Source organism: Variovorax paradoxus, assembly GCA_016806145.1.
Classification (GTDB): Bacteria; Pseudomonadota; Gammaproteobacteria; order Burkholderiales; family Burkholderiaceae_C; genus Variovorax.
Map to the genome: position 1 here is coordinate 3,671,566 of CP063166.1, position 219,230 is coordinate 3,890,795.

Genomic DNA, 219,230 nt, shown 5'->3' on the forward strand with positions numbered 1-219,230 from the left:
GGCCGCGCGCCACCGTCTCGTGCGTGATCTGGGCATTGAACCAGGCGCGCACCTTGGCGCGCGCGCGATGGCTCGCGAGATAGCCGAGCTCCGCGTTGAGCCAGTCGCGCGACGGGCCGCCTTCCTTGGCCGCGATGACTTCCACCGTCTGCCCGTTCGACAGCGGCGTGTTCAGCGGCACCATCGCGCCGTCGACGCGCGCGCCGCGGCAGCGATGGCCCAGCGTGGTGTGCACGGTGTAGGCGAAGTCGACCGGCGTCGCGCCCTGCGGCAGCTCGACGATCGCCGCGTCCGGCGTCAGCACGTAGATGCGGTCGTCGAACAGGCCCTGGCCCTGCAGGCCGCCCGACAGATCGCGTTCCCACGCCAGCAGCTGGCGCAGCACCGCGATCTTGGCGTCGTACTCGCCGCTGGCCCACACGCCCGCGTAGCCCTTGTGGCCCGCTTCCTTGTAGGCCCAGTGCGCCGCCACACCATGCTCGGCGTGGTCGTGCATTTCCTCGGTGCGGATCTGGATCTCGATCGGCTTGCCCACCTGGCCGTCGACCAGCGCGCGCACCACCGTGTGCAGCGACTGGTAGCCGTTGGGCTTGGGCCGCGCGATGTAGTCGTCGAACTCCTCGTCGATCGGCTGGAAGTGCGAATGCACCCAGGCCAGCGCCGCGTAGCAGTCCTTCACGTCGGGCACCACCACGCGCAACGCGAGGATGTCGAAGACCTGCGCGAAGTCGAGCGACTTGCCGCGCATCTTCTTGACGATGCTGTAGATGTTCTTCGGCCGCCCCTGCACCGTGGCACGGATGCCCTCGGCATGCAGCTCGCCCTCGAGCCGCGAGCGCAACTGCTCGACGTAGCTCTCGCGCTCGATGCGCTTCTCGTCGAGCAGGCGCGCGATCAGCTTGTAGGTTTCGGGCTCGAGGAAGCGGAACGAGAGGTCCTCGATCTCCCACTTGACCTGCCAGATCCCGAGCCGGTTGGCGAGCGGCGCGAACACCTGCAGCGACTCGCGCGCCACGCCCTCGGGCACGGGCTGCTTGCTGGCGGCCGCGTAGCGCAGCGTCTGCAGGCGCGAGGCCAGACGCAGCATGACCACGCGCAGGTCGCGCGAGAACGCCAGCAGCATCTTGCGCACGTTCTCGGTCTGGGCGCCCGCGCCCTCGTTCTGATGCGCGCGCGCCGCCGCGCGGGCCTGCTCCTGCACGCGCACGAGCTTGGTGGTTTCCACCGCCAGCGCGGCGAAGTTGTCGCCGAAGACCTTGGCGATGACTTCCTGCGGCCGGTTGAGGTGCGAGCAGGCGTAGACCAGGTAGCTCGCGCCCTGCATGGCCTCGGAGCCGCCCATCTTCTTGACGATGGCGGCCACCGCGTCGGCATGCGCCAGCGCGTTCTCGCCGGTGTCGAGCAGTTCGTCGACGATCAGCGGCTCGGCGAAGGCGCGCGCACGCGCGAGCATGTTCTCCATCACCGGCGAACGCTCGGCGGTGGCGGCCGACAGCGGATAGTCGACGACGATGCCGTCCGAAGCGGGCATCCCCTGGAGGCTGGAAGACTCGCGCTTCACGCTGCCCTCAATCGAACAGGAAGTCCGCGACCACCGCGGCCTGCGCGGGATCGACGAAGGTCGGCGCATGGCCGACGCCCTCGAACTCGACCAGCGCCGCATGCGGGCCGCGCTGCGTCATCGCGATGGCGGTCTCGCGCGACAGCAGATCGGACTGGGCGCCGCGCGTGACCAGCACGCGCGCCGTGATCGCGTCGTAGAGGCCCCACATGATGGCGCCGCCCTGTGCCGCGGCCTCGGGGGTGATGGCGCGCAGGCCGACCGCGAGCGCCGGGTCGTAGTGCAGCATCCAGGGGCCGTCCGCGCCGGCCGGTGCGTCGACCTTGGCCGCGCCATCGGCGCTGCGCTGCGAGGCCGGCACGACCATGGGCCGCGTGAGGTCGAGCCACTGCTCGGACGTGTGCGGACCGAAGCTGGTGGAGATCGCCCACAGCGCGTCGGCCGCCTGCTGCAGGTCGTCGTAGCGACCGCCCTGCCCCACGTAGGCCGCGATGCGCTGGATCGCCGCCGCCTCGATGGTCGGGCCGACGTCGTTGACGATGAAGCGCCGCACCGGTGCCGGCAGCGGCAGTTCCTTGTGGCCGGCCAGCACGAAGCCGATCAGGCCGCCCATGCTGGTGCCCACGTAGTCGAGCGTCTGGATCGGATGCTGCCCATGGAGCTGCGCGAGCAGCGCCACCATGTCGCCCGCGTACAGCGGCACCTGATAGGCCGCCGGGTCGCGCAGCCAGTCGCTGGCACCGCGGCCGGCCACGTCGGGGCAGACCACCCGCACCCGGCCTTCGGCGCGCGCCACCAGTGCACGGGCCAGCGCGTCGAAATCGCGGCCCTGCCGGGTCAGGCCGTGCACGCAGAGCACCAGGTGAGGGCTGCCCGCGTCGCCCCACTGCCAATAGGCCATGCGGTGGCCGCCGTGGGGGTCGTTGCACGCCACGTGGTGAAGCGTCGGTTCGGTCATGGAAACAGGGCCGTTCTGGTGCGGATAATCTTCTCGTCGCATCCTAATTCATCCGGAGATTCATCTTCATGCTCAAAGGCAAAACCGCTCTTGTCACGGGGTCCACCAGCGGCATCGGGCTCGCCATCGCCCAGTCCCTCGCCCAGCAGGGCGCCGACATCGTGCTCAACGGCTTCGGCGACGCCGAGGCGCCCAAGGCACAGATCGCCGCGCTCGGCGTGCGCGCCGAGTACCACGGCGCCGACATGAGCAAGCCCGATCAGATCGAGGACATGATGAAGTTCGCGGCCGCCGAGTTCGGCCGCGTCGACATCCTGGTCAACAACGCCGGCATCCAGCACGTGGCCAAGGTCGAGGACTTCCCGCCCGAACGTTGGGACGCGATCATCGCGATCAACCTCACGAGCGCCTTCCACACCACGCGGCTGGCGATTCCCGCGATGCGCGAAGCCAACTGGGGCCGCGTCATCAACATCGCGTCGGCCCACGGCCTGGTGGCATCGGCCCAGAAATCGGCCTATGTGGCGGCCAAGCACGGCATCGTCGGCTTCACGAAGTCGGTGGCGCTCGAGACCGCGACCACCGGCATCACGAGCAACGCGATCTGCCCGGGCTGGGTGCTGACGCAGCTGGTGCAAAAGCAGATCGACGACCGCGCGGCGCGCGAAGGCATCAGCGCCACGCAGGCGCAGAACGACCTGCTGGGCGAGAAGCAGCCCTCGCTGCAGTTCACCACGGTGGAACAGCTCGGCGGGCTCGCCGTGTTCCTGTGCTCGCCCGCGGCCGACCAGGTGCGCGGCGTGGCCTGGCAGATGGACGGCGGCTGGACCGCGCAATAAGAGAAAACACGGGCGGGGCGCGCCAGGCGCCCCGCCCCGCAGCCCTTTACTTGAGCTGCACCGATCCCGAGACGTTGACCACCACGCTGGTCTTGCCCGCCTCGATCGGCACCTGCGCGTCGGCCGAGAAGGACTTGGCCGCAGCCGCCATCATGCGCGGGCGGATCGGTCCGCCGTCGTTCGCATTCACCGACACCTCGCGCAGCGTGTAGCCCGCGAAGCCGAAGTTCTTCGACAGCTCGGTCGCCTTCTGCTTGAAGGCGTCGATCGCGAGCGTCTGCGCCTCGGCCTCGGTCTTGGCGCGCTGCTCGCGGCTCAGGCCGAAGCCCACGTTGCCGACGGTCAAGGTCGTGATGCGGCCGGCCGTCTGGGCGATGCGCGGGAAGTCGCGGCCCTCGAGCACGAGCTCGGCCGTGCCCTGCCAGCCGTTGATCTTGCCCTCGCGCGTGTAGCGCGGCGACAGGCTGAAGTTGCCGGTGCGCACGTCGAGCTGGCCGGCCTGCGCGTTCTTGCGCGCCTCGGTCAGCGCCGCGTCGAGCGCGGCCTTCAGCTGCGTCTGCACGCTGCCGGCATCGGTGCCGTCGCGCGTGGTCACGAGCGTCATGCTCAGCAGGTCCTGCTGCACCTCGACGGTTCCGTTCGCGCTGAGCTGCAGCACGTTCTGCGGCGGCGCCATGACGGCGTTCTGCGCCATGGCCGCGCCGGCCATGCCGGCCCATGCGGCGCACGCCGCGATCAAGGTAATGGTTTTTTTCAAGATGGCTCTCCCAGGTTGTAGGTACGTCGACGACGTACGAGAAGAAGACGGATGCTCGGTGCACCCGCCCTCGCGGCGCGAGCCGTGGCTCGCGCGCTGCGCTCAAGGTCGCTGGCTGCGCGGCGCGGGCAGGAGCCGCGCGGCCGGCATCGGTGCCGGCACGATGCGCTCGGCCGGCTGCGATTCTGCCGAATGCCCGGGGATGCCCGGCGCGGCCCATTGACCGCGCACCTGCTGGCGCAATTCGTAGAGCTCGGCCGGCGTGAGACGCCGTCCCGCGATGGCTTCGCCGCGGCGCATCTCGTCGCGCTGCGCGGCGCGGTGCGCGGCCACCGCGGACCGCAGGTCGTTGCGGCGCCCCTCGGCCACCCGAAGGAATTCGGCCGCCGAAATCGACGGCACACAGGCACACGCGAGCAGAAGCAGGGGTGCGGCGGATGGAAGAAGTCTCTGCGCAAAAGTCATAGGGCAGAGGCACTGTGCCACCGCCACGCTTACACCGGATGACTGGACCGCGAGCGGTCGCAAGTTTTGTAACTTAGTGTCAGTCTCAAAGCAAATCCGGCTCAACCGGCTTCCAACGCCTTCAGAATCGGCGCTGTTACAAATTCGACGTTGTAGAAATGACTCAAGTTCCCGCTCGCACCGACAAGATCGTGATCGTCGACGATGACGCCCGCATCCGCGACCTGCTTCGCCGCTACCTGACCCAGGAAGGTTTCGAAGTGATCGTGGCCGAGGACGGCAAGGCGCTCAACCGCATCCTGTTGCGCGACACGGTCGACCTGATCGTGCTCGACCTGATGATGCCCGGCGAAGACGGGCTGTCGATCTGCCGCCGCCTGCGTGCCGCCAACGACCGCACGCCGATCATCATGCTCACCGCCAAGGGCGAGGACGTCGACCGAATCGTCGGTCTCGAGGTCGGCGCCGACGACTACCTCGGCAAGCCCTTCAACCCGCGCGAACTGCTGGCCCGCGTGCACGCCGTGCTGCGCCGCCGTCCGCCGCTCGAGGCGCCCGGCGCGCCCTCGACCGAGAACGAGACCGTCACCTTCGGTCCCTTCACCTTCGACCTCGGCTCGCGCACGCTCAAGAAGGACGGCGAGGAACTCTCGCTGACCACCGGCGAGTTCGCGATGCTCAAGGCGCTGGTGCGCCACCCGCGCCAGCCGCTGTCGCGCGAGAAGCTGGCCCAGCTCGCGCGCGGTCGCGAGTTCGAGCCCTTCGACCGCAGCCTCGACGTGCAGATCTCGCGCCTGCGCAAGCTGGTCGAGTCCGACGCCGCGGCACCGCGCTACATCCAGACGGTGTGGGGCGTGGGCTACGTCTTCGTGCCGGACGGCACGGCCTGACGCGGCACCAGCGGTGGCCATCGGCCTCCCCTCCGGAAGAGAAAGTCCCCAGGAGGACGGCGCCCAGGTCACGATGCCGAGCCCGCTCGAGGGCTCGGCGCAGCGTGACCGGCGTCCCGGGCTCAAGCTCGGCTTCAGTCTCTTCTGGCGCACCTTCTTCCTGCTCGCCCTCCTGCTGATCGGCTGCACCGTCGCCTGGCTGCAGACCTTCCGTTCGCTCGAATACGAACCGCGCGCGATCCAGACCGCGCACCAGATCGCCTCGCTCGTGAACCTCACGCGCGCGGCGCTGGTGTACTCGGACGCGATCACGCGCGTGTCGCTGATCAAGACGCTGGCCGACCAGGAAGGCGTGCGCATCCTGCCGCGCGAGCCCAACGACCGCGTGCAGCCCTACACCAGCGGCGCGCTCGACCAGCGCGTGACCGAGGAGCTGATCGACCAGCTCGGTGCCGGCACCACCGTGGCCAGCCGCGTCAACGACGAGGCCGGCCTGTGGATCGGCTTCACGATCGAGAGCGACACCTACTGGCTGCTGCTCGACCCCACGCGCTTCAGCCGCGTGGGCGGGCGCACCTGGCTGGTCTGGCTCAGCACCGCCATGGCGCTGTCGCTCGCGGGCGCGGCGCTGATCACGCGGCTCATCAACCTGCCGCTCAAGCAGCTCTCGCGCGCCACCATGCAGGTGCGCGAGGGCGAGTACGAGGCGCACCGGCTCGACGAACGCGCGCGCACCAACGAGATCCGCGCGGTCAACATCGGCTTCAACCGCATGGCCGACCAGCTCGCCAAGATCGAGCAGGACCGCGCGATCATGCTGGCCGGCATCTCGCACGACCTGCGCACGCCGCTCGCGCGGCTGCGCCTCGAAACCGAGATGAGCGTGGCCGACGAGGATGCGCGCGACCACATGGCGGCCGACATCGCGCAGCTTGACGCGATCATCGACAAGTTCCTCGACTACGCGCGGCCCGACCATGTCGATCCCAAGCCGGTGCTGCTGCGCGACGTGGTCGACTCCTGCACCTACGCCGTGCAGGACTACGAGGAGATGAGCATCACGGTCGACGTGCCGCCCGACCTGCGCGTGATGGGCGACGAGGTCGAGCTCACGCGCGTGATCTCCAACCTGGTCGAGAACGCGCGCCGCTACGGCAAGACGCCCGCCACCGGCATCGCCGACGTGGTGATCCAGGCGCAGGCGAGCAACGACGCGGTGCTGATCAAGGTGCGCGACCGCGGCGCCGGCGTGGAGCCGGCCCAGCTCGCGCAGCTCACCAAGCCCTTCTTCCGCGGCGACGCGGCGCGCACCTCGGCCGCGGGCGCGGGCCTGGGCCTGTCGATCGTGGCGAAGAACATCGAGCGCATGGGCGGCACCTTCGCGCTCACCAGCACGCCGGGACGCGGCCTGGCGGCGCACATCCGCATGCCGCGCGCGATGCCGGCGCCGCCGCGGCCGGTGCAGCCGCCGGTCCGCAAGATCTGAAAGAAAAGAACCGCGCGCTCAGCGGTGCAGCAGCACCACGGCGCGCGCTTCCATCGCGCGGCCCTCGCCCACCGGGCCCAGCTTCTCGGCCGTCTTGGCCTTCACGTTGACCTGCTCGCCCGCGATGCCCAGCGTCTGCGCGATGCGCTCACGCATGGCCGGGATGTGCGGCGCCAGCTTCGGCGCCTGCGCGATCACGGTGCTGTCGACGTTGCCGATCTGCCAGCCCTCGGCGCGCACGCGCCGCGCGGCTTCGGCCAGCAGCACCGCCGAATCGGCGCCGCGGAACTGCGCGTCGGTGTCCGGGAAATGCCGGCCGATGTCGCCCAGCCCCGCGCCGCCGAGCAGCGCGTCGGTGATCGCATGCAGCAGCACGTCGGCATCGGAATGGCCGAGCAGGCCCGTGACATGCGGCACCTCGACGCCGCCGAGGATCAGCTTGCGGCCCGCCACCAGCTGATGGACGTCCCAGCCCTCGCCGACGCGGATGTTGAAGGCCGCGCTCATGCCATCACCTTCTTGCGCGCCAGCAGCAGCGCCTCGGCCAGCGCGAAGTCCTCGGGATAGGTGACCTTGAAGTTCTGCGCACTGCCCGGCACCAGCAGCGGCGCCAGCCCGACCGCCTCGATCGCGCCGGCCTCGTCGGTCACCGCGTCGCCGGCGCGCTCGAGCGCGTCGAGCAGGATGCCGATGCGGAACATCTGCGGCGTCTGCGCGAGCCACTTGTCGGCGCGCGGCAGGGTCTGCGCCACGCGGCTGTCGGCCGTCGACACCTTGAGCGTGTCGGCCAGCCGGTGCGCCAGCAGGCCGCCGACGGCATCGTGCTCGCAGGCCGCGATCAGCGCCTCGATCTGGCTCGGCGTCACGAGGCAGCGCGCCGCATCGTGCACCAGCACCCAGTCGTGCGCGCCGGCGCCCTTCTGCCGCAGCGCCAGCAGGCCGTTGCGCACCGAGGCCGCGCGCGTCACGCCGCCCACGCGCAGCAGGTGCTCGTCCTGCTGCGGAAAGAGGGGCAGCGCGGCGTCCACGTCGCGGTCCTCGGGCGCCACCACCAGCGCGATGCCGGCGAAGCGCCCGACCAGCGCGCGGAAGGCCTCGAGCGTGTGCGCCACCATCGGCGCCCCGGCCAGCCGCCGGTACTGCTTCGGCTGCGGGGACTGCGCATGGCCGGCACGGTGGCCGGAACCGGCGCACGGGATCAGCACGAAGAGGCGGGAGGAAGACATGGCGGGGCGGACGGTCGGCCGGTGCGCCGACAAGCAGAAGAAGGGCCGCCATTCTAGAATCGACCCCATTGCACACCCCTCGCCAGTCGGCGCGGGGTGTTGTGCATTTCCAGCAAGCCTTTATGGACCTCCCCCACCTCACGGCGGGCAAGCGCTTCACGCTGCCGCGCCCTCCGCTGTCGGCCGATGCGCTGCTGCTGGCCCAGCTCGCGCGGCGCGAAAAGGCCGCGGGCCGCGCCACGGCCATGTTCACGGCCGATGCCAACGACGCCCAGCGCCTGATCGACGAGATCGCCTTCTTCGCACCCGAACTGCGCTGCGCCCTGTTCCCCGACTGGGAGACGCTGCCCTACGACAGCTTCTCGCCGCACCAGGACCTGATCAGCGAGCGCCTGGCCACCCTGTGGCGCATCAGCCAGAAGGAAGCCGACGTGGTGCTGGTGCCCGCCACCACCGCGCTCTACCGGCTCGCGCCGCCGTCCTTCCTCGCGGGCTACACCTTCCATTTCAAGACCAGGCAGAAGCTGCAGGACGCCAAGCTCAAGGCGCAGCTCACGCTGGCCGGCTACACCCACGTCACGCAGGTGGTGAGCCCGGGCGAGTACGCGGTGCGCGGCGGCCTGATCGACCTGTTCCCGATGGGCTCGCCCGTGCCCTACCGCGTCGACCTGTTCGACGACGAGATCGACTCGATCCGCACCTTCGATCCCGACACCCAGCGCAGCCTCTATCCGGTGCCCGAGGTGCGGCTGCTGCCGGGCCGCGAGTTCCCGATGGACGACGACGCGCGCGCGCGCTTTCGCGGCCGCTGGCGCGAGCTGCTCGAGGGCGACCCGACCAAGAGCCGCATCTACAAGGACATGGGCAACGGCGTCGCCACCGCCGGCATCGAGTACTACCTGCCGCTGTTCTTCGACGAGACGGCCACCGTGTTCGACTACCTGGGCCCCGACACCACCGTGGTGCTGCACGGCGAGCTCGAGCCCGCGTTCCAGCACTTCTGGCAGGACACCGGCGAGCGCTACCGCCTGGTGCGCGGCGACCCCGAGCGCCCGGCGCTGCCGCCCGAGGCGCTGTTCCTCAACGCCGAGCAGTTCTATCAGCGCGTGAAGCCGCATGCGCAGCTGTCGATCCGCTCGACCGCCGACGCCGCGCCCTTCGCCGAGTTCGACACCCTGCCCGCCTTCTCGGTGGTGCGCGGCGCCGACGATCCGCTGGTGCGGCTCAAGGCCCACATCGCCGCCACGCCGCACCGCGTGCTGATGATCGCGGAGAGCGACGGCCGGCGCGAGAGCCTGCTCGACTTCCTGCGCGCCAGCGGCGTGAGCCCGCCGGCCTTCGATTCGCTGGCCGAGTTCGAGGCCGCTACCGACGAGAAGATCGGCATCGCCACCGCCGCGCTGGCGGCCGGCTTCGCCTGGCGCGAACAGGGCATCGACTTCGTCACCGAGACCGAGCTGTTCGCCACCGGCAGCACCGGCCGGCGCCGCAACAAGAAGCAGGAACAGGTCAGCGACGTCGAGGCGCTGATCAAGGACCTGTCCGAGCTCAACGTCGGCGACCCGGTGGTGCATTCCGCGCACGGCATCGGCCGCTACCGCGGCCTGATCCACATGGACCTGGGCCAGGGCAGCGATGCCGAGGGCAAGCCGCTGCTGCAGGAGATGCTGCACCTGGAGTACGCCGACAAGGCCACCCTCTACGTGCCCGTGAGCCAGCTGCACCTGGTGAGCCGCTACACCGGCGTCAGCGCCGACGAGGCGCCGCTGCACAAGCTCGGCTCGGGCCAGTGGGACAAGGCCAAGCGCAAGGCCGCCGAGCAGGTGCGCGACTCGGCCGCCGAACTGCTCAACATCTACGCACGACGCGCCGCGCGCGAGGGCCATGCGTTTCGCTATTCGCCGGCCGACTACGAGGTGTTCGCCAACGACTTCGGCTTCCAGGAAACCGCCGACCAGAAGGCCGCGATCCATGCCGTGGTGCAGGACATGATCTCGCCGCAGCCGATGGACCGACTGGTCTGCGGCGACGTCGGCTTCGGCAAGACCGAGGTCGCGCTGCGCGCGGCATTCATCGCGGTCACCGGCGGCAAGCAGGTGGCCTTCCTCGCGCCCACCACGCTGCTGGCCGAGCAGCACTACCAGACGCTGGTCGACCGCTTCGCCAAGTGGCCGGTGAAGGTGGCCGAGATGAGCCGCTTCCGTTCTGCCAAGGAAGTGACGACCGCCGCCAAGGGACTGGCCGAGGGCACCGTCGACATCGTGGTCGGCACCCACAAGCTGCTCTCGGAATCGGTCAAGTTCAAGAACCTCGGGCTGCTGATCATCGACGAGGAGCACCGCTTCGGCGTGCGCCACAAAGAGGCGATGAAGGCGCTGCGCGCCGAGGTCGACGTGCTCACGCTCACCGCCACGCCGATCCCGCGCACGCTGGGCATGGCGCTCGAGGGCTTGCGCGACCTCAGCGTGATCGCCACCGCGCCGCAGCGCCGGCTCGCGATCAAGACCTTCGTTCGCAACGAGGGCACCGGCGTGATCCGCGAGGCCGTGCTGCGCGAGCTCAAGCGCGGCGGCCAGGTCTACTTCCTGCACAACGAGGTCGAGACCATCGAGAACCGGCGCCAGAAGCTCGAGGAGATCCTGCCCGAGGCGCGCATCGCCGTCGCCCACGGCCAGATGCCCGAGCGCGAGCTCGAGCGCGTGATGCGCGACTTCGTGGCCCAGCGCTACAACCTCCTGCTGTGCTCGACCATCATCGAGACCGGCATCGACGTGCCGACCGCCAACACCATCGTGATGAGCCGCGCCGACAAGTTCGGCCTGGCGCAATTGCACCAGCTGCGCGGCCGCGTCGGCCGTTCGCACCACCAGGCCTATGCCTACCTCATGGTGCCCGACACCGAGGGCCTGACCAAGCAGGCGGCGCAGCGGCTCGACGCGATCCAGCAGATGGAGGAGCTGGGCTCGGGCTTCTACCTCGCGATGCACGACCTCGAGATCCGCGGCACCGGCGAGGTGCTCGGCGAGAACCAGAGCGGCAACATGATGGAGATCGGCTTCCAGCTCTACAACGAGATGCTCAGCGAGGCCGTGCGCTCGCTCAAGGCCGGGCAGGAACCCGACCTGCTGTCGCCGCTGTCGGTCACGACCGAGATCAACCTGCACGCCCCCGCCCTGCTGCCCGACGACTACTGCGGCGACGTGCACCTGCGGCTGTCGTTCTACAAGAAGCTCGCCACCGCGAAGAACCCCGACCAGATCGACACCCTGCTGGAGGAGATCGTCGACCGCTTCGGCAAGCTGCCGCCGCAGGCCCAGACCCTGATCGACACCCACCGCCTGCGCGTGCTCGCGCGGCCCTACGGCGTGGTCAAGGTCGATGCGGCGCCCGGCGTCATCAACATCACCTTCAAGAAGGATCCGCCGGTCGACTCGATGGCGATCATCCACCTGATCCAGAAGAACAAGCACATCAAGCTGGCCGGCAACGAGAAGCTGCGCATCGAGCGCGAGCTCAAGGAGCCGAAGGAGCGGGCGCAGATGGTGCGCGATGTGTTGCGCAGCCTGGGGCAACCGTTGGTGAAGGAAAGCCCCGCGGCCGTCGTATAAGTGCCTAGCACTTATATAATTGCCGATGTAATTTTTCGGGAGATCCGCCATGTCCCAGATCACGATCTACCTGGACGAAGAGTCCGAGAAAACAGCGCGCGCAGCGGCGGCGGCGGCGAACCTGCCCTTGAGCCGCTGGTTCGCCCTGCTGGTGGCGCGTGAAGGTCAGCGCGGCAAGAAGACCGGTTGGCAGAGCTTCTTTGCCGAAGCCGACAAGCAGAAAGCCGCTTGGGACGAATTCCCCCTGACCGAGGACATGCACAAGGACCTGCCTCCCGATACGCCGCGCGAGTCCTTGTGAAGTACCTGCTGGACACCAACACCCTCATCTACGCCTTTCGCGGCACGGGCGGTGTGCGCGTGCGCATGAATGGCACGAGCGATGCGGACATGAATCTGTGCGCCATCAATCTGTTCGAACTCGAGTTCGGTTTCGCCAAGTCCGCCAACCCGGGCCCGCAGCGTGCGCTGCTCGACGAGTTGGTGCAGCGCCTGCGCGTCCTGCCGCTGGACAGCGCGAGCGCGGAATCGGCCGGTCAGATCAAGGCCCACTTGCAACAGGCCGGTACGCCGATCGGACCCTATGACCTGCTCATCGCGGGCATCGCGATGGCGCACAACCTGATCGTCGTCAGCCGCAACGTCAGCGAGTTCTCGCGCGTGCCCGGCCTGCGCGTCGAGAACTGGTATCACTGAATGACCCTTGCCCCCTCCTCCCCCGGCCTCGTCCTCCAGCGCTTCACGCCGCCGCTCGCCCTCCAGGACTTCAAGCTCATCGCCTTCGACATGGACTCGACGCTGATCAGCATCGAGTGCATCGACGAGATCGCCGATGCCGTCGGCAAGAAGGCCGAGGTGGCCGCGATCACCGAGGCCACGATGCGTGGCGAGATCAAGGACTTCAAGGAGAGCCTGCGCCGCCGCGTCGCGCTGCTGAAAGGCGTGCCGGTCGGCGCGCTGCAGCAGGTCTACGACGAACGGCTGAAGCTCAACCCCGGCGCAGCCGAACTGGTGGCGGCCTGCAAGGCGGCCGGCCTCAAGGTGCTGCTGGTCTCGGGCGGCTTCACCTTCTTTGCCAACCGCGTGAAGGAACGCCTGGGCATCGACTTCGCGCGCTCCAACCTGCTCGACGAGGCCGACGGCCAGCTCACGGGCCAGGTCGCGATGCAGAGCTGGGGCGACATCTGCGACGGCGCCGAGAAGCGCCGCACCCTGCTCGAGGTGGCTTCGCTGATGGGCATCTCGGCGCGGGAATGCATCGCGGTGGGCGACGGCGCCAACGACCTGCCGATGATGGGCGAGGCCGGCCTGTCGGTGGCCTACCACGCGAAGCCCAAGGTGCGCGAGCAGGCGATGGTGGCGATCGACGAAGGCGGGCTCGACCGCCTGCTCGAGGTCGTCCGGCCCTGACCGGTCAGGCCGGGCTGCCGGCCGCCGGCGACCTGGCCGCGGTGCCCAGCAGCCGCTCGCGCATCGACGGCACCACGGTGTCGGCCGCGCGCTCGAGCTGCTCCACCAGGCCGCCCACGCCGACCGCGAAGCGCGCGCCCGAGGCGCTCGAGGCGGAGCCCAGCGCGATGATGCCGATGCCCTCGGTGACCACGCCGCGCGAGAACGCATAGCCGCGCTCGCGCGTCTCCTGCACGCGCGCCTTCACGTAGTCGGCATCGACGTCCTGCCCGCCGGGCTTGAGGCGCGCGTTGCTGCGATGGATGGTGCGCGCCACATGGTCGTCGCTGCTGGCCGCGAGCAGCGCCCAGCCGGTGCCCGACATGCACAGCAGCCGGCGCGTGCCGGGCTGCACGTTGAACTGGATCGCGCGGCTGCCGAAGATCACATGCACGTACTGCGCGTAGATGTCGTTCTCGACGGCGAGGATGGCGGTGAAGCCGGTCTCGCGCGCGATGTCGCCGAGCACGGTGAGCAATTGCCCGCCCTGGAACATCGAGTCCATCACCCAGTCGCCGATCGAGGCCAGGCGCGGCGTGGCGAGGTAGGCGCGCAGCGAGGAGTCGTAGCGCAGGTAGCCCAGCGTGGCGACGCTCTTGAGCAGCACCTGCGCGCTCGACAGCGGGTAGCCGAGCCGCTCGGAGATCTCGCGCACCGTCACCGGCCGCCGCACCTCCCGCAGGTACTCGAGCACCTGAAACACCCGCCCCGCCGTCTTGATGACCGATTGCTCCACTTCATGTTCTCCGCGGTCCCAGCCGGCATGTTGCGCGCTCGACCGCCCGGGCCGGACCGCGCGCGATGCTACTGCAACTCGATGCCGGTGATGCCCATCAGCCGCTTCCAGCGCTCGATCTCCTCGGCCTGGTAGCGGCGCAGTTCGGGCGCCGAGGACATGATCAGTTCGGTGCCCTGCTTGCGGTAGTAGGCCTGGATCTCGGGCGTCTGCGCGGCCTTGGCGAACAGCGCACCGAGCTGCTCGAGCGCGGCCGGCGGCGCCTTCGAGCTCACGGCGGCCGCGACCCAGTTGAACGCCAGGTAGTCGGGATAGCCGGCCTCGCCGACGGTGGGCACCTCGGGCAGCACGATCGAGCGCTTGGGCGCGGTGAAGGCCAGCGGCCGCACGCGGCCCGAGCGCGCGAGTTCGTTGGCGCCGGTGGCGTCGACCACCGCGAAATCGACCTCGCCCGTGAGCACCGCGTTGACGGCCTCGCCCGCGCCCTTGTAGTTGATGCCGGCGGTCTTGATCTTCGCCATCTCGTTGAACCACTCGGAGTAGAGCGTGTACGACATGGAGCCGCTCGCGTAGTTGAGCTTGCCCGGCCGCTTGCGCGCATCGGCCACGAGCTCGGCCAGAGAGCGGTGGGCCGAGGCGGCCGGCACGATGACCAGGCAGGCGCCGCGCGACAGCAGCGTGATCGGCGCGAAGTCGGCGATCGGGTCGTAGGGCAGCTTGCGGAAGGTGGCGGCGTTGGTGGTCAGCGTCGAGTTGCTGCCGATGAACACCGTGTGGCCGTCGTGCGGCGGATTCAGCGCGGTCTGCACGCCGATGAAGCCGTTGCCGCCGGGCTTGTTCTCCACCGTCACCGCCTGGCCCGACAGATCGCCGATGCCCTTGGCGAACAGCCGCGCCGTGATGTCGGTGCCGCTGCCGGGCGGGAACGGCACGATGAAGCGCATCGCGTGCGAAGGAAAGGCCTGCGCCTGCGCGCGGCCGGGCAAGCCCGCGGCACCGGCCAGCGCCGCGCCGGTGCCGAGCAGCAGCCGGCGGCGGTCGCGAGAGAAATCACTCATGGGGTCGTCTCCTGGTTTCCTGTCTTCAGCGCCGCGAGCCCAAGAGCTCGCGCGCCACCACCCAGCGGTGCACCTCGCTGGGTCCTTCGTAGATGCGCATCAGCCGGGTCTCGTTGGCCATCTGCTGCAGCGGCATTTCCTTGGTCATGCCCATGGCGCCGAAGACCTGCATCGCCATGTCGATCACCTCCCAGGCCATCTCGGTGGCGTAGACCTTGATCATCGAGACCTGCGAGCGCGCCTCCTCGCCGCGGTCGATGCGCGCGGCGACCTCGTAGGTCATGAGGCGGCAGGCGTGGATGCGGGTGGCGGCATCGGCCACGCCCCACTGCACGCTCTGGCGGTCGGACAACAGCGCGCCGAAGGTCTTCCGCATCGGCGCGTACTCGCAGACCATGTCGAGCGCGCGCTGGGCGCGGCCGATGCACCAAGCGGCCATCTGCACGCGCCGGCTCGACAGCCGCGCCTGCATCGGCGCGAAGCCCTGCCCTTCCTGGCCCAGCAGCTGGCCGGCGCCGACGCGGCAGTCCTGCAGCACCACCTCGTAGGTCGACACGCCGCCGAGCATCGGGATGCGGCGCTCGACGATGAAGCCCGGCGTGTCCTTGTCGACGATGAAGGCCGAGATGCCGCCGCGCGAACCGAGCGCCTTGTCGGTCACGGCCATCACGATGGTCCAGTCGGCGCGCGCGGCACGGCTGATCCAGATCTTGCGGCCGTTGAGCACCCAGTTGCCCTGCGCGTCGCGCTCGGCGCGCGTGCCCATCGCCGACGGATCGGCGCCCGCGCCGGGTTCGGAGATCGCGATCGCCGAGACCGTCTCGCCGCGCGCATAGGGCGCGAGGTAGCGCTCGGTCTGCGCCGCGTCGGCCGTCTTCAGCAGCATGCGCAGGTTCGGCGAATCGGGCGGCAGGTCGTAGGGCACGATGGTCTTGCCGAGTTCCTCGTTGACGCCGACCATCGCCGTCACCGGCAGGTCGGAGCCGCCGAGTTCGGCCGGCGCATCGAGCCCCCAGAGCCCGAGCTCGCGCGAGAGCGCGTCGAGCCGCTCGTGCTCCTCGGGCATCAGCATCAGCTGCCCGCCCTCGGCTTCGCGCCTCAGCACCGCCGGCTCCAGCGGCAGCAGTTCGTCGCGCACGAAGCGCGCGACCAGGTCCTTGAGCATGCGGTGCTCGTCGTCAAGTTCGAAGTTCATGCCCCGCCCCTCACTCGCCGGCCACCGCGCGGCTGGCCTTGAGCCGCGCGATGGCTTCCTCGCCGAGGCCGGCCTCGCGCAGGATCTCGCTGGTGTGCTGCCCCACCGTGGGCGCCTGGCGGTACACGCGCGTCGGCGTGGCCGAGAAGCGCGCCGTGGGCCGCAGCTGGCGGATCGGCCCTTCGGTCGGATGCTGCGCGTCCTCGAACAGGCCCACGGCCTTCAGGTGCGGATGCGCGGGCAGGTCGTCGAGCGCATAGATCGGCGTGGCCGGGATGTCGAGCTTCTCGCACAGCGCCATCCACTCGGCCGTGGTCTTCAGCGGCGACAGCTCGCGCAGGTGGCCGTAGAGCGCGCGCACCTGCGCGTTGCGCTCCTGCCGGTTGGCGATGCTGTAGCGCTCGGCCAGCTCGGGCCGGCCGACCTCGACGAAGAAGGCCTGCCAGTGGCGTTCCGTGTAGGGCAGCATGCTGATCCAGCCGTCGCGCGTGCGCGCCGGCTTGCGCCCGCCCTCGAGCAGCCGCGGATAGCCGGCCTTCACCGCCGAACCCTGGAAGGTCATGCCGCCCATGTGCTCGGCCAGCACGAAGGCCGCCATGGTCTCGAGCATCGGCACCTCGACGTACTGGCCCCGACCGCTGCGCTCGCGGTGCAGCAGCGCGGCCAGCACCGCGTTGCAGACCGCGAGGCCGGTGGTCTTGTCGGCGATCAGGCTGGGCGTGTAGTCGGGCTGCTCGCGCCCCACCGAACCCACGCCCACCAGCCCGCAGGCGGCCTGGATGATGTCGTCGAAGGCCGGCTTGTCGCGGTGCGGGCCGTCCTGGCCGAAGCCGGTGGCGGCGCAATACACCACCTTCGGGTTGAGCTTCGCCACCGCCTCGTAGCCGAGCCCGAGGCGCTCGACCGCGGCCACGCGCATGTTGTGCACCACCACGTCCACCTGCGGGATCAGCGCGCGCAGCGCGGCCACGCCCTCGGGCGACTTGAGGTCGACCGCGAGCGAGCGCTTGTTGCGGTTCACGGCCAGGAAGATCGAGCTCATGCCCGGGTTCTGCGAGATGCCGTTGGCGCGCATCATGTCGCCCTCGGGCGGCTCGACCTTGATCACGTCGGCGCCGTAGTCGGCCAGCATCTGGGTGGCCAGCGGGCCGAGCACCACGGCCGTGAGGTCGAGCACGCGGATGCCCTGGAGCGGGCCCGAGGGCGCATTGGAAGTCGTATCGGTCATAGAGAAGAAAGAAGAGGAAATCAGTTGGGCAGGCCCACGAGATGCCGCGCCATCACCACGCGCTGGATCTGGCCGGTGCCCTCGACGATGTCGAGCGCCTTCACGTCGCGGAACAGCTTCTCGATCAGGTGGTCGCCGCGCCCGCCCGCCAGGCCCAGCACCTCCATCGCGAAGCTCGTGGCCTCGAAGGCGGCCGGCGGCGCGAGCGCCTTCGAGGCCGAGGCCTCGAGCATGTTGGGCTGGCGCCGGTCGGCCAGCCAGGCGGCGCGCAGCGCCATCAGCAGCGCGGCCTTGAGCTTGCGGCGCGAGCGCTCGAGCCGGTCGCGCAGCCGCAGGTCGGAGGCCAGGCCCTGGGCCTGCATGAAGGCCGCGGCCTCGTCGAGCGCTGCGCGGCCGATGCCCACCGCCATGCCGGCGATGGCCGGACGGCCCGCGTTGAAGGTGTTCATCGCGCCCTTGAAGCCGCCCGAGCGCTGCTCGTAATACGCCTCGCCGCCGAGCAAATTGGCCGCGGGCACGCGGCAGCCCGAGAGGAAGAAGGAGGTCGACTCGTAGGCCTTCAGGCCCATCTTCTTCTCGATGCGGAAGTCGCCGAAACCCGGCGTGCCGCGCTCGACCACGAAGGCGCGGTGGCCCGCGCGGCCCAGCGCCGGATCGATGGTGGCGAACACCACAGTCCATTCGGCGCGGCCCGAGTTGCCCGAGAAGGACTTGGCGCCGTCGAGCACCCAGTGGTCGCCGTCGCGCCGCGCGCGGGTCTTGATGTTGGCCACGTCGGAACCGCCCGAGGGCTCGGTCATCGCGAAGGCGCCCCAGATCGGGCGCTGCGGATTCACGAAGGGCGAGAGAAAGCGCTGCTTCTGCTCGGGCGTGCCCATCGAGAGGATCGGCGGTTCGCCCAGGCCCGGGCCCGGCAGCGCGACGCCGATGCCGCGGTCCCAGTAGGCGCCCTCCTCGGCCAGCAGCACCTGGGCCACGGCCGAGCCGGCCTTGTTGGGCGCGGGCGCATCGGTGCCGTCGGGCGTCGCGCCGGCCGCGCGCCAGCGCGTGCGGCCGAAGCCCTCGGCCAGCATGCGCACGAAGAAGGGGTCGTCCACCGGCAGCGGCGCGCCCGCGCGGTCGGCGCGCCAGCCCGCGGGCCGCATCTCGTCGCGCCCGAGGCGGCGCAGGGTCTGCAGGCGGGACTGGTCGTCCGCGCTGATCGAAAAATCCATCTCAGGCTCCCTGGGTCGTTGCGTCGGTGGTGGCAAGAAAGTCGATCGGCGCGGCGATCGCGGCCGGCAACGCGTCGTCGCGCGCGGCATCGGCGCCGCCGAGCAGCAGGCCCAGCGCGCGCAGCTCGCGCAGCTGCTTCTCCACCGGGTAGTCGCGCATGAAGCCCGCGCCGCCGAGGATCTGCACCGCGTTGGCGCCGATGAAGACCCCGTTCTCGATCGCCTCGATCAGCGCCGTGGCCGCGGCCTCGCGCGCGGGCCGGCCGGCATCGAGCCGCCAGGCGGCCTCGTGCAGCAACTGGCGCGCGGCATCGACCGCGCTGTGCATGTCGACGATCAGGAAGGCCAGTGCCTGGTGGTGCGCGATCGGCTTGCCGAAGGCGACACGCTCGAGCGCGTAGCGGCGCGAATAGTCGGCCGCCGCATGCATCTGGCCGACCAGCAGCGCCGCGAGCTGCACGCGCGCATGGGCCAGCGCGAGCGCGGCGGCCGCGGGGTCGGTCCACGCGGCCTCGACCGGCGCGCGGTCCACGCGCAGCTCGCTCGCGCCCGCGGCGCGCAGTCCGGCGCCGGCCACTTCGGTGAGCACGATGCCCTGCGTGACCAGGCGCAGCCCGTCGCGGCTCAGCACCGCGAGCAGGTCGATGCGGTCGGTCGGCAGCCAGGCCGCATGACCGCTCAGCGCATCGCCATCGCTCGCCCATCGGCCGCGCGCATCGAACACCAGCGCCGCGCGCGCATCGGGCCGCGCCAGCAGCGGCTGCAGATGGCGCTGCAATGCCGCCTCGCCGCCGAAGGCCCGCAGCGCCTGCGCGACCGCGCCGATCGGCTGCAGCGCCAGCGCCGCGCCGGGGCAGCCGGCCGCGAGCCGCTCGGTCACCAGCACCCGCGCGAGCGCGCCGAGGCCGGCACCGCCCGCGGACTCGGGCCAGTCGATGCGGTCGAAACCGATCTGGGCCGCCTCGCGCCGCAGGGCCTCGGGCAGCGCGCGCTGCGCCTCGAAGGCGCGCTGCGAGGGCAGCAGTTGCTGCTCGGAAAAGCGCTGGGCCGTCTCGGCCCCCAGCGCGAGTTCTTCATCGAGTGCGAAATCGATCATGGCGTGCTCCGGCGCGGCTCAGTGGCGTCCGAAGACGGGATCGCGGCGCTGCGCCATCGCGGCCACGCCCTCGCGGAAGTCCTGGGTCTGGAAGTGCTGGCGCTGCTCGCCGGCCTCGCGCTCGACCGCGGCGCGCACCGCCTCGACCAGCCCGGCGCGCAGGCTGGCGCGGGTCGACTCGACCGCGATCGGCGCCGAGATCGCGATCTCCCCGGCCAATGCCTGGGCGCGCGCGCGCACCTGGTCCTGCGACGCCAGCTCGTCGACCAGGCCGATGCGCAGTGCCTCGGCGCCGTCGATGCGGCGGCCGGTGTAGAGCAGCAGCGCGGCCTGCTGCGCGCCGACCAGGCGCGGCAGCGTGTGGCTCAGCGCGAAGCCCGGATGGAAGCCCAGGCGCGCGAAGTTGGCGCTGAAGCGCGCCTCGGCGCAGGCGACGCGGAAATCGGCCACCAGCGCGAGCCCGAGCCCGCCGCCCACGGCCGGCCCGTGCACCGCCGCGATCACCGGCTTGGTCACGGCGAACAGCCGGATCGCCTGCCGGTAGAGCTCGCCCGGGTCGCGCCGCTCGCCGGCGGCGGGCGTGGGCGACGAGAAATCGGCGCCCGCGCAGAAGGAGCGCCCCTGCGCCGCCAGCACGATGGCGCGGCATGCCGGGTCGGCCTGCAGCGATTCGAAGGCCTCGGCCAGCGCCGAGATCAGCGCGAGGTCGAAGAAGTTGTGGGGGGGCCGGCACATCTCCACCGTGGCCGTGTGGCCGGCGCGGTGGATCGAGAGGTCGGAAGGATTCGCTGCGGTGCTCATGGGACTCCTGTCGGCTGTTCTTTTTCAACGATATAACAGATACATGTTTTTTAAAAGCACATATGTATTATTATTTGGCCAGCCCGAAGCCCGGGCAGGTCGGCGAACGACCGGTTCAGTCACGAACTCAGGAGCAAAAAAGATGGAGACAAGCAGGCGCCGGCTGTTGCTGGCATTGGCGGGAACGGCGGGCGCGGCGGTGGCGGGACCGGCCTTCGCGCAGGGCACGGCCTTCCCGACGCGGCCGATCAAGATCGTGGTGCCGTTCACGCCGGGCAGCGGCTCCGACAACTCGGCGCGCTACTTCGGCGACCAGCTCGCCACGCAGCTCGGCCAGGCGGTAGTGGTCGAGAACAAGCCGGGCGCCAACGGCATCATCGCGCTGCAGCAGGTGAAGAACGCGCCGGCCGACGGCTACATGCTGCTGCTGGCGAGCAACTCGCCGATGGCCGTGAACCCGCTGACCATCAAGGACCTGGGCTACGACTCGGTGAAGGACTACAAGCCGGTGTCGGGCCTGACGCGCGGCATGAACGTGGTGGTGGTCTCGAACGACTCGCCGTTCGCGAGCATCGAGGCGCTGCTGGCCGCCAGCAAGAGCAAGTCGCTCACCGTCGGCACCTACTCCGCGGGCTACCAGCTCGCGGCCGCCTGGCTCGCCAACGTGGCCGGCGGCGACTTCACCAACGTGCCCTACAAGGGGCAGGCGCCGATCATGACCGACGTGATCGGCAACCAGCTCGACTTCGCGCTGGTCGACCTCGGCGGCGCGATGCCGCTGATCAAGGGCGGCAAGCTGCGCCCGCTCGCGGTCTCGGGCGAGGCGCGCAACCCCGACCTGCCGAGCGTGCCGACGATCCGCGAGAAGGGCTTCAACGAGTACGTGCAGTACAGCTGGGTGTCGTTCTACGTGCGCTCGCAGACGCCCGACGACGTCACCGCGAAACTCGCCGAGGCGCTGCAGAAGACGCTCGCCACCGAGGACGCGCGCGCCTTCGTGCGCAAGTCGGGCGCCGAGCTCATGCCCTACCCGCCCGAGAAGATGCAGCGCTTCCACCTCGAGGAGATCGCGCGCTTCCGCAAGATCGCGGCCATCGCCAACATCAAGCCCGAGTGACCCAGAATGGCGGCATGAACCAAGCCGTCCCCTCGCCCGAAGTCCCCCTCTACAACGCGCCGGCGCTGGTCGCCTATGCCGATGCCCTGCTGCAGAAGTGCGGCCTCGCCGCGCCGATGGCCGCGAGCGTGGCGCGCACGCTGGTCGAGGGCGACCTGCTGGGCCACGACACCCACGGCCTCGCGCTGCTCGCGGGCTATGCGAAGGAACTCGAGGCGGGCGGCATGGCGCGCGAGGGCGTGCCCGAGGTGCTGTCGGACCGCCCCGCCGCCGTGCTGTGGGACGGCCGGCGCCTGCCCGGCCCCTGGCTCATGGAACAGGGCCTCGACCTGCTGGTCCCGCGCGCCCGCGAACTCGGCACCGCCTCGCTGGTGATCCGCCGCAGCCACCACATCGCCTGCCTCGCGGTCTACATGCTGCGCGCGCTGCGGGAGGACATGCTGATGCTGCTGGCCTGCTCCGACCCCAACACCGCGAGCGTCGCGCCCTTCGGCGGCACGCAGGCGGTGTTCACGCCCAACCCGCTGGCGCTGGGCTTCGGGCTCTCGCAGGGCGGCGTGATGGTCGACATCTCGGCCTCGATCACCACCAACGGCATGAGCAACCGCAAGCGCGCGGCCGGCGAGACCTTCGCCGAGCAGTGGCTGATCGATGCGCGGGGCCGGCCCTCGAACGATCCGCAGGTGCTGTTCGACAGCCCGCCCGGCACCTTGCTGCCGGTGGGCGGCCTGAGCCATGGCCACAAGGGCTACGGCATGGCGCTGCTGGTCGAGGCGCTGACCGGCGGCCTCGCCGGCCATGGCCGCGCCGACCCGCCCGAGGGCTGGGGCGCGACGGTGCACGTCACGCTGCACGACCTGCATGCCTTCGGCGGCAAGGCGGCCTTCCTGCGGCAAATGGACGAGGTCGCCGAACGTTGTCGCGGCAATGCGCCCATCGATCCGGCGAAGCCGGTGCGGCTGCCGGGCGAAGGCGGGTTGAAGCGTCGGGAGGCGCAATCGAGGGACGGGGTGCGGCTGCACCCGTCGATCGCGCGTTCGCTCCAGGAAGTGGAGCAGCGGCACGGCCTGCGGCTGGCGCAGGCGCTGGCCTGATCAGTTGTCTTGGTCGTCGCCGTCCTCGTCGGACGGAGCGGCCTCGCCCGCGGGCCGCGGCTTGCGCGTCGCGGGCCGCGCGAGGATCTCGAGGTAGAACTGCTTGCCGCCCTCGGCCACCACGTGGTCGATGCTGGCGGTGATGGCCGACAGGTGGATCGTCTCGGCGTTGTCGGCGGCGGTGCCGAAGCGGCAATCGAAGTCCCAGAAATCGGCGCCGGCCGGCAGTGCATGGCCGCGCTCGCGCTTGATGTACTTGCGGATTTCGTGCTTGGTGGCTTCGAGGTGGCGGTCGGGGTGCTTGCCCTCGACCTGAAGCTGGAAGGTTTTTCTCATGGGTGATGGTAACCAATGCCCCGCCGTGCCACTGTGTACAGTCGGCGGCTCAACGGAAAGCAGGTGAAAGACATGGCGCGCGCGAACGACTGGGCAAGCAAGGTGATGGCATTGATCAACGGCGGCAATCCCGCCGCGGCCATCGCACAGATCAAGGTCGCGCCCTCGGTCAAGGACCTGAAGGCGCTGCAGACCATCATGACGCTCTCGAAGATGAAAGGCCGCTATCCGAACGTGGATGCGGCCATCGCGGACAACCTGGCGCTGCTCGCGGCGCCCCGGCTGCACCGCTCGCCCTGACAGCCGGCTTTACAGCGCCTGGCCGAGGCGCTTGACGCCCTCTTCGATCTTCGCCACGTCGGCGGTCGCGAAGCTCAGGCGCAGGGTCGCCACGTCGGGGTTCTCGGCATAGAACGGCGCGCCGGGCACGAAGGCAACCAGCTTCTCGATCGCACGCTTGGCGAGTTCGTTGGCATTGGCCAGCTTGCCGTTGGCGCCCGTGAGGCGGGCCCAGAAGAACAGGCCGCCGTTGGGCTGGGTGAAGCTCACCGCGTCGCCGAGCTCGCGCTGCAGCGCCTGGCCCATGGCCTTGGCGCGCTGGCCGTAGACCTCGCGCACATGCGCCAGCGTGGCCGGCATGCGGCCGCTCTTGAGGTACTGGGCCGCAGTGGCCTGCGAGAAGGTGCTGGTGTGGGCGTCGCTGAACTGCTTGCACATGGTGGCCTTGGCCAGCAGCTCGGCCGGGGCGATCATCCAGCCGATGCGCAGGCCCGGGCTCAGCACCTTGCTGAGGCTGCCGCAGTGCGCGAGCAGTTCGCGGCTGCCGGGCACGTCCTTGCTCAGCGCCATGATCGAGGGCGGCGGCGCCTCGCCGAAGTACAGATCGCCATAGGGATCGTCCTCGACGATCAAGGTCTGGTACTTGACGGCCAGCTCGAGCACCTTCTTGCGGCGTTCCAGGCTCAGCATCGCGCCGCTGGGGTTGCCGAAGGTGGGGATCAGGTAGACGAACTTGGGGTTGTGCTCGGCGATCAGCTTCTCGAGTTCGTCGGTCTTCACGCCGTTGGCGTCGATCGGCGCGCTGATGAGCTGGGCGCCGTAGAGGCGGAAGCACTGGATGGTGGCCAGGAAGGTCGGGCCCTCGACGATCACCTTGTCGCCGGGCGAGATCATGGTCTTGCCCAGCAGGTCGAGCGCCTGCTGGCTGCCGGTGGTGACGATCAGGCCGCTGGGATCGACCTCGACGCCCTTGGTCTTCATGAAGGCGCTGAGCTGCGCGCGCAGCGGCTCGTAGCCTTCGGTGGCGCCGTACTGCAGCGCGCCACCGGCCTCCTCGGCCAGCACCTTCTGGCTCGCCTCCTTGAGGCCCTCGACGTCGAACATCGCGCTGTCGGGGAAGCCGCCCGCGAAGCTGATGATGCCGGGCTTGCCCAGCAGCTTGAAGAGTTCGCGGATGGCGGAGGTTTCGACGTTGTCGAGGCGGGAGGCGAATTGCATGGTCAGTCTCACTTTCTGGCCGCCATTGTGGCGAAAGCCGCGGGAAATTAAGTTGCGTAGGTCATTCCCGTTTCAGCGATATATTGCGCCTGCCTTTGTCCCGCCCCATGAAAAAAGAAAACATCGCGCCCTTCTTCGCCGTCCTGCAGGCCGCCAACCCCACGCCCGAGACCGAACTCGAATACAGCACGCCCTTCGAGCTGCTGGCCGCGGTGCTGCTGTCGGCGCAGGCCACCGACGTGGGCGTGAACAAGGCGACGCGCAAGCTGTTCCCCGTGGCCAACACGCCGCAGGCGATCTTCGACCTCGGCGTCGAGGGCCTGGAGGGCTACATCAAGACCATCGGGCTGTACCGCAGCAAGGCCAAGCACCTGATCGAGGCCTGCCGCATGCTGGTCGAGCAGCACGGCGGCGAGGTGCCGCGCACCCGCGCCGAACTCGAGGCGCTGCCCGGCGTGGGCCGCAAGACCGCCAACGTGGTGCTCAACGTGGCGTTCGGCGAGGCCACGATCGCGGTCGACACCCACATCTTCCGCGTCGGCAACCGCACCGGGCTGGCGCCGGGCAAGACGCCGCTCGAGGTCGAGCTCAAGCTCGAGAAGCGCGTGCCGCTCGAGTACCGGCTGCATGCGCACCACTGGCTGATCCTGCACGGGCGCTACGTCTGCGTGGCGCGCACGCCGCGCTGCTGGGACTGCGCGGTGTCGACCTACTGCGACTACAAGCCGAAGACGCCAGCGCCCAAGCGCTGAGGCCGCATCAGGTCGACCGAAGCTCGACCACCTGCCAGCCGCCGAAGGGCAGCGGCGTCGACGGCCACTCGGTGGCATCGCGCGGGCAGCGCGTGCCCGCGTGCAGCAGCGACACGGCGCGCAGCACGCCCGCATGCGCGACCCACAGCGCATCGCCCTGCCCGGCTCTCCATTCGTCGTAGGCGCCGGCCACGCGCGCCATGAAGGCACGCACGCTCTCGCCATGCGCGCCGGCACGGGTGTCGGCGAAGTCGGCGGTCCAGGCATCGAGCTCGGCGCGCGCGATCGCCGACCAGGACTGCCCCTCCCAGGCGCCGAAATCCATCTCGGCGATGCGCGCATCGTGCTGCACGGCGAGGTCGGGCCGCAGCGCGGCGATCGCACCGGCCAGCGTGGCGCAACGCCGCAGCGGCGACGACAGCACGGCGAGCCCCGGCGGCAGTTCGCGCGCGATGCGCTCGGCGGCCGCGCGCGTGGCCTCGGCTTCGGCCTCGAGATCGCTCGCGCCGTAGCACAGGCCCACCTCGGCAATCACCGGCGCATGCCGCAGCAGCCAGAGCCTGCGCATGCTCATGCCCGCCACGCCAGCGCGAGGTAGATCGCGATCTCGCAGACCTGCTGCGTGGCGCCGAGGCCGTCGCCCGTGAAGCCCTGCAGCCGGCGGCGAAAGAGCCGCGCCATCCACAGCGCCGCCAGCGCCGCCGCGAGCAGCGCCGCCAGCGCATGCACCGCGCCGTGCGACAGCGCCAGCAGCGCCAGCGCGGGCAGCGTCCACAGCACGCCGATCGCCAGCGCGCCGCCGCTGATCGCATCGGCCAGCGGCTTGGCCTTGCTCGCGCCGCTGTCGCCCGCGTAGGGCAGCCAGCGGATCAAACCGAGCGGCGCGAGCCGCGACAGCACATGCGCGCCGACGATGGCCGCCGCCACCGCATGCAGCCCGCCGCCGGCCAGCACCGCGATCAGCGCGCACTTGAGGCCCAGCGCCAGCACCAGCGCGATCGCGCCGAAGGCACCGATGCGCGAGTCCTTCATGATCTCTAGCGCGCGCGCCCGGTCGGCCGAACCGCCCAGGCCATCGGCCACGTCGGCCAGGCCGTCCTCGTGGAAGGCGCCGGTCAGCATCACGGTCGCGACCGTGCTCAGCACCGCCGCCGCGAACGCGCCCGCGAGTCCCGGCAAGCCCATCGCCACGCCCACGAACACCAGCGCCGCCACGCCGCCGGCCAGCCAGCCGATGCCCGGCAGGTGCGCCGCGCTCGCGCGCAGCATCTGCGGGCTGTAGCCGACCCAGGCCGCGAGCCGGCCCGTGACCGGCACGCGGGTGAAGAACTGCAGCGCGAGCAGGAAGTGCCGCAGGCCGCTCATCGGGCTCAGGCGTCCTTGCGCGAGACGCCGGCCGACTCGAAGCTCGCCATCTCGCGCACGATGCGGCAGGCCGATTCGAGCAGCGGCCAGGCCAGCGCGCCGCCCGAGCCCTCGCCCAGGCGCAGGCCCAGGTTCAGCAGCGGCTCGAGCCGCAAGCGCTCGAGCAGCAGCGCATGGCCCGGCTCGGCCGAGACATGGGCCGCCACGCAGCGCTGCGCCACGTGCGGGCGCAGCGCCTGCGCCACCAGCACGGCGGCGCTCGCGATGAAACCGTCGAGCACGATCACGCGCCGTTCCTCGGCCGCCTGCAGCACCGCGCCGACCAGGGTCGCGATCTCGAAGCCGCCGAGCGCGGCCAGCGCGTCGAGCGGCGCGGTGGCATTCGCATGCAGCGCCAGCACCTCGCGCAGCACGGTGCGCTTGCGCGCCAGCCCGTCGGCGTCGAGCCCGGTGCCGGCGCCGGTGCAGCGGTCGATGTCGATGTCGGCCAGGCGCGCCAGCAGCAGCGCGGCGGCCGAGCTGTTGCCGATGCCCATCTCGCCGAGCAGCAGCGCATTGCCCGGCAGCGCGCGCACGATCTCGCGGCCGTTGGCGATGGCCTGCGCGCACTGGGCGGCGCTCATCGCCGGGCCGGCCGAGGCATCGGCGGTGCCCGCCGCGATGCGCCGCTGCACCAGGCCGGGCCGCGGCTGGAAGTCGCGCCGCACGCCGCAGTCGGCCACGGTCAGCGCCAGGCCGTGCTGGCGCGCGAGCACGCTGACGGCGGCGCCGCCGGCCAGGAAGTTCTCGACCATCTGCCAGGTCACGTCGCTCGGATAGGCCGAGACGCCGCGCGCCGCCAGCCCGTGGTCGGCCGCGCAGACCAGCATCTGCGGCGCCTCGAGCGCCGGCGACTCGGTGCCGAGGATCGTGCCCAGGCGCAGCGCCAGCGCCTCGAGCCGGCCGAGCGCGCCCAGCGGCTTGGTCTTGTTGTCGAGCGCGGCCTGCAGCCGGGCCGCGAGCGCGGCGTCGGCGATGTCGGGCACCGCGGGAAGAAGGTCGTCGTGGGTCATGCGATCAGGCCGGCGAGCACGCCGGCGTCGAAGTGGTTGTCGATGAAGTCGGCCAGGCCGTCGAAGGTGGCGTCGAGCGTGGGCGCCGCGACGCCGAACAGCGCCTGCAGCACCGCGGGGTCCTCGAACAGCCCGTGCAGATAGAGGCCGAGCACGTTGCCGCGCGCGTTCTGCCAGGCCAGTCCCTCGGGCATCACCGCGCCGCCGTCGCCGGCCATCTGCGGATGGGCCGCGGTCTGGCCATGGTGGATCTCGTAGCCGGCCACGGCCACGTTCGACAGCGCGGCCCAGGCGCCCGTCAGCGTGCCGAAGGCGGCCTCGCGGCGGCGCACGGTCTTGTCGCGCTCGAACACCGTCACCAGCGGCAGCAGACCCAGCCCGGGCGCGTTGCCGTCGATGCCGTGCGGATCGACCAGCGCCTCGCCGAGCATCTGCAGCCCGCCGCAGACGCCGAGCACCGCGCCGCCGCGCGCCGCATGCTCGGCCACCGCGCGGTCGAGCCCCTGCGCGCGCAGCCAGGCCAGGTCGCCGCTGGTGTGCTTGGAGCCGGGCAGCACGATCCAGTCGGCGCCGGCCACGTCGGCCGGCGCGCGGGCCCAGACCAGGCGCACGCCGGGCACGTTCTTCAGCGGCTGGAATTCGTCGAGGTTGCTGATGCGCGGATAGGCGATGACGGCAACGGTGCGCGTCACGGCGCCCGAGGACCGGCTGCGGTCGTCGAACACGCCGTCCTCCTCGGGCAGGCCGTGCTGCCACCACATCGGCAGGGTCGCGACCACGGGCACGCCGGTCATCTCGCGCAGTTGCTCGGGCGCGGGCGCGAGCAGCGAGGCATCGCCCCTGAACTTGTTGAGCACGAAGCCCGCGAGCAGCGCGCGGTCGGCCTCGGGCAGCAGCGCCCAGGTGCCGTAGAGATGGGCGAAGGCGCCGCCGCGGTCGATGTCGGTGGCCAGCAGGCAGCGCGCCCGGGCATGGCGCGCGATGCGCAGGTTGACGATGTCGCTGGCCATCAGGTTGATCTCGGCCGGCGAGCCGGCGCCCTCGATCACGACCACGTCGTTCTCGGCGCGCAGCTCGTCGAGCGCGCGCGCGAGCTGCGGCCACACGCGCTCGCTGCGGCCGCGCCACGGCAGCGCCGACAGGGTCTCGTCGACCTGCCCCATCAGCACCACCTGGCTGTGGGTGTCGCGCTCGGGCTTGAGCAGCAGCGGGTTCATGCGCACCTCGGGCCGCGCGCGCGCCGCGAGGGCCTGGAAGTACTGGGCGCTGCCGATCTCGCCGCCCTCGACCACGCGCGCGTTGTTGCTCATGTTCTGCGCCTTGTAGGGCGCCACCTTGAGTCCCTGGCGCGCATACCAGCGGCACAGCGCGGTCGCGATCCAGCTCTTGCCGGCCCCGCTGGTCGTGCCCAGCACCATCACGCAACGCGCCCCGCCGGTGTGCTCTCGCGCGCTCGCCGGCGCCGCCGCTGCCTGGAAATTCATGGCGGGATTGTCGTTGAGCGCGCGCGGGTGCCCGAAACGCAACACCGGAATGCGGCTTCCGTCACGCAACCGGGCCTGCGAACCCACGGGCTGCATCCGGTTCGTCGATTCCTCCGTATACCCGGCTTCTCCGTCACAGCACCCGCGACCACGCCCCATGCCCGCCCTCAACGACCTGGCCCTCACCGTCGAAGAACCCGAACCGGACCGCTTCCACTGGGTGCTGCTCGAGGCGCTGGACAGCGGCGAGGCCGAGGTGCTCGACTACCGCGTCTACCGCCGCGCCGCGCGCGCCGAGGCCAGCTACTCGAACGCGCTGGTGATGGGCGTGGCGGAGCTGCAGAAGATCAGCGCGGCGCGGACGTCCGATCCCGACACCTGAACCTGCGCGCGCTCAGGGCGCGAAGCCCGAGCGCCGCACCACCGGCTCCCACTGCTGCCGGTAGGCCTTGAGCATCTGCACCGTCTCGGCGTTGCTGCTGACCACCGGCGTGATGTAGAGCGCATCGGCCGCCTTCTGCAGCCCCGGGTCCTGCATTACCTCGCGGATCTTCGCGGCCAGCAGCTGCACCCTGGCCGGCGGCATGCTGCTCGGCGCGAAGAAGGTGTTCCAGCCGTCGGCATCGATCTTCATGCCGGCCTCGCGGAAGGTCGGCAGCGAAGGCGCGAAGCTCGCGCGCTTCTTGCCCGACACGGCCAGGATGCGGATCTTGCCGGCCACGTGCTGCGCATAGAGCGAGTCCAGCGTGTCGATGGCGATCGGCAGCGAGCCGCCGGTCAGGTCGGCCGCCAGCGGCGCCGAGCCGCCGTAGCCCTTGATCTGCGGCTGCACGCTCAGCGCATCGCCCACCATCAGGCCGAAGAAGTGCGGCAGGCTGCCGGTGGCGGGCACGCCGAAGACCGCCTCCTCGGGATGGGCCCAGAGCCGGCCCACCAGGAACATGGCGCGGTCGAGCTGCAGCTTCTGCCCCACGGCCAGCGCGAAGTCGTAGCTGCTGACCTGGGTGACGGGCACGAAGTCCTTGTCGGGATCGTAGCCCGCGTCCTTGATCACCAGCGGCGCCACCACCATCACGGCGGGGTTGCCGAGCATCAGCACGTTCTCGGTCGCGCTCGCGCGCCGCAGCTGCTTGGCCGCGAGCCGGCCGCCCTCGCCCGCGCGATTCTCGACCGTGACCGCCACGCCGAGCTTGGGGCCGAGCCGCTCGGCGATCAGGCGCGCGATGCGGTCGGTGCTGCCGCCGGGCGCATAGCCCACGACCAGCGTGAGCGGGCTGTCGAGGTTCTGCGCCTGCGCGGGCGCCAGGATGCCGCCGATCGCGAGCGCGAGGCAGCAGGCGGCGAGTCGTCGCCGGGAAGGGAAAAAGGGCACGGGGGATCTCCTCACGCCGGCGGCTGGTGGCCGGCTTTTGTTACGCTGTTTATATGCAGGTAACAAATAGTTGATCTAATCCATCATCGGGCGCCGCGGCGGCGCCGCCACATCCCGCGCCTCCGTGAGCTCTTCTTCCCTGCAAGCCTTTCCCGACGCGGCCGCGCTGCTCGCGCCCCGCTCCCTCGACGACCTGCTGCTCTACCGGCTCTCGCGCGCGGCGCGCGCCGGTGCCGGCATGGCCACGCGCCTGGTCGAGGGCGGCTTCGGCATCACGCGCCGCGAATGGGGAATGATCGGCACGCTCGCGCAGACCGGCGAGATCACGCCCTCGGCACTGTCGGAGCAATTGAACCTGGACCGCGTGCGCACCTCGCGCGGGCTGCGCAGCCTGGTCGAGAAGCAGCTGGTGGAACGGCGCCGCGACGCCGAGGACCGCCGCGAGGTGCATGTGCGGCTGAGCCCCGCGGGGCGGCAGCTCTACGACGAGCTGTTCCCGCGCATCGCCGACCTCAACACCGGCCTGCTCGATGGCCTGGAGCCCGCGCACATCGAGATCCTGCTGCAGTGCCTGCAGCGGCTCGAGCAGCGCGGTGGCGCGCTCAGCGCCCAGGGCATGGTGCCCGAGAAGGCCGACCGCCGTTCGGGCGGCACGCGCCACCGCTGGCCGAAGCGGGGCGCGTAGCGACGAAGCGAAGAGCGCTCAGCTCCGCGGGCCGCGCGGGGCGCCGTCGCTCGAGGCTACCGCGCCCGGCACTTCCCAGCCGCCGCCGATCGCGCGGATCAGCCCCACGGCCGCCTGGTACTGCGCCGACTTCACCTGCAGCGCCTGACGACGGTTGCGCAGCTCGCTGCGGCGCGCGTCGAGCAGGTCGAGCTGGCTGATGTAGCCGTTGCGGTAGCGCGTGTCCGACAGGCTGGTCGCGCGCGCGGCCGAGGCCACGGCCGTGGCCTGCACGCCCGACTGCTCCTGCAGGATGCGGATCGACGACAGCTGGTCCTCGACCTCCTGGAAGGCCACGAGCACCTGGTTGCGGTAGCCGGCCAACGCGCCGTCGAGCTGCGCATTGGCGCTCTGCAGCCCGGCCTCGCGGCGACCGCCGTCGAAGATCGGCAGCGACAGCAGCGCGCCCACGCCCCACGAGCGGGCCGACCACTTGAACAGGTCGCCGATCTCGGGCGAGGCATAGCCCGCAGCGCCGGTCAGCGAGATGTCGGGGAACCACGCGGCCTGCGCCACGCCCACGCGCGACTGGGCCGCGAACACCGCGTTCTGCGCGGCCGACACGTCGGGCCGGCGCGTCAGCACCGTGGCCGGCACGCCGGGCGGGATCGCGGGCAGCGCGGTGGTCCAGTCGGCCGGCCGCACGCCGAAGCTCGAGGCCGAATCGCCCACCAGCACCGCGAGCGCATGCTCGACCTGGGCCCGCTGGCGATCGATCGCCAGCGCGTCCGACTCGGTCGACGAGACCTCGGTCTGCACGCGCGCCACGTCGAGCTCGGCGATGTCGCCGGCCTGCTGGCGGCGCTGCGACAGGCGCAGCGTGTCGCGGTAGGCCTCGACCTGCTCGCGCACCAGCACGCGCTCGGCATCGAGGGCGCGCAGCGTGAGGTAGGTCTGCGCCACCTCGGCCTGCACCGCCAGCCGCGTGCTCTGCAGCAGCGCCTCGCGGCCGGCCGCGTCGAGCCGCGCCGCGTCGCTGGCGCGCGAGAGGCGGCCGAACAGGTCGAGCTCGTACGAGAAGGTGGCACCGGCATTGGTCATGGTGGCCGGCGAGGTGCTGGCCGTGGCCTTGTCGAGGCCGGCGCCGCGGTTGGCGCCGGCGCTCAGGCCCACCTGCGGCAGCCGGTCGGCGTTGACGCTGCGCGCGATGGCGCGGGCCTCGGCCAGCCGCGCCGCCGCGCCCTGGATGTTGTTGTTGCTGACCTCGGCCTTGGCGATGAGCTCGTTCAGGACCGGATCGTTGAAGGCCTGCCACCAGGCGCCGCGCGCGGCGCCCTCGGAAGGCACGGCGCGGGTCCAGCCGGCGGGCGGCGTGGCGCCCTGTTCCTTGAACTGGGCCGCGGCCGGGGTCTCGGGCAGGCCCGAGGGCACGCTCGCGCAGCCGGCCAGGGCCAGCGCCGCCACCAGGGGCAGCACGGCCGCGCGCAGCGGCGCCGAGAGGGATGAGAGCTTGAAGTTCATGATCGAGCTTCCTTCTTGTTCTGTGGTTCGTTCGTCATTCATGCGAGGTCCGCGGCGAGGCCGGCACCGGATGCAGGCCGCCGCCATGGCCGCCGCCCGATCCGCCCGAGGCCGGCGCCGGATGGTCGCCCGACACGAAGTCCTCGCCATGCGGCACCTCGCCGTGCAGCTTCAGCGGCCGGTTGCCCGCGATGCGGCGCATCAGCACGTAGAACACCGGCGTCAGGAACAGGCCGAAGGCCGTCACGCCGATCATCCCGGCGAACACCGCCACGCCCATCGCCTTGCGCATCTCGGAGCCCGCGCCGGTCGACAGCACCAGGGGCAGCACGCCCATGACGAAGGCCAGCGAGGTCATCAGGATCGGGCGCAGGCGCAGCCGGCTGGCCTCGATCGCGGCCTGGATCGGCGTTCGCCCGGCGAACTCGAGCTCGCGGGCGAACTCCACGATCAGGATCGCGTTCTTCGCACTGAGCCCCACCAGCACGATCAGCCCGATCTGCGTGAAGACGTTGTTGTCGCCTCCCGAGATCCACACGCCCGCCATCGCGGCCATGATGCCCATCGGCACGATCAGGATGATCGCGATCGGCAGGGTCAGGCTCTCGTACTGCGCGGCCAGCACCAGGAACACCAGCAGGATCGCCAGCGGGAACACCAGGAAGGCGGAGTTGCCGGCCAGGATCTCCTGGTAGGTCAGCTCGGTCCACTCGAAGCTCACGCCCTTGGGCAGCGTCTCGGCCGCGATCTTGGTGATCGCGTCCTGCGCCTGGCCCGACGAGTAGCCGGGTGCCGGGCCGCCGTTGATGTCGGCCGCGAGGTAGCCGTTGTAGCGCATGGCGCGTTCCGGACCGAAGGTCGAGTTGACCTTCATCAGCGCGGCCAGCGGCACCATCTCGCCCGAGGTCGAGCGCACCTTCAGCAGGCCCACGTCCTCGGCACGGGCGCGGTAAGGCGCGTCGGCCTGGACGCGCACGCTGTACGTGCGGCCGAACTTGTTGAAGTCGTTGGCGTAGAGGCTGCCCAGGTAGATCTGCATCGTGTCGAAGATGTCCGTCACCGGCACGCCGAGCTGGCGCGCCTTGGTGCGGTCGATGTCGGCATACAGCTGCGGCACGTTGACCTGCCAGCTCGTGAACATGCCCGTGAGTTCGGGCGCCGCATAGGCCTTGGCCATGAAGGCCTTGACCGCCGCGTCCATCTGGTCGTAGCCGACCGAAGCCCGGTCCTCGATCTGCAGCTTGAAACCGCCCGTGGTGCCCAGGCCCGCCACCGGCGGCGGCGGGAACATCACGATGAACGCGTCCTGGATGCTCGAGAAGGCGCCGTTGAGCTGGCCCGCCACCGCGCCGCCGCTCTGGTCGGCGCGCTTGCGCTGGTCGAAGGGCTTGAGCGTGGCGAACACGATGCCCGAGTTCGAGCTGTTGGTGAAGCCGTTGATCGACAGGCCCGGGAAGGCGATGGCGTCTTCCACGTTCGGGTTCTTCTTCATGATCTCGCCCATGCGCTGGATCACTTCGTCGGTGCGGTCGAGTGTGGCGCCGTCGGGCAGCTGCGCGAAGCCGATCAGGTACTGCTTGTCCTGCGCCGGCACGAAGCCGCTGGGCACGGCCTTGAACAGGCCGAAGGTCACGCCGACCAGCGCGAGGTAGATCACCAGCATCAGCGTCTTGCGCGAGATCACGCGCTTGACGCCGCCGCTGTAGGCCTCGGAGCCGCGATGGAAGAACCGGTTGAAGCCGCGGAACAGCCAGCCGAAGGCCCGGTCCATGCCGCGCGTCAGCGCGTCCTTGGGCTGGTCATGGCCGCGCAGCAGCACGGCGGCGAGCGCGGGCGACAGGGTCAGCGAGTTGATCGCCGAGATCACGGTCGAGATCGCGATGGTCACCGCGAACTGGCGGTAGAACTGGCCCGTGAGGCCGCTGATGAAGGCCAGCGGCACGAACACGGCCACCAGCACCAGCGCGATCGCGATGATGGGCCCGGACACCTCGCGCATCGCGCGGTAGGTCGCCTCGCGCGGCGTGAGCCCCGCCTCGATGTTGCGCTCGACGTTCTCCACCACCACGATGGCGTCGTCCACCACGATGCCGATCGCCAGCACCAGCCCGAACAGGCTCAGCGCGTTGATCGAGAAGCCGAGCACGTGCAGCACGGCGAAGGTACCGATCACCGACACCGGCACGGCCAGGAGCGGAATGATCGACGCGCGCCAGGTCTGCAGGAACAGGATCACGACCAGCACCACCAGCATGATGGCTTCGAGCAGCGTGTGGATCACCGATTCGATGGACGCGCGCACGAACTGCGTCGGGTCGTAGGCGATGCGGTATTCCAGGCCTTCCGGCATGTTCTTGTTGAGCTCGGCCATGGTCTTGCGGACGTTCGCCGAGATGTCGAGCGCGTTCGAGCCCGGGGCCTGGAACACGCCCATGCCGACGGCCGGGTCGTTGTTCAGCAGCGAGCGCAGCGAGTAGTCGGCGGCGCCCATCTCGAGGCGGCCGATGTCGCGAAGACGCGTGACGGCGCCGTCGGTGCCGCTCTTGACGATGATGTCGCCGAACTCTTCCTCGCTCTGCAGGCGCCCCTGCGCATTGATCGAGAGCTGCATGTCCACGCCCGACAGGCCCGGCGAAGCGCCGACCACGCCGGCCGCGGCCTGCACGTTCTGGCCGCGGATCGCAGCCACCACGTCGGAGGCCGAGAGGCCGCGCTGCGCCACCTTCTGCGGGTCGAGCCAGACGCGCATCGAGTAGTCGCCGCCGCCGAAGATCTGGACCTGGCCCACGCCTTCGATGCGCGCCAGCGGATCCTTCACGTTCAGCACCGCGTAGTTGCGCAGGTAGTTGATGTCGTAGCGGTTGTTCGGCGACACGAGGTGGACCACCATGGTGAGGTCGGGCGCGCTCTTCACCGTGGTGATGCCGAGCCGGCGCACTTCCTCGGGCAGGCGCGGCTCGGCTTGCGAGACGCGGTTCTGCACCAGCTGCTGGGCCTTGTCGGGGTCGGTGCCGAGGCGGAAGGTCACCGTCAGCGTCATCACGCCGTCGGTGGTGGCCTGGCTGCCCATGTAGAGCATGCCCTCGACGCCGTTGATCTGCTCCTCCAGCGGGGTCGCCACGGTCTCGGCGATCACCTTCGGGTTGGCACCCGGGTACTGGGCGCGCACCACCACCGAGGGAGGCGCGACTTCCGGGTACTCGGAGATCGGCAGACCGCGCAGCGCGATCAGGCCGGCTATCAGCATCAAGAGCGACAGCACGCCGGCAAAGATCGGCCGGTCGATGAAGAATTTAGAGAGATTCATTTCGTTGGCTCCATCGCGCGGACAGCGCGATCCACGCCGCTTCGAAAAAGACGAGCGGCATCCAGGTGGCTCCCATCAAGGAACTTCGAGTAACGCTGGCGAGAGCCGGCCGTTGCCGCTGTCGCCGTCGTCGGTGTCCCGGGTTTCCCGGCGCGCCGGCCTGTCGTCAGGCTGGCGCGCGGGGCCCGGTGTCGTTCAGGACTTCGCGGCCTGCGCCACTTGTTCCGTCGGTTGTTGCGCCTTGCCGTCGGCCTTGGCGTCCATGGTCACGGTCTGCGGCGCCACCAGCGCACCCGGGCGGATGTGCTGCAGGCCGTTGACCACCACGCGGTCGCCCGCCTTCAGGCCCTTGCTCACGACACGCAGGCCGTTGATCGAGGCGCCGAGCGCGACTTCGCGGTAGACCGCCTTGTTGTCCTCGCCCACGACCATCACGAACTTCTTGTTCTGGTCGGTGCCGATGGCGCGTTCGCTCACCAGCAGCGCGGTGTCGTTGCGGGCCTGGCCCATGCGGATGCGGGCGAACTGGCCGGGGATCAGGGCGCCGTCCTTGTTGTCGAAGGAGGCGCGCACGCGCACCGTGCCGCTGCGGGCGTCGACCTGGTTGTCGATCAGCTGCAGCTTGCCGACGAAGGGCGTGCCCTCCAGGCCGGCCGTGCCCATCTGCACCGGGATCGTTTCGATCTGGCCGCGCGCGCTGGAACCGCTCGGCAGGTCCTTCAGGGCCCGCGTGATCACCTGCTCGTCGGCATCGAAGCTCGCGTAGATCGGGCTCACCGAGACCAGCGTGGTCAGCACCGGGGCGCCGGGACCGGCCGCCACCAGGTTGCCCACCGTGACCTCGATCTTGCCGATGCGGCCCGAGACCGGTGCCCGCACCTGGGTGTAGCCCAGGTTCAGGCGCGCCGACTGCAGCGAGGCCTGGGCGGCGCGCAGGTTGGCTTCGGCTTCGCGGCCGGCATTCACGCGCTCGTCGTATTCGCGCTGGGCGATCGCCTGCTCGTCCCACAGGCGCTTGGCGCGCTCCTGCTCGCTGCGGCTGAAGGACTGGCGGGCCTGCGCCGACGCCACCTGCGCCTCGGCGCGCTCGACCTCGGCCGCGTACGGCGCGGGGTCGATGGTCACCAGCAGGTCGCCCTGCTTGACCAGCGCGCCTTCGCGGAAGTGCAGCGACTGCACGGCACCCGCGACGCGGGAGCGCACGTCGACGCGTTCGATCGCCTCGAGGCGGCCCGAGAACTCGTCCCAGGCGTTGATCTCGCTCGGCGCCACCGCCGCGACCGAGACCGGGATGGCCTGCGGCGCGCCCGCGGCCGGCGCGTTGGCCTCGGCCTTGAAGCTGTGCATGCCCAGCACCGCGGCGGCCACCGCCAGCAAGGCGGTGACGCCGGTCACGGCGGGCCACAGGCCCTTGCGGGCCGCGGAGGAAAACGTTGGCTTGTTGTTCGACATGGTGATTCGTCCTTCTCTCAGATGACTCAAATGACTCGGATGACTTTTCGGGATGCAACAGTCCGTCCTGGCGCCCTCGCACCAAGAAAAACGGAGATTTCGGAAACAGGCCGGCCGCACCGGGTGCCCCCGGTGGCTCGGCCGTATCGGCGGGGCCGTCGCCTCGTTGGCGACCGACCTCACCGCGCTAGCGGCTGGCTATCTGGCTGAGGTCGCTGGCTAACTGGGCTTCGGTGTCGCCCCTTGGGGCGGTGTGGTCGCCGCAAAGAATTCGCGGAAGTGCTGCTGCACGGTCGCTTCGCAGACCTTGCAGCCCATGCATTCGGCGTCGTAGAGCGCCTTGGGCCATTCGGCCGCGTTGCTCAGCACCGCGCTCGTGACCTCGATGCCGGCCGAACGCAGCCGGCCCGCGAAGGTCAGCGCTTCGTCGCGCATCGCGTCGTCCTCGCCCACCAGCACCAGCGCCGGGGCCAGGGCCGAGAGGCGCAGCGAACCGCTGGGCACCGCATAGGGGTGCGTGGCGTTCGACGGGCAGCTCAGGTACTTCTCCCAGCCCGTGGCCCAGCGGCACTCGGGCGAGTCGTTGGTCGCCTTGCGCAGCGACGCGGTACCGGCGCAGGGGTCGAGCATCGGCGACAGCAGGATCTGGCCCGCCAGCGGCGGATGGGCGCGGTCGCGCGAGATCAGCGCCACCGCCGCCGCCAGGTTGCCGCCGGCTTCCTCGCCGGCCAGGTAGACCTGGGCGCCGCGGCCGCCGAGCTTGACGCGCTGCTTGTAGAGCCATTCGAGCGCCGCGTAGCCGACCTCGATCGGCTCGGGAAACGGCGACTCGGGGGCCAGCGGGTAGTCGAGCGAGACCACCACCGCGCCGGCGCCGGCCAGCAGGCGCGCCACGTTGCGGCCGTTGTCGAGGCCGCCGCAGATGAAGGTGCCGCCATGGAAGTGCAGCACCAGCGGCACGGTTTCACCCTTGGGGCGCTGGCCGTAGACACGGGCGCCCACCGGATCGCGGCCGGGCAGCTCGATCGACAGATCGGCTTCCGCGCCTTGCCCCGCGGCAAGCGCGGCTGCTTCGGCGGAGCGGGACGATGGACGGGGTGACATGGGGACGACCTCGGGAAATGGGCGATGGTTGAAATATAAGGCGCCGACTGTCGCGTTAAACAGGCATGCAAGCCCTACTCTGTTTCCAAACTACGAACAATCGGACCGGGTCACCAAAGGGTTATGACCTTGTGTGAGAATCCGCACCCCCCGGCGAGGGCCGGGTCTCAAGAACAGGCATTCGATGGATCAGATCCAGGCCATGCGGATCTTCGTCCGCGTCGTGGAAGCCGGCACCTTCACCCGCGCGGCGGACTCGCTCGCCCTGCCCAAGGGCACCGTCACCAAGCAGATCCAGGCCCTGGAATCGCGGCTGCGCGTGAAGTTGCTGAACCGTACCACCCGCCGGGTGACGGTCACGCCGGACGGCGCCGCGTACTTCGAGCGGGCGGCGCGGCTGCTCAACGACTTCGACGACATGGAAGCCAGCATGACGAATGCACAGTCCAGCCCCACGGGCCGGCTGCGCATCGACGTCGGCACCTCGGTCGCGCGGCTGGTGATCCTGCCGGCGCTGGCCACCTTCTGCGACCGCTATCCCGAGATCCAGGTCGACCTCGGCGTCAGCGACCGCACGGTGGACCTGATCAGCGACAACGTCGACTGCGTGATCCGCGCCGGCGACCTCGCCGACCAGTCGCTGGTGGCGCGGCGCATCGGCACCCTGCACTTCGTGACCGTGGCCTCGCCGGCCTACATCAAGCGCTATGGTGCGCCGCAGCATCCCAACGACATCGAGAAGCGCCACCACGTGGTGAGCTACTTCTCGGGCACCACGCGGCGCGTCTACCCGCACGAGTTCAAGAAGGGCGACGAGCACATCGAGCTCAACGGCCCCTACCGGGTGTCGGTCAACGAGAGCAACGCCCACATGGCGGCCGTGCTCGGCGGCTTCGGCATCTCGCAGTGCATCACCTTCATGGCCGAGCCGCACCTCGAGAGCGGCGAGCTGATCGAGGTGCTGCCCGACTGGCACCGCGACCCGCTGCCGATCCACGTGGTCTACCCGCCCAACCGCCACCTGAGCGCCAAGGTGCGCGCCTTCGTGGACTGGGCCGCCGAGCTGTTCGCGAAGACGCCGCGGTTGCAGCGGCGCTGAGCGCCATGCTGTTCTCGCCCGAGCGCCACGAGCCCCTGCGTGCCGACGCCTGGGACGACGGCCGCGCGCGCGAAGCCATCGAGCGCATCGTGCGCGACACCGAGGCGCGCTTCACGCCCGAGGGGCTGTGGCCCATGCATCCCGGCGATGCGTCGAATCCCGACCCGCAGTACCTGCTGTACTGGGGCGCCAGCGGCGTGATCTGGGCGCTGCAGCATCTGCGGGACCGCGGCGCCGCGCGGCTGACGCGCGACTACGCGCCGGTCGTGCCGGGTCTGATCGCCGCCAACCGCGCGGCCATGGGTCGGCCCGCCGACGCCGGCTTCGCGGCCTACCTGATGGGCGACACCGGCATCCGGCTGCTCGAGCACCGGCTCCAGCCCTCCGCTGCCATCGCCGACGAGCTCGCGCGGCTGTGCAGCGGCCATCTCGGCGACCCAACCCTCGAGCTGATGTGGGGCACGCCCGGCACCATGCTCGCGGCGCTGTTCATGCACGAGCGCACCGGCGAGCTGCTGCTCGCCGCCGGCGAGACCACCTGGCAGGCCGGCCCGCTGAACAAGGGCGCGAACCTGTGCCACGGCACCGGCGGCAACGGCTATGCCTTCCTCAAGCTGCACCGCCGCTTCGGCGACGCCACCTGGCTGGACCGGGCGCGCGCCTTCGCCATGCACGGCATCGCGCAGACCGAGGCCGACCTGGCCGCGCACGGCCACCGGCGCTATTCGCTGTGGACCGGCGACCCCGGCTTCGCGATCTACCTGTGGGATTGCATCGAGGGCACGGACCGCTTTCCGACCCTCGACTGCTTCTTCTAGGCCGGCGGCCGCCGCGCGCGCAGCTCGCCGGCCGTCGTCGCCCAGGCCTTGCCCAGCATGCGCGTGAGATAGGCCCCCGAGGCCCAGCCGACCTGCTGCGCCACCGACAGCACCGATTCGTCGGTGTTCTGCAGCAGGTGGCGCGCGCGCTCGAGGCGCCGCTGCTGCTGGAACTCGAGCGGCGACAGCCCGTAGGCCGCGCGGAACAGCCGCTCGACCTGCCGGCGCGAGAGCCGGTGCCGCGCCGCGAAGGCCTCGAGCGGCAGCGGCGCCGCCAGCGTGGCCTCGATGTCGCTGGCCAGCAGCGCGGCGATCACCGCGCCGGGCGTGCCGCGGCCGTCGGGATGCACCAGGGGGTTGGCCATGAGCCGTGCCGCCTCCATCACCAGCGCGCCGCAGTGGGCCACGTGCGCCATCGAGGGCTCGGGCGATGCCGGCGCGCCGGCCATCTCCAGCAGCCGGTGCGACAGCAGGTTCAGCGCGCCGCTGCCCGCGCGCAGGCCCTGGGCCGGCTTCGCGATGCCGTGCGCGCGCAGCGCCGTGTCCCAGAACTCCGAATCGACATAGACCGCGAGGTGCGTCTGGCGCAGTGTCATCGCACTGGTGGCATGGGCGGCGCCGGCCGCGAACCAGAGGAAATGGCCGGGCGAGGACTGCAGCGCGTCGCCGCGCGGATCGATCACGTCGAAGCGGCCCGCCAGCGGCACGAACAGCATGTCGCAATCGTGCGCATGCGGCGTGGTGGCGTAGCCGTCGAGCGTGCTCGCCACCGGCGTCGCCTTGTGGGCCAGGCGATCGGCGAACGCGGAGATGCGCGGTCCGGAGGGGGCGGCGGGGGACGGCATGGGCCGATTGTGTGGTCAATCGCGCGGCCGATGTCGCGATCGTGCGCGCCGGCGTCGCGAACCGAGGCACGCGGATGGACACCGACGGGAAGACTAGGCCCCTCCTCCACCCGCTCCGCCAAGGACCTCCATGACCGCCAGCCTCCGCCCGCCACGGCGCCTCGCCCTGATGGCCGCCGCCGCCCTGCTCGCCGCCGCCTGCGGTACCACGGCCGCCGCCGACACCTATCCCGCCAAGCCGATCACCATCGTCGTGCCCTTCCCCGCCGGCGGCGGCACCGACGTGATCTTCCGCGCGGTGCAGGTCAGGCTGCAGGCCGAGCTCGGCGTGCCGGTGATCATCGACAACCGCGCGGGCGCCGGCGGCACGGTGGGCACGGGCTATGCGTCCAAGGCCGCGCCCGACGGCTACACGCTGGTGGCCGCCACCACCACGACCATCGCCTCGGCGCAAGCCGTCTACCCCAAGCTGCCCTACGACCCGCTGGCCGACCTCGCGCCCGTGGGCACGCTGGGCACCACGCCCTTCGTGCTGGTGGTGGCACCCACGCTGCCCGCGAAGAACCTCGCCGACTTCATCCGCGACGCCAAGGCGAAGCCCGGCACGCTCAACTACGGCAGCATCGGCAACGGCACCGCGAGCCACCTCGCGGGCGAGCTGTTCAAGCAGCGCACCGGCATCGAGATGACCCACATTCCCTACCGCGGCGCCGCGCCCGCGCAGACCGACCTGATGGCCGGCCAGATCCAGGCGCTGTTCGACAACCCCACCGCGCTCGCGCCCCAGGTGCGCGCCGGCCGCATGCGGGCGCTCGCGATCAGCCAGCCCTCGGCGGTTTTTCCAGAACTGCCGAGCTTCGAGGCCGCGGGCATCAAGGACTTCAAGCCCGAGCTCTGGTACGGCCTGATGGCGCCCGCGGCCACGCCCAAACCGGTGGTGGAGCGGCTGCGCGCCGCGCTCGACAAGGCGTTGCAGGACCGCAACCTGCGCGCCGACATGATGGCCAAGGGCGTCTCGCCCGCGAGCTGGTCGCCCGAGCAGTTCGGCCAGCGCGTGCGCGCCGACATCGCGCTGTGGGGCGGCATCGCGCGCTCGGTCAACGCGAAGGCGGACTGAGATGACCATGCAGCTCGTTCGCGTCTTCGCCCGCCCCGGCACCCGCGCCGGCGGCAACCCGGCCCCGGTCTGGCTCGATGCCGATGCCATGTCCACCGAGGACATGCAGGCCCGCACCCGCGAGAGCGGGCACGAGTCGGTGTTCGTGCTCGCGCCCGACGATGCCGCCCGGCACCGCCTGCGCATGCGCTACTTCGTGCCGCGCCACGAGATGGAGATGTGCGGCCATGCCACGCTCGGCGCGCTGTGGCTGCTGCACGAGCGCGGCCGCTGGAGCGGCGAGCCGATCGCGGTGCAGACGCTCAGCGGCACGGTGCACGGCCGCTTCGTCGACGGCGCGGTCGAGATCAGCCAGCCCAGCGCCAGCATCGCCGCGGTCGACGCGGCCCTGGTGCGCGAGATCGCGCAGTGCCTGGGCATCGAGCTCGTGCGGATCGTCGCGCCCGTGCTCAACGCCGCCACCAGCCGCGTGAAGACGCTGGTGCGGCTCGAGAGCCCCGAACTGCTGCACGGCCTGCGGCCCGACTTCGCGCGCGTCGAGGCGCTGTGCGACCGGCTCGGCTCGACCGGGCTCTATCCCTTCGCATCGAACGCCGATGCGCGGGGCACCGAGGTCAGCGCACGCCAGTTCCCGCGCTCCTCCGGCTATCCCGAGGACGCGGCCACCGGCATCGCCGCAGCCGCGCTGGCCTGGGGCCTGCGCGAGATGGCGCTGGTCGGCGCCGACGGCACGCTGGTCACGGTGCGTCAGGGCGAGGCCATGGGCTCGCCGTCGGCGATCCAGGTGCGGCTGCCCGCGCAGGCCGAGGCCGCCGAAGGCTGCTGGCTGCGCGGCGACGCACAGGCGATGGACGAGGTGCCGCATGACTGATGCCGACCGGCGCCTGGAGGCACTCGCCGCACAGGCAGGCCACGACGCCTCGCCCGCCGCGCGCCCCGCGGGCCGCTATGCGAGCTTCGCGCGCGCCGGCGATCTGCTGCATTCGAGCGGCGTCGTCGGGCGCGAGAACGGCGTGGTGATCGCGGGCACGATCGACGACAGCGACGCGGGCATCGCGCTCGGCGAACGGGCCGCGGTCGCCGCCGCCATCGCGCTGCTGCGTGCCGCGCGCACCGAGCTCGGCGGCCTCGACCGCGTGCAGAAGATCGTCGCCCTCACCGGCTACCTGCAGGCCGGGCCCGGCTTCACCCAGCATGTGCGGGTGATGAATGCCGCGAGCGAGCTGCTGCGCCAGGTGTTCCCCGACCAGCCGCTGCCCGCGCGCACCACGGTCGGCGTGGCCTCGCTGCCGGGCGGGGGCGCGGTCGAGATCTCGCTGGTGCTGCAGGAGCGGCCGGCGGACTGAAGGCGGGGCCTCAGGCTCCGAGCCAGCGCACCACCAGCGGCACCAGCAGGGCCGTCGCGATGCCGTTGAGTCCCATCGCGAGCGCCGAGAACGCGCCCGCGGTCTCGTTGACCTGGATCGCGCGCGCGGTGCCGATGCCGTGCGCCGTGATGCCGACCGCGAAGCCGCGCACCGCGGGTTCCTTGATGCGCAGCAGGTTCAGCAGGCCCGTGGCCATGATCGCGCCCGCGATGCCGGTGATGGCGGCCGCGACCGCCGACAGCGACGGCAGGCCGCCGATCTTTTCCGACACGCCCATCGCGATCGGCATGGTGGCCGACTTCGGCGCCAGCGACATCAGCAGCTCGTGCGAACCGCCGAGCGCCCAGGCGATGCCCACGGCCGACACGATGGCCGCCACCGAGCCCGCGAGCAGCGCCACGCCGATCGGCAGCCACAGCCGGCGCAACCGCGCCACCTGGCTGTAGAGCGGCACCGCCAGCGCCACCGTGGCCGGCCCGATCAGGAAGTGCACGAACTTCGCGCCCTCGAAGTAGGTGTCGTAGGGCGTGCGCGTCGCCAGCAGCACGGCGACGATCACGATCACCGACACCAGCACCGGATTGACCACCGGGTTGGCCCCGCTGCGCCGGTGCAGCCACAGCGCGCCCAGGTAGGCCAGCAGCGTGAGCGCGAGCCACAGCAGCGGCGACTGGGCCAGGAAGACCCAGATCTCGGACAGCTTCGCGGGCGCGCTCATTGGGCGTCCTTGCCGGTGATGCGGATCATCCAGCGTAGGGTGAGCGCGGTCACGGTCATGGTGAAGGCCGCGCCCAGGATGCCCGCGGCCAGGAACGGCAGCCACTCGCGGCCCACGCGTTCGAAGTGCAGCATCACGCCCGTCACGGCCGGGATGAACAGCAGCATCAGGTTGCGCAGCAGATGGCCCGAGGTCTCGCCCAGGCTCTCGGGCACGCCGCCGCGCCACAGCAGGCCGGCGAACAGGAACAGCATGCCGAGCAGCGGACCGGGCACCGGCAGGCTCAGCCACTGCACCAGCAGTTCGCCGGCGAGCTGACAGAGAAAGAGCGTGGTGATGGCGTAGAGCATGGAAGAGGTCCTCGTGGTCGTTCTCGTCGGCTAGTTTGCACCCACCAGGCGCTGCCACGCGGCGTGCAGCGCGGCCTGGCTCGCGGGCGGCAGCACGCCCATGCGCACCTGGCCCGGCAGGCCGAAGGACGCGCAGTCGCGCAGCTTGATGCCCTCGGCGCGCAAGCCGGCCAGCAGGCCCGCGAAGTCCGCCGCCATCGGCTGCGCGAGGTGGTAGTTCGCCACGCTGGGCGTGGTCTGCCAGCCCATGCGCGCGCACAGCGCGAGCTGCAAGGACTTCCATTCGCGCAACGTGACCAGGCTTTCGCGCACCCAGGCCTGCACCGCGGGTTCGGCCCAGGCCGACAGCATCGCCACGCCATGCGCGCCCACGGGCCATGAAGCGCCCAGCCGCAGCAGCGCGCCCACCGCCTCCTGCGCATCCGCCGGCGCGATCGCATAGGCCGCGCGCACGCCCGTCATGCCCAGCGCCTTGTTGGGCGACCACATCTGCCAGAGCCGGTCGAGCCGCGCGGGCGCCAGCGCGAGTTCGCCTTCGAACCGCAACGGTTCGTAGGCGCGGTCGAGCACGCAGGGCACGTCCTCGGGCAGCTCGGCGATCGACGCGGCCAGGCCGGGCTGTGCCTGCCCCTGCGGCGCGGACGGATCGCAGCACCACGCGAGCCGCGGCCGGCGCGCCGCATGCGGCGCGCGCACCACCTGCAGGCCCCAGGCGCGCGCGGCGGCCGCGTAGTCGCCATAGGAGGTGGCCGGCAGCGCGACCTCGCCGTGCGCGCCGTGGTCCTCATGCGCCACCCAGGCGGTGATGCGCCGGATGAATTCGCTCGCGCCGGCCGCGATCACGATGCGCCAGGGCGCCACGCCATGCAGCGCCGCGAGCCGCGCGCGCAAGGCCGTGTAGGCCGGATCGGGATAGCGCGTCGCATCGGCCGCGCGCACTTGCGCGAGCGCCTCCGGGCACGGGCCGCAGGCGTTGGCATTGGTCGAGAAATCGTGCGCGGGCGCGCCGAGCGCATCGGGGCCGCCGTGGGTCGGGGTGAAGTCGGGCTCGCTCATCGCGCCACCATGAACAGGAGAACGACCGGCAGCCAGGCGGCCAGCGCCAGCAGCAGCACGGCGCGCTGGCCGAAGCGGGCCGAACGCGCCGTGTCGGCGGGCATTGCGGCCCGGCCTTCGGCGTTGAGCGCATAGACCGCGGGCTTGGCCAGCCTCACGCCGAGCAGCAGCGCCATCGCGGCCATCGGCCAGCCACTGTTGGGCGACGGCGTGCGCCGCGCCTCGCGCGCGAGGCCGCGCGGCCAGCGCCCGGCCGCCAGCGCGAGCAGCAGCACCGTGAGCCGCGCGGGCAGCCACGACAGCAGGTCGTCGGCGCGCGCGGCCCATTTGCCGGCCCAGCTCCAGTCGCGGCCGCCGCGCTCGCCGCGGTAGCCCCACATCGCATCGGCCGTGTTGGCGAAGCGGTAGAGCGCCGCACCCGGCAGGCCCAACAGCAGGAACCAGAACACCGGCGCCACCAGCGAATCGTTGAGGTTCTCGGCCAGCGATTCGATCGCGCTCTCGCGCACCTCGCGCTCGCCGAGCAGCGAAACATCGCGGCTCACGAGGCGCGCGAGCCGCGCCCGGCCCGCTTCCAACGATTCGCCGAGCGCGTCCTCGACCGCGAGCACCTCGTCGCGCAGCATGCGCCAGGCGAACAGCGGCTTGAGCAGCAGGCCCAGCAGCAGCGCGAAGGCCCAGGCCGGCAGCGCGTTCTGCAGCACCGCCTGCAGCGCGACGGCGATCGCGAGCACGGCCAGCGCGCCTGCGCACCAGGCGATGGCGCCGAGCACGAAGGCGCGCCCTGCGTGGCCGGAAGCCGCGCCGAACGGCGGCGCGATGCGCGCGCCGGCCCAGCCCAGGTAGCGCCCGATCCACACCACCGGATGCCAGCGCGCGGGCGGCTCGCCGAGCCAGAGGTCGACCGCGAGCGCGATCCACAGCGCGGCCAGCATGGCCAGCACGGGAGCGGTGAAATCGATGGCCGGCATGGCGCGATTGTCCCGAATCAGAGGGCCGGCCGCGGCCGGCGGTGCCGGTGCCACTGGGTCAGCGCGCCGAGCGCGAGCAGCACCGCCATGCCGAACAGCGCCCAGAGCGTGCGCACCACCGAGTCGCTGCGCGGCGCGGGCACCGTGTCGGGCTGCGGTTCGAGCCGCAGGCCGCGCACGGCTTGGGTCGCGGCCTCGTTGCCTTGTTTGCTTTCATTCGGTGCCGGCGACTCGGCCGGCATGGCCTGGGCCGTGGCGCCCTGCACCTCCACCGGCACCACGACCGGCTTCGGCGGCGCGTTCATCGCCGCGCGCGCGAAGCGCTCCACCGCCACGTTGCGCTCGCGCAGCCCGCTGGCCTGCGCCGCCTGCGCATAGGCCTGCGCCAGCTCGCGCCGCGTCGCCGCATCGGGCGACCAGTAGTTCAGGCGCACCGCATCGAGCATGCGTTCCAGCGTCTGCGCGAAGGCCGCGCGGTTCGCGCCCTCGAGCCAGGCGCGGGTGCCGAGCCGCTCGCGGTCGCGCACATAGGTGTCGTGCAGCGACTGCCACTGGTCGGGCCGCACCGTGGCCGGCGCGGTCACCTGCCAGCCCCAGAGGAACTGCGCGGTCTTCAGCACCTGCAGCGCGCCGCTGTAGCCCTCGGCCTGCTGCGCCGCGATCCATTGCGGATGCAGGTAGCGCGTCTGCATCTCGCGCGCGATCGCGCCGGCGGCGGTGTCGGTACGCACCGCGCCGGTGTCGCGCAGGTTCTGCACGTAGAGCGCCGGGTCCTTGCCCGTGAGATGGCGCACCGCCTGCGCGATGCCGCCGAGGTACTGGAAGGGATCGTCGTTGGTCAGCACGCCATAGAGATTGGAGCTGCGCGCCATCAGCGCCGCGTCGACCTGCGCGAGATTGCCCGCGAAGGCGCCGGGCCGCGCGGCGCCCTCGAGGCCCTGGCCATAGGCATGGCCCATGCGGTCGATGAACAGGCCCGCCATCTGCGCGTCGCCGCCGCCGCGGCGCTGCGAACGCCAGAGCTCGCTCGCGAGCGCGGCCTCCTCGAGCCCGGCGCCGTAGCTGCCCTGCTCGTTCGAGAACACGCGCGCGGTCGACCAGCGCGCGGCCTCCGCCTCCGACGCGCCCTCGGCCCGCAGCCGCCGCGCCAGCGCCTCGCTGTGGCGCGCGACCGCGTTGGCGCCCGCGGGCTCGCGCAGCGCCGCCACCTGCCGCACCGCCTCGTCGAGCCAGCGCATCACGTGCGGGAACTGGTCGCGGTAGGAGCCCGTCACGCTGACCAGCACATCGATGCGCGGCCGCTTCAAGGCCGTCTCGGGCAGCACCTCGATGCCGTTCATGCGCCCCGCCTCGTCCCAGCGCGGCCGCACGCCCATCGCATGGAAGGCCTGGCTCTCGAGCACGCCCTGGTGGCGCGAGGCCTCGCCGGCCCAGAGCGTGAACGCGATCTTCTCGGGCGCCTTGCCGCCGTGGGACTGCGCATAGGCCGCGATCCAGGCGTCCATGGCGGCCACGCCGGTGTCCCAGGCCGCGCGCGTGGGCACGCGGCTGGGATCGAAGCCGTAGAGGTTGCGCCCGGTCGGCAGGCTGTCGGGATTGCGCACCGGATCGCCGCCATAGCTCGCGCGCAGATAGCGGCCGTCGAGGGCCGTCAGCAGGCCCTCGATCTCCTCGTTGTGCGCGAGCACCGCGTCTAGCTGGCGCACGCGCGCGGCCAGCGCGCGCAGGGTCTCGGCCTGTGCGGGCGCGGTGGTCGCACCGTCGAAGGCGGCATCGTCGAGCACCCGCGCCACCCAGCGCCCCAGCGGTGAATCGGCCATGCCGGCCGGCTCGCGCAGGAAGGTCTCGTCGAGGTCCTCGCCGAGCGCGGTCGCCAGCGGCTTGCCGACGATCTGCAGCAGCGTGGCGCGCCGACGCGGGGCATCGGGCACCTCGCCGAAGGTCGCGAGGCCCAGCGGCTGCGCGGTCTGCGCAAGTTCGTCGAGGTAGGGATGCAGCACCGCCACGAAGCCCGCGAAGTCGGCGCGGATGCGCGCGGGGGTCCAGGCCAGGTCGCGGTCGTAGTGCCGGGCCACGAAGTCGGCCAGCAGTTGCCGTTCGAGCGCGGCCTTGACCGGGCCGGGGGCGAGCGTCTCCCAGTCGTGCATGCGCTCGTGCATCTGCGCGAGGCCCGGGCGCAGGCCGGCCGGCGAGAACATCGGCGTCGAATGGCTGACCATGGTCGCGCGGCCGCGGCGCTTGGCGGTGGTGGCCTCGCCGAGGTTGTCCATCACATAGGGATAGACGTTGGGCAGGTCGCCGAGCACCAGCAGCGGATCGTCCTGCACCGACAGCCCGCGCTCCTTGCCGGCCGACCATTCGACCGTGCCGTGCGTGCCCACGTGCACCACGGCCGAGGCGCCGAACTGCGTGCGCAGCCAGAGGTAGGTGGCGAGGTAGGCATGGCCCAGCGGCACCGCCGAGCGGTGGTAGACCTGCTGCGCCTTGTCCATCACCCTCGTGCCGGGTTCGAAGCGCGGCGGCTGGCGCAGCACCACCACATTGCCGAAGCGCACGCGCGGTATCACGAAGGCCGGCGCGCCGTCCACCGTGCGCAGCTGGGTCGAGCTTTCGGGCGCGCCCCAGTAGGCCTCGATGCGCTGCTGCGTCTCGACGGGCAGCGCGCGGAACCATGCGAGGTAGCGCGCGAGCGGCAGCGTATCGGCCAGGCCCTGCGCGAGCAGCGGCTGCAGTTCGTCGGCTCCCGGCGCCGGGTAGGACGCCTTGAGCGTGGCCTGCACCTGCGCGATCAGCGTGTCGGGCGCGGGCGCCTCGGTGCGGTAGCCGGCCGATTGCATGGCCGCGATCATGCGGCTCACGCTGCGCGGCACGTTGAGGAAGGAGGCGCCGAAGTTGGCCTCGCCCGGCGGGTAGTTGTAGACCAGCATCGCGACCCGGCGCTGGTCGGCGCTCGTGCGCTGCAGCCGCAGCAGCGCCGCGGCCTTGTCGGCGACCGCCTCGATCTGCGCGGGCAGCGGCTGCAGGCTGCCGCTCGCGGCATCGCGCGCGCTCACGAGCATCGGGTCGGTCATGCCGGCCAGTTCGCTCGGGCTGTAGTAGGCCGCGATGTCGGACTGCGCGAGGCCGTCCTTGCTTTGCGCCCATTGCGCCGCATCCATGGCCAGCGACGGCAGGGTCTGCAGCACCGGCACGCCGATGCGCTCGAGCTCGGCCTTGCGCTCGTTGGGCGTGAAGACCAGCGCGGCATTCACGATCAGGTCGGCCACGCGGCGCCCGCCCTCGGCCTGGGTCATGCGCGTGTAGAGGTCCTTCTGCTGGCGCGGGCCGTAGAAGGCATAGGCGCGCAGGCCGCGCTGCGCGAGCGCGGCGATCAGCGTGTCGAGCCAGGCCGTGTCCTCGCCGGTCACGGTGGCGGCATTGACCGCGATCGCTACCGTGCCGTTCGTGCCTGGCAACTGTTCGACCGCCTCGATGCTTGTCTCGATGCGCGGCCAGCCTGGGTGATAGAAGCCCGCGAGCGGTGTCGCCACGGGTTCGGGCAGCCCATCGGACACGTCGACCCTGGCGAGCGCCTGCATCGACGCCGAGAGGTTCGCGCTACCCGCGAAGCGCCAGTAGGCACGCAGCCGTTGCGCCCAGGCCGCGTCGACGCCGCGCTCGGCCGCGAGCGGCGGCGCGGCCGTGAGCTGGCCCCGGGCGACCAGCGAGAACTCGCCGACCAGCACATAGGGCGCCGCGCTGCGCGCGATCGCATCGCCGAAGCGCGCCGCCGCGGCCTGCGCCACGCTCAGGTGCGGCGCGTCGATCACCAGCAGCCGCGCGTCCTCGAGCGCGGCCGACAGCGCTTCGGGCGAATCCCGCGAGGCCGACAGCACCCGCAGCGGCAACCCGGCCTGTTGCGCCGCGGCCTGCAGCCGCGCGACGCGCGCGGGCGACACCAGCGAGGTCGCGAGCACCACGACCGGCCCGCTTGCCTGCTGCTGCGCCCAGGCCGGCACCGCCGCCAGCCACGCCAGCAGCCACAGCGCGACCCAGCGCCGCGCCAGGCTCACTTGCCGCCCTGCACCGGCACCGCGTCGGCCGGCACGTAGACCATGGTCCCGTCCTTGAGGCGCCAGGCCGTGCCCGCGCGCTCGCCGTCGCCCTCGCCGGTCGCGCCGCTGGCCTTGAAGCGCGTGATCTGGCGGCCCTCGCGCGTCACGATCTCCATGTTCGGCTGGCCCTCGTTGCGGATCACCGTGACCTTGTCCTGCGCGAAGGGGTTCATCGGGTTGTTGATGACCGCGATCATCAGCATGCCGATCACGACCATGAAGACGTCGATCAGGTTGATGGTCGAGAGCACCGGATCGTCGTCGTCGCCGTCCAGGCTGCTCAAGATCGAGAACTGCCGCTTGCTCATGAGAGCCGGTCCCGCGCGTCGAGCAGCATCACCAGCTCGCGCATCAGCCAGCGCCGGCGCACGGTGTAGACCACGAAGGCGATCGAGGCCGAGGCCAGCGCGACGATCACGCTCGCGAAGGCCGGCGCGAGGCTCTGTGCCACGCCCTGCGATTCGCCCGAGGCCACGGCCACCAGCGCGGGGCCCATCGGGATCATGGTGGCGATCAGGCCCAGCATCGGCGCCACGCGGCTGCACAGCCGCACGCCCTCGAGCTCCTTGAGCACGGCCAGCTCCATCTGCTCCTGGCTGGCCTGCGCATGCCGCGCCAGCACCAGCGCGCGCGACGGGTCGCGCCGGCGCTGCAGGTATTCGACGCCGAAGGCACCGAGGCACCACACGGCATAGACGAAGGACAGCAGCACGCCCAGCGTCACCGGCCAGAGGAACAGGCGCGCGAGCTCGAACAGCACGGTATCAAAGGCCAGCATCAGGCGGACTCCAGGTCAGGCGAAGAAGAAGGATCGGGATCGAACAGGTCCGAGCGCCGGCCCCAGGCCTCGTCGAACACCAGCGACGACAACGGCGCGCGCCGCGCCCAGCGTTCGCGCTGCAGCATCGGCTCCTCGTAGAAGCCATGCACCGGCCCGAGGCACAGCAGCGCGATCGGCACGGCGCCGGCCGGCAGGCCCAGCAGCGCCGCCACCTCGGCCGGATCGAACAGCGAGACCCAGCCCATGCCCAGCCCCTCGGCGCGCGCGGCCAGCCAGAGGTTCTGGATCGCGCAGGCGGCCGAGGCCAGGTCCATCTGCGGCAGGGTGCGGCGGCCGAACACATGGTGCTCGCGGCCGTCGGCCAGCGTCACGGCGAGCAGCTCGGCCGCGTCGAGCAGGCCCTCGACCTTCAGGCGCATGAATGCGTCCTCGCGTTCGCCGAGCGCGCGCGCCGTCAGCACGCGTTCGCGCTCGACCGTCGCATGCAGTCGCGTGCGCAGGGCCGTGTCGCGGATGCGGATGAAGCGCCAGGGCTGCATGAAGCCGACGCTGGGCGCATGGTGGGCCGCCTCGAGGAGCCGGCGCAGCAGCGCGGGCGCGACCTCGCCGCCCGCGAAATGCCGCATGTCGCGCCGCTCGTGGATGGCGCGATAGACCGCCCTCGCCTCCTCGGCCGCGAACGCCTGGCTCATCCGGCTCAATCCTCGATGCCGCGCTGCGCCGGGATGCCGGCCTTGAACGCATGCTTGACCAGCATCATCTCGGTCACGGTGTCGGCGAGCTCGATGAGTTCGGGCGGGCAGCGGCGGCCCGTGAGGGCCACGTGCACATGCTTCGGCCGCGCGCGCAGGGTCTCGAGCACGCCCTCGAGCGGCAGCCAGCCGTAGATCAGCGGGTAGGTGATCTCGTCGAGCACCACGAGGAAGTACTCGCCCGAGAGGATCGCGGCCTTGGCCTTCTCCCAGCCATCGCGCGCGAGCTGCCCGGAGCGCTCGAGGTCCTGGCTCTTCCAGCTGAAGCCGTCGCCCAGGCCCTCGATCGGGATGCCGATCTGCTCGAACATGCGGTGCTCGCCGAAACGCGCGCTCGGCACCTTCATGAACTGGTAGATCTTCACGGCCTTGCCGCGGCCATGCGCACGCAGCGCCAGCCCGAAGGCGGCAGTGCTCTTGCCCTTGCCGTCGCCGGTGTTGACGATGACGATGCCGCGGCGTTCGCCTTCGGGCTTCTCGTAGGGCTTCTCGCTGGGTGGGGTTTCTATCTGCATGCGTGGGTTTCTTTCAAGGCTTTCGAATACGGGCAGCCGGACGCAGAGGACGCGAAGGTTTCGCGAAGGACGCAAAAGAAGACATCCAAAAATTTCCTTTGAATTCTTTCGCGCCTTTCGCGAAACCTTCGCGCCCTTCGCGTACGGCTGTCCGACCCCGCATTCATCGCGGCAACGCAATCCATTGCTCGGCCACGCGGTGCACGCGAATCCGGTGATCGAACACCTGCTCGAGCGCCGCATGCGTCGCGGGATCGCTGCTGCCGCCGTGGTGCGCCACGCAGCCGCGGTCCATCACCACGAGTTCGTCGGCGGCCAGGGCCATGGGCAGTTCGTGCAGCACGCTGACCACGGTGCGGCCCGCGGCGACCAGCGCGCGCACGGTCTGCATCCAGTCGGCCTGGTGCGGCGGGTCGAGGTTGGCGAGCGGCTCGTCCATCAGCAGCAGCTCGGCCTCGACCGCGAGCGCGCGCGCCAGCAGCACGCGCTGGCGCTCGCCGCCCGAGAGCTGGCCCAGCGGGCGTTCGCGCCAGTCCCAGGCCTGGGTGGCGCGCAGCGCGCGCTCCACGGCGGCGCGGTCGGCTTCGTCGGGCGCGGCCAGCCAGCGCTGGTGGGGCAGGCGGCCGAGCATCGCGACGTCGTAGACCAGCAGGTCGTCGGCCGCGCCCTCGCCCGCCACGCCCTGGCCCAGCCACGAGAGTCGCCGCGCGCGCTGGCGTGCCGGCAGCTTCGCGGCGGGCTCGCCGAACAGCCGCAGCTCGCCGCGGTGCGCGAGCAGGCCCGCCAGCACCTTGAGCAGGGTCGACTTGCCGGCACCGTTGGGGCCGACGATGCTGGTCCAGCGCGCGGCCGCGATCGCGAGGTCGATGCCGTGCAGCACCTCGGTGCCGCCGAGCGCCGCGCTCACGCCGCGCACCTCGAGCGCCTGGGCGGTGGCGGCCGTCATGAGGCCGTGCCCCTCGCGGTGCGCCGGTGCATCAGCCACAGCAGGTAGCTGCCGCCCAGCACCGCGGTGAGCACGCCCACGGGCAGCTCCTGCGGCGCGATCAGCCAGCGCGCCAGCAGGTCGGCCGCCATCAGCAGCAGCCCGCCCATCGCGGCCGACAGCACGATCAGCCGCGCATGCGTGGTCTTGACCACCGAGCGCACCAGGTGCGGCGCGGCCAGGCCGACGAAAGCGATCAGGCCGGTCTGCGCCACCGCGGCGCCGGTGGCCAGCGCCAGCACCACCACCAGCGCGGCGCGCATCGCGCCCAGCGGCAACCCCAGGCTGCGCGCGGTGGACTCGCCGAGCGCCAGGCCGTCGAGCACCGGCGCCAGCGCCCAGGCCAGCAGCAGGCACAGCGCGCAGGCCAGCGCCATCACGGCGCAGGCGCTCCAGCCGACCAGGCCGGTGTTGCCGAGCGTGAAGCCCTGGATCGCCTGCAGGATGTCGGCCGAGGCGATGGTGATCAGGTCCTTCATCGCGCCGAGCACCACGCCCACGATCACGCCCGCGAGCAGCAGCCGCAGCGTCTGCTGCACGCCGCGCGCGAGCAGCAAGGTGAGCATCACGGCCGCCATCGAGCCGAGGAAGGCCGCGCCCGTGAGGCCCAGCCGCACCGCCCACTGCGCGCTGGCGGCCGAGCCGCCGAAGAACAGCAGCGCCAGCGCCACGCCCAGCGAGGCGCCCGAGGCGCTTCCGAGCAGGAAGGGATCGGCCAGCGGATTGCGGAACAGCCCTTGCGCCACCGCGCCGGCCAGCCCGAGCAGCGCGCCCGCGAGCCAGGCGCCGAGGGTGCGCGGCAGCCGGATGTCCCAGACGATCTGCAGCGCCACCGGATCGTGGCGCGCCGACAGGAAGCTCTCGAAGCCGGTGCTGCCGATGCCCAGGCCGAGCAGCAGCAAGGCGGCGCCGAGCACCAGCAGCGCGAGGCCGAACAGCAGCACGCGGCGCAGGTGGCCCGCGGGCATCAGCGCGCGCCTCGCGTGTTTGCCTTGTCGCCCAGGCATTGCGCCATCAGCCGTGCCGCCTCGTCCATGCGCGGGCCGGGGCGCACCAGCACGTCGGACTGCTCGGCCGTGAAGCGGCAGATGCGTCCCTCGCGCACCGCGCGCATGGTGCTCCAGCCCGGGCGCTGCTCGAGGCCCTGCGCGCTGCGCACGCTGACCATGATCAGGTCGGGATTGGCGCGCACCACGTATTCGGGGTTGAGCTTGGGAAAGGGGCCGAGCGCCGCCGGCACGATGTTCCTGGCGCCCAGCCGCGTCAGCGTCTCGCCGATGAAGGAGGACTCGCCGGCCGCGTACGGGCCGCTGTTGACCTCGAAGTACACGCGCTGGCCGCGCGCGGCGGCGGGCAGCGACTGCGCCGCGGCCGACACCGCGGCATCGATGGCGCGCCAGACCGCCGGCGCCTCGTGGGTGCCGAGCACCTGGTCGAGCTTGCCGAGCACGCGGCGCACGTCGGCATGGTTCTTCGGTTCGAGCACCAGCACCTTGAGGCCCAGCGCCTCGAGCCGCTCGGTCACGCGCGAGGACTTGGCGAGCAGCACCACGTCGGGCTTGAGCGCCACCACGGCCTCGACATTGGGGTCGATGCCGCCACCGAGTTGCGGCAGGCCGCGCACCGGCGCCGGCGAATTCGAATAGCGGTCGACGCCGACCAGCCGCGCGCAGGCGCCGAGCGCGCAGACCGATTCGGTCAGCGAGGGCAGCAGGGTCACGATGCGCTGCGGCGGCTGCGGCAGCTCCACGCTCACGCCGCGTTCGTCGACCACCTCGAGCGCGCTCGCGGGCGGCGACCACAGGCCCGTGGCGAGTGCCAGTGCCGCCAGAGCGGCGACGAGAAAGCCTTTCATCGGCCCGGTTCCTTCAGGGTCAGCGGCAGGCCCGCGGCCATCAAGGTGACGCGGTGGCAGACACCGGCCACGTCCTGGTTGAGCCGGCCCAGCGCATCGACGAAGGCGCGCGTCTCGCGGCCCAGCGGGATCACGCCCAGGCCGATCTCGTTGCCCACCAGCACGACAGGACCGCGTGCATCGCGCAGCGCGCCCAGCAGCAGGTTGATGTGCGCGGCGGGCGTGCGCGAGACCGGCCGCGCGCCCTCGGCGCGCAGCGGCATCAGCAGGTTGGTGAGCCACATCGTGAGGCAGTCGACCACCACCAGCGACTCGGGCGTGCTCTGGGTCACGATGGCGCGCGCCAGCTCGACCGGCTCCTCGATGGTGCGCAGGCTCGGCACGCGCTCGGCGCGATCGGCCTGGTGGCGCACGATGCGTTCGCGCATCTCGTCGTCGTAGGGCTGCGCGGTGGCGATCAGCACCGCGCGGCGCTGCTTCGGCGCGGCCGCGAGCCAGTCGGCCGCGCGCTGCTCGGCGCGGCGCGACTTGCCGCTCTTCTGGCCGCCGAGGATGAATTCGTGTTCAGGCGTCAACGCGATGCTCCTGGGCAGCCGGTGCCCCGGTTTCGAGCGGCGCGGCATCGAACAGCCGCGCGGTGGCTTCGGGACTGGAGGCGAACCAGGCGTGGAAGTAGCTCGCGCGCACGCAGCCGTGCACGTAGAGCGCCTCGCCGCCGGCCGTGCCTTGCGGGCGGCGCGAATGGGCGGCCGGCACGAGCGGCGTCTCGCAGCGCGAGTAGTGGAAAGTATGGCCGCGCAGCGTGTGCGCGCCCAGCGCGAGGGCCTGCGGGCCGAGGCCGGCGAGCCGCTTCTGCAGCGTGACGCGCCCGGGCAGCAGGCCCCAGAGCGCATGCACCGCAGCTTCGTCGCCATCGCCGATGCCGGGCACGGCGATCTCGTCGAACAGCGCCATCATCCCGCCGCATTCGGCCCAGATCGGCCGGCCCGCGGCCGCATGGGCCGCGAGCGCGGTGCGCAGGTCCGAGCGCCGCGCGAGCGTGGCGGCATGCAGCTCGGGATAGCCGCCGGGCAGCCACAGCGCATCGCAGTCGGGCAGCGCCTCGCCGGCCAGCGGCGAGAAGAAGACCAGCCTGGCGCCGAGCGCGTTCAGCGTGTCGAGGTTGGCCGGGTAGATGAACGAGAAGGCCGCGTCGCGCGCGATGCCGATGGTGCGGCCCGCGAGCAGCGGCGCGATCGGTGCGACCTCGCCGGCCGGCGGCGCCTCGAAGCGCACCCGCGGCAGCTGCAGCGACCCCAGCGGCGTGCCGGCCAGCGCATCGGCCACGCGGTCGAGCCGCTCGGCCGCGTCGCCGAGCTCGTGCGCCGCCACCAGGCCCAGGTGGCGCTCGGGCAGCGAGAAGCCCGCATCGCGCGGCAAGGCGCCGAGCCAGTCCGCGGGCTCGCGCAAGGCGCCGCGCAACATGTCGGCATGGCGCTCGCCGGCCACGCGATTGGCCAGCACGCCGGCCCAGGTCAGAGCGGGCCTGAAGCTCTGCAGCCCATGCGCCAGCGCGCCGAAGGTGCCGGCCATCGCATGGGCGTCGATCACCGCCAGCACCGGCAGGCCGAAGCGCTGCGCCAGGTCGGCCGCGCTTGGCGTGCCGTCGAACAGGCCCATCACGCCCTCGACGATCACGAGGTCCGACTCGGCCGCGGCCGCATGCAGCCGCGCGCGGCAGTCGGCCTCGCCGGTCATCCACAGGTCGAGCGAATGCACGGGCGCGCCGGTGGCCAGCCGCAGCCAGTGCGGGTCGAGGAAGTCGGGCCCGCACTTGAAGGCGCGCACGCGCCGACCCTGGCGCGCATGCAGCCGCGCGAGCGCGGCGGCCACGGTGGTCTTGCCCTGCCCCGAGGCGGGCGCGGCCACGAGCACGGCGGCGCAGGTCGCCGCGCGATCGGGCAGGTGCTGGCTTACTGGGGCGTCCACTTCAATCCGACGTACGCGTTGCGGCCACCGGTGACGTAGCCGCGCGCGAGCATGTAGTCCTTGTCGCCCGCATTGTCGATGCGCGCGACCAGGTCGACGTCGCGCACGATCTTCGTGCTGGCCACGAGGTTCAGCAGCGTGTAGCCGCCGAGCGTGCGCGTGTTGGCCGCGTCGTCGTAGCGCTGGCTCGAGGTCTGCACCTCGGCGCCCAGGGTCCAACCGCCGAGGCGCCAGTCGGCGCCCAGCGTGGCATAGCGCTTGGCGCGGCGCGCGAGCAGCTTGTCGGTCGCGAGGTCGCGCGGGTCCTGGAAGTCGAGCGAGGCGCGCAGCGTGACGTCGCCGATGCGGTGGCCCCCCGACAGCGTCACGCCCTCGTAGCGCGCCCGCGCGGTGCTGCCGTAGCAGCCGAAGGACGAGGCGCAGCCCTTGGCGGTCGAGTCGAACACGATCAGGTTGCGCACGTTGTTGCGGTAGACCACGATGCCCGCGTTGGTCGGGCCGTCGGTGTACTTGAGGCCGAGCTCGACGTTGCGGCTCGACTCGGGCTGCAGGTCGGGCTTGCCGTATTCGCTGAAGCGCTGGTAGAGCGTGGGCGCGCGAAAGGCCGTGCCGGCCGAGGCGGTCACGCGCAGCTTCGGCGTGATCGCGAAGCCGTAGGCGGCGCTGCCGGTGGTCTTGCCGCCGAACTCGCTGTCGTCGTCGTGGCGCACGTTGAGCTGCAGCGAATGCGGGCCCTGCACGAAGCCGTAGCCGAGCGAGACCGCATCCTGCGAACGCTTGCGCGCCAGGCCCTTGTCGGTGGCGCTGGTGGGCGCGTTCTCGAGCCGGTCCTCGCGGCGCTCGAGCGCGGCCGTCACCAGGTGCGCTCCGAAGCGCAGCTCGTTCTGGAACAGGTAGCCGCGCAGCCGGGTCTCGGTGCGGTAGTACGAGGGCATGGTGCTGTAGACCGACTGCGAATCGGTCACCTGCAGCCGCGTGCTGTAGACCTCGTTCCACTGCGCCGACCAGGTCAGGCCGCCGGTGCGCAGCCGGTTGCGGCTCTGGTCGTCGAGGTAGTAGGCCGGCGGCTTGCTGCCGGACTTGGCCGCGTCGTAGCGTGCCTGCGTGTCGCTCGACAGCGCGGTGGCCTCCAGGCGCTGGCCGGGCGCGATCTGCCAGCCCAGGCGCACATTGCCCGAGGTGGTGTTGTAGCCGTCGCGGTCGGGGCTGGTGAAGCCGTCCTTGGGCAGGGTGCGCTTCTCGAGCGGCTGGATGTTGAAGCCGCGGCTCTCCTCGTGCGCCACGCCGAACGAATAGTCGAAGGCATTGGCCTTGCCGCTGATCGCGGCCTCGGTGCGCGAAAGGCCATGGCTGCCGAAGCCCACGCCGATCGAGGGCGACACGCCCTCCTCGCCGCGCTTGGTGAACAGCTGGATCACGCCGCCGATGGCGTCGGAGCCGTAGACCGCGGCGGCCGGGCCGCGCAGCACCTCGATGCGGTCGATCTGCGCCAGCGGGATGCTTTCCCAGGCCGCGCCGCCGGTGGCCTGCGAGTCCACGCGCACGCCGTCGATGTAGACGGCGGTGAAGCGCGTCTCGGCGCCGCGGATGTAGACGCTGGTCGAGTTGCCCACGCCGCCGTTGCGCACGATCTGGATGCCGGCCTGGCGCGCGAGCACGTCGGCCACGCCGGTGGAACCGCTGCGCTCGATGGTCTCGCGGTCGATCACCGAGACATCGGCCACCAGGTCCGACAGCGGCTGCGCGGTGCGGGTGGCGGTGACCACCGTTTCGCCGAGCACGCCGGGCTGTTGCTGTGCCGAAGCGGCCAGCGGCAGCTGGGCCAGCAGCAGGCCGCCGAAGGCCGGCACCAGGGCCAGCGGCAGGCCGGCCAGGCGCATGCCGATGCGGGACGCGGGAATGCGAGCGCGCGAACGGCGCGAGAAGGAAACGCAGGAAATCATGGAGTGAGCGAGCGAACGTCTATGCCCCTTGCCGGCCTCCCCGCCGGCGCCCGGGGCGCCATTGGCCCGTGCATGCATCGACGAAGCGAAGGGCATGCGCGAACCGCCTTGTTGGCCGGTATCCGGGCTGGCAGACCGGCCCTCGCCGCCTTCCCAGGCGCCTGTTTCAGGGCGCCCAGTGGCTCGTGTGGAGAGGGTGGCGCCTTGCGGCGCCGTCTGCTTGACCGTTGCGGGGGCAGCGCAGGCGGCTTCGGTGCCGGCGCGCGGCCGGTCCCTTCACTCCTGCTTCCCGTTGAACCGCGGCGCGTGAACCACGCCGCAGGCACCAACGGGCGAGATTCTAGGCGCTGCGCCGCGCGCCTTAAGTCGAAAGTTGCGTGCGCCCGACGTTCGCCGGGCATGGCGCACCAACTCGCGCACTAACATCGACGGGCTATGCGACGCCATCACCGCCTCCCCGCATGACCCTGCGCTCCTCGCTGCTGCTGCGCCTGCGCTCCGCCCTGCAGCGCCTGTTCGGCGTCTCGGGCTGGCAGTCGATGCTGCTGTGGTCCATCGTCGCCGGCCTGCTCGGCACGCTCGCGACCGAAGGCTTTCGCGCCGCGCTGCGCGGCTTCGAGCACCTGGTGCTCGGCCCCGGCGACAGCCTGGTCGCGATGGCGCGCGCGCTGCCGTGGTGGGCGCGCATCGCCTTCCCCGCCGCGGGCGGCCTCGTGGCCGGCGGCCTGCTCGTGCTCGCCAGGCGCGTCGCGGTGCGCAGCGCCACCTCCGACTACATGGAGGCGATCGTGCTCGGCGACGGCCGCATCCCGGTCACGCAGACGCTGGTGCGCAGCGCCTCCTCGCTCGTGAGCATCGGCACCGGCGGCTCGATCGGCCGCGAGGGCTCGATGGTGCAGCTCGCCGCATTGGCCGCCTCGCTGCTGGGCCGGGTGTTCCGCTTCCCGGTCGAGCGGCTGCGGCTGCTGGTGGCCTGCGGCGCGGCGGCCGGCCTCACGGCCGCGTACAACGCGCCGATCGCGGGCGCCTTCTTCGTCGCCGAGATCGTGCTCGGCTCGATCGTGATGGAGAGCGTGGGCCCGATCCTGATCGCGGCGGTGGTCGCCAACATCGTGATGCGCGCCCTGCCCGGCTACCAGCCGCCCTACCAGATGCCGGTGTTCCCCGAGCTGCATGGCGCCGAGATCCCGCTGTTCGCGCTGCTCGGCGTGCTGCTGGGCTTCGCGGCCGCGGGCTTCCTGCGCGCGCTGCAGGGCAGCCGCGCGCTGTTCGCGCGGCTGCCGTTCGCGCTGCCGTGGCGGCTCGCGCTCGGCGGACTCGCGATGGGGCTGGTCTCGGTGCCCTGGCCCGAGGTCTGGGGCAATGGCTACAGCGTGGTCAACGCGGTGCTGCACACGCCCTGGACCTGGACCCTGATCGCGATGGTGCTCGCGGCCAAGCTGGTCGCCACGCTGGCCACGGCCGGCTCGGGCGCGGTGGGCGGCGTGTTCACGCCCGCGCTGTTCTTCGGCTGCATGGTGGGCGCGCTGTTCGGCCATGCCGCGCAGGCGCTGTGGCCGCATGCGGTGTCGGCCCCCTACGCCTATGCGGTGGTCGGCATGGGCGCGTTTCTCGCGGGGGCCACGCAGGCGCCGCTGATGGCGATCCTCATGATCTTCGAGATGACGCTCAACTACCAGGTGATGCTGCCGCTGATGCTGGCCGGCGTGATCGCCTATTTCGTCGCGCGCTCGGCCAATGCGGGCTCGATGTACGAGATCACGCTGCGCCGCCGCGAGCAGCAGGACGAGCAGCTGCGGCTGCGCGCGCTGCACATCCGCGACCTGGTGCAGCCGGCGCAGACGGTGGTCGGCCCCGAGGCCGATCGAGAGGCGATGAGCCGGCTGTTCCTGCAGCATCCGGTGAAGTACCTCTACGTGGTCGATGCGCACCAGCGCTACCTCGGCGTGGTGCCGCTCTCGGCGCTCGGCACGGCCGCGGCCGAGGTGCGCGCGGCGGACCTGCTGTCGCGGGCCATCGCGCCGATCACCGCCGACACCAGCCTCGGCGAGGCGCTGCAGCGCTTCCTCGAGCATCTGGGCGAGCGGCTGCCGGTGATCGAGAGCGCGGCCAACCCGGTGCTGCTGGGCGTGGCGGCCAAGAGCGCGTTGCTCGCCACCTACGTGCGGCTCAGCGAAGTTTGATGGCGCGGCGCGCAGGCCGCAGAATGCCGTGCCAGGCGCGGCGGGTGCCCCGGAGGACCGCCGCTTTCACGGGAAACTACAATCGCGCACCATGCCCGCCTCCAGCCCCATCGACCAGATCGCCGAGCGCGTGGAACGCCTGCTCTTGCGTCACGAAGAGGTGCAGCGCACGAACGCGCTGCTGCAGGAACAGGTCGATGCGCTGACGCGCGAGCGCGATGCGCTCAAGTCGCGGCTCGCGGCGGCACGCACGCGGCTCGATGCGCTGCTCGAGCAGCTGCCGGCCGTACCTCCCTCCGAAGATTCCCCCGCATGAAGCAGATCGAAGTTCAGATCATGGGCCAGAGCTATCTGCTCGGCTGTCCCGATGGCGGCGAAGCGCAATTGCGCGACGCGGTCGAACGCGTGGATGCGGCCATGTGCAAGATCCGCGACGCGGGCAAGGTCAAGGCGCGCGACCGCATCGCGGTGCTGGCCTCGCTGAACCTGGCCTTCGATCTCGCGGCGCAGGAAGCCACGGCGAAGGCCGCGCCGCCCGCGGAGCCGGCCCCGGCCCCGGCACCCGTCGACGACGGCGCGGTCGATCCGAAGGCCGCGCAACTGATCCACAAGCTCGACCAGGCACTGGCCGGCGACGGGCATCTGCTCTGAACGTCGGCGCGCTTTTCTCTCTCACTCGCAGAGATCGGCGCGCACTGCAAGAACTTCGACGCAAACCTGCCCGCTGCGCAGGGACTCCCCGCAAAAAACCGGAAAGTGCCCGGGCGCGAAGGCGTAAAATCGTTTCTGTCTGCGGTGCGCGTTGGGCTTTATATGTCCTTGTTCCAATGCTCTACGGAGCCGGGCTTGGTATATCGCTCGACGGGTGTGATCATCTCGCGTCAGATGAACCCGAAGTCTTGCTGCCCTCGCCCACCTGAACCCCGGTTCAGGATGCGAGTCTGGCGCCCATTCGCAGACACCTATTCCTCTTCGCTGCGCTGAATGCGCATCGAACATCGGCGGTCCCCGGCATGGCGGGATCGCCCCAAGAACCCACGCTGTATCCGCCTCGATACATCCGATCCTGGCTGCTGCGCGACAGTGCGCGCCGGGCCGCAGCTACGTTTCAGATAGCATTGCGGCCCACCCCCCTCCCTTTGTCCCTCGAACCGAGGCCCGTTGCCATCGTTGCACGGCGCCCTTGCCTTACCCGAAAGTCCGTGGCGTGAACGTGACCAGCCTGCTCGACCCCCTCCTGATCGCCGAACTGGTCGCCCTCGGCCTCGGCACCGGTTTTCTCGCGGGCCTGCTCGGCATCGGCGGCGGCATGGTGATGGTGCCCTTCATCACGATCATCATGGGCCACCGCGGCGTGCCGGCCGACCTCGCGGTGAAGATGGCGATCGCGACCTCGATGGCCACCATCATCTTCACCTCGGTGTCGAGCGTGCGCGCGCACCACAAGCGCGGCGCGGTGCGCTGGGACATCGTCAAGCGCCTCGCGCCCGGCATCGTGATCGGCAGCCTCGTGGGCAGCCTCGGCATCTTCGCGCTGCTCAAGGGCACGGCGCTGGCGATCGTGTTCGCGCTGTTCGTGGGCTTCTCGGCCACGCAGATGTTCCTCGACCGCAAGCCCAAGCCCACGCGCCAGATGCCGGGCACCGCGGGCCAGCTCGGCGCCGGTGGCGCCATCGGCCTGGTCTCGGGCCTGGTCGGCGCGGGCGGCGGCTTCATCAGCGTGCCCTTCATGACCTGGTGCAACATCTCGATCCACAACGCGGTCGCCACCAGCGCCGCGCTGGGCTTCCCGATCGCGGTGGCCAACGTGGCCGGCTACGTGATCAGCGGCCAGACGGTGCAGGGCCTGCCGGCCGGCTCCTTCGGCTACATCTGGCTGCCCGCGCTCGCGGTGATCGCCGTGTGCAGCGTGCTGACCGCGCCGCTGGGCGCCCGGGCCGCGCACAACCTGCCGGTGAAGAAGCTCAAGCGCGTGTTCGCGAGCATCCTGTACCTGCTCGCGGCCTACATGCTCTGGAAGGGCCTGCGCGGCTGAGCGCGCGGCCCTCTTCCGCTCTCCCTTCCTCGATGACGCGACGCGCCCGCCCGGCGCGCCGTGCGCTTGCGCGCGCCGCAGTTTTTCTCAACCAGCGCCAGCAAATCTCGATGGTTCGGGCCGGCCGAAAGCCGGACCATTCCGTTCATGCCAACCACACGAGGAACGGACATGAGCAAGAGACTTTCGGTCGCCATCATCGGCGCCGGCATGGGCGGCCTGGCCACGGCCGCGGCGCTGCGCCGCGTCGGCATCGACGTCATGGTCTACGAACAGGCCGAGAAATTCACCCGCCTGGGCGCGGGCATCCAGATCGGCTGCAACGCGATGCAGGTGCTGCGCGGCCTGGGCCTCGAGGCGCGCATGCGCGCCGAGGCCTTCTACCCGCGCTCGTGGAACAACAAGGACGCCTACACAGGCGAGGTGCGCTTCGACATGATCTTCGGCGAGACCGCCGAGCGGAAGTTCGGCGCGCCCTACCTGCTCGCGCACCGCGGCGACCTGCATGCCGCGCTGCACAGCGCGGTGCCCGACGAATTCATCCGCCGCGGCCACAAGCTCGCGGGCTTCTCGCAGGGCGACGGCGGCGTCGAGCTGCGCTTCGCCAACGGCGCCACCGTGCATGCCGACGCGGTGGTGGCGGCCGACGGCGTGCACTCGCTGGTCAAGGACCAGCTGTTCGGCAGGTCCGAGCCCAACTTCACGGGCCGCATCGCCTACCGCACCACCTTCTCCGCGGCGCTGCTCGGCGGCCAGGAGATCGACCAGTGCACCAAGTGGTGGGGCAAGGACCGCCACATCGTCATCTACTACGTCAAGCCCGACCGCAGCGAGGTCTACTTCGTGACCAGCCAGCCCGAGCCCGGCTTCCGGCTCGAGTCGTGGTCGACCAAGGGCGACATCCACGCGCTGCGCGAGGCCTTCGCCGACTTCCATCCGCAGGTGCGCCACGTGCTGCAGTCGTGTCCCGAGGTCCACAAGTGGGCGCTGGTCGACCGCGATCCGCTGCCGCGCTGGAGCGAGGGCAACATCACGCTGCTCGGCGATGCCTGCCATCCGATGACGCCCTACATGGCGCAGGGCGCGGCGATGGCGATCGAGGATGCGGCGGTGCTCTCGCGCTGCCTCCAGGGCACCGACCGCGACGGCGTGGCCGAGGCCTTCCAGCGCTTCGAGGCCACGCGCAAGCCGCGCACCTCGAAGGTCCAGCTGACCTCGCGCACCAACACCTGGCTGCGCGATCCGCAGGACGCCGACTGGGTCTACGCCTACGACGCCTGGAACGCGCCGCTGGCCGAGGCGGCCGTGGCCTGAAGGGAGCGACGACATGGCAGACAAGACCCCCACCTCGGCGAAGTTCCAGCGCGGGCTCGCCACGCGCAAGGCGGTGCTCGGCGCGGAATACGTCGAGAAGTCGATCGCCGAGGCCGACGACTTCAGCTGGCCGATGCAGCAGCTCACCACCGAGTACTGCTGGGACGAGATCTGGAACCGCCCGGGCCTGGACCGGCGCAGCCGCAGCCTGCTGAACCTCGGCATGATCAGCGCGCTCAACCGGCCGCACGAGCTGCGGCTGCATGTGCGCGGCGCGATCAACAACGGCATCACGCCCGCCGAGCTGCAGGAGGTGTTCCTGCAGGTCGCCATCTACTGCGGCGTGCCCGCGGCGCTCGACAGCCTGCGCAACGCGCGCGAGGTGCTCAAGGAGATGAAGCTCGTCTGAAGCTTCGCCCTTTAAAAAACATCGGAGACAACGCAATGGACAACCAGGCAATGCTGAGCCGCCGCGCGCTGCTCGCGCTCGCGGCCGCGTCGATGGGCACGCCGGCGCTCGCGCAGCCGGCCGCGTCACGCGGCAAGGTCACGAAGATCCTCGTGGGCTTTCCGCCGGGCCAGGCCACCGACATCGTGGCGCGGCTGATGGCCGAGAAGATGCAGGCCGTGACGGGCGAGAACTACATCGTCGACAACAAACCGGGCCAGGGCGGCAGCATCGCGATGGGCCAGCTCGCGAAGTCGCCCAACGACGGCTCGGTGATGATGCTCACGCACATGTCGGCCGTGGCCACCAACCCGCACCTCTACCGCAGCGTGCCTTACGACTCGCTCAAGGACTACGAAGCGGTGGGCCTGGTCGGCGACCTGCCCTTCGTGCTGGTGTGCCACCCCTCGCTGCCCTTCACCGACGCGCAGGGGCTGGTGGCCTATGCCAAGGCCAACCCGGGCAAGCTCACCAATGCCTCGTCGGGCAACGGCACGGTGTCGCACCTCGCGATGGAGGAGCTCAAGCGGCGCGCGGGCATCGACATCGTGCACGTGCCCTACAAGGGCAGCGCGCCGGGCCTGACCGACGTGGTCGCGGGCAATGTCTCGCTGGCGCTCGAGACCGCGGCCGGCGTGCAGGCCTTCGTGCAGGGCGGCAAGCTGCGCGCGCTCGGCGCGGCCACCGCGAGCCGGCTCGACGCGCCGCTGGCCGTGCCCACATTGATCGAGCAGGGCTTCGCCGACTTCCGCGCCTCGACCTGGCTGATGCTGCTCTACCCGGTCGGCACCTCGAAGACGCTGGTGGCCTCGACCCACGAGGCGATCGCCAAGGCCATGCGCAAGCCCGAGGTGGAGCGGCGCATGCGCAGCATCGGCGCGCTGCCGCGCTACAGCGCCAGCCCCGAGGAAGCCGCGGCCTACGTCGCCAGCGAATTCAAGAGCTGGGGCGAGCTGGTGCGCCGCAGCGGCGTGCAGATGGACTGAGCGGCGCGCTCAGGACGCCGGGGCCTGCGAGCGCAGCCATTGCTGCATCGAGGCCTCGGTGTCGCTGCCCTCGCGCACCAGCCATTCGCAGAAGCTCTCGGTCACCGGGTCGGCATGGGCCGTGCTCGCGAAGTAGCGCCGCTGCTTGGCGGCCAGCACGCCGAAGGGCGCGCACAGCCGGCCCGCGATGATGTCGTCGAAGGCGAGGAACAGCGGCACCAGCGCGAGGCCCAGCCCGTCGATCGCGGCCTGCAGCGCGAAGTACATCTGCTCGAAGCGGATCGCGCCGCCGGGCTTGAGCCCGGCCACGCCGGCCGCCGCGAGCCAGTCCTCCCAGGCATAGGGCTCGGTGGCGAAGCTCACGAGCGTGTGCGCGGCCAGGTCGCGCGGCGCGCGCAGCCGGCCGCCGTCGAGCAGGTCCACATGGCACACCGGCAGGATCAGCTCGCTCATGAAGGGCCGCGACACGCAATGCGGCGGCGGCTCGAGCGCGCCCGCGATCGCGATGTCGTAGCGGCCCTCGTCGAAGTTGACCGGTGCCAGCAAGGTGGTGAGCCGCAGGTCGACCTCGGGCCGCCTGCGCTGGAAGGCCGGCAGGCGCGAGAGCAGCCAGCGCATGGTGAAGGTCGGCGGCGCGTTGATGCGCAGCGCGGTCGGCACCGCCTGCTCGCGCAGCTGCATCGAGGCCACCGCCACGCGGTCGAGCGTGGCCGTCAACTCCGCGAGATAGAGGCGCCCGGCCTCGGTCAGCGCGAGCTGCGAGGAGGTGCGACGGAACAGCGGCACGCCCAGCCATTCCTCGAGCAGCGCGACCTGGCGGCTGATGGCACCGTTGGTCACGCTCAGCTCTTCCGCGGCGCGCGTGAAGCTCACGTGCCGGCCCGCGGCCTCGAAGGCGCGGATCGCGTTCAGGGGTGGAAGTTTTCTCGACATGGCGGGGCGACTGTAGGCCGCGACGGGTGCAAGCGGGTTGCGTTTTTCTCAACGGGCTTCAGTTTTACTCGGTGGTGGCGCCTGGGGAAAGGGCCGAGACTGGCGCCCTCATGACGACCACCCAGCACCTCTTCCTGCCGAGCGCGGCCTGCCGCGTCGCGGTCCATATCGACGGCCCCGCGGACGGCCCCGTGGTGCTGCTCGCGCACGCGATCCTGTCTTCGTCGGTGCTGTGGCACCGCCAGGCCGGGTGGCTGGCCGCCGAGGGCTGGCGCGTGCTGCGGCCCGACACGCGCGGCCATGGCCAGTCGGAGGCGCCCTCACCGCCATCACTGCCCTGGCGCATGGGCGACCTGGCGCGCGACGTGGTCGAGATCCTCGATGCGCTCGACATCCGCGCGGCGCACTACGTCGGGCTCTCGCTCGGCGGCATGTGCGGCTTCGCGCTGGCCGAACGGCATCCCGAGCGCCTGGCCAGCCTGTGCCTGTGCGACTGCCGCGCCGACGCGCCCGCGGCCTTCGCGCAGCCCTGGGACGAACGCATCGCGCTCGTCGAGGCCCAGGGCTGCGAAGCGCTCGCGGGCCCGACCATCGAGCGCTGGCTGGGCCGCGATTTCATCGCCGCCCATCCGGCCGAGGCGCAGGCGCTGCATGCGGCCGCGGCCGGCACCTCGCGCGCGGGCATGGTCGGCTGCGCGCGCGCGATCCAGCAACTCGACCACCGCGCGGCCGCGCGCGCCATCCGCGTGCCCACGACCCTGGTCGTCGGCGCCAACGATGCCGCGCTGCCCGATGCGATGCGCGAGCTGCAGGCCGAGATTCCCGGCGCACGCCTCGAGGTCATTCCCGACGCGGGCCACCTGCCGAACATCGACCAGCCCGAGCACTTCGATGCCGCGATGCGGGCCCACCTCGAGCGCGCACGCCGGACGGCCTGAAACAGCGTCCGCCTCTTCTCGAGGCCTACTGCACGCGCTGCTGCCGCCACTCGCGCGGCGAGCAGCCGAAGCGCTCCTTGAACGCGCGGCTGAAATGCGCCGCGTCGTTGAAGCCGCGGCCATAGGCGATCTCGGCCACGGGCCGGCCGGCCAGGCGCGGCTCGAGCAGGTCGCGGCTGCAGGCCTCGAGCCGGCGCTCCCAGATGTACTGCGCGGGCGTCAGCGGTTCGCTCTTGAAGACGCGGTGGATCTGGCTGGCCGACACGCCGAGCTCGGCCGCGAGACTGCCCACCGACAGCGCGGGATCACCGAGCTGTTCCTCGATGCGCCGCTTCACGCGCGCGAGGTGGTAGGCCGTGAGGCTGCTGAGCGAGGGCGCGCTGGCGGCCGGCAGGGTCTGCAGCCCCGCCACCAGGATGTTCTGCACGCCATTGGCCACCGCCAGCGCCGAGGCCGGCTGCAGCGTCTCGATGTCCTCGCGCAGGGTGCGGATCATGCCCAGCAGCAGGTGGCCCGCGCCCTGGCGGCCCGACACGGTGGTGGCCGTCAGCGCCTGCGTCTCGCGCAGCTCGCTGCGCAGCCGGTCGCCGGGCAGCTTGAGCACGATCTGCTCGAAGCGGTCTTCGAACAGCAGCTGGTAGGGCCGCGTGCTGTCGTAGAGCGCGAAGTCGCCGGCCTCGAGCACCGCGTCGCGCCCGTCCTGGCGCACCACGCCGCGGCCCTGGGCCTGGATGCTCACGAGGAAGTAGTCGTCGCCCGAGCGCGCGATGTGGCCCGAGGTGCGCAGCACCTTCTGCGGGCCCGAGCGCACCACCGACACGTCGAGCCCGGGCAGCGTGTGCTGGCGGATGCTGCCCTCGAAGTCCTCGGACTCGTCGGGCCGCACGGGATCGCAACCGAGCTGCACATAGACGTTGCAGATCATGTCGGTCCAGTAGGCCAGCCGCTGCGATCGCGCAACGGCATCGGTGCTGAGCAGCGTGTTCATCGGTGGCATCTCGAAAAACGGGAATCGGCGGGCATGCAACGCAGGAACAAGAACGCCGCAAGTTGCGGTCAAGGCGTTCGCAGGCGGCGAATTTACGCTTCAAGCAACCCGCATGCCACCGCGCAAACCCGCGCCGGAGCAAGGCGGCGAATCCACGTTCTCCACCGAAAGGCCCCGCCATGCCCACCACCGTTCACCCCAAGCTCCGCGTCGCCGCCGTGCAGGCCGCGCCCGTGTTCCTCGACCTCGACGGCACCATCGACAAGACCATCGCCCTGATGGCGCAGGCCGCCGCGCAAGGCGTGAAGCTGATCGCCTTTCCCGAGACCTGGATCCCCGGCTACCCGTGGTGGATCTGGCTCGACTCGCCGGCCTGGGGCATGCAGTTCGTGCAGCGCTACCACGACAACTCGCTGGTGATCGGCTCGGCCGAGTTCGAGCGCCTGCAGGCGGCCGCGCGCCAGCATTCGATCTGGCTCTCGTTCGGCTTCAGCGAGAAGGCCGCGGGCAGCCTCTACATCGCGCAGGCGCTGATCGACGACCAGGGCCAGGTGGCGCAGACGCGCCGCAAGCTCAAGCCCACGCACGTGGAGCGCACCGTGTTCGGCGAAGGCGACGGCGCCGACCTGCACGTGGTGCCCACCGCCATCGGCAACATCGGCTCGCTGTGCTGCTGGGAACACCTGCAGCCGCTGAGCAAGTACGCGATGTACTCGCAGAACGAGCAGATCCACTGCGCGGCCTGGCCCAGCTTCTCGCTCTACCGCGGCGCGGCCAACGCGCTGGGCGCCGAGGTCAACAATGCCGCGAGCCAGGTCTATGCGGTCGAGGGCGGCTGCTTCGTGCTCGCGCCCTGCGCCACGGTGTCGAAGGCGATGAGCGAGCTGATGTGCACCGACGCCGGCAAGCAGCAGATGCTGGGCGTGGGCGGCGGCCATGCGCGCATCTACGGGCCCGACGGCTCGGCCCTGGGCACGCCGCTGCCCGAGACCGAGGAAGGCCTGGTGATCGCCGACATCGACCTCGGGATGATCTCGCTCGCGAAGGCCGCGGCCGATCCGAGCGGCCACTACTCGCGCCCCGACGTCACGCAGCTGCTGCTCAACAAGACGCGCCGCGAACCCGTGGTGGTGCAGCTCACGCCCGTGCCGGAAGGCAACGCGGCCGAGCCGGTCGAGGCCTGAGCGCGCACGAAGGAGCCGCGCCATGGAATCCGCCATCGACGAGCACCTGAAGTGCCCGCGCACGCGCACCCGCCGCGTGGAGGACGACTACACACCGCCCTACCCCGTCTGGTCGGCGCGCGCCGACCGCGCGGTCACGCAGGTGGTGATGGGCTACTTCGGCGTGCAGTCGCTCGGCGCCGCGCAGCAGGGCCGCGCCTGCGCCGCGCTGATGCGCATCGCGCGCGACTTCGCGCGGCCCGACGGCCCGCTGCACCACGACCTCACGCACTATGTCGATGCCGAGGGCCACGACAACATGATCGCGATCGCCTACTGGACCGATCCGGCGGCCTTCGCGCGCTGGAGCGCGACGCCCGAGATCGACGACTGGTGGCAGTCGGACGAGCGGCTGCACGAGGGCCTGGGCTACTTCCGCGAGATCGTGTCGCCGCGCGTGCAGCACTTCGAGACCATGTTCAACACGCCCGACCGGCTCGAGGGCATCGGCGTGGCCATGGGCCGCGTGAGCGGCGAGCTGCAGGAGCATGGCTACTGGGGATCGATGCGCGACCGCATCCCGCTGTCGCAGACCGATCCGATGTCGCCCTCGGGCACGCGCGCCGCGATCGGCGACGCGCCCGCGCCGGGCCGGCGTGTGCGCATCGCGGGCCATGAACACGTCGCGATGATCCGCTCGGGCCAGGAATGGACCGACACCACCGGCCAGGAGCGCACGCTCTATCTCGAGGAGATGGAGCCGGTGCTGCGCGAGGGCATGGACTTCCTGCGCGACCAGGGCCTGGCGATCGGCTGCTACAGCAACCGCTACATGCGGCACCTCGATGCGCGCGGCGCGCCGCTGCAGAAGTCCTTCGGCCTGAGCTTCTGGCGCTCGCTGGCCGACATGGAGCGCTGGGCCGAATCGCATCCGACCCACGTGGCGATCTTCGGCAGCTTCATGCGCTATGTGCAGGCGCTGAACTTCCAGCTGCAGCTGCGCGTGTACCACGAGGTGTCGGTGCTCAAGGCCGACGAGCAGCGCTACGAATACATCAACTGCCATGCACGCACGGGATTGATGAACGGCATGGGTTGAGAGCGCCGCATGACGGATGCCTTAGGATTCGCGCCCCGAACCCTAGGACCCCGATCATGTGGCGCGAATTCGAAAGCCTCGTCGAAAGCTCGATGAAGGAATGGAAGATCCCTGGGCTCGCGCTCGCGGTGATCGAGGATGGCGAGGTCTCGCTGCTGAAGGGCTACGGCGTGCGCGACCTGCGCGGCAACGAGCCCGTGACCGCCGACACGCAGTTCCTGCTGTGCTCGATCACCAAGTCGTTCACCGCGGCCGGGCTCGGCCTGCTGGTCGACGAGGGCCGGCTCGCCTGGAGCCGGCCGGTGCGCGAGGTCATTCCGGAGTTCCGGCTGCACGATGCGGTGGCGACCGCGCAGCTCACGGTGCGCGACCTGCTGAGCCACCTCAGCGGCCTGCCGCGCCACGACTGGCTGCACATGCCGGCCGACCTGACGAGCGCGCAGATGCTGCCACTGCTGCGCCACCTGGTGCCGAGCCGCGAACTGCGCGAGGCCTTCCAGTACTCGAACCTCGGCTACATGGTCGCGGGCATCGTGATCGAACGCATCAGCGGCAAGGGCTGGCAGGACTTCGTGACCGAGCGGCTGCTGAAGCCGCTGGGCTTCACGCACTACGGCTTCGGCATCGACGCGCTGGTCGCGGCCGCCGATGCGGCCCGACCGCACACCATGGTCGAGGGCGATCCCGTGCCCGCGCAGCTGTGGCCGGTGCCGACGGCCGCGGGCGGCGGGCTCAATGCCAGCGCCGCCGATCTCGCGAAGTGGATGCGCTGCCTGCTCGACGAAGGCCGCGTGGGCGACACGCCGCTGCTGTCGGCCAGGACGGTGCGCGAGATGGGCATGCCGCGCGCCTGGATGTCGCGCTCCGAGCATGCCGAGATCGGCGATTCGCACTACGGCCTGGGCCTGTTCTGCGAGAACTACCGCGGCGAGCGCACGCTCGCGCATTCGGGCTCGTGGTTCGGCTGGGCCACGCTGATGACCGTGGTGCCGTCGCGCCGCGCGGGCGTGGCGGTGCTGACCAACCGCGCGCCGGGCGCCGTGCCCTCGATCCTCACCTTCGCGGCGCTCGACCGCATCGCGGGCCGAGAGCCGGTCGACTGGTTCCAGCGGCTGCTCGCGAAGCGCCGCGCCGACCTGGTCCAGCAGCGGGTCGACGACAAGGCACGCACCGACCGGCGCCGCACCGGCACGCAGCCCAGCCATGCGCTCGCGGAGTACGCGGGGCGCTACGAACATCCGGCCTACGGCCGCATCGAGATCGCGCACGAGGGCGACCACCTCGCCTGGCACTGGCGCGGTGCCGCCGGCACGCTCACGCACTGGCACTACGACATGTTCGTCACGCCGGACCGGCCGACGGTGTTCCACCCCGACAACCTTGCGCTGAGCTTTCTCTACGACCGCGCGGGCCGCATCGACCGCATCGCGGTGCCCTTCGAGCCGATGGTGGAGGACATCGTGTTCAGGCGCGCGAAGGACGCGCCCGAGGCCTAGAGGAAACTAGGCGAACAAGCCCTTGTGCTCGCCGCGCAGCAGCGCCTTCTGCACCTTGCCCATGGTGTTGCGCGGCAGCTCCGGCACGATGAAGCAGCGCTTGGGGATCTTGAAGTTCGCGAGCTTGGCCTTGAGCTCGGCCACGATCGCGTCGCCATCGAGCGTGGCGCCGGGCTTGGCGATGACGATCGCCACGCCGACCTCGCCGAAGTCGGGATGCGGCACGCCGACCACCGCGCTCTCGGCCACGCCGGCCATCTCGTTGATGTAGCCCTCGATCTCGGCCGGATAGACGTTGTAGCCGCCGCTGATGATCAGGTCCTTGCTGCGCCCGACGATGGTGATGTAGCCGCGGCCGTCGATCTTGCCCACGTCGCCGGTCTTGAAGAAACCGTCGGCCGTGAACTCCTCCTGCGTCTTCTCGGGCATGCGCCAGTAGCCCGCGAACACGTTGGGACCGCTGACCTCGATGCCGCCGATCTCGTCGGTGGTGCAGTCGCGGCCCTGGTCGTCGCGCACGCGCAGCTGCACGCCCGGCAGCGCGAAGCCGACGGTGCCGCCGCGGCGCTCGCCCTGCTCGGGGCGGTAGGGGTTCGAGGTCAGCATGATGGTCTCGCTCATGCCGTAGCGCTCGAGGATGGTGTGGCCGGTGCGCTCGCGCCATTCGTCGAAGGTCTCGATCAGGAGCGGCGCCGAACCCGCGACGAACAGGCGCATGTTGCGCACCGCCTCGCGCGTGAGGCCGGGCTCGGCCAAGAGGCGCACGTAGAGCGTGGGCACGCCCATGAACACGGTGGCTTCGGGCAGCTTCGCGGCGATGCGCTTGGGATCGAACTTGGAGAACCAGAGGATCTTGCTGCCGTTGAGCAGCGCGCCATGCAGCGCCACGAACAGACCGTGCACATGGAAGATCGGCAGCGCGTGGATCAGCACGTCGCCCTCGGTCCAGCCCCAGTAGTCCTTGAGCACCTCGGCATTCGACAGCAGGTTGCCGTGCGTGAGCATCGCGCCCTTGCTGCGGCCGGTGGTGCCGCTGGTGTAGAGGATCGCGGCCAGGTCGTCGGCCGACTTCACGGCCGGCTTGTGCACGTCGCTGCAGCCGGCCGCGACCTCGAGCAGGGTGCCGCTGCGGTCGTCGTCGAGCGTGAACACGTGGCGGGTGCCGGCGGCCGTGGTCAGCGGCGCCACCCAGGCCGCGTTGCGGCTGGTGCAGACCACCACGGCGGGCTCGGCGTTGCCGATGAAGTACTCGATCTCGGCGCTCTGGTAGGCGGTGTTGAGCGGCAGGAACACATAGCCCGCGCGCAGGGTCGCGAGGTACAGCAGCATCGCCTCGACCGACTTCTCGACCTGCACCGCGATGCGCGCGCCCTTCTCGAGCTTCAGCGCGTCGAGCAGGTTGGCGATCATCGCGCTCGCGCGGTCGAGGTCGCGCCACGAGTACGCGAGGCCGTTGTCGGTCTCGACCGCGATGGCATCGAGGTCGGCGGGAAAGGCCGCGCGCAGGGCGGCGAACAGGTTGGCGTTGGCGGTCTTCTTCATCGGTCGGACTTCACAGGAAACGAAAGGCGGGTCAGAAATCGGGCGCGCGCTTGGCGAGGAAGGCGGCGATGCCTTCGCGGTGCTCGGCCGAGTCGGCGTAGTCGTAGGCGGTGGCGACCAGCGCTTCGACCGGCTCCACCTCGGGCGGCGCGGTGTTGGCGCCGGTCACGGCATGGTGCAGCACGGCGAAGGTGCGCTTGTGCATGCGCGCGGTCTGCGGCGCGAGCCGCGCGATGCGCGCCGCATGCGCCTCGGCCGCGGCGGCCACCTCGGCATCGGGCAGCACCGACAGCAGGAAGCCCGCGTGGTACAGGCGCGTGGCGTCGTGCACGCCGGCGGCCAGCAGCATGTCGCGCGCCAGCGTGTCGCCGATGGCGCCATGCACCAGCGCGGCCTCGCGCGGCGCCATCGGAAAACCGAGCTTCGCGATCGGCGCGCCGAACTTCGACGCGGCGCCCGCGAGGCGGATGTCGCAGCAGCTCGCGATCTCGATGCCCGCGCCCATGCAGGCGCCCTCGATCTGCGCGACCAGCGGCACGGGGCAGTCGAGCAGCGCCTGCAGCGCGGCCCAGACCTCGTTCTCGTGGAATTCGCGCAGGCTCGCGGCCTCGAAGCGGAACGACGGGTATTCGGAGATGTCGCCGCCCGCGCAGAAGGCGCCGCCCTCCCCGCGCACGATCACGCAGCGCAGCGCCGGATCGGCGGCGAGGCCGGCCGCCAGCACGCGCAGCTCGCGCCACATCGCGCGCGTCATCGCATTCAGGCGTGCCGGGTTCGACAGCGTGAGGAACGCGAGCGCGCCCTCGCGGCGCAGGCCGACGCTGCCCGCGCTCATTCGAGCTTGGCGCCCGAGGCCTTGACCACGGCGGCCCAGCGCTTGATCTCCGAATTGACGAAGCCGCCATACGCGGCCATGGTCAGGTTCGGGATCTCGGAGCCGTTCTGCGCCCAGATGGCCTTGAGCTCGTCGCTCGCGAGCGATTTCTTCATGTCCTCGACCACCTTGGCCTGCACGTCGGCCGGCGTGCTCTTGGGCGTCCACAGGCCGTACCAGGTGGTCACGGTGTAGTCGGGCAGGCCCACCTCGGCCGCGCAGGGCACGTCGGGAAACGCCGGGTTGCGCTTCGCGCCCGCGACCATCAGCGCCTTGATGCGGCCGCTCTTGATGTGCTGCGCCGAGGAGCCGAGGCCGTCGAACATCAGGTCGACGTTGCCCGAGATCAGGTCGGCCAGCGCCGGGCCCGCGCCGCGGTACGGGATGTGGGTGATGAAGGTGCCGGTCTGGATCTTGAACAGCTCGCCCGCGAGGTGGTGCGAGGTGCCCGCGCCGGCCGAGCCGTAGTTGAACTTGCCGGGGCTGCGCTTCACCAGCGCGATGAATTCCTGGATGGTCGTGGCGGGCACGCGCTTCGGATTGACCACCACCACCTGCGGCACGTTGGCCAGCAGCATCAGCGGCACGAAGTCCTTCTCGATGTCGTAGTCGAGCTTGGGATAGATCGAGGGCGCGATCGCATGGTGCACCGCGCCCATGAACAGCGTGTAGCCGTCGGCCGGCACCTTGGAGGCGATGCTCGCGCCCAGCGTGCCGCCCGCGCCGCCGCGGTTGTCGATCACCAGGGTCTGGCTCGTGAGCTTGGCGAACTGGCCCGACAGCGGACGCGCGAAGGCGTCGGTGCCGCCGCCGGCCGGGAACGGCACGATCATGTTGACCGGCTTGGTCGGCCAGTTGCTCTGCGCGGTCGCGGCGCCGCCGCACAGAACCGCCGCGCCCGCAGCCGCCAGGCGCAACACGTCGCGCCGCTGAAAACTCTGGTTCATCTGTCTCATCTCCTGTCGTTGTGGATCGCCGCGGATGCGACGGCCGGCGCTGTGTGCGCCGGACTTGGGGCCCGGTCAGGCCTTCTTGAAAAACAGACTGTCGACGTCTCCCGACACGGCCACCTTGCCTTGCGCGAGCCAGTCGCGGTGCCGGTCGAGACGCTTGAGATCGTAAAGGTAGTTCACCATGAGGCCATAGGACTGCTTCTGTCCCTTGGGCGACGGATCGCCGGCCCAGTTGAGGCGCTCGACGCGCGCGCCGTTGCCCAGGTGGAAGCGCGCGACCGGATCGGCCGGCGTGCCGTCGACCAGCGAGCGGCCCAGATACTCGGCCGCGCACTGCAGCAGCCACTGGCGCAGCGGCGACTTGGCGTCCAGGCTCGCGGCGGCATCGACCGCGGCCAGCAGCCGGTCGGCCGTGGGCGGCAGCGAGCCCACGAGGCGGCCGATCTCGGCGGCGCGCTTCTCGTCGAGGCGCGCGACCATGTCGGGCGCGTTCTTCGCGAGCCAGGTGCGAAAGCCCGGGATCGGCGACAGCGTGGCGAAGGTCTTGAGCCGCGGCAGTTCGTCCTGCAGGGTCTCGACCACGCGCTTGATCAGCGAGTCGCCGAAGCTCACGCCGCGCAGGCCGTTCTGCGTGTTGCTGATCGAATAGAAGATCGCGGTGGTGGCGCGCGCCGGCGGCACCGGCACGGCCGTCTCGTCGAGCAGCGGCGTGATGCCGTCGCTCACGCGGTCGACCAGCGCCACCTCGACGAAGATCAGCGGCTCGTTGGGCAGCCGCGGATGGAAGAAGCCGTAGCAGCGGCGGTCGCTGTCGTCGAGCCGGTTCTTCACGTCGTTCCAGCTCTTGATGTCGTGCACCGCCTCGTAGCGGATCAGCTTCTCGATCAGCGAGGCCGGCGAGTTCCAGTCGATGCGGCGCAGCTCGAGGAAAGCGACGTCGAACCAGGTCGAGAACAGCTGCTCGAGCTCGGCGTCGAGCGCGAGCAGGCGGCGGTCGCCCTTGAGGCCGGGCAGCAGCTCGGCGCGCAGGTCGACCAGGAAGCGCATGCCCGCGGGCTCGACCGCGAAACGCTGCAAGAGGCGCATGCGCGGCGACACCAGCGCGCGGCGCAGCTTGAGCTCGGCCTGGCCCTCGTCGGGCGTGCCGACGGCGGCCTGGTGCTGGTCGCGCGCGGTCTTGAGCTTTTGCGCGTCGGCGGCGAAGTGCTCGCTCATCAGCGCCCAGAAATCGCGCCGCTCCTCGGGCGTGGCGGCAGCGTATTCGACCGCGATGGCATGGGCGCGGCGGCCGCCCTCGACCTCGCTCACGCGCGGGTCGATCACCGATTGCATGGCGGCCAGCACGCGGCGCAGCGCGCGCGGCGACAGCGCCTCGTCGGCCTTGCGCAGGGTGGCCTCGAGCCGCTCGGCGGTGGTGCGGGCGCTGGGCTTGGGGGCCGACTTGGCGGCGGCCTTCGCGGGGGCATCGGAAGCCACCGGCACCTTGCGTTCGTTCTTGTCGCCCGTGCGCAATCGCGCCTGGAACCATTCGGTCGCACTCATCGTGGATGCACTCCCATGCAGAAAGAAAAAGACGAGAAAGAGGTGGCGGCGCGCCTCATGGCATGACCCGCGATTTCTGCTGGTTGCGCATCACCTCGCGCAGCGCCTCGCGCTGGCGCGTCATGTGGGTGCGCATCGCGGCATCGGCGCCTTCGCTGTCGCGCGCCTTGAGCGCCGCGAACACCGCGAGATGCTCCGACAGGCTCTGCTCGAGCCGCCCCGGCGCATGCAGCTGCTGCTGGCGCGCGAGCTTGAGGATCTTGCGCAGGTCGCCGATCACCTGGGCCAGCCACTTGTTGTCGGCCAGCTGGATGATGGCCTCGTGGATCAGGTGGTTGGTGGCGTAGTAGTCGTTGATGCGCTTGGCCTTGGCGTGGCGCACCAGCCGCTCGTGCAGGGCGTCGAGCTCGTGCAGCTCGGCATCGCTGGCGTTGCGCGCCGCCTCGAAGGCGCAGCGGCCCTCGAGCAGCGCGATGACCGGGAAGATCTCGTCGAGGTCGCGCTCGGTCACCTCGCGCACGAAGCAGCCGCGGCGCGGCTCGTGGCGCAGCAGGCCTTCGGCCGTGAGCACCTTGAGCGCCTCGCGCAACGGCGTGCGCGAGATCGACAGTCGCTCGCACAGCGCGACCTCGTCGACGAAGCTGCCGGGCGCCAGGGTGCCGTCGAAGATCTGCTCGCGCAGCGTGGTGGCGACTTCGTCGTGCAGGGAGTTGTGGACCAGGCGCATGGCGGGTTCGATCGCGTAATTTCCTGTAATTACGCGTAATTCTGAGCCCGGACGCGAAGCAGCGCAAGGGCCGCGCGTGAAACGCGGGGCTCCGGACTTACCCTGGTCAGACGATAGCTTGCGTGGCCGGCGGTGCGGCACGCGGCAGATGAAGGAAGCGCGGGACGGGGCGCTGCCCCCTCCCCGGCTCCCCGTGCGGCGTCAGGCCTTGCTCGCCACCGGCACGGCCTGCTCGCGGCGCGAGGCCCAGACCCACAGCGCGATGCCGCCCAGGATCATCGGCACGCAGAGCCACTGGCCCTGGCTCAGGTCGAGGGCGCGCAGGCCCAGCTCGTTGCCCGGGTGGGCAAAGATCTTGTCGGGCTCGCGGAAGAATTCGGCGATGAAACGGAAGATGCCGTAGCCCACCAGGAAAGCGGCCGACACCTGGGCCTGCTTGCGCGGCTTGCGCGCGTAGAGCCACAGCAGCACGAACAGCAAGAGCCCCTCGAGCAGGAACTGGTAGACCTGCGAGGGATGGCGCGGCAGCATCGAGCCGCTCTGCGGGAACACCATGCCCCAGGGCAGGTCGGGGCTGCTGAAGCGGCCCCAGAGTTCGCCGTTGATGAAGTTGCCAACGCGCCCCGCCGCGAGGCCGGTGGGCACGCAGGGCGCGACGAAGTCCATCACCTGCCAGAACGGCCGCGCACGCGAACGCGCGAACCAGACCATGGCCGCGATCACGCCGAGCATGCCGCCGTGGAAGCTCATGCCGCCCTCCCAGACCTTGAAGATCTCGAGCGGGTTGAACAGGTAGAACTCGGGCCGGTAGAACAGGCAGTAGCCGAGCCGGCCGCCGACGATGACGCCGACCACGCCGAGGAACAGGATGTCCTCGATGTCCTTGCGCTGCCAGGCACCTGCGCCCACGAGGCTGCGGTAGGGCTCGTGCTTCAGCCGCAGCGTGCCGAGGAAATAGAACAGCGCGAAGGCCGCCAGGTAGGTCAGGCCGTACCAGTGGATGGCGATCGGCCCGAGCTGCAGGGCGATGGGATTGATCTGCGGATACATGAGCATCCGCGGATTGTGCCCGCGCCGCATGACGCGGCCGGGGGCGTGGGGGCATCCCCTCGCGCGGGCCTCAGTGCCTGAACTTCCACCACACCGCGCCAGCGACGGCGGCCGGCACGGCGAACACCAGCAGGAAGATCGGCAGCTCCTCGGCCACGCTGTAGCCGGCCTCGATCACCCCCACCGCCATGTTGATGCCGGCGCCGACGAACCAGGCCGGCACGAACCACATCGCGGCCGTGCTCAGGGCCGCGTCGCCGCTGCCGCCGAGCACGCGGCCGGCCAGCAGGAACAGGGCCAGCAGCACGAAGCCGCTGCCCATCACGATGAGCGTATGCATCGCTTGCCTGGTGCGATGCGTCAGCGCGTGGTGTAGCCGCCGTTGGCGAAGATGGTCTGGCCGGTGATCCACCAGCCCTCGGTGACCAGGAAGCGCACGATCGGCGCGATGTCCTCGATGTCGGTCAGGCCCTTCTTCGAGTACTTGCTGAGCGCGGCGGCGCTGCTGTGGTAGTCCACCGCCTCCTTGCTCTCCTGGCCGTAGAAGAACGGCGTGTCCATCGGGCCCGGGCCGATCGCGTTGACCGAGATGCCGCGCTCGCCGAACTCCTTGGAGGCGGCGCGCGTGTAGTGCTCCACCGCGGCCTTCGAGCCCGGGTAGATCGCGTAGTACGGCGTGTAGGCCGCGAGCAGCGAACTCACGATCGTGACGATGCTGCCGCCCTCGGCCAGCGTGCGGCCGGCCTGCTGGATGAAGAAGAAGGCGGCCTTGGCATTGGCGTCGAAGCTCTTGTCGTAGTCGGCTTCGGTGACCTCGAGGATCGGCTTCTTGATGACCACGCCCGCGGTGTTGATCGCGATGTCGACCTGGCCGAACTGCTTGACGGCTTGGTCGAACAGCTCGACGTTGTTCTCGACCACCGCGAGGTCGCCCTGCACCAGCAGGGTGTCGGCGCCCTTGGCCTGGAGCGCCGCGGCCGTCTTCTCGGCATCGGCGCGCGAGCTGTCGCTGTTGTAGTGGATGGCGACGCCGCGCACGCCCCCGTCGACCAGCTGCTGCGCGACGAGCGCGCCGAGGTTCTTGCCGCCGCCGGCGATGACGGCGACCTTGTTCTTCAATGTGCGTGCGGACATGGGGATCTCCTGGATTGAAAGCCATTGATGTGTGACACGAGGCGCAGTGTATTGATCGCCAGACGACCGATAAATAGGCAATTCGAGGCTAGACTGTTCGGAAATCCACGAACAATCGCCGGACCGCCGCCGGTGCCCTTCCATGGACCGCATCGACCTCCTCCAGGTCTTCCTGCGCGTGGCCGAATCCGGCAGCTTCACGCGCGCCGCCGACCGGCTCGGCCTGCCGCGCGCCACCATCTCGACCGCGGTGCAGCAGCTCGAGGCGCGGCTGGGCTCGCGGCTGCTCCACCGCACCACGCGGCGCGTGGGCCTCACGCCCGACGGCGAGGTGCTGCTCGAGCGCGCCCGCGCGCTGGTGGCCGACATGGACGACCTCGAGCAGCAGTTCCTGCCTTCGCACGGCAGCGTGGGCGGGCGGCTCAAGGTCGACGTGCCCAGCCGCATCGCGCGGCTGCTGATCGCGCCCGCGCTGCCGGACTTCTTCGCGCGCCATCCGGCGCTCGAGCTCGAACTCGGCTCGAGCGACCGCGCGGTCGACCTGGTGCACGAGGGCGTGGACTGCGCGCTGCGCGTGGGACCGCTGGCGAGCAGCAGCCTGGTGGCGCGGCCGCTCGGCCACTTCACGCTGGTCAACTGCGCGAGCCCGGCCTACCTCGCGCGGCACGGCACGCCGCGCACGACGGCCGAGCTGCCGCAGCACCTGGCGGTGAACTACGCCTCGCCGACCAGCGGCCGCGCGGCGCCCTGGGAATGGCGGCGCGACGGCGAGACCGCCTCGCTGCGCATGCGCAGCCAGGTGACGGCCAACAACGCCGAGACCTACATCGCCTGCGCGCTCGCGGGCCTGGGGCTGATCCAGATCCCGCTGTACGACGTGCGAACGCACCTCGCGGCCGGCGAGCTGGTCGAGCTCATGCCCGATGCGCGCGCCGAACCGCTGCCGGTGCACCTGGTGTTTCCGCACCGGCGCAACCTGTCGCGACGCATGCAGGCCTTCGCGGGCTGGCTCGAGACGCTGCTGGCCCCGGCCCTCGACGGGCCGCCGCCCTCTTCCGCCGCTACGTCGCGCCGCGCGCGGCCGCCGGCTGGCGCTCCCGCACGAACGCGATGAAGCGCTCGAGCGCCGGGTTGGCGGCCTCGGCCGGCCACACCAGGCTGGTCTCGCAGCGCGGCAGCGCCGGCGCGGCACGGCGCCGGCCCGCGGGCGCGAACTCGTCGGCGCCCCGGTAGACCACGCCCGCGCGGCGGAACTGCGTGACGCTCTCGGGCACCCAGGCCACGCCGATGCCGCCCGAGACCAGGTTGACGATGGTCTGCATCTGGATCGCCTCCTGCGCCAGCTGCGGCACGCGCCCGGCCGCGTGATAGAGCGCGAAGACCGCGTCGTGCAGCGAAGGCACGATGCGGCGCGGAAAGATCACCAGCGGCTCGGCCAGCACCTCGGCCAGCGGCAGTTGCCCGGCGCTCGCGAGCGCATGCCGCTGCGGCAGCGCCAGCACCAGCGGCTCCTGCGATACCGCGAGCCGCGCCAGCCCCGGCGGCGCGGCACCGGGCGAATGCAGCATCAGGCCGGCATCGATCTCGCCGCGCGCGAAGGCCTCGAGCTGCACGTCGCCCGTGGCCTCGACCAGCTCGAGCGCCACCTCGGGACACAGCACGCGGAACTCGCGCACCCAGTCGGGCAACTGCTCGAAGCCGACGGTCGAGACGAAGGCAATGCGCACCCGGCCCACCTGCCCGGCCGCGGCCGCGCGGGCGCGCGCCGGCAGCGCCTGGGCGCGCGCCAACAGCTCGCGCACGTCGGGCAGCAGCGCCTCGCCGGCCGGCGTGAGCGCGACCCGGCGCCGCGTGCGGTCGAACAGCACCACGCCCAGGGTCTTCTCGAGCTGGGCGATGGCCTGCGTGACCGGCGGCTGGGTCATGTGCAGGCGCTGGGCGGCGCGGCCGAAATGCAGCTCCTCGGCCACGGCCACGAACTGGCGCCAGGCCCGCAGGTCGATCAGGCTTTCATTCATATGCCAAGCATATCAATCAAGCTCCCAAAATGGATTGGAAGCAATCAATCAGAAGTCCGATACTTGGCGCTCCCCGGTTTTCCCTCCCCACGATCGAAGAGACACCCACCATGGACACCAAGCCAATCCAGATCAATCGCCGCAGCGCCAACATCGTCGAAGGCAAGAGCCGCGCGCCCAACCGCTCGATGTTCTACGCGATGGGCTACGAGGAAGGCGACTTCAAGAAGCCGATGGTCGGCGTCGCCAACGGCCACAGCACCATCACGCCCTGCAACTCGGGCCTGCAGAAGCTGGCCGACGCGGCCATCGCGGGCATCGAGGAAGCCGGCGGCAACGCGCAGGTGTTCGGCACCCCGACCATCTCCGACGGCATGGCCATGGGCACCGAAGGCATGAAGTATTCGCTGGTGAGCCGCGAGGTGATCTCCGACTGCATCGAGACCTGCGTCGGCGGCCAGTGGATGGACGGCGTGCTGGTGGTCGGCGGCTGCGACAAGAACATGCCCGGTGGCCTGATGGGCATGCTGCGCGCCAACGTGCCCGCCATCTACGTCTACGGCGGCACCATCCTGCCGGGCCGCTACAAGGGCCAGGACCTCAACATCGTCAGCGTGTTCGAGGCCGTGGGCCAGAACGCCGCCGGCAACATGAGCGACGAGGACCTGCACGAGATCGAGAAGCGCGCCATCCCCGGCACCGGCTCCTGCGGCGGCATGTACACGGCCAACACCATGTCGAGCGCCTTCGAGGCGCTCGGCATCTCGCTGCCCTATTCGTCGACCATGGCGAACCCGCACGACGAGAAGGCCAACTCGGCCAAGGAATCGGCCAAGGTGCTGATCGAGGCGATCAAGAAGGACCTGAAGCCGCGCGACATCGTGACCAAGAAGGCGATCGAGAATGCGGTGGCCGTGATCATGGCCACGGGCGGCTCCACCAACGCGGTGCTGCACTTCCTCGCGATCGCGCACACGGCCGGCGTGGAATGGTCGATCGACGACTTCGAGCGCATGCGCAAGAAGGTGCCGGTGATCTGCGACCTGAAGCCCTCGGGCAAGTACCTCGCGGTCGACCTGCACCAGGCCGGCGGCATTCCGCAGGTCATGAAGGTGCTGCTCAACGCCGGCCTGCTGCATGGCGACTGCATCACCATCAGCGGCCAGACCATCGCCGAAGTGCTCAAGGACGTGCCCGACGTGCCGCGCGCCGACCAGGACGTGATCCGTCCGATCGACAAGCCGATGTACGACGAAGGCCACCTGGCGATCCTCAAGGGCAACCTGTCGCCCGAAGGCGCGGTCGCCAAGATCACCGGCCTCAAGAACCCGGTCATCACCGGCCCGGCGCGCGTGTTCGACGACGAGCAGTCGGCGCTCAAGGCCATCCTCGACGGCAAGATCGTGGCCGGCGACGTGATGGTGCTGCGCTACCTCGGCCCCAAGGGCGGCCCGGGCATGCCCGAGATGCTCGCGCCCACCGGCGCGCTGATCGGCGCGGGCCTCGGCGAGAGCGTGGGCCTGATCACCGACGGCCGCTTCTCGGGCGGCACCTGGGGCATGGTGGTGGGCCACGTGGCGCCCGAAGCGGCGGCCGGCGGCACCATCGCCTTCGTGAACGAGGGCGACTCGATCACCATCGACGCCCATGCGCTCAAGCTCGAGCTCAACGTGCCCGAGGCCGAGATCGCCAAGCGCCGCGAAGGCTGGAAGGCACCGGCCCCGCGCTACACGCGCGGCGTGCAGGCCAAGTTCGCGTTCAACGCCTCGAGCGCGAGCTCAGGCGCGGTGCTCGACAAGTTCTGAAGCCTGGCGGCGTTCAGGCCGTGGCGGCGGGTGGCTGCCACGGCTTCGCCACGTCCTCGTAGCCAATGGACTTCGGGCGCAGGCGCGCCAGCAGGTCGTCGACGCTCCCGAAGCGCAGCAACTCGCGCGGCGGGCCGCGGTCCAGGTCGTCCACGACCAGCACGGCCGGGGCCTGTGCGCCGCTGTCGCGGTAGTCGAGCATGACCACCCGGCCGTGGTCGGCCTCGAGCACCACGAGCCGATGCGGCGCATCGAAGCGCTGCTTCCACGGCGTTTCGCCCGGCGGGAACACGATGCGGTCCGACAGCTCGGCCAGCGTCGCGAGGTATTCCATCGGCATCAGGTGGCGCAGCGCCTCGCTGTAGGGCCGGCCTTCGCCGTCGGCGATGTCGACCCAGCGGCACGAGACGCCGCCGCCATTCTTCACGCGCCACAGCACCACGAGCGCGCCCGGCAACCGCAGGCCCAGCCGGGCCTCGGTCTGCGCGATCAGCGGATCGTCGGCCACCAGTTGCGGCTCGGAGCCGTCCTTGCGCTGCACCGCATTGAGGTAGAAGAAGTGAGGCTGCGCCTCGCCCCAGAACATCGGCGCGCGCCATTCCGCCGGTGCCTCGCCCAGCGGCGGGCCCAGATCGCGCGCGACCGTTCGCGCCACACCGCGCTCCGGGCGTACGCGCCGCAGCGCCGCGAAGAAATCGTCGAAGTTCTCGAAGGCGATGTCGACCGGCTCCACGCCGCTCTGGCGGTCGAAGTCCACGATCAGCACCCGCGCCTGCGGCCCGCGCGTGTAGTCGAGCAGCGTCATGTCGCCATAGCGGGCCTGCAGCACCACCAGCTTGTCGGCGCCGGCCGGCACGTCCTCGGGCTCGTGCGTGAAGTCCTCGTAGTGCTCGGCCACGGTGCGCAGCTTCTCCACGGCCGCGAGGCTCGAATAGTCGATGGAAAAAGCGCCGCGCCAGTCGTCGTGGAACGGGCCGGCATCGCGCTTCAACGGCACGTAGAGCCAACCGACGTAGCCGCCGTTCATCCGGCCATAGAGCTGGCGCAGCGTGTCGGGCAGGCGAAAGCCCAGCCGCGCCTCGGTGGCCGCGAGCATGGCTTCGCTGGCCGCGAACGGCGGCTTCTCGACCGGCGTGCCGCGCTGCGCGAGCGCTTCGCGCGCGGCGTTCTGGCGCCAGTAGCCGGGGGACTCGAAGAAGGTGGAGTGATTCAGCCGCGTCGGGTCGATGTCGAGTTCGGGCTCGGCCTCCGGCGCGGGCGATGACGTGCCGAGCACAGGCTCGGGTGCCGCGGGCGATGCCTGCGACTCGAGCCGGATGATCGCCGCGCTCACGGCGACCGCCACGACGAACAGCGCCGCGGCCCATTGAACATCGGAAGTCGAGAACGCGGCGATAGGCGCGGTGGGCGCCAGCAGCATGCTCAGGCCCAGCCCGAGCAGATAGAACACGCCCGCGAGCACCGCCTGGATAGGCAGCGTCACGAGCGCCGACAGCGCGATCCGCTTCGCGCCGCCGAGCCGCCAGGCCAGGGCCCAGGCATTCCATTTGCCGAGTGCGTAGAGCACGGTGAACAGCGGCGTCGCCAGCAGCACGGTCCAGGGCGAGCGATGCAGCCAGCCGGCCGCGCCCATCGCCAGCACGATCAGCAAGCCCAAGGCGATCCGCAGCACGGGCGCGAGCCCCCGCGATGGCATGCGTGTGGTCATTCTCGATCCTCCCTCGGTGGAGCGCCGCGATGCGACGGCGCGCTGCGGCGAGTCTCACATGCGCGGCGGCCGCGGCCTGTCGGCCAAAGGCTCAGGCGCCCGGCAGGCCGCGAAAGCGCAGCGCCATGCGCGTGAAGAACAGGCCGACCAGCAACGGCAGCAGCGAGAAGACGCAGAAGGCGATGACGATGCCCCACATGTTCTGGAAGTCGTCCACGCGCGCGCGCGCCGGATCGTCGGGGCTGTAGCGCACCGCGACGGCATCGCCCGGGCGCTTGCCGGACGCGCTGCCGCCAAGCCCCTTGACGCGCAGCTTCCGGCCGTCGGCCGCCATGTACTCGACCAGCGGCGCGCGCGACACCGTGGTGCGGCCCTTGCTGTCGGTGCCGCGCTCCGCGATGTGTTCGATCAGCGTGCCCTGCGTGCCGACGGTGTCCGCGATCGCGATGACGCGCTGCACCGCGATCGAGCCCGCGCCATAGAGCCCCGCGGCAGCGATCGCCAACGCGCCGAGCCCGATGCCCAGCAGCAGCCGGCGGCGCCAGACCACCAGGGCCGCGCCCACGAGCAGCCCCGCCATCAACCCGTACTTGAAGACGCTCAGTGCGTGCTCGACCGCCTCGTCGCCCATGCCGTGCGGTGCGCGCTCAGCGGCGCGGGCGCTGCCCGGTGCCGGTCTTCATGCCCATGTTGGTCTTCTGCCGGTCGATGCGCGCCTGGCGGCGGGCATCCTCGCGCTCGACCACCTTGCGCTTGGTGTAGCCCGAGGCATCGGCCCAGGCCCACCAGGCCATGGCGAGCGCGAAGGGAATCAGCACGATCCACCAGCTCCAGGTGGCGACCGGGCCGACTTCGAAGTATTTGAGGGCCACGCCCAGGATGCCCAACACCAGAAACCACATCGCGAATCCCTCCGGGTCGTGTCGCGCGATGCGGTCGCACGCCGGTGCCCGGCGCTCCCTACAATCGTCGCGTTGAGCCATCGAATGTAACTCAGCCCTTACATAAACAGAGAATCCGACCCCCATGAAAAGAGCCCTGCTGTTCGCGTCCCTGGCCCTCGGCCTGGCAGCCCCCGCCTTCGCCGACCTGGCGCTGGCCACCTCGAAGAACTGCATGAGCTGCCATGCGGTCGAGCGCAAGGTGCTCGGCCCCTCGTTCAAGGACGTGGCGGCCAAGTACAAGGACAACGCGGGCGCGGCCGACATGCTGGCCGGCAAGATCATCAAGGGCGGTTCGGGCGTCTGGGGCCCGGTGCCGATGCCGGCCAACAACCAGGTCAGCGAAGCCGACGCGAAGAAGCTCGCTGCCTGGATCCTGTCGACGAAGTAGGACGGCGCGTCCTCAGATCCGTGGCTCGATGTCCACGGGCAGCGAAGGCCGGCGCTCGATCCGGTCCTCGAGTTGGCCGATGTGCGCGGCCAGCGTGTTGTCGGACTGCTCCGAACGCAGCCGCACCGCGGCCTCGAGCTGGTCGATGCGCGCCAGCAGCGCCGTCTGGCGCTCGGCGTTCTGCGCCATGTGCTGGTTCTCCTGCGTCTGCAGGAAGTTGCGCAGTTCGGTGAAGCGCGAGGCCTCGGCCTTGTCGGCGAGGTCGCGCTGCACCTGCATCTCCTTGGTGTGGCGCTTGGTCTCGATCAGCACCGAGCTGTGCAGGTACAGCACGTAGACCAGGAAGAAGGCCGCCAGCACCACGGTGAGCCCGAGCATGATCAGGCCCAGCGGCGCCGAGACGGTCATGAAGCCCAGCCACACGTCGGTGGGCGTGGCCAGCGTGCCCCAGTTGAGCGCGGCCAGCGCCGCGATCAGCAGCACGATGACGAACAGGAAAGCGGATCTCACGCCCATGGGGGCCTCCTTCGGAAAGATCTAACACGTTGGGAACCCGCGCGCTTCGAGGCGCGCGGTGGTGCCAGCGGTTTTACCTCAGCGAAGGGGCCTGCCCGGCGCTCGGACCGGTACAGACGCCCCTGTCCTACAGCAGGAGTGCCGCGTCGATCAATTCGTTTGCGACAGCTGCTCCAGGATCGCCGGGTTCTCGAGCGTGGACGTGTCCTGCGTGATCGCCTCGCCCTTGGCGATGCTGCGCAGCAGCCGCCGCATGATCTTCCCGCTGCGCGTCTTCGGCAGGTTGTCGCCGAAGCGGATGTCCTTGGGCTTGGCGATCGGCCCGATCTCCTTGGCCACCCAGTTGCGCAACTCGGTGGCGATCTGCTTTGCCTCCTCGCCGGTCGGGCGCGCGCGCTTGAGCACCACGAAGGCGCACACCGCCTCGCCCGTCACGTCGTCGGGGCGCCCCACCACCGCGGCCTCGGCCACGAGGTCGGTCTTGGACACCAGCGCCGACTCGATCTCCATCGTGCCCAGCCGGTGGCCCGAGACGTTGAGCACGTCGTCGATGCGGCCCGTGATGCGGAAGTAGCCGCGGTCGGCACTGCGCACGGCGCCATCGCCGGCCAGATAGATCGTCCCGCCCATCTCCTCGGGGAAATAGCTCTTCTTGAAGCGCTCGGGGTCGTTCCAGATCGTGCGGATCATCGAGGGCCAGGGCCGCTTGATCACCAGCATGCCGCCCGCGCCGTTGGGCAGGTCCTTGCCGGTCTCGTCCACGATCGCGGCCATGATGCCCGGCAGCGGCAAGGTGCACGAACCCGGCACCAGCGGCGTGGCGCCCGGCAACGGCGTGATCACGTGGCCGCCGGTCTCGGTCTGCCAGAAGGTGTCGACGATCGGGCAGCGCTCGCCGCCGATATTGCGGTGGTACCACATCCACGCTTCGGGATTGATCGGCTCGCCGACCGAACCGAGGATGCGCAGGCTCGTGAGGTCCCAGTTCTTCGGGTGCACCTTCTCGTCGCCCTCGGCCGCCTTGATCAGCGAGCGGATCGCGGTGGGCGCGGTGTAGAACACGCTGACCTTGTGCTTCTCGATCATCTGCCAGAAGCGGCCCGCGTGCGGGAAGGTCGGGATGCCCTCGAACACCACCTGCGTGGCGCCGGCCGCGAGCGGGCCGTAGGCGACGTAGGTGTGGCCGGTGATCCAGCCGATGTCGGCGGTGCACCAGAACACGTCCTCGGGACGGATGTCGAAGGTCCAGTCCATCGTCATCTTGGCCCACAGCAGGTAGCCGCCGGTGGCGTGCTGCACGCCCTTGGGCTTGCCGGTGGAGCCCGAGGTGTAGAGGATGAACAGCGGATGTTCCGCGTTCACCGGCTCGGGCGCGCACTCGGTGCTCTGGCCCTTGAGCGCTTCGGCGAAGGTCTTGTCGCGGCCCTCGACGCGGTGCCAGGCCGAGGGCGTGCGCTCGTAGACGAACACGGTCTTGATCGACTCGCAGCCGCCGAGCGCGATGCCATCGTCGACGATGGCCTTGAGCGGCAGCTCCTTGCCGCCGCGCAGCTGGAAGTTGGCGGTGATGACCGCGACCGCGCCGGCGTCGATGATGCGTTCCTGCAGCGCCTTAGCCGAGAAGCCGCCGAACACCACGCTGTGGGTGGCGCCGATGCGCGCGCAGGCCTGCATCGCGATCACGCCCTCGACCGTCATCGGCATGTAGACGATGACCCGGTCGCCCTTCTGGATGCCGGAGGCTTTCAGCGCATTGGCGAACTGGCTTACGCGCGCGAGCAGCTCCTTGTAGGTGACCCGGGTGACGGTGCCGTCGTCGGCCTCGAAGACGATGGCGGTCTTGTGCTCGACCGGCGTGCCGATGTGGCGGTCGAGGCAGTTGGCGCTGGCATTGAGCTCGCCGTCGCCGAACCATTGGTAGAACGGCGCGTTCGATTCGTCGAGGATCCTGCTGAAGGGCTTCGTCCACTGCAGGTGGCTCTTGGCCTGGCGGCTCCAGAAGCCTTCGAAGTCCTCCTCCGCTTCCTTGCACAGGGCCTCGTAGGCGGCCATGCCGGAAATGCGTGCGCCTTGCGTGGCGCGGGCATCGGGCGGGAACACGCGGTTCTCGACCAGGACGGATTCAATGTTCTTCGATGCGCTGCTCATGTCTCGTGTCTCCTGGATGAATTGCGGCCGTAATGTCGGCGCGACCACTTACGGGCCACTGACGCCGAATCGGCGTGCTGCTGACGGACCCCCGATGTTAGAGCGGGGGGTTATCACGAGTGCGTCACCGGGACACCCCTAGAATCTCGCTCCCCGTCACACACGCCCCCTCGATGTCCTCCCCCGACCCCTTCGATCCCCGGAACATGCCCGTTCACGCCCGCACCTCCCCGCTGCGCCCGCTGCCACGGCTGATCTTCGCGAGCCGCTGGCTCCAGCTGCCGCTGTACCTGGGGCTGATCGTGGCGCAGGCGGTCTACGTGGTGCATTTCCTGGTCGAGCTGCTGCACCTGGTCGAGGCCGCGTTCGGCAGCCAGACCGCGCTGCAGGCGCTGATCAACAGCATCGGCTACAAGACCACGGCGCCGGTGGCCGCGCTCAACGAGACGGTGATCATGCTGGTGGTGCTGGCGCTGATCGACGTGGTGATGATCTCGAACCTGCTGATCATGGTGATCGTGGGCGGCTACGAGACCTTCGTGAGCCGCATGGACCTCGAGGGCCACCGCGACCAGCCCGAGTGGCTGAGCCATGTGAACGCCTCGGTGCTCAAGGTCAAGCTGGCCACCGCCATCATCGGCATCAGCTCGATCCACCTGCTCAAGACCTTCATCAACGCCGACAACTACACCGACAAGGTGCTGATCGCGCAGACGGTGATCCACGTCGCCTTCCTGCTCTCGGCCATGGCGATCGCCTTCACCGACCGCCTGATGGCGCATCCCCCGGCCGACCACTGAGCGTCGTTCAGGCCGCCAGCGGCAGGTCCCAGGCCGGCACCTCGGTGAAGCGCTGCGCCAGGAAATCGAGCATGGTGCGCAAGGTGGCCGGCATGTGCTTGCGCGAGGTGTAGACCGCGTACATGCCCACCACCTGCGGCTCGAAATCGGGGAACAGCGGCACCAGCTCCCCGCCGTGCACGAGCTGCGCCGTCAGGTAGGTCGGCAGCATCGCGATGCCCGCGCCCGCGCGCGCCAGGCCCATCAGGCTGGCCGCGTCGTTGGCCGACACGTTGCCGTCCACGGCCACCGATACCGGCGCGCCGTCGCTCTTGCGCGTGAAGCTCCAGAGGCTGTGGCCGAAGTAGGAATGCGTGAGGCAGTTGCGCTGCGCGAGTTCGTCCACTCGCTGCGGCGTGCCGTGCTCGGCCAGGTAGGCCGGCGAGGCGCAGACCACCGAGCGGCAGTCCGTGAGCCGGCGCGCGATCAGGTTGGGATCGATCTCGGCCGCGGTGCGGATCGCGAGGTCGATGCGCTCGTCGACCAGGTTCACGGTGCGGTCGAGCAGCACCAGATCGACCATCACGCCCGGGTAGAGCCGCACGTAGTCGGCGATCGCGTCGGCCAGCTGCGCCTGCGCGAACGAGGTGCCGGTGGTGATGCGCAACTGCCCGCGCGGCGCCTCGGCCGGATGGCGCACCGCGGCCTGCATGTCGCCCGCGAGCTCCAGCACCTGGCGGCAGCGCGGCAGCAGCTCCTCGCCCGCGGCCGTGAGGCTCAGGCGCCGGGTGGTGCGATGCAGCAGCCGCGCGCCGGTCCATTGCTCGAGCTCGGCGACGTAGCGCGTGACCACGGGGCGCGACATGTCGAGTTTGTCGGCGGCGGCCGAGAGGCTGCCCGCGTCGACCACGGTCACGAAGACCCGCATTGCGTTGAGACGGTCCATTCGAACGATTTTAGGAATAAAGAAGCGCGAATTTCGAGGTATTTCTTTCGAAATGAGAAATCTAAGATAAGCCTCATCGCCCTCTTCCCATTGCTCTTCCCATCTCGTTCCAAGGAGTCCTCCATGAGCCACATCGCCATCATCGGCGCCACCGGTCGCGCCGGCGGCCGCCTCCTCGAAGAAGCACTGCGCCGCGGCCACACGGTCACGGCCATCGCGCGCCATGCCAGCGCCAAGCTCGCCGGCCGCGCCAACGTCAAGGCCGTCGACCTCGACGTGCTCGACGGCGCCGCGCTCGAGAATGCACTGGCCGGCCACGACGCCGTCTTCAGCGCCGCCCATTTCGCGACCGTGCCGCCCGCGGCCATCATCGAACCCGCGAAGCGCGCGGGCGTGAAGCGCCTGCTGGTGGTCGGCGGCGCCGGCAGCCTGTTCGCGGCACCGGGCCTCAAGGTCATCGAGACGCCGAACTTCCCCGAGGCCTACAAGGCCGAGGCCTCGGCCGGCGGCGTGTTCCTCGAGGCGCTGCGCGCCGAGAAGGAACTCGACTGGACCTTCCTCTCGCCCTCGGCCGAATTCGTCGAAGGCGAACGTACCGGCAAGTTCCGCCTCGGCCAGAACGACCTGCTGGTCAGCGCCGAGGGCCGCAGCTGGATCACGTTCGAGGACTACGCGATCGCCTTCATCGACGAGCTCGAGAAGCCGGCGCACTCGCGCCAGCGCTACACGATCGGGTACTAAAGCTCGCCCCCAGGCTGCGCGCACTTCGTGTCGCTTCGCCAACCCCCTACCGGGGGCGGGCCGGCCGCTTCGGGCGGCCGTGCGCGGCGGCCCCCACGAAATACGGGCCCCATCGCCGCATCAGCGGCCCGTCATGTTCTCCGGCACCACCCACTGGTCGAACTGCTCGGCCGTGAGGTGGCCCGAGGCGATCGCGGCCTCGCGCAGGCTGGTGCCTTCCTTGTGCGCCTTCTTGGCGATGTAGGCCGACTTGTCGTAGCCGATGTGCGTGTTGAGCGCGGTCACCAGCATCAGCGAGCGCTGCACCAGCTCGGTGATGCGCTCGCGGTTGGGCTCGATGCCCACCGCGCAATGGTCGTTGAAGCTCACCATGCCGTCGGCCAGCAGGCGCACGCTCTGCAGGAAGTTGTGGGCCACCATCGGGCGGAACACGTTGAGCTCGAAGTTGCCCGAGGCGCCGCCGATGTTGATGGCGACGTCGTTGCCGAACACCTGCGCGGCCAGCATCGTGACGGCCTCGCTCTGGGTCGGGTTGACCTTGCCCGGCATGATCGACGAGCCCGGTTCGTTCTCGGGAATGCTCAGTTCGCCGATGCCGCTGCGCGGGCCGCTCGCGAGCCAGCGCACGTCGTTGGCGATCTTGTTCATGCTGGCCGCGAGCGTCTTGAGCGCGCCGTGGGCGTGCACCAGCGCATCGACGCTGGCCATCGCCTCGAACTTGCTCGGCGCGGTCACGAACGGCAGGCCGGTGAGCTTCGCGAGCTCGGCCGCCACCTGCTCGGCATAGCCCTTGGGTGCGTTGAGGCCGGTGCCCACGGCCGTGCCGCCGAGCGCCAGTTCGCTCAGGTGCGGCAGCGCGGCGCGCACATGCGCCTCGCCATGCGCCAGTTGCGCCACGTAGCCCGAGAACTCCTGGCCCAGGGTGAGCGGCGTCGCGTCCTGCAGGTGGGTGCGGCCGATCTTCACGATGTCGGCGAAGTCCTTCGACTTCTGCTCGAGCGTGCCGCGCAGCTTGGCGATGGCCGGCAGCAGCTTGTGCGTGATGGCCTCGACGGCCGCCACGTGCATCGCGGTCGGGAACACGTCGTTGCTCGACTGGCTGCGGTTCACGTCGTCGTTGGGATGCACCAGGCGGCCCTCGCCGCGCTCGCCGCCCAGCAGTTCGCTCGCGCGGTTGGCCAGCACCTCGTTGACGTTCATGTTGGTCTGCGTGCCCGAGCCGGTCTGCCAGACCACCAGCGGGAACTCGCCCGGGTGCTTGCCGGCGATGACCTCGTCGGCCGCGGCGACGATGGCGTTGGTCTTCTTCTCGTCCTGCAGGCCCAGCGCGTGGTTGACCACGGCCGATGCGCGCTTGACCTGGGCCAGGGCCTTGATGATCTCGCGCGGCTGCTGCTCGCCCGAGATGTCGAAGTTCTGCAGCGAGCGCTGCGTTTGCGCGCCCCACAGCTTGTCGGCCGGCACGTCGATCGGTCCGAAGGTGTCGCGCTCGGCACGGGTGTTGGGGGAAGTCGTCATGAGAAAAGCTCCGCAGTCTTGGAAGTGGGTGCGCCCGCTTGCCGGACGCGGACCCGAGTATCGCCCGATAAGAATGGCTCTCATCTGACGCGGCCATTGCGTTCCAGACTACAGCCGTTCGCAGGCCGCGGATTGACACGCTTCATGTCAAAAAGTTATAATCTTCGTCTTTCGCGGACCTGCAAGTCATTACGAATCCGTCGCGGAATCCCCGCTGCGGGATGACGCTGCAGCTCCCACCGGCACTACTCGCGGATCTTCGAATCCCGTCGCGGTGCAGGTTCTCCCGCCGGGCCCAGCCCGGCACACCGGCCGGATAGTTCCGGCCCCACTGCCACGTCACGCTTCTCCAGGCGGCGCCCCTCGACCAGGCCCGTTGCCCGCGAGCGAAGCATCCGGCGGGCACTGGTTTCGTCGCCACGTCGTCCTCAGTGCCTTCCGGCAGCCATCGGCTGATGGCGTGGCCGCTGCCGTCCCGCTTCCAGGCGGAACGGCACCCGTCCAACCTTCGCACAAGGAGCCCGGCATATGGCCAAAGGAATTCTCATCGACCACGTCTTCAAGGTCTTCGGCGACGCGCCCGACGACGCGCTGGCGCTGGTGCGCCAAGGTCTGTCGAAGAAGGAGATCCTCGCGAAGACCGGCCAGTCGATCGGCGTGTTCGACGCCACCTTCGAGATCCAGGCCGGCGAGATCTTCGTGATCATGGGCCTGTCGGGCTCGGGCAAGTCGACGCTGGTGCGGCTGCTGAACCGGCTGATCGAGCCGACCGCGGGCCGCATCGTGATCGACGGTGCCGACATCAACGAACACTCCGACGCCAGGCTGCGCGCGCTGCGCCGCAAGGACATCAGCATGGTGTTCCAGTCGTTCGCGCTGATGCCGCACATGACGGTGCGCGAGAACACGGCCTTCGGGCTCGAGCTGTCGGGCACCGGCAAGAAGGAGCGCCTGGCGCAGGCCGACCTGGCGCTCGCGCAGGTGGGGCTGGCAGGCTGGGGCGACAGCTATCCCGACGAGCTCTCGGGCGGCATGCAGCAGCGCGTGGGCCTGGCGCGCGCGCTGGCTTCCGACCCCTCGATCCTGCTGATGGACGAGGCCTTCTCGGCGCTCGACCCGATCATCCGCACCGAGATGCAATCCGAGCTGCTGCGGCTGCAGCAACAGCAGCGCCGCACCATCGTCTTCATCTCGCACGACCTCGACGAGGCGATGCGCATCGGCGACCGGATCGCGATCATGAAGGACGGCCAGGTGATCCAGGTCGGCACGCCCGACGAGATCCTGCGCTGCCCGGCCAACGACTACGTGCGCAGCTTCGTGCGCGGCGTGGACGCGGCGGCCGTGTTCAAGGCCGCCGACATCGCGCGCAAGCCGCTGACCGTGGTCTGCGAGCACCCCGAGCGCGGCGCCCGCGCGGCGCTCAAGCTGCTGGAGGACCAGGATCGCGACTTCGCCTACGTGACCAGCCCCGACCGGCGCTACCTCGGCACGGTCTCGGCCGACACGCTGCGCGCCGCGCTCGACGGCCATTCGGGACCGCTGGGCCTGCGCCATGCGTTCCTCGCCGACCTCGGCACGATCGAGGCCGACGCGCCCGTGGCCGGACTGATCGGTCAGGTGGGCCAGGCGCCCTGCGCGGTGCCGGTGGTGGCGACCGACGGCCGCTTCTGCGGCGCGATCAGCAAGACCACGCTGCTGAAGTTCCTCGATCGCGACACGCCGCCGATCGATCCCGCGCTGCCGCCCGCCCCCGCCGCGAGCGCCGCCCCGGCCCATGTCCTGGCCTGAACCCGATTTCGAAGGAAACGCCGAGATGAACGACACCACCCTGCCCTCCGACCTCGCCACCGCCAACGATGCCGCCGCCGCGCTGGCGCAACAGCCCGCGCCGGCGCCCGTCGCGCTCGATCCCTGGGAGGCCCTGTCGGCCGCGCCCGATCCCGCGGCCACCAGCGCCTGGCTCGACGCGCCCGTGCAGTCCGACGCCGCGCACCAGCTCGCCGGCCAGGCCGATGCCGCCGGCTTCCAGCTGCACCGCCTCTGGGACGGCTCGCTGCCGGTCGAGTCCTGGATCAACCAGGGCCTGGGCTGGGTGGTCGAACATTTCCGCCCCTTCTTCCAGACCGTGCGGCTGCCGATCGACAGCACCCTGAACTCGGTGCAGAGCCTGCTGACCGGGTTGCCGACGCTCGCGATGATCGCGCTGATCGGCCTGCTGGCCTGGCAGTTCGCGGGCCGCGCGCTGGCCATCGGCAGTACCGTCGCGCTGCTGCTGGTCGCGATGCTGGGCATCTGGCCCGAGGCCATGGTCACGCTGTCGCTGGTGCTGACCTCGCTGGTCTTCTGCATAGTGATCGGCCTGCCGCTGGGCGTGCTGCTGGCCAGCAGCGACCGGGCCCAGCGCGTGATGCGCCCGGTGCTCGACGCGATGCAGACCACGCCGGCCTTCGTCTACCTGGTGCCGGTGGTGATGCTGTTCGGCATCGGCAACGTGCCGGGCGTGATCGTGACCATCGTGTTCGCGCTGGCGCCGCTGGTGCGCCTGACCAACCTGGGCCTGCGCCAGGTGCGGCCCGACCTGATCGAGGCCGCGCGCGCCTACGGCGCCTCGCCCTGGCAGATGCTGGTGAAGGTGAAGCTGCCGCTGGCCATGCCCTCGATCATGGCCGGCATCAACCAGGCGCTGATGCTGTCGCTGTCGATGGTGGTGATCGCCTCGATGATCGCCGTGGGCGGCCTGGGCCAGATGGTGCTGCGCGGCATCGGCCGGCTCGACATGGGCCTGGCCACCGTCGGCGGCCTGGGCATCGTGCTGCTCGCGATCTCGCTCGACCGGCTGACGCAGGCCATGGGCCGGCCGCGCCGCGGCGGCCAGCGCTGGTGGCATGGCGGCCCCGTGGGCCTGGCGCTGCGCACGCTGCAGCGCGCGGTGGCGCCGGCCGCATCGCGCGGCACGGAAGAAGCCGTGCCGGCCCTTTCGACCCAGACCCGCTGAAGCACCGGAGGCACACGACGCATGAAGACATCGATGAATCCATTCGCGCGCGGCCTCGGGCTGCTGGCCCTGGCCTTCGCGGCCGCCAGCTTCCCCGCGCATGCCGCCACCGACCTGCCCGGCCAGGGCATCGTCGTCAAGCCGCTCAAGAGTTCGCTGGCCGAGGAGGCCTTCCAGACCCTGCTCGTGATGCGCGCGCTCGAGAAGCTCGGCTACACGGTCGAGCCGATGAAGGACCTGGAACCCGCGACCGAGCACCTGGCGATCGCCAACGGCGATGCCACCTTCATGGCCAACCACTGGAGCCTGCTGCACGCCGACTTCTACAAGAACAGCGGCGGCGACGCGAAGCTGTGGCGCCAGGGCGTGTACGCCGACGGCGCGGTGCAGGGCTACCTGATCGACCGCAAGACCGCCGAGCAGTACCACATCACCAACATCGCGCAGCTCAAGGAGCCGGCGATCGCGAAGCTGTTCGACACCGACGGCGACGGCAAGGCCGACCTCACCGGCTGCAACCCCGGCTGGGGCTGCGAGCTCGCGATCGAGAACCACCTGGGCGCCTACGGCCTGCGCGACACCGTCACGCACCGCCAGGGCAGCTATGCCGCGCTGATGGCCGACACCATCGCGCGCTTCAGGCAGGACAAGCCGATCCTCTACTACACCTGGACGCCCTACTGGGTCAGCGCCGTGCTGCGCCCGGGCGCCGACGTGGTGTGGCTGCAGGTGCCGTTCTCGGCCTCGCAGGGTGGCGAGAACGTGGACACGCGCCAGCCCAACGGCAAGAACTACGGCTTCCTCGCCAACCAGGAACGCATCGTCGCCAACCGCGAGTTCGCCGAGAAGAACCCGGCCGCGGCGAAGCTGTTCGAGGTCATGAACGTGCCGATCGGCGACATCAACGCGCAGAACCTGCGCATGAGCGAAGGCGCCAACAGCCAGCAGGACGTGGAGCGGCATGCCGACGGCTGGATCCGCGCGCACCAGAAATTGTTCGACGGCTGGGTCGAGCAGGCGCTGGCGGCGGCGCGATAGCCGCCCGGCGCGGCCCCGAGGCCGCGGCTGAGATAATCGGGGGGCGTTTCCACACCCTAAAAAAAGCCCCCCACCATGACGACCACGATCCAGCAGGCCGACCTGATCGAATCGATCAGCGCCGCGCTGCAGTACATCAGCTACTACCACCCCGCCGACTACATCGCCCACCTGGCCAAGGCCTACGAGCGCGAGCAGAGCCCCGCCGCCAAGGACGCGATGGCGCAGATCCTCACCAACAGCAAGATGAGCGCGACCGGCCAGCGCCCGATCTGCCAGGACACCGGCATCGTCAACGTGTTCCTCAAGGTGGGCATGGACGTGCGCTGGGGCGGCTTCACCGGCAGCCTCGACGACGCCATCAACGAAGGCGTGCGCCGTGGCTACAACCACCCCGACAACACGCTGCGCGCCTCGGTCGTGGCCGATCCGCAGTTCGATCGCAAGAACACCAAGGACAACACGCCCGCGGTGATCTTCACCGAGATCGTGCCGGGCGACAAAGTCGAGGTGACGGTGGCCGCCAAGGGCGGCGGCAGCGAGAACAAGAGCAAGCTGGTGATGCTGAACCCCGGCGACAGCGTGGTCGACTGGGTGCTCAAGACCGTGCCGACCATGGGCGCCGGCTGGTGCCCTCCGGGCATGCTGGGCATCGGCATCGGCGGCACGGCCGAGAAGGCCGCGCTGCTGGCCAAGGAAAGCCTGATGGACGACCTCGACATGCACGAGCTGCAGGCCAAGGCCCAACTCGCCAAGGAAGGCAAGGAAGAGCTCACCAAGGTCGAGGCCCTGCGCCTCGAGTTGTTCGAGAAGGTCAACGCCCTGGGCATCGGCGCGCAGGGCCTGGGCGGCCTCGCGACCGTGCTCGACGTCAAGATCAAGATGTACCCGACGCACGCGGCCAGCAAGCCGGTGGCGATGATCCCGAACTGCGCCGCCACGCGCCATGCGCACTTCGTGATGGACGGCAGCGGCCCGGTCTACCTCGAAGCGCCCTCGCTCGACCTGTGGCCCAAGATCGACTGGGCACCCGACGAGAAGAAGAGCAAGCGCGTCGACCTCGACAAGCTCACGCCCGCCGAAGTGGCGAGCTGGAAGCCCGGCGACACGCTGCTGCTCAACGGCAAGATGCTCACCGGCCGCGACGCCGCGCACAAGCGCATCCAGGACATGCTGGCCAAGGGCGAGAAGCTGCCGGTGGACTTCACCAACCGCGTCATCTACTACGTGGGCCCGGTCGATCCGGTGAAGGGCGAGGCCGTGGGCCCGGCCGGCCCGACCACCGCCACGCGCATGGACGGCTTCACCGAGATGATGCTGGCCCAGACAGGCCTGATCGCAATGATCGGCAAGGCCGAGCGCGGCCCGGTCGCGATCGAGGCGATCAAGAAGCACAAGAGCGCCTACCTGATGGCGGTGGGCGGCGCCGCCTACCTGGTGAGCAAGGCGATCAAGACCGCCAAGGTGGTGGGCTTCGAGGACCTGGGCATGGAAGCCATCTACGAATTCGACGTGGTCGACATGCCGGTGACGGTGGCGGTCGACGCCGGCGGCACCAGCGCGCACATCACCGGCCCGGCCGAGTGGCAGAAGCGCATCGCCAGCGGCGAGTTCAAGACCATCACGCTGGAACCCGCTTGAGCCTCGCCGCGCGTCCGCAGCCGTCCCCATCCACTTCGCCCGTCGGCGTGTTCGACAGCGGCGTGGGCGGGCTGAGCGTGCTGGGCGCGCTGCGCGTCGAGCTGCCGCGCGAGCGCTTCGTCTACTTCGCCGACACCGCGCATGCGCCCTACGGCGAGCGCGGCGACGCCTACGTGACCGAGCATTCGCGGCGCGTGGTCCAGACGCTGGTGCGCGAGCACGGCATCAAGGCGCTGGTGGTGGCCTGCAACACCGCCACCACGGCCGCGATCCACGTGCTGCGCGCCGAGAACCCCGAGCTGCCGATCGTCGGCCTCGAGCCCGCGATCAAGCCCGCGGTGGCGGGCAGCGCCACCGGCCACGTCTCGGTGCTGGCCACGCGCGGCACGCTGGCGAGCGCCAAGTACGCGGCGCTGCGCCACACCTTTGTCCATCCCGAGCGCATCCGCTCGGTGCCCTGCGACGGGCTGGTGGCTGCGATCGAGCGGCTCGACGAGCTCGCCATCGACCAGCTCTGCGCCCACTACATGACGCTGGCCGGCCCGTTCGGCGGCGACGCCGGCGAGACCGACACCGTGGTGCTCGGCTGCACCCACTATCCGCTGCTGCAGGACCGGCTGCGGCGGCTGGCGCCCTCCGCCGTCCGCTTCCTCGATTCGGGCGTGCCGGTGGCGCTGCAGACGCGGCGGCTGCTCGGCGCCGCGGGGCTGCTGCAGGAGGCCGCGACGCCCCTGGACGCGGCATGGGTGACGCTGCGCAGCAGCGGCGACTCAGCGGTGCTCGAGACCGCTGCATCGCGCTGGCTGGGCCTGCGCCCTTCCGACCTGCTGCCCGATCGGCCGCAGGCGAGCACGGCCTGAACGGCCGCCCCATTCCATGCGCCCGCTGCGCCATCTCGTCCTCGTGCTCGCCGGCCTGCTCGCGGCCGGCGCGGGCCATGCGGCTTGCGAGAGCGGCCTGGCCGAGCGCATGCACGCCAAGCTGCATCCGCAGCGGCCGCTCGACGAGCGGCTGGCCGCCTGCAAGCCCTGGCCGGCCTATCCGGGCCGCAGCATCGTCGTGCTGCCGATGCCGCGCGAGAGCAGCGACAACGGCGCCAAGGTCTACGACCTCGAGGTGCTGCTGATCCAGCGGCCCGACAACGGCAACACCGAGCGCGACACCGTGATCGGCCGACTCTTCCAGGCCGAGGCGCTCGACGAGGACCGCCACAACCTGATCCAGGACGTGCGCATCGACACGTCGCGCTACGTGCTCGCGAGCGACACCCGCGCCTTCGGCCTGCGCGTGCGCTACCGCGACGTCGGCACGGCCAGCGCCGCGAGCGAGACGCTGCGCCTGTACGTGCAGCAAGGCGCGAAGCTGCGCCAGGTGCTGCCGGAGATCGAGCTCGACCGCGAAAGCGGCGAGTGGGATGCCTCGGCCTGCGCCGGCCGCTTCGAGAAGCTGCGCACCATGCTGTCGGTGGGCAAGGCCGCGAGCAACGGCTACGCCGACCTGATGCTGTCGCGCACCGTGGTGCAAAGCCGCGCGCAGGCCTCCGAGGACCAGGGTTGCGTCGAAAAGGCGCAGCCCGCGCGTTTCAATTCGGTGACGCTGCGCTACGACGGCGAACGCTACAAGGTCCCGAAGTCGCTGCGGCAGTCTTCGTTCTGACATCGGGTCTTTACCGTGAAGCACCTCGGTGTTTCACTGAAATGTCATCCCAAAGTACCAGCATGCGCGGTTTGTTCAGAACAACCACCGCGCACCATGACAACGCACACTCCGCTTCGCCCGACCCGCATTCCCTTCACGCCCATGCTGCTCGCCAGCGCCCTCTCGCTGATGCTGGCCGCCTGCGGTGGCGGCGGTAGCGACGGCGGTTTCATCGGTTTTCTGCCGCCCCCGCCGCCCGCCACGGCGCCGCCGCCGCCTGCGCCCCCGCCGGCGCCGCAGCTCGTGTCGAGCGCGACCTTCACGCCCAACGCCGGCACCACCGAAGGTTCCTCGGACGCCTCCACCGCGTTCGCGCTGCCCGACGGCTTCATGCTCGTGGCCGACGACGAGGCCAACGTGCTGCGCGTGTACCCGCGTGCCGGCGGCGCCGCGGTCAAGGAATGGAGCTACGAGACCGACGGTCCGAAGCTCGGCAAGGAACTCGACCTCGAGGCCGGTACGCGCATCGGCGACACGCTCTACCTCACGGGCTCCAACAGCAACAAGAAGGACGGCGGCGATGCGCCGGACCGCTCGCACCTGTTCGCCGTGAAGGTCTCTGGCACGGGCGCTGCCACCACCTTCACCTATGTCGGCCAGTTCTCGGCCCTCGAAGCCCAGCTCGTCGCCTGGGACGTTTCCAACGGCCACGGCCTCGGCGCCAACCACTTCGGCTTCGCCGTCTCGGCGGGTGCCGGCGTCGTGCCCGAGCGGGTCGACGGCTTCTCGGTCGAAGGCATGACCAGCGCACCGAACGACAGCGCGCTGTGGCTGGGCTTCCGGGCGCCGCAGACCGGCGGCTCGACGCGCGCCAAGGCGCTGATCGTGCCGGTGCAGAACTACGCCGCGCTGGTCGGAGGGACGGCCACGCAAGCCACCTTCGGCGCACCGATCGAACTCGAACTGGGCGGACGCGGCATCCGCTCGATCGACAAGGGCACCGACGGCAACTACCTGATCGTGGCCGGCCCCGCGGGCGCCGCCAGCCCCGACGTGGACCGCAACTTCGCGCTGTTCGCCTGGAACGGCAATCCGTCGAGCGCGCCGGTCGAGCTCTCGAACGACCTCGATGCGCTGCGCAAGGCCACGGGCGGCAGCTTCGAATCGACGGTCGAGGTGCCGGGTCCGGTGAAGGCGGGCACGCAGGTCCAGCTGCTGCTGGACAACGGTGACACCGTGTGGCCCGGCCAGACCAAAGCCTCGAAGGACCTCGACCCGGCCGACCAGAAGTTCGACGGCTTCGTCGTGCGCCTCGGCGAACCCTGGGTCGACACCACCGGACCTCGGCTCAAGGTCGCCGCACCGGCCGCCGGCCGTGTCGGCGTGAACCTCGACACCTCGATCTCGCTCTCGTTCAACGAAGCCATCCGCCTCGGCGCCGGCAACATCGTGCTGCACAAGGCCGACGGCAGCGTGGTCGAGACCTTCAACGCCAAGAGTGCCGCAGCGCGCGTGCAGCTGGCATTCAACGTGCTGACGCTGGTGCCCAGCGCCAAGCTCGCCGGCGACAGCGGCTACTACCTGACGGTGGATGCCAACGCGATCACCGATCCGGTCGGCAATGCCTATGCAGGCATCAGCAGCGCGACCGAACTGAGCTTCGTCACGGCCGGCGCGCCGACGCAGCTGGTGGCCGGCGACCTGCTGTTCATGGCCGGCAATGCAGAAGCACCCGATGCCTACGCCTTCGTGCTGCTCAAGGCCGTGAACGGCGGCACCCAGGTGACCTTCACCGACCGCGACCGCAAGGCCGGCGCGCTCGAATTCACCGACATCACGAACGAGACGGCCTTCGTCTGGACCGCCGACCGCATCCTGCCCGCGGGCACGATCGTGACCATCCAGACCGACGTGACGGGCAACCCGATCGCCGACAAGGGCACCACGCTCGGCTCGCCCGGCGGCATCGGCAAGTCCGAGACGGTCTATGCCTTCCAGGGCGGCACCATCGATGGTCTGGGCGTGGGCACCGCGGGCAAGATCACCGCGGTCGGCAACTACCTCGCGAGCCTGACGCTCGGCGGCGCGGCGGGCACCATCCCCGACGCGCTCACGACGGCGGGCACCGCCTTCTCGTTCACGGTCAGCCCGGCGAACCAGACCAACGCGATCTACACCGGATCGCTCGACCGATCGGACCTGCCCGCCTTCGCAGCGCGCGTGAAGAACCCGGCGAACTGGACCATTCGCTACGCGCCGGCCGCGGGTTGGCCGATCACCAACAACAGCCTGTTCAGCGGCTCCTGAGACCTACCCCTGCCCTCGCAGCGCGGCCTCGCGGCCGCGCCGCACGTCGATCGGCCACAGCAGCAGCAGTCCGGCCACGAACAGCACGGCGGTCGACAGGATCGCGATGCGCTGGTTGCCCGCCGTGAGCCAGGTGACCGCGCCGTAGGCCAGCGGGCCGACGATGCTCGCGAGCCGCGTGGCGAAGGACCAGAGGCCGAAGAACTCGGCCATCTGGGCCGGCGGCGCGAAGTAGCCGGTCATCGCACGGCCGGCCGACTGGCTCGAACCCATCGCGAGGCCCGCGATCGCCGCGGCCCACCAGAAGCCGCCCTTGGTCGTGACCACCGCTGCGATCACGCAGACCGCGATCCAGGCCACCAGCGTGACGGCCAGCGAGGTCTTGTGGCCGATGCGGTCCTGCACGTAGCCGAAGCCGAAGGCGCCGAGCGCCGCCGCGATGTTGAGCACGACGATCAGCACCATGGTCTCGCTCGCGACGAAACCGATCACCTGCTCGGCATAGATCGCGGCCAGCGTGATCGCCACCGCCACGCCGCCCTGGTAGCAGACGGTGCAGGCCAGCAGGGTCATGAAGTCGCGGTAGGCGCGCGCCTGACGGAAGGTGGAGCGCAGCTGTTGCCAGGCGCCCGGCGCCCTGGCGTCGCCGAGGGCTTGCGCGCTGGGCCTTGCGCGCTCGGGCAGCAGCGCGAAGGTGGCGCAGGCGGCCGTGCCGTAGATCGCGGCGGTGATCAGCATCGTCACCGGCACGAAGTGCGAGGCCGGCAAGCCGTGCGCCTGCGACCAAAGCACGTAGGCCAGGCACAGGCCCAGCGCAAGCATGCCGCCGACATAGCCGAAGGCCCAGCCCCATCCGCTGACCTTGCCCATGCCCTCGGGCGTCGCGAGCTCGGGCAGGAAGGCGCCGGTCAGCGACTCGCCGTAGGAATAGAAGGTGTTCGACACCACGATCAGCAGCATGGCGACGGCCACGCCGGTGGCGCCCGAGAAGCGCGGCGAGAGCGCCAGCGCCGCGGTGCCGATCACGCAGCCCACGGTGGTGATGACCAGCAGCCGCTTCTTGGCCGCGCGCAGGTCGGCCCAGGCGCCGAGGGCCGGCATCGTGAACATCACGATCGCATAGGAGATGCTGAGCGCCACGGTCCAGGCGAACGGGCCCCAGGATGCGCCCTTGGCGATGCCGCCCACGAAGTAGGCGGCGAACACGGCCGTGATGACCACGGTCGTGTAGCCCGAGTTGGCGAAGTCGTACATGGCCCAGCCGAACACCTCGCGCTTGCGCACGCCGGCGTTGAGGGCGGAAGAAGGAAAGAGCGCTGCCATGCGGCGGATGGTGGTGGCGCCGCGTGGCAGGCGTGTGGCGCTCAGTGCAGGTGGCGCGGGCGGCGTCCACCGCCATGGCCGCTGCCGCCGCCGCCACCGGTACCGCCGGTACCGCGCGGGCGCTTGCCGATCTCGAGCGAGTTCACCAGCGCATCGAAGCGGTCGCTGAAAAGGCGGTCGATCTCGGCCACCACGCCCCCGAGTTCGGAACCGTCGAAGTGACGCTCCATCAGGTTCACCACGTCCTCGACCAGCAGGTCGCGCTGCACCTGCATGATCGCGGCCGGATTCGGGCCCACGAACAGCATCACGAAGTCGTCGCGCGACTCCTCGTCGGGGTCGCCCTCTTCCTCGTCGAAATCGGTGTCGTAGAAGGTGACCTCGATGGCCGCGCCGCGCTCGGAGAGTTCGTTCAGGGCCATGCACATCTCGTCGAGCGCCTGGCGGAAGTCCTCGTCGCCGGCCACGGTCCAGCACATCTGGAGCATGTGGTCCTTGGGCTCGAAGCGGATACCCGGTTCTTCCTCGTAGGAGCTGGCGGCGCCGTCGGCGAGCGACTTGGCGCCCGCGTATTTCCACAGCGGCTTCAGCGCTTCCTGGATCTGGTCGAAACCGACGTCCGAACGCAGGGCCACGTCGCCATGCACATGAATTTCGAATGGAGCGTTGTAGCGAGGCATTGAATGCTCCCTTGTTAGATGTGGTGCCCGGAACGGGGGTCGAACCCGTATGCCCCGATTAAGGAAGCGGCGGATTTTAAGTCCGATGTGTCTACCAATTTCACCATCCGGGCCCCGGGTTGAATGACGACGATACCCCAAACGAAACGAGCCCCGTCAACATGGTTGGCGGGGCCTGGTGTATCGACGCTGGATTCAACGGGAGAAGTGTGGAGGCGCGATCCGGAGTCGAACCGGACTAGACGGATTTGCAATCCGTTGCATAACCGCTTTGCTATCGCGCCACGCAGAAAAACGAAATCGAACTAGCGAAAAAAAGGGAAGCTGATGCTTCCCTTTTTCAAAACTGGAGCGGGAAAAGAGTCTCGAACTCTCGACCTCAACCTTGGCAAGGTTGCGCTCTACCAACTGAGCTATTCCCGCGTTTCGAGCCTTGAATTATAGACCAGATTTTCGGGGTTTCGCAAGCTGCGCCCCCCGAATTTCATGATCGTGTCGTTCAGTGCTTGACCGAGCCTTCCGACGCCCGCGACTCGCGCTGCTTCGCGAGCTCGGCCACGGCCGCCGCCGAGGCCGCGACCTCTTCGTCGGACAGCGGCGTGGGCTGCTTCTCGAGCGCGATCTCGAGCACCTTGTCGATCCACTTGACCGGCACGATCTCGAGGCCGTTCTTCACGTTCTCGGGAATGTCCTGCAGGTCCTTGGCGTTCTCCTCGGGGATCAGCACCGTCTTGATGCCGCCGCGCAGGGCCGCCAGCAGCTTCTCCTTCAGGCCGCCGATGGCCGTGACCTCGCCGCGCAGCGTAATCTCGCCGGTCATCGCCACATCGGCGCGCACCGGGATGCCCGTGAGGGCCGACACGAAGGCCGTGGTCATCGCCGCGCCCGCGCTCGGGCCGTCCTTGGGCGTGGCGCCGTCGGGCACGTGGATGTGGATGTCGCGCTTCTCGAACACCTCGTCCTTGATGCCGAGGCGGCGCGAGCGGCTGCGCACCACGGTGCGCGCTGCCTCGACCGATTCCTTCATCACGTCGCCCAGCGAACCGGTGCGGCTGATCACGCCCTTGCCGGGCATGGTCACGGCCTCGATCGTCAGCAGGTCGCCGCCGACCTCGGTCCATGCGAGGCCGACCACCTGGCCGACCTGGTTCTGCTTCTCGGCCAGGCCGAAGGTGAACTTGCGCACGCCGAGGAAGTCGTTGAGGTTCTCGCCGGTGACCGTGACCTTGGGCGTCATCTGCTTGAGCAGCAGGCCCTTGACCACCTTGCGGCAGATCTTCGAGAGCTCGCGCTCGAGCGAACGCACGCCCGCTTCACGCGTGTAGTAGCGCACGATGTCGCGCACGGCCTCCTCGGTGACGAGCAGTTCCTCTTCCTTCACGCCGTTGTTCTTCAGCTGCTTGGGCAGCAGATACTTGATCGCGATGTTGGTCTTCTCGTCCTCGGTGTAGCCCGAGAGGCGGATGACTTCCATGCGGTCCAGCAGCGCCGGCGGGATGTTCATCGAGTTCGAGGTGGCGACGAACATCACGTCGCTCAGGTCGAAGTCGACTTCCACGTAGTGGTCGCCGAAGGTGTGGTTCTGCTCGGGATCGAGCACCTCGAGCAGCGCGCTCGACGGGTCGCCGCGGAAGTCGGTGCCCAGCTTGTCGATCTCGTCGAGCAGGAACAGCGGATTGCGCGTGCCGATCTTGCTGAGCCCCTGCAGCACCTTGCCCGGCAGCGCGCCGATGTAGGTGCGGCGGTGGCCGCGGATCTCGGCTTCGTCGCGCATGCCGCCGAGCGCCATGCGGGTGTACTTGCGGCCGGTCGCCTTGGCGATCGACTGCCCGAGCGAGGTCTTGCCCACGCCCGGCGGGCCCACGAGGCACAGGATCGGCGCCTTGACCTTGTCGACACGCTGTTGCACCGCGAGGTACTCGAGGATGCGGTCCTTGACCTTCTCGAGGCCGTAGTGGTCGGCGTTGAGCACCGCCTCGGCATTCGCGAGGTCGTGCTTGATCTTGGTCCGCTTGGCCCAGGGCAGGCCCACCAGCACGTCGATGTAGTTGCGCACCACGGTGGCTTCGGCCGACATGGGCGACATCAGCTTGAGCTTCTTGAGCTCGCCCTCGGCCTTCTTGAGCGCGTCCTTGGGCATCTTGGCGAGCTTGATCTTCTTCTCGATCTCCTCGATGTCCGCGCCCTCCTCGCCTTCGCCGAGCTCCTTCTGGATCGCCTTGACCTGCTCGTTGAGGTAGAAGTCGCGCTGGTTCTTCTCCATCTGGCGCTTCACGCGGCCGCGGATCTTCTTGTCGACGTTGAGGATGTCGACCTCGCGCTCGAGCTGGCCGAACAGGTTCTCCAGCCGTGCCTTGGTGTCGTCGAGGTCGAGCACCGCCTGCTTGTTGTCGAGCTTGAGCGGCAGGTGCGCGGCGATCGTGTCGGCCAGGCGGCCCGGATCGTCGATGCTCGAGATCGAGGTCAGGATCTCGGGCGGAATCTTCTTGTTGAGCTTCACGTACTGGTCGAACTGCTGCATCACCGCGCGACGCAGCGCCTCGACCTCGGTACCCTTCTCGCCGCCCTCGGGCGCCGCCACCGGCGTCACGTTGGCCGAGAAGTGGGTCTCGCCGTCATCGATGCGGTTCACGCGGGCGCGCTGCTGGCCTTCGACCAGCACCTTCACCGTGCCGTCGGGCAGCTTGAGCATCTGCAGGATGGTCGAGACGCAGCCGACCTCGAACATGTCCTCGACCGAGGGCTCGTCCTTGGCGGCGGCCTTCTGGGCCACCAGCATGATGCGGCGCTCGGCCTCCATGGCCAGCTCGAGCGCCTTGATGCTCTTGGGGCGCCCCACGAACAGCGGGATCACCATATGGGGGAACACGACGACATCGCGCAGCGGCAGCAGCGGCAGGTCGATGGCGTCGGCGGGCAGAGGGGTATGACCGGACATGGATATCCTTTGATTGATCAAGCAAAGATGGACGGCGACACGGGCATTTCAAGCCCGCGGCCGCAGTCTTTGTCGAAGACGCCGGGCATCTCGGGGGGAAGAGCCGGCGCGGGAGTCACTCAGGCCTTCTTGGCTGCCTCGCGGTACACGAGCAGCGGGGGCTTGTTCTCGTCGATGGTCGATTCCTCGACCACGACCTTGTCGACGTTGGTGGCATTGGGCAGCTCGAACATCGTGTCGATCAGCGACTGTTCGAGGATCGAACGCAGGCCGCGCGCGCCGGTCTTGCGGGCCAGGGCCTTGCGCGCGATCGCCTTGAGGGCGGCGGGACGGATCTCGAGGTCCACGCCCTCCATCTGCAGCAACTTGGTGAACTGCTTGACCACGGCGTTCTTGGGCTCGGTGAGGATCTGCACCAGCGCGTCCTCGCTGAGCTCGGCCAGCGAGGCCACCACGGGCATGCGGCCCACGAGTTCGGGGATCAGGCCGAACTTGATCAGGTCCTCGGGCTCGACCTCGCGGAACACCTCGGTGAGGCTGCGCTGGGCCTTGCTCTTGACGCTGGCGCCGAAGCCGATGCCCGAGGCCTCGGTGCGGTTCTCGATCACCTTCTCGAGGCCCGCGAACGCACCGCCGCAGATGAACAGGATGTTGGTCGTGTCGATCTGCAGGAAGTCCTGGTTCGGGTGCTTGCGCCCGCCCTGCGGCGGCACGCTGGCCATGGTGCCTTCGATGAGCTTGAGCAGCGCCTGCTGCACGCCCTCGCCCGACACGTCGCGCGTGATCGAGGGGTTGTCGGACTTGCGCGAGATCTTGTCGATCTCGTCGATGTAGACGATGCCGCGCTGCGCGCGCTCGACCTCGTAATTGCAACTCTGCAGCAGCTTCTGGATGATGTTCTCGACGTCCTCGCCGACGTAGCCGGCCTCGGTCAGCGTGGTGGCGTCGGCCATCACGAAGGGCACGTCGAGCTGGCGCGCCAGCGTCTGCGCCAGCAGCGTCTTGCCCGAGCCCGTGGGGCCGATCAGCAGGATGTTGCTCTTGCTGAGCTCCACGTCCTCGCCCTTGGCCTTTTCCTTGTGGCGCAGGCGCTTGTAGTGGTTGTAGACGGCCACCGACAGCATGCGCTTGGCCGGCTCCTGGCCGATCACGTAGTTGTCGAGGTTGGTCTTGATCTCGAGCGGCGTGGGCAGGTCGTTGCGCGCATCGCGCGCTTCCTCGCCCGCGGGCAGTTCGTCGCGGATGATCTCGTTGCAGAGATCGATGCACTCGTCGCAGATGAAGACCGAAGGACCCGCGATCAGCTTCTTCACCTCGTGCTGGCTTTTGCCGCAGAACGAGCAGTAGAGCGTTTTTTCGCTGGAAGTGCCTTTTTTCTCGGCCATGGACAGGTGCCTCGTAACGGGTTTGGACAATGATAACGAAACAAAAACGGCGTTTCCCGTGTGGAAAACGCCGTTGTTGCCTTTTTGGCGCCGCCGGCGTCGTGACGCCAGAGCGCCGGGCCCCTCCTCAGGGGCGCTTGGCGATGACCTGGTCGACCAGGCCGTAGTCCTTGGCCTCGTCGGCCGTCAGGAAGTAATCGCGCTCGGTATCGGACTTGACCTTGTCCAGCGGCTGGCCGGTGCGCTCGGCCAGGATGCGGTTCATCTGGTCCTTGGTGCGCAGGATGTCGCGCGCATGGATCTCGATGTCGGTGGCCTGACCGCGGGCGCCGCCGAGCACCTGGTGGATCATGATCTTCGAGTTGGGCAGCGAGAAGCGCTTGCCCTTGGCACCGGCCGCGAGCAGGAACGCACCCATGCTGGCCGCGAAGCCCACGCACAGGGTCGAGACCTCGGGCTTGATGAACTGCATGGTGTCGTAGATCGCCATGCCGGCCGTGACGCTGCCGCCCGGCGAGTTGATATAGAACGAGATGTCCTTGTCGGGGTTCTCGCTCTCGAGGAACAGCAGCTGGGCCACCACGAGGTTGGCGGTCTGGTCGTTGACCTCGCCCACCAGGAAGATGATGCGTTCCTTGAGGAGCCGCGAGTAGATGTCGTAGGACCGTTCGCCACGGCCCGATTGCTCGATGACCATCGGGACCATGCCGAGGCCTTGGATTTCCTGTGCGCTCATGAATTTGCTCCGGAGAAGGGTTCGTTCGCTGTCGTCAATCTGAACTGTACGCCTGAGTGAAATGGGGCTCGTGCCGCAAAGCACAAGCCCCATGGCGTCCCGGGCCGAGGCGGCGATCAGGCCTGTTGCTGCTGCGCCATCAGTTCGTCGAACGACACCGACTTCTCGGCGACCTTGGCCTTGCCGAGCACGAAATCGGTCACGTTGTTCTCGATCACCACGGCCTCGACTTCGGCCAGGCGGTTGTTGTCGCTGAAGTACCAGCGCACCACGTCGGCCGGCTTCTCGTAGCTCGAGGCGAGCTCGTCGATGTGGGCCTTGATCTGCTCGGGCTTGGCCTGCAGGTTGTTGGCACGCACCAGCTCGGCGACCACCAGGCCCAGGCGCACGCGGCGCTCGGCCTGGGGACGGAACACTTCCTCGGGGATCGGGGCCTTGTCGGCGTCCTTGATGCCGCGCTGCTTGAGCTCGGCGCGCGCGCCTTCGATCATGCGGTTGACTTCGGACTGCACGCTGGCGTTGGGCAGGTCGAGCTCGGCGTTGGCCACCAGCGCGTCCATCACGGCGTTCTTGTTGCGCGCCAGCAGGCGGAACTTGACCTCGCGCTCGAGATTCTTCTTGATGTCGGCGCGCAGGCCTTCGACCGTGGCTTCGGCGATGCCGAGCGACTTGGCGAGCTGCTCGTTGACTTCGGGCAGGTGCGAGGCTTCGATCTTCTTCAGCGTCACGAGGAAGTCGGCCTGCTTGCCGGCCACGTCCTTGCCGTGGTAGTCGGCCGGGAACGACAGCGGGAAGGTGCGGCTGTCGCCGGCCTTCATGCCGCGCACGGCGTCTTCGAATTCCTTGAGCATCTGGCCTTCGCCGACCACGAACTGGAAGTCCTCGGCCCTGCCGCCCTGGAAGGGCTCGCCGTCGATCTTGCCTTCGAAGTCGACGGTCACGCGGTCGTCGTCCTGGGCCACGGCATCCTGCGCGCGCTGCGCGAAGGTGCGGCGCTGCTTGCGCAGGATGTCCAGCGTCTTGTCGATCGCGTCGTCGCCCACTTCGGCCGACAGCTTCTCGACTTCGGCGCCCGACAGGTCGTTGATCTTGACTTCGGGGAACACCTCGAACACGGCGTCGAAGGACAGTTCGCCTTCGGGCGCGCCTTCCTTCTCGGTGATGCGGGGCTGGCCGGCCACGCGCAGCTTGGCTTCGTTGGCGGCCTGCGAGAAGGCCTCGCCGACCTTGTCGTTCATGACCTCGAACTGCACCGAGTAGCCATAGCGCTGGGCCACGACGTTCATCGGCACCTTGCCGGGACGGAAGCCGTCCATCTTGACGGTGCGCGCGAGCTTCTTGAGGCGCGAATCGACTTCGGACTGGATGATGCCGACCGGCAGGGTCAGCGTGATCTTGCGTTCGAGCTTCTCGAGGGTTTCAACGGTCACGGTCATGAACTTCTTCCTAGTGAGGGATTGGCTGGTGCGCGGGGCCGGACTCGAACCGGCACGTTCTTGCGAACGTCAGGACCTAAACCTGGTGCGTCTACCAATTTCGCCACCCGCGCTTTTGCCTTTTTCAGGTGAATGCAAAAGCGGACGGCCTGGGCGCCGGGAAGAACCCGGCAGTCCAAGACCGTCCGCTCGAAATCGGTCAACCGCGCATTTTAGTCGAAACCGGAAGGCTCCCGGCTTCTCCTCGGCGCGGAGTTCGCGGCCCGGCGGGGCGGGACCAACCCTGCATCCGCCCGCTCAGGCCGCCTGGGGGCCCGGCAGGGCGCCGGCGCGCTGCGGTGCCGGCGGCGGCGCCTCGTCGCGCTTCACGCGGAACGCCGCCGCGTACATCGCCGGCAGCGCCAGCAAGGTCAGCACGGTCGCCACGATCAGCCCGCCCATGATGGCGACCGCCATCGGCCCCCAGAACACGCTGCGCGAGAGCGGGATCATCGCCAGCACGGCGGCCGCGGCGGTCAGCACGATCGGACGCAGGCGGCGCACGGCCGACTCGACGATGGCGTCCCAGGCCGGCACGCCGGCCGCGCGGTCGTGCTCGATCTGGTCGATCAGGATCACGGCGTTGCGCTGGATCATCCCCATCAGCGCGATCACGCCGAGCAGCGCGACGAAGCCGAAGGGCCGGTTCAGCAGCAGCAGCGCACCGGCCACGCCGGCGATGCCCATGGGGCCGGTGATGAACACCAGCAGCGAGCGGCTGAAGCTGTGCAGCTGCAGCATCAGCAGCGTGAACACCAGGAACAGCATGATCGGCACGCCGGCCACGATGGAGGCCGAGCCCTTGCTGCTCTCCTCCACCGCACCCGCCACCTCGATGCGGTAGGCGCCCTGCCCGGCCGCGTGCCAGCCGGCCTCGAGCTCGCGCAGCTTCGGCAGCAGCTGGTCGGTCACGGTCGCGCCCTGCAGGCCCTCGGTCACGTCGCCCTGCACGGTGATCGCGTAGTCGCGGTTCTCGCGCCACATCACGCCCGGCTCCCAGGTGAACACCGGCCTGGCGATCTGCGTCAGCGGGATCGAGCGGCCCGAGGCCGTCGGCAGGTAGGCGTTGCCGATGTCCGAGATCGCTTCGCGCTCGTCGGCCGACTGGCGCAGCACGATGTCGATCAGCAGGTCGTTCTCGCGGTACTGGCCCACGGTGGTGCCGCTGAACATGGTGCGCGAGGCCTGCGCGATGGCCTGGCTGGTGACGCCGAGCGCGCGCGCCTTGGCCTGGTCGACCTCGAGGCGGATCACCTTCACCGACTCGTTCCAGTTGTCGTTCACGCCGCGCATGTTGGCGTTCTCGCGCAGCACGGCCTTGACCTCGTCGGCGTGCGCGCGCAGTTGCGTCGGGTCGGTGCCGATCACGCGGAACTGCACCGGGTACGGCACCGGCGGCCCGTTGGGCAGCAGCTTCACGCGGCCGCGCACCTCGGGGAATTCCTGCGCCAGCAGGCCGGGCAGCGACAGCCGCAGCGTCTCGCGCACCTTGAGGTCACTCGCCAGCACGATCAGCTGCGAGACGTTGGACTGCGGGAACACCTGGTCCAGCGGCAGGTAGAAGCGCGGCACGCCCGAGCCGATCCAGGTGCTGACGGTCTTCACGCCGGCTTCCTTGAGGATGCGCTGCTCGACCCGCTTCGCCACTTCCTCGTTGGCCTGGAACGAGGTGCCTTCGGGGAACCAGATGTCGACCAGGATCTCGGGCCGGCTCGAGTCGGGGAAGAACTGCTGCTGCACCTTGCCCATGCCGACGATGCCGAGCGCGAAGATCAGCACGGTGGCGCCGATGGTCAGCCAGCGATGCTGCACGCACCAGTTCACCGCGCGGCGGAAGGCGTTGTAGAACGGCGTGTCGAACAGCTCGTGCGGCGGTGCCTCGGGGTCATGGGGCTTCACCTTGAGCAGCAAGGTGCCCAGGTACGGCACGAAGTACACCGAGACGATCCACGACAGCACCAGCGCGATCACCGTCACGGCGAAGATCGCGAAGGTGTATTCGCCGGTCACCGACTTGGCGATGCCGATCGGCAGGAAGCCCGCGGCGGTGATCAGCGTGCCGGTGAGCATGGGCTTGGCCGTCACGTCGTAGGCGAAGGTGGCGGCGCGGACCTTGTCGTAGCCCTCCTCCATCTTCCGCACCATCATCTCGACCGCGATGATCGCGTCGTCCACCAAGAGGCCCAGCGCGATGATCAGCGAGCCCAGCGATATCTTGTGCAGCCCGATGCCGAAGTAGTTCATCGCCAGGAAGGTCACGGCCAGCACCAGCGGGATGGTGATCGCCACCACCAGGCCCGGACGCATGTCGATGTACCAGCCGAAGCGCCCGCCCTTGTGCAGGCCCAGCGAGATGATGCTGACCGCGAGCACGATGGCCACGGCCTCGATCAGCACGCGCACGAACTCGTTGACCGAGCTCGCCACGGCGACCGGCTGGTCCTGCACCTGCGCGAGCTTCACGCCCAGCGGCAGCTGCTTGTCGATGCTCGCGGTGGCCGCGCGCAGCGCCTTGCCCAGCGCGATGATGTCGCCGCCCTTGGTCATCGACACGCCGAGCGCGATCACTTCCTTGCCCTGGTGGTGCACCTTGACCGAGGGTGGATCGATGTAGCCGCGGCGGATCTCGGCGATGTCGCCGAGCTTGAGCTGGTTGCCCGAGCTGCCGCGGATCGGCATCTCGCGCAGCTGGTCGACGCTGGTGAACTGGCCGCCCACGCGCACCTGCACCACGTCGAGCGGCGACTGGATCGTGCCGGCGCTCTCGATGGCGTTCTGCGAGCCGAGCTGCTGCAGCACGGCGTTGAAGTCGAGGCCCAGTTGCGCCAGGCGCTTCTGCGAGATCTCGATGAAGACCTTCTCGTCCTGCACGCCGAACTGGTCGACCTTGGCCACGTCCTTCACGCGCAGCAGCTGCTGGCGCACGTCGTCGGCCAGGGTCTTGAGCTCGGCGTAGGTGAAGCCCTCGCTCTCGAGGGCGTAGATCACGCCGTAGACGTCGCCGAAGTCGTCGTTGAAGAACGGCCCCTGCACGCCCGCGGGCAGGGTGCCGCGCATGTCGCCGATCTTCTTGCGCACTGTGTACCAGACGTTGGCGACCTCGCTCGCCTTCGAGGAGTCCTTGATCTGGAAGATGATCTGCGACTCGCCGGGCTTGGAGTAGCTGCGGATCTTGTCGGCGTACGGTGCCTCCTGCAGCGTGCGCTCGAGCTTGTCGGTGACCTGCTCGGCCACCTGCTGCGCGGTGGCGCCGGGCCAGTAGGTGCGCACCACCATCGCGCGGAAGGTGAAGGGCGGATCCTCGTCCTGCCCGAGCTGGAAGTAGGCGAAGGCGCCCAGCAGCATCAGCACCAGCATCAGGTAGCGCGTGAGCGGCGCGTGGTCGAGCGCCCATTTCGAGAGATTGAAGCCGCCCGCGCGGCCGGCCGGCTCGGTGCCGTGCGTCGCCTTGTCAGCGCCGCTCATTTGCCGGCACCCGCTGCGATCTCCTTCTGGCCGGCGGCCACGGGCGCGACGCCCTGCGTGGCACCGCCCGCGTCCGCACCGCCGGCCGCCACTTCACGCGGCTGGTAGATCGTGACCTTCTGGCCCGGCGACAGCACGTGCACCCCCGCCACCACCACCTGCATGCCGGGCGTGACGCCGGCGCCGATCACGGCCTCGTTGCCGTCGGCGGTCGCCACCTGCACCGGCTGCGAGCGCACCGTCATGGTCGACTTGTCGAGCACCCACACGGCCGTGCCCTTGCCTTCCTGGCGCAGCGCGCTGGTCGGCAGCTTGACGACGGCCGGGCCGCCGCGCGCGAGCGCCTGCGGCCGCGCATAGACGGTGGCGCCGAGCGCGGGCGCGCTGGCGGCATCGATCGCCACCTTCACGGTGAAGGTGCGGGTCACGGCATCGGCGCTGGCCGCCACCTCGCGCACCTGGCCCTGCAGTTCCTCGCCGCCCGACCAGCCGCGCACCGCGACTGCCGAGCCGGGCTTGATCAGGCCCGCGCGGTCTTCCGGCACCGCGAACACCACGTCGCGCGCGCCGTCCTGCGCGATCCGCACCACCGGCGTGCCGGCCTGCACCACCTGGCCCGGCTCGGCCTCGATGGCGGTGATGACGCCGGCCACGTCGGCCACCAGCGTCGTGTAGGCGGCCTGGTTGCCCTGCGACGAGAGCTGGGCCTGGGCCTGCTCGAGCTGCGCCTGCGCCGCCTTCCAGGTCGATTCGCGGCGCTCGAGCTCGGCGCCGCTGATGAAGTTCTGCTCGCGCAGCTCGCGGTAGCGCTTGAGATCGGCCGCGGCCAGGTCGCGGTTGGTCAGCGCCGCGGCCTGCTGGGCGCGCGCCGCTTCGGCGGCCAGCCGGTAGTCCTGCGGATCGAGCTGGGCCAGCACCTGGCCCGCCTGCACGCGCTGGCCGAGCTCGGCCTGGCGGCGCGTGATCTTGCCCGCCACGCGAAAGCCCAGGCGCGACTCGACGCGCGCCCGCACCTCGGCCGAGAACTCGGGTTGGGCGTCGTAGGCGCTGGTGCCCACGGTCACCAGCTTGACCGCGCGGACCGGTTCCTCCGCGGGTTTGGACGGCGAGCAGCCGGCCAGGGCCACGAGGGCGGGAACCAGCAGCCAGGCGGCCGCGCGGTCGAGCGAGAAGATGGATTGGGAGGCGGTCATGAGACACCCTGGAAGGAACGAACCGGGTCTTTAATGACCCACCGGTTAGTAATCTAGGGTAAACGTGAACCGCTGTCAATTACCCGCCGGTCAGTAGCGCCGGCGCCCGCCCCGTGCTCAGGTCCGCTGGCCCATTTCCACCAGCCGGTTGTCGGGCAGCTCGAAGTAATCCGAGGCGCGCCCCGCGTTGCGCTGCAGCCAGCCGAACAGCGCGCGCCGGATCGGGTTGAGGCCGGGCAGGTTCTCCTCGCCCACCGAGGCGCGCGAGACGAAGTACGAGGTCTTCATCGAGTCGATCGCCAGCGTCTTCTGGTAGGCCAGGATGCGGATGAACTCGGGCACGTCGGGCCGCTCCATGAAGCCGTGGCGCGCGGTCACGACCCAGATGCCGGTCATCAGCGACTCGGCCTCGATGCGCAGGCGCGCGTCGACGCGCGGCGTGTCGCAGGGCAGCACGCGCAGCACGATCACCTGCTCGTGCAGCACCTGGTTGTGCTTGAGGTTGTGCAGCAGCGCATGCGGCACCGAGGTCACGTCGACGTTGAGGAACACCGCCGTGCCCTGCACCCGGTGCGGCATGTGGTGGGCCAGCGACTCGAAGAAGGGCCGCAGCGGCAGGCTCTCGGCCGCGGCCGCGTCCAGCCCCAGGCGCCGCCCCTTGGCCCAGGTGGTGAACAGCAGCATCACGCCCGCCGCCACCGCCAGCGTGAGCCAGCCGCCCTCGGCCACCTTGAGGCTGTTGGCGACCACGAAGGTCAGGTCGACAGCCGCGAAGGCCGCCACGCCCAGCGCCACCGCCGGCTTGTTCCAGCGCCACAGCCCCCAGGCCACGATGCCGGCCAGCAGGGTGGTCGTGACCATGGTGATCGACACCGCGATGCCGTAGGCCGCCGACAGCGCGCTCGAGCTGCGGAAGCCCAGCACCAGCAGCAGCACGCCCACCATCAGCAGCCAGTTGACGGTCGGCACGTAGATCTGGCCGATGGCCGTGCCCGAGGTCTGGATCACGCGCATGCGCGGCAGGTAGCCCATGCGCATCGCATGCGCCGTGAGCGAGAAGGCGCCCGAGATCACGGCCTGCGAGGCGATCACCGTCGCCATCGCGGCCAGCAGCACCATCGGCAGCACGCCCCAGGCCGGAAAGAGCCGGAAGAACGGGTTGTCGATCGCCGCCGGATTGGCCAGCACCAGCGCGCCCTGGCCGAAGTAGTTGAGCACCAGCCCCGGCAGCGCGATGAAGAGCCACGCGAGCCGGATCGGCCGCGCGCCGAAGTGGCCCATGTCGGCGTAGAGCGCCTCGCCGCCGGTGAAGGCCAGGAACACCGCGCCCAGCACGGCCAGCGACTGCAGCCGGTGCTCGACCAGGAACAGCACGGCACGCCGCGGATCGAGCGCCGCCAGCACCTGCGGCTGGGCCAGCACCTGCAGCAGCCCGGCCACGCCGATCACCACGAACCACAGCAGCATCACCGGCCCGAACACCTTGCCGACCGCGCCCGTGCCCTTCTTCTGCACCGCGAACAGCGCGATCAGGATCACCACCGTGATCGGCAGCACCGCGCGCTCGAGCATCGGCGCGCGCACCTCCAGCCCCTCGACCGCCGACAGCACCGAGATCGCGGGCGTGATCAGGCTGTCGCCGTAGAACATGGCCGCGCCCACCAGGCCCAGCAGCCCGATCAGGTGGCCGAGCCAGGGCTTCGCGCCGATGCGCGCGGCGGCATTGCGCGCCAGCGCCTGCAGCGCCAGGATGCCGCCCTCGCCGTCGTGGTCGGCGCGCAGCACGAACACCACGTACTTGAGCGTCACCACGAACAGGAGGCCCCAGAAGATCAGCGACAGCAGGCCCAGCACCGCGTCGGGCGAGAACGGCACGCCGTGCTCGGGATTCAGGGTTTCCTTGAAGGCGTACAGCGGCGAGGTGCCGATGTCGCCGAACACGACGCCGAGCGCCGCGATCACGACCAGGCCCTTGCCGGCCGGGTGCGCCGCGTCGCCTTGCGCGGTGGAAGTCCTGGCCGGTGCATTCATGGGAGCAAGAATCGGGAGTGGGGACGCCGGGAGCATAGCCGCGCTGGTTGACAATCGCAGCGTGTCCCAGACGCCCCCTCCCCCCCACGCCGCCGCCGCCCCGACGCACTACGAGAATTTTCCCGTGGCCTCGTGGCTGTGCCCGCCGCGGCTGCGCGCGCCGATCGCGGCCATCTACCACTTCGCGCGCACGGCCGACGACATCGCCGACGAGGGCCAGGCCACGCCCGCGCAGCGGCTGGCCGAGCTGCACGCCTACCGCGCCGCGCTGGCCGATGCGGCGCAGGGCCGGGTCGATCCGGCCGGGCCCTGGGCCGGCGTGTTCGGCCCGCTGGCCCACAACATCGAAACCTTCGGCCTGCCCGAGACGCTGCTGGCCGACCTGCTCGACGCCTTCATGCAGGACATCGTGAAGACCCGCGACGGCAGCGACTACGCCGACCGCGAGGAGCTGCTCGACTACTGCCGCCGCTCGGCCAACCCCGTGGGCCGGCTGCTGCTGCACCTGTACGGCGTCAACGACGCGCCCTCGCTCGCGCAGAGCGACGCCATCTGCAGCGCGCTGCAGCTCATCAATTTCTGGCAGGACCCGAGCGTGGACCTGCCGCGCGGGCGCTTCTACTTCCCGCTGACCGACTGCGCCCGGCGCGGCTTCACGCGCCAGCACTTCAAGGTGTTCGCGCCGCTGTCGCCCGCGTACCCGCCGCCGCAGGAGGCCATCAACCTGATCTCGGTGGTGTCGTTCTGGGCCCGCGAGCTGATGCAGCAGGGCGCGCCGCTGGTGCACCGCCTGCCGGGACGCGCCGGCTGGGAGCTGCGCCTGGTCGTGCAGGGCGGCCTGCGCATCCTCGACAAGATCGAGGACCTGGGCTTCGACACCTTCACGCAGCGGCCCACGATCGGCAAGGCCGATGCGCCCGTGCTGCTCTGGAAGGCGCTGCGGATGCGGAGACAATCACGGCCCATGAACGCAGCGCCCTCCCGATGAATCCCGAGCAATACGTGCAAGACAAGGCCGCCGCCTCGGGCAGCAGTTTCTATTACGCCTTCCTGTTCCTTCCCAAGCCGCGGCGCGCGGCCATCACCGCCTTCTACGCCTTCTGCCGCGAGGTCGACGACGTGGTCGACGAGGTCAGCGACCCCGGCGTGGCCGCCACCAAGCTCGCCTGGTGGCGCACCGAGATCGCCCAGGCCTTCGCGGGCACGCCGCACCATCCGGTGATGCAGGCGCTGATGCCGCACGTGGCCGCCTACGGCATCGAGGCACGCCAGCTCGACCAGGTCATCGAGGGCTGCCAGATGGACCTCGAGCAGACCCGCTACCTCGACTTCCCCGGCCTCGCGCGCTACTGCCACCTGGTGGCGGGCGTGGTGGGCGAGGTGGCGGCGCGCATCTTCGGCCAGACCGAGGCGCAGACCACCGCCTACGCGCACAAGCTCGGCCTCGCGCTGCAGCTCACCAACATCATTCGCGACGTGGGCGAGGACGCCCTGCGCGGTCGCATCTACCTGCCGGTCAACGACCTGCAGAAGCACGAGGTCAAGGCGCACGAGATCCTCAACCGCGTGCATTCCGAGCGCTTCGTCGCGCTGATGAAGTTCCAGGCCCAGCGCGCCCATGCCGCCTACGACGAGGCGCTGGCGCTGCTGCCCGCGGCCGACCGCCGCGCGCAGAAGCCCGGCCTGATGATGGCCAGCATCTACCGCACCCTGCTGCGCGAGATCGAGCGCGACGACTTCCAGGTGCTGAACCAGCGCGTGAGCCTCACGCCCGTGCGCAAGCTGTGGCTGGCCTGGAAGGTGCAGGCGCTGGGCCGGCTGTGAGGCTGGCGGTCGTCGGCGCCGGCTGGGCCGGCCTGGCCTGCGCGGTCGAGGCCGTGCGCCAGGGCCACGCGGTCACCGTGTTCGAGGCCGCTCCCAACGCTGGCGGCCGCGCGCGCCGCGTCGACGACATGCACGGCATGGCGCTCGACAACGGCCAGCACATCCTGATCGGCGCCTACAGCGCCACGCTGCAGCTGATGCGCGATGTCGGCGTCGATCCCGAGCGCGTGCTGCTGCGCCTGCCGCTGTCGCTGCGCTTCGCCGATGGCGGCGGCCTGCAGCTGCCGCGGCTGCCCGCGCCGCTCGACCTGCTGGCGGGCATCTTCCAGGCGCGCGGCTGGACCTGGCGCGACAAGTCCGCGCTGCTGCGCACCGCGATCGGCTGGCGTTTCAAGGGCTTTCGCTGCGACCCCTCCACCACCGTGGCCGAGCTCTGCACGGGCCTCACGCCGCGCGTGATGCAGGAGCTGATCGAGCCGCTGTGCGTCTCGGCGCTCAACACCCCCGTCGCGCAATCGAGCGGCCAGGTCTTCCTGCGCGTGCTCCACGACGCGCTGTTCAGCGGCAGCGGCGGCGCCGACCTGCTGCTGCCGCGCGCCGACCTCGGCGCGCTGCTGCCCGACGCGGCGCTCGCCTGGCTGCGCGCGCATGCCGCAAGCCTGCGCATCGGCCAGCGCGTGCGCTCGATCGCGCCCGAGGCGAAGGCCTGGCGCGTCGACGGCGAAGCCTTCGACCGCGTGGTGCTGGCCAGCGCGCCCTGGGATGCCGCCCGGCTGGTGCGCGCCAGCGGCCTGCCGGCCGAGGCCTGGTGCGCGACTACCGAAGCACTGCGCTTCGAGGCCATCGCCACGATCTACCTGCGCGGCGCCACGCCGCTGGCCGAACCGATGCTCGCCCTGCGCAGCGACCCCGCCACGGCACCGGCCCAGTTCGTGTTCGACAAGGACCGGCTCTGCGGCCTGCCGGGCGTGCTCGCGATGGTCGTGAGCGCCAACGAGACGCCGCGCGAGCTGCTCGAGACGCAGGCGCTCGCGCAGGCGGCCGCGCAACTGGGCCAGGCCGGCCTGCAGGTGGTGCAGACCGTGGTCGAGAAGCGTGCGACCTTTGCCTGCACGCCCGGGCTGGCCCGTCCGCCCGCGACCATCGCGCCCGGCCTGCTGGCCTGCGGCGACTACGTGGCAGGCCCCTACCCCGCCACGCTCGAGGGCGCGGTGCTCAGCGGCCTGGCAGCGGCAAGGATGACCGCATGAGCACCGAGCTGCGCTACCTCGACTTCGACTACAGCGAGGACGCCGATGGCCATGGCAGCTTCGATGCGATGGCCTCGGTCGCGCCCGAGCGCGTGGGCGAAGTGCAAGCCGAGATCGATCGTGTGCTGGCCTGGGCCGAGGCCGCCTTTCCCGATGCGCGCGGCGCGCTCGACGAAGGAGCGACGTGGGACCATGACCTGCAGCACTCGCGCGACGATGCGCGCTTCGAGACCCTGGCCTTCTCGCTGAGCGGCACGGCCGATTTCTGCGCCGCGCTGCGCGAGCGCTTCGGCCTGGATTAAGCGGCCGTCTTGTTGCGCAGCCGCAGCAGGCTCAGCCCCAGCAGCACGAAGGCGCCACCCGAGACCTTGTTGAACAGTCGCGTGCGGCGCGGGTCCGACAGCTGCTTGCGCAGCAGGCGCGCGAGCAGCACGTAGAAGGCGTGCGACAGCACCGAGGCCGCGGCGAAGGTGGTGGTCAGCACCGCGAACTGGGTGGCGATCGGCGCATCCGGCGTGAGGAACTGCGGGAACAGCGCCGAGAAGAACAGGATGCTCTTCGGATTGGTCAGCGCCACCGTCAGGCCATGGCCGAACAGGCGCCAGCTCGAACGCGACGAGCCCGCCGCCGAGGCACCCTGCAGGTCGGCGAACACGCTGCCCTGGCTGCGCCACTGCTTGATGCCGAGGTAGATCAGGTAGGCCGCGCCCGCGAGCTTCAGCACCATGAAGGCATGGGCCGAGGTCGAGAGCACCACGCCCAGCCCGGCCATCGCGGCGGCCGACACCATGAAGAGCCCGGTCGCATTGCCCAGCGAACTGATCATCGCGCGGCGCGGGCCCACGGACATCGAGTTCGACACCGCCAGCAGCACCGCGGGGCCGGGCGTGAAGGCGACGAGCAGGGTCACGCCGCAGAAGAGGAGCCAGTTGGACAGATGCATGGGGAGCTTTCGCGCGGCGCGCTCGCGCCGCAGGCCGGGGAAGCAAAACTATAGTCGGGCCACCCGTTCGCCGCAGCCGCGGCGGAAATTGCCCTCACGGCCCACCCTCCCCCTTCACCCCACCATGGTCACCTGCTACCTGCGCTACATCGTCGACCCCTACAAGCTCGAGGAGTTCGAGCACTACGGCAAGCTCTGGATCCCGCTGGTCGAGAAGTTCGGCGGCCAGCACCACGGCTACTTCCTGCCTTCCGAAGGCGTCAGCAACGTGGCGCTCGCGATGTTCAGTTTTCCCAGCCTCGCGGCCTACGAGCAGTACCGCGCCGACTCGATGCAGGACGCCGACTGCCAGGCCGCCTTCCGCTATGCCGAGGAAACGCGCTGCTTCCTCAGCTACGAGCGCAGCTTCTTCCGCCCGGTCTTCGGGTAAGGCTCAAGCGCCGAGCGCCACGCACAGCGCGTGCAGGTTCGGCACGATCAGTTGCGGCCGCGCGCCATGCACCCAGGGCCGCTCGTCGCGCACCAGCCAGGCCGCCTGCATGCCGGCATTGAGCGCGCCCACCACGTCGAGCTCGGCATCGTCGCCCACGTGCAGCACGTCCTTGGGCAGCAGGCCGACCGAGGCCGCGGCCGCGCGGAAGATCGGCGCATGCGGCTTGCCGCTGCCGAAGGCGCGCGCATTGAAGGCGGTGCGGAACCAGCGCCCCACGCCGGTCTTGTGGATGTCGGCATTGCCGTTCGACACCGCCACCAGCGGATAGCGTTCGCTGAGCCACTTGAGCGCGGGCAGCGCATCGTCGTAGAGCGTCACGCGCTGGCGTTCGGCGAAGAAGGCATCGAAGGCCGGATCGGCCAGCGCCGGGTCCTCGCCCGCGCGGCGCAGCGCGGTGCGTATCGATTCGCGGCGCAGCGCGCTCAGGTCGTGCGCGAGGTCGGAACGCTCCTTGGCCGTGGCTTCGCGCAGTTCGCGCAGCACGCCCGGCGTGACGAGCAAGGCGGCCGTCTTCGGCGCCTCGCGCAACAGCCAGGCATGCAGCACGGCCTCCGCGCGTTCGATGGTCGGCCAGATCGGCCAGAGGGTGTCGTCGAGGTCGAGGGTGATGGCGCTGATGCGCTTCAGATCGAGCGGCGCGCTGCTCGCGGGGACCGTGGGGTCGGAAGTCATGCCCGAGAATATCGCATGCCTCCAAGTCCCTCGCCCGTCCCCGGCAACGCCCCCCGCAACACCGCCGTCCTCTGGTGCAACCTCGGTTCGCCCGATGCCCCCACCGCCAGCGCCGTGCGCAGCTATCTCGCGGACTTCCTCGGCGACCCGCGCGTGGTCGAGATCCCGCGCCTGCTCTGGCTGCCGATCCTGCACGGCATCATCCTGCGCGTGCGGCCCGCGAAGTCGGCCGCCAAGTACGCGAGCATCTGGCTGCCCGAGGGCTCGCCGCTCAAGGTCTGGAGCGAACGGCAGGCGCAGCGCCTGGGCGACACGCTCAGCCGGCGCGGCCACCGCGTGGCGGTGCGCGACGCGATGCGCTATGCCAATCCCTCGATCGGCGCGCGGCTCGATGCGCTGCAGGACGAGGGTGTCGAGCGCGTGCTCGTGCTGCAGGGCTATCCGCAGTACTCGGCCACCACCACCGCGAGCGTGATCGACGCCGTCAACGACTGGAGCCGCACGCAGCGCAGCGTGCCCGAGTTCCGCTTCGTCAACCAGTTCCACGACGACCCCGGCTACATCGCGGCGCTCGCAGGGCGCATCGAGGCGCACTGGCAGGACCAGGGCCGCGGCGAGGTGCTGCTGCTGAGCTTCCACGGCATTCCCGCGCGCAACATCGAGCTCGGCGATCCCTACCAATCGCAGTGCCTCGAGACCGCGCGCCTGCTCACCGCGCGCCTGGGCCTCGCGCCCGCGCAGTACCGCGTGACCTTCCAGTCGCGCTTCGGCAAGGCGAAGTGGCTCGAGCCCTACACCGAACCCACGCTGCGCGAACTCGGCGCCGCGGGCGTGAAGCGCGTCGACGTGGCCTGCCCCGGCTTCCCGGCCGACTGCCTCGAAACGCTCGAAGAGATCGCGATGGAAGGCCGCGAGGCCTTCCTGCATGCGGGCGGCGAGCAGTTCAGCTACATCCCCTGCCTTAACGACGGCCCGGCCTGGATCGACGCGCTCGCCGACATCGCCGAGCGGCATCTCGCGGGCTGGAACACCCGCTGAGTTTGTCGCAGGCCTTCCAGGTGGTGAAGCCGTTGTCCTGCGCCACCGGGTAGCGGATGCCGAAGCGCTGGATCGCGTCCTGCACGTTGCGCGTGGACTTCTCGTAGGCGAACTCGGGCGAATGCACGCCCACCGCCACGAAGCCCGGGTCCCTGTACTTCTCGTACCAGCGCACCACGTGCGGCAGCGTGCGGACGCAGTGGATGCAGGAGTAGGTCCAGAAATCGACCAGCACCACCTTGCCGGCCAGCCCCTGCAGGGTGAGCGGCTCCGGGTGGAGCCACTGGTCGATGCGGGCGGCGTGAAGGCCGCCGCCCTTCGCGGCATCAGAACTTGCCGAGATAGTCCATCTTGCCCACCGGCACGCCGGCGTTGCGCAGCACGTCGTAGGCGGTGGTGGCGTGGAAGAAGAAGTTGGGCAGCGCGAACTGCAACAGGTAGCGCTGCGCGGTGAAATGCACCTCGGTGCCGCGCGCGGTGATGACCACCGGGCGGTCCTCGTGGCCGTCGATCTGCGCGCGGTCCACGCCGAGCAGGAACTCCTCGGTCTTCGCGATGCGCACCAACAGCTCGTCGTAGCTCTTCTCCTCGTCGGGGAAGCTGGGCGCGGTCACGCCCGCGATGCGCGCGGTGCCGAGCTTGCAGGCATCGCTCGCGCGCTGCACCTGGCCGGCCAGCGTGAGCATGTCGGGCGCGAGGCGCGCATCGACCAGGGTCGAGGGATCGATGCCGTTGGCCTGCGCATGGGCCAGGCCCTTGCCGAGCACGTGGCGGAGCTGGGCCAGCCCGCGGGTGAAGACCGGCACGGAAATGTCGTACATCGAAAGCGCCATGGTGCGAATGCCTCTGTGTGTTGCTGTGGGTGATGACCGGCGGCGATTGTGGAGGCCGCCGTCCCCTCAGCGGCCGGCGGCGCGAATAAACCCTTCGATGCACTCCAGTTGTTCGGGCACGTTGAGCGCGGGCGCGTGGCCGCAGCCCTGGATCTCGACCACCTCGAGCCGTCCCGCCGCGCCCGGGCCGCGATGCCGCATGGCCTCGACCACCTCGGGCAGCACCAGGTCGGACTCGGCGCCGCGCAGGCACAGCACCGGCGCCTCGATGGCGTCGTAGTGCGGCCAGATCAGGTAGTCGTCCTCACGCGTGCTGAACTGGCGCACCATGGCCGGGTCGTAGTGCGGTGTGACGCGGCCGTCGGGCAGCCGGCGCGTCGAGGTCTCGGCGAGCCGGCGCCACTGCGCATCGCTGAGCCAGCCATAGGGCTTGTAGACGCCACGGAAGAAGGTCTCGAGCTCGCTCACCGTGTCGAAGGCCGGCGGGTTGCCGGCATAGGCGCGGATGCGCTCGATCGCGGCCTGTGCGAGCTCGGGCGCGTTGTCGTTGAGCACCAGGCTCGCAATGCGCGCCTTCATGCGCGACGCGAACAGGCCCGCGGCGCAGACGGTGCCGATCGCGCCACCCATCGAGGTGCCGACCCAGTGCACGCGCTCGAGCTGCAGCTCGTCGCACAGCGCCTCGGCCAGTTGCGCATAGAACGCGAGCCGGTACTCCTCGTCGGGCAGCGGGCTCCACTGGCTCAGGCCGCGGCCGATGGTGTCGGGGCAGATCACGCGGAAGCCGCGCGCGGCGAAGTGCTCGGCCAGCTCGTCCATGTCGCGGCCGGTGCGCGCCAGGCCGTGCCAGGCGATCAGCACCTGCGGGTCGGGTTCGGCCGTGGGCCAGTCGAGCCAGTGGATCTCGCGGCCCGCGAGCCGTGCGTAGTGGGAGGAAGGAACGATGCGGGAAGTCATGAGGTCGCTCATCGCGCGGCGCTGGCGCGGCGGGCCCGCAGCTTGCCGACGATGCCGGTGGGGAAGTAATAGACGGACAGCACGAACAGCACGCCGAGCCACAGCAGCCAGCGGTCAGGCGACAGCAGCGCCGCCAGCCACGGCAGGCCGCTCGCGGCCTCGCTGCCCATGCGCAGCAGATCCTGCAGATAGCTCTGCGCGACCACGAACAGCACGGCGCCGATAGCCGCGCCGTAGATCGTGCCCATGCCGCCGATCACCACGATCAGCAGCACGTCGACCATGATCTCGAAGCTCAGCGAGGTGTCGGGGCCGTTGTAGCGCAGCCAGATCGCGAGCATGGCGCCGGCCAGCGTGGCGAACAGCGCCGACAGCACCGCGGCCGTGGTGCGGTAGACCACCACGCGGTAGCCGATCGCCTCGGCGCGAAACTCGTTCTCGCGGATCGCCTGCAGCACGCGGCCGAAGGGCGAGTTGACGATGCGCAGCATCGCCAGCACCAGCACCACGGCCGCCACGAACAGCAGGTAGTAGCACAGCAGGCGCCCGTCGAGCGAGACGCCGAGGAAGGGTTCCTCCGCGAACTCGAAGCTCGGCGAGATCAGCTCGGGCAGCTTGAAGGTCAGGCCGTCCTCGCCGCCGGTGAAGTCCGACAGCTGCGAGGCCAGGGTCTGGAAGGCCGAGGCCACGGCCAGCGTGATCATCGCGAAGAAGATCGCGCGCACCCGCAGCGAGAACAGGCCGATGGCGAACGAGAGCACCAGCGAGACCGCGAGCGAGGCGCCCAGGCCCAGCAGCACCGCGCCCCAGTCGGGCCCGAGCCGCGAGGCCGAGATCGCGATGCCGTAGGCGCCGATGCCGAAGAACATGGTGTGGGCGAAGCTCACGATGCCCGTGTAGCCCAAGAGCAGGTCGAAGCTCGCGACCAGCACGACGAACACCAGGATCTTGGCCGCGACGCTGAGCGCCTTCACGCCCGGGAACAGGAAGGGCGCGAAGGCCAGTGCGAGGAACAGCGCCACCAGCAGCACGGCCAGCAGGCGGCTCCGGGGCATGTCGTTGGAGAGGAGTCGTTTCAGGAACATGGCTCGGTCCTCAGCGGTTCGCCACCGGATACACGCCCTGCGGACGCCACAGCAGCACCGCCACCATCAGGAAGATGCTCGCGAACTGCGTGAGCGTGGGCAGCACGAAGCCGATGTAGTTGGTCATCAGCCCGACGAGCAGCGCACCGAGCAGCGCGCCGCCGGTGGAGCCCAGGCCGCCGATGATGATGACGATGAAGATCAGCACGTTGACCTGCGCGCCCATCTGCGGCACCAGGTTCTGCTGGAACAGGCCCCACATCACGCCGCCCAGCCCGGCCAGCGCGCTGCCGACCACGAACACGCCGACGAACAAACGGCCGATGCGGTAGCCGAGCGACTCGACCATCTCGCGGTCCTGCACGCCCGCGCGGATCAGCAGGCCGATCTTGGTGCGGCTCAGGGTCCAGGCCAGCAGGCCGAACACCACCACGCCCACCGCCACCGCGAGCAGCCGGTACTTGCTGATCGCCGCGTCGCCCACCAGCAGCGAGCCGCGCAGCGCCTCGGGCAGCGGCAGCGGAACCTGCGCCGGGCCCCAGATCACCTTGATCAGTTCCTCGCCGATGATCATGCCGCCCATCGTGATGAGGATCTGCTTCAGGTGCTGGCCGTAGACCGGCCGCACGATGAAGCGCTCGAAGGCCAGGCCGACCGCGCCGGCCACCGCCATCGCGACCAGCATGGCCGGGAAGACCGCCACCAGGTTGCGCCACAGTTCCTGCGAGCCGGTCCAGTCGCCCATCAGGCCGAGCACGCTGCTGGCCACGAAGGCGCCCAGCGCGATGAACACGCCATGGCCGAAGTTCAGCACGTCCATCAGGCCGAACACCAGGGTGAGGCCCGAGGCGATGATGAAGATGATCATGCCCATCGCGAGCCCCGCGACCGTGAGCGTGAGCCAGGTCGAGAACGAGCCCGTGAGCGGCAGCGCGACCAGCGCGAGGACGGGCACCAGCAGCAGCGGCTTCCAGTCGAATTCGATTTTCATAGGGCGAGTCCCAGCAGCGACTGCTGCAGTTGCGCATCGGCCGCGAAGGCCGCCATCGAGCCGCTGTGCACCACGCGCCCGTTGTCCATCACCGCGACCGCGTCGCCGAGGCGCAGCGCGAAGTTGATGTTCTGTTCCACCAGCAGGATCGTGACGCCGCTGCGCTTGAGCTCGTCGAAGGCGTCGATCATGTTGTTGATGATGGCCGGCGCGAGGCCCTTGCTGGGCTCGTCGACGATCAGCAGCTCGCGCGGCTCGACGATGGCGCGCGACACGGCCAGCATCTGCTTCTGCCCGCCCGAGAGCTTGCCCGCCGGGTGGTTCCAGAACTTCTCGACCGCGGGGAACAGCTTGAAGATCCATTGCAGGCGCGTGTCGTCCATCTGCTGCGCGTTCTTCGCGCCGCGCGCGGCCAGCAGCATGTTCTCCTTCACCGTGAGGTCGGAGAAGATGCCCATGTTCTCGGGCACGTAGGCAATGCCCAGCTCGGCGATCTGCGGCGTGCGCAGGGCCGTGATGTCGCGCTCGCCGAAGCGCACCCTGCCCTGCGACGCATGCCACAGGCCCATGACGGTGCGCAGGGTGGTGGTCTTGCCCGCGCCGTTGCGGCCCAGCAGCATCGTGAGCTGGCCCTTGGGCACGGCGAGGTCGACGCCGTGCAGGATGTGATAGGCCCCGATGTGCGTGTGCACGCCCTCGAGGCTCAGCAGGTTCGTGCTCATGCCGTGGCCTCCTTCGCGATGCCCAGGTAGGCTTCCTGCACCACCGGCGAGGCGATCACGGTGGCCGGATCGCCGTCGGCCACCAGGGTGCCGTTGTGCAGCACGATGATGCGGTCGGCGAGCTCGCGCACCACGTCCATCTTGTGCTCGACCAGCAGGATGGTCTTGCTGCGGTCCTGCTTGAGCTGGCGGATCAGGTCGAGGATCACGGGCGCCTCGGCCGCGTTCATGCCGGCCGTGGGCTCGTCGAACATGAAGACCTTGGGCTCGAGCGCCATCAGCAGCGCCACCTCGAGCTTGCGCTGGTCGCCGTGCGGCAGGCTGGCCACGGTGGCATGCTCGCGCGACTTGAGGTTGGTCTGCGCCAGCAGCTCGTCGGCGCGCGCGGTCAGCGCCGCATGGTCGCTCCAGATGCTCCAGAGGTTGAGCCCGCGGCGGTGCGCGCCCTCGCGCGTGGCCTGCACCGCGAGGCGCACGTTCTCCAGCACCGTGAGGTTGGGGAACAGGTTGGTGAGCTGGAAGGCCCGCCCCAGCCCGGCGCGGGTGCGGGCCGACGGCGACAGCCCCGACAGCGGCTGGCCGTCGAGCGACACCGTGCCCGCGCTCGCCTTGAGCTGGCCCGAGATCAGGTTGAAGTAGGTGGTCTTGCCCGCGCCGTTCGGGCCGACGATGGCCGTCAGCGTGCCCGGCGCGAATGCGCAGCTCACGCCATTGACGGCCACGTGCCCGCCGAAGCGGATGGTCAGATCTCGGGTCTCAAGCATCGTTGGTCATTGCGAAAACGAAAAATCCAGGAAGGTCGACCGGCCTCAACAGCTGCCGATCACGTAGTAGTTGGGGCCGGTCTGCTTCAGCGTGGTGGTCACGTAGATGTTCCACAGGCCCATCGATTGCCCCGAGCCGTAGGCATAGGTCAGGCCCCACAGCGCATAGGCGCGGCCGGCCACGGTGTGGGCGTAGTTGCTCGCGGTGAAGCAGGTGCCGCCGCCGCCGCTGCCGCCGGTGGTGGTGCCGGTGGCGGCGGTCGACATCGCGCCCTCGGCATTGGCCGCGGTGAGGCCGGTCACGGTCCAGCTGTAGCTGGTCGAGGGTGCCAGGCCGGTGTCGGTGTAGCTGGTGCCGGTCACCGGCGAGGCGTTGACCTTGCTGCCGCCGCGGTAGACGTTGTAGCCGCTGGCGCCGGCCACGGCGGTCCAGCCGATGACCATGCTGGTGCTGGTCGCGCCCGAGGTGCCCACGCCGGTGGGCGCGGGCAGCGCGCTGCCGCCTCCGCCGCCGGTCACGCGGTCGACCATGGCCTTGACGGCCGCCATCTGCGGGCCGGACTTCTTGGCGTAGTTGACGCTGCCGTAGCCCCACCAGTCCCAGCAGCTGTTGGTGGCCGCGGTGCTGGTCTGCGGATAGACCAGCACGATGTTGTTGGTGTCGGCCCAGCGGTTGTAGCCGGTCTTCTTCACGTACTGGTCGCCCACGTCCGTGTAGTTCTGCTTGCAGCCGTGCAGCACCACGTGCACGCGGCAGCTGTTGCCGCTGCCGGCCGCGCAGGCCGCGGGCGTGTAGAGCCAGCCGGTGGCCGCCATGCCCGAGCCGCCCGAGAACTCGCCCTGGTTGAACTCGGTGAAGCTGCCACCCAGGGTGCCGTTGTTGCGCGCGTTGAGCGGGCCGTAGAGGTGCTTGAGGATCTCGCCCGCGAGATCGAAGCCGCAGTTGTTGATGTAGGGCGAGGCCGTGGTGGCGCAGGCGCCGCCGTAGTCGTCGGTGACCATCGCATGGCCCGCGCCGAGGTTGTTCTTGTAGACCGTGTTGGCGGCCGGCACGAAGCTCTGGTAGTAGGTCTTGAGGTCGTCCATCACCGGCTGCTTGACCGTGTTGTCGGAGGTGCCCGAGAACAGGTAGACCTTCGAGCCCGTGAGGTTCGACACCGGGTCGATCGCGCCGCTGGCGGCCCAGCTGTTGGTGGTGCTCACGAGCGTGGACACCGGGATGCTGCTCGCATGCGTCATGCAGCGGCCGGTGGCGTTGAGCACCGAGCCTTCGGCGCAGTAGTACGGGCCGCCGGCCACCACGCCGGCGCCGCGCTTGAAGGTGGCCGAATACGCCACGTGCAGTTGCACCGCCATGAAGCCGCCGGCCGACAGGCCGGACACGCTGACCTCCGCCGGGTTCGCGCCGAGCGCCGGCAGCGGCACCGCCGCCGCCGCGCCCTGCGCGGCCACCGCCATGGCCGCGGCCATGGCCAATCTCTTCCAGTTCCAATTCATCGCTGGCATCGCTGTCTCCTTCCGTTATGGGTGTAAGAACGCTGCTTGGCTGATCGAGGACTCGGCCGTGGAGCGCGCCGCCCGCGCGGACGCAGGCTGGCGCTTCGCCCGGCGGCCATCCGGGGCGAAAGAGAAAGAAGAAGGTGGGGCGGCGCTCAGGCGCCGCGCCCGGGTGGCGGGAAGCGCCGGACTCAGCGCTTGTTCTTGATCGGGATGTCCATCTCTTCGGGCTTGATCTCGTGCACCAGCTCCGGCACGCCCCAGGCGAACGCCGGGTCGACCTTGATCTTGAAGTGGTACATCGACTGCATCGCCTGGTGGTCTTCCTTGCGGAAGGTCATCTTGCCCTTGGGCGTGTCGAAGCTCATGCCTTCCATCGTGCTGATGAGCTTGTTGGTGTTGGTGTCGCCGTTGGTCTTCTTGAGCGCCGTCACCACCGCCATCGCGGCCGAGAAGCCGCCGGCCGTGAAGAAGTCCGGCGGCGTCTTGAATTCCTTGTAGTGCGCCGCGACCATCGCCTCGTTCACCGGGTTCTTCGGAATGCCGAAGTAGTAGTAGGCCGCGCCTTCCATGCCCGGCAGCGCCTTGTAGGCCGCCATGGCCGGCAGGATGTTGCCGCCGGTGGCGATCTCGATGCCGTAGCGCTTGAGGTCGAGGTCGACGATCTTGAACGGGTTGCCCGCGCCGGCCCAGACGATCCAGATGATCTTGCGGCCCGGCTGGTCCTTGAGCTTGTCGATCAGGCGCTGGGCGCCGGCCGTGAAGTCGGTGGTGGCGGGCGGCAGGTACTCCTCGTGGACCAGCTTGGCCTTCTTGAGCGCGGCACCGAAGGCCTTCACGCCGTCGCGGCCGAAGGCGTTGTCCTGCGCCAGCGTGGCGACGGTCACGCCGGCCTTGTCGACGGCCACCGCGTTGGAGATCGCGTCCTGGCTCGAATTGCGGCCGGTGCGGAAGATGTACTTGTTCCACTTGTCGCCGGTGATCGAGTCGGCCACGGCGGGCTCGACCAGCAGGATCTTCTTGTACTCCTCGGCCACCGGCAGCATCGCCAGCGCCACGCCCGAGGCGGTCGGGCCGACGGCCAGCGCGGCCTTGTCGTCGGAATAGGCCGCGGCCAGCAGCGACTTGCCGAGGTCGGGCTTGCCCTGGTCGTCCTTCTCGATCACGACCAGCTTCTTGCCCGCGACGGTCATCGTGCCCTCGGTGGCGTAGTTCAGGCCCATCATGAAGCCGGTCTGCGTCTGCTTGCCGTAGGCCTCGAGCGCGCCGGTCTTGCTGTAGATGTGGGCGATGCGGATCTCCCCGGACTGGGCCCAGGCGGGTGCGGCGGCAGCGCAGGCGGCGAGCGCGGCCAGGGCGACGAGGTGGCGACGGTTCATTCGTTGTCTCCTGATAAAGATGACTGAATATTGCACACTTCGTGCCACGCGCTAAGCCGTTGATAACAAAGGTTTCTCCATTCGGAGAAAGCGCGATTCGGCTGAATTCAGAACAGTTGTCGTGTCTGAATTTCAGGCGACTGTCTATTTTTCAGTCAGGGTTTTCGCGGAGGCCCGACGCTCCTCGATCCATTGCCTGAACTGCCGCTCGGCCTGCAGCCGGAATTCGTTGCGTGCGTGGTTGCAGGCCGCATGGGCCAGCCGCCGGTGCTTGGGCGAACGCACGCCGCCCAGGGTGGCATCGACCAGGTGCTCGATGGTGGCCGATTCGGGCCGGCCATGCGGCTCCTCGAAGTCCATCGGCAGGCCGCACCAGTGGCAGTTGGGGCCGAAGGTGGAACGCAGGGCGCGGACGCTCACAGGCTGGCGTACTCGAGGATTTCCTGGCCCATCAGCGTGCAGTCCTTGCCCGCCACGTGATAGATCAGGCGCATGCGGTAGTTGCCCTTGTAGATCGAGCCCCAGACCTCGAGCACGCGGAACTGCTGCGCCTTGTTGGCGGGGTTGCGCAGCGGCGGCAGCTCCTTGACCTCGGAGCCGACGCGGATGCGATCGTCCTCGCCGAAATGGAACACCAGCAGCTTCTTCGCGCGCGCGACCGCCTCGTCGGCGCAGGGTGGCGCGGCCAGGGCGGCGCCGGCACAGGCGCACGATGCGGCGAGGACGAGGGAGCGGATCGGTGTCTTCATGGAAGGCTCTGGTGGAAGGCAGGTTCGCAGGCGGATGGAGGCCGCATTGTCAGGTGGGCGTGTCGACCTCGTCCCACTCGCGGTCCTCGAAGCGCACCAGCCAGTTCAAGGCGCGATGCCGCTCGGCGATAACGCCCGCATCGAGTCCCGGCGGCACGGGGACCTGCTGGAGCCCGGACTGGCGTACGCGCCAGTGCAGGCGGTAGTGCAGGTCGAGCCCATCGAGGATTTCGCCTTCGCCGCGCATGCGCAGCGAACGCAGCGCGCCCGGCAGGTCGCGGACTTCCAGCATCGTGCGCGCGGCGAGCGGCACGTCGCAGATCGCGCTGGGAAAAGGCAGCGCATCGACCAGGCCCATCGCCCACTCGAGCAGATACAGGCACTCGTAGCGCCAGCCGAACTGGACCACATCGGACGCCAGCGGTTCGGGGTTCGAGAGGAAAGCCTGCTCCGCCGGCGTGAGATGCGCCCGTGCCGAGGGCAGCCGCTCGAACAGGTCCTCGGGCGCCAGCGGCTCCTTGCTCGCGAGCGACTCGGCCCGCGCCGATACCGCCAGCAGCGCGAAGGCCCGGCCCGCGATCTCCTGCGGCGCGCGCAGCCGCAGCTCGGGCTCGCAGACCAGCGGCGGCAGGTGCCGCGGGACCTCGATGCCCCGCGCCGCGAGCGCTGCCTCGGTGCGCGCCTTGCGCTCCCAGGCCTCGGCCGGATAGGGCAACGCGGCTTCGCCATCGGGCTCCTCGCCCGCCGCCGACAAGAGGATGCGCCCCCGGGGATCGCGGATGCTGCCGTCGGGCAAGAACACGATCGCGTTCGCGCGCACGGCCCAGTCCGAGAACGCATCGAGCAGGCCCTCGTCGATCGACAGGCTCAGGTGCTGGCGCACGCGCTGGACATGACGCATCACGTGATAGCGGTTGCGCAACATCGTGCCGTCGCCGCGGCTCAGCACGTAGCCGACGAAGCCGGCCAGGTGGGGCGCGAGTTCGGGGTCCGACAGATCGCGGCGACCCTGCAGGGCATGGGGGAATTCGAGCGCCGGTACATCGGCGCGCGTGCAGTAGGCGTTGACCAGGACCCGCTCGCCCTGCCCGGCCTCCTCGGAGCGGCTTGGCGCCGGCCGGCCCAGCGCTCCCTTCAATCGCGTCAACAAGCCCTTCATCGATGCTCTCCTCCTTCGTGGTCCGCGCTCGGCGCGCGGGTCAATCCGCCTGGTTCGTCATGCGCTCGTACAAGGTCGCCCGCGAGATGCCCAGCAGCCGCGAGGTCGCGAGCTTGTTGCCCCCGGTCGCCGCCAGCGCCGCGCCGATCGCGCGGCGCTCGAGCTCGGCCACCTGCTGCGCGAGCGGCCGCAGCAGCGCGGCCTCCTCGTCGGCATCGTGGGCGTCGCGCAGCGCGGCGGGCTGCGCGATCTGCTCGAGGCCGGCTTCGCGCAGGATGCGTTCGAGCTGCGCCGCGTCGATGCGCTGCGAGTCGCTGCGCATGGTCACCTGCTCGAGCACGTTGCGCAGCTCGCGGATGTTGCCGCGCCAGTGCTGGCCGGCCAGCAGCGCGAGCGCATCGGGCGTGAGCTCGGGCGGGGCCTCGCCGCTGCGCAGCGCCATGTCCTCGCCGAGCGCCTCGACCAGCGCCGGGATGTCGGAGCGCCGCTCGCGCAGCGGCGGCACGCGCAGCGGCAGCACGTTGAGGCGATAGTAGAGGTCCTCGCGGAACTGGCCGCGGCGCACCAGCTCGGGCAGGTCGCGCGAGGTGGCGGCGATCACGCGCGCGTCGAAGGGAATCAGCTTGTTCGAACCGAGCGGCTCGATCTCCCCTTCCTGCAGCGCGCGCAGCAGCTTGGCCTGCAGGCCCAGCGGCATGTCGCCGATCTCGTCGAGGAACAGGCTGCCGCCGTCGGCCAGCTTGAACTTGCCCTCGCGCCCGCGCTTGTCGGCGCCGGTGAAGGCACCGGGCGCGACGCCGAAGAACTCGGCCTCGAGCAGGGTGTCGGGCACGGCCGCGATGTTGAGGCTCACGAACTGGCCCCGGGCGCGCGCCGAGGCCGCATGGATCGCATGCGCGAGCAGTTCCTTGCCGGTGCCGGTCTCGCCGAGCAGCAGCACCGGGCTCGCCGACTGCGCCGCGCGGCGCGCATGGCGCTTGACCTCGACCGCGGCCGGGCTGCTGCCGATGAAGCTCGCGAAGGTGTACTTGGAACGGCGCTGGCCCTCGGCCGCCTGCTGGTAGAGCGGGTTGTTGCGCTGGCTCGCGAGCTCCCGCCGCGCATCGTCGAGGTCGCGCTGCAGCAGCGCGAACTTGCTGATCAGCGGCTGCAGCGTGGTCTCGGGCTGGTCGAACAGCACGATGCCGATGGCGCCGATCACCTCGCCCGCGCCGTCGGCACGCTCCTCGCGCAGCGGGATGCGGCTCACGACGAAGGTGCCGGCCTTGTTGGTCAAGAGGTCGATGAGGATCGGCTCGCCGGTCTCGAGCACGCGGCGCATCTGGGTGTTGGGGATCACGTCCTCCACCATGTGGCCGAGGAACTGGTCGATCGACGAGAAGCCCAGCGCGGGCAGGAAGCGCCGGTAGCCCTCGTTGACCCAGACGATGCGCCCGCTGCGGTCGACCAGGAACATGCCCTGGCTCATGCGCGAGAACAGGTGGAACATGGAACGCGCGGCCAGCGCGAGGATGCCGTCGGCATCGAGCGGCAGGGCGGAGGGCGCGGCGGCCGCGGCGGCGGTAGGGGCAGGCATGCGCGGATCGTAGCCTGCATCAATCCGCAACAAATCCGGCATCGCCGGCCGGCGCCGGCGGGTCAGAATGCCCCGGGGTGCCGCCGCCCGGCAGCGCCGGGCGCCCTCCCCGCCCCCCACGCGGCCCGCCCCCGTTTCCCTCGCGCCCCATCGGCCCGCGCCGCTCCCGTCTTCAGGAGACCTTCAGCCTGGGTTCAGGCCGGCCTAAGTTAATCAATCGTTTGATTTGAAGCATGGTGTAATCGCCCGCATGAAGTCCACGCTTCCTCCATCGACGGAGCCGGCGCGCAAGACCGCCGCCGTCCCGCGCGCGCCGCGCAGCGACGGCGCCGAGGCGCGCCAGCGGCTGCTCTACACCGCGCTGCGGCTGTTCGCGCAGAAGGGCTTCGCCAAGACCTCCACGCGCGAGATCGTGCGCGAGGCCGGGGTCAACATCTCGGCCATCAGCTACTACTTCGGCGACAAGGCCGGCCTCTACGCCGCCACCTTCAGCGAGCCCATGGGCGGCAACGCGGGCGACTTCGTGGCGCTCTACGCCGCGCCCGGCCTCTCGCTCGAGGAATCGCTGCGCATCTTCTTCGCCAAGATGGTCGAGCCCTTCGACCAGGGCGAGGTGGTGCGCCAGTGCATCCATCTGCACATGCGCGAGATGCTCGAACCCACGAGCCTGTGGGCCAAGGAGCTCGAGCGCGACATCAAGGACCCGCACCGCGCCATCGCCGCGATGCTGTGCCGCCATCTCGGCGTGGCCCGCGCCGACGACGACATCCACCGGCTGACCTTCGCGATCACCGGCCTCGCGATGCAGCTGTTCGTGAGCCAGGACGTGATCGAGGCGATCCGTCCCGCGCTGCTCGACACGCCGCGCGCCGTCGACACCTGGGCCCGGCGCCTGGCCGGCTACGCGCTGGCGCTGGTCGAGGCCGAGGCGCGGCGCCGCGCCGCCGACCCGGTGCCGCCCGCGCGCGCGATCGCCCCGCCCTCCATCCCGCTCCGGGAGAAAGACAGCATGAGACGAGTTCCACGACCGATCGCCCTCCTCTGCCTGCGGGCAGGCCTCGGACTCGGCCTGGCCGCCGGCCTCGCCGGCTGCGGCCTGACCCGGCCGCCTGCCACGGTCGGCGCGCCCGCCCCCGCGCAATGGCACGCGCCGCTGCCGCATGGCGGCTCGCTGGCCCAGCTGGCCGAATGGTGGCGCCAGCTCGACGACCCGCTTTTGGTCGACCTGATCGCGGCCGCCGAGGGCGCGAGCCCCAACGTGGCGAGCGCCGCGGCGCGGCTGGCCGAGGCGCGCTCGACCCGCGTGCAGGCCGGTGCCGCGCTGCTGCCCAGCCTCGATGGCACGGCCTCGGCGAGCCGGGGCACCGCGGGGCTGACGGGCGGCGCTCCCGGCGGCAGCAGGGGTGCCGCCGGCACCTCCGGCGGCGCCAGCTCGGGCGCCGGCAGCACCTCGGCCACCACGCCGATCACCACGCTGCAGGCCGGCCTGCAGACCAAGTGGGAGATCGACCTGTTCGGCCGTCTGCGCGCCGACCGCGACGCGGCGGTGCAGCGCGAGCGCAGCGCCGATGCCAAGTGGCACGAGGCGCGCGTCTCGGTCGCGGCCGAGACCGCCAACGCCTACTTCGCCGAGCGCGCCTGCCAGCAGCAGCTGCGCGTGGCCGAGTCCGACACCCGCTCGCGCGGCGAGACCGCGCGCCTGACCGACCTGTCGATGCGCGCCGGCTTCACCGCGCCGGCCGACGCCGCGCTCGCGCGCGCCAGCGCCTCCGACGCCTCGGGCCGGCTGACGCAGCAGCGCGCGCAGTGCGCGGTGCAGCGCAAGGCGCTGGTGGCGCTCACCGGCATCGCCGAGACCGAGCTCGAGACCCGGCTCGCGGCCGCGCCCGCGCAGCGCGCGCTGCCGGCCGTGGGCCGCATCGACAGCGTGCCGGCCAACGCCATCGCCCAGCGGCCCGACGTCTACGCGGCCGAACTCGGGGTGGCCGCGGCCAGCGCCGAGGTGGGTTCGGCCGAGGCCGAGCGTTATCCGCGGCTCACCATCTCCGGCAACATCGGCCGCACGGGCTTTCGCGTCAGCGGCTTCCGCGAATCGATCGAGACCTGGACCGTCGGCCCGGTGGCGCTCACCGTGCCGCTGCTCGACGGCGGCGCGCGCGCGGCCAATGCCGACGCGGCCAAGGCGCGCTACACCGAAGCCGTGGCGCTCTACCGCGCCAACGTGCGCCAGGCTGTGCGCGAGGTCGAGGAGGCGCTGGTCAACCTCGACGCCACCGATGCGCGCACCGGCGACGCCGACGCCGCGGTGCAGAACTACCAGGCTTCGTTCAACGCCACGCAGGCGCGCTTCGACAGCGGCCTGGCGAGCCTGTTCGAGCTCGAGGATGCGCGCCGCACGCTGTTCAGCGCGCAGACCGCGCGCGTCTCGCTGCAGCGCGAGCGCGCCGAGGCCTGGGTCGCGCTGTACCGCTCGATGGGCGGCGGCTGGACCCGCCCCGGCACCGCGGCCGCCGCCGCCGGAGCCGAAGCCACGCCCCAGCGCGTCCCCGTGACCATCATCACCACGCCGGGCCGCACCCTCACCATCTACCGCTCCTCCACCCCGGCCGCCAAGGTCGCGACGTCGCCATGAAAAGCCCCTCCCGCACCACCCTCATCGTCGTCCTGGTCGCCGTGGCCGCCATCGCCGCGGCGCTGTTCCTGTTCGGCCGCGGCAAGTCCGCGGACGCGCCTGCGCAGCAGGGGCAGCAAGCGGCCGCGAAGGACGGCAAGGCCGCCTCGGCGCGGCCCGTGCTCACGGTCACCATCGGCCAGCCCGAGACCACCGAACTCGCGGTGACGCTCGCGGCCAACGGCAACGTCGCCGCCTGGCAGGAGGCCAGCGTGGGCTCCGAGTCGAACGGGCTGCGGCTGGCCGAGGTGCGCGTCAACGTCGGCGACCTGGTGAAGAAGGGCCAGGTGCTCGCCACCTTCTCGCCCGAGACGGTGCAGGCCGACATCGCGCAGGCCAAGGCCTCGCTGGCCGAAGCCCGCGCCACTGCGGCCGACGCGGCCGGCAACGCGGCGCGCGCGCGCACCCTGCAGGCCACGGGCGCGCTGAGCCAGCAGCAGATCAACCAGTACCAGACCAGCGAGCAGACCGCGAAGGCGCGCGTCGAGGCCGCGGAGGCGGTGCTGGCGGCGCAGCAGGTGCGCGGCCGCAACACGCAGGTGCTGGCGCCCGACGACGGCGTGATCTCCGCGCGCAGCGCCACCGTCGGCAGCGTGGTGTCGGCCGGCACCGAGCTGTTCCGGCTGATCCGCCAGGGCCGGCTCGAATGGCGCGCCGAGGTCACCTCGGCCGAGATCGCGCGCATCGCGCTCGGCACGCCGGTGTTCGTGGTGGGCGCCAGCGGCGCGCAGGTGCAGGGCAAGGTGCGCAGCATCGCGCCCACGGTCGATCCGCAGACGCGCGCGGCGCTGGTCTACGTCGACCTGCCGCCGGTGCAGCAGAACACCGGCATCAAGGCCGGCATGTTCGCGCGCGGCGACTTCGAGCTCGGCCGCAGCAGCGCGCCCACGGTGCCGCAGAGCGCGATCGTGCCGCGCGACGGCTTCAACAACCTGTTCCTGCTGAAGGACGACAACCGCGTCTCGCAGCTCAAGGTGCAGACCGGCCGCCGTGTCGGCGACCGCGTGGAGATCACGAGCGCGCTGCCGCAAGGTGCGCGCATGGTGGTCGAGGGCGCGGGCTTCCTCAACGACGGCGACCTGGTGAAGGTGGTCGATGCGCCGGCGCGCGCCCCGGCCGCCGCGGCATCGGCCCCGGCCGCGCCGTCCGCCGGCAACGGCAAGTAAGCCAGCCCCGGAGAAACCGCCATGAACGTTTCCGCCTGGTCCATCCGCAACCCCATCGCGGCGGTGATGCTGTTCGTGCTGCTCACCTTCGGCGGGCTGCTGTCCTTCAACGCGATGAAGGTGCAGAACTTCCCCGACATCGACCTGCCGACCGTCACCGTCTCGGCCTCGCTGCCGGGCGCCGCGCCCTCGCAGCTCGAGAACGACGTCGCGCGCAAGATCGAGAACTCGATCGCCACCGTGCAGGGCCTCAAGCACATCACGACCAAGGTGCAGGACGGCGCGGTCACGCTGATCGTCGAGTTCCGGCTCGAGAAGCCGGTGCAGGAGGCCGTGGACGACGTGCGCTCGGCGGTGCAGAAGGTGCGCGCCGACCTGCCGGCCGACGTGCGCGACCCGGTCATCACCAAGCTCGACTTCGCGGCCCAGCCGGTGCTGGCCTTCACCATCGCCTCGAGCCACATGGACGCCGAGGCGCTGTCGTGGTTCGTCGACAACGACGTGAGCAAGAAGCTGCTCGCGCAGCCCGGCGTGGGCGCGGTCTCGCGCGTGGGCGGCGTCACGCGCCAGGTGCACGTGGACATCGACCCGAACAAGCTGCAGGCGCTCGGCGCCACCGCCGCCGACATCTCGCGCCAGCTGCGCCAGGTGCAGGTGGAGAGCGCGGGCGGCCGCTTCGACCTCTCGGGCAGCGAGCAGCCGGTGCGCACGCTCGCCACCGTGACCTCGGCCGACCAGTTGAACGCGATGCAGATCGCGCTGTCGGACGGCCGGCGCGTGCGCCTCGATCAGGTGGCGCGCATCAGCGACACCATCGCCGAGCCGCGCGCGGCCGCGCTGCTCGACGGCAAGCCGGTGGTGGGCTTCGAGGTGGCGCGCAGCCGGGGCGCCAGCGAGGTGGAGGTGGGCGCGCTGGTGCACAAGGCGCTCGACGAGCTCAAGGCCCAGCGCCCCGACATCGAGCTCACCGAGGCCTTCAACTTCGTGGAGCCGGTGCAGGAGGAATACGACGGCTCGCTGCACCTGCTGTACGAGGGCGCCATCCTCGCGGTGCTGGTGGTGTGGCTGTTCCTGCGCGACATGCGCGCCACCTTCGTCTCGGCCGTGGCGCTGCCGATGTCGGCCATCCCGGCCTTCATCGGCATGCACCTGCTGGGCTTCTCGATCAACGTGGTGTCGCTGCTGGCGCTGTCGCTGGTGATCGGCATCCTGGTCGACGACGCGATCGTGGAGGTCGAGAACATCGTGCGCCACCTGCGCATGGGCAAGTCGCCCTACGACGCGGCGATGGAGGCGGCCGACGAGATCGGGCTGGCGGTGATCGCCACCACCTTCACGCTGATCGCGGTGTTCCTGCCCACGGCCTTCATGAGCGGCGTGGCCGGCAAGTTCTTCAAGCAGTTCGGCTGGACCGCCTCGCTCGCGGTGTTCGCCTCGCTGGTGGTGGCGCGGGTGCTCACGCCGATGATGGCCGCCTACCTGCTCAAGCCCATCGTCGACCAGGAGAAGGAGCCGCGCTGGCTGTCGGTCTACATGCGCTGGGTCACCTGGTGCATGACGCACCGGTTCGCGACCATGGTGCTGGCCACGCTGTTCTTCTTCGGCTCGCTGGCGATGATCCCGCTGCTGAAGACCGGCTTCATCCCGCCCGACGACAACTCGCAGACCCAGGTCTACCTGTCGCTCGCGCCCGGCGCCACGCTGGCGCAGACGCAGGCCACGGCCGAGGAGACGCGCAACCGGCTGATGAAGATCCGCCATGTGCGCAGTGTCTACACCACCGTGGGCGGCGGCAGCGCGGGCGGCGATCCGTTCGCGAACTTCGGCACGCCCGAGACGCGCAAGGCCACGCTGACGGTGAAGCTCGACCCACGCGGCGACCGGCCGCGCAAGCAGGTGATCGAGAACGAGATCCGCCGCGCGCTGGAAACCCTGCCCGGCGTGCGCAGCACCGTGGGCCTGGGCGGCTCGGGCGAGAAGTACATCCTCTCGCTGTCGGGCGACGATCCGGCCACGCTGGTGGGCGCCGCGCGCGACGTGGAGCGCGACCTGCGCACCATCGCGGGCCTGGGCAACATCACCTCCACCGCGAGCCTGATCCGGCCCGAGATCGCCGTGCGCCCCGACTTCGCGCGCGCCGCCGACCTGGGCGTGACCAGCAGCGCCATCGCCGAGACGCTGCGCGTGGCCACCCTGGGCGACTACGACCAGTCGCTGCCCAAGCTCAACCTCGCGCAGCGCCAGGTGCCGATCCTGGTGAAGCTCGAGGACAGCGCGCGGCAGGACCTGGCGCTGCTCGAGCGCCTGACCGTGCCCGGCAGCCGCGGCCCGGTGATGCTGGGCCAGGTGGCGCAGCTCACGGTCGAGGGCGGCCCGGCCGTGATCGACCGCTACGACCGCTCGCGCAACGTCAACTTCGAGATCGAGCTCTCCTCGGTCGGCCTGGGCGACGCGAAGAACGCCGCGATGGCCCTGCCCTCGATCCGCAACCTGCCGCCGGGCGTGCGCGTGACCGAGGTCGGCGACGCCGAGGTGATGACCGAGCTGTTCAACAGCTTCGGCCTGGCGATGCTGACCGGCGTGCTGTGCATCTACATCGTGCTGGTGCTGCTGTTCAAGGACTTCCTGCACCCGGTGACCATCCTGTGCGCGCTGCCGCTCGCGCTGGGCGGCGCCTTCGTCGGGCTGCTGCTGGGGCAGAAGGCGCTGTCGATGCCCTCGTTGATCGGCCTGATCATGCTGATGGGCATCGCGACCAAGAACTCGATCCTGCTGGTGGAGTACGCGATCGTGGCGCGCCGCGACCACGGCATGAACCGCTGGGAGGCGCTGCTCGACGCCTGCCACAAGCGCGCGCGGCCGATCATCATGACCACCCTGGCCATGGGCGCCGGCATGGCGCCGATCGCCTTCGGCTGGAGCGCCGCCGACTCGAGCTTCCGCTCGCCGATGGCGATGGCGGTGATCGGCGGGCTGATCACCTCGACGGTGCTGAGCCTGCTGGTGGTGCCGGCGGTGTTCACCTACGTCGACGACATCGAGCACTGGATCCGGCGCATGGTGCGCAAGCTGCGCGGGCAGCCGCCGGATCCGCACATCGACGACGACCTGAAGGTTCAGCAGCACTGAATACGGGAACCGGACGCAGAGGACGCGAAGGTTCCGCGAAGGGCGCGAAAGAAATCCAGAAATGCTTTGGGTGTTCTTTCGCGCCCTTCGCGTGATCTTCGCGTCCTTCGCGTCCGGATACCCGAATTGAAGAACTCCAACGCCCTCAGAAATCGAAGCTCGCCTGCACCTGCCAGGTCCGCGGCGGCGCCACCGAGATGAAGTTGCGCCCCGCGATGGTCCAGTAGTTGTCGTCGAGCAGGTTCGAGATGCCGGCGCGCAGCGTGGTGGCCACGCCGTTCATGCGCGTGGCGTAGCGCGCACCGATGTCGATGCGCTTCCACGAGGGCACGCGCTGCGTGTTCGCGAGGTCGACCCAGGCGCTGTCGGTGTAGATGTAGCGGCCGGTCAGCGTGAGGCCGGGCACGGCGGGCACGTCGTACTCCAGGCCGAGGTTGGCGGTGAACTCGGGCACGCCGATGGCCTTCTTGCCGTCGCTCGCGCCGCCCGCGGTCTTCGACATGCGCGCGTCGATCCAGGCCACGCCGCCCAGCAGGCGCAGGCCCTTGCCGATCTCGCCGAAGCTCTCGATCTCCACCCCCTTGTTGCGCTGCAGGCCGGCGGCGCGGAAGAAGTTGTCGCTGTCGACGAAGGCCGTGGCCTTGCGGATGTCGAAGTACGCGACGGTGAGGCCATGGCTGCCGCGGTCCCACTTGAGGCCGAACTCGTGCTGGCGCGACAGGTAGGGCGCGAGCTGCTCGCCCGCGTTGCGCGTGCCGGCCGGCGCCACCGCGCCCTGCGCCAGCGCCTCGGCGTAGTTGCCGTAGACCGAGATGCCGTTGTCGAACCTGTAGAGCGCGGCCACCGTGGGCGTGGTCTTCGACTGGTCGTAGGGCAGCTTCCTGATGCGCTGGTGGCGCGCGCCCAGCGTGACGAACAGGCGGTCGTCGAAGGCCGAGATCGTGTCGGCCACCGCGAGGCTGTCGAGGTCGAGCGCCGGACTGTCGACGCCCGGCACCAGCGGCACGCCGAAGGCGAAGGGGTTCGGCACCAGGTTCTGCGTGTAGATGCTGCCGACCACGCGCTGGGGCAGCGGCAGCGATTGCGAACGCATGTCGAGCAGCTGCTGGCGCTGCGACACGGCGCTGAGCGCGAGCTTGTGCTTCGTCGCCCCGAGCGAGAAGCTGCCGCGCACGCCGACGTCGGCCACCTGGTTGGACTGCGTCCACAGCAGGCTCGAGGCGCTGCTGTAGCTGACCTGGCCCAGGCCGTTGATGGTGGTCTGGTCGATGTAGCGGCGCTCGGGCGCGGTCTCGCGCAGCTTGCCGAAGCGCGCGTAGGCGGTCCAGTTGTCCGTGAAGTCCCATTCGGTGCTCAGCAGCGCGAAGGGCTGGCGCACCTCGAGCATCTCCCACGAGGGCTTGGGATGCACCTTGGGATCGGGTGGCGGCGGCAGCGCGGCGCCGGGCTGCAGCAGCCAGTGGTTGAACAGCGGCGACGAGGTGCGCCGCGTGTAGCCGGCATCGAGCACGGCACGGAAGCGGTCGCCGCGGTAGTCGAGCGCGATCTGCGCCGCGGCCAGGCGCCGGTCGGCGCCGTCGTAGACCCGGCCGTCCTCGGCGCTCAAGTTGATGCGCGCGCCGAACTGGTGGTCGGCGCCGAAGCGCTGGCCCAGGTCGACGTGGGTGCCGAGCAGCGAGCGCTGGTTGGCCGACAGCGTGATCGAGCGCACCGGCGCGTCGGTGGCACGCTTGGGCACCAGGTTGAAGCTGCCGCCGGTGGTGCTGCCGTAGCCCGAGGCGCCGACCAGCCCGGCCGCCGGCCCCTTGAGCACCTCGAGGCGCTCGTAGTGCTGGATCGGGATGTTGCTGTACGCGAACAGGCCCTCGAGGCCGTCGAACAGGTAGGCGTCGCTGTTGGTGAGGAAGCCGCGGATCGAGCTCTGGTCGAGCGGCGAGGTGGCCGACAGGCTGGTGCGGATCGAGGGATCGTTGGCCACCATGTCGTTGACGTTGCGCGCGCCCTGGTTGCGGATCAGCTCGGCCGTGTAGGCCTTGGTGCTGAACGGCGTCTCGAAGATGTCGGCCGTGCCCAGCATGCCGAGCCGGCCGCCGCGCGCGACCTGCCCGCCCGCGTAGGGCGCCGCGAGCACTTCGGCCGCGGGGCCGGCGGCCGTGACGGTCACCGGTGCCAGTGCCGCGCCGCCGGCCCCGGGAACCACGGGCGCGCGCGTCTCCACCCGGCGCAGCGAGAAGCCGCCGCCCTGGCGCGGCACGGCCTCGAGCGCGCTGCCGGCGAGCAGCGCGGCCAGTCCGCTCGCGATGCCGTGGCGGCCCTCGAGCCCGCGCGTGACGGCGCCCGCGACCAGCGCCGGGTCGTAGCTGAGGTTGACGCCCGCGCTGCGCGCGAAGCGGTCGAGCGCGGCATCGAGCGGGCCGGCGGGCACGCTGAAGCTGCGGATCTCGTCGGGCGCCTGCGCGCGCGCCACCTCGGGCAGCGCGGCGGCGGCGAACACGCCGAGGGCCAGCGCGGCATGCAGCGCCGTGTGCAGCGCGAAGGTCGGCGCGCCGGCGGCGCGGAATCGGGAAAGGCTCATGGGTCTGGACAGGCTCGAAGGATGGAAGGCGCTCGTCGCCGAGCGGGTTCATCCAGGAGGTCGGACGAGAAACGCGATCCCCTCAGTTTTTTCGCGTCGTTCTCGAAAAAATCTTCGAAGGACCCGCTCAGGCCGGCGGCCCGACCGACACCCAGTAGCGCGTGCGCAGCCGCACCGAGATCGGCTGCGTCTGCGCGAGGAACTGCAGCGCGCGGTCGCTGTCGCGCACATGGAACACGCCCGAGACGCGCAGTTCGGCCACGGCCGGATCGCACAGCACCACGCCATGGCGGTAGCGGCCGAGCTCGGCCAGCAGGTCGGCCATGCGGATGTTCCGGCCGGCGATCACGCCGTCGACCCAGCCGTCCTCGTCGAAGCCGCGGCTGGCGGCCGGCGTGCTGCCCGATTCGGCGAGCCAGCGGCTCTGGCCCGCCTGCACCACGGCCTCGGCGGGACCGTCGCCCGGATGCAGCGCCACCGCGCCCTGCTGCACGCTGACGCGCGCGCGCCGCTCGTCGATGCGCACCACGAAGCGCGTGCCCAGCGCCTGCATCCGGCCGAACGGCGTGTAGACCCAGAACGGGCGTTTGGCGGCGCCGGCATCGTCGCCGGTGCTGACCATGATCTCGCCGCGCCGCAGCACCACGAGGCGGCGCTCGCCGTTCAGGTCGGTGCTGACCGCGCTGTCGGTGTTGAGCACCAGCGTCGTGCCGTCGGCCAGCCGCAGGCTGCGCTGTTCGCCGGTCTCGGTGCTGGCATCGGCCAGCAAGCGCTGCCACGGCGCGTGCTCGCGCAGCAGCCAACCCGTGGCCAGCGTCACGCCGGCCAGCGACAGCAGCTTGAGCGCGCCACGGCGGCCGCGCTGCTGCCGGTGCAGCTGCGCGGCCTGCAGGGTGTCGCGCGCCGGGCCGGCCGGCACGCCGGCAAAGCCGCGCCGCAGGTCGCCGACGCGCTGCCAAGCCTGCGCATGGCGCGGATCGGCCGCCAGCCATTGCGCGTGCGCGCGCCGCATCTTCGGCGTGGGTTCGCCATGGTCGAGGCGCACCGACCACAGGATGGCGGCGTCGATCACGCTGTCGGGTAGAGCGACGCTCATGCTTCGAAGCGAAAGGCGTAGCAGGCCCGCAGCGCCTTCGCCACGTAGCGCTCGGCGGTGGCGAGCGAGACACCCAGCCGCTCGCCGATCTCGCGGCAGCTCAGGCCGTCGAACTGGGCCAGCAGGAAGGCGGTGCGCACGGCGGGCTTGAGCGTGTCGAGCATGCGGTCGATCTCGACCAGCGCCTCGAGGATCGAGAGGCGCTGCTCGGGCGAAGGCGCGGTGGCCTCGGGCATCTGCGCGAGGGTTTCGAGCCAGGCCTGCTCGAGCTCGCGGCGGCGCCAGTGGTCGATCACCAGGCCGCGCGCCACCGACGACAGGTAGGCGCGCGGCTCCTTCATGCCCACCGGTTCGCGCCGTGCCAACAGGCGCAGGAAGACGTCGTGCGCGAGGTCCGCGGCATCGAAGGCATTGCCCAGCCGACGGCGCAGCCAGCCCTGCAGCCAGCCGTGATGGTCGCTGTACAAGCTTCGGACTTCCTGCTGCAAGGCGGATTCGGCCGCGGCCATGGCACTTCTCCAACGAGTGCCGGGCACCCATCAACGAATAAGAATAGTTCTCATTTTATGGAATTCGGCCGGTGCCTGAAACCGTTCGTGTTCGCGCACCGGGCGGCAACCCAACGAAAAAGCGCCGCGGGCATCGCTGCCCGCGGCGCTGTGTCGGTTGGCGACCGGCCTCAGCTCGAGGCCGCGAGCCGCGCGAGTTTCTTCTCGCTCATGCGCTTGGCCACGCGCGGCAGCACCAGCACGGCGACGATCACGACGAGGATCACGATCGACTCGGGCCGCTGGAAGAACACCACCGGGCTGCCCTGCCCCATCGAGATCGCGTTGCGCAGGTTGGCCTCGGCCAGCGGGCCCAGGATCATGCCGACCACCACCGGCGCGGTCGGGAAGTCGAAGCGCCGCATCACCACGCCCAGCAGGCCGATGGCATAGAGCAGGAACAGGTCGAAGGTGTTCTGGCGCATGCCGTAGGCACCGACGGTCGCGAAGATCAGGATGCCGGCATAGAGCTGCGGCTTCGGGATCTTCAGCAGCTTGACCCACAGGCCCACCATCGGCAGGTTCAGCACCAGCAGCATGAGGTTGCCGATGTAGAGCGAGGCGATCAGCGCCCACACCAGCGCGGCCGAGGTGGTGAACAGCTGCGGGCCCGGCTGGATGCCGTAGTTCTGGAACGCGCCCAGCATGATGGCCGTGGTGTTCGAGGTCGGGATGCCGAGCGTGAGCAGCGGGATCAGCGCGGCCGTCACGGTGGCGTTGTTCGCGGCCTCGGGACCGGCCACGCCCTCGATGGCGCCGGTGGTGCCGAACTCGCTCTTGGCGTCGGCGTCCTTCGCCATCTTCTTCTCGGTGGCATAGCTCAGGAAGGTCGGGATCTCGGTGCCGCCGGCCGGGATGCAGCCGAAGGGCGTGCCGATGGCGGCGCCGCGCAGCCAGGCCGGGATCGAGCGCTTCCAGTCGCGCTTCGTCATGTGCACCCGGGTCAGCTTGTTCTGGCCCTCGACCACGCGGCCCTCGTAGAGCACCGCGTAGAGCACCTCGGCCACCGCGAACAGGCCCACGGCCACCAGCACGATCTCGATGCCGTCGAGCAGCTCGGGCATGTCGCCCGTGTAGCGGCCCTGGCCCGAGATCTGGTCGAGGCCGACGCAGCCGATCGCGAGGCCCGCGAACAGTGCCGTCATGCCGCGCAGCGTGCTCTTGCCGAGCACCGCGCTCACGGTGGTGAAGGCCAGCAGCATCAGGAGGAAATACTCGGGCGCCGCGAGCCGCACCGCGTAGTCGGCCACGAAGGGCGCGAACAGCGTGACGACCACGGTGGCGATGGTGCCGGCGACGAAAGAGCCGATGGCCGCGGTGGCGAGCGCGGCGCCCGCGCGGCCGCTCTTGGCCATCTTGTTGCCCTCCATCGCCGTCACCATGCTGGCGGTTTCGCCGGGCGTGTTGAGCAGGATCGAGGTGGTCGAGCCGCCGTACATGGCGCCGTAGTAGATGCCCGAGAAGAAGATCATCGAGGCCGTGATGTCGACCTTGCCGGTGATCGGCAGCAGCATCGCCACCGCCACCGCGGGGCCGATGCCGGGCAGCACGCCGACGGCCGTGCCCAGTGCGCAGCCGATCAGGCACCACAGCAGGTTGATCGGGGTGATCGCGGCCGCGAAGCCGCTCATGAGGGCGTTGAAGATGTCCATGTCAGGCCTCCCGCTGGGCCGCCCCGAGGGAGGCCTGCGCCCCCTCGGGGGGCAGCGAATACACGAAGTGATGAGCGTGGGGGTTCATGTCAGATCCACCCGGTAGCAGTGAGGCCCGGCAGGCTGATGGCCAGGAACTTGGTGAACATCCAGAACACCGGCGCCGAGATCGCGACGCCGGTCAGGAAATCGATCCCCCAGGTCCGCGCCGAACCGGCGGCCGCCTGGCCGCTCGCGCGGCGCAGGCCCTGCACCGCGAGCAGGTAGCACAGCGCGCAGCTCAGGATGAAGCCGATGGTGGTGATCAGCGCCGCGTTGAGCAGCAGCCCGGCCGAGACCCAGACGAAGCCGGGCCAGTAGGCGCGGTCGTCGCCCGAGGGCGCCTCGAGTTCGCGGAAGCCGCCGCTGCGCGCTTCCCAGGTGATCCAGGCGCCGCAGATGATCAGCACGATGGACACCAGCCAGGGCAGGAAGTTGGGACCGACGCCGCCGTAGCCGGCCTCGGAGGAAATGCCGATGGCGCCATAGGCCAGCGCGACGCCGGTCAGCAGCACGCCGACGCCGACGACCGTCTGGGGCCATGGCGCGGACGGCGCGGCGGGGGCGGCGCCCGGTTCGGGAGGCGCCATCGAGGGATTTGGTGTTGTCATTTCTGCTCCCGGATTCGAGCGAGACGGGCTGGATTTGAAAACGGCACGCTGTCGTGAGGGACAGCGCGCCGTGTGGGCTGGGTGGAGCGCAGGCTCAGACCATGCCGGACTTGGCCATGATGGCGCGCAGGCTCGCGAAGTCGTCGTCGACGAACTTGCTGAAGGCGTCGCCCGACAGCACGGCCGGCGTCCAGTCGTTCTTCTTGAGCGACTCGGCCCACGAGGAGCTCTTGAGCGCGGCCAGCACCATCTCGGTCAGGGCCTTGCGCTGCTCGGCGCTGATGCCGGGCGCGCCGTATACGCCGCGCCAGTTGCCGATCTCGACGTCGATGCCCTGCTCCTTGAGCGTGGGCACGTTGATGCCGGGCAGGCGCTGGGCCGAGGTGACGGCGATGGGCTTCATCTTGCCGGCCGCGATGTATTCGGCGAACTCGCTGTAGCCGCTGCCGCCGATGGTGACGTTGCCGCCGAGGATGGCCGCGGTGGCCTCGCCGCCTCCGCGGAAGGCCACGTAGTTGATCTTCGAGGGATCGGCGCCGACCTTCTGCGCGATCATGGCCGCGGCGATGTGCTCGGTGGAGCCGCGCGAACCGCCGCCCCACTTGACGCTGCCCGGGTCCTTCTTGAGCTGCTCGACCACGTCCTTCATGGTCTTGAACGGCGAGTTCGAGGGCAGCACGAAGACGTTGTATTCGGTGGTCATGCGCGCGATCGGCGTGGCCTGCTCGAGCTTGACCGGCGGCTTGCCGGTGATGATGCCGCCCAGCATGACCGAGCCCATCACCATCAGGGCGTTGGGATCGCCCTTGGAACCGTTGACGAACTGGGCCAGGCCCAGCGCACCGGCGGCGCCGCCCTTGTTGTCGTAGGCGACCGTGTCGGCCACCTTGGCGTCCGTCAGCGCCTTGCCCAGCGCGCGACCCGTGGTGTCCCATCCGCCGCCGGGGTTGGCGGGAATCATCATCTTGACGTTGGCGGCGGCACGCGCCGACAGCGGCAGCGCGCCGGCGGCGGCCAGCGCGGCCAGGGACTTCAAAAAGGTATCGCGACGCATCGTTGGTGTCTCCTGAGGGGGAAAAGGAACGGAACCTGACTTGGACCTGAACCGCTATCATGCGCCGCCCCGCTGTCAGTTGGCTGTCCACCGGACTGGGGAAAACACCGAAGCCCTCCCCGCCCCGAGCCCCCCTGCGCGAGCCCGCCGGCCGCCCCGATCCATGAAGTTGCTGCTGGTCGAAGACGATCCCTCGATGCAGGTCACGCTGCAGCGCAGCCTCGCGCGCCGCAAGATCGACGTGCGGGTCTGCGGCGACGGCGCGCTCGCGCTCGAGCACTGGCGCGCGGTCGAGCCCGACGTGGTGGCGCTCGACCTGAGCCTGCCCAACCTCGACGGCCTGCAGGTGCTGGCGCAGGCGCGCGCCGAGGGCCTGCGCACGCCGGTGCTGCTGCTGACCGCGCGCGGCACCGTGGGCGACCGCATCGTCGGCCTCAACGCCGGCGCCGACGACTACCTGCCCAAGCCCTTCGACCTCGACGAGCTCGAGGCCCGCATCCGCGCGCTGCGCCGGCGCAACCAGAACGCCGGACCCGACCCGGTGCTCAATCCGCAGGAGGTCGGCGGCCTGCGCTTCGAGCCCGACAGCGGCGCCATCTACCACCGCGCCGAGGTGCTCGAACTCACGCCGCGCGAGCTCGCGCTGCTCAAGGCGCTGATGATGAAGCCCGGCCACGCGCTCACCAAGGAACGGCTGTTCGAGCTGGTGTTCCCGGGCGAGACCGACGTGCAGTACGAGGCGGTCGAGGTGGTGGTGTACCGGCTGCGCAAGAAGCTCGTGGGCACCGGCGCCGCGCTGATGACGCTGCGCGGCCTGGGCTACCTGCTTCGCGCCGAGCCATGACGGCCAACCTGTCGCTGCGCGCGAGGCTGCTGTTCGGCATCCTCGCGCCGGTCGCGCTGCTGATCGTGATCAACAGCGTGAGCCTCTACCGCCAGAGCCTGGCCGCCGCCACCACCGCCTACGACCGCACGCTGCTCGCCTCGGCCAAGACCATCGGCGAGCAGCTCGACGTGGAGGGCTACGACGAGCGAGCCGAGCTGCGCGCGATCGTGCCCTACTCGGCGCTCGAGGCCTTCGAAGCCGACAACCGCAGCCGGCTCTTCTACCGCGTCTCGACGCTGCAGGGCGAGATGATCTCGGGCTTCGCCGAGCTGCCGTTCTGGCATGGCCGCATTCCCGATCGCACGCCTTATGCCGCGCTGGTCGACTTCTACGACGCGCGCTTTCGCGACCAGCCGGTGCGCGTGGCGGTGCTGCTGCAACCGGTGGCCAGCGCGCGCGGCCGCGGCATGGCCGTGGTGCAGGTGGCCGAGACCCTGGAGCTGCGCGAGACCCTGGTGCGCAAGCTGCTGCTCGACACGCTCTGGCGCCAGCTGCTGCTGATGGGCGTGATCGCGGCCGTCACCGTGTTCGTGGTGCAGCGCGCGACCCGGCCGGTGCGCCAGCTCGGCGAGGCGATCGACCGGCGCGCCGCCGACGACCTCTCGCCGATCGACGCACCCGACGCGCCGCGCGAGCTGCGCCCGCTGATCGATGCCACCACCGAGGTCATGGGACGGCTGCAGCGGCTGCTCGACCACCAGAAGCGCTTCGTGCGCGACAGCGCGCACCAGCTGCGCACCCCGCTGGCGGTGCTCAAGGCGCAGGTGCAGTCGGCGCGCCGCGGCGACCTGGCGCCCGAGCAGGCGCTGGTCGAGATCAACCAGACCGTGGACCGCGCGACCGCGCTGGCCAACCAGATGCTGTCGCTGGCCAAGGTCGAGCAGCTGCGCCAGCAGCCCGAGTCGGTGCGGCTCGACCTGGCCGAGGTGGTGCGCCAGATCGTGCTCGACCTGTCGCCGCTGATCGCCGACAAGGCGCTGGACTTCGAGCTCGACGCCGACGCGCCGGTGCCGGTGCGCGCCCACCGCTGGATGCTGCAGGAGCTCACGCGCAACCTGCTGCACAACGCGATCAAGCAGTCGCCGGCCGGCGGGGCGCTGTCGGTGGCGGTGCGCGCCGAGGCCGGCGAGGCGATGCTGCGGGTGCGCGACAGCGGCCCGGGCATCTCCGCCGAGCTGCGGCAGCGGCTGTTCGCGCCCTTCTCGGCCGGCGACAGCGCCAGCGGCTCGGGCCTGGGCCTCGCGATCTGCCGCGAGATCGTGCTCGCGCTCGACGGCCGGATCGCGCTCGACAACCGCACGGGGCCCGACACGCGGGACAATATCGCCGGGCTCGACGCCGTCGTGCACTTGCCACTGGACCGGCACAACTCCTGACTTATGGATCGTCTTCGCATCGACAAATGGCTCTGGGCCGCCCGCTTCTTCAAGACCCGCTCGCTGGCGGCCGAGGAGATCGGCAAGAACCGCATCCTGGTGAACGGCGATGTCGCCAAGGCCTCGCGCGAGGTCAAGGTCGGCGACACCGTCTCGATCCGGCTCGGCCCGCTGACCCGCACCGTCGCCGTGCGCGGCCTCAGCGGCCAGCGCGGCCCGGCGCCCGTGGCCCAGCAGCTCTACGAGGAAACGCCCGAGAGCCTGGCGGCGCAGGCCGCCTTCCGCGAGCAGCGCCGCATGGGCAGCGAACCCGCGCTCGCCATCGAGCAGGGCCGCCCGACCAAGCGCGACCGGCGCGTGCTCGACGACGCGGCGCGCCATGCCGAGTGGGACAACCGCTGGAGCGCCTCGATCGATCCCGACGAGCGCTGACAGCCGCGGCGCGCCCATCGCGTACCCTGTGGCCTTCGTTCATTCAACGGAGACCGCAGGCCATGGCCAGCTTCAAGAAGTACCGCGTCGGCAGCAAGTTCCAGCTCTCCGACCTCGATCCCGGCGACACGCCCTTCCTCAAGGGCAACGAGGCCGCGCAGCGTGACCGCCTCGACGCCCTGGCAATCGAGCTCGACGAACTGCAGAACCTGCTGCATGCCGAAGGCCGCCGCAAGCTGCTGGTGGTGCTGCAGGGCATGGACACCAGCGGCAAGGACGGCACCGTGCGCTGGGTGTTCTCGCGCACCTCGCCGCTGGGCGTGCGCGTGAGCGCCTTCAAGGCGCCCAACGACGAGGAGCGCGCGCACGACTACCTGTGGCGCTGCCATGCGGTGGTGCCGCGCACCGGCGAGGTCATGGTGTGGAACCGCAGCCACTACGAGGATGTGCTGGTGCCGGTGGTCGAGGGCTGGATCGACAAGGCCGAGACGAAGCGCCGCTACGCGCAGATCAACGACTTCGAGCGCCTGCTCGTGGAGACCGGCACCACCATCGTCAAGTGCATGCTGCACATCGACAAGGAGGAGCAGCGCCAGCGGCTGCAGGCGCGCATCGACACGCCCGGCAAGGAATGGAAGTTCAGCATGGCCGACCTCGAGGTGCGCACCAAGTGGGATGCCTACCAGCGCGCCTACGACAAGGCGCTGGGCGCGACCTCGAGCGCGCATGCGCCCTGGCACGTGATCCCGGCCAACAGCAAGCGGCACCGCAACCTGATGATCGCCGAGCTGCTGGTGAAGACGCTGCACGAGATGGACCTGAAGCCGCCGCCGGCCGATCCCGCGTTGCGCGGGCTGATCGTGAACTGAGCAGCACGCGTTCAAGGGCCGAGCGCCCGCGCGCGGACTGCGCGAACGCCTACGCGACGCCGTCATGGGAGCGAACTAAGGTTCAACCGTGCGGATCGAGGCCCATGCAACGGTGCTTCGCCGCGCATCCACTCCCATGAAGGACTCCAACATGAAAAAGACCCTCTTCATCGTCGCGGCCGCCCTCGGCCTGCTCGCTTCCTCCGGCGCCGTCATGGCCCAGCCCCATGGCGGCCCCGGCTACGACCGGCCGCACATGGCGCCGCACCACCGCAAGCACAAGGTGTGGGTGCCGGCCCATCGCGAGCACGGCCGGCTGGTGCGCGGGCACTACGTCTGGCGTTGAGCCAGCCCAACGAAAAAGCGGCGCCGAGGCGCCGCTTTTTTCTGGGCGGGTGAGCACCCGGTTCAGGAGCGCCGCACGGGCGCCTGCGCCAGCACGCGGCACTGGCCGAACTCGCAGCGCACGGCCCAGGTGCCGCCGTTCTCGCACGGCACGGTGTAGGCCTCGTAGCCCGGGCCCTTGGCCGTGAGCTCGGCGCGCGGCTGCAGGTTGCAGCGGCCGTTCTTCGCGATGCGTTCGACGTTGTAGGTGTCGACGCCGGTGCGGCGCGGCGCGAACGACTCGACCGGCGAATAGCCGTAGGCGTAGAAGCTGTCGCGCACGTTCGGGTCGAGGTTGCGGTAGCCGCGCTTGGCCATGCAGTGCACGACGGCGATCTGCTGGTGCTCGGCGATCACCGACTCGGGCGGCCGCGAGTTCATGTCGACGATGACGGCGGCGAGGCCGGTCCAAGCGGCCGCGCCCGCGATGCCCTGGCCGTGCACGGTGATCAGGCCCAGGCCGAAGGCGGCCCACATCCAGTCGTTGTCCTCGTTGCGCGCGGTGATGCGCGTGGCGGCGGTGCGGCACTCGGCCACGTCGGCGTCGTAGCGGACACGGTCCACGCCTTGCATCGCGACCTTCGGCACATAGGACAGGCCGCGGCCGGTTCCGGGCTCGGTCGGCGTCGGCGGCGCGCTGACGCAGCCGGCCAGGACCACGACCGCGCACGCAAGGCTCAACAGCAGCTTCATGGGATCCCCTCGTCCTCTACTTCGCGTAAGTTGCGGCGGATTTAACCATACATAAAGTTACTTTTGCATCGCCTCGTTGCGGATCAGCGACGCGCGCGTGCCGCGCTCCTACGCCGGGCGCCCCCGCGCCTTGGGCACACTGCGCCCATGCAATCCACGAGCACCCGGCCCGGCAGCGCCATCCGCGAACTCTATTCGGCCCTGTGGCACTTCGCCGCCGGCGCGCGCGGCCAGCTGCTGGGCGCCACCGCGCTGCTGGCCAGCTCGCAGCTGATCCGCCTCACCCTGCCCTACCTCGCGGGCCAGGCCATCAATGCGCTGCAGCGCGGCGACTTCGGCGGTGCCGGCCGCTGGATCGCGACGCTGGCCGGGGTCTACGTCGGCGCCTGGGCGCTGCACGGACCGGGCCGCATCCTCGAGCGCAACGTGGGCGTGAAGGTGCGCGAGACCCTGGCCGACCAGCTCTATGCGCGCATCGCCGCGGCGCCGCTGGCCTGGCACGACGGCCACCATTCGGGCGAGCTGCAGCACCGGGTGCACCAGGCCAGCCGCGCGCTGTCGGACTTCGCGCAGAACCAGTTCATCTGGCTCACCAACGTCGTCAACTTCGTCGGGCCGCTGGTGGCGCTGGCGCTGCTGTCGCGCACCAGCGGCGCCACGGCGCTCGCGGGCTACGTGCTGATCGCGGTCGTGATCCTGCGCATCGACCGCGCGCTGATGCGGCTGGCGCGCACCGAGAACGACGCCGACCGCCGCTACGTGGCGGCGCTGCTCGACTTCCTCGGCAACGCCTCGACGGTGATCGGCCTGCGGCTGCAGGGCGCCTCGCGGCTGCTGCTGCGCCGGCGCATGCGCGCGGTGTCGGAGCCGCTGAAGCGCACCGTGGTGCTCAACGAAGGCAAGTGGTTCGCGGTCGACCTCATGGGCCTGGCGCTGACCTGGGGGCTGGTGGTGATCTACGTCTGGCAGTCGCGCACGCCGGGCCAGGCCGTGATGCTGGGTGGGGTGTTCATGATCTACCAGTACGCGCAGCAGGCCGCGGGCGTGGTCACCTCGGTGGCGGCCAACTTCAGCTTCTTCGCGCGCATGCACACCGACTACGGCAGCGCGGCGCCGATCTGGGAGGCGCCCAAGGGCGACTCGCTGGCCACGCCGCCCGAGCAGGTGCCCGCGGCCGAGCGCATCGATGCCGAGGCCGCCTGGCAGACGCTGGCCGTCGATGCGCTGGACTGGAACTACGCGCCGCGCGGCAGCGCACCCGCAACGACGACGGCTCCCGGCGAGGAACGCCCGCGCGGCGGCCTGCATGCGGTGTCGCTCGCGCTGCGCCGCGGCGAACGCGTGGCGCTGGTGGGCCCGAGCGGCGGCGGCAAGAGCACCTTGCTGCGCGTGCTCGCGGGCCTCTATGCGCCGCAGGGCGGCGTGCTCGCGCTCGACGGCCAGCCGGTCGACTGGACGCAGCTGCGCCGCATCGCCACGCTGATCCCGCAGGAGACCGAGCTGTTCGAGGCCAGCGTGCGCGAGAACCTCGCCTTCGGCCTGCCCTTCGACGACGACGCGCTGCGCGCCGCGCTGCATGCGAGCACCTTCGACGAAGTGCTGGCCGCCACCCACGGCGACCTCGACACCGCGGTGTCGGAGCGCGGCTTCAACCTCTCGGGCGGCCAGCGCCAGCGGCTGTGCCTGGCGCGCGGCGTGCTCGCGGCCCAGGGCAGCTCGCTGCTGCTGCTCGACGAGCCCACGAGCGCGCTCGATGCGGCCACCGAGGCGCGCGTGCTCGAGCGCATCGCGCAGGCCTTTCCGCGCGCCTGCGTGGTGGCCTCGGTGCACCGGTTGAGCCTGCTCGAGCGCTTCGACGCGGTGGTGCTGATGGAGGCCGGCCGCGTGGTCGATGCCGGTCCGCGCGACGCGGTGTTCGCGCGCCAGCCCTTCCTGCAGCGCATGGTGGCGCCCGCGGCGCCCTGAACCGCCCCCTAGAATCTCGCGCTTTCGGTCGCGAGCACCGCACTGCGCATGAACCCCAAGGCCGGCAAGGCGAGCATCAAGGACGTGGCCACGCTTGCCGGCGTGTCGCTGGGCAGCGTCTCGCGCGTGATCAACAAGGCCCAGAACGTGAGCCCCGCGCTGCGCGAGCGCGTCGAGCGTGCGATGCGCGAACTCGACTGGCGGCTCAACCATGCGGCGCAGGCGCTGCGCGCGCGCAGCTCGCGCACGGTGGGCTGCATGTTCACCGACGTCGCCAATCCGCTCTACGCCAAGCTCTACCGCACCTTCGAGGCCAAGCTGCGCGAGGCCGGCTACATGGTGCTGCTGGCCAACAGCCTCAACGATCCGCAGTGGGAGCTCGAGATCCTCGCGATGTTCCAGGGCCGCCGCATGGACGGCGTGATCATCGCGCCGGGCAACGAGCGCGACCCGGCGGTGCTCGAGGCGGTCGAGAAGCTCGGCATCCCGGCCGTGATCCTCGACCGCGACATGGACGTGGCGCAGGACCAGTTGCTGTTCGACCATCCGCGCGGCGTGAAGGAGGCCGTGCTGCACCTCGCAAGCCTGGGCCATCGCGAGCTGGGCCTGGTGGTGGCCGACATGCAGAACCGGCCGATGCGCCGCCGCATCGAGGGCTTCGAGGCCGGGCTCGAGGCCAGCGGCCTGGCGGCGCGGCCCGCGCACATCGTGCGGCTGCCGACCTCCACCAGCCCCGCCTTCGACGCGGTCACGCAGTTGCTCGAGGGCCCGGTGCGGCCCACCGCGCTGGTCACGCTCGGCACCAGCGTGCTGGCCGACGTGCTCAACGCCATCGCCGCGCAGGGCCTGCGCATTCCGCGGGACATCTCGCTGGTCACCCTGGGCGATCCGGACTTCGCGCGCAGCCACCGCCCGCCGATCAGCAGCGTGACGGTGGACCTCGACCGCGCGGCCGAGGACGGCGTGCGGATGCTGCTCGAGCGCATGCGCGACGCGCCCGATGCGCCGCCGCGCCGCGTGCTCGCGCCCATGCAGTTCGTGCTGCGCGGCTCGTGCGGGCCGGTGCCCGCGCAGGCCGCCCCGAAGCCGCGCAAGCGCGCGGCCTGATCCTCTTCCACGGCGGGGCCCGTCCGAGCGCCCTACACCGATCGATGAAACGATTCACCCTGGGAGAAACACCATTCGCCGGTGCCAGCCTCGCGACTTAAGCTGCGGACCACTCCCTCCACCGTCCCCGGCCCCGCGCCCGCACCGTGAACATCTCCACCGCCCCCACACCCCATGCCGAAGCCGCCAGCAGCAGCCTCGAGGGCCGCGTCGCGATCGTGACCGGCGCCGGCTCGCGCAGCGCCGAGATCGGCAACGGCCGCGCCGCCGCCCTGCTGCTCGCGCGCCGCGGCGCGCGCGTGCTGCTGCTCGATGCGCAGCTCGACTGCGCGCGCGAGACCGAACGCATGATCGCGGCCGAGGGCGGCAGCGCGCTCGCCCTGGCCTGCGACGTGTCGGACGCCGCGCAATGCCGCCAGGCCGTGGCCCATGCGATCGAGGCCTGGGGCCGCGTCGACATCCTGGTCAACAACGTCGGCATCGGCGGGCCGGCCGGCAATGCGGTCGATCTCGACCTGGATGAATGGGACCACGCGCTGCGCGTCAACGTCACCTCGATGATGCTGATGGCGAAGTACGCGATCCCCGAGATGCGCAAACTGGGCCGCGGCGCCATCGTCAACATCGCCTCGGTCGCGGGCCTGATCGGCGGCACGCCGGCGCTGCTCTATCCGACCTCGAAGGGCGCGGTGGTCAACATGACCCGTGCCATGGCCGCGCACCACGGCGTCGAGGGCATCCGCGTCAACTGCGTGGCGCCCGGCATGGTCTACACGCCGATGGTCGCGGGCCGCATGACGCCCGAGGTGCGCGAGCAGCGCCGCAAGCGTTCGCTGCTGCAGACCGAGGGCTCGGGCTGGGACGTGGGCCAGGCCGTGGCCTACCTCGCGAGCGACGAGGCGCGCTGGGTCACGGGCGTGATCCTGCCGGTCGACGCGGGCGCCACGGCCGGCAACGCGCCCTCGCCCGGCCTGCGGCCCGACACCCGCGCCGCCTGACATCCACCGACCGAGGACCCCGACCCATGCCCCGCGTTCCCCTGCTGCCCGAGCATCCCGATGATCCCGCCGCCGCGGCGCTGTTCGAGCGCGTGCGCGCGGCGCGCGGCCCGGACTTCCACCTGCCCCATCTCTACCGCGTGCTCGGCACCGCGCCCGCGCTGTTCCGCGGCTGGCTCGATTTCGCGTGGCCGCTGCGCCTGGATGCGAAGACGCCGCGGCTGCTGCGCGAGCTGATGATCCTGCGCGGCGCGCAGCTCTCGGGCACCGCCTACGAATGGGCCCATCACCTGCCGATGGCCACCGAGGCCGGCGTGAGCGAGGCGCAGATCGACGCGCTCGTGCACTGGCAAGACAGCGATCTCTTCGATGCCGACGAGCGCGCGGTGCTGCAGCTGGCCGAGGAGGTCACGCGCGGGCCCGCGGCCTCGGCGGCCACCGTGGCGCAGCTCAAGGCGCGCGGCTTCGACGACGCGGCCGTGGTCGAGCTGGTGCTCACCGCGAGCTTCTATGTCTGCGTGAGCCGCTTCCTGCAGTCGATGGACGTCGAGCTCGAGCCCGGCTACGAGGCGCATCGCGCGCGCATGTGAACGCCGTCAGGCGGCAGCGGACGCCTCGCCGAGCAGGCCCATGAAGGCCGGCCGCAGGTAGAGCTCGACCACCGAGGCCTCGCTCGCATCGGGCACCCAGCGGTGCAGCTCGGCCGCGCCGTTGATCGCGCCGACCAGCAGCTGCGCCGCGAGCGCCGCATCGAGCGGCCGCACCGATCCGTCGACCAGGCCGTCGACCAGCATCGCCGCCAGGCGCTCGATGCGCTGCTGCAGCGTCGTGTGCACGCGCGCGCGGTCGGCCGCCTCGGGCAGCGCGCTGGTCGACGACAGGCGCAGCAGCGGGCCCTCGGCCGAGCGCTGGAAGCGCACCAGCATGCGCGCCGCCAGGCCCGCGCGCTGCCAGCCGCTGCCGCCGGTGTCCTCGGCGAGTTGGAAGGCGCGGCGGATGACCTCGAAAGTGCGCTCGAAGCAGGCCGAGATCAGGTCCAGCTTGTTGTCGTTGTGGTGATAGAACGAGCCCTTGGTGACATGGAGCCGCGCCGAGATCTTGTCGACCGAGGCGCCGCGGTAGCCCTGCTCGTTGAGCAGCGCGGTGGCCGCGCGCAGGAAGGCATCCATCGCGGCGTTGTCGGTGGGCCCATGCAGCACCGCCTCATCGGACAGCGCGACCGCCTCCCATCGCGCCGCCGGCGCGCCGAGCCCGTGGAGCACGATGTCGGCCACGCGCGCGGCCATGCGCGGGTACTGCGCCGCCTCGTAGCGGCCGAACCAGGCCGGCAGCCAGTGCACCAGCGACAGCAGCAGGTGGGTGCGGGCATTGCGCACCTCGCGCGGCCAGTGCGCGGTGGCCTCGTCCTTGAACAGCCCGCGCACGCGGCGGAACATGCCGGTGTAGGCGATGTGCACGGTCTCGAGCTGCGGGCTCGGCAGCGCGCGCACGTCGCTGAAGGCCACCACCGGCGGATGCTCGCCGAGCGCCACGGCCGCCAGCAGCGCGGCATGGCCCGCGAGGAAGGCACGCACCCGCGCCTCCACCGTGGCCTCGCGCGCCGCGGCCTCGGCGATGCCGTCGAACAGCACGATGGCGCGCAGGAAGCAGGCGGTGGCCAGGTCCTCCTTCTTTCGGTAGTAGTAGGTGACGCTGTTGGTCACCAGGCCCACGCTGGCCGCGATGCCGGCCAGGGTCGCGCCCTTGACGCCCTGCGCATTGAACTGCGCCGCGGCCGCGTTGAGGATGGCATCGCGCTTTTCCTGGAAACGCGCGGTCTGCGGCTCGCGGGCGGTGACGGCGGTCATGGGGGAAGGCTTCTTCAACGGCGAGAAGGACGGTGGGCCGCGATGATACCGAGCAGCAATCGAAGATCAGGTATTCGCGCATTCATCGGCAGTTCCCATGCGAGTCGCCTAGGTTCCACCATTTTGGAATCGGCGGTTTGTATTGGAACGGCGCCCTTGCTATCGTCTCCGAGCCCGGCTCGCGCCGGATCCGACGAACGAAGAAAAAGGAGACCGTCATGGACTTCACCCTGTCCGACAAGCAAGTGCATTGGCGCGATCGCGTGATCGCGTTCATGAAGGCGCACGTCTACCCCGCCGTGCCCACCTACATGGCGCAGATGCAGGGCTTCGGCGAGAACCGCTGGCAGGTCGTGCCGATCGTGGAGGAGCTCAAGGCCAAGGCGCGCGAGGCCGGGCTGTGGAACCTGTTCCTGCCGCTCGATTCGGTGCCCTCCGACAGCCCCTACAAGGGCGCGGGCCTCACCAACCTCGAGTACGCCGTCTGCGCCGAGGAGATGGGCAAGGTCGGCTTCGCCTCCGAGGTCTTCAACTGCTCGGCGCCCGACACCGGCAACATGGAAGTGCTGATCCGCTACGGCAGCGACGAGCACAAGAAGCGCTGGCTGCAGCCGCTGCTCGAAGGCAGGATCCGCTCGGCCTTCCTGATGACCGAACCCGACGTGGCCTCGTCCGACGCCACCAACATCGAGACCTCGATCCGCCGCGACGGCGACCACTACGTGATCAACGGCCGCAAGTGGTGGTCCTCGGGCGTGGGCGACCCGCGCTGCGAGATCGCCATCGTGATGGGCAAGACCGACCCCGAGGCGCCGCGCCATTCGCAGCAGTCGCAGATCCTGGTGCCGCTCCACACACCGGGCATCGAGATCGTGCGCATGCTGCCGGTGTTCGGCTTCGACGACGCACCGCACGGCCATGCCGAGGTGGTGTTCCGCGACGTGCGCGTGCCGGCGGCGAACCTGCTGCTCGGCGAGGGCCGCGGCTTCGAGATCGCGCAGGGCCGGCTCGGGCCCGGGCGCATCCACCACTGCATGCGCTCGATCGGCGGCGCCGAGGTGGCGCTCGAGAAGATGGTGCGCCGGCTGCAGTCGCGCACCGCCTTCGGCAAGCGCATCGCCGACCAGTCGGTGTGGGAGCAGCGCGTGGCCGAGGCCCGCATCGACATCGAGATGACGCGCCTCTTGTGCCTCAAGGCCGCCGACCTGATGGACCGCGTGGGCAACAAGGTGGCACGGCTCGAGATCGCGATGATCAAGGTGGCGGCGCCGCGCACCGCGCTGCGCATCATCGACATGGCGATCCAGGCCCATGGCGCGGCCGGCGTCACCACCGACTTCGGCCTGGCCAAGCAGTACGCCAGCATGCGCACGATGCGTCTGGCCGACGGACCCGACGAGGTGCACAACCGCTCCATCGCGCGCATGGAGTACGGGCGCTACGCGGACTGACCATTTCGAGGAGACAACACACCATGTCCTTGTTCTCGCTGGCCGGCAAGGTGGCCATCGTCACCGGTTCCTCGCGCGGCATCGGCCGCGCCATCGCCGAGCGCCTGGCCGAGCACGGCGCGAAGGTCGTGATCTCGTCGCGCAAGCCCGAGCCCTGCGCCGAGGTGCGCGACGCCATCAACGCCGCGCATGGCGCGGGCGCGGCGATCTCGATCCCGGCCAACATCTCGTCGAAGGAAGAGCTGCGCCACCTGGTCGAGGAGACCACGCGCCAGCTCGGGCGCGTCGACATCGTGGTGTGCAATGCCGCGTCGAACCCCTACTACGGTCCGCTGGCGGGCATCGAGGACGACCAGTTCCGCAAGATCCTCGAGAACAACGTGATCGCCAACCACTGGCTGATCAACTTCGCGGTGCCGCAGATGATCGAGCGCAAGGAGGGCTCGATCATCATCGTCTCCTCGATCGGCGGCCTGCGCGGCTCGCCGGTGATCGGCGCCTACAACGTCTCGAAGGCGGCCGACTTCCAGCTCGCGCGCAACCTCGCGGTGGAGTACGGGCCGCACAACGTGCGCGTGAACTGCATCGCGCCGGGCCTGATCAAGACCGATTTCGCGCGTGCGCTCTGGGAAGACCCCGAGAACCTGCGCCGCCGCACCGAGAGCACGCCGCTGCGGCGCATTGGCGACCCCGACGAGATCGCGGGCGCGGCGGTGTTCCTGGCTTCGCGCGCGGGGGCATTCATGACCGGGCAGAGCCTGGTCATCGATGGCGGCGTGACCTGCTGAGCGCCGCGGCGCCGGGACCGGGCCGGGCTCAGTCGGCGCTGCAGTTCCAGGCGCGCACGAACTGGACGGCCTTGGACTGGGCGCGCTGGAAGGCGATGTCCCAGGTCGGCTGGTCGGCAATCACCAGGGCGCAGCGCGGGACGCCGTCCAGGAATATCTCGGCCACTCCGGCGCAGGAGCCGTCGGCGTTCACCGTGGGTTCGAAAGCGCCGGTCCAGTGATCCGGCAGTTCGAGAACGAGGGATGGGGCGTGCATGTGCGCCCAATCTTAGGACGCAGGCCTCAAATCGACAACAAAAGTTAACATTCCCGCCGGAACAAAGTCACGATTACCACGCGAAAACGTAAAGGTTTTGATAGCAATTCGGGGGGAATTCGCTCCATCCGCCTGCCGGCGCGGTGCCGGCGCCTCGGCTCAGGGCCGCGGCAGGCTCGAGAGGAAGGTCGAGACGAACAGCGAAGCGGCCCGCCCGACCTCGAGCACCTCCGACAGGTCGAAGCGCTGCGGCGCGGCGCCGCTGTCGTCGCCCGCATGCCTGACCTCGATCAGCACCTCGCTCGCGAGCTCGCGGTCGCCGCGGGCCTTTCCGTTGGGCATCAGCCAGGTGTCGAGCGTCTCCGGTGGAATCCGCCGGAAGACGGCGACCGCCGGGACATAGCGAAAACTCCGCTCCTCGGCCGTGGCGATGGGCATGCTGACACGACAGGCGAAGCTGTCCTGCAATGTGTTTGTCACTCCCTGTTCCTTTTTTATGTGACGAGTTACGTAAGTTAATTCCTCCCTGCATGGCAGAGAAGAATCAGCTTAGGTTTTGCGCCGACGGTTTGTGAATAACACACGCTTGGGGATTCACAGTTCACGGTTTGAAGCGCATGGACCCGACATCCACGGCTTTCAAGCACGCTCAGTTCACAAGGCTTGGCTCCCTGGCGCTAAGGTTTTGACCTTCGTCACGCGCGCGACTCGGCCTACAGCCAAAGACATCAGGTAACTGACGGCAACGTTTGTTAAAGCACTCGACCATCGCTCCAGCCCATCGACAACAGGAGGTACTGATGAGCTTCAAGGAGATCAACGATCGTTTCGGCCTGCAGTTCCAGCGCGGCAGCCGCGTGTTCTGCGACGGACGTCTGGGCACCATCACCGGCGCGACCCATTCGCACATCCGCGTGCGCTTCGACGGCCGCCAGAATGGCGCGCCCTGCGATCCGCTGGAAGTGCGGCTGGTGGACACGATGCCGGTGGGCGTGCCCGCCATGCCTGCGCCGCAGGCCCTGGCGTCCGGCCAGTAGGCGAAGCGATCGCGCGGCGGCGCGAAGCCACCGCATTGCTGTCGGGCCGCGAAGAAACGAAAAGAAGGAAGCGCCACCCAGAGCGCATTTCGAGCGGCCAAGAAAAAAGCCCAGAAGCATCGCTGCTTCTGGGCTTTTCCGTCCTTGGACTTTCGTCTTCGGCACGGGTCTTGGCGGAACCGGAGGACTTCCAGTTTCTAGGCTCTATGCGCCTCCCGAGAGGCCCGACCGATTTTTACCACCGAGCTACCACATATCGCCTCTCCATGGCGGCCAAGTCTGGATTCCAAGATGGTCCCGCAAACCACTGTATGCTCACACAGTGTTCTACGCAGTCGTCACCCCACTGCTTGCCGAAGATGGCGAGCGCATCCCGTCAAGCCGCCGAGTTCAGCCGATGCGCGGCATGGTCGTGTTTGGCGAGATGAACCGGATGCACGAGTCTGAGCCATATGCCTCGGTGGCCGACCTTTGGGAGGCCTACGGCACCGCGAGGATGCGCAGCATGCTCCACATGTCCACGCCGACCATCCTCCCGAACGGGAAGGCGCCGGGCATGCTGATCTCGGGCATTCAGCGGGAGTGCTGGCACGACGAGGGGAAGCTGCGGATCAAGGAGCACCGCCAGGTCTGGCAGGTCGTCCCTACGCAGCGCGACGGCTACGAGTAACCCTATTTCGGCGTCAGCGCGTCGTAGGAGCGCTCGCAGGCGATGCCAGCGATCCGGAGCCGGTCAGCGTATTCCGCCAGTTCTCCCGCTCGTTTGTCAGCCCGGCCGAGCACGTCAACGAGCAGCCCAAGGGGGTCGGCACCAGGCTGGCTCGGGCTTGCGGTGGCAGTGCAGGCACTCGCGCGGGCTCGACCGGCGGCGCCAGCGGCAGCTTCGCGCAGGCCGTCAGCAGCAGCACGAGCGCCGCGCAGGTCATCTTCCAGGGTTGAGATTCGGCCTTGGGCATCGGTGGCCTCCTTCGTGACGGCCGCGGCGCGGCGCTGTTCCTCGGTGCGCTGCGCGCGCTCGGCCAGGCGCTGGCTCTCCGCGTCGGTGGCGCGGCGGTCGGCGGCTGCCTGCTCGAGCCCGGCGACGCGCACGGTCTGCAGCCCCAGCAGCGCCAGCAGCAGGCCGACCAGCACCAGCTTCCAGTTGCTGAGCAGCCAGGTCAGCGCAGCCACGGGCAGTCCTTCGCGTGATGGCCGTGGCCGCCGCAGAGGCAGCACCAGCGTCCGTCGGTGATCATGGGTATCGCGCCTTGGCCGAGTTGATGGCGCCGCGGGCATCGCCGCCCAGGAACACCAGCCGCTCGGCCTCGCGCCGGCGCTGCAGGCCCTTCATGACCTGGCCGGCGGCCATGTTCCACCGCGGGAACTGGCTGGCCGCGCCAGCGTAGTCGCCCGCGTTCAGAAGCCGGACAAGTGTCGACGCGCTCAGCGCCGCGCGGCCGGCGTTGTAGAAGATCGAGACCAGCGCATCGAACTGGCGCTGCGTCAGCGGCACCAGCACGGCCTTGCGCACCGCCGGCTCGAACTCGAGCGCCATCCGGCGCGTGAAGCGCTGATTGGCCTCATCCAGCGTGATGCTCAGGCCCTCGACAACATCCGGGCCGGTATCGCCCCATCCGATTGTCCAGGGGGCACCGCTCAGCCCCGCCGATGGCCGCCCTGCCCGCTCGGCCTTGGCGCGAGGCGATGCGGGGTCGGGGTAGGCCCGCAGCCGCAGGTCTTCGTAGTAGTGGCAGATCTCGGTGCCGTCCGGCCCGATGTGCAGGGATTCGTTCACGATCGCACCCTCCTGGCCTTGAGCCGCTGCCAGAGTGCGCCGGCCCTGGCGCGCTGCCGGAGCACATAGAGCTCGATGCGCTGCACGAGCGCCAGCGACTCCAGCGCCGAAATGTCGGTCGCCTCGTCCGGCGCCACGTCGCCGGCCCACGCCCGCGCGCTGCACAGCAGCACCACGACCAGGCTGTAGGCCAGCAGCACCATTCCCGGGCCCGGCCACTCGCCGGCCAGCGGCAGGAGCACCATGCCGACGGCGATGGCCGCCCAGATCGCGTACTCGACCACCACCGGCCACCGCGTGTTTTTTGGCATGGCGTTGAGTCGGCAGCCGGCGATCGCGAAGATCGCGGCGCTCGCGGGCCAGATGGCCAGGGCATAGAGCCGGGCGATGTCCCAGGTCATGGCGTGTCCCCCCTGCTGCCGCGCGCCAGGTCGATGGCCTTGAAGATGAACCGCACGATGGCCCGCAGCAGCTTGGGCCAGTCGTCGCCGATCGCGCCGATCAGCAGCGCCACCGGCGTGATCAGCACGCGCTCGGTGAGCGAGCTGTAGTAGCTGCTCCCGATGCCAGCTAGGCTGACGGTGATCAGCACGGCCAGGCCGGCCACGCGCAGGAAGTACCAAAGCGCCGCGGCGCGCGAGGTCTTCTCCCGCCGCTTCAACGCGAACGAGGCGCCGATGACCGACGCCAGCACGATCACGATGTAGGGGCCGACCACCGCAGCCACGTTGGGCGCGTAGACCAGGCCGGCGAGGAAGATGCCGAAGCCGACGGCATCGGTGACGGATGGGGTCTGGCCGTTCATGTCAGGCGTCCACCGTGCCGACGATCGAGCAGCGCTCGCCCACCGTTGCGCTCCCCTGCCAGACAGACGTGCCACCCGTCGACCGCACGAGCATCGTGGCGTAGTGATAGCCCTCGGCCAACTCCTTTGTGGCTCGAGCGCTCGTCTGAACGATGAAGTTGTTGGGTTGCGCGAATCCCCCGGCGTCCTCCGGCACCAGGCCGTCGAAGCCGATCGCGCCGGCGACTGTTGCGGAGGTCGGATTCGTGACCGTGAAGAAGGCCGCCAAGTCAGCGCAGCCATTCGCCCAAGCGAGGAACTCGATCCGCTTCGAGGCGTCCAGCTCGACGTATGTCGTCGTGGAAGACGGTGCGTTCGTCAGTAGCGCATTGCTGAGCGGCCGCGCACGATGGTTGAACCACGACGCAACCAGGCGCTGAGCGGCAGTGTCGACAAACGCCGGTCCGGCGATCGTCCGGGCCATGCCGACCAGCGATCGAGTAGTGTCTCCGTTCTTGGTTTCAACCCTGGTGATCGGGTCCGTGACGTGCCCGGTGGTCGATGCCTCCAGGGTCATCACGCCCGCATTCATGAAGGCGTAGATGTAGTAGAGGGTCGCATCGACCAGGCCCGCACTGGACAACGAGACGCCGCCATCGGGGACGGTGTTTGCAATGCCGTCGATGGTGAGCCGCGTACCCTTGTACGGCTGCAAGACGATGTTCGAACCGGACTTCACGAGACGGCATTCACCGTAGATTCCAGTCCCTGCAGACATCGCGCTCGCAAAGCTGTCGGGCGCGTACGCCACGACCGCGCCGCGGCGGTTGCGCACGGTGAGCGAGTAGTTCAAGGGCGTGAACACTTGCGCAGGAGAGCCGTTGCGCACGATGTAGCCATTGAGGGTACGCGCGGGCTGCGGCACCGGTTGCGTGCCTGCTTGGTCCCAGTACACGACGATGGGGGCGGTTTCCGGGTTCTGGTGAAGCGCGCCAAAGTACAGCGAACCAGCGTCGAGCGGGGAACCGTCCAGATCGAAGAACTGCGGGAAGGGGGAGACGATTGGGGTCATGGTCAATCCTGGCTGTTGTTTCGACCTTGCAGCACCTGCAGCACCCACTTCTCCCGGTTGCTGAGATCCTGCGGGCTGCCAACGGCGCGTGCGAAGCGAGTGAAGGGACGGCTGTATGCGAAGGCACGAGCTTTCGCGGCTTGGTTGCCGCCGGCTCGCGTGAGCTGCGTGAACTCGGGGGATGCGATCAGCGCGTCTGCAGCCTTGATGGCGTTGGGCTTGGCGCCTCGAGTGAGCGCGCTGGCAAGAGCCGCGCCGACACCGGGGCCGAAGACACTACCCGCCGCGGTGCCGACGGTGGCGCCGACTGCGCTTTGCTTGGCCACGTCATAGAGGCGGCCGGCCAGGTTGTCGGCGCCCTTCAATTCGTCAGCCACAGCCATGATGCGACCGGTAGTGATGCGCTCGCGACTGGCCGCGCTGATGCCGCGCGAGACGCGGTAGAGGTCACTCAGTTGCTTGCGGGCCTGCGGCGGCAGGTTGCTCATCACCGCCGCGTGCGCCTGCTTGTTGCGCAGCAGGCCCTCGTACCACTTCGCGTAGGTCGTGAAGTTGATCGGCCCGCGCGTCGCTGCAGTGCGGAAAGCGGAGGTCAGGCCGGCGGCCATCACCTCCTGTCGCTGTGCCTCGGGAACCGCCTTCAGAAGCCGCAGCAGCTTCGAAGTGTCTCCTTGACCCACCGCGCGAACAGCGCCAGACATATCGCCGACGATGCTGCCATCAAGAGTCTTGCCGAAAAGCGAAACAAGGTCATCTTCCAACCCCTTGCGGACGGCGACGGATGCTTTGGCGGCGGCGAAGAGGTCGGATGCACCATGCGATCCTACGACAGTCGCCTGGTCGTCGGTGATCAGCGAGTAGAGCTTCTTCGCGAGGCCCGTGTCGGAGTCCTTGAATGGTCCCGTCCCACGCGTCGCGGCGCCCACATCCTTGCGCACGTCGTCGAGCAGCGCATAGGTGGGCTGTCGGGCGCCGTTCTGGCCGGGAGCCAGGCGTGAGAGCACCTTCTTCTCCATGGGCGACAGGTTCGTTGCGCCTCCGAGTTCGTCGGCGCGCTGGCGGATGAACTCGATAGTGTTGGGGGCCGGCGCTTCCGTCTTCGCAGGGATGGCCGCTCGAACCTTCTCGTAAAGGTCGTCGGCTTGCTTCTCAAGTTCAGCCTGCGTGGCCTGCATGCGCGCCTTCACGCCGCTGCTCACCGTGCTGGCGTCGGTGCTGCCCCCGATCTCGCTGATCAGGTCGTCTGCACGCTTGGCGACGCTTTCCAGGCCCTGCACCTCGGCAGCGCGCGCTTCGGATCCTGGCACCGACTTCACGGCCTGCGCCAGCTCGCGATAAGCCTGGTTCGTGGTCACGTGGTCGGGCTGCAGGTAGTCCTCGATGCCCAGCCGCTTGGCGGCCGACAGCGCCTTCGCGTCGGGTGCAGCTTGTTCGGCCAGCACTTGGGTGGCGCGGTTGCTGCCCATGCCGCCTGTCGCGGCGGTGCGCGCGGTCTGCGCAAGCTGGGCGGCCGGCATGATCTCGGCCGGCGCGACGGGGGCGATCGTCGCGGCTGCGGGCTGTGCTGCGGCGGGGGCGACAGGTTGCGCTACGGGAGCAGCTCCGGTGGTCGCGGCTTGCTCCACCGCCTGCGCCGGATTCGCGGCAGGCTCGGGGACGCCACGCAGCCGCTGCAGCGCTGCCTTGCCCGCGTCGAAACCGGCGCCCACGGCGCGCGCAACGGCAGGCACCGCACCACCAGCAGCCGCAGCCAGCGCCACTTCGCCCGGGTTGAAGTTGCCGCCCGTAGCGGCCTGAGAAGCCTCGATCGCCGCCTGAGTGAGGCCGGCCCCCACCGCCGCGCCCGGGATGGTGGCCGCACGGCCGGCCGGCGTGAAGGCCCCGATGGCGGCAATGGCACGGGGCAGATCACTCACGCGGAAGCCTGGCTTGATCGCGTACTCCTGCCCGTTGGAAGCCGATCGGATGATGAAGTTGCCCTTCTCGTCCTGGCGCACCTGGGCTTCGGGAAAGTTGGCCTTGATGATCTGCGCCGTCTCAGCCGGATTGCTCAGGATCGTGCCAACTCCGGTCTTCGCGCTTGCCAGCGACAGCGAGTTGAGCTCGGGCATACCCGCCCAGTCCGGGAGCGCCTCGGTCGTCGGCGTGCGACGCGCGTTCCCGGTCACTGCGTCTGCGGCTCGCGCGAAGAAACCAGGCTGCTCGGGTTCAGGCGCCGCTTCGGTGGTCGGGTTGGCTTGCAGGTATTGAGCGAAGCCTGCCTCGAGCGCGCTGGGCGTCGCGGATGCTGTCGGGGTTGTAGCCCCCGGCACAGCGTCAGCCGATCGGCCGGCAGGCACTGCAGGGTTCGCGGCCATGAACTTCGCGAAGTCGTTCTCGAGTGCGTTCACCTTGGCGGCACCCTGGCCGCCCATCACGCGCGCGATGTAGGCCTGCGTGCGCGGGCCCCAGTTGGCACGATCGGTGCCACCGTGGTACTCGCCCACCGCGGCGGCCGCATCGCCGCCGTTGCGCTTCAGCGATTCCTTCAGCAGCAGTCCTGCGACCTCGGATGCATTCTCAGGGCTCAGGTAGGCGTCGATGCCGAACTTCTTGAGCGCTGCATCGCGCGTGGCCGGGATGACCTGGTACACGCTTTTGGCGCCTGCCTCGCTCACCTGGTCGGCATTCGAACGCTCGCCGCGCGTGCGGATGCTCGACAGAAGGCCGACGGGTAGGCCGAGCTTCGTTTCGGTCTTCGCGTCGAGGTCCGCATACAGCGGATCCTGATACGACTTCGGCGCTTCGGTGGCCATGTCAGAACGATCCCGTCGCGCCGACAGCGGGCGTCGTGGTCGACGCGCCCGGCGTCGCTGTGCTCTGCAGGTACTGCAGCACCTGTTCGCGCGTCGCGCCCGGGAACTTCGAAAGCAACTGGTTGATGTTGCCCTCGGTGACATTGCCGTAGACCGGGTGTTTGAGCACGAAGCCGCCGCCGCTGGTCGGGAGCTTGCCGGAACCGACCTGCTTCGCCATCGCCTTGTCGAGATAGCGGCGCACGACCCCAAGGTTGTTCTTGATCTGCTTCGCCGATTGGTCCGGATCCAGATTGGCAATCGCCGCGGATAGCTTCTTACCCTCGGCGTCGGACAGGTTGCCGAGGCCTACCATCGTCTTGATCTGCGACTGGAAGTTCTGAGCCTGCAGGGTCTCGATCTGCGCGCGGAAGTCCTTGTCGTCGGTCCCGGGGATGCCGCCAAGGTACTTGCCGCTGATCGTGCCTGCGCCGCCCAGCACCGTGCCGCCATTGAGGCCCGGATGCTTCATGAGCGAGTCGACCGTGGCGCGCGTCTGGTTGAGGGTGTCGATCGCATCCTGCGCCGCGCCGCCCTCGGTCTTCGTTTTGTCGGCCTGCTTCTGCACGAGCTCGTCGCGCTTAAGGATCAACTCGCCACGTTGCGTCTCGCTGTTGGCCTGTGCGATCTGCGCGTTGAGGGCTGCAATCTGTCGCTGCGCCTGCTTGGTCTCGATGTCCTCGGCCGCGTTGGCGTTCTCCAGGGCCGTCTTCGTCGAAGCGTTCGCTGCCTCCACGCCCTTGATCCCAGCCTCTGCGTTCTTCTTTGCCAAGTCGGCCGGCGCTTGAGCGGCTGCACGCTCCTCGCCTCCCGCGGTGGCTGCAGCGCTCAAGAACTTGTCGCCGCCCGGAACGCTCGACAGCAGCACCCCCATCGTCGCCCTGGCGAACTGCGGGCTCATCTCGATCAACTGGGCCTGCGTCCGAAGCGCCTGAATCTCGGGCTTGGGCACGCCTGCAGCTTCCATCGAATCGGCGCGAGCTTGCATCTGCTTTACGGCGATGTCCGGCCGTCCGTTCACCACAGCCGAGTAGTACTGCCCGAGGTCCCGCAGCGTGTTCTGTTGCTGCTCGGTGCTTCGCATCTCGAAGGCCTGCTTGAAGTTGTCCTTCAATTGAGGCAGCACGATCGAAGCTGCGGCATAGTCTTTCGCTGTGGGGTTTGGGTTTGCCAACAGGCTTTGCAGCACTTCCGCTTGCTTGACGCTCTGCTGTCGAATGAGCGCAAGCTGCTGTTGCTGCTGCTGGTCGTCACGAATAGCTGCCCCAGCCCTGTACCCCTGAAGGGCCGATTGGAACGGCGTGGCGACGTCGATCGAGTAGTCGACAGGTGCGATTGGCATGATCAGAAGACTCCGTACGATGCGAGTTCATCCATGAGGCCGCCGCCTCCGAAACCCGAGCCGAGAGTGGACAACCCGCTGCCACCTCCGCCGCTTCGACCTCCGGCCCATAGGCCGAGTCCGCTCGAGATGGCGCCGAGGCCGCTCGCTGTCGCACGGCCTTGCGCGATCGCACTGCCCGCGCGCGACGCGCCGATCTGGGCCAGTTGGGACGAAATCGCGTTCGTCGCAGCCTGGCCAGCGTTGCCCGACTGAACAGCTGCGTTCTGGCCGATGTTCACCAGGCCGCCCAATTGCTGGAAGCGGTTGTTGATCTCGGCTGACAGCATCGCCGGGCTGAACTGAGCCAATGCCGCCTGGGTGTTGCCACCGCGCAGCCCACCCGTCGCCGAGGCGTTCGCGAGGATCGATTGCTCACCCTGCTTGACCTGCGACTGAAACAGCGGAGACGACTGCAGGTTGTTGATGAAGCTCTGTTGCGCGTCGTTGCCGTTCAGGCCAAGGATGTCGCGCTGTTGGCCCACTGCCGTCGTGCCTGCATCGACGTAGGGCCGCAGCAGCGCGAGCATGTTGTTCAGATTTGCCTGCTGATTGATCGCGCTGTAGACCGCGAACTCGGTCTGGTTCTGGTTTGCAGCTTGCGCTGCATTCGACTGAGCGTTCGCACCGGCAACCCCTGCGACGGCCGATCCAACCCCTACTGCTGCTGCGACCATTTCAGTCTCCGATGAGTTTGGCGTAGAGGTACTCCACGCGCTTGTAGCCGAGGTGTTCGAACAGCTTGCTCATGTCGAGATGCACCTTCGTGCCGGTGAAGAGCTTGCGCACGCCGAGCGCTGCCATCTCTTTCTCGACGTGGCGAAAGAGACGAATGCCAGTGAAGCCCTGACGGTGCGCCGGGGCCAGCCAATAGACGTCGGTGATGCCGTGCAGCGTGGACTTGTAGTGCAGGTGCCCCGAGATGATGGCGACGTGATAGCCGACGAGCTCGCCGTCTTGACGCACCGTGACGATGTGCAGCGCGCCATCCTTGTCGAGCGCGTCGTACTTCTCGTGATCGATGTCGAGGGGGACCGCGGCATGGTTGAGCGCGATCTCTTTCCAGTGCTGCACCAGCAGCGGGAGCATCTCGCGGCGCAGATCACGCCAGCGCTCGACCTTGTAGGTGGTGCCGGCCGGCGGCGGTGTGACGGTGCCCTCAAGCGCCAAGGCGCATGCCGCAGCGGCGGGGCCACCGCAGGTGACGCCGATCACAGCGAGCACCTCGCATCGAGGATCATGTGGATGCGGTCGGTCTTGCTGTGGTTCCAGATCTCGTGCTCGAGCTTGTTGTTGAACCAGAACACCGCACCAGTCTCCCAGTAGGTCTTCTCGTTGCCGCAGCGGAATTCGACGCCCTCCTCGCTCTGCAGGACGACATGGAAGCGGCGGTAGTAGTCGGCGTGTTCGGGGGTGTCAGCGTGCGGAAAGATGTGGCCGCCAGGCGCAATCTTGTTGATCATCACGCGGCCTAGACGCTCGCCGGCAACGGCCGAGAAAACGCTCATCACCAGCGCGCGGGCCTCGTGCAGGCGCGCGTAGGCCGGCTGGTCGACGCTCTCGTGCTGGTCGTAGCCCGCGAGCTTGTTCTTCTTGTAGAGCGCGATCTGCTTCTCGGTCAGGCCCGTGGCCACAACCGGAAATCGCAGCATGATGGATTCGACTTCGCCGAAGGGTCCCTGGGGGTAGTTGCGGAGGAACGTGTCCTCGGTCCACAACTCGGGGCGACGGGCGATGGCCAGCATGAGCGGCGCGACGTTCGCACCGGTGGCCAGACGCATGAAATTGCGCATTGCAGCTCTCTCTTTCGAGGATTGGCGAGCTGCTGGCTGCTCATTCGGCTCAGCTAATCGACCGGAGCCGACTGGCGCGAATTATAGGGATGGGCTATCGAAACACCAAACCGCGATAGCTTATCAAGGCGTGATGGTCGAACCCTGGAAATAGGTCAACTCGGGCGCGGCCGCGGTGTTCTGTGCAGAGCCCGTCGCCTGGAAGGCCCAGAGCTCGTAGGCGTCCGTGCCGTTGGGGATGTCGATGCAAGTCACGCGCGAACCTGTCACGGCGGTGCTTTGTGCCTCGATGGCGGTCCCCCGCTTGAACTCGGCGCCGTTTTTGTACACGGCCACAGTCATGCTGGCGCCTGCGGCCGACACCGAGGTGTACGCGCCGCTGAGCATCACTGGCTTGCCTGCCGGCGGTGACCACGTGCTGCCGGCGAAGAAGCCGCCGGTGTCGAACTGCTCGGTGCTGAAGGTCAGCTTCGTGAAGGCTCCAGAGGGTATCGACTGCGCCACCGAGTTGTTGTGCGCGCTGAAACTGGCAGACGTCACAGCGGGCGCTGCGCCGGCGCGGAAGATCATCAACAGCTTGTTGCTCGCTGCATCGTAGTAGCCGAAGGCGTAGTCGACGACGTTGGGACCCGTGCTGAGAACCGGCGTCCCGGCGGCGCCGAAGTCGTAGATCGACGCGAACGACAGCGTGCGGCCGCCTGTCGCATCCTGGCGCAGCACGAAACACAGCAGCATGCCGTCGCTCAAGCCCGTGGGCGCGGCCAGAGCGCGATTGCCGCCGAGCGTCACGCTGAAGGAATTGTGCTGCGATGCGTCCACAGCGATCACCGGGCCGTCCACGAGCGCCAGCGGAACGTCGCGTAGCGCCAGTGCGTCCGCGGTCCCCTGTGCCGTGTTCGCCGCGCTGAGCGCCGACGTTGCAGTGAGTTGCGCAGCCGATGCGGTTCCCTGCGCTGCTGCTGCGGCGGCGGCTACGGCGGCGATCTCGTCTGAGTTGTCGACCACGTTCTCGGGGATCGTGACCGCAACGTCGAAGAACAGGTTCTCGAAGGCCTTGAGCAGTTCGGGCGTCTTGCAGAACTGGGACAGAAGCGTTCGGCTGATCGGCTTGGCGCGGAGGACGAGTTCCGTGGCCATGCGTCAGGCCTGCAGAGGTTCAAGGCGCATCTCCAGCCGCAGCACTGCGAGAAACGCATCGCTGGTGCCCCGGAACCGCTGGATGCGCCAGTTTCGGATGAATCCCTGTTTGCGCCAGCAGATGCGCTTATCGCGCTCGCCGATCTTGCCCGCTGCGACTGGGCGCTCTTGGCTCCAGACCTGACCGTCCGAACTGTACGAGGTCCAGATCACCGGCGCCGCGCCCAGCGGAACATTGCCGGGCAGGCACACCAGTTCAAGTTCATGCACGATCGCGCCGCGACCCTCGTTGTAGAGAACTGCGGTGCCGAAGTCCCAGCCCACGGCCGCGCCGTAGTGGGTCGCAACGCTGTTGGACAGGCGGCCGACGGCCGGGCTCTGCGGGTCATCGCAAAGCCAGCGGTCGTAGGCCCACGCGAAGTGCCGCGCGCGGTACTGAGCATGGCCGGCCACCGACGTGGCGAGCTCGAACCAGACCGGATCCCCGATGAGTTCGCTTGCAGCGCCATCGAAGACCAGCGTGCGGTCCGGCAGATGCAAGTAGAGGTGCTGCTGTCCGCGGTCGGCGCGCGTCTCGAGCAGCACACCAGCCAGTTGCGCTTCGCTGTAGCCCTGCAGGATGGTGTCGATCTCTCGCGTGGACAACTTCTGTGCGGTGCCCGAGGCCGCGATCCAGACCGCGGGAGCCTCATTGCGCGCAGAACCCAGGAAGGCGATGCTCTCCAGGAACTTGGCGCATGCCTTAGTCCCTACGCAACCGCGCTGAATCTGGGCGCCATCAATGCGCGCGAAGGGGAACCCGTCGCCGCCGACGTTCTGGAAGGTCTCGATGCTGTACCGGTTGAGCGCGACGACCTCGCTGCGCACGCGCTTGAGCGCCACTATGGGGTCGGGATCTGCCTCCGACGATCCATAGCGCAACGGATTCACCGCGTAGGGGTTGTCGATGTCGGTGACCACGATCGACGTGCCGTCCGTCGTCATGAAGTAGCCGGCGATCCACAGCATGTCGACGACCACACCGAGGTCCGGGTCGGTCACCTGCGAAAGCGTGCCGTCCCAGTAGAAGAGCTTCTGGTTCGAAGCGATGGCTAGGCGATCGAAAGACACATCGAGGCTGACTTCGCCGCCGGAGTCGACGTCGGCCAGCGTGGTCACGCTGCCGTCCGAATCGACCCGCACCAGCTTGGAGCCCATGACGCTGTAGCACACGCCATTCCAGACCATGGAGCCGCGGCCGATGCCCGGGCCAGTGCCATGCGCCACAATGCCGTCGGCCGGCCCCAGGTAGCTCTTCGACAGCCCAGACTCCTTCAGCACCGGCACCAGGTTGCGCGGCAGCGCGGTGCGCAGCTGGGCGGTCTTGTCGGCGTAGATGCCGGTCATGATGCCGATTTGCATGGTCAGTTCGATGGCATGAGGGCGATGACGCTGACTTCCACGCCCGAGGCGCTTCCGCCCAGCACGTCGAAGTTCTGCAGCGCGGTGATCAGCGGGCCGATCAAGACGATGCTCGTGAGGGCCGGCAGCAGTTGCGCGCGCGATCCCTTGATGGTGCAGCCGGTGTAGAGCCCGCCCGTCTGGATGTCTCCCGTCACCTCGAGCACCACTTGACGGCCGCTCGGGTTGATCGCGGTGAGGTTCACGGCCGGCTTGCTGGGGAAGCTGCGCGTGTATGTCACTGTGGCGGTGCCGTCGCCGGCAAGCGTCACCCGCGTGGCACTCGTGAGCCGTGGATGCACATGATCCTGACGCGATGCGGCCCCACCTCCTCCTGCCACCGCTGTCCCGGACTCACTCAGCGGCGCAGTGTTCGCCAGCGGTGCGCCGAAGCCCGCGTCCATCTCACCACCCCTCGCCCGTGATCACCTGCAGCGTGGTGCCGGCGGCCGAGATGAACGCAAGCCGGTCGTGCGAGATGTCTTTCGTGATCGTGACCGCCATGTTCGGAGGAATGGGCATGTCGGCGGCTGTTGCCACGGCCCCAGCCTGCGCAGCCTGGCTGAAGGTTCGCACGAACGCGATGGCCGCCCCCGTGTTCACGATTCGCACCTGGTTGTTCGACGCGTTGATGGGTACGGCCGCGGAGGCGGCGCCCGGCGCGACAGCTTGGCCGGTGCCGTAGGCGGGCGAAAAGGGTTGGCGAGCAGTCATGGAGTTCTCCAGGGTTGAAGGTCAGCCGACGCGATACCAGGACTTCGCGATGAAGTCGAAGCGCAGGCGGAAGAAGCTGTTGGCGGCCAGCGTGGCGGGGGCGCCATTCACTGCAGTGGCGCCGTTGCCGTTCACGGTCAGCGCGGTGACAGCCTGCGTGCAGGTCACAAGCACTTCCTGACCGTCGATGCACTCGGCGACCGGCGGAAGAATGACCGTCCCGGCGGCGTAGGCGGCCGCGGGCGTCAGCAGCAGGAATGCTGCGGTGCCGGCGACAGGCGGCTTGATCTGCACCGAGAACCCTGTTGCGCTGGGCGCGGCGTACTGCGTCACGAAGCCGCTGTTCGCTGCTACCTGCGCCATCACGAAGGCGACGAGCGCGGTGATCGAGATGCGTCGCGTGTCGCCGTTGGCACTCGACCAGATGGGGATCAGGTCCCCGATGCTGAGTTGATCGTTGCTGGATAGGTCGTTGATATCGGTCATTCGATCGCCCCTTCAGATTCCGCAAATTGAAAATTAAAGCCGGCGCTCATGCGGCCCCCCTGAACCCTCGAGCGATCTTGTGCAGCAGGTTTGAGCGGATGGATTGCGTCTGCGACGTCGAAGCCGTAGAGGGCGGCATCAGAACAACCGGCTTGATTCCGGCTTTGCTCAGTCGATCGCAGATGGCTTGCGTGTTGGAGTACCACCGGGTGTCGTTGGTCGATCCCTTCTTGCCGCCAGCGCTCTTGACCTTGTTCACCCACATGTTCACAGGATCGAAGTCATAGGCCGAGTCGGTGTCCGCGTCGTAGGCAGTGCGCGAGTTGCTGTCATTGATGGCGAAATTGGTGAAACAGTGGGTTACCTTGGGGCGGAGTTCCAGGATCTTGTCGGCCCAGTACAGGCCCCACTCCGAAGTCTGTCCCCCCTTGCTCATGTTTAGCGTCGTCACACTGACGCCTTGAGAGGCGAGCTGCGTGCGCAGCCGCTCGGACGTGAACTGCATGCCGTCTGCCGTCGATCCGTCCGGCCGCAGCGGTGGGACCTCCCCGCCGACGGCAACCGGATAAGCGCCCCACGAATCCATGAGGAAGGCCACCACGTCGCCCGACTTGAAGAACCCGCTGGTCGGCGTCGCTGCGGACTTGGTGTACGCATAGACAGCGCACAGCCGGAGCGCCGTGACCTTGTTCTCCGCGTTCATCAGGCGCACCGTCAGCGTGCTGTAGCCGGCGAAGTCAACGAAGACGTAATGCACGCGGCCAGCCTCGTAGACCTGGTCGTGGATCGTGACGCCGTCGCCCAGCACAACCAACCGAGCTTTGCCGTCGAAGGTCTGGCTCGTGCCGTCAACGCTGCTCGTGTAGGCGCCAGTACGCGCAGCAATCGGGATCTCAAGAAAGCCCGTGTTGCGACCCGCAGGAATGGTGAACTCGATGCCATCCCCCGCAGCGGCGGAATTGATGTCGTACCCATAGCCCAGGTACTGCGTCGGCTCGCCAACGACGCCGTCGCCAGCAACGCCGACGTTGTATTGCGGGTCGGTCCTGGTCTGGCAAAGCTTCGCGAGGTTGGTTGTGCCCGGCACGAAGCCGCCGAATCCAGCATTCCCGAGCTTGGTAATCGCAACCTTCAGCGTAGTGTTGTCGAGCGTGTAGATATTGGCATTCGCGGCTGACGGCGTGCTGCACGTCGGAGGGTGGTACTCGAAGATGGTCGACTTCTTGTACGCATACCGCTGCGTGCGGCTGATGATGAAGTCCGCGAGGCCCTTTTGTGCCAGTCGGCTCAAGTGCTGGGTGTTGGCGCTGTCCCACATGCCCTGGGCGTTGCCGAGGGTTGCCGGCAAAGTGCCGATGACCGTCACAACGTCGCCAACCACGCTCTTGCAGACGAAGCTAGTGATTTCTCCGGTGGCGCCGTTCTCCACCACCAACGCACCGCCAGCGATGAAGTTGGAGCCTCCACCAGACGCCACAGTGAATTGATTCGCAGAATCGCGAGAGGCCACAGCAACAGCATTGAAAGTAGCGGGGAACGCCCACGACTTCGTGTACTGCCACAGGTTCACGAAGAGCGGGGCAGCGGCATCTGTTGCAAGGTCGAGTTCACCCACCAAAGCCGCAATTCGCGTGTCCGATGCAAGCTGGGCCGCCGCCAGTGCCGTAAGCGTGACGTTCAGCGGCGTGCCATTGTCGTCCACGAGCGTTGAAGACAACGACACGGGATGCTGCGTGGTGATCTGCTTCTGCTTGCGGATGTTGTACGCGGCTACCGAGCCCTGTACATAGGCGCTGGTCACGGGCCACTGTTGCGCGCTCACGCGCAGATAGCGAGCATTCGCCGGGGCCGTGGCGGTGAGCGCCTGGAAGGTCGGCTCAGCACCGCCAAACGCGGAGATCAAGACCTTGTCCTTGTCGTACCAGCAGTGGCGCGCGCTACCGATGCACTGCGAATAGACGACATAGGCCTCGCCGCCAAGAATTTCGAGGAAACCAGTCGCTCCCCACGATGGGCTAGACGCAAAGGCGCCCGTCGCCAGAATGAAGCCGTTGTTCGTGAATTCAGCGGCGCCGTACAGCAGCTCGGTCACCGTCTTCAAGCGTGTGGTGCTCGGCACCGACTTCCCTGCTTGCAGAACTGCGCTCCCGGCAACGTTCTGGTAGAGATCCAACGAGAACTGAGGGTCGCTGCTTGGCACCGTAAAGTACTCATTGAGTCCAACCCCGGCCGGTGTTCCCGCAGGATTGACGCCTGCCGCCGCCGTTGCGTAGGTGCGGCCTCGGGCTGCTGCTATATCTGCGGAGGTCGCTGCGCTCGTGGCGGAAGTCAGTGAGTTTGCGGCCTGAGTTGTCGCGACCCCCGCTTGAACCGTCGCGATTCCGGCCTGCGTGGTGGCCGTTGTCGCGCCCGCCGTCGCGATGGCTGCTTGCGTGCCCGCAGAGGCGGCATATCCCTGTGCAGCGGCGGCTGCTTCCCGGGCATCCTGCGCATCCTGCGATACGCCGATCAACTCTGCGATGGCCGCAGCGATCGCCGTCAGCGGCAACTTTCGAGCCGTGCCCCCGCTGATCGAGAAGATGGGAACCAGGTCGCCAAGGCTGATCTGATCGACGCTCGAAAGCTGATTGATATCGGTCATGGCAGCGGCACCGGTCCGTTGAAGTCGAGCGTGCCGTCGGGCCCAGTGGTGAGCACGTCGACAGGGTTCAAGAGGAAGGGGTTGTTGCAGCGGAGGCGCTTGTATCCGGCGCCTGCTGGAACCTTGCCTCGCAGTTGCATTTGAGGTGGGTCGGCGAGGCACTTGCCCAGCAGCGCGTCGTAGGACTGCTTGGCGACGGCCGCCGTGGGCAGCGCGATCTGCTTGCCGTAGCTGGGCGCAGCACGCAGCGCCAGGTTGAGGTAGACCGTCTCGTTGGCCTGGTCTGGGATGCCGCTGTCCTGGTCAGGATCGGCTGCCTTCGGATCGACCGTGCGGTTGTAGCCGATGCGGATGCCCGGGGTCTCCCACGAGGCCATCATCGAGTCGAGCCGCAGCACCATGGCCACCATCTCGGCGGGCTGGATGTCGAAGTTGTACCCGGCCAGCGCGATCTCGTTGAAGGCCATGTCGCAAAGTTGTCGCTTCGTCCAGCCCATGGCTTATTCCCCAGGACTCGCAGCGGCCGCGGCGATCTTTTCCTCGATCAGCGCCTGCAGTCGCTTGTCGCCAAGGCGCTTGTCGTAGGTCAGGCCCAGTTCGGCTGCCTTGGCCTCGAGCTCGGCGCGCGTGGGTGGCGCGGTGTCGTCGGTCGAGGCCGCGGGCACCGCAACACGCGCATCCAGTGCGGCCTGGGCTGCAGCAGGAGTGAGGTGCCAGCCATGGGCCAGCTTCGCCTCAAGGTCGGTGTCGTCGACCACCAAGTAATCGACGCGCACGCCGTGCAGCTCGTGCGCGCCCGGCGCCTTGTAGACCATCGTTTGGGGTGCTTGCATGTTCTTCCTCGGGATGGAAAAACGCCCGCACGAAGGCGGGCGTGAACTCCGGCAACTGCTTGCTAGAGAGGTCCCACGATCAATCGCGAATGATGGGGTTGACGCTCGACACGTCGTTCGTGAAGCCCGGGCCGGCCGAGGTGACCTCGTAGGGGGACTTCACGCCGAGGCGGTCGCACAGCGCCTTCACGTACTCGGTGCGGTTCTTGCCCGAGCGCTCGAGCTCGACGAGGCCGGCGATCTTGCCCTCGGGGATGGCCGGCTCGGCATCAGCAGCCACGGCAGCCTTGAAGGCGTCGAGGCTCAGATCCAGGGTCGGCGCCCAGGGCATGATCTCGTGACGGTCGGGCCAGCGGTCACCGCCGCTCGCGCTCTCGGTCGCGCTGCGCGTGGCGAAGTTGGTCTGCGCAGACTGCGCGATGGCAGCCTTCACGCCCTCCTTTTCGGCCTCCTCGCGTTCCGCAGGGGTGAGCTCGGGCACCGGGCGCGGATCGTTCTGTTCCTCGGTGGTGCCAGCGGGTGCGTTGGTCATGTCGACGCCCGAATCGGTCTTCTTTGCGGTCATGTCGGTTCTCCTGGTGGGCCTGGTGGTCAGGCCTGGTTGAAGGCGAGCGACCCGGCCATCTGCGGGTTGGTCAGCGCCGTGCCGAAGTCGATGTCCCACCGGAACTTCATGCTCAGGTCGTTGATTTCGCCCTGGCGCACGTACGAGATGGCGATGCCCAGCTCGGTGGTGGCGCGCATCACTTCCCAGCCGGCCTCAGGGTCGACGGTGTACGAGCCCGGCAGCAGGAGCAGGTTGTCCTTCACGAAGAAGGGGTTCAGTTCGGCAGTGGTCGTGTTGAGCCACGTGAGCGCCGCGCCGTTGGCCGGGGTGGCCGTGACGTTCTGGTACTCCTTCTCGGCCTTGGTGCCGCCACCCGCGGAGATGATGGCCGGGGCCACCGTGATCACGCCGGCAGAGGGCTTGCCGATGACGCGGAACGTCTGCAGCTGGCCGGTGTCCTGCTTGGTGATCATGTGCACCGAGTTCACGCCAGCGATGGTGAACGCGTCGCCCGCCTTGATGTTGGCGTACGTGGCCGCCGTCACGGTGAGCGGCGAGTAGCGGTTGTCGACGTTCTCGGTTTCGCCGGTGCCGGCCGCCGTCGACGTGGCCTTCGGCACCCAGTACTGGTTCGCACCGTTCACCGTGGTGGCGCCGCCGGTGGCTGCAGCGAGGCGCAGCGACTGGTCATTCTTGTACGTCTCGAAGCCGGCGATGTCGCCGATGAAGGCCTTCTGGTAGGCGTTCATCGTCTCGCGCAGGCCGCTGGTCTGCGGCTTGGCCAGGTTCGAAGCCATGCCGTTGTAGACACGCGGCGCCAGGAAGGCCATGCGGTTGGCGAGCGGCACGCCCTGCTCCGTCAGTTGCGCGTCGGCCGCGGCGATGTCGTCGAAGCCGGTCGGTGCCGTGGTGCGCTTGATGAACTGCGAACCCTGGATCGCGGCGGTGGTGAACAGCGCGTAGTTGATGTCGCTCGACAGCTTCTGCTTGGCGGCGTCACCGTAGCGCGAGAGCTGCAGCGGGTCGCGCAGGTCCTTGGCCGTCATCTTGCCGTTGGACGACTTGTGGTAGCCGATCGACACCGGCACGGTGAGCTCGGTCATGTCGCCAAAGTTGGCGGTCTGGTCGAAGCCGTCGTACGACGCGGCGATATACGGCGCGGGAATCCACACCTTGTCGCCGACACGCTGCATGCTCTGCGGATCGAGCGGCGTGTACTTCTGGGCGGCCTTCGCGATCACGAGCTGATCGTCGAAGCCCTCGATCATGTTGTCGAACATGATCCGTTCTTCACGGGAGAATACGTTTGCCATTTGGGCTGCCTTTGATGGTTAGGCGGCGGCCTTCTGCTTCAGCTGCTTCTTGTACGCAACGACCTTGGAACGATCGCCCGTCTTCTCAGCCTCGGCTTCCAGGCGCTTCAGGTTCGAATCCATCGCCCCCATCCCAGGCGCGGAACCGCGCACGGTGGACTCGGGCAGTGGTGCTGTTTTGCGGGGCGTGACCTTCATTTGGGTTTCCAGTTTTGCGACCGCGAACGCGAACTTCACGGGGTCTTCGATGGAAGCGAGCTCCTTGGCCTTCTTCGGGTTTTTGCCGAGCGCGTAGATCACAACCGCGGGGTTGTCGGCCCCGGAGAGAATGACGCCCTGCTGCGTGACGCTGAACGTGTCTTTCGCCACGTCCTCCGCGTCTGCGAAGTCCTTCACCTTCAGCTCGGCCGTGGCCTTGCCGTAAGCGTCCAACTTCGCCTGCCAGGCCGCCTGGGCCTTGGTCTGGGCATCCTGCTTCTTGCGCTCCTGTTCGCCGTGCTCCTGCAGCCGCAGGTTCCACGCCTTCCAGTCCGCTTTGAACTTCGCTTCGTCGTATTCGCAGCCCTCGAGCGTGGGTTCGTCGCCGACCACGACGGCTTGAGCTGCTGTGCTCTTGCCGCGCAGGACGGTGAGTTCCTGTTCGAGCTCGCGATTCCGGCGTTGCGTCTCTCGGTTGTTCTTCCGCAGCTCGCGAACCCACTCGGGCGCACGGCTCTCGTCTTCGTCAGAGGGCGGCGATTCCTCTCCGATGGTGACGGTCACCCCGCCTTCGTCGCCCTCCTCGCCGCCTTCGCCTTCGGCCCCCTCGCCGGCTTCCGCCAGTTCGGTTTCCTCGTGCTCTTGCTCGTCAGTGGTTTCGTCGGTGGAGAGCTCTTCGCCCTCGGTTACTGCCTGCGTCATCGTTTCGACCCTTCGTCTCACCTGAAAGCCGGTGGTGGCAGGGCCGAATGATAGCTACAGTCAATCGGTCACGCAAATCTTGATAGTTATTGACTAAATCAGGCGGGTCAAAGGCCGGCGGGGAAGTCCGGCGCGGGGATGTCGATCGGAGCCGGGACGGCACCCGATGGTGCGGCCAGCATCCCCTGCAGCGCCTCCGCGCTGGCGATCTGCTGCTCGTTGTGCTCGCCCATCGTTTCGGCCATGGTCTTGGCGGTCTGCGCGCGCTTCAGGTCGGCGCTGGCGATGGTCTCCACCGTGTCGGCACGCTTCTGCGCGGCCGCAGCTTCGGCTTCCTGGGCGGCGGATAGCAGGTACTGCGATTGCGGGTCCGGCGGCGCGTTCTTCGCGACCTCCTGCGCCGCGGCGAGTTGCTGAGCTTCCTCCTCGGTGGGCTTGATGACGCCCATCTTCACGAGCTTGGCGCGGAAGAAGTCGCGCGTATCACTGAGCCCTTCGCCCTCCATGTTCATCAGGATCAGCGCGTTGAGCACAGCCACTGTCTCGGGGTCTTGAGTAAGCGACAGCATAGAGGTGAGCGCGCGCACAGTGGCTGCGCGCCGGCTGACCGATGACGGGCCGACATCCACATTCACGTCGAAGTCAGCCTTCGTCATGTCGTTGTCGACAAACTCGGTCTCGGTCTCCGGGTCATAGCTCGGCTCATTGAGCACAGCGGTCCCAACGCCGCCCGACGAGTCGAGTGTCTTCATGCGGCGGCGCTCCTCAACCACGATGTCTTTCGACATCGAGAGCCAGACCTGACCGCCGCGTCGCATGCCCTTGGCGAAGTTCGACATGTAGATGAAAACCTGCATGTCCAGTCGGTTCTGGATCAACTCGACGGTCTTTGACCCAATGTTGCTGACCATCTTTTCCGCGGCCTGCTGATTGCCCAGCAAATCCTGCATGTCCTGCTCGACCACCTGCATCAGAGCGCCCCAGGCCTGCGGGATTTCCGGGGCCTTGGTGTAGCCGATCGGGCCGGCGGCCTGCTGGTTGCCTTGCGCGTCAGTCACGGGGTTGAGCAACAGGTAGGGAAAGTCGTCTACGTTGTCGCGCGCCCACATATTCACGTGCCCAGCGATCTGCTGCGGCGTGACGATGGGCTTCGAAATGTTCGAGCGGCCGGCCAAGTCGCCGAGGAACGATCGGAGCATGTTGGCCAGGCGTTGAGCATCTTTGGCCAGGCGCACGTGTCCCATGCAGCGCTCGATGTTGTCGACAAACCAGCGCTTGCCATACACCGGGATGATCGGAATGCAGCGCCCTGGGATCACCTCCTTGTCGCCCAGCACCTTGCCGCCGCTCATCGTGTACTTGTGAATCTCGCGGCGCTTCACGCGCTTGCGGCGCACCTCGCGGAAGCCAGTCGCCAGAAGCGTGTCGAGCTTGTCGGGATCGGCCTCGAGCTCGCTTTCCGGGACCATCATGTCCTGGTCGTCGAGTCCACGGAAGACGCGAATCACCTCGCTCTTTTCCTCGACGCTGTAGCGCTCGCAGATGTAGACGACATCCGGCGTGCACCAGTCGAAGTAGGCGCTCTGCACGTCCTGGGGCCAGGTCGTGGGGTCATCCTTGTACTCCTCGACGTAGGCCGACCGGCTCATGCCCGTGAGCACGTAGCAGCGCTTCGCATCGGCCTTGTCCTGGCGCTTGGCGTTCAGGTCAAAGAACACGCTGGAGTCGGCATCGAAGATGGGCTCCAGCTTGATGCGCTGGCGGTCATCCTCGTCGTCGTCCTCGTCCTCGTAGCACGCGCGAAGGCGCCACGCACCGAATCCACCGCCCACAGCCTCCTCGAAGGCGTTGTCGTAGGCTTCCTCCGCCGTGCTGTCCTGCTCGTCGGCACGGTAGAGCCCGTCGCACACGTCCGCGAACTTGTCGCCGGTCGTGCCGTCCTTCGGGGTGAAGTCCACCGTGATGCGGTTGTTCCGGTACTCGTTGATGATCCGGATCACCGCAAGGTGGATCTTGTTCATCTCGAACCGCGGCTTGTTCTCGAACTGGTCGCCAACCGGGCCTTCCCACTGCGCGCCGGCGATGCTGTAGAACCGTCGGTCTTCTAGGCACTGCATGCGCACTTCACGCTGCGCTGCCTGGATCTCGTCGAACTCCTTCAGCGAGTCGGCATGGATCTTGGCGAGGCGATCGGCGGTCGAGATGGTCATAGTAAATTCCTACCACGCCAATCGGCGTCAATAGCGGAATTCTATGATTCGACCCTGAAAAAGCCTACCGCCCGCGGCGGAAGTGGCTCACGCTGGGCAGCGGATTGACCTTCGGCGAGGTGTCGACGGTCTTCGTCATGGCAGGGAACAACTCGGCCAGGCCCCAGATGTGCGCGTCCGCCCGGTTCGGTGAGCGGGGGCCCGTGTAGCCGCCAGTCGAGAAGGCGCAGAGCTCGTCCTCGAGCTTCGGGAACAGGCCGACGTGCCGCACCTTGCCGTCTTCGTAGAGCGCAGAGAACGGCTCGGCGCGCTGGATCTTGCCGCGGCTGGCGGTGACCATCTTGAAGAACACTCGGGTTTCAGCGCGCGCGGCCGCAACCTGGATCGTCTGCTGCACCATGCCGCCGCCGAAGTTCGACTCGCCCACGATCACGTCGGCCTTGTGGCGCATGTAGGCTTCGACGGCGATGCGACCCCAGACGGTTGGGCCGCCCTTCACGGTCAGGTCTTCGACCAGGTAGGCGCGGCTGTCGATGCCCAGCGCGTCGACCGTGATGCCTACCTCGTCGTTGTCCGCGTTCTGCTCGTCGTCGCTGGCGCCCGATGGGTCGACGGACACGACCACGCGCTGGTACGCCGGGACCTGACCGTCGTTGACGCGCCAGCGGTCGATCACCGCCTCGTCGAACAGCGCGTTTGGGGTGGCGTCCGCGAACTCGCCGCGCACGAAGCGGCGCTTCATCCGCTCGGACAGACCTTCCAGCGTCTGCAGGTACTCGCTGCTCAGGTTCTCGGCGTTGTCGGCCGGGTTCATGAGGAACGAGTCGTAGTTGTTCGGCTCGCGGAGTGGCTCCTTCGTCTCGGGGTCGAGCTTTTGCTTGAAAACCTTGAACGACCAATGCGCCTTGGAAGGTGGGTTGCAGTCGAACAGGAAGCGCAGCTTGAGAGGCGACTCGGCGCGCCCGGGCAGCACCTGCATGACCTTCTGCGCAAGGCGGGTGAGCAGCAGCATCACGCCGCCCCAACTGACCTGCGACGCCTCGTTGATGTAGATCGTCACGAACTCCATGCCGAGTAGCTTTTCCATGCGGTCGCCCTCGTCCAGGCCGCCGAACCAGATCTCGGAGCCACCGGGCAGCTTGGCAACCCACTCGGTGCGGCTCAGGTCGTAGTGCACCCCGGGGAAGCAGAGGCGCATGACGCGCGGGAACGTGTCGGCAATGATCGACGCGCGGAGGTGGACGAACCGGAAGCGGACGATCAGATGGCGCGAGCCTGGCGCCTTGAGCGCGCGCAGGACGATGGTCCGGATGATCAGGAACGTCTTCCCGCTGCGGCCACCACCGAACAGCATCACCCACGTGGCGAGGCCCGACAACACGGTGTCGATGGCCTGGCGCTGGCGTTCGGTCGGCGCGAAGCTCACAGGTCGGCTTCCTTCTCCGACATCACGAACTGAATCGGGCCGCCGTCAAGGCCGCCGTGTTCGTGCTTCTCAGTGAAGAGCTTGAGGTGCTTGCCCAGCAACTCCTGCGAGCGCAACGCTGCGTTGTAGTCGTTCGAGAACTCGGCCTTCATGCCGATGCGATGGATGTTCTGCAGCACCGCCTCGGCTTTCAGGTTGAGCTTTTCGGTCATGCGCGCCGTAGCCGCGTCAATCGCAGCAATGACCGCGGGCGATTGCATCAGCCGGTGGGCAGACTGTCGCGCGCCCTTCTCGCTGTAGCCGGCGCGAATCAGGGCCTGCGTCCGGTTGCGCTTCGGGTCGGTCAGCAGCTCGGCGACGAAGCGGGCTTCGCCGAGGGTGAGTTTCTTCGTTGCCATTACCAATCTCCTGTTGCTCCACCACCGCTGAAGTTGCCGCCCCCGTCCGAAATGAAGTCGAGCGCAGGCGCCGGTGCAGGACTGTACGAGGGCTCGAATGCGGGGGTTGGCGGGATAGCAGAGAACACGAACGGGGCCGGCGGTGATGCCGCAGCGAAGTGACGTGCTGTCTCGTCGTAGAGGTCCTGCGGGTAGTCGGGCGATTTCTCGGCGCCACGTCGTGGCCGCCGGCAGTGATCGCAGACCATCCCCTTTGGCTTGAGTGGCGCGCCGCAGCCATCGCACATAGTGGGCTCCGGCTCGCGCTCAGGTGTCGGTCCAGTCTTCACAGCCGCATTGGCAGCTGCAGCGGCGGCGTAGACGTATGCGGATGCAACCATGTTTTCTCTCTCAAACACGCGCGTTGAGCGCGTCGAACAGTTCCCGCTGCCTAGGATCCGGCGCTTGCGTGTCGGGCTGCTTCTTCCTCTGCCTCGGCCCGCGCACCAGGGCAGCGCAGTGCGCGCCGAACGGCATGCCGCCCAGCAGCACAGGCTGAGCGACGGCTCGGTGGCAGCGGGCGCATCGCATCACAACGCCAGCGTGTCGACGCCGTTGCCACATCCGCAGTCCAACTGGCACGCCACGACCACGGCGTGCCGCGCGTCCTGGCCGAGCCACATGGCGGCCATCGCGAAGTCGCGACCGCTTCCGATGGCCCAGAACAGGTTTTCGATCACGATCGGGTGCGCGCTGTTCTCGTACTGCAGGACGCGGCCGCCTGGCTCGATCACGAGCGCCGATACGCACTTCTCCGGATCGCGCTGGCACGCGGGCAACTGTTCGGGGAGCGCGCCGGCGCCGAGCCAGTGCACGATCTCGGAGATCTGAGCGGTGTTGCCGGCGCAGCCGACCAGCCGGCCATCGCCCAGGCGGTGCACCTTCGTGGTGGTGGCGTGCAGGCCGCCGAAGCTGGTGCGCTTGTCGCCAGCGAGCACCTTTCCATCCCATGCAATGACTGTCACAGCAGTTGTCCCTCCTGCGGCCGCGGCGCGGGCGCGTGCTTGCCGATGCGGCAGACGTTCTGTGCCGAGGTGGTTCGGCCAGCGCGCTCCTGTTCGGGCCGCGCGAGGCATTCGCCGTACCCGTGCTGGGCCAGTGCGCCCTGCAGAAGCCAGTGGGTGCAGGATCCACACGTCATGGCCGGCCTTTCTCGATCAACCAAGGCACGAGGATCGAAACCAGCAACACCACGATCGCAGCGCCCCAGAAGACGATCGCGAGGGATGGAGCGTGAGCGCCGCAGTTCACGCCACCGCTCCCAGCAGGTCGCCCTGCACAGCCGGCGCGGCGATGGGCTCGATGGTGAGCACCACGCGCGCGCCGTGTTCGTCGGGCTCCATGCGCTCGGCCGAATACCGACGCACCTGCTTGTCGTCGCCGAACGCCACGCCGTTCAGCGCGTCCATCAGCACCTTCTCAGCGTTGGTCAGGTCGATGCACTGCACGGTATCGTCCCAGGCCGCGCCGTGCTTGCGCTGGCGCGTCTGCCAGTCGAGCGGACGATGCGGGTAGAGCTGCAGGTGCACTGCGATGCGGCCCGACAGCGGCGTGCGCACACCCGCGGCTCGGGCCATGGCGCCCACCTCCACGCGGAATGCCTTGGCCTCCTTCGTGGGCACGATGCTGATGTGGGCGCCGAGCTTGACCGGGCGCCAGTACCGGTTGGCGCTGATCGGGTACGGGAGGGTCAGGCGGATCATGATTGCACCTCCGCAGCGCGTACCCGGCCGCGCACCGGCGCCAGGTCGAAGACGCTTCGCGCCGGTCGCGCGCTCAGTTCGATGCGCTCCTGCGCGCGGATGGCGTTGGCACGGCCCTGGGTGATCCCGAGCGCGTGCGCCGCGTCGATGCCAGTCTGCGGGCTCTCCAGCAGCCACCGCTTGAGTTCGGCCGTCAGCTTCCACGTCGAGCGCCGGCCCTGTCGATTTGCCTGCGCCTTGGCCGTCGTCACAGCCTTGCCCGAGCGCGCCATGTGCATGCCCCAGGCTTTGCGCGTGCCCGAGACGATGTGCTGCGGCGCCACGCAGTCGTAGCTGTCGCAGGAGCGGTAGCAGACCCAGCCGTTGCGCAGTTGGCGCGCCGGATGCGCGAGCAGCCACGCGGCGCGAGTTGCCGTCACGTGCCCGATCCCATGCACCCAGATGACGTGCCGTTGATCCTGCGGCAGTGCGCGGCCGCGAGCCGTGCGCAGGTGCCAGCAGCCTGCGTCCTCGTCGACCACGCATCGCTGGCGCAGGTCCTCGAGCGAGGCGATGCCGTCGAGGCGCGTTCCTTTCTCGTGGCTCATGCCCCCCTCCCGTCAGCCAAAGTCAGCGGGCGCTCACCAAATGCGCGCGCGTGCGCGGGAGCGTCGGAGACGTAGGGTTTCGTCAGGGTGAGCAACATGCAGCGGGTCTGCAGCCCGTTCGTGATCAGTCCATGCCGCATGCCGTGCCAGACCTCGGAGCGGGACAGGGGCGTCTCATCGGGTGTTGGATAGCGCAGCGGCGTGGCGCGCTTGGGCGGCTCGTGGTCGACCGTCTCGAGCACGAGCTCGGGGTCGCGGAACAGGACTTCGGTCATGCGTTGGACTCCTCGGGTGTGAACGTGGGCTCGCGCAGCGCGTCGCGGGCCATGGACAGAGCGACAGGCGTTGAGCGGTGCTCGCCGGATTCGTGGCGGCGGATCAGGTCGCGGGCCCACTGGCGCGGATCGCGCGCGGCGGCGGGCTTGTTCATGGCTTGGAAGGCGGCCAGCACGCGCTCGCGAGTGGCGCGCGATGCGGGCGTCGGCGCCTCGATCCGCGGCTTGTCGGGCTGGATGTCGGGCCCGGACTTGGCCAGGCGCCGGAACTCGCCCGCGTTGGGCGCGCGGTCCGGCAGGTGGTCGAGCGCCCAGCCGATCAGCGCGGGGTGCCGCTCGAAGCCGTCGAGCTCTCGGGCCCAATCGGCCTGCACGATCGCCGCGCCCTCCTCCACGGTCTTCCCGAGGCCCTCGTAGCGGATCGTGAAGTCGCGGCCGTAGCGCACCGTGAGGCGGCTGAAAATCCGCTCAACCCAGGGCTGGGGGAGTGACATCGCGTGTCTCCGCTTCGATGGTTTCGGGGTCGTGGCGCTGGCCCGGCGGGCGGCGCGCGAGGCTCGGCGCGAAGGCGGCAACCGTCTCGCGAGACCGGCGCTGGTAGGGGGTTTCGGTGGGCGGTGCGGCCGCGGGCAGCGTGCCGACCTTCGCGGCTTCACGGCGCCGGCCAGCAGCGACGCGCAGGGCGTAGACGAAGCCCTTGCCCCCGGCGGCAGCAACACGGGCCGCGTCCTCGAGCTCGGGGAGCGTGATTCCGGCGGCCAGCAGCGCCAGCAGCTCGGGGTGCGATGGATTGGCGTCCTGCAGCCCTGCCGCCCGCATCGCCTTCGCCGCAGCCCCCGCGTTTGCGCCCGCGATAACCGCGTGAGCGGTTATGTCTGGTGACTGGTTACTGGTGTCTGGTGTCTGGGGACGGGCGCGCGGTGCATTGCCTTCGCTATGCGTTCGCATGTCGTCCGCATCATGCGTTTCCGATGCGTTCGCATGGCCTGAGTTAGCGAGTGCTTCTGCTTTTTCCTTTTCCCAGCGCGCATTTGCAGAGGCCTTCGCCTTCTTGCTCTTGTTCTGAAACTTCGCGATTTCCTCGTCGGCTCGCGCATTGGCATGGAAACCCTGAACGAGAGAAAAAAACTCGGCCAGAACTTCCCTGACCGCCTGTTTTTCGTGACGCCCGTTCGCGCGTGCGAGCCGGCAGCAGGCCTCGAAGTCGCCAGGCAACGGCTGTTCAGTGATGTAGTAGCGATCGAGCAACCGCCGATAGATCCCCTCCTGCATGGCCGACAGATGCGCCGTCTTCTTGAGGAAGTCGCCGAGGTGGTGCTCGTAGTAGTTCATGCCGCGGCCTCCGGCATCAACGACTGCTGCAGCGGTTGCTGAGCGTCAGCAAACATGCGGGTACTGGTGATGGCTTCCTCGATACGGCGGCAGGCGACGTCGAAGTACTGCAGGCTCTGCTCACAGCCGATGAACTTCCGTCCGAGCTGCAGCGCCGCAACACCCGTGGTGCCACTGCCCATGAACGGATCGAGCACGACGCCGCCAGGCTCGCAAATCTCGACCATCGCGGCCATAAGCGGTACCGGCTTCTGGGTGACGTGCTCTCGATCGCCCGGTACGTGGAATTCGTAGAAGCCAGGAAGACATCCCACGCCGCGATCGACCGGCATCGGTCCAGCCGAACCCCAGACGACGTACTCGGCGGCCGAGGTAAAACGCCCCATCTGCGGCCTGGGCGACGTCTTGACCCATGGCACCACGCCGCGCCACACCCAGCCGCCAGCCTGCAGATAGTCGGTGGAGATGGGGAGCTGTCGCCAGTCGGTGAAGAACAGCGCGGGTGAGCCTGGCTTTGATGCGCGCAGCGCGGCGGCGGCCCAGAGCGTCGACCAGAAATGAAACGATCGCTGGTCGCGGTTGTCGCCGCCGAAATCCGAGGTCTTGCCTAGGTTCGAAGATCCGGTACTGAGGTACTTCGTCTTCGTATCCATGGCGCGATCGCCGCGAAAGGCGCCCCCGCTCGAATACGGCGGGTCTGTTATCACGGCGTCAGCGACTCCAGGCTCGAGAGCCTGCAGTACTTCCAGCGCTTCGCCGTGGTAGAGCGTCGCGCCGCCGATGACCTCGGTTCTCATCGCGTTGCCCCTACGCCAACAGCCGCCCGTGCCGCTGCTCGAGCTCCGCGACCTTGGCGCGCGCCGCGGCGAGCTCGGCCGAGATCTTGTGCCGCACGGTCACGTCGCAGCCCATCTGGTCGGCCAGCCACACCAGCGGCGCGATGCTGTTCGTCACGCGCATGAAGGCGATGAGGCGCTTGGCCCACTGCTCGCCCACCCCGCGCATGAACTTCGCCATGTAGCCGTGGCTGATGTGGATGCGATCGGCGATCTGGTAGTGGTCGAGATCCGCGTGCATCGCGGCCTCCGAGAGCGTCCTGCTGAAGCCAGCGCGCTCGATGAGCTCGAGCTCCAGCACTTCGCCGGCAGGTCCGTGCGTCGTCACCGCGCGGTCCGCTTTCCAGTGCTTTCCAGCGGTTTCTTGTGGTTTCCATTCGGCGGGTTCAAAACTGCGATCCATGATTTCTGCGACTCCCATCGCTTCGGTTGATGAAAAAAAGGCCTTGTTGGGCCGCCCTATCCGTTCAGCCCCCTCGCTGGGGAGTCGGCCGGTTGAGGGCCTTGCAGTAGGACGGCCCAACAAGGGCTCTGAGTGGGTTCACGTGCATGACGCCGCCTTACTCGGCATTGCCGCGGCGCTGGCGGACGCGGTCGTCGAGCATGAGCCCGACAACCACGGCCAGGATCACGAGGCCAGCCAAGAGGAAGAACGGATCCACAGCTCAGCGCTCCGGCCGATCGAAGCCGCGGCACAGCAGTTGCGCCAGGCTCCACAGCACGGCGGCAACGACGATTGCGGCCGCGCAGGCGCAGGAATGGGCGATGCGGGTCATGGCCTACGCCCCCTCTGCGGTGGGCTCGGGGGCGGCCTGCGCGGGCGTAGCACCGGCGGCCTCCAGCATCTCGGCCGGCAGGTGCCTTCGAGCGAGGGCTGCGAGAACCCGGTCCTCGATGCGAGCTGGAAGCTCGTCGGGCCATTGCGAGATGGCAGCCGACGAGATGCCGATTGCTTCAGCGGCGGCAGCGACCGACCCACCGAGCAGTTCAAGAGCGCGAGCTTTGTTCATAGCGCACATGTTAGCGCGCTTATGTTTTTTGTCAAAGCACGCTTATCTCGCCGTGGCTTCTAATCTTGCTTACATGAGCACGCTGGCCGAACGCATGCAGGAGTTCTCGCGCGAGACCGGATGGTCGATCGCAGAGATTGCTGCGATCGCGAAGGTTTCGCACTCTGCGGTGTCGCAGTGGATGGGCAAGGGTGCCAAGGAAATCAAGTCCATCGCCAAGATCGATTCGGCGATTTACTTGGAACGCGCCTCTGGATTCAGCGCATTGTGGCTTGCGAAAGGGCTGGGGCCGCGGAAGGCCGCAATTCAGCCAGCGGCCGCGGCGATGACGCTCGAGCAGATGCTTGAGGCCATCGGGCTCGCCCTTGAGAAAGCGCCGGCCCTGGAGGCGCGGCAAGGTGCAGAGTCCATGCTTCAAACCTTCATCGCCAATCCGAGTGCCAACATGGATGTCGTACCGCTGATCGCCAGGCGCTTATCGGGGGAGCGGCCGCTCAAGACGGGTACGCACAGTCACTGAGGGGATCGATGGCCAAGCCGTCGGCGCGAATCTATGAATACGCACCCAGAGTGTTATCTAAAGTAACCAATTTTCAGTCGGTGAAGACCCGAGGGCAGCCACCCTGGAATATGGTTTTTTACCTGAGATTCGGACAACGGAGGGGATGATGAGAGGGATTCTTGTTGCGGCGCTCGCCGCATCCACGCTCGCCGCATGCACGAGCATGACGCCGATTCAGCCGGTGGGTCGTGATCGATTCATGGTGTCGTCGACAGTCCGCGGAGGCTTTACTACTGACGGCCAAATCAAGCAGGATCTTCTGGCGCGAGCTCGCGAGTTCTGCGGCAAGAAGGAAATGGTCCTTGAGTCGTCGACCTCTGGTGGCACTCAGGGGTGGACACCACAGACAGCGGAGGTCTTGTTCAAATGCGAGTGATAGTTCGACCTCGGGTTGCGACTGTAGCGGTCGCCTCGATCTGCATCTCACTGTTGGCCGGATGCGCAAGCAACTCCGGGGTAGTCCCTGTTGGGCAAGACACCTTCCTCATTTCCAAGCAAGCTGCGACTGGTTTTAGTGGTCTAGGCACCTTGAAAGCAGAGGTCTACCAAGCCGCCTCGGAGACATGCTCTAGGGGTGGGAAGACCATGGAAACGACGACTTATTCCGAAAGCCAACCGCCCTTCATCTTGGGCAACTTTCCCCGAGTGGATCTGACTTTCCGTTGCAGATAGCGGCCTAACCCTCCGCCGACCGAGCCCGCCATCGCGCGGGCTTTTTTTTCGTCCGAAAGACTGAGCACGCTTAAGGGTCAATAAGCATGCTTGTATTCATTGGTTAGAGCGCTTACATTGCATCCCATCCCAACAGGAGATGGACATGCAAGCACTACAGAGCCGGCCCGAGGTGGCCGATCGGCATCGGATGCTGCGCTTGGCGGACGAGCAGGTGCAGTTCAACGACTTCGAGCGCGAGGAGAAGGTTGCGCGCTACCGGCGTCTGTTGGCGCGCGCTGACTGGTTCCACGAGGCGAGCGACAACCACGAGGTGTGGCGCGAGGGCCGTGCGCAGTTCACGGCGATCTACGAGCTGCAGGTCGAGGTCGATCCCGATGGTTCGATCTGGCGCACGGTTGCCCCGGCGGCGATGACCTCGGGCGTGTCGATCCCCCAACCCCGCGCCCGGAGGTCGGCATGAGCTCCTTCGAAGACCAAGTCAAGGCTGCGGCCGAGAAGGCTGTGCTGCAGTTCGTCGGCTCTGGTGGCTGGTTGCTGCCGAACTACGAAAGCCGCCTCAAGATCCCGGCCGAGTGGATCGCTGACTGCTGGCGGCTCGTGGATGCCGAAGCGCTCAAGAGGCAAATCGCTGCGCGCCTCGAGGCCGAGCTGGCCGACCGCATGGTCAACCACATGGCCGCCGAACTCGCCACCGACATCAAGCAGATCCTCGGCGTCAAGGAACGGCGCGAGATGCTTCGCGGTCTGGCGCGCGAGCACATGGATGCGGTGATGACTGCAGGCAAGACCACTGGGAGGTCGGCATGAGCGCCGCGCGTCTCACCCCATCGGTCGGCGACTACATCACGGGTCGCTGCGTGACGATGAATAGTTGCCACGACGGCCAAGTGCTGGAAGTCGTGCCCCTCGGCCCCTTCGATTCGACACGACGTTACCGCATTCGGGATGACATCGGTCGGGACTACGTCGTTTTCCACCAAGGCTTCGCGTTTCGCCCTGCGACGCACTCTGCCGATGCGCGAGTGAACGCAGCGGCTTGGGCTGTGTTCGATGAACTCAGCGTAGCGCAGGAGGCAGCATCGTGAGCGCCGCGCAGCACACGCCTGGGCCGTGGGAAGCAAACGGCCCCTTCGTCAACTCTGCCGCCGTCATTGGCATTGCTGACTGCTCGCGCGCTGCCGTTGCAGAAAACTGGGCCGGCACCGACTACGCAACGGATGAGATCGCTGAGGCCAACGCCCGCCTGATCGCCGCAGCGCCCGAGTTGCTGAACTCACTGATCCTGATGGTCCGCACCCACGACGAACCTGCCGAGACGCTTCTGCAAGAGACGAAGGAGATGCTGTGGCTTGAGCAAGCGCGGGCAGTGATTGCCAAGGCCACCGGCCAGGAAGGCGGTGCCAAGTGAGCACGGACCGCAACACCCTTCGCAAGCTGGCGCGCGAGTGCGAGGTCGAAGTCATCGAGTACCCCGACGGCCGCGTGCTGGTGGTCGGCGGACTGGTGAACGTGCACTGGTGGCCGGACAGCAAGCGCAAGACGGCGTTCGTTGAGGGCGCGCCTGCGGGCCGGCGCTACGCCACGGCGCGCAACGTGATCAACCTCGCGACGAAGGGGGTGGCATGAACGCACACCGCCTGACCGCCCCGCGCGAGTTCGTCGGCAGCGTCGACGCGACGCACGAGCGCTGCACGCCCTGCCCTCGCACGCTGGAGGAAGCGTTCGGCCGCGCTGCCGGCGGCGTGATCGTGCCCATGGCCGACGAGCCGAGTTCCTTCAACGACGCCGAGCCCTACGTCTACGTCGCGAGCCTGATCGGGATCGTGGCCGCGCTGGTCTTCAACAACTGGAGGCCGATGTGAAGCCCTACCCGAACGTCGCGACGGAGACGGACTTCCCGCCGCTGCAGTCGCGCCCCCACGAGCCCGAGAGCGGAGCCGCGCGCTTCGTGTCGCTCGGCCTGCTCGCACTGTCCCTCATCTTGCTGGGCGTCTGGGCCTGGCGCTCGTTTTGAAAGGCTGAATCATGCCCACTGAATTCGACAACGCCCTCCACATGATGGAGGTCCAAGGCGGCAGCTTCGTGAAGTCGCTGGCGCACTGCTACCTCATGGCGGACCCGTCCAACAAGACGAAGCTGCGCGCGGCGTTCGCGGACTACTTCGCCGACTACGAGGAGCGCTTCCGCCGGCACGCCGCCCAGCGCGCCGTGGAGGCCTGACCATGGGCGCGATCGAAACCGACCTGCTGCCGTGCGAGGCGAGCGCGGTGTTCCCGGGGCTGTACACGAGCATGCCGGCCGAGCGCTACCACGCGATCGCTGCGATGAGCGCTGGTGGACTCAAGCGCATGCAGCAAAGCCCGGCGCACTTCTTCGGCATCCAGATGGATCCGAACCGGCCGCCGCCCGGCGAGCCCTCGCCTGCAATGGTGAACGGCACGCTGGTGCACTGCGCGCTGTTCGAACCCGACACGCTGGATGCGCGCTACGTGATCAAGCCCGATGGCATGAGCTTCAGCACGAAGGACGGCAAGGCCTGGCGCGCTAAGCAGACCCGAATCATCGTCGACGTCGAGCAGATGGCCGCGGCGCGCGCGCAGTCGGCGCGACTGCGTGCTCTGCCCGAGCTCGGCGCGCTTCTGGCCGATGGCATCGGCGAGTCCTCGGCCTTCTGGATCGACGAGAAGACCGGCGAGCTCTGCAAGTGCCGGCCCGACTGGACCAGCCCGGCCGGCGACGGCGTCGTCATCGTCGACGGCAAGACGTGCCAGGACGCCAGCCCGGAAGGCTTCGGCCGCGCGATCTGGAACTACCGCTACCACCTGCAGGCAGCCTGGTACGCGGACGGCTACGAGCGCGCCACCGGCACGAAGGTGCACGGCTTCGTGTTCGCCGCGGTGGAGTCCTCGTGGCCTCACCAAGCGGCCGCCTACATGCTCGACGACCTCGTGCTCGACGCCGCGCGCCGCGAGAACCGCCGCCTCCTTGACCTCTACGCCGAATGCAAGCGCACCGGCGTGTGGCCCGGCTACGCCCCTTCCATCAGCCTCATCACCCTGCCCGCATGGGCGAATCGTCAACTGGAGAACGCAGCATGAATCAACTTGTGACCCGCAACGAGTTTGCCAACGAACTGGCAGCACCGGACACCGCGTCCACCGCAGTTGCGGCCCAGGCCAAGGCGCTGGTGGAGGCCCGCTACATCATGGCCATCCGCCGGCCGCGCGACATGGACGTCGTGCGCGAGCGCATGCTGAAGGAGTGCCTGCGGCCCTCCTTCGCCGCCGTGGCGCGCTACACGAAGCCGATCGGCCGCGACCGCAGCAAGTGGCCCACCGGCCCGAGCATCCGGTTCGCCGAAGCGGCCGTGCGCAACATGACCAACATCACGGTGGAAACGATGACGGTCTACGACGACCGCGAGAAGCGCATCGTCCGCGTGACCGTTACCGACCTCGAGGCGAACGTCCCCTACAGCCAGGACATCACGATCGCCAAGACCATCGAGCGCCGCCAAAAGAAGGACGGTGACACCGTGATCGCCACGCGCACGAACAGCTACGGCGACACGCTGTACATCCTCGAAGGCACCGACGACGACATCATCAACAAGCAGCAGGCGCTGATCTCGAAGGCGGTCCGCACGCTGGGCCTGCGCCTGATCCCCGGCGACATCGTGGACGAGTGCATGGACCAGGTTGTGGTCACGCAGGCCAATGGCGATGCGCAGGACCCGGATGCGGCCAAGCGCAAGCTGTTCGACGCCTTCGCAGGCCTCGGCGTGCAGGCGAACCAGTTGAAGGAGTACCTGGGCCACGAGGCGGCAACGCTGGCGCCCAAGGACCTGGCCGACCTGCGCTCGCTGTATGCCGCGATTCGCGATGGCGAAACCACGTGGCGCGAAGTCATGGACACGCGCGTCGCCGCGGCAGAAGCGAAGACCGCCAGCCTTGATGCCGTGCGCGAGGCGGCCAACAAGAAGCGCACGCCGGCGCCGCCGCCCGTCGACGCCGGCCCGACCTACGCCCAACTCGCCGACCAGGTGAACAAGTCCACGAGCCGCGAGGTAGCCGACCTCGTGCTCGACAGCGCGACCGATCTTCCCGCCGACCAGCAGGCAGACCTGCGCAAGTTGGTCGAGAGCAAGTTCGGCGCCTGACCCTTTCGGGCGAGCCCGGCCGGGCCTTCATCTCCTCCTGTGACTGCACTCATTCCCGGCCGGCGCTGAGCGATCAGCCGCCCTCTTTCTCCACCCACCAACCGGAGCCCTTACCCATGTTCTACCTCGAGTCCTCGACCAAGGCCAAGCTGATCGACATCGACGTCCTGTCGCAGAAGAACCGCCCGCCGGACAGCAACCCGGGCGTGAAGCTCGTGTTCTCCGCGGAGATGCCCAACGGCGCGCTGAGCATGCTCGACGGCTACCTGCTGGGCATGCTCTACACCAAGCAGGCCGGCGGCGCGGAGCAGCAGGGCCTCGACGGCGTGGAGCCCATCACCGACAAGCCGAACCTCACGAAGATCGGCCAGAAGCTCGGCCGCTTCTCGTGGGACGGCGAGCAGACCGGGTGCACGCTCACCTTCGACTTCGGACTGGGCGGCAAGTCCGACATCGTGCTCGGTGACGTGAAGGTCGACTCGCTGCACATCACTCCGAAGGAAGGCGGCACGACGACCTGGTCGTGGGCCTGCGAGATCGCCGACGTGCGCGAGGCCGACTTCGGGAAGCTGGCGACGTTCAAGTCGCGGGACGTGCAGTTGCTGCTGGCGCTGCCCGACGTCCAGCAGGACTCGATCGAGTAACCCCCATCCCACCATGACCGATACCACCAAGCCCGGCCCTTGCCCGTTCTGCGGGGGCGAGACTACGCTGATCGACGGCACGGAAGGCCCGTTGATCCATGGGGCGTTCGCCGAGTGCGCGCAGTGCAAGATATCAAGCCCGATCTGCCCGACTGCGGCCGAAGCCATCGCCGCCTGGAATCGCCGCCCCTCCCCCTCCGTGCACCGCCAAGCCAGTGCAGAGGATGAACGGGCGCAGTTCGAAGCGTGGGCCAATGACCAAGGCTTCGTGCTGCAGCGCGTTGTTCGCGGCGATGACTACCAAGACCTGCGCACGCAGGGGCCATGGGATGCATGGCGGGCTCGTGCCGAAGGGGCCCCCTCCGCCTCCCAGGGCCGCCAAGCCAGTGCGGGGCAGGAGGGAGAGCGCGAGGCATTCATCGCATGGCTCGGGCACAGCTTCCCGCACGTCTACGACGTGACCGACGCCGCGCACCTCTGGGACAAGCACCATGTCGCCGCGCTTGCTTGGCAACGGCGTGCCACGCTCTCCACTGCCGCGCCCGAGAGCGGGTGGAGACCTATCGAGACTGCGCCGAAGGGTGCAAAGGGCGTCGCTTGGATGCAGTTGGCCTGGGGTCCCGAGGAGGATCGGAAAACGGGCTACGGGATGCGCATCGAAGACAAGTTCTACGCCGCTGCCACTTTCTTCTGTCCGGAGCAAGAGAAGCAGTTCGAACTGCGCGAAGTGGAAGTGCAACCCACCCACTGGCAGCCCCTGCCCGCTGCACCTACTGCGGGAGAGACGCCGTGACGCGAGACGATATCGACTACTGGCTCAGGCAGTCTTCAGGGGCGCCGCAGCAGGCGGTGAGCGATCCGCTCGCGGAACTGCGCAATGCGGTGGAGTTTCTCGACCAGATGCGCGCGGCTGCGGAGGCCGGCGAGGACGTGACGGGAACCGGCATCGCGAAGGATGCACGCAACTGGCTTGAGCGTGCTGCGCGGGCTGCAATCGAGGCCCGGCCCCTCTCTCCACTCGGATTCGTGCGCCAGTTCGATCTGGACAACTTCCCCAACGCCAACATCCTTCTGGCGAGGTCTGCGGAAGGTGATTGGCAAGTGCCGGTCTACTGCGCAGCCCTCGCCAAGGCCCGCCCCACCCCGGGAGAAGGCGCATGACTGACAGGGAGCTCGCCGAGAAGCTGTATACGGCCCTGAAGCGCATCACGGCCTACATGCCGCCGGACAAGCTGGCCGCTGTCTGCCAGAGGAGATACGCCCTCGAGTACGAAGAAGCGCTCGAGATGGCCTACGAGAACGTGCTGAGCGAGGCCGCCAACGCGATCAGAGGCGTTCGTCGTCCCCGAGTCACCCGCGCCGCTGCCGCAATCGGAGAGGGGAAGACGTGAAGCGCTTCCGCTGGACCCGCGCCAAGTACCGCAAGGCCGCCCATCTGGCCCGGTTCTTCGCCCGCTTCATCTACACGCTTCCCGACGAGAAGCCGGCGCTGCTCGAACGCTACTTCGAGCTCTGGGAGCGCCACCCGCAGGGCATCGACCCGCTGACCGAGTCGCTGCGCTGGCGCCTCGCGCGGTTCACCGACGACATCCCCTTTTGACCCACAGGAGAACAACATGGCTGAAGCCCTTCTTTTCGAGCACGAGGACGGCCGGTATGCCGTCGCGATGGGGCCGGAGTCGCCGGACTTTGCGCTCTGCAACCCAAAGTGGCACCGCCTCGGGCCTGTCGATGTCTCGGCCCTCTCCACCAATGCAGGCGAAGCGGCCCCGGTGGCGTACCTCGTGAGCAACCTCCCGAGCGGAGAGCCGAGCCTGTGCTTCGAAGAAGAGCGCGGGGACTACGGGAGCGATACGTACACCCCGGTGTTCGAACCCCTGTTTCTCGCAGCGGGCACGGGCAGAGCGCCAGCACCGAGGCTCCTGCAGGCTGGCTGGACCTGCAAGACGACCCGCGCGTGAACGAAATCGTCTCCGGCCTCTACCGCCGATTCAAAGACTGGTCGCAGCGCGGCTTCTCCGCTGAGGACGTGACGTGGTGCGAAGTCAAGGCCGACGTCATTCGCCTGCTCGCCACAGCCCCTCCCGCCGCTATACCGGCCGCGCCGAGCGAGGCAGGGAAGCAGAGGTTCCGGTGGACCGATGGAACCCGCACGCTCAAGCAGGACGTGCTTTCCGCTGTCCACACCTATGCCGACTCGAAGCCGGAGAACGATCCCAGCGACCCCGAGTCTTGGGAATCGTGGTTCAAGGCCGCCTTCGACCTGTGCGGCGATCGTATCGGCGACATCTTCGATGAACACGAGCGCCGCGCCGCCCTCGCCCAGCCCGCGCCCGTGCAGCCTCCGGAGGAGCAAGCATGAGCACGCTGAGCAGATTCGCGGACAAGCAGGAGGCGATCGAGGCCGCGCTATCGGACAGCCAGTACCTGGCCGGCATGGCGGCCGGATGGAACGCTGCGCAGGCCGAAGACCCCAACGCCGCATTTCAGAAACTCCGCAGTGCCTACGCCGGCTACCTCAAGCCGATCAAGGACGCTCGCGCAGCACTTCAGCCCACCCAGGGCGCGAAGGGAGGGGCGTGATGGGCAACTTCTTCCATCCGATGACCGAGCAGGCCAGCCGCACGCTACGGCAGTGCATCTGCTGTGCCTACGCCATCGAGAAAGGCGAGCGCTACTGCAAGCAGTCGGGCGTGTGGGAAGGTGACTACTGCACCAACCACTATCACACCGCATGCTGGGCAGCGCTTCTAGAAGAAGGGGCGGCATTCGAGTTCACCCCCGGCGAAGGGGATCCGCCCGAGGGCTCGCGCTCCATGGCCGATGCCCGCGCCGCCCTCAAGAGCACGAGCCCGGACGGAGGTAGCCATGGCTGAGCAGCACATCGTCTGCTATTCGGGTGGCCTTAGCTCGGCGTTGGTAGCGCTCGATGTGGCACGCAGGCACGGCAAGAACAACGTGGTGCTTCTGAACCACGACATGCATTTCAGTGTCGAGCACGCCGACATCAAGCGATTCAAGCGCGACGTGGCGGAGCACCTGGGGCTGCCTCTCACTTTCGCCAGCCGGCGCAATGCATCGCAAGATCAGTTCGACGTATGCGTGGAATCGCAGGCGTTCAAGGTGGGGAATGGGTCCGAGCTCTGCACTGCACGGCTCAAGACCGAGCCCTTCATGGAGTGGCTGGCCGCGAATGCGAGCAAGGACTCCAGCACGATCTACTACGGCTTCGATGCCACGGAGCCGGGGCGCATCCAGCGCCGCATCGGGATCATGGGATCGCAGGGATGGAAGACCGACTATCCGCGCCTGTGGAGCGACAAGCAGTTCAACGACACCGAGGCCATCGGCATCGCACGCCCGTGCACCTACAGCGTGTTCAAGCACGGCAACTGCATCGGCTGCCTCAAAGCGGGCTGGCAGCATTGGTACATCGTGTACTGCACGCGACCGGACATCTGGCTCAAGGGTATGTGGGCCGAGGAAGAGATCGGCCATGCCATCCACTGGGACGGCGACCAGCCGGTCTATCTGGAAGAGATGCAGCCGCGCTTTGCGGCGATGAAGGCTGCGGGCATCCCCGCGACCGAGCACATCCCCCAGCAGCGTTTTTGGGCCGACGCCAAGCGGATCATCAACATCAAGGTGCTCCAGCAAGACCTGTTGCCTTGCGAATGCACGGAGGACGCATGACCGCCCCCGCCTTCGAGGAAGTGCCGATGCCGGCGCCTGTCATCTTGCGAACGCTGCATGCAGATCAGTACCCCGAGCGACCGTTCCTTGTCTGGGGGTACACCGCCGACCAGCTCCGTGCCTACGGCGACCAGCGTGCCAATGCGGCGCTGGAGGAGGCGGCGAAGCTGCGCAAGCTGATCGCAGACCACAACGCCGATTGCGTGCGCATGTGCGACTCGCGCTTCGCCAACGGCCCCACCCAATGCCCCATGCGGGCCTACAACCGCCAGTGCCAAGACTGCCCGAAAGACGGGATGGTCGAGGTGCCGGCGCTCAAGAAGGAGAACGGCGATGCCTGAGCAACTAGTGCTCGACCCCTGCTGCGGGAGCCGCATGATGTGGTTCGACAAGACCGATCCGCGCGCGATCTTTGGTGACCGTCGTAGCGAGACGATTACCGTCACCGACCGCACGCACCACGAAGACGGCACGCGGACCCTCACCATCGAGCCCGACACGCTGATGGACTTCCGCGCGCTGCCGTTCCCTGACGGCCGCTTCCGCCTCGTGGCGTTCGACCCGCCGCACCTCGAGCGGGCCGGTCCGCGCAGCTGGCTCGCCGCCAAGTACGGGAAGCTCGGCAACGACTGGCGAGAAGACCTGCGGCAAGGCTTCGCCGAGTGCTTCCGCGTGCTCGCTCCCGAAGGCGTGCTCGTCTTCAAGTGGAACGAAACGCAGGTCAAGCTGCGCGAGATCTTGCCCTTGACGCCCGAGAAGCCGCTGTTCGGCCAGATCAGTGGCCGCAACGGCATGACGCACTGGTTGGTCTTCATGAAAGGCCCCCTCCCATGACCACTGACATCCACGCCGCCTTCGAAGCCACCGTCTCCCAGGTAGGCGAGTTCTACTTCGAGAAAGACGCGGCCGGCGAATACATCAACAGCTACGCCAGAACGGCATGGATCGTCTGGCAGGCACGGGACGCAGAGATTGCGGCGCTCAGTGCCAAGAACCTGCTTCTCCGCGAACTCCTCGCATGGCTCGACTGGCAAGGAGGCCTCGGCTTCGACAAGCACGACCGCATCCAGAAGGCGCTCGAGGTAACAGGAGACGCGGTCGATCAGGACCACACTCCACAACACCCCCGCTTCCCCTGGACCGAGCCACAGAAGATCGCTCGGCAGATTCGGGGGGATGGGGGGAAGGAGAGGAAGGGATGAAGCAGACCTACATTTTTCTCGCCGTCATCGCCTGGGTTTTCGTCGTCGCCATCGCGTTCGGGTTCCTCATGCTCAGCGAGCCGTGGCGCACGCTCCACTTCAAAGCCACCGCCCTGTTTTTCCTGATGATGGCGCCCCTCGTGGCGCTAGCAGCGTGGAAAGACTTCGAGGCCCACTCGTCTCGCGGGAAAGGAAAAAAATGAGACTGCTTCGACTGCCCGAGGTCTGCGAGCGCGTGCGCCGCGGCAAATCCACGATCTACAGCGAGATCAAGCGCGGCGCGTTCCCCGCACCCGTCAAGCAGGGCGGCGGCAACTACTGGCCCGATACCGAGATCGACGCCTATCTGCAGCGCCTCATTTCTGAGCGTCCAGCCAATCCGCCCACGTCTGCATCATGAGCACACGGTCGTCCCAGTACTCTGCGCGGTTGTACGCACCGCGTAGCCTGGCGTCGACCTCGTGCGACAACTGCTTCTCAATGAAGCGCGTGTCGACCTTCAACTTCTCGTCCAGCACGGTTCGGGCCATCGCCCGGAACCCGTGCGGAGTGTGCTTCTTGTCGTAGCCGGCCGTGATCAGCCGCCCGGTCAGCGTTCCCTCGGAAATCGGCTTCCCGTACTTCCGGCCAGGGAACACCCAGCCCTCGCTGCCGACGACGCCCTGATGCTGACGTAGCAGCGCCACCACCTGAGGTGCCAGCGGCACCCAGTGCTCTTCGCGATTCTTCATCCGCTCCGGCGGGATCACCCAGCGCGCAGCGTCAAGGTCGAACTCGCTCCACGGCGCCTCGCGGATCTCGGTAGGTCGCTGCCACACGTAGGCCGAGAACAGCAGCGCCGCGCGCACCGTCCAGCTTTGCGAGGACCGGAGCGCCATCATCAGGTCTTTCACCTGGGCGGCCTCGGTGATCGCCGGGAAGCTCCGAGTCTTGCGAGTCTTGAAGCTCCGCAGCGTGCCCATCGGGATCGGCGAGGCCAGAAGCTGCGGTCGCTTCTCGTCGTCGATGCCGAACTCGAATAGCTCACGCAGCCACATGCGGATCCGGCGCACCATCTCGTAGGCGCCCCGCTCCTCGACGTCGCGAAGAATCTCAACGATGTCGGCCCGGGTGATCGTGTGCGGAGCCTTGGCGCCTAGTTTGGGGAAGACGTCTTTCTTCAGCGCCGCCTCGATGTTGCCGCGGTAGACCTCGCTAGCCTCGGACTTCGTTTTGGCCATCCACTCATCGAACATGGCCCGCAGGGTATCAGTCGAGGCGGCCGAGACTCGCGCCTGGCGCTCCTCCACCCGCTTTGCCGCAGGGTCCTGGCCGGCCGCCAGCGATCGCCTGGCCTCCTCCGCCTTGTCGCGGGCCAGCGCCAGCGTGACCGTGGGCCATCGCCCCACCGTGTGGTCCGTGCGCTTGCCAAGGTTCGAGTAGCGCAGCACCCATGAGGCATGCCCATTCGGCTGCACAACCAGCATCAGGCCGTCGCCGTCACCGATGCGCTGCGGCTTCTTCGTCTCGGCAGCCGCCTTAGCGGCCTCGGCAAGGCGCGCTTTCAGGGCAAGCGCGGTCAGGGTGTGGCGGGGCATGCGGCGGGTTTTACCACAGGGGTTCCCCGCCAATCTTTACCACAGCATTGCGGCCTACCACCGCCCCTACCACCAGTCGAACGCGGCTCGAACTGGAAAACCCTGGAAAGTCTTGGATCGTTTGAGAGGCGCAGGCAAAGAAAAAGCCCGGCAGATCAACGATCTACTGGGCTTTTTTGGAAGACTCTGGATTGATCCAGAGCCTCAATTGGCGGAACCGGAGGGATTCGAACCCTCGATGAGGCTCTACACCCCATACTCCCTTAGCAGGGGAGCACCTTCGGCCACTCGGTCACAGTTCCTGAAAGAAGCCGAGATTATGCCATCACTCAGGCGGCCGGTTGGTCCAGATCGAAGGCTTTGTGCAACGCGCGCACCGCCAACTCCATATATTTTTCGTCGATCACGACCGAGGTCTTGATCTCGCTGGTCGAAATCATCTGGATGTTGATGCCCTCTTCGCTCAGCACGCGGAACATCTTGCTCGCGACGCCCACGTGGCTGCGCATGCCGATGCCCACGATGCTGACTTTGCAGATCTTGGTGTCGCCGACGATCTCGGTCGCGCCCAGCGAGGGCATGACCTTGGCCTGCAGCAGGTCGACGGTGCGCGCGTACTCGTTGCGGTGCACCGTGAAGCTGAAGTCGGTCTTGCCGTCCTTGCTGAGGTTCTGGATGATCACGTCGACCTCGATGTTGGCGTCGGCCACCGCACCGAGGATGTGATACGCGATGCCCGGCTTGTCGGGCACGCCGAGCACCGAGATCTTGGCTTCGTCGCGGTTGAAAGCGATGCCGGATACGACGGCTTGTTCCATGTTTTCGTCTTCCTCGAAAGTGATCAGCGTGCCGGACTTGGCCTCTTCATTGATGTCGATGTCCCAGGGCGTGAAGCTGGACAGCACGCGCAGCGGCACCTTGTACTTGCCGGCGAATTCCACCGAGCGGATCTGCAGCACCTTGGAGCCCAGGCTCGCCATCTCGAGCATCTCCTCGAAGCTCACGGTCGAGAGGCGGCGCGCATCGGGCTCGACGCGCGGGTCGGTGGTGTAGACGCCGTCGACGTCGGTGTAGATCAGACACTCGTTGGCCTTCATCGCGGCCGCGATCGCCACCGCCGAGGTGTCGCTGCCGCCACGGCCCAGCGTCGTGATGTTGCCGGCATCGTCCACGCCCTGGAAGCCGGTGATGACGACCACGCGGCCGACCGCGAGGTCGGCGCGCACGCGGGCGTCGTCGATGCTCTCGATGCGGGCCTTGGTGTAGGAGCTGTCGGTGCGCACCGACACCTGCCAGCCCGCGTAGCTCACGGCCTCCACGCCCTCGGACTGCAGCGCGATGGCCAGCAGCGCCGACGAGGCCTGCTCGCCGGTGGAGGCGAGCATGTCGAGTTCGCGGTTGTGCGCCTCGGCCGGTTTGCTGGGTGCGAGCTCTTTCGCCAGGCCGAGCAGGCGATTGGTTTCGCCGCTCATGGCACTCGGGACCACGATCATCTGGTGGCCGGCGCGCGCCCACTTGGCGACGCGCTTGGCGACATTGCGGATGCGCTCGGTCGAGCCCATCGACGTGCCGCCGTATTTGTGAACGATCAATGCCATGGGTGAATTCTGAGAGAAGAAAAATCCCGCGCTTCAACCATATGCGGCGCATGCGGCGAAGGCGGCGCCCCGCAGGCTGTCAGCGCGAGGCTGCTGGCGAGGGCGGGGCATTGTACCAATGCAGCCGATCCCCCCTGCGTTCGGCGAAACCGTCGGCCACCTTGAGGTGGATCCGGTGGCCGCGCGTGGTGCAGGCGCGGACCTGGTCGAGCAGCTGGTCGAGCTGCGCCGCGCTCGGTGCGCGGCCATGCGTGCGCGCGAGCCAGTGGCGCAGCAGATTGGCCTGGCGCGCGCGCGACAGCGCCTGCAGCGCGGCGATCCGCGGCGGCTCGCCGGCGGTCTCGAGGTCCTGCGCCGCGACCTCGTCGAGCAGCTGCTGCGCCTGCGCCGCATGGCCGGCACTGCGCGCGAAGGTGCCGCGGAACTGCGGGAAAGCCTCGGCCAGCGCGGGCAGCAGCACAGCGCGGATGCGGTTGCGCGTGAAGCGCGCGTCGGCGTTGGTCGGGTCCTCGATCCAGGGCAGTCCGGTGGCCGCGAGCCACTCACGGATCTCGCCGCCCGGCACCGCGAGCAAGGGCCGATGGAAGTCGATGCCGCCGCGCAGCGCATGCGCGGGCATGGCCGAAAGACCCGGCAACCCCGCGCCGCGCGACAGCGCCAGCAGCAGGGTCTCGACCTGGTCGTCGGCGTGATGGCCCAGCGCGATGGCGCGCACGCCCTCCTCGCTCGCCATTGCTGCCAGTGCTTCGTAGCGCGCGCGCCGCGCCGCATCCTCGGGGCTGTCGCCGGCCGCATGGTGCGCATCGACGCGCCGCACGCTCAAGGGCACGCCGAGCCGCTCGCAGACCGCGAGGCAATGCCGTTCGAAATCGTCAGCGGCAGACTGCAGGCCGTGATGCACATGCAACGCACGCAGCTGACCGGGCCAGCGCTCGGCGCAGGCCACCAGCAGTGCGGTGGAATCGGCACCGCCGCTGAAGCCCACGGCCAGCGGCAGATGCGCCGGCTCGAACGCGGCCATGGCCCGTTCGAAGGCGGCGGTCATGGCGGTGCCGCGGCCGGCTCAGCGGCCGGCGTCGGCCTTGGTGTCGGTGAAGCGGCCGTAGCTTTGCAGGCGCTCGTAGCGGCGGTCGAGCAGTTCGCGCGGCTTCAGGTCGCTGACCTGGCGGAACGCATCGTTGAGCGCGCGCTTGAGGAAGGCGGCCATCTGGCGATGGTCGCGGTGCGAGCCACCGACCGGCTCGCTCACGATCTTGTCGACCAGGCCCAGGGCCTTGAGGCGATGCGCGGTGATGCCGAGCGCGTCGGCCGCTTCCTGCGCCTTCTCGCTGGTCTTCCAGAGGATCGATGCGCAGCCTTCGGGGCTGATCACCGAATACACGGAGTACTGCAGCATCAGCACCTGGTCGCCGACCGAGATCGCCAGCGCACCGCCCGAGCCGCCCTCGCCGATGATGGTCACGATGATCGGCACCTCGAGCTGCGCCATCTCGAAGATGTTGCGGCCGATGGCCTCGGACTGGCCGCGCTCCTCGGCGTCGATGCCGGGATAGGCACCGGGCGTGTCGACGAAGGTGAAGACCGGCAGCTTGAACTTCTCCGCCGTCTTCATGAGGCGCAGCGCCTTGCGGTAGCCCTCGGGCTTGCTCATGCCGAAGTTGCGCGCGGTGCGCTCCTTGGTGTCGCGGCCCTTCTGGTGGCCGAGCACCATGCAGGGCGTGCCGTTAAAGCGCGCCAGGCCGCCGACGATCGAGAGGTCGTCGGAGAAATGGCGGTCGCCGTGCAGCTCGACGAAGTCGGTGAAGATCTCGTTGACGTAGTCGAGCGTGTAGGGACGTTCCGGATGCCGCGCGATCTTGGTGATCTGCCAGGGCGTCAGGTCGCTGTAGATGTCCTTGGTGAGTTGCTGGCTCTTTTTGCCGAGCTGATCGATTTCTTCCGAGATGTCGACCGCGGATTCGGTCTGCACATAGCGCAATTCTTCGATCTTGGTTTCGAGTTCCGCGATGGGTTGCTCGAAGTCTAGGAAGGTTCGTTTCGCCAACGTCTTCTCCTGTTTTTCAGTATGCGACGACCGGCGCCGGGTCGAGAGAGCGCCAAATATACCAAGTCGCCACGCTGCAATACGGGGCCCAGGCCACGGCCACGTCGCGGGCATCGCTGCGGCTGACCGGATCACCCGAAAAATAGTTGACGCTGATGCCGTTGAGCAGCCCCAGGTCGTCCACGGGCAGCACGTTGGGCCGCATCAGGTGGAAGATCAGGAACATCTCGGCGGTCCAGCGGCCGATGCCGCGGATGGCCACGAGCTCCTCGATGATCTGCTCGTCGGCCATGTCGTTCCAGGCGTCGACGTGCACCTTTCCCAAGTCGAAGTGCAGCGCCAGGTCGACCAGGTAGTCGATCTTGCGCACCGACAGCCCGGCCGCGCGCATGTCGTCGACCTTGAGCTTGAGCACGTTGCGCGGCGTGAGCTTGCGCGGCAGCGCGGCGAAGCGGTCCCAGACCGACTGCGCGGCCTTCACCGAGATCTGCTGCCCGACGATGCTGCGCGCCAGCGTGACGAAGGCATCGCCATGCGACTCGAGGCAGGCGTCGCCGAACTTCGGGATCAACCGCTTCATCACGCGGTCCTTCTTGGCCAGGTGCCTGCAGGCCTCCTCCCAATAGTCCGGCGTGATGATCTCGACGCTCGTCTTGGGCAGGGTGGGCATGGGATTGGTCGTTCCGTTCACTGGGCAACGGCCCAGGTGGTGCCGGTCGGCGAATCCTTCAGGACGATGCCCTGGTCGAGCAGCTCCTTCCGGATGCGGTCGGCCTCGGCGAAATTCTTCGCGGCCTTGGCATCGGCACGCTGTGCGATCAGCACCTGGATGGCCGCGTCGTCGAGTGCGCTGCCCGCCTGCAGGAAAGCCTGCGGACTGTCCTGCAGCAGGCCGAGCACGCCGCCCAGCGCCTTGAGCAGGCCCGCGATCTCGGCCGAGCGCGTGCGGTTGACCTCGCCCGCCAGTTCGAACAGCACGGCGATCGCCTCGGGCGTGCCGAAGTCCTCGTCCATCGCGGCCTTGAAGCGCGCCGCGTGCGGCTGCGTCCAGTCGATCGCCACGCTCGCCGGCGCCACCGCGTCGAGCGCGGTGTAGAGACGCTTGAGCGAGTTGCGCGCATCGTCGAGATGCACGTTGCTGTAGTTGAGCGGGCTGCGGTAGTGCGTGCGCGCGACGAAGAAGCGGATGGTCTCGGCGTCGTACTTCTCGAGCACGTCGCGGATCAGGAAGAAGTTGCCCAGGCTCTTGGACATCTTCTCGTCGTCGACGTTGATGAAGCCGTTGTGCATCCAGGTGCGCGCGAACGGCGCCTGGCCGGTCGCGCCTTCGGATTGCGCGATCTCGTTCTCGTGGTGCGGGAACTGCAGGTCGGCGCCGCCGCCGTGGATGTCGAAGCGCTCGCCCAGCAGGTCGCAGGCCATGGCCGAGCATTCGATGTGCCAGCCCGGGCGGCCGGGTCCGAACTCGCTGGCCCACTTCACCTCGTCGGGCTCGCTGGGCTTGGCGCTCTTCCAGAGCACCGGGTCGAGCGGATCGTCCTTGCCGTCGAGCACGGCCACGCGCTCGCCCGCATGCAGCTCGTCGAGCGACTTGCCGCTGAGCTTGCCGTAGCCGGGAAACTTGCGCACCGCGTAGTTCACGTCGCCGTTGGGCGCGCGATAGGCCAGGCCCTTCTGCTCGAGCGTGCCGATCATCGCGAGCATCTGCGGAATGAACTCGGTGGCGCGCGGCTCGTGCGTGGGGCGCTCGATGCCGAGCGCATCGGCGTCCTCGTGCAGCGCGTCGATCATGCGGTCGGTCAGCGAGCGGATGCTCTCGCCGTTCTCGACCGCGCGGCGGATGATCTTGTCGTCGATGTCGGTGATGTTGCGCACGTAGGTCACGGCGAAGCCGCTGGTCTTGAGCCAGCGCTGCACCACGTCGAAGGCGATCATCGAGCGCGCATGGCCCAGGTGGCAGAAGTCGTAGACCGTCATGCCGCAGACGTACATGCGCACCTGACCGGGCCGCAAAGGGGAGAACTCCTCCAGTTCACGCGAAAGCGTGTTGTAGATGCGCAGACTCATGAGATTCGGAAAGCGTCGTGTCGCGCTCGTGCGATGCGGGCGAACGACGGTGTTTTCAGGGGTGATGGGGCTGTGGCGACGAGGCGGCTGGACAGGGCCCCTCGGCTACAATGCCGGGCAGTATAAACGGCTGCCGCCGAGTCTTCTTCCGGGTGTTTTCGAGCCCTTGCGCAGCGCAAGGCTTGCTCCCGACCCGGCTCCACCCCGCCCCCCATTCCGCAGCATTCGTGCCGCACCTTTGCAGAGGCTTCATGAAGAACGCCGTGTTTTCCAGACTCTCGATCGCCATCGCGCTGCTGTTCGGCCTGTGGGCCTCCGCGGCCCAGGCCAACGACTACGACGACGTCAACCAGCTGCTGCGCCAGGGCAAGTCGAACGAGGCGCTCGCCAAGGCCGACACCTACATCGCCGGCAAGCCGCGCGATCCGCAGATGCGCTTCCTGCGCGGCGTGATCCTCACCGAGCAGGGCAAGAAGGACGAGGCCGTCAAGACCTTCACCCAGCTCACGCAGGACTTCCCCGAGCTGCCCGAGCCCTACAACAACCTCGCGGCGCTCTATGCCTCGCAGAGCCAGTTCGACAAGGCGCGCGACGCGCTCGAGACCGCGCTCAAGCTCAACCCCAACTACGCCACGGCAGAGGAGAACCTCGGCGACGTGTATGCGCGCCTCGCGGCCCAGTCCTACACCAAGGCGCAGCGCTTCGCGACCACCAGCACGAGCGTGGCGCCCAAGCTCGAATTGATCCGCCAGATCTTCACGCCGAAGAGCGAGGCCGACGCGGCCGCGCTGCCCGGGGCCGCGCCCGTGGTGCGCAAGCCGGTGGGCCGCACCAGCAAGTAGGCGGCGCAAGCCGGTTGCCGATCGCGCGCACGCACGCCGGAACGTTTGCAGCAGGCTCGCGCTCTCACGGCCGGCCTTCCACCCTTTTCATCCCCCGGACACGGAGCTCTTCCTTGACGATCCAAGCCCTCTCCCGTTTCAGCCGCCGCGGCGCCCTCGTGTTCGCGGCCACCCTCGCCTTCGCCGCCGCGGGCCATGCGCAGGCGCAGCAGCGCGTGAAGCTCGCGACCTCCGCCGGCGACATCGTGGTCGAGCTCGATGCGGCCAAGGCGCCGAAGACGGTCGAGAACTTCCTGCAGTACGTCAAGGACAAGCACTACGACGGCACCGTGTTCCACCGCGTGATCGACGGCTTCATGATCCAGGGCGGCGGCTTCACGGCCGACCTGCAGCAGAAGCCCACGCGCGCGCCGATCCCGCTCGAGGCGAGCAACGGCCTGAAGAACGACAAGTACACGATCGCCATGGCGCGCACCGGCAACCCGAACTCGGCCACCTCGCAGTTCTTCATCAACGTGAAGAACAACGACTCGCTCAACGCCCCCAACCCCGATGGCTACGGCTACACGGTGTTCGGCAAGGTGGTGGCGGGCACCGACGTGGTCGACAAGATCCGCGGCGTCGCCACCGGCAACAAGAACGGCATGCAGAACGTGCCGGTCACGCCCGTCGTGATCCAGTCCGCCACCCTGGCGAAGTAAGCCGGCCCCGCCAGGCATCCACCCCCTTTCAAGGAGCATCAGCATGAGCAATCCCCAAGTCGACCTGCATATCCAGAACCTCGGCGTCATCACGCTCGAACTCGACGCCGCGAAGGCGCCGAAGTCGGCCGCCAACTTCATCGAGTACGTGAAGAAGGGCCACTACGACAACACGGTGTTCCACCGCGTGATCCCCGGCTTCATGGTGCAAGGCGGCGGCTTCGAGCCCGGCATGAAGCAGAAGCCCACCGGCGCCGAGATCGAGAACGAGGCCAACAACGGCCTGAAGAACGAGGTCTACACCGTCGCCATGGCCCGCACCAGCGCGCCGCACTCGGCCACGGCCCAGTTCTTCATCAACGTGGCCGACAACGGCTTCCTCAACCACACCGCGCCCTCGGCCCAGGGCTGGGGCTACGCCGTGTTCGGCAAGGTGGTCAAGGGCACCGAGGTGGTCGACAAGATCAAGGCCGTGAAGACCGGCCGCAAGGGCTTCCATGACGACGTGCCGCTCGAGGACGTCGTGATCGAGAAGGCCGTCGTCGTCGGCGAATGACGACAGGGCCGACGGCGGCATGAGCAGGGCAGCCACTGCACCCGCGGTCTTCGCGGAACTGGTGGCGCCCGCCTCCTGGCGCACCGTCGACCTGATCTCCGACCTGCACCTGCAGGCCGGCGAGCCCGCCACCTTCGAGGCCTGGCGCGGCTATCTCGAGACCACGCCGGCCGATGCGCTGGTGATCCTCGGCGACCTGTTCGAGGTCTGGGTCGGCGACGACGCGGCCGGCGAGCCGGGCTTCGAGGCGCAGTGCGCCGAGTTGCTGCGCCGCACGGCCGCGCGGCTGCCGGTGTTCTTCATGCACGGCAACCGCGACTTCCTCGTCGGCGCCGCGCTCGCGGCCCGAAGCGGCCTCACGCTGCTCGACGATCCCACGGTGCTGGTGCTGCACGGCGAACGCTGGCTGCTGAGCCATGGCGACGCGCTGTGCCTGGACGACACCGACTACCTGCGCTTTCGCGCCCAGGTGCGCACGCCCGAGTGGCAGTCGGCCTTTCTCGCGCGCCCGCTTGCCGAGCGCCGCGCCCTGGCGCGCGCGATGCGCGTGCAGAGCGAGGACCGCAAGCGCGATCCCTCGGTGGTCTGGGCCGACGTCGATGCCGATGCGGCGCGCGACTGGCTCGCGCGCGGCAACGCACGCACGCTGGTCCACGGCCACACGCACCGCCCCGCCGAGCACGACCTCGGCGACGGCCTGCGCCGCCTCGTGCTCAGCGACTGGGATGCCGCCGCGCATCCGCCGCGCGCGCAGCTGCTGTGCCTGTCTCCGGCGGGCGCCCAGCGCGTCGATCTGCGTTAAGGGCCGCCGACGCGATGCTCGACTGGCTGCGCCGCCTGCGCCATCCGCGCGCCCTGCCCCCGATTCCCGAAGCCGCCTGGCAGGCCACGCTCGCGCGCTATGCCTTCCTGGCCGAGCGCCCGGCCGCCGACGTCGAGCGGCTGCGCGCGCTCACGGCGCATTTCCTGCGCGACAAGCAGTTCCATGGCGCCCAGGGTTTCGTCATCACCGACGAGGTCGCGCTCGCGATCGCGGCGCAGGCGGTGCTGCCGGTGCTGCACCTGCGCGGCGGCCTGGCCTGGTACGACGATTTCGTCGGCATCGTGGTGCATCCCTCCGAGGTGGTCGCCCAGCGCAAGGTGGTCGACGAGGCCTCGGTGGTGCACGAGTACGAGGAAGTGGTGGCCGGCGAGGCCATGGACCACGGTCCGGTGATGCTGAGCTGGCAGGACGTGCTGGCCAGCGGCGTCACCAGCGAGGGCGGCTACAACGTGGTGATCCACGAGTTCGCCCACAAGATCGACATGCGCGGCGGCGATGCCGACGGCTGCCCGCCGCTGCCGCCGGGCTTTGCCGGCAGCCGCAATGCGCGCGAGGCCCGCGCGGCCTGGCTCGGCGCGCTGCAGCCCGCCTACGAGGCCTTCCGCGAGCAGACCATCATGGCCGAGCGCTTCGGCGCCGAACCGCCCTGGCTCGACGACTACGGCGCGACCTCGATCGGCGAATTCTTCGCGGTGGCCTGCGAGGCCTACTTCGTGAACCGCGCGAACTTTGGGCGCGACTTTCCGGGCGTGCTCGAGCTGTTCGACCGCTTCTTCGGCCCGCCGCCGAGTCGAGGTTAGACCGCGACCCGCGCGCCCGGCGCGATCGTCGACGGTGCCGCGTTGAGGGTCTCGATCGCGAAGCCGGCCGCGGCCTTGTAGCGCGCCATGTAGGCCTCGCGCTCCGCGGCCGGAATGACCTGCTCGATGTCGTCGAACACGCCGCCACAGCGCTCGTCGACCAGGCCCAGCAGCCCGAACGGACCGGCCCCGCGGTTGCGCAGCACCAGCGCCGAGATGTCGGCGCACAGGCGCTCGTCGTAGGCGCGCAGCGCGGCCGGCGTCACGCCGTGCGAGAGCATGGAGGCGCCGAGCACGCGTGCATCGACGATGGCCTGGCTCGCGCCGTTGGAACCCACCGGGTACATCACGTGCGCGGCATCGCCGAGCAGCGCGACGTGGCCGTCGACCCAGGTCGGCACCGGGTCGCGATCGATCATCGGGTATTCGAAGACCTCCTCCGCGCCGCGCAGCATCGAGGGCACGTCGAGCCAGCCGAAGTCCCAGCCCTCGAAGTGATGGGCGAAGTCCTTCAGTTCGACGCGCCGGTTCCAGTCGCCCTGGGTCCAGCCCTCGGCGTTGTCGACCGTGATCTCGGCGATCCAGTTGATGGTGGCCAGGCCCGTGGCGGGATCGGGCGGCGAGATCGGATAGAGCACCACGCGGTGCCGCAGCGAGCCGACGCCGACGAAGGAGGCGCCGCTGCGCACCGGCACGCCCGGCGTGGTGCCGCGCCACATGATGGCGCCGCCCCACTGGATCGGCGGCTGCTGCGGATGCATCTGTGCGCGCACCGCCGAATGCAGGCCATCGGCCGCGATCAGCAGGCGGCCCTCGACCTCGCTGCGCTGGCCGTCGCGCGACTCGATCAACGCGGTGACGCCGTGCTCGCCGTTGCGATAGCCCGCGACCCGCTGGCCGAGCTCGATGGCATCCGGCCCGAGCCGTTCGAGCACCGTGCGATACAGCAGCATCTGCAGTTCGCCGCGATGCACCGAGTACTGCGGCCAGCGGTAGCCCGCGCGCAGTCCGCGCGGCTCGGCATAGACCTCGTTGCCGTTGCGCCCGACCAGCGCCCATTCGCGCGCCTGGATGCCGATGCGGTCGAGCACGTCGTTGCCGATGCCGAGCTCGTGCAGCTCGCGCACCGCGTTGGGCTGCAGGTTGATGCCCACGCCCAGCGGCTGCAGCGCGGACACCGCCTCGAACACGCGGCAGGGCACGCCGAGCTGGTGCAGGGTCAGCGCGAGCGAAAGGCCGCCGATGCCGCCGCCGGCGATCAGTACGGGGGATGCGTCAGGAGTGGAGGCCATGCGGCGATCGTCGGAAGTCGGAAAAAGGAAGGGCCGCACGAAGCGGCCCGATGAATGCCGGGCTCGCCACGGGCGCCCGGGCCCGCGACGGCGCTTCGGCCGCTTACTTGCGCAGCAGCGCCTTCAGCGCGTTCTGCAGGCGCCGCGCGCTGTTCGCGTCATGCGCAGCCGCGAGCACCTTGCCCGCGTCCTGGCCCCAGGTCTGGGCCGGGGCCGGATCGCCGCGCTTGGTCAGCAGCTTGAGCTGCAGCGCACGGCGCGCTTCGAGCTGCTCGGCGGGTGTCGG

At 69.3% G+C, this 219,230-nt stretch carries 229 protein-coding genes, 5 tRNA genes, 1 pseudogene and 1 riboswitch (2 of these 236 only partly in view); of the genes and pseudogenes, 97 read left to right on the plus strand and 138 right to left on the minus strand.

The window, feature by feature from the left end; all coding sequences use genetic code 11:
• On the minus strand, positions 1-1,561 hold the 5' portion of the coding sequence (locus INQ48_17175) for a bifunctional (p)ppGpp synthetase/guanosine-3',5'-bis(diphosphate) 3'-pyrophosphohydrolase (protein ID QRF55155.1). Its footprint begins 674 nt before the window's first position; the window shows 1,561 of its 2,235 coding nt (coding positions 1-1,561); its start codon is at positions 1,559-1,561; its stop codon lies off the left edge, out of view.
• A gap of 7 nt (positions 1,562-1,568) precedes the next feature.
• Positions 1,569-2,561, minus strand: coding sequence for an alpha/beta hydrolase (locus tag INQ48_17180; GenBank protein ID QRF55156.1), 993 nt, complete (start codon positions 2,559-2,561; stop codon positions 1,569-1,571).
• 26 nt (positions 2,562-2,587) lie between these two features.
• Here INQ48_17180 and INQ48_17185 point away from each other — a divergent pair, with 26 nt between their 5' ends.
• Positions 2,588-3,358, plus strand: coding sequence for a 3-hydroxybutyrate dehydrogenase (locus tag INQ48_17185; GenBank protein QRF55157.1), 771 nt, complete (start codon positions 2,588-2,590; stop codon positions 3,356-3,358).
• 46 nt (positions 3,359-3,404) lie between these two features.
• On the opposite strand, the gene INQ48_17190 is transcribed toward INQ48_17185, so the two are convergent.
• Together INQ48_17190 and INQ48_17195 are read right to left on the minus strand one after the other, a co-directional pair.
• Positions 3,405-4,067, minus strand: coding sequence for an SIMPL domain-containing protein (locus INQ48_17190; GenBank protein QRF60772.1), 663 nt, complete (start codon positions 4,065-4,067; stop codon positions 3,405-3,407).
• A gap of 150 nt (positions 4,068-4,217) precedes the next feature.
• Positions 4,218-4,580: a hypothetical protein gene (locus INQ48_17195; protein QRF55158.1), complete on the minus strand. Its 363-nt coding sequence runs from the start codon at positions 4,578-4,580 to the stop codon at positions 4,218-4,220.
• A 158-nt stretch (positions 4,581-4,738) separates the two neighbouring features.
• On the opposite strand from INQ48_17195, the gene ompR reads away from it, so the two are divergent.
• Both ompR and INQ48_17205 read left to right on the plus strand, forming a co-directional pair.
• The gene (ompR, locus tag INQ48_17200; protein QRF55159.1) at positions 4,739-5,470 is read left to right on the plus strand and encodes a two-component system response regulator OmpR; all 732 of its coding nucleotides are present in this window, start codon (positions 4,739-4,741) and stop codon (positions 5,468-5,470) included.
• A 73-nt stretch (positions 5,471-5,543) separates the two neighbouring features.
• On the plus strand, positions 5,544-6,956 hold the full coding sequence (locus tag INQ48_17205) for a HAMP domain-containing protein (GenBank protein ID QRF55160.1): 1,413 nt from the start codon (positions 5,544-5,546) through the stop codon (positions 6,954-6,956).
• 18 nt (positions 6,957-6,974) lie between these two features.
• Here the strand turns inward: INQ48_17205 and INQ48_17210 are convergent, their stop codons facing one another.
• Together INQ48_17210 and INQ48_17215 are read right to left on the minus strand one after the other, a co-directional pair.
• A complete protein-coding gene (locus INQ48_17210; protein QRF55161.1) occupies positions 6,975-7,463 on the minus strand; it encodes a 2-C-methyl-D-erythritol 2,4-cyclodiphosphate synthase in 489 nt (162 codons plus the stop codon).
• Positions 7,460-8,182: a 2-C-methyl-D-erythritol 4-phosphate cytidylyltransferase gene (locus INQ48_17215; protein QRF55162.1), complete on the minus strand. Its 723-nt coding sequence runs from the start codon at positions 8,180-8,182 to the stop codon at positions 7,460-7,462. The genes INQ48_17210 and INQ48_17215 overlap by 4 nt, the downstream gene beginning before the upstream one ends.
• Before the next feature lie 122 nt (positions 8,183-8,304).
• On the opposite strand from INQ48_17215, the gene mfd reads away from it, so the two are divergent.
• The 4 genes from mfd to serB are packed head-to-tail and all read left to right on the plus strand — an operon-like array spanning position 8,305 to position 13,200.
• Positions 8,305-11,790: a transcription-repair coupling factor gene (gene mfd / locus INQ48_17220; protein QRF55163.1), complete on the plus strand. Its 3,486-nt coding sequence runs from the start codon at positions 8,305-8,307 to the stop codon at positions 11,788-11,790.
• A 49-nt stretch (positions 11,791-11,839) separates the two neighbouring features.
• A complete protein-coding gene (locus INQ48_17225) occupies positions 11,840-12,091 on the plus strand; it encodes a CopG family transcriptional regulator (GenBank protein ID QRF55164.1) in 252 nt (83 codons plus the stop codon).
• Positions 12,088-12,486: a type II toxin-antitoxin system VapC family toxin gene (locus INQ48_17230; protein QRF55165.1), complete on the plus strand. Its 399-nt coding sequence runs from the start codon at positions 12,088-12,090 to the stop codon at positions 12,484-12,486. Before INQ48_17225 ends, INQ48_17230 begins: the two co-directional genes overlap by 4 nt.
• Positions 12,487-13,200 (plus strand): phosphoserine phosphatase SerB, encoded by a 714-nt coding sequence (gene serB / locus INQ48_17235; GenBank protein ID QRF55166.1) that lies wholly within the window; start codon positions 12,487-12,489, stop codon positions 13,198-13,200. It begins immediately after the preceding gene.
• A gap of 4 nt (positions 13,201-13,204) precedes the next feature.
• On the opposite strand, the gene INQ48_17240 is transcribed toward serB, so the two are convergent.
• The 7 genes from INQ48_17240 to INQ48_17270 form a co-directional block, all read right to left on the minus strand.
• Positions 13,205-13,975: a helix-turn-helix domain-containing protein gene (locus tag INQ48_17240; GenBank protein QRF55167.1), complete on the minus strand. Its 771-nt coding sequence runs from the start codon at positions 13,973-13,975 to the stop codon at positions 13,205-13,207.
• A 68-nt stretch (positions 13,976-14,043) separates the two neighbouring features.
• The gene (locus INQ48_17245) at positions 14,044-15,033 is read right to left on the minus strand and encodes a tripartite tricarboxylate transporter substrate binding protein (GenBank protein QRF55168.1); all 990 of its coding nucleotides are present in this window, start codon (positions 15,031-15,033) and stop codon (positions 14,044-14,046) included.
• A 25-nt stretch (positions 15,034-15,058) separates the two neighbouring features.
• The gene (locus INQ48_17250) at positions 15,059-16,228 is read right to left on the minus strand and encodes an acyl-CoA dehydrogenase family protein (protein QRF55169.1); all 1,170 of its coding nucleotides are present in this window, start codon (positions 16,226-16,228) and stop codon (positions 15,059-15,061) included.
• A gap of 10 nt (positions 16,229-16,238) precedes the next feature.
• Complete coding sequence (locus INQ48_17255; protein ID QRF55170.1) at positions 16,239-17,456, minus strand: CoA transferase; 1,218 nt, start codon at positions 17,454-17,456, stop codon at positions 16,239-16,241.
• Between the two features lie 20 nt (positions 17,457-17,476).
• The gene (locus tag INQ48_17260) at positions 17,477-18,670 is read right to left on the minus strand and encodes an acyl-CoA dehydrogenase family protein (protein ID QRF55171.1); all 1,194 of its coding nucleotides are present in this window, start codon (positions 18,668-18,670) and stop codon (positions 17,477-17,479) included.
• A gap of 1 nt (position 18,671) precedes the next feature.
• The gene (locus tag INQ48_17265; protein ID QRF55172.1) at positions 18,672-19,766 is read right to left on the minus strand and encodes an acyl-CoA dehydrogenase family protein; all 1,095 of its coding nucleotides are present in this window, start codon (positions 19,764-19,766) and stop codon (positions 18,672-18,674) included.
• Between the two features lie 18 nt (positions 19,767-19,784).
• A complete protein-coding gene (locus tag INQ48_17270; protein ID QRF55173.1) occupies positions 19,785-20,567 on the minus strand; it encodes an enoyl-CoA hydratase/isomerase family protein in 783 nt (260 codons plus the stop codon).
• A 142-nt stretch (positions 20,568-20,709) separates the two neighbouring features.
• On the opposite strand from INQ48_17270, the gene INQ48_17275 reads away from it, so the two are divergent.
• Together INQ48_17275 and INQ48_17280 are read left to right on the plus strand one after the other, a co-directional pair.
• Positions 20,710-21,684, plus strand: a complete 975-nt coding sequence (locus INQ48_17275; protein QRF55174.1) for a tripartite tricarboxylate transporter substrate binding protein — start codon at positions 20,710-20,712, stop codon at positions 21,682-21,684.
• Positions 21,685-21,698: 14 nt separating this feature from the next.
• Positions 21,699-22,778 carry an Ldh family oxidoreductase gene (locus tag INQ48_17280; protein ID QRF55175.1) on the plus strand — a complete coding sequence of 360 codons (1,080 nt, stop codon included), beginning with the start codon at positions 21,699-21,701 and terminating at the stop codon, positions 22,776-22,778.
• Here INQ48_17280 and INQ48_17285 read toward each other — a convergent pair whose 3' ends face one another.
• Positions 22,779-23,114: a hypothetical protein gene (locus tag INQ48_17285; protein ID QRF55176.1), complete on the minus strand. Its 336-nt coding sequence runs from the start codon at positions 23,112-23,114 to the stop codon at positions 22,779-22,781.
• A 72-nt stretch (positions 23,115-23,186) separates the two neighbouring features.
• On the opposite strand from INQ48_17285, the gene INQ48_17290 reads away from it, so the two are divergent.
• On the plus strand, positions 23,187-23,414 hold the full coding sequence (locus tag INQ48_17290) for a hypothetical protein (GenBank protein QRF55177.1): 228 nt from the start codon (positions 23,187-23,189) through the stop codon (positions 23,412-23,414).
• A gap of 9 nt (positions 23,415-23,423) precedes the next feature.
• Here INQ48_17290 and INQ48_17295 read toward each other — a convergent pair whose 3' ends face one another.
• Positions 23,424-24,611 (minus strand): PLP-dependent aminotransferase family protein, encoded by a 1,188-nt coding sequence (locus INQ48_17295; GenBank protein ID QRF55178.1) that lies wholly within the window; start codon positions 24,609-24,611, stop codon positions 23,424-23,426.
• Positions 24,612-24,718: 107 nt separating this feature from the next.
• On the opposite strand from INQ48_17295, the gene nth reads away from it, so the two are divergent.
• Positions 24,719-25,363, plus strand: coding sequence for an endonuclease III (gene nth / locus INQ48_17300; protein ID QRF55179.1), 645 nt, complete (start codon positions 24,719-24,721; stop codon positions 25,361-25,363).
• Between the two features lie 7 nt (positions 25,364-25,370).
• Here the strand turns inward: nth and INQ48_17305 are convergent, their stop codons facing one another.
• The 4 genes from INQ48_17305 to INQ48_17320 are packed head-to-tail and all read right to left on the minus strand — an operon-like array spanning position 25,371 to position 29,198.
• Complete coding sequence (locus INQ48_17305) at positions 25,371-25,931, minus strand: histidine phosphatase family protein (protein ID QRF60773.1); 561 nt, start codon at positions 25,929-25,931, stop codon at positions 25,371-25,373.
• Positions 25,932-25,933: 2 nt separating this feature from the next.
• Positions 25,934-26,728, minus strand: a complete 795-nt coding sequence (locus INQ48_17310) for an adenosylcobinamide-GDP ribazoletransferase (protein QRF55180.1) — start codon at positions 26,726-26,728, stop codon at positions 25,934-25,936.
• 5 nt (positions 26,729-26,733) lie between these two features.
• Positions 26,734-27,780, minus strand: a complete 1,047-nt coding sequence (gene cobT / locus INQ48_17315; protein ID QRF55181.1) for a nicotinate-nucleotide--dimethylbenzimidazole phosphoribosyltransferase — start codon at positions 27,778-27,780, stop codon at positions 26,734-26,736.
• Entirely contained in the window at positions 27,777-29,198 is a 1,422-nt protein-coding gene (locus INQ48_17320; GenBank protein QRF60774.1) for a cobyric acid synthase, read from the minus strand. Before INQ48_17320 ends, cobT begins: the two co-directional genes overlap by 4 nt.
• A gap of 223 nt (positions 29,199-29,421) precedes the next feature.
• Between INQ48_17320 and INQ48_17325 the strand changes: the two genes are divergently transcribed.
• Positions 29,422-29,646, plus strand: coding sequence for a hypothetical protein (locus tag INQ48_17325; GenBank protein QRF55182.1), 225 nt, complete (start codon positions 29,422-29,424; stop codon positions 29,644-29,646).
• A gap of 12 nt (positions 29,647-29,658) precedes the next feature.
• Here INQ48_17325 and INQ48_17330 read toward each other — a convergent pair whose 3' ends face one another.
• Positions 29,659-30,636 (minus strand): ABC transporter substrate-binding protein, encoded by a 978-nt coding sequence (locus INQ48_17330; protein QRF55183.1) that lies wholly within the window; start codon positions 30,634-30,636, stop codon positions 29,659-29,661.
• A 139-nt stretch (positions 30,637-30,775) separates the two neighbouring features.
• Here INQ48_17330 and INQ48_17335 point away from each other — a divergent pair, with 139 nt between their 5' ends.
• Positions 30,776-31,321 (plus strand): winged helix-turn-helix transcriptional regulator, encoded by a 546-nt coding sequence (locus tag INQ48_17335; GenBank protein QRF60775.1) that lies wholly within the window; start codon positions 30,776-30,778, stop codon positions 31,319-31,321.
• Positions 31,322-31,339: 18 nt separating this feature from the next.
• On the opposite strand, the gene INQ48_17340 is transcribed toward INQ48_17335, so the two are convergent.
• From INQ48_17340 to INQ48_17355, 4 genes are all read right to left on the minus strand, one after another.
• Positions 31,340-32,821: an efflux transporter outer membrane subunit gene (locus tag INQ48_17340; protein ID QRF55184.1), complete on the minus strand. Its 1,482-nt coding sequence runs from the start codon at positions 32,819-32,821 to the stop codon at positions 31,340-31,342.
• 34 nt (positions 32,822-32,855) lie between these two features.
• Positions 32,856-36,128, minus strand: a complete 3,273-nt coding sequence (locus tag INQ48_17345; GenBank protein ID QRF55185.1) for an efflux RND transporter permease subunit — start codon at positions 36,126-36,128, stop codon at positions 32,856-32,858.
• 195 nt (positions 36,129-36,323) lie between these two features.
• On the minus strand, positions 36,324-37,580 hold the full coding sequence (locus INQ48_17350; protein QRF55186.1) for an efflux RND transporter periplasmic adaptor subunit: 1,257 nt from the start codon (positions 37,578-37,580) through the stop codon (positions 36,324-36,326).
• Between the two features lie 219 nt (positions 37,581-37,799).
• A complete protein-coding gene (locus tag INQ48_17355; protein QRF55187.1) occupies positions 37,800-38,684 on the minus strand; it encodes an alpha/beta hydrolase in 885 nt (294 codons plus the stop codon).
• A gap of 184 nt (positions 38,685-38,868) precedes the next feature.
• Between INQ48_17355 and INQ48_17360 the strand changes: the two genes are divergently transcribed.
• The gene (locus INQ48_17360) at positions 38,869-39,783 is read left to right on the plus strand and encodes a LysR family transcriptional regulator (protein ID QRF55188.1); all 915 of its coding nucleotides are present in this window, start codon (positions 38,869-38,871) and stop codon (positions 39,781-39,783) included.
• Positions 39,784-39,788: 5 nt separating this feature from the next.
• Positions 39,789-40,601 carry a hypothetical protein gene (locus INQ48_17365; protein ID QRF55189.1) on the plus strand — a complete coding sequence of 271 codons (813 nt, stop codon included), beginning with the start codon at positions 39,789-39,791 and terminating at the stop codon, positions 40,599-40,601.
• Here INQ48_17365 and INQ48_17370 read toward each other — a convergent pair.
• Positions 40,598-41,446 carry a helix-turn-helix transcriptional regulator gene (locus INQ48_17370; protein QRF55190.1) on the minus strand — a complete coding sequence of 283 codons (849 nt, stop codon included), beginning with the start codon at positions 41,444-41,446 and terminating at the stop codon, positions 40,598-40,600. The genes INQ48_17365 and INQ48_17370 overlap by 4 nt on opposite strands.
• Positions 41,447-41,576: 130 nt before the next feature.
• Between INQ48_17370 and INQ48_17375 the strand changes: the two genes are divergently transcribed.
• The 3 genes from INQ48_17375 to INQ48_17385 are packed head-to-tail and all read left to right on the plus strand — an operon-like array spanning position 41,577 to position 43,909.
• Entirely contained in the window at positions 41,577-42,563 is a 987-nt protein-coding gene (locus INQ48_17375) for a tripartite tricarboxylate transporter substrate binding protein (GenBank protein ID QRF55191.1), read from the plus strand.
• Between the two features lies 1 nt (position 42,564).
• Positions 42,565-43,434: a PhzF family phenazine biosynthesis protein gene (locus INQ48_17380; GenBank protein ID QRF55192.1), complete on the plus strand. Its 870-nt coding sequence runs from the start codon at positions 42,565-42,567 to the stop codon at positions 43,432-43,434.
• Entirely contained in the window at positions 43,427-43,909 is a 483-nt protein-coding gene (locus INQ48_17385; GenBank protein QRF55193.1) for a RidA family protein, read from the plus strand. The genes INQ48_17380 and INQ48_17385 overlap by 8 nt, the downstream gene beginning before the upstream one ends.
• A 10-nt stretch (positions 43,910-43,919) precedes the next feature.
• Here the strand turns inward: INQ48_17385 and INQ48_17390 are convergent, their stop codons facing one another.
• The 15 genes from INQ48_17390 to INQ48_17460 all read right to left on the minus strand — a co-directional run bounded on the left by INQ48_17390 (position 43,920) and on the right by INQ48_17460 (position 59,918).
• Positions 43,920-44,648, minus strand: a complete 729-nt coding sequence (locus INQ48_17390) for an LrgB family protein (GenBank protein QRF55194.1) — start codon at positions 44,646-44,648, stop codon at positions 43,920-43,922.
• Positions 44,645-44,998 (minus strand): CidA/LrgA family protein, encoded by a 354-nt coding sequence (locus INQ48_17395; protein QRF55195.1) that lies wholly within the window; start codon positions 44,996-44,998, stop codon positions 44,645-44,647. The genes INQ48_17390 and INQ48_17395 overlap by 4 nt, the downstream gene beginning before the upstream one ends.
• A gap of 30 nt (positions 44,999-45,028) precedes the next feature.
• Positions 45,029-46,054 (minus strand): aminotransferase class I/II-fold pyridoxal phosphate-dependent enzyme, encoded by a 1,026-nt coding sequence (locus tag INQ48_17400; GenBank protein ID QRF55196.1) that lies wholly within the window; start codon positions 46,052-46,054, stop codon positions 45,029-45,031.
• Entirely contained in the window at positions 46,051-47,025 is a 975-nt protein-coding gene (cobD, locus tag INQ48_17405; protein ID QRF55197.1) for a cobalamin biosynthesis protein CobD, read from the minus strand. Before cobD ends, INQ48_17400 begins: the two co-directional genes overlap by 4 nt.
• A gap of 17 nt (positions 47,026-47,042) precedes the next feature.
• Positions 47,043-51,050, minus strand: a complete 4,008-nt coding sequence (cobN, locus tag INQ48_17410; protein QRF60776.1) for a cobaltochelatase subunit CobN — start codon at positions 51,048-51,050, stop codon at positions 47,043-47,045.
• 23 nt (positions 51,051-51,073) lie between these two features.
• Positions 51,074-51,427 carry a DUF2149 domain-containing protein gene (locus tag INQ48_17415; protein QRF55198.1) on the minus strand — a complete coding sequence of 118 codons (354 nt, stop codon included), beginning with the start codon at positions 51,425-51,427 and terminating at the stop codon, positions 51,074-51,076.
• Positions 51,424-51,897: a MotA/TolQ/ExbB proton channel family protein gene (locus tag INQ48_17420; GenBank protein QRF55199.1), complete on the minus strand. Its 474-nt coding sequence runs from the start codon at positions 51,895-51,897 to the stop codon at positions 51,424-51,426. The genes INQ48_17415 and INQ48_17420 overlap by 4 nt, the downstream gene beginning before the upstream one ends.
• Entirely contained in the window at positions 51,897-52,592 is a 696-nt protein-coding gene (gene bluB / locus INQ48_17425; GenBank protein ID QRF55200.1) for a 5,6-dimethylbenzimidazole synthase, read from the minus strand. The genes INQ48_17420 and bluB overlap by 1 nt, the downstream gene beginning before the upstream one ends.
• A gap of 5 nt (positions 52,593-52,597) precedes the next feature.
• Entirely contained in the window at positions 52,598-53,167 is a 570-nt protein-coding gene (cobO, locus tag INQ48_17430) for a cob(I)yrinic acid a,c-diamide adenosyltransferase (GenBank protein QRF55201.1), read from the minus strand.
• Positions 53,168-53,330: 163 nt separating this feature from the next.
• Positions 53,331-54,113 (minus strand): ABC transporter ATP-binding protein, encoded by a 783-nt coding sequence (locus tag INQ48_17435; GenBank protein QRF55202.1) that lies wholly within the window; start codon positions 54,111-54,113, stop codon positions 53,331-53,333.
• Positions 54,110-55,120, minus strand: coding sequence for an iron ABC transporter permease (locus INQ48_17440; GenBank protein ID QRF55203.1), 1,011 nt, complete (start codon positions 55,118-55,120; stop codon positions 54,110-54,112). The genes INQ48_17435 and INQ48_17440 overlap by 4 nt, the downstream gene beginning before the upstream one ends.
• Positions 55,120-56,007 carry an ABC transporter substrate-binding protein gene (locus INQ48_17445; GenBank protein ID QRF55204.1) on the minus strand — a complete coding sequence of 296 codons (888 nt, stop codon included), beginning with the start codon at positions 56,005-56,007 and terminating at the stop codon, positions 55,120-55,122. The genes INQ48_17440 and INQ48_17445 overlap by 1 nt, the downstream gene beginning before the upstream one ends.
• Entirely contained in the window at positions 56,004-56,630 is a 627-nt protein-coding gene (locus INQ48_17450) for a bifunctional adenosylcobinamide kinase/adenosylcobinamide-phosphate guanylyltransferase (GenBank protein ID QRF55205.1), read from the minus strand. Before INQ48_17450 ends, INQ48_17445 begins: the two co-directional genes overlap by 4 nt.
• On the minus strand, positions 56,572-57,921 hold the full coding sequence (locus INQ48_17455) for a cobyrinate a,c-diamide synthase (protein QRF60777.1): 1,350 nt from the start codon (positions 57,919-57,921) through the stop codon (positions 56,572-56,574). The genes INQ48_17450 and INQ48_17455 overlap by 59 nt, the downstream gene beginning before the upstream one ends.
• A 38-nt stretch (positions 57,922-57,959) precedes the next feature.
• Positions 57,960-59,918, minus strand: a complete 1,959-nt coding sequence (locus tag INQ48_17460; protein ID QRF55206.1) for a TonB-dependent receptor — start codon at positions 59,916-59,918, stop codon at positions 57,960-57,962.
• A gap of 95 nt (positions 59,919-60,013) precedes the next feature.
• Positions 60,014-60,263, minus strand: a riboswitch (cobalamin riboswitch).
• Positions 60,264-60,379: 116 nt separating this feature from the next.
• Between INQ48_17460 and INQ48_17465 the strand changes: the two genes are divergently transcribed.
• From INQ48_17465 to INQ48_17495, 7 genes are all read left to right on the plus strand, one after another.
• A complete protein-coding gene (locus INQ48_17465; GenBank protein ID QRF55207.1) occupies positions 60,380-62,101 on the plus strand; it encodes a ClcB-like voltage-gated chloride channel protein in 1,722 nt (573 codons plus the stop codon).
• Between the two features lie 91 nt (positions 62,102-62,192).
• The gene (locus tag INQ48_17470; protein ID QRF55208.1) at positions 62,193-62,417 is read left to right on the plus strand and encodes a DUF904 domain-containing protein; all 225 of its coding nucleotides are present in this window, start codon (positions 62,193-62,195) and stop codon (positions 62,415-62,417) included.
• A complete protein-coding gene (locus tag INQ48_17475) occupies positions 62,414-62,752 on the plus strand; it encodes a cell division protein ZapA (protein QRF55209.1) in 339 nt (112 codons plus the stop codon). Before INQ48_17470 ends, INQ48_17475 begins: the two co-directional genes overlap by 4 nt.
• A gap of 562 nt (positions 62,753-63,314) precedes the next feature.
• Positions 63,315-64,136 (plus strand): sulfite exporter TauE/SafE family protein, encoded by an 822-nt coding sequence (locus INQ48_17480; protein ID QRF60778.1) that lies wholly within the window; start codon positions 63,315-63,317, stop codon positions 64,134-64,136.
• A gap of 171 nt (positions 64,137-64,307) precedes the next feature.
• Entirely contained in the window at positions 64,308-65,450 is a 1,143-nt protein-coding gene (locus INQ48_17485; GenBank protein QRF55210.1) for an FAD-dependent monooxygenase, read from the plus strand.
• A gap of 13 nt (positions 65,451-65,463) precedes the next feature.
• Entirely contained in the window at positions 65,464-65,859 is a 396-nt protein-coding gene (locus INQ48_17490) for a carboxymuconolactone decarboxylase family protein (GenBank protein QRF55211.1), read from the plus strand.
• Positions 65,860-65,894: 35 nt separating this feature from the next.
• Entirely contained in the window at positions 65,895-66,884 is a 990-nt protein-coding gene (locus INQ48_17495; GenBank protein ID QRF55212.1) for a tripartite tricarboxylate transporter substrate binding protein, read from the plus strand.
• A 9-nt stretch (positions 66,885-66,893) separates the two neighbouring features.
• Here INQ48_17495 and INQ48_17500 read toward each other — a convergent pair whose 3' ends face one another.
• Complete coding sequence (locus INQ48_17500; protein ID QRF55213.1) at positions 66,894-67,817, minus strand: LysR family transcriptional regulator; 924 nt, start codon at positions 67,815-67,817, stop codon at positions 66,894-66,896.
• 110 nt (positions 67,818-67,927) lie between these two features.
• Here INQ48_17500 and INQ48_17505 point away from each other — a divergent pair, with 110 nt between their 5' ends.
• A complete protein-coding gene (locus INQ48_17505) occupies positions 67,928-68,755 on the plus strand; it encodes an alpha/beta fold hydrolase (protein QRF55214.1) in 828 nt (275 codons plus the stop codon).
• A gap of 25 nt (positions 68,756-68,780) precedes the next feature.
• Here INQ48_17505 and INQ48_17510 read toward each other — a convergent pair whose 3' ends face one another.
• The gene (locus INQ48_17510) at positions 68,781-69,743 is read right to left on the minus strand and encodes a helix-turn-helix domain-containing protein (protein ID QRF55215.1); all 963 of its coding nucleotides are present in this window, start codon (positions 69,741-69,743) and stop codon (positions 68,781-68,783) included.
• A gap of 179 nt (positions 69,744-69,922) precedes the next feature.
• On the opposite strand from INQ48_17510, the gene INQ48_17515 reads away from it, so the two are divergent.
• Genes INQ48_17515 through INQ48_17525 form a run of 3 tightly spaced genes read left to right on the plus strand, consistent with a single transcriptional unit; the run spans position 69,923 to position 73,501 of the window.
• The gene (locus INQ48_17515) at positions 69,923-70,927 is read left to right on the plus strand and encodes a carbon-nitrogen hydrolase family protein (protein ID QRF55216.1); all 1,005 of its coding nucleotides are present in this window, start codon (positions 69,923-69,925) and stop codon (positions 70,925-70,927) included.
• A gap of 22 nt (positions 70,928-70,949) precedes the next feature.
• The gene (locus tag INQ48_17520) at positions 70,950-72,005 is read left to right on the plus strand and encodes a phenylacetaldoxime dehydratase family protein (protein ID QRF55217.1); all 1,056 of its coding nucleotides are present in this window, start codon (positions 70,950-70,952) and stop codon (positions 72,003-72,005) included.
• A 56-nt stretch (positions 72,006-72,061) separates the two neighbouring features.
• On the plus strand, positions 72,062-73,501 hold the full coding sequence (locus INQ48_17525) for a serine hydrolase (GenBank protein QRF55218.1): 1,440 nt from the start codon (positions 72,062-72,064) through the stop codon (positions 73,499-73,501).
• 6 nt (positions 73,502-73,507) lie between these two features.
• Here the strand turns inward: INQ48_17525 and INQ48_17530 are convergent, their stop codons facing one another.
• From INQ48_17530 to INQ48_17565, 8 genes are all read right to left on the minus strand, one after another.
• The gene (locus INQ48_17530) at positions 73,508-75,043 is read right to left on the minus strand and encodes a malonyl-CoA synthase (GenBank protein QRF55219.1); all 1,536 of its coding nucleotides are present in this window, start codon (positions 75,041-75,043) and stop codon (positions 73,508-73,510) included.
• Positions 75,044-75,074: 31 nt separating this feature from the next.
• Entirely contained in the window at positions 75,075-75,878 is an 804-nt protein-coding gene (locus INQ48_17535; GenBank protein ID QRF55220.1) for an enoyl-CoA hydratase/isomerase family protein, read from the minus strand.
• Positions 75,875-76,864 carry a tripartite tricarboxylate transporter substrate binding protein gene (locus INQ48_17540; GenBank protein ID QRF55221.1) on the minus strand — a complete coding sequence of 330 codons (990 nt, stop codon included), beginning with the start codon at positions 76,862-76,864 and terminating at the stop codon, positions 75,875-75,877. The genes INQ48_17535 and INQ48_17540 overlap by 4 nt, the downstream gene beginning before the upstream one ends.
• Before the next feature lie 75 nt (positions 76,865-76,939).
• The gene (locus tag INQ48_17545) at positions 76,940-78,412 is read right to left on the minus strand and encodes a malonyl-CoA decarboxylase (GenBank protein ID QRF55222.1); all 1,473 of its coding nucleotides are present in this window, start codon (positions 78,410-78,412) and stop codon (positions 76,940-76,942) included.
• A 55-nt stretch (positions 78,413-78,467) separates the two neighbouring features.
• The gene (locus tag INQ48_17550; GenBank protein QRF55223.1) at positions 78,468-79,139 is read right to left on the minus strand and encodes a GntR family transcriptional regulator; all 672 of its coding nucleotides are present in this window, start codon (positions 79,137-79,139) and stop codon (positions 78,468-78,470) included.
• Between the two features lie 201 nt (positions 79,140-79,340).
• Positions 79,341-80,195: a prolipoprotein diacylglyceryl transferase gene (locus INQ48_17555; protein QRF55224.1), complete on the minus strand. Its 855-nt coding sequence runs from the start codon at positions 80,193-80,195 to the stop codon at positions 79,341-79,343.
• A 64-nt stretch (positions 80,196-80,259) separates the two neighbouring features.
• Positions 80,260-80,529, minus strand: coding sequence for a hypothetical protein (locus tag INQ48_17560; protein QRF55225.1), 270 nt, complete (start codon positions 80,527-80,529; stop codon positions 80,260-80,262).
• Between the two features lie 20 nt (positions 80,530-80,549).
• Positions 80,550-81,323 carry an SDR family oxidoreductase gene (locus INQ48_17565; protein ID QRF55226.1) on the minus strand — a complete coding sequence of 258 codons (774 nt, stop codon included), beginning with the start codon at positions 81,321-81,323 and terminating at the stop codon, positions 80,550-80,552.
• 142 nt (positions 81,324-81,465) lie between these two features.
• On the opposite strand from INQ48_17565, the gene INQ48_17570 reads away from it, so the two are divergent.
• Positions 81,466-82,437, plus strand: coding sequence for a LysR family transcriptional regulator (locus tag INQ48_17570; protein QRF55227.1), 972 nt, complete (start codon positions 81,466-81,468; stop codon positions 82,435-82,437).
• Here INQ48_17570 and INQ48_17575 read toward each other — a convergent pair.
• The gene (locus INQ48_17575) at positions 82,385-83,341 is read right to left on the minus strand and encodes a LysR family transcriptional regulator (protein ID QRF55228.1); all 957 of its coding nucleotides are present in this window, start codon (positions 83,339-83,341) and stop codon (positions 82,385-82,387) included. The genes INQ48_17570 and INQ48_17575 overlap by 53 nt on opposite strands.
• Before the next feature lie 110 nt (positions 83,342-83,451).
• On the opposite strand from INQ48_17575, the gene ilvD reads away from it, so the two are divergent.
• Positions 83,452-85,146 (plus strand): dihydroxy-acid dehydratase, encoded by a 1,695-nt coding sequence (gene ilvD, locus INQ48_17580; GenBank protein QRF55229.1) that lies wholly within the window; start codon positions 83,452-83,454, stop codon positions 85,144-85,146.
• Between the two features lie 13 nt (positions 85,147-85,159).
• On the opposite strand, the gene INQ48_17585 is transcribed toward ilvD, so the two are convergent.
• The 3 genes from INQ48_17585 to INQ48_17595 form a co-directional block, all read right to left on the minus strand.
• Positions 85,160-86,854, minus strand: coding sequence for an SMI1/KNR4 family protein (locus INQ48_17585; GenBank protein ID QRF55230.1), 1,695 nt, complete (start codon positions 86,852-86,854; stop codon positions 85,160-85,162).
• Positions 86,855-86,945: 91 nt separating this feature from the next.
• Positions 86,946-87,485: a DUF3592 domain-containing protein gene (locus INQ48_17590; protein ID QRF55231.1), complete on the minus strand. Its 540-nt coding sequence runs from the start codon at positions 87,483-87,485 to the stop codon at positions 86,946-86,948.
• Between the two features lie 16 nt (positions 87,486-87,501).
• Entirely contained in the window at positions 87,502-87,756 is a 255-nt protein-coding gene (locus INQ48_17595; GenBank protein ID QRF55232.1) for a TIGR04438 family Trp-rich protein, read from the minus strand.
• A 124-nt stretch (positions 87,757-87,880) separates the two neighbouring features.
• Between INQ48_17595 and INQ48_17600 the strand changes: the two genes are divergently transcribed.
• Positions 87,881-88,186 (plus strand): c-type cytochrome, encoded by a 306-nt coding sequence (locus tag INQ48_17600; protein ID QRF55233.1) that lies wholly within the window; start codon positions 87,881-87,883, stop codon positions 88,184-88,186.
• A gap of 12 nt (positions 88,187-88,198) precedes the next feature.
• Here the strand turns inward: INQ48_17600 and INQ48_17605 are convergent, their stop codons facing one another.
• A complete protein-coding gene (locus INQ48_17605) occupies positions 88,199-88,702 on the minus strand; it encodes a LapA family protein (protein ID QRF55234.1) in 504 nt (167 codons plus the stop codon).
• 150 nt (positions 88,703-88,852) lie between these two features.
• A complete protein-coding gene (gene acs, locus INQ48_17610; GenBank protein ID QRF55235.1) occupies positions 88,853-90,850 on the minus strand; it encodes an acetate--CoA ligase in 1,998 nt (665 codons plus the stop codon).
• A gap of 173 nt (positions 90,851-91,023) precedes the next feature.
• Here acs and INQ48_17615 point away from each other — a divergent pair, with 173 nt between their 5' ends.
• Positions 91,024-91,650 (plus strand): YqhA family protein, encoded by a 627-nt coding sequence (locus INQ48_17615; GenBank protein QRF55236.1) that lies wholly within the window; start codon positions 91,024-91,026, stop codon positions 91,648-91,650.
• A gap of 7 nt (positions 91,651-91,657) precedes the next feature.
• Here INQ48_17615 and INQ48_17620 read toward each other — a convergent pair whose 3' ends face one another.
• Positions 91,658-92,575 carry a LysR family transcriptional regulator gene (locus INQ48_17620; protein QRF55237.1) on the minus strand — a complete coding sequence of 306 codons (918 nt, stop codon included), beginning with the start codon at positions 92,573-92,575 and terminating at the stop codon, positions 91,658-91,660.
• A gap of 123 nt (positions 92,576-92,698) precedes the next feature.
• On the opposite strand from INQ48_17620, the gene INQ48_17625 reads away from it, so the two are divergent.
• Positions 92,699-93,316, plus strand: coding sequence for an NAD(P)-dependent oxidoreductase (locus tag INQ48_17625; GenBank protein ID QRF55238.1), 618 nt, complete (start codon positions 92,699-92,701; stop codon positions 93,314-93,316).
• Between the two features lie 120 nt (positions 93,317-93,436).
• Here INQ48_17625 and fumC read toward each other — a convergent pair whose 3' ends face one another.
• Positions 93,437-94,834, minus strand: coding sequence for a class II fumarate hydratase (gene fumC, locus INQ48_17630; protein ID QRF55239.1), 1,398 nt, complete (start codon positions 94,832-94,834; stop codon positions 93,437-93,439).
• A 528-nt stretch (positions 94,835-95,362) separates the two neighbouring features.
• On the opposite strand from fumC, the gene proV reads away from it, so the two are divergent.
• The 7 genes from proV (at position 95,363) to INQ48_17665 (ending at position 104,456) form a co-directional block, all read left to right on the plus strand.
• On the plus strand, positions 95,363-96,625 hold the full coding sequence (proV, locus tag INQ48_17635) for a glycine betaine/L-proline ABC transporter ATP-binding protein ProV (GenBank protein ID QRF55240.1): 1,263 nt from the start codon (positions 95,363-95,365) through the stop codon (positions 96,623-96,625).
• Between the two features lie 25 nt (positions 96,626-96,650).
• Positions 96,651-97,832: a glycine betaine/L-proline ABC transporter permease ProW gene (gene proW / locus INQ48_17640; GenBank protein ID QRF55241.1), complete on the plus strand. Its 1,182-nt coding sequence runs from the start codon at positions 96,651-96,653 to the stop codon at positions 97,830-97,832.
• A gap of 21 nt (positions 97,833-97,853) precedes the next feature.
• Positions 97,854-98,870 (plus strand): glycine betaine/L-proline ABC transporter substrate-binding protein ProX, encoded by a 1,017-nt coding sequence (proX, locus tag INQ48_17645; protein QRF55242.1) that lies wholly within the window; start codon positions 97,854-97,856, stop codon positions 98,868-98,870.
• Positions 98,871-98,945: 75 nt separating this feature from the next.
• Positions 98,946-100,511, plus strand: coding sequence for a fumarate hydratase (locus INQ48_17650; GenBank protein ID QRF55243.1), 1,566 nt, complete (start codon positions 98,946-98,948; stop codon positions 100,509-100,511).
• A complete protein-coding gene (gene murI, locus INQ48_17655) occupies positions 100,508-101,371 on the plus strand; it encodes a glutamate racemase (GenBank protein ID QRF55244.1) in 864 nt (287 codons plus the stop codon). Before INQ48_17650 ends, murI begins: the two co-directional genes overlap by 4 nt.
• A gap of 16 nt (positions 101,372-101,387) precedes the next feature.
• On the plus strand, positions 101,388-102,167 hold the full coding sequence (locus tag INQ48_17660) for a hypothetical protein (protein ID QRF55245.1): 780 nt from the start codon (positions 101,388-101,390) through the stop codon (positions 102,165-102,167).
• A gap of 96 nt (positions 102,168-102,263) precedes the next feature.
• A complete protein-coding gene (locus INQ48_17665) occupies positions 102,264-104,456 on the plus strand; it encodes an Ig-like domain-containing protein (protein QRF55246.1) in 2,193 nt (730 codons plus the stop codon).
• 3 nt (positions 104,457-104,459) lie between these two features.
• Here INQ48_17665 and INQ48_17670 read toward each other — a convergent pair whose 3' ends face one another.
• From INQ48_17670 to INQ48_17730, 13 genes are all read right to left on the minus strand, one after another.
• Positions 104,460-105,779: an MFS transporter gene (locus tag INQ48_17670; protein ID QRF55247.1), complete on the minus strand. Its 1,320-nt coding sequence runs from the start codon at positions 105,777-105,779 to the stop codon at positions 104,460-104,462.
• A 41-nt stretch (positions 105,780-105,820) separates the two neighbouring features.
• Entirely contained in the window at positions 105,821-106,459 is a 639-nt protein-coding gene (locus INQ48_17675) for a hypothetical protein (protein ID QRF55248.1), read from the minus strand.
• Between the two features lie 21 nt (positions 106,460-106,480).
• Positions 106,481-106,572, minus strand: a tRNA-Leu gene (locus INQ48_17680).
• 97 nt (positions 106,573-106,669) lie between these two features.
• A tRNA-Cys gene (locus tag INQ48_17685) sits at positions 106,670-106,743 on the minus strand.
• A gap of 63 nt (positions 106,744-106,806) precedes the next feature.
• Positions 106,807-106,882, minus strand: a tRNA-Gly gene (locus INQ48_17690).
• A 76-nt stretch (positions 106,883-106,958) separates the two neighbouring features.
• A complete protein-coding gene (gene lon, locus INQ48_17695; GenBank protein QRF55249.1) occupies positions 106,959-109,397 on the minus strand; it encodes an endopeptidase La in 2,439 nt (812 codons plus the stop codon).
• A 119-nt stretch (positions 109,398-109,516) separates the two neighbouring features.
• A complete protein-coding gene (gene clpX, locus INQ48_17700) occupies positions 109,517-110,782 on the minus strand; it encodes an ATP-dependent Clp protease ATP-binding subunit ClpX (GenBank protein QRF55250.1) in 1,266 nt (421 codons plus the stop codon).
• Between the two features lie 127 nt (positions 110,783-110,909).
• On the minus strand, positions 110,910-111,518 hold the full coding sequence (gene clpP / locus INQ48_17705) for an ATP-dependent Clp endopeptidase proteolytic subunit ClpP (protein ID QRF55251.1): 609 nt from the start codon (positions 111,516-111,518) through the stop codon (positions 110,910-110,912).
• Positions 111,519-111,634: 116 nt separating this feature from the next.
• A complete protein-coding gene (locus tag INQ48_17710) occupies positions 111,635-112,954 on the minus strand; it encodes a trigger factor (protein QRF55252.1) in 1,320 nt (439 codons plus the stop codon).
• A gap of 26 nt (positions 112,955-112,980) precedes the next feature.
• Positions 112,981-113,067: transfer RNA gene (locus INQ48_17715), tRNA-Leu, on the minus strand.
• Positions 113,068-113,251: 184 nt separating this feature from the next.
• Positions 113,252-116,458 (minus strand): efflux RND transporter permease subunit, encoded by a 3,207-nt coding sequence (locus INQ48_17720; protein ID QRF55253.1) that lies wholly within the window; start codon positions 116,456-116,458, stop codon positions 113,252-113,254.
• On the minus strand, positions 116,455-117,651 hold the full coding sequence (locus tag INQ48_17725) for an efflux RND transporter periplasmic adaptor subunit (GenBank protein QRF55254.1): 1,197 nt from the start codon (positions 117,649-117,651) through the stop codon (positions 116,455-116,457). Before INQ48_17725 ends, INQ48_17720 begins: the two co-directional genes overlap by 4 nt.
• A gap of 117 nt (positions 117,652-117,768) precedes the next feature.
• A complete protein-coding gene (locus INQ48_17730) occupies positions 117,769-119,613 on the minus strand; it encodes a potassium transporter Kup (GenBank protein ID QRF60779.1) in 1,845 nt (614 codons plus the stop codon).
• A 67-nt stretch (positions 119,614-119,680) separates the two neighbouring features.
• Between INQ48_17730 and hpnC the strand changes: the two genes are divergently transcribed.
• Genes hpnC through INQ48_17750 form a run of 4 tightly spaced genes read left to right on the plus strand, consistent with a single transcriptional unit; the run spans position 119,681 to position 123,058 of the window.
• On the plus strand, positions 119,681-120,670 hold the full coding sequence (hpnC, locus tag INQ48_17735; GenBank protein ID QRF55255.1) for a squalene synthase HpnC: 990 nt from the start codon (positions 119,681-119,683) through the stop codon (positions 120,668-120,670).
• Positions 120,667-121,506, plus strand: coding sequence for a presqualene diphosphate synthase HpnD (gene hpnD / locus INQ48_17740; protein QRF55256.1), 840 nt, complete (start codon positions 120,667-120,669; stop codon positions 121,504-121,506). Before hpnC ends, hpnD begins: the two co-directional genes overlap by 4 nt.
• A complete protein-coding gene (locus INQ48_17745) occupies positions 121,503-122,756 on the plus strand; it encodes an FAD-dependent oxidoreductase (protein ID QRF55257.1) in 1,254 nt (417 codons plus the stop codon). The genes hpnD and INQ48_17745 overlap by 4 nt, the downstream gene beginning before the upstream one ends.
• Positions 122,753-123,058, plus strand: coding sequence for a hypothetical protein (locus INQ48_17750; GenBank protein QRF55258.1), 306 nt, complete (start codon positions 122,753-122,755; stop codon positions 123,056-123,058). Before INQ48_17745 ends, INQ48_17750 begins: the two co-directional genes overlap by 4 nt.
• Here INQ48_17750 and INQ48_17755 read toward each other — a convergent pair.
• Positions 123,055-123,699, minus strand: coding sequence for a LysE family translocator (locus INQ48_17755; GenBank protein ID QRF55259.1), 645 nt, complete (start codon positions 123,697-123,699; stop codon positions 123,055-123,057). The genes INQ48_17750 and INQ48_17755 overlap by 4 nt on opposite strands.
• A gap of 124 nt (positions 123,700-123,823) precedes the next feature.
• Here INQ48_17755 and INQ48_17760 point away from each other — a divergent pair, with 124 nt between their 5' ends.
• A complete protein-coding gene (locus INQ48_17760; protein ID QRF55260.1) occupies positions 123,824-124,129 on the plus strand; it encodes an NIPSNAP family protein in 306 nt (101 codons plus the stop codon).
• A 3-nt stretch (positions 124,130-124,132) separates the two neighbouring features.
• On the opposite strand, the gene INQ48_17765 is transcribed toward INQ48_17760, so the two are convergent.
• The gene (locus INQ48_17765; GenBank protein ID QRF55261.1) at positions 124,133-124,864 is read right to left on the minus strand and encodes an HAD-IA family hydrolase; all 732 of its coding nucleotides are present in this window, start codon (positions 124,862-124,864) and stop codon (positions 124,133-124,135) included.
• A gap of 15 nt (positions 124,865-124,879) precedes the next feature.
• Between INQ48_17765 and INQ48_17770 the strand changes: the two genes are divergently transcribed.
• Positions 124,880-125,902: a ferrochelatase gene (locus INQ48_17770; GenBank protein ID QRF55262.1), complete on the plus strand. Its 1,023-nt coding sequence runs from the start codon at positions 124,880-124,882 to the stop codon at positions 125,900-125,902.
• Here INQ48_17770 and INQ48_17775 read toward each other — a convergent pair.
• The 8 genes from INQ48_17775 to INQ48_17810 form a co-directional block, all read right to left on the minus strand.
• Positions 125,826-126,245 carry a redoxin domain-containing protein gene (locus INQ48_17775; GenBank protein ID QRF60780.1) on the minus strand — a complete coding sequence of 140 codons (420 nt, stop codon included), beginning with the start codon at positions 126,243-126,245 and terminating at the stop codon, positions 125,826-125,828. The two genes, INQ48_17770 and INQ48_17775, sit on opposite strands and share 77 nt — an antisense overlap.
• A complete protein-coding gene (locus INQ48_17780) occupies positions 126,229-126,735 on the minus strand; it encodes a DUF1993 domain-containing protein (GenBank protein QRF55263.1) in 507 nt (168 codons plus the stop codon). The genes INQ48_17775 and INQ48_17780 overlap by 17 nt, the downstream gene beginning before the upstream one ends.
• A gap of 66 nt (positions 126,736-126,801) precedes the next feature.
• Positions 126,802-127,692, minus strand: a complete 891-nt coding sequence (locus INQ48_17785) for an alpha/beta fold hydrolase (GenBank protein QRF55264.1) — start codon at positions 127,690-127,692, stop codon at positions 126,802-126,804.
• Positions 127,693-127,700: 8 nt separating this feature from the next.
• Positions 127,701-128,777: a branched-chain amino acid ABC transporter permease gene (locus tag INQ48_17790; GenBank protein QRF55265.1), complete on the minus strand. Its 1,077-nt coding sequence runs from the start codon at positions 128,775-128,777 to the stop codon at positions 127,701-127,703.
• Between the two features lie 10 nt (positions 128,778-128,787).
• Positions 128,788-129,768, minus strand: coding sequence for a branched-chain amino acid ABC transporter permease (locus INQ48_17795; GenBank protein QRF55266.1), 981 nt, complete (start codon positions 129,766-129,768; stop codon positions 128,788-128,790).
• On the minus strand, positions 129,765-130,490 hold the full coding sequence (locus INQ48_17800) for an ABC transporter ATP-binding protein (protein QRF55267.1): 726 nt from the start codon (positions 130,488-130,490) through the stop codon (positions 129,765-129,767). The genes INQ48_17795 and INQ48_17800 overlap by 4 nt, the downstream gene beginning before the upstream one ends.
• Positions 130,487-131,254, minus strand: a complete 768-nt coding sequence (locus tag INQ48_17805) for an ABC transporter ATP-binding protein (protein ID QRF55268.1) — start codon at positions 131,252-131,254, stop codon at positions 130,487-130,489. Before INQ48_17805 ends, INQ48_17800 begins: the two co-directional genes overlap by 4 nt.
• 45 nt (positions 131,255-131,299) lie before the next feature.
• Positions 131,300-132,760, minus strand: coding sequence for a hypothetical protein (locus INQ48_17810; protein QRF55269.1), 1,461 nt, complete (start codon positions 132,758-132,760; stop codon positions 131,300-131,302).
• Between INQ48_17810 and INQ48_17815 the strand changes: the two genes are divergently transcribed.
• Entirely contained in the window at positions 132,723-132,959 is a 237-nt protein-coding gene (locus INQ48_17815; GenBank protein ID QRF60972.1) for a hypothetical protein, read from the plus strand. The genes INQ48_17810 and INQ48_17815 overlap by 38 nt on opposite strands.
• Here the strand turns inward: INQ48_17815 and INQ48_17820 are convergent.
• The 5 genes from INQ48_17820 to INQ48_17840 all read right to left on the minus strand — a co-directional run bounded on the left by INQ48_17820 (position 132,943) and on the right by INQ48_17840 (position 137,614).
• The gene (locus tag INQ48_17820; protein QRF55270.1) at positions 132,943-134,130 is read right to left on the minus strand and encodes a substrate-binding domain-containing protein; all 1,188 of its coding nucleotides are present in this window, start codon (positions 134,128-134,130) and stop codon (positions 132,943-132,945) included. The two genes, INQ48_17815 and INQ48_17820, sit on opposite strands and share 17 nt — an antisense overlap.
• 144 nt (positions 134,131-134,274) lie before the next feature.
• A complete protein-coding gene (locus INQ48_17825) occupies positions 134,275-134,550 on the minus strand; it encodes a hypothetical protein (GenBank protein ID QRF55271.1) in 276 nt (91 codons plus the stop codon).
• A complete protein-coding gene (locus INQ48_17830; GenBank protein ID QRF55272.1) occupies positions 134,547-134,879 on the minus strand; it encodes a hypothetical protein in 333 nt (110 codons plus the stop codon). The genes INQ48_17825 and INQ48_17830 overlap by 4 nt, the downstream gene beginning before the upstream one ends.
• Positions 134,880-134,928: 49 nt before the next feature.
• A complete protein-coding gene (locus INQ48_17835; GenBank protein QRF55273.1) occupies positions 134,929-136,038 on the minus strand; it encodes a DUF4272 domain-containing protein in 1,110 nt (369 codons plus the stop codon).
• 40 nt (positions 136,039-136,078) lie between these two features.
• A complete protein-coding gene (locus tag INQ48_17840) occupies positions 136,079-137,614 on the minus strand; it encodes a sigma 54-interacting transcriptional regulator (GenBank protein QRF55274.1) in 1,536 nt (511 codons plus the stop codon).
• A 250-nt stretch (positions 137,615-137,864) separates the two neighbouring features.
• Here INQ48_17840 and INQ48_17845 point away from each other — a divergent pair.
• From INQ48_17845 to INQ48_17860, 4 genes and pseudogenes are all read left to right on the plus strand, one after another.
• Positions 137,865-138,554 (plus strand): annotated as a pseudogene (locus tag INQ48_17845) (CerR family C-terminal domain-containing protein).
• Between the two features lie 69 nt (positions 138,555-138,623).
• A complete protein-coding gene (locus tag INQ48_17850) occupies positions 138,624-140,246 on the plus strand; it encodes an efflux transporter outer membrane subunit (protein ID QRF60781.1) in 1,623 nt (540 codons plus the stop codon).
• Positions 140,243-141,451 (plus strand): efflux RND transporter periplasmic adaptor subunit, encoded by a 1,209-nt coding sequence (locus tag INQ48_17855; protein ID QRF55275.1) that lies wholly within the window; start codon positions 140,243-140,245, stop codon positions 141,449-141,451. Before INQ48_17850 ends, INQ48_17855 begins: the two co-directional genes overlap by 4 nt.
• A 21-nt stretch (positions 141,452-141,472) precedes the next feature.
• On the plus strand, positions 141,473-144,580 hold the full coding sequence (locus INQ48_17860) for an efflux RND transporter permease subunit (protein ID QRF55276.1): 3,108 nt from the start codon (positions 141,473-141,475) through the stop codon (positions 144,578-144,580).
• Positions 144,581-144,725: 145 nt separating this feature from the next.
• On the opposite strand, the gene INQ48_17865 is transcribed toward INQ48_17860, so the two are convergent.
• From INQ48_17865 to INQ48_17890, 6 genes are all read right to left on the minus strand, one after another.
• The gene (locus INQ48_17865) at positions 144,726-147,155 is read right to left on the minus strand and encodes a TonB-dependent siderophore receptor (GenBank protein ID QRF55277.1); all 2,430 of its coding nucleotides are present in this window, start codon (positions 147,153-147,155) and stop codon (positions 144,726-144,728) included.
• A gap of 127 nt (positions 147,156-147,282) precedes the next feature.
• Positions 147,283-148,251, minus strand: a complete 969-nt coding sequence (locus INQ48_17870; protein ID QRF55278.1) for a FecR domain-containing protein — start codon at positions 148,249-148,251, stop codon at positions 147,283-147,285.
• Positions 148,248-148,760: a sigma-70 family RNA polymerase sigma factor gene (locus INQ48_17875; GenBank protein QRF55279.1), complete on the minus strand. Its 513-nt coding sequence runs from the start codon at positions 148,758-148,760 to the stop codon at positions 148,248-148,250. Before INQ48_17875 ends, INQ48_17870 begins: the two co-directional genes overlap by 4 nt.
• A 170-nt stretch (positions 148,761-148,930) precedes the next feature.
• Positions 148,931-150,451 (minus strand): tripartite tricarboxylate transporter permease, encoded by a 1,521-nt coding sequence (locus INQ48_17880; protein QRF55280.1) that lies wholly within the window; start codon positions 150,449-150,451, stop codon positions 148,931-148,933.
• 89 nt (positions 150,452-150,540) lie between these two features.
• Positions 150,541-151,101, minus strand: a complete 561-nt coding sequence (locus INQ48_17885; GenBank protein ID QRF55281.1) for a tripartite tricarboxylate transporter TctB family protein — start codon at positions 151,099-151,101, stop codon at positions 150,541-150,543.
• A gap of 94 nt (positions 151,102-151,195) precedes the next feature.
• Entirely contained in the window at positions 151,196-152,155 is a 960-nt protein-coding gene (locus INQ48_17890) for a tripartite tricarboxylate transporter substrate binding protein (GenBank protein QRF55282.1), read from the minus strand.
• Positions 152,156-152,318: 163 nt separating this feature from the next.
• Here INQ48_17890 and INQ48_17895 point away from each other — a divergent pair, with 163 nt between their 5' ends.
• The 5 genes from INQ48_17895 to INQ48_17915 all read left to right on the plus strand — a co-directional run bounded on the left by INQ48_17895 (position 152,319) and on the right by INQ48_17915 (position 156,064).
• Positions 152,319-152,999, plus strand: a complete 681-nt coding sequence (locus INQ48_17895; protein QRF55283.1) for a response regulator transcription factor — start codon at positions 152,319-152,321, stop codon at positions 152,997-152,999.
• Positions 152,996-154,417 carry a sensor histidine kinase N-terminal domain-containing protein gene (locus tag INQ48_17900; protein ID QRF55284.1) on the plus strand — a complete coding sequence of 474 codons (1,422 nt, stop codon included), beginning with the start codon at positions 152,996-152,998 and terminating at the stop codon, positions 154,415-154,417. Before INQ48_17895 ends, INQ48_17900 begins: the two co-directional genes overlap by 4 nt.
• Positions 154,418-154,420: 3 nt before the next feature.
• Positions 154,421-154,849 carry an RNA-binding S4 domain-containing protein gene (locus tag INQ48_17905; GenBank protein ID QRF55285.1) on the plus strand — a complete coding sequence of 143 codons (429 nt, stop codon included), beginning with the start codon at positions 154,421-154,423 and terminating at the stop codon, positions 154,847-154,849.
• A 62-nt stretch (positions 154,850-154,911) separates the two neighbouring features.
• Entirely contained in the window at positions 154,912-155,718 is an 807-nt protein-coding gene (locus INQ48_17910; protein ID QRF55286.1) for a polyphosphate kinase 2 family protein, read from the plus strand.
• 151 nt (positions 155,719-155,869) lie between these two features.
• Positions 155,870-156,064, plus strand: a complete 195-nt coding sequence (locus INQ48_17915) for a hypothetical protein (protein QRF55287.1) — start codon at positions 155,870-155,872, stop codon at positions 156,062-156,064.
• 62 nt (positions 156,065-156,126) lie between these two features.
• Here INQ48_17915 and INQ48_17920 read toward each other — a convergent pair whose 3' ends face one another.
• Complete coding sequence (locus tag INQ48_17920; protein QRF55288.1) at positions 156,127-156,795, minus strand: hypothetical protein; 669 nt, start codon at positions 156,793-156,795, stop codon at positions 156,127-156,129.
• Positions 156,796-156,942: 147 nt separating this feature from the next.
• On the opposite strand from INQ48_17920, the gene INQ48_17925 reads away from it, so the two are divergent.
• The 4 genes from INQ48_17925 (at position 156,943) to INQ48_17940 (ending at position 161,455) form a co-directional block, all read left to right on the plus strand.
• A complete protein-coding gene (locus tag INQ48_17925) occupies positions 156,943-158,760 on the plus strand; it encodes an ABC transporter ATP-binding protein (GenBank protein QRF55289.1) in 1,818 nt (605 codons plus the stop codon).
• Positions 158,761-158,808: 48 nt separating this feature from the next.
• Positions 158,809-159,867, plus strand: a complete 1,059-nt coding sequence (locus INQ48_17930) for a substrate-binding domain-containing protein (GenBank protein QRF55290.1) — start codon at positions 158,809-158,811, stop codon at positions 159,865-159,867.
• A gap of 152 nt (positions 159,868-160,019) precedes the next feature.
• Positions 160,020-160,865, plus strand: coding sequence for a glucose 1-dehydrogenase (locus INQ48_17935; protein ID QRF60782.1), 846 nt, complete (start codon positions 160,020-160,022; stop codon positions 160,863-160,865).
• Between the two features lie 26 nt (positions 160,866-160,891).
• Entirely contained in the window at positions 160,892-161,455 is a 564-nt protein-coding gene (locus INQ48_17940) for a carboxymuconolactone decarboxylase family protein (protein QRF55291.1), read from the plus strand.
• 6 nt (positions 161,456-161,461) lie between these two features.
• Here INQ48_17940 and INQ48_17945 read toward each other — a convergent pair whose 3' ends face one another.
• Entirely contained in the window at positions 161,462-162,712 is a 1,251-nt protein-coding gene (locus INQ48_17945) for a TetR/AcrR family transcriptional regulator (GenBank protein QRF55292.1), read from the minus strand.
• Between the two features lie 218 nt (positions 162,713-162,930).
• On the opposite strand from INQ48_17945, the gene INQ48_17950 reads away from it, so the two are divergent.
• Both INQ48_17950 and INQ48_17955 read left to right on the plus strand, forming a co-directional pair.
• The gene (locus tag INQ48_17950; GenBank protein QRF55293.1) at positions 162,931-164,163 is read left to right on the plus strand and encodes an acyl-CoA dehydrogenase family protein; all 1,233 of its coding nucleotides are present in this window, start codon (positions 162,931-162,933) and stop codon (positions 164,161-164,163) included.
• Between the two features lie 23 nt (positions 164,164-164,186).
• Positions 164,187-164,951 (plus strand): SDR family oxidoreductase, encoded by a 765-nt coding sequence (locus INQ48_17955; GenBank protein QRF55294.1) that lies wholly within the window; start codon positions 164,187-164,189, stop codon positions 164,949-164,951.
• Between the two features lie 28 nt (positions 164,952-164,979).
• Here INQ48_17955 and INQ48_17960 read toward each other — a convergent pair whose 3' ends face one another.
• Positions 164,980-165,207 carry a hypothetical protein gene (locus INQ48_17960; protein ID QRF55295.1) on the minus strand — a complete coding sequence of 76 codons (228 nt, stop codon included), beginning with the start codon at positions 165,205-165,207 and terminating at the stop codon, positions 164,980-164,982.
• Positions 165,208-165,366: 159 nt separating this feature from the next.
• A complete protein-coding gene (locus INQ48_17965) occupies positions 165,367-165,645 on the minus strand; it encodes a hypothetical protein (GenBank protein QRF60783.1) in 279 nt (92 codons plus the stop codon).
• 362 nt (positions 165,646-166,007) lie between these two features.
• On the opposite strand from INQ48_17965, the gene INQ48_17970 reads away from it, so the two are divergent.
• Both INQ48_17970 and INQ48_17975 read left to right on the plus strand, forming a co-directional pair.
• Complete coding sequence (locus tag INQ48_17970; GenBank protein QRF55296.1) at positions 166,008-166,244, plus strand: hypothetical protein; 237 nt, start codon at positions 166,008-166,010, stop codon at positions 166,242-166,244.
• Positions 166,245-166,566: 322 nt separating this feature from the next.
• A complete protein-coding gene (locus INQ48_17975) occupies positions 166,567-166,914 on the plus strand; it encodes a hypothetical protein (GenBank protein ID QRF55297.1) in 348 nt (115 codons plus the stop codon).
• Positions 166,915-166,916: 2 nt separating this feature from the next.
• Here the strand turns inward: INQ48_17975 and INQ48_17980 are convergent, their stop codons facing one another.
• From INQ48_17980 to INQ48_18140, 33 genes are all read right to left on the minus strand, one after another.
• A complete protein-coding gene (locus INQ48_17980; protein ID QRF55298.1) occupies positions 166,917-167,519 on the minus strand; it encodes a DUF2514 family protein in 603 nt (200 codons plus the stop codon).
• Positions 167,476-168,018 (minus strand): lysozyme, encoded by a 543-nt coding sequence (locus INQ48_17985; GenBank protein ID QRF55299.1) that lies wholly within the window; start codon positions 168,016-168,018, stop codon positions 167,476-167,478. Before INQ48_17985 ends, INQ48_17980 begins: the two co-directional genes overlap by 44 nt.
• Positions 168,015-168,419, minus strand: a complete 405-nt coding sequence (locus INQ48_17990) for a hypothetical protein (GenBank protein ID QRF55300.1) — start codon at positions 168,417-168,419, stop codon at positions 168,015-168,017. Before INQ48_17990 ends, INQ48_17985 begins: the two co-directional genes overlap by 4 nt.
• Entirely contained in the window at positions 168,416-168,823 is a 408-nt protein-coding gene (locus INQ48_17995; GenBank protein ID QRF55301.1) for a hypothetical protein, read from the minus strand. Before INQ48_17995 ends, INQ48_17990 begins: the two co-directional genes overlap by 4 nt.
• A 1-nt stretch (position 168,824) precedes the next feature.
• Positions 168,825-169,874, minus strand: coding sequence for a hypothetical protein (locus INQ48_18000; protein ID QRF55302.1), 1,050 nt, complete (start codon positions 169,872-169,874; stop codon positions 168,825-168,827).
• A gap of 2 nt (positions 169,875-169,876) precedes the next feature.
• Positions 169,877-172,669, minus strand: coding sequence for a hypothetical protein (locus tag INQ48_18005; GenBank protein QRF55303.1), 2,793 nt, complete (start codon positions 172,667-172,669; stop codon positions 169,877-169,879).
• Position 172,670: 1 nt separating this feature from the next.
• Positions 172,671-174,050, minus strand: a complete 1,380-nt coding sequence (locus INQ48_18010) for a hypothetical protein (GenBank protein QRF55304.1) — start codon at positions 174,048-174,050, stop codon at positions 172,671-172,673.
• 2 nt (positions 174,051-174,052) lie between these two features.
• Entirely contained in the window at positions 174,053-174,766 is a 714-nt protein-coding gene (locus INQ48_18015) for a hypothetical protein (protein ID QRF55305.1), read from the minus strand.
• 1 nt (position 174,767) lies between these two features.
• Positions 174,768-175,304, minus strand: a complete 537-nt coding sequence (locus INQ48_18020) for a GNAT family N-acetyltransferase (protein ID QRF55306.1) — start codon at positions 175,302-175,304, stop codon at positions 174,768-174,770.
• On the minus strand, positions 175,301-175,882 hold the full coding sequence (locus INQ48_18025) for an aspartyl/asparaginyl beta-hydroxylase domain-containing protein (GenBank protein QRF55307.1): 582 nt from the start codon (positions 175,880-175,882) through the stop codon (positions 175,301-175,303). The genes INQ48_18020 and INQ48_18025 overlap by 4 nt, the downstream gene beginning before the upstream one ends.
• A 123-nt stretch (positions 175,883-176,005) precedes the next feature.
• Entirely contained in the window at positions 176,006-177,019 is a 1,014-nt protein-coding gene (locus tag INQ48_18030; protein QRF55308.1) for a hypothetical protein, read from the minus strand.
• A 3-nt stretch (positions 177,020-177,022) separates the two neighbouring features.
• Positions 177,023-178,420, minus strand: a complete 1,398-nt coding sequence (locus INQ48_18035; GenBank protein ID QRF55309.1) for a hypothetical protein — start codon at positions 178,418-178,420, stop codon at positions 177,023-177,025.
• 2 nt (positions 178,421-178,422) lie between these two features.
• Complete coding sequence (locus INQ48_18040) at positions 178,423-178,701, minus strand: hypothetical protein (GenBank protein QRF55310.1); 279 nt, start codon at positions 178,699-178,701, stop codon at positions 178,423-178,425.
• Between the two features lie 163 nt (positions 178,702-178,864).
• A complete protein-coding gene (locus tag INQ48_18045) occupies positions 178,865-179,173 on the minus strand; it encodes a hypothetical protein (GenBank protein QRF55311.1) in 309 nt (102 codons plus the stop codon).
• Between the two features lie 21 nt (positions 179,174-179,194).
• Complete coding sequence (locus tag INQ48_18050) at positions 179,195-179,659, minus strand: hypothetical protein (protein QRF55312.1); 465 nt, start codon at positions 179,657-179,659, stop codon at positions 179,195-179,197.
• 46 nt (positions 179,660-179,705) lie between these two features.
• On the minus strand, positions 179,706-182,300 hold the full coding sequence (locus tag INQ48_18055; protein ID QRF55313.1) for a hypothetical protein: 2,595 nt from the start codon (positions 182,298-182,300) through the stop codon (positions 179,706-179,708).
• On the minus strand, positions 182,297-182,797 hold the full coding sequence (locus INQ48_18060; GenBank protein QRF55314.1) for a hypothetical protein: 501 nt from the start codon (positions 182,795-182,797) through the stop codon (positions 182,297-182,299). Before INQ48_18060 ends, INQ48_18055 begins: the two co-directional genes overlap by 4 nt.
• Positions 182,798-182,800: 3 nt before the next feature.
• Positions 182,801-183,133 carry a hypothetical protein gene (locus INQ48_18065; GenBank protein ID QRF55315.1) on the minus strand — a complete coding sequence of 111 codons (333 nt, stop codon included), beginning with the start codon at positions 183,131-183,133 and terminating at the stop codon, positions 182,801-182,803.
• A gap of 79 nt (positions 183,134-183,212) precedes the next feature.
• Positions 183,213-183,698 carry a hypothetical protein gene (locus INQ48_18070; GenBank protein ID QRF55316.1) on the minus strand — a complete coding sequence of 162 codons (486 nt, stop codon included), beginning with the start codon at positions 183,696-183,698 and terminating at the stop codon, positions 183,213-183,215.
• Positions 183,699-183,724: 26 nt separating this feature from the next.
• Positions 183,725-184,993 (minus strand): hypothetical protein, encoded by a 1,269-nt coding sequence (locus INQ48_18075; GenBank protein QRF55317.1) that lies wholly within the window; start codon positions 184,991-184,993, stop codon positions 183,725-183,727.
• Positions 184,994-185,011: 18 nt separating this feature from the next.
• On the minus strand, positions 185,012-185,893 hold the full coding sequence (locus INQ48_18080; protein ID QRF55318.1) for a hypothetical protein: 882 nt from the start codon (positions 185,891-185,893) through the stop codon (positions 185,012-185,014).
• A 107-nt stretch (positions 185,894-186,000) separates the two neighbouring features.
• The gene (locus INQ48_18085; protein QRF55319.1) at positions 186,001-188,103 is read right to left on the minus strand and encodes a hypothetical protein; all 2,103 of its coding nucleotides are present in this window, start codon (positions 188,101-188,103) and stop codon (positions 186,001-186,003) included.
• Between the two features lie 64 nt (positions 188,104-188,167).
• Positions 188,168-189,457: a DNA-packaging protein gene (locus tag INQ48_18090; protein ID QRF60784.1), complete on the minus strand. Its 1,290-nt coding sequence runs from the start codon at positions 189,455-189,457 to the stop codon at positions 188,168-188,170.
• Between the two features lie 68 nt (positions 189,458-189,525).
• On the minus strand, positions 189,526-189,927 hold the full coding sequence (locus INQ48_18095) for a terminase small subunit (GenBank protein QRF55320.1): 402 nt from the start codon (positions 189,925-189,927) through the stop codon (positions 189,526-189,528).
• A gap of 569 nt (positions 189,928-190,496) precedes the next feature.
• Complete coding sequence (locus INQ48_18100) at positions 190,497-190,931, minus strand: hypothetical protein (protein QRF55321.1); 435 nt, start codon at positions 190,929-190,931, stop codon at positions 190,497-190,499.
• Positions 190,928-191,107, minus strand: coding sequence for a hypothetical protein (locus INQ48_18105; GenBank protein ID QRF55322.1), 180 nt, complete (start codon positions 191,105-191,107; stop codon positions 190,928-190,930). The genes INQ48_18100 and INQ48_18105 overlap by 4 nt, the downstream gene beginning before the upstream one ends.
• A 106-nt stretch (positions 191,108-191,213) precedes the next feature.
• Positions 191,214-191,669, minus strand: a complete 456-nt coding sequence (locus INQ48_18110; protein QRF55323.1) for a RusA family crossover junction endodeoxyribonuclease — start codon at positions 191,667-191,669, stop codon at positions 191,214-191,216.
• Positions 191,666-192,256 carry a hypothetical protein gene (locus tag INQ48_18115; GenBank protein ID QRF55324.1) on the minus strand — a complete coding sequence of 197 codons (591 nt, stop codon included), beginning with the start codon at positions 192,254-192,256 and terminating at the stop codon, positions 191,666-191,668. The genes INQ48_18110 and INQ48_18115 overlap by 4 nt, the downstream gene beginning before the upstream one ends.
• On the minus strand, positions 192,253-192,531 hold the full coding sequence (locus tag INQ48_18120; protein QRF55325.1) for a hypothetical protein: 279 nt from the start codon (positions 192,529-192,531) through the stop codon (positions 192,253-192,255). Before INQ48_18120 ends, INQ48_18115 begins: the two co-directional genes overlap by 4 nt.
• The gene (locus INQ48_18125) at positions 192,528-193,025 is read right to left on the minus strand and encodes a hypothetical protein (protein ID QRF55326.1); all 498 of its coding nucleotides are present in this window, start codon (positions 193,023-193,025) and stop codon (positions 192,528-192,530) included. Before INQ48_18125 ends, INQ48_18120 begins: the two co-directional genes overlap by 4 nt.
• Positions 193,000-193,863 carry a YdaU family protein gene (locus INQ48_18130; GenBank protein ID QRF55327.1) on the minus strand — a complete coding sequence of 288 codons (864 nt, stop codon included), beginning with the start codon at positions 193,861-193,863 and terminating at the stop codon, positions 193,000-193,002. Before INQ48_18130 ends, INQ48_18125 begins: the two co-directional genes overlap by 26 nt.
• Positions 193,860-194,660, minus strand: coding sequence for a site-specific DNA-methyltransferase (locus tag INQ48_18135; protein ID QRF55328.1), 801 nt, complete (start codon positions 194,658-194,660; stop codon positions 193,860-193,862). Before INQ48_18135 ends, INQ48_18130 begins: the two co-directional genes overlap by 4 nt.
• 10 nt (positions 194,661-194,670) lie before the next feature.
• Entirely contained in the window at positions 194,671-195,027 is a 357-nt protein-coding gene (locus tag INQ48_18140) for a hypothetical protein (protein ID QRF55329.1), read from the minus strand.
• Between the two features lie 217 nt (positions 195,028-195,244).
• Here INQ48_18140 and INQ48_18145 point away from each other — a divergent pair, with 217 nt between their 5' ends.
• The 27 genes from INQ48_18145 to INQ48_18275 all read left to right on the plus strand — a co-directional run bounded on the left by INQ48_18145 (position 195,245) and on the right by INQ48_18275 (position 207,044).
• Positions 195,245-195,772, plus strand: coding sequence for a hypothetical protein (locus tag INQ48_18145; GenBank protein QRF55330.1), 528 nt, complete (start codon positions 195,245-195,247; stop codon positions 195,770-195,772).
• Between the two features lie 10 nt (positions 195,773-195,782).
• Complete coding sequence (locus INQ48_18150; GenBank protein QRF55331.1) at positions 195,783-196,229, plus strand: hypothetical protein; 447 nt, start codon at positions 195,783-195,785, stop codon at positions 196,227-196,229.
• 859 nt (positions 196,230-197,088) lie between these two features.
• Positions 197,089-197,406, plus strand: a complete 318-nt coding sequence (locus tag INQ48_18155; protein QRF55332.1) for a hypothetical protein — start codon at positions 197,089-197,091, stop codon at positions 197,404-197,406.
• A complete protein-coding gene (locus INQ48_18160; GenBank protein QRF55333.1) occupies positions 197,403-197,753 on the plus strand; it encodes a hypothetical protein in 351 nt (116 codons plus the stop codon). The genes INQ48_18155 and INQ48_18160 overlap by 4 nt, the downstream gene beginning before the upstream one ends.
• Positions 197,750-198,031 carry a hypothetical protein gene (locus tag INQ48_18165; GenBank protein ID QRF55334.1) on the plus strand — a complete coding sequence of 94 codons (282 nt, stop codon included), beginning with the start codon at positions 197,750-197,752 and terminating at the stop codon, positions 198,029-198,031. Before INQ48_18160 ends, INQ48_18165 begins: the two co-directional genes overlap by 4 nt.
• Positions 198,028-198,354 carry a hypothetical protein gene (locus INQ48_18170; GenBank protein QRF55335.1) on the plus strand — a complete coding sequence of 109 codons (327 nt, stop codon included), beginning with the start codon at positions 198,028-198,030 and terminating at the stop codon, positions 198,352-198,354. The genes INQ48_18165 and INQ48_18170 overlap by 4 nt, the downstream gene beginning before the upstream one ends.
• Entirely contained in the window at positions 198,351-198,572 is a 222-nt protein-coding gene (locus INQ48_18175) for a hypothetical protein (GenBank protein QRF55336.1), read from the plus strand. Before INQ48_18170 ends, INQ48_18175 begins: the two co-directional genes overlap by 4 nt.
• Positions 198,569-198,808, plus strand: coding sequence for a hypothetical protein (locus tag INQ48_18180; protein QRF55337.1), 240 nt, complete (start codon positions 198,569-198,571; stop codon positions 198,806-198,808). Before INQ48_18175 ends, INQ48_18180 begins: the two co-directional genes overlap by 4 nt.
• Complete coding sequence (locus tag INQ48_18185) at positions 198,805-198,960, plus strand: hypothetical protein (protein ID QRF55338.1); 156 nt, start codon at positions 198,805-198,807, stop codon at positions 198,958-198,960. The genes INQ48_18180 and INQ48_18185 overlap by 4 nt, the downstream gene beginning before the upstream one ends.
• An 11-nt stretch (positions 198,961-198,971) precedes the next feature.
• On the plus strand, positions 198,972-199,166 hold the full coding sequence (locus INQ48_18190; protein QRF55339.1) for a hypothetical protein: 195 nt from the start codon (positions 198,972-198,974) through the stop codon (positions 199,164-199,166).
• Positions 199,167-199,168: 2 nt separating this feature from the next.
• Positions 199,169-200,044 (plus strand): PD-(D/E)XK nuclease-like domain-containing protein, encoded by an 876-nt coding sequence (locus INQ48_18195; protein QRF55340.1) that lies wholly within the window; start codon positions 199,169-199,171, stop codon positions 200,042-200,044.
• Positions 200,011-201,105 carry a hypothetical protein gene (locus INQ48_18200; GenBank protein QRF55341.1) on the plus strand — a complete coding sequence of 365 codons (1,095 nt, stop codon included), beginning with the start codon at positions 200,011-200,013 and terminating at the stop codon, positions 201,103-201,105. Before INQ48_18195 ends, INQ48_18200 begins: the two co-directional genes overlap by 34 nt.
• Before the next feature lie 116 nt (positions 201,106-201,221).
• A complete protein-coding gene (locus INQ48_18205; protein QRF55342.1) occupies positions 201,222-201,749 on the plus strand; it encodes a hypothetical protein in 528 nt (175 codons plus the stop codon).
• A 13-nt stretch (positions 201,750-201,762) separates the two neighbouring features.
• Positions 201,763-202,542 (plus strand): restriction alleviation protein, Lar family, encoded by a 780-nt coding sequence (locus tag INQ48_18210; GenBank protein ID QRF55343.1) that lies wholly within the window; start codon positions 201,763-201,765, stop codon positions 202,540-202,542.
• The gene (locus INQ48_18215) at positions 202,539-202,910 is read left to right on the plus strand and encodes a hypothetical protein (GenBank protein ID QRF55344.1); all 372 of its coding nucleotides are present in this window, start codon (positions 202,539-202,541) and stop codon (positions 202,908-202,910) included. Before INQ48_18210 ends, INQ48_18215 begins: the two co-directional genes overlap by 4 nt.
• On the plus strand, positions 202,907-203,140 hold the full coding sequence (locus INQ48_18220) for a hypothetical protein (GenBank protein QRF55345.1): 234 nt from the start codon (positions 202,907-202,909) through the stop codon (positions 203,138-203,140). Before INQ48_18215 ends, INQ48_18220 begins: the two co-directional genes overlap by 4 nt.
• Positions 203,137-203,349, plus strand: coding sequence for a hypothetical protein (locus INQ48_18225; protein ID QRF55346.1), 213 nt, complete (start codon positions 203,137-203,139; stop codon positions 203,347-203,349). The genes INQ48_18220 and INQ48_18225 overlap by 4 nt, the downstream gene beginning before the upstream one ends.
• A gap of 16 nt (positions 203,350-203,365) precedes the next feature.
• Positions 203,366-203,710, plus strand: a complete 345-nt coding sequence (locus tag INQ48_18230) for a hypothetical protein (GenBank protein ID QRF55347.1) — start codon at positions 203,366-203,368, stop codon at positions 203,708-203,710.
• On the plus strand, positions 203,707-204,111 hold the full coding sequence (locus INQ48_18235) for a hypothetical protein (GenBank protein QRF55348.1): 405 nt from the start codon (positions 203,707-203,709) through the stop codon (positions 204,109-204,111). Before INQ48_18230 ends, INQ48_18235 begins: the two co-directional genes overlap by 4 nt.
• Positions 204,108-204,332 (plus strand): hypothetical protein, encoded by a 225-nt coding sequence (locus INQ48_18240; protein ID QRF55349.1) that lies wholly within the window; start codon positions 204,108-204,110, stop codon positions 204,330-204,332. Before INQ48_18235 ends, INQ48_18240 begins: the two co-directional genes overlap by 4 nt.
• Positions 204,332-204,625, plus strand: coding sequence for a hypothetical protein (locus INQ48_18245; GenBank protein ID QRF55350.1), 294 nt, complete (start codon positions 204,332-204,334; stop codon positions 204,623-204,625). Before INQ48_18240 ends, INQ48_18245 begins: the two co-directional genes overlap by 1 nt.
• Positions 204,618-205,442: a hypothetical protein gene (locus INQ48_18250; GenBank protein QRF55351.1), complete on the plus strand. Its 825-nt coding sequence runs from the start codon at positions 204,618-204,620 to the stop codon at positions 205,440-205,442. The genes INQ48_18245 and INQ48_18250 overlap by 8 nt, the downstream gene beginning before the upstream one ends.
• Positions 205,439-205,783 carry a hypothetical protein gene (locus tag INQ48_18255; protein QRF55352.1) on the plus strand — a complete coding sequence of 115 codons (345 nt, stop codon included), beginning with the start codon at positions 205,439-205,441 and terminating at the stop codon, positions 205,781-205,783. The genes INQ48_18250 and INQ48_18255 overlap by 4 nt, the downstream gene beginning before the upstream one ends.
• Positions 205,776-206,276: a class I SAM-dependent methyltransferase gene (locus INQ48_18260; GenBank protein QRF55353.1), complete on the plus strand. Its 501-nt coding sequence runs from the start codon at positions 205,776-205,778 to the stop codon at positions 206,274-206,276. Before INQ48_18255 ends, INQ48_18260 begins: the two co-directional genes overlap by 8 nt.
• The gene (locus INQ48_18265; protein ID QRF55354.1) at positions 206,273-206,644 is read left to right on the plus strand and encodes a hypothetical protein; all 372 of its coding nucleotides are present in this window, start codon (positions 206,273-206,275) and stop codon (positions 206,642-206,644) included. The genes INQ48_18260 and INQ48_18265 overlap by 4 nt, the downstream gene beginning before the upstream one ends.
• Positions 206,641-206,847, plus strand: coding sequence for a hypothetical protein (locus tag INQ48_18270; GenBank protein QRF55355.1), 207 nt, complete (start codon positions 206,641-206,643; stop codon positions 206,845-206,847). Before INQ48_18265 ends, INQ48_18270 begins: the two co-directional genes overlap by 4 nt.
• On the plus strand, positions 206,844-207,044 hold the full coding sequence (locus INQ48_18275; GenBank protein QRF55356.1) for an AlpA family phage regulatory protein: 201 nt from the start codon (positions 206,844-206,846) through the stop codon (positions 207,042-207,044). Before INQ48_18270 ends, INQ48_18275 begins: the two co-directional genes overlap by 4 nt.
• Here INQ48_18275 and INQ48_18280 read toward each other — a convergent pair.
• From INQ48_18280 to INQ48_18310, 7 genes are all read right to left on the minus strand, one after another.
• Positions 207,001-208,221, minus strand: coding sequence for an integrase arm-type DNA-binding domain-containing protein (locus INQ48_18280; GenBank protein QRF55357.1), 1,221 nt, complete (start codon positions 208,219-208,221; stop codon positions 207,001-207,003). The two genes, INQ48_18275 and INQ48_18280, sit on opposite strands and share 44 nt — an antisense overlap.
• Positions 208,222-208,430: 209 nt before the next feature.
• A tRNA-Ser gene (locus tag INQ48_18285) sits at positions 208,431-208,523 on the minus strand.
• 27 nt (positions 208,524-208,550) lie between these two features.
• A complete protein-coding gene (locus INQ48_18290) occupies positions 208,551-209,819 on the minus strand; it encodes an aspartate kinase (protein QRF55358.1) in 1,269 nt (422 codons plus the stop codon).
• Between the two features lie 79 nt (positions 209,820-209,898).
• Positions 209,899-210,864: a tRNA lysidine(34) synthetase TilS gene (tilS, locus tag INQ48_18295; GenBank protein ID QRF55359.1), complete on the minus strand. Its 966-nt coding sequence runs from the start codon at positions 210,862-210,864 to the stop codon at positions 209,899-209,901.
• Positions 210,865-210,882: 18 nt separating this feature from the next.
• Positions 210,883-211,863 (minus strand): acetyl-CoA carboxylase carboxyltransferase subunit alpha, encoded by a 981-nt coding sequence (locus INQ48_18300; protein ID QRF55360.1) that lies wholly within the window; start codon positions 211,861-211,863, stop codon positions 210,883-210,885.
• Between the two features lie 16 nt (positions 211,864-211,879).
• The gene (locus INQ48_18305; protein QRF55361.1) at positions 211,880-212,533 is read right to left on the minus strand and encodes a DNA-3-methyladenine glycosylase 2 family protein; all 654 of its coding nucleotides are present in this window, start codon (positions 212,531-212,533) and stop codon (positions 211,880-211,882) included.
• Positions 212,534-212,550: 17 nt separating this feature from the next.
• Positions 212,551-213,930, minus strand: coding sequence for a cysteine--tRNA ligase (locus INQ48_18310; protein QRF55362.1), 1,380 nt, complete (start codon positions 213,928-213,930; stop codon positions 212,551-212,553).
• 251 nt (positions 213,931-214,181) lie between these two features.
• Between INQ48_18310 and INQ48_18315 the strand changes: the two genes are divergently transcribed.
• The 5 genes from INQ48_18315 (at position 214,182) to INQ48_18335 (ending at position 217,652) form a co-directional block, all read left to right on the plus strand.
• Entirely contained in the window at positions 214,182-214,772 is a 591-nt protein-coding gene (locus INQ48_18315; protein ID QRF55363.1) for a tetratricopeptide repeat protein, read from the plus strand.
• 113 nt (positions 214,773-214,885) lie between these two features.
• Positions 214,886-215,473, plus strand: coding sequence for a peptidyl-prolyl cis-trans isomerase (locus tag INQ48_18320; GenBank protein QRF55364.1), 588 nt, complete (start codon positions 214,886-214,888; stop codon positions 215,471-215,473).
• 43 nt (positions 215,474-215,516) lie between these two features.
• A complete protein-coding gene (locus INQ48_18325) occupies positions 215,517-216,029 on the plus strand; it encodes a peptidyl-prolyl cis-trans isomerase (GenBank protein QRF55365.1) in 513 nt (170 codons plus the stop codon).
• 19 nt (positions 216,030-216,048) lie between these two features.
• A complete protein-coding gene (locus tag INQ48_18330; protein ID QRF55366.1) occupies positions 216,049-216,831 on the plus strand; it encodes a UDP-2,3-diacylglucosamine diphosphatase in 783 nt (260 codons plus the stop codon).
• A gap of 14 nt (positions 216,832-216,845) precedes the next feature.
• Positions 216,846-217,652, plus strand: coding sequence for a zinc-dependent peptidase (locus tag INQ48_18335; GenBank protein QRF55367.1), 807 nt, complete (start codon positions 216,846-216,848; stop codon positions 217,650-217,652).
• Here INQ48_18335 and INQ48_18340 read toward each other — a convergent pair.
• Positions 217,649-218,944 carry a flavin-dependent oxidoreductase gene (locus INQ48_18340; protein QRF55368.1) on the minus strand — a complete coding sequence of 432 codons (1,296 nt, stop codon included), beginning with the start codon at positions 218,942-218,944 and terminating at the stop codon, positions 217,649-217,651. The two genes, INQ48_18335 and INQ48_18340, sit on opposite strands and share 4 nt — an antisense overlap.
• A 103-nt stretch (positions 218,945-219,047) precedes the next feature.
• Positions 219,048-219,230 carry the final stretch of a DUF349 domain-containing protein gene (locus INQ48_18345; GenBank protein ID QRF55369.1) on the minus strand. It continues 2,694 nt past the right edge of the window, so only the last 183 of its 2,877 coding nucleotides appear in the window; its start codon lies off the right edge, out of view; its stop codon occupies positions 219,048-219,050.

What these genes read in the sequence shown, in the direction of transcription:
- INQ48_18190 (QRF55339.1), top strand. Translation starts at nt 198,972, where the DNA reads ATGCCCACTGAATTCGACAACGCCCTCCACATGATGGAGGTCCAAGGC.
- INQ48_17720 (QRF55253.1), bottom strand. Translation starts at nt 116,458, where the DNA reads ATGAGCGGCGCTGACAAGGCGACGCACGGCACCGAGCCGGCCGGCCGC.
- mfd (QRF55163.1), top strand. Translation starts at nt 8,305, where the DNA reads ATGGACCTCCCCCACCTCACGGCGGGCAAGCGCTTCACGCTGCCGCGC.
- bluB (QRF55200.1), bottom strand. Translation starts at nt 52,592, where the DNA reads ATGAGCCAGGCGTTCGCGGCCGAGGAGGCGAGGGCGGTCTATCGCGCC.
- INQ48_17445 (QRF55204.1), bottom strand. Translation starts at nt 56,007, where the DNA reads ATGAAAGGCTTTCTCGTCGCCGCTCTGGCGGCACTGGCACTCGCCACG.
- INQ48_17905 (QRF55285.1), top strand. Translation starts at nt 154,421, where the DNA reads ATGGATCGTCTTCGCATCGACAAATGGCTCTGGGCCGCCCGCTTCTTC.
- INQ48_17195 (QRF55158.1), bottom strand. Translation starts at nt 4,580, where the DNA reads ATGACTTTTGCGCAGAGACTTCTTCCATCCGCCGCACCCCTGCTTCTG.
- INQ48_18165 (QRF55334.1), top strand. Translation starts at nt 197,750, where the DNA reads ATGAGCGCCGCGCGTCTCACCCCATCGGTCGGCGACTACATCACGGGT.
- INQ48_17210 (QRF55161.1), bottom strand. Translation starts at nt 7,463, where the DNA reads ATGAGCGCGGCCTTCAACATCCGCGTCGGCGAGGGCTGGGACGTCCAT.
- INQ48_17925 (QRF55289.1), top strand. Translation starts at nt 156,943, where the DNA reads ATGCAATCCACGAGCACCCGGCCCGGCAGCGCCATCCGCGAACTCTAT.
- INQ48_18090 (QRF60784.1), bottom strand. Translation starts at nt 189,457, where the DNA reads ATGCTGTTCGGTGGTGGCCGCAGCGGGAAGACGTTCCTGATCATCCGG.
- INQ48_17585 (QRF55230.1), bottom strand. Translation starts at nt 86,854, where the DNA reads ATGACCACACGCATGCCATCGCGGGGGCTCGCGCCCGTGCTGCGGATC.
- INQ48_18245 (QRF55350.1), top strand. Translation starts at nt 204,332, where the DNA reads ATGGGCAACTTCTTCCATCCGATGACCGAGCAGGCCAGCCGCACGCTA.
- INQ48_18045 (QRF55311.1), bottom strand. Translation starts at nt 179,173, where the DNA reads ATGACTGCTCGCCAACCCTTTTCGCCCGCCTACGGCACCGGCCAAGCT.
- INQ48_17465 (QRF55207.1), top strand. Translation starts at nt 60,380, where the DNA reads ATGACCCTGCGCTCCTCGCTGCTGCTGCGCCTGCGCTCCGCCCTGCAG.
- fumC (QRF55239.1), bottom strand. Translation starts at nt 94,834, where the DNA reads ATGACGACTTCCCCCAACACCCGTGCCGAGCGCGACACCTTCGGACCG.
- INQ48_17805 (QRF55268.1), bottom strand. Translation starts at nt 131,254, where the DNA reads ATGCTTGAGACCCGAGATCTGACCATCCGCTTCGGCGGGCACGTGGCC.
- ompR (QRF55159.1), top strand. Translation starts at nt 4,739, where the DNA reads ATGACTCAAGTTCCCGCTCGCACCGACAAGATCGTGATCGTCGACGAT.
- INQ48_17820 (QRF55270.1), bottom strand. Translation starts at nt 134,130, where the DNA reads ATGAACCGTCGCCACCTCGTCGCCCTGGCCGCGCTCGCCGCCTGCGCT.
- INQ48_17270 (QRF55173.1), bottom strand. Translation starts at nt 20,567, where the DNA reads ATGAGCACCGCAGCGAATCCTTCCGACCTCTCGATCCACCGCGCCGGC.
- INQ48_17990 (QRF55300.1), bottom strand. Translation starts at nt 168,419, where the DNA reads ATGACCTGGGACATCGCCCGGCTCTATGCCCTGGCCATCTGGCCCGCG.
- INQ48_18025 (QRF55307.1), bottom strand. Translation starts at nt 175,882, where the DNA reads ATGCGCAATTTCATGCGTCTGGCCACCGGTGCGAACGTCGCGCCGCTC.
- INQ48_17245 (QRF55168.1), bottom strand. Translation starts at nt 15,033, where the DNA reads ATGAGTGATTTCTCTCGCGACCGCCGCCGGCTGCTGCTCGGCACCGGC.
- INQ48_17870 (QRF55278.1), bottom strand. Translation starts at nt 148,251, where the DNA reads ATGAGCGTCGCTCTACCCGACAGCGTGATCGACGCCGCCATCCTGTGG.
- INQ48_17570 (QRF55227.1), top strand. Translation starts at nt 81,466, where the DNA reads ATGGACCGCATCGACCTCCTCCAGGTCTTCCTGCGCGTGGCCGAATCC.
- INQ48_17945 (QRF55292.1), bottom strand. Translation starts at nt 162,712, where the DNA reads ATGACCGCCGTCACCGCCCGCGAGCCGCAGACCGCGCGTTTCCAGGAA.
- INQ48_17560 (QRF55225.1), bottom strand. Translation starts at nt 80,529, where the DNA reads ATGCATACGCTCATCGTGATGGGCAGCGGCTTCGTGCTGCTGGCCCTG.
- INQ48_17670 (QRF55247.1), bottom strand. Translation starts at nt 105,779, where the DNA reads ATGGCAGCGCTCTTTCCTTCTTCCGCCCTCAACGCCGGCGTGCGCAAG.
- INQ48_18005 (QRF55303.1), bottom strand. Translation starts at nt 172,669, where the DNA reads ATGGCCACCGAAGCGCCGAAGTCGTATCAGGATCCGCTGTATGCGGAC.
- INQ48_17550 (QRF55223.1), bottom strand. Translation starts at nt 79,139, where the DNA reads ATGCGCCTGGTCCACAACTCCCTGCACGACGAAGTCGCCACCACGCTG.
- INQ48_18335 (QRF55367.1), top strand. Translation starts at nt 216,846, where the DNA reads ATGCTCGACTGGCTGCGCCGCCTGCGCCATCCGCGCGCCCTGCCCCCG.
- INQ48_18210 (QRF55343.1), top strand. Translation starts at nt 201,763, where the DNA reads ATGACCGATACCACCAAGCCCGGCCCTTGCCCGTTCTGCGGGGGCGAG.
- cobT (QRF55181.1), bottom strand. Translation starts at nt 27,780, where the DNA reads ATGACCCACGACGACCTTCTTCCCGCGGTGCCCGACATCGCCGACGCC.
- INQ48_17770 (QRF55262.1), top strand. Translation starts at nt 124,880, where the DNA reads ATGCCTCCAAGTCCCTCGCCCGTCCCCGGCAACGCCCCCCGCAACACC.
- cobO (QRF55201.1), bottom strand. Translation starts at nt 53,167, where the DNA reads ATGCAGATAGAAACCCCACCCAGCGAGAAGCCCTACGAGAAGCCCGAA.
- cobD (QRF55197.1), bottom strand. Translation starts at nt 47,025, where the DNA reads ATGCCGGCCATCGATTTCACCGCTCCCGTGCTGGCCATGCTGGCCGCG.
- proV (QRF55240.1), top strand. Translation starts at nt 95,363, where the DNA reads ATGGCCAAAGGAATTCTCATCGACCACGTCTTCAAGGTCTTCGGCGAC.
- INQ48_17800 (QRF55267.1), bottom strand. Translation starts at nt 130,490, where the DNA reads ATGAGCACGAACCTGCTGAGCCTCGAGGGCGTGCACACGCACATCGGG.
- INQ48_17865 (QRF55277.1), bottom strand. Translation starts at nt 147,155, where the DNA reads ATGAGCCTTTCCCGATTCCGCGCCGCCGGCGCGCCGACCTTCGCGCTG.
- INQ48_17760 (QRF55260.1), top strand. Translation starts at nt 123,824, where the DNA reads ATGGTCACCTGCTACCTGCGCTACATCGTCGACCCCTACAAGCTCGAG.
- INQ48_17860 (QRF55276.1), top strand. Translation starts at nt 141,473, where the DNA reads ATGAACGTTTCCGCCTGGTCCATCCGCAACCCCATCGCGGCGGTGATG.
- INQ48_17435 (QRF55202.1), bottom strand. Translation starts at nt 54,113, where the DNA reads ATGACGGCCGCCACCGCCCAGGCGCTCGAGGTGCGCGGCGTGAGCGCG.
- INQ48_18080 (QRF55318.1), bottom strand. Translation starts at nt 185,893, where the DNA reads ATGACGCAGGCAGTAACCGAGGGCGAAGAGCTCTCCACCGACGAAACC.
- INQ48_17930 (QRF55290.1), top strand. Translation starts at nt 158,809, where the DNA reads ATGAACCCCAAGGCCGGCAAGGCGAGCATCAAGGACGTGGCCACGCTT.
- INQ48_17955 (QRF55294.1), top strand. Translation starts at nt 164,187, where the DNA reads ATGTCCTTGTTCTCGCTGGCCGGCAAGGTGGCCATCGTCACCGGTTCC.
- INQ48_17365 (QRF55189.1), top strand. Translation starts at nt 39,789, where the DNA reads ATGCTGTTCTCGCCCGAGCGCCACGAGCCCCTGCGTGCCGACGCCTGG.
- INQ48_17505 (QRF55214.1), top strand. Translation starts at nt 67,928, where the DNA reads ATGACGACCACCCAGCACCTCTTCCTGCCGAGCGCGGCCTGCCGCGTC.
- INQ48_17500 (QRF55213.1), bottom strand. Translation starts at nt 67,817, where the DNA reads ATGTCGAGAAAACTTCCACCCCTGAACGCGATCCGCGCCTTCGAGGCC.
- INQ48_17785 (QRF55264.1), bottom strand. Translation starts at nt 127,692, where the DNA reads ATGACTTCCCGCATCGTTCCTTCCTCCCACTACGCACGGCTCGCGGGC.
- INQ48_18010 (QRF55304.1), bottom strand. Translation starts at nt 174,050, where the DNA reads ATGCCAATCGCACCTGTCGACTACTCGATCGACGTCGCCACGCCGTTC.
- INQ48_17510 (QRF55215.1), bottom strand. Translation starts at nt 69,743, where the DNA reads ATGAACACGCTGCTCAGCACCGATGCCGTTGCGCGATCGCAGCGGCTG.
- INQ48_17915 (QRF55287.1), top strand. Translation starts at nt 155,870, where the DNA reads ATGAAAAAGACCCTCTTCATCGTCGCGGCCGCCCTCGGCCTGCTCGCT.
- INQ48_17900 (QRF55284.1), top strand. Translation starts at nt 152,996, where the DNA reads ATGACGGCCAACCTGTCGCTGCGCGCGAGGCTGCTGTTCGGCATCCTC.
- INQ48_18155 (QRF55332.1), top strand. Translation starts at nt 197,089, where the DNA reads ATGCAAGCACTACAGAGCCGGCCCGAGGTGGCCGATCGGCATCGGATG.
- INQ48_17895 (QRF55283.1), top strand. Translation starts at nt 152,319, where the DNA reads ATGAAGTTGCTGCTGGTCGAAGACGATCCCTCGATGCAGGTCACGCTG.
- INQ48_17260 (QRF55171.1), bottom strand. Translation starts at nt 18,670, where the DNA reads ATGGATTTTTCGATCAGCGCGGACGACCAGTCCCGCCTGCAGACCCTG.
- INQ48_17765 (QRF55261.1), bottom strand. Translation starts at nt 124,864, where the DNA reads ATGACTTCCGACCCCACGGTCCCCGCGAGCAGCGCGCCGCTCGATCTG.
- INQ48_17565 (QRF55226.1), bottom strand. Translation starts at nt 81,323, where the DNA reads ATGTCCGCACGCACATTGAAGAACAAGGTCGCCGTCATCGCCGGCGGC.
- INQ48_17940 (QRF55291.1), top strand. Translation starts at nt 160,892, where the DNA reads ATGCCCCGCGTTCCCCTGCTGCCCGAGCATCCCGATGATCCCGCCGCC.
- INQ48_18265 (QRF55354.1), top strand. Translation starts at nt 206,273, where the DNA reads ATGACCACTGACATCCACGCCGCCTTCGAAGCCACCGTCTCCCAGGTA.
- INQ48_18120 (QRF55325.1), bottom strand. Translation starts at nt 192,531, where the DNA reads ATGACCGAAGTCCTGTTCCGCGACCCCGAGCTCGTGCTCGAGACGGTC.
- INQ48_17780 (QRF55263.1), bottom strand. Translation starts at nt 126,735, where the DNA reads ATGGCGCTTTCGATGTACGACATTTCCGTGCCGGTCTTCACCCGCGGG.
- INQ48_17285 (QRF55176.1), bottom strand. Translation starts at nt 23,114, where the DNA reads ATGAGAAAAACCTTCCAGCTTCAGGTCGAGGGCAAGCACCCCGACCGC.
- INQ48_17295 (QRF55178.1), bottom strand. Translation starts at nt 24,611, where the DNA reads ATGCAATTCGCCTCCCGCCTCGACAACGTCGAAACCTCCGCCATCCGC.
- INQ48_18125 (QRF55326.1), bottom strand. Translation starts at nt 193,025, where the DNA reads ATGTCACTCCCCCAGCCCTGGGTTGAGCGGATTTTCAGCCGCCTCACG.
- INQ48_17350 (QRF55186.1), bottom strand. Translation starts at nt 37,580, where the DNA reads ATGTCGAACAACAAGCCAACGTTTTCCTCCGCGGCCCGCAAGGGCCTG.
- INQ48_18230 (QRF55347.1), top strand. Translation starts at nt 203,366, where the DNA reads ATGGCTGAAGCCCTTCTTTTCGAGCACGAGGACGGCCGGTATGCCGTC.
- INQ48_17665 (QRF55246.1), top strand. Translation starts at nt 102,264, where the DNA reads ATGACAACGCACACTCCGCTTCGCCCGACCCGCATTCCCTTCACGCCC.
- INQ48_17265 (QRF55172.1), bottom strand. Translation starts at nt 19,766, where the DNA reads ATGATCGATTTCGCACTCGATGAAGAACTCGCGCTGGGGGCCGAGACG.
- INQ48_18095 (QRF55320.1), bottom strand. Translation starts at nt 189,927, where the DNA reads ATGGCAACGAAGAAACTCACCCTCGGCGAAGCCCGCTTCGTCGCCGAG.
- INQ48_17280 (QRF55175.1), top strand. Translation starts at nt 21,699, where the DNA reads ATGAACCAAGCCGTCCCCTCGCCCGAAGTCCCCCTCTACAACGCGCCG.
- INQ48_17880 (QRF55280.1), bottom strand. Translation starts at nt 150,451, where the DNA reads ATGGACATCTTCAACGCCCTCATGAGCGGCTTCGCGGCCGCGATCACC.
- INQ48_17415 (QRF55198.1), bottom strand. Translation starts at nt 51,427, where the DNA reads ATGAGCAAGCGGCAGTTCTCGATCTTGAGCAGCCTGGACGGCGACGAC.
- INQ48_18130 (QRF55327.1), bottom strand. Translation starts at nt 193,863, where the DNA reads ATGAACTACTACGAGCACCACCTCGGCGACTTCCTCAAGAAGACGGCG.
- INQ48_18105 (QRF55322.1), bottom strand. Translation starts at nt 191,107, where the DNA reads ATGACGTGTGGATCCTGCACCCACTGGCTTCTGCAGGGCGCACTGGCC.
- INQ48_18115 (QRF55324.1), bottom strand. Translation starts at nt 192,256, where the DNA reads ATGAGCCACGAGAAAGGAACGCGCCTCGACGGCATCGCCTCGCTCGAG.
- INQ48_17795 (QRF55266.1), bottom strand. Translation starts at nt 129,768, where the DNA reads ATGAAAATCGAATTCGACTGGAAGCCGCTGCTGCTGGTGCCCGTCCTC.
- INQ48_18075 (QRF55317.1), bottom strand. Translation starts at nt 184,993, where the DNA reads ATGGCAAACGTATTCTCCCGTGAAGAACGGATCATGTTCGACAACATG.
- INQ48_18160 (QRF55333.1), top strand. Translation starts at nt 197,403, where the DNA reads ATGAGCTCCTTCGAAGACCAAGTCAAGGCTGCGGCCGAGAAGGCTGTG.
- INQ48_17180 (QRF55156.1), bottom strand. Translation starts at nt 2,561, where the DNA reads ATGCGACGAGAAGATTATCCGCACCAGAACGGCCCTGTTTCCATGACC.
- INQ48_17615 (QRF55236.1), top strand. Translation starts at nt 91,024, where the DNA reads ATGTCCTCCCCCGACCCCTTCGATCCCCGGAACATGCCCGTTCACGCC.
- INQ48_18150 (QRF55331.1), top strand. Translation starts at nt 195,783, where the DNA reads ATGAGCACGCTGGCCGAACGCATGCAGGAGTTCTCGCGCGAGACCGGA.
- INQ48_18205 (QRF55342.1), top strand. Translation starts at nt 201,222, where the DNA reads ATGTTCTACCTCGAGTCCTCGACCAAGGCCAAGCTGATCGACATCGAC.
- INQ48_17375 (QRF55191.1), top strand. Translation starts at nt 41,577, where the DNA reads ATGACCGCCAGCCTCCGCCCGCCACGGCGCCTCGCCCTGATGGCCGCC.
- INQ48_17885 (QRF55281.1), bottom strand. Translation starts at nt 151,101, where the DNA reads ATGACAACACCAAATCCCTCGATGGCGCCTCCCGAACCGGGCGCCGCC.
- INQ48_18290 (QRF55358.1), bottom strand. Translation starts at nt 209,819, where the DNA reads ATGGCATTGATCGTTCACAAATACGGCGGCACGTCGATGGGCTCGACC.
- lon (QRF55249.1), bottom strand. Translation starts at nt 109,397, where the DNA reads ATGTCCGGTCATACCCCTCTGCCCGCCGACGCCATCGACCTGCCGCTG.
- INQ48_18055 (QRF55313.1), bottom strand. Translation starts at nt 182,300, where the DNA reads ATGACCGATATCAATCAGCTTTCGAGCGTCGATCAGATCAGCCTTGGC.
- INQ48_17475 (QRF55209.1), top strand. Translation starts at nt 62,414, where the DNA reads ATGAAGCAGATCGAAGTTCAGATCATGGGCCAGAGCTATCTGCTCGGC.
- INQ48_17320 (QRF60774.1), bottom strand. Translation starts at nt 29,198, where the DNA reads ATGGTGCTGGGCACGACCAGCGGGGCCGGCAAGAGCTGGATCGCGACC.
- INQ48_17360 (QRF55188.1), top strand. Translation starts at nt 38,869, where the DNA reads ATGGATCAGATCCAGGCCATGCGGATCTTCGTCCGCGTCGTGGAAGCC.
- proW (QRF55241.1), top strand. Translation starts at nt 96,651, where the DNA reads ATGAACGACACCACCCTGCCCTCCGACCTCGCCACCGCCAACGATGCC.
- INQ48_17250 (QRF55169.1), bottom strand. Translation starts at nt 16,228, where the DNA reads ATGAACTTCGAACTTGACGACGAGCACCGCATGCTCAAGGACCTGGTC.
- INQ48_17185 (QRF55157.1), top strand. Translation starts at nt 2,588, where the DNA reads ATGCTCAAAGGCAAAACCGCTCTTGTCACGGGGTCCACCAGCGGCATC.
- INQ48_17605 (QRF55234.1), bottom strand. Translation starts at nt 88,702, where the DNA reads ATGGGCGTGAGATCCGCTTTCCTGTTCGTCATCGTGCTGCTGATCGCG.
- acs (QRF55235.1), bottom strand. Translation starts at nt 90,850, where the DNA reads ATGAGCAGCGCATCGAAGAACATTGAATCCGTCCTGGTCGAGAACCGC.
- INQ48_17920 (QRF55288.1), bottom strand. Translation starts at nt 156,795, where the DNA reads ATGAAGCTGCTGTTGAGCCTTGCGTGCGCGGTCGTGGTCCTGGCCGGC.
- INQ48_17490 (QRF55211.1), top strand. Translation starts at nt 65,464, where the DNA reads ATGGCAGACAAGACCCCCACCTCGGCGAAGTTCCAGCGCGGGCTCGCC.
- INQ48_17385 (QRF55193.1), top strand. Translation starts at nt 43,427, where the DNA reads ATGACTGATGCCGACCGGCGCCTGGAGGCACTCGCCGCACAGGCAGGC.
- INQ48_17855 (QRF55275.1), top strand. Translation starts at nt 140,243, where the DNA reads ATGAAAAGCCCCTCCCGCACCACCCTCATCGTCGTCCTGGTCGCCGTG.
- INQ48_17535 (QRF55220.1), bottom strand. Translation starts at nt 75,878, where the DNA reads ATGAGCGCGGGCAGCGTCGGCCTGCGCCGCGAGGGCGCGCTCGCGTTC.
- INQ48_17710 (QRF55252.1), bottom strand. Translation starts at nt 112,954, where the DNA reads ATGACCGTGACCGTTGAAACCCTCGAGAAGCTCGAACGCAAGATCACG.
- INQ48_18000 (QRF55302.1), bottom strand. Translation starts at nt 169,874, where the DNA reads ATGACCCCAATCGTCTCCCCCTTCCCGCAGTTCTTCGATCTGGACGGT.
- INQ48_17395 (QRF55195.1), bottom strand. Translation starts at nt 44,998, where the DNA reads ATGCTCTACGCCATCACCACGCTCTTTCTCTGTCAGCTCGCCGGCGAA.
- INQ48_18085 (QRF55319.1), bottom strand. Translation starts at nt 188,103, where the DNA reads ATGACCATCTCGACCGCCGATCGCCTCGCCAAGATCCATGCCGACTCG.
- INQ48_18240 (QRF55349.1), top strand. Translation starts at nt 204,108, where the DNA reads ATGAGCACGCTGAGCAGATTCGCGGACAAGCAGGAGGCGATCGAGGCC.
- INQ48_17340 (QRF55184.1), bottom strand. Translation starts at nt 32,821, where the DNA reads ATGAACTTCAAGCTCTCATCCCTCTCGGCGCCGCTGCGCGCGGCCGTG.
- clpX (QRF55250.1), bottom strand. Translation starts at nt 110,782, where the DNA reads ATGGCCGAGAAAAAAGGCACTTCCAGCGAAAAAACGCTCTACTGCTCG.
- clpP (QRF55251.1), bottom strand. Translation starts at nt 111,518, where the DNA reads ATGAGCGCACAGGAAATCCAAGGCCTCGGCATGGTCCCGATGGTCATC.
- INQ48_18070 (QRF55316.1), bottom strand. Translation starts at nt 183,698, where the DNA reads ATGACCGCAAAGAAGACCGATTCGGGCGTCGACATGACCAACGCACCC.
- INQ48_17890 (QRF55282.1), bottom strand. Translation starts at nt 152,155, where the DNA reads ATGCGTCGCGATACCTTTTTGAAGTCCCTGGCCGCGCTGGCCGCCGCC.
- proX (QRF55242.1), top strand. Translation starts at nt 97,854, where the DNA reads ATGAAGACATCGATGAATCCATTCGCGCGCGGCCTCGGGCTGCTGGCC.
- INQ48_17255 (QRF55170.1), bottom strand. Translation starts at nt 17,456, where the DNA reads ATGACCGATACGACTTCCAATGCGCCCTCGGGCCCGCTCCAGGGCATC.
- INQ48_17520 (QRF55217.1), top strand. Translation starts at nt 70,950, where the DNA reads ATGGAATCCGCCATCGACGAGCACCTGAAGTGCCCGCGCACGCGCACC.
- INQ48_17225 (QRF55164.1), top strand. Translation starts at nt 11,840, where the DNA reads ATGTCCCAGATCACGATCTACCTGGACGAAGAGTCCGAGAAAACAGCG.
- INQ48_17205 (QRF55160.1), top strand. Translation starts at nt 5,544, where the DNA reads ATGCCGAGCCCGCTCGAGGGCTCGGCGCAGCGTGACCGGCGTCCCGGG.
- INQ48_17910 (QRF55286.1), top strand. Translation starts at nt 154,912, where the DNA reads ATGGCCAGCTTCAAGAAGTACCGCGTCGGCAGCAAGTTCCAGCTCTCC.
- INQ48_17540 (QRF55221.1), bottom strand. Translation starts at nt 76,864, where the DNA reads ATGAACCAGAGTTTTCAGCGGCGCGACGTGTTGCGCCTGGCGGCTGCG.
- INQ48_17850 (QRF60781.1), top strand. Translation starts at nt 138,624, where the DNA reads ATGAGACGAGTTCCACGACCGATCGCCCTCCTCTGCCTGCGGGCAGGC.
- INQ48_17190 (QRF60772.1), bottom strand. Translation starts at nt 4,067, where the DNA reads ATGGCCGGCGCGGCCATGGCGCAGAACGCCGTCATGGCGCCGCCGCAG.
- INQ48_18305 (QRF55361.1), bottom strand. Translation starts at nt 212,533, where the DNA reads ATGCCCACCCTGCCCAAGACGAGCGTCGAGATCATCACGCCGGACTAT.
- INQ48_18255 (QRF55352.1), top strand. Translation starts at nt 205,439, where the DNA reads ATGACCGCCCCCGCCTTCGAGGAAGTGCCGATGCCGGCGCCTGTCATC.
- INQ48_17525 (QRF55218.1), top strand. Translation starts at nt 72,062, where the DNA reads ATGTGGCGCGAATTCGAAAGCCTCGTCGAAAGCTCGATGAAGGAATGG.
- INQ48_17725 (QRF55254.1), bottom strand. Translation starts at nt 117,651, where the DNA reads ATGACCGCCTCCCAATCCATCTTCTCGCTCGACCGCGCGGCCGCCTGG.
- INQ48_17980 (QRF55298.1), bottom strand. Translation starts at nt 167,519, where the DNA reads ATGCCCGCGGCGCCATCAACTCGGCCAAGGCGCGATACCCATGATCAC.
- INQ48_17830 (QRF55272.1), bottom strand. Translation starts at nt 134,879, where the DNA reads ATGAAGACACCGATCCGCTCCCTCGTCCTCGCCGCATCGTGCGCCTGT.
- INQ48_17275 (QRF55174.1), top strand. Translation starts at nt 20,710, where the DNA reads ATGGAGACAAGCAGGCGCCGGCTGTTGCTGGCATTGGCGGGAACGGCG.
- INQ48_17460 (QRF55206.1), bottom strand. Translation starts at nt 59,918, where the DNA reads ATGATTTCCTGCGTTTCCTTCTCGCGCCGTTCGCGCGCTCGCATTCCC.
- INQ48_18220 (QRF55345.1), top strand. Translation starts at nt 202,907, where the DNA reads ATGACTGACAGGGAGCTCGCCGAGAAGCTGTATACGGCCCTGAAGCGC.
- INQ48_18060 (QRF55314.1), bottom strand. Translation starts at nt 182,797, where the DNA reads ATGGGCTGGACGAAGCGACAACTTTGCGACATGGCCTTCAACGAGATC.
- INQ48_17515 (QRF55216.1), top strand. Translation starts at nt 69,923, where the DNA reads ATGCCCACCACCGTTCACCCCAAGCTCCGCGTCGCCGCCGTGCAGGCC.
- INQ48_17215 (QRF55162.1), bottom strand. Translation starts at nt 8,182, where the DNA reads ATGTCTTCCTCCCGCCTCTTCGTGCTGATCCCGTGCGCCGGTTCCGGC.
- INQ48_17660 (QRF55245.1), top strand. Translation starts at nt 101,388, where the DNA reads ATGCGCCCGCTGCGCCATCTCGTCCTCGTGCTCGCCGGCCTGCTCGCG.
- INQ48_17390 (QRF55194.1), bottom strand. Translation starts at nt 44,648, where the DNA reads ATGAGCGCGCCCGCGAAGCTGTCCGAGATCTGGGTCTTCCTGGCCCAG.
- INQ48_17440 (QRF55203.1), bottom strand. Translation starts at nt 55,120, where the DNA reads ATGCCCGCGGGCCACCTGCGCCGCGTGCTGCTGTTCGGCCTCGCGCTG.
- hpnC (QRF55255.1), top strand. Translation starts at nt 119,681, where the DNA reads ATGGGAGCAAGAATCGGGAGTGGGGACGCCGGGAGCATAGCCGCGCTG.
- INQ48_17400 (QRF55196.1), bottom strand. Translation starts at nt 46,054, where the DNA reads ATGAGCGAGCCCGACTTCACCCCGACCCACGGCGGCCCCGATGCGCTC.
- INQ48_17420 (QRF55199.1), bottom strand. Translation starts at nt 51,897, where the DNA reads ATGCTGGCCTTTGATACCGTGCTGTTCGAGCTCGCGCGCCTGTTCCTC.
- INQ48_18035 (QRF55309.1), bottom strand. Translation starts at nt 178,420, where the DNA reads ATGCAAATCGGCATCATGACCGGCATCTACGCCGACAAGACCGCCCAG.
- INQ48_17325 (QRF55182.1), top strand. Translation starts at nt 29,422, where the DNA reads ATGCCCGCCCTCAACGACCTGGCCCTCACCGTCGAAGAACCCGAACCG.
- INQ48_17370 (QRF55190.1), bottom strand. Translation starts at nt 41,446, where the DNA reads ATGCCGTCCCCCGCCGCCCCCTCCGGACCGCGCATCTCCGCGTTCGCC.
- INQ48_18135 (QRF55328.1), bottom strand. Translation starts at nt 194,660, where the DNA reads ATGAGAACCGAGGTCATCGGCGGCGCGACGCTCTACCACGGCGAAGCG.
- INQ48_17875 (QRF55279.1), bottom strand. Translation starts at nt 148,760, where the DNA reads ATGGCCGCGGCCGAATCCGCCTTGCAGCAGGAAGTCCGAAGCTTGTAC.
- INQ48_18015 (QRF55305.1), bottom strand. Translation starts at nt 174,766, where the DNA reads ATGGTCGCAGCAGCAGTAGGGGTTGGATCGGCCGTCGCAGGGGTTGCC.
- INQ48_17600 (QRF55233.1), top strand. Translation starts at nt 87,881, where the DNA reads ATGAAAAGAGCCCTGCTGTTCGCGTCCCTGGCCCTCGGCCTGGCAGCC.
- INQ48_18260 (QRF55353.1), top strand. Translation starts at nt 205,776, where the DNA reads ATGCCTGAGCAACTAGTGCTCGACCCCTGCTGCGGGAGCCGCATGATG.
- INQ48_17575 (QRF55228.1), bottom strand. Translation starts at nt 83,341, where the DNA reads ATGAATGAAAGCCTGATCGACCTGCGGGCCTGGCGCCAGTTCGTGGCC.
- INQ48_17380 (QRF55192.1), top strand. Translation starts at nt 42,565, where the DNA reads ATGACCATGCAGCTCGTTCGCGTCTTCGCCCGCCCCGGCACCCGCGCC.
- INQ48_17675 (QRF55248.1), bottom strand. Translation starts at nt 106,459, where the DNA reads ATGCCTCGCTACAACGCTCCATTCGAAATTCATGTGCATGGCGACGTG.
- INQ48_17625 (QRF55238.1), top strand. Translation starts at nt 92,699, where the DNA reads ATGAGCCACATCGCCATCATCGGCGCCACCGGTCGCGCCGGCGGCCGC.
- INQ48_17345 (QRF55185.1), bottom strand. Translation starts at nt 36,128, where the DNA reads ATGAATCTCTCTAAATTCTTCATCGACCGGCCGATCTTTGCCGGCGTG.
- INQ48_18340 (QRF55368.1), bottom strand. Translation starts at nt 218,944, where the DNA reads ATGGCCTCCACTCCTGACGCATCCCCCGTACTGATCGCCGGCGGCGGC.
- hpnD (QRF55256.1), top strand. Translation starts at nt 120,667, where the DNA reads ATGAATCCCGAGCAATACGTGCAAGACAAGGCCGCCGCCTCGGGCAGC.
- nth (QRF55179.1), top strand. Translation starts at nt 24,719, where the DNA reads ATGAAAAAAGAAAACATCGCGCCCTTCTTCGCCGTCCTGCAGGCCGCC.
- INQ48_17960 (QRF55295.1), bottom strand. Translation starts at nt 165,207, where the DNA reads ATGCACGCCCCATCCCTCGTTCTCGAACTGCCGGATCACTGGACCGGC.
- INQ48_17305 (QRF60773.1), bottom strand. Translation starts at nt 25,931, where the DNA reads ATGCGCAGGCTCTGGCTGCTGCGGCATGCGCCGGTGATTGCCGAGGTG.
- INQ48_17815 (QRF60972.1), top strand. Translation starts at nt 132,723, where the DNA reads ATGGCCAATCTCTTCCAGTTCCAATTCATCGCTGGCATCGCTGTCTCC.
- INQ48_17450 (QRF55205.1), bottom strand. Translation starts at nt 56,630, where the DNA reads ATGCCGCGCCGCTCGAAACCGGGGCACCGGCTGCCCAGGAGCATCGCG.
- INQ48_17650 (QRF55243.1), top strand. Translation starts at nt 98,946, where the DNA reads ATGACGACCACGATCCAGCAGGCCGACCTGATCGAATCGATCAGCGCC.
- tilS (QRF55359.1), bottom strand. Translation starts at nt 210,864, where the DNA reads ATGACCGCCGCCTTCGAACGGGCCATGGCCGCGTTCGAGCCGGCGCAT.
- INQ48_17555 (QRF55224.1), bottom strand. Translation starts at nt 80,195, where the DNA reads ATGCTCATGTATCCGCAGATCAATCCCATCGCCCTGCAGCTCGGGCCG.
- INQ48_17970 (QRF55296.1), top strand. Translation starts at nt 166,008, where the DNA reads ATGAGCTTCAAGGAGATCAACGATCGTTTCGGCCTGCAGTTCCAGCGC.
- serB (QRF55166.1), top strand. Translation starts at nt 12,487, where the DNA reads ATGACCCTTGCCCCCTCCTCCCCCGGCCTCGTCCTCCAGCGCTTCACG.
- INQ48_18270 (QRF55355.1), top strand. Translation starts at nt 206,641, where the DNA reads ATGAAGCAGACCTACATTTTTCTCGCCGTCATCGCCTGGGTTTTCGTC.
- INQ48_18325 (QRF55365.1), top strand. Translation starts at nt 215,517, where the DNA reads ATGAGCAATCCCCAAGTCGACCTGCATATCCAGAACCTCGGCGTCATC.
- INQ48_18195 (QRF55340.1), top strand. Translation starts at nt 199,169, where the DNA reads ATGGGCGCGATCGAAACCGACCTGCTGCCGTGCGAGGCGAGCGCGGTG.
- INQ48_17530 (QRF55219.1), bottom strand. Translation starts at nt 75,043, where the DNA reads ATGAAGAAGACCGCCAACGCCAACCTGTTCGCCGCCCTGCGCGCGGCC.
- INQ48_18110 (QRF55323.1), bottom strand. Translation starts at nt 191,669, where the DNA reads ATGATCCGCCTGACCCTCCCGTACCCGATCAGCGCCAACCGGTACTGG.
- INQ48_18180 (QRF55337.1), top strand. Translation starts at nt 198,569, where the DNA reads ATGAACGCACACCGCCTGACCGCCCCGCGCGAGTTCGTCGGCAGCGTC.
- INQ48_17310 (QRF55180.1), bottom strand. Translation starts at nt 26,728, where the DNA reads ATGAGCGGCCTGCGGCACTTCCTGCTCGCGCTGCAGTTCTTCACCCGC.
- INQ48_17950 (QRF55293.1), top strand. Translation starts at nt 162,931, where the DNA reads ATGGACTTCACCCTGTCCGACAAGCAAGTGCATTGGCGCGATCGCGTG.
- INQ48_17995 (QRF55301.1), bottom strand. Translation starts at nt 168,823, where the DNA reads ATGAACGGCCAGACCCCATCCGTCACCGATGCCGTCGGCTTCGGCATC.
- INQ48_17840 (QRF55274.1), bottom strand. Translation starts at nt 137,614, where the DNA reads ATGCCTGCCCCTACCGCCGCCGCGGCCGCCGCGCCCTCCGCCCTGCCG.
- INQ48_18250 (QRF55351.1), top strand. Translation starts at nt 204,618, where the DNA reads ATGGCTGAGCAGCACATCGTCTGCTATTCGGGTGGCCTTAGCTCGGCG.
- INQ48_18275 (QRF55356.1), top strand. Translation starts at nt 206,844, where the DNA reads ATGAGACTGCTTCGACTGCCCGAGGTCTGCGAGCGCGTGCGCCGCGGC.
- INQ48_17620 (QRF55237.1), bottom strand. Translation starts at nt 92,575, where the DNA reads ATGGACCGTCTCAACGCAATGCGGGTCTTCGTGACCGTGGTCGACGCG.
- INQ48_17750 (QRF55258.1), top strand. Translation starts at nt 122,753, where the DNA reads ATGAGCACCGAGCTGCGCTACCTCGACTTCGACTACAGCGAGGACGCC.
- INQ48_18280 (QRF55357.1), bottom strand. Translation starts at nt 208,221, where the DNA reads ATGCCCCGCCACACCCTGACCGCGCTTGCCCTGAAAGCGCGCCTTGCC.
- INQ48_18310 (QRF55362.1), bottom strand. Translation starts at nt 213,930, where the DNA reads ATGAGTCTGCGCATCTACAACACGCTTTCGCGTGAACTGGAGGAGTTC.
- ilvD (QRF55229.1), top strand. Translation starts at nt 83,452, where the DNA reads ATGGACACCAAGCCAATCCAGATCAATCGCCGCAGCGCCAACATCGTC.
- INQ48_17485 (QRF55210.1), top strand. Translation starts at nt 64,308, where the DNA reads ATGAGCAAGAGACTTTCGGTCGCCATCATCGGCGCCGGCATGGGCGGC.
- INQ48_17755 (QRF55259.1), bottom strand. Translation starts at nt 123,699, where the DNA reads ATGCATCTGTCCAACTGGCTCCTCTTCTGCGGCGTGACCCTGCTCGTC.
- INQ48_18200 (QRF55341.1), top strand. Translation starts at nt 200,011, where the DNA reads ATGGGCGAATCGTCAACTGGAGAACGCAGCATGAATCAACTTGTGACC.
- INQ48_17590 (QRF55231.1), bottom strand. Translation starts at nt 87,485, where the DNA reads ATGGGCGACGAGGCGGTCGAGCACGCACTGAGCGTCTTCAAGTACGGG.
- INQ48_17965 (QRF60783.1), bottom strand. Translation starts at nt 165,645, where the DNA reads ATGCCCATCGCCACGGCCGAGGAGCGGAGTTTTCGCTATGTCCCGGCG.
- INQ48_17495 (QRF55212.1), top strand. Translation starts at nt 65,895, where the DNA reads ATGGACAACCAGGCAATGCTGAGCCGCCGCGCGCTGCTCGCGCTCGCG.
- INQ48_18315 (QRF55363.1), top strand. Translation starts at nt 214,182, where the DNA reads ATGAAGAACGCCGTGTTTTCCAGACTCTCGATCGCCATCGCGCTGCTG.
- INQ48_17835 (QRF55273.1), bottom strand. Translation starts at nt 136,038, where the DNA reads ATGAAGGGCTTGTTGACGCGATTGAAGGGAGCGCTGGGCCGGCCGGCG.
- INQ48_18030 (QRF55308.1), bottom strand. Translation starts at nt 177,019, where the DNA reads ATGGCCACGGAACTCGTCCTCCGCGCCAAGCCGATCAGCCGAACGCTT.
- INQ48_18065 (QRF55315.1), bottom strand. Translation starts at nt 183,133, where the DNA reads ATGCAAGCACCCCAAACGATGGTCTACAAGGCGCCGGGCGCGCACGAG.
- INQ48_18330 (QRF55366.1), top strand. Translation starts at nt 216,049, where the DNA reads ATGAGCAGGGCAGCCACTGCACCCGCGGTCTTCGCGGAACTGGTGGCG.
- INQ48_17470 (QRF55208.1), top strand. Translation starts at nt 62,193, where the DNA reads ATGCCCGCCTCCAGCCCCATCGACCAGATCGCCGAGCGCGTGGAACGC.
- INQ48_17595 (QRF55232.1), bottom strand. Translation starts at nt 87,756, where the DNA reads ATGTGGTTTCTGGTGTTGGGCATCCTGGGCGTGGCCCTCAAATACTTC.
- INQ48_17290 (QRF55177.1), top strand. Translation starts at nt 23,187, where the DNA reads ATGGCGCGCGCGAACGACTGGGCAAGCAAGGTGATGGCATTGATCAAC.
- INQ48_18050 (QRF55312.1), bottom strand. Translation starts at nt 179,659, where the DNA reads ATGACCGATATCAACGACCTATCCAGCAACGATCAACTCAGCATCGGG.
- INQ48_17810 (QRF55269.1), bottom strand. Translation starts at nt 132,760, where the DNA reads ATGCCAGCGATGAATTGGAACTGGAAGAGATTGGCCATGGCCGCGGCC.
- INQ48_17545 (QRF55222.1), bottom strand. Translation starts at nt 78,412, where the DNA reads ATGAGTGCGACCGAATGGTTCCAGGCGCGATTGCGCACGGGCGACAAG.
- INQ48_17790 (QRF55265.1), bottom strand. Translation starts at nt 128,777, where the DNA reads ATGTTCCTGAAACGACTCCTCTCCAACGACATGCCCCGGAGCCGCCTG.
- INQ48_17355 (QRF55187.1), bottom strand. Translation starts at nt 38,684, where the DNA reads ATGTCACCCCGTCCATCGTCCCGCTCCGCCGAAGCAGCCGCGCTTGCC.